Here is a 162776-nt window from a genome sequence, read left to right as displayed (position 1 = left end):
ACTTCCTCACATATCTCGTCGACCGAGTAAAAATTGCGGCACGCTGCCATCTCAGCTTGACCGGGCCTGCGCGAATTGTGGCCGCTTTTCCGGCGGCGCCATGAACTCAGGAGAAACCGGATCGCTGATGCAGGCTTCCAAAATCGAATTTATTTCACGCTTGCTGCCGTCGTCGATATGCCAGCCATCGACTTCGGCCACCGGATCGAGCTGACCGGGATGGCGCGCGCCCCACAGCGCAATCGTGGGCCCCTGGTCAAGGACCCAGCGGACAGCAAGCGCGAGCACGGATTTGCCGAAGCGGTTCTGCGCCAGAGCTTGCAGCTTTTCGATTGCAGCAAGGTATTGTGCGAAGCGCGGGGCCTGGAACTTCGGATCGGCTTTACGCAGATCATCGCCGCTAAACGTCGTCGCGGCGGTCATGCGCCCGCTGAGCAGCCCTCGGCATAAGGCGCCATAGCTGAGCACCGTAAGACCGACTTTCTTGGCATAGGGAAGAACGTCGGCCTCGATCTCGCGCTCGAACAGATTGTAGGGCGGCTGCACCGCATCGAGCGCCGCAGCACGGCGAAACTGCTCCATTTGCGCCGGAGAATAATTGCTGACCCCGATCGCGCGTATTTTGCCAGCACGCCGCAAATCTTCCAGCGTGCGCGCCGTCTCTTCAAATGGCGTGTCGAGATCGGGCCAGTGGACTTGATAAAGGTCGATGACGTCCGTTCGTAGACGGCGCAGCGAGTCCTCGATTTCCTGACGAATGCGTGCCGGTGAGGAGTCCCGATAGACCTTACCGTCCTTCCAAGCGAGCCCGACTTTCGTTGCGATCTGTACTTTATCGCGCAGTCCGCCTTCTGCGAGCGCTTTGCCGACGATTTCTTCGGACTGGCCGAAACCATAGACCGGCGCGGTGTCGATCAGCGTAATGCCGCGCTCGACGGCCGATTGGATTGTCGCGATGGACTCGCGTTCTTCGCTGCCGCCCCACATCCATCCGCCGATGGCCCAGGTTCCAAGACCTACCCGAGACGTCGTGATGCCGGACTTGCCGATAGCGATCTGTTCCATGACATGCTCCTCATTTCGCCGGCTACACTGCGCTTAAACATGGCGACGCGACGAAGAAGCTTCCAATACAAAACTCCGATGGCATTAAGCGCTCGTTGAGATGGCAGGCAGCCTGTCGGAACGTAATAAGAGCGCGCGAAGATGCGCGCCCCCTAGGCCAGGGCGCCGCGCATCTCGACTTGATATCTAAGATCCGTGATGGTTTTGCGTAGTTCGTCGTTCTCGATGCGAGCGTAGGCGTCGGCCGCGTGTCGCCCGAGGTTCTGCAGCATCCGTCGTTCGTTGCCGTCGATCGCCGTGCCGGACTCGTGCGGGCCATAGAACGTGATGGCATAACAATGCACGCGGCTCGTCGCCGGAATCGCCAGGATCGGCATATCGAGATCGCCAGGAAATGACGCGTCCTTTGCCACCGCCTCGTTGATGACGCACGGCTCGCCCTTCAGCAGCGCGCCGAGATTGTCATCGTTGAGACGAAGATCCGAGATATCGCCGGTCCAGCCTGTGCCGTTTTCGTAGCGGCGAAAACCGCTTTCGGTCCGGCGGAACGTCACCGCTGATGACAGCCTGAGAATATTGCTGGCGCGGCTGGATAAAATTCGGTCGATCTCGTCTCCGGTTTTGGCCTCCAATATGGCTTCGTCGAGAATCTCCCCGGCCCGATCGAGCGAGCGATTAAAAAAATCGTCGGCGAGCTCGACGGCCCATTCGTGCAGCCGTCCGATGACAAACAGAATGATCGCGCCGACGAGAAGCCACGTCCAGCTCGGAAGCTCGACAAGCTCATGCAGATGCTCGGCCTGCTCGTGCAAGAGGAGAGCCGGCAAACTCGTAATGAGCGCAAGCACGGTCACGCGCCTGAGCGGTATCGCAACGTTGACGACGCGCTGCCGCCGCACGGCTTCGACTACGAACAGGCAAAGCACGCCGTTGGTCAGATAGAGCAGCCCGGCGACATCTTCCGGCAGAAACAGCCCGTCCCAGTCGGTCAGCAGCGTCGTGTATTCGTTGAGATCGGCGATGACAAACGCCGGAAGTCCGATCAGGCATCCCCACATCACCCACCGCAGGCGCTGGTTGTCCTTGGGCGACAGCGTCTGCCGCCGCATCAGCAGGATCGCAACGGCCGCCACACTGACGAGGATACCGAACAAGATTGTGACGCGACTGAGCAATTCAGTATGGAATCCGAACGAGCTGCCGTAGGACGCCATGAGCGCCACGGCAATAACGGCGCCGAGCCATGGCATCAGGCGTTCCGCGCGCGCCCATTGCGGCTGCAGCGTATCGGTCGGCGCTCGCATCACGAAGATCAGCAGGCCGACGTATCCCGCAGCCTGAGCAATGCAACCCAGAGCGTTCTGCGCCATCAGCACGATCGGCCAGCGCTGCAAGTGGGCATAGAATTCGTAGGCTTGGCCGGGATTGAACCAGATGGCGTACAGGAAAAAGCCCCAGCTCATAGGGCCGGGCTTCGTCCACACCAGCCACCCGGCGCCGAGGATGACCGCGATGCCGGCGATTTGCTCGAGCATCAGCACGAAGCGCACGAGCCAGTTTGAGGGCCGGGGCAGCGCCATCAAGTGCACCTGACGTGCCGGTTCCGCGCCATTGGGCAGCAGCTCGAACGTCGCCTGTACGCCAGGAAGGACATATTCGTTGCCGCCGACCGCTGAGATCGTCGCGGCACACACGTCGCGATCGTATGGAATACATCGCATTTTCGAAAAATCGAGCCTGTCGCCCTCGCGCACACCGGCTTTCCAGGCGGGGGAGTTCTCGAGGGCATTGAACGGACCGGCAACGTCATAGATCAGCCCGTCACTGTCGGCATAAAAACCGAACGATCCGAGAGGGCGAACCACGCGCGCGAAATCCGGCAGGATCATCGCGAGCGCCCAGATCAGCAGTCCGAGAAACAGAAGCCGCTGGCGTATCATCGTCGATTGCTTTCGCCTCAGGACTGTCATGCAAATCTGGTGACGGCCAACTTATCCCCGCAGTCCATGCCAGTGGTAGAATGCCGATGCATGAGGCCGCAAGGAGGCGCATTTGCGCAGTTTGAAGTTAATGATTTCCTTAATGAAATCCTGTTCCCGGGTTGCCCGCTATGGCACGCGGCGGCGTCGCGCTGGATTTTTATTATGAACATAATATAAAACCCTTGGCATGTGTTAAACGCGAATACGGTTTTGGGGCCTTCATGATCTCTTCGGCGCTCGCCGCAACGATGGCGCGAAAAAACATCCACTACGGCTGGGCCGTTGCCGCCGCGGCATTCCTCACCATGCTCGTGACGGCAGGCGCCGTGGGTGCGCCGGGCGTGTTCATCGTCCCGCTCGAAAAGGAATTCGGCTGGAAGACGTCGGAGATCTCATCGGCGTTGGCCATTCGTTTCATCCTTTTTGGGCTGATGGGGCCATTCGCGGCCGCGTTCATGAACCGCTTCGGCATTCGCCGCATGGTGCTGACGGCGCTCGTCATCGTCGCCGCCGTGCTCGCCGCGTCGTTGGCGATGACCAGCCTCTGGCAACTCGTTCTGCTGTGGGGCGTCGGCGTCGGATTTGGAACGGGACTGACGGCGATGGTGCTCGGCGCCACGGTCGCGACACGCTGGTTCTCCGAGCGGCGCGGCCTAGTGATGGGCATGCTGTCTGCCAGCACGGCAACCGGCCAGCTGGTCTTTCTGCCGCTGCTCGCCAAGCTCACGGCGCTTTACGGATGGCGTCTCTCCGTCGCGTTCATCTGCGCGGTGATCGCCGTTGCTGCCATCGTCGTCTGGCTCTTGATGCGCGACCGCCCCGCGGATGTCGGCCTGCCACCTTACGGTGCGAAGGACATCGTTCCCACGCCGCCGCACACTGAGAATTTTGCTGCGCTGTTGCTGACGCCATTGTTGGTCCTGAAAGAGGTCTCCACAAGCGGAGCATTCTGGGTGCTGTTCGGCACGTTCTTCATCTGCGGCGTGAGCACGACCGGGCTGATCCAGACGCATTTCATCGCGCTGTGCGGCGATTACGGCCTCGCATCCGTCGCGGCGGCGAGCGTGCTCGCGATGATGGGCGTCTTCGATTTCTTCGGCACCATCGGCTCGGGCTGGCTATCGGATCGTTTCGACAACCGCTGGCTGCTCTTCTGGTATTACGGCCTGCGCGGGCTATCGCTGCTTTATCTGCCGTACACCGACTTCACATTTTACGGTCTGTCGCTTTTCGCGATGTTCTACGGCCTCGATTGGATCGCGACCGTGCCGCCCACGGTCAAGCTGACGACGCGCTATTTCGGGCCTGAAAAAACCAACGTCATCTTCGGCTGGATCTTCGCCGGCCATCAGATCGGCGCAGCGACGGCGGCATATGGAGCAGGGCTGACGCGCACCGAGTTCGCAACCTATCTGCCGGCGTTCTTTGCCGCGGGAATTGCGTGCCTCGCCGCGTCGCTGCTCATTCTGTCGCTAAAGAAACCGGAGAGTGCGCCCGCAATGCTCGATGCCAAAGCAACAACGTAAGGTGTAAATAATCAGACGGCGTAAGCCGCAGCGATCAATAATCCGCCGACAATGGCGGCGTTCGTTTGCCATGCGGTCTTGGCGGTCTGCCGCATCGGTTCATCCATGTTCCAGAAGTTGAGCAGCATGACCGAAGCGGCGATCGTGAACACGATCAAGCCGAACGCAGCGGCGGCCGTGAAGATATTGAGAACGAAAAGCGCGCCGGCAACAATCTGGAAGAGAGAGCCGACGATCAGGACGAGGCGAGGGTAGGGGATGCCGCGCGCAGCAACCATGGCGGTCAGTGGCGGCATGATGAAGAAGTGATGCACGCCCGCGTAGACAAAAAATCCGCCGAGCAGCACGCGGCCAAGCCCCAAAAGAAACGCGCTGAGGCTGAGCATTCTCTCGATCCCCCGAATCTTTTCCCGCTGAGCCTACTCTATATCAATGGCCCGCAAACGCAGCGCATTTCCGATCACGCTGACGGATGACATCGCCATCGCTGCAGCCGCGATGATGGGCGATAGCAGCAAACCAAAGACCGGATAGAGCACGCCTGCCGCAATCGGTACGCCCGCGGCGTTATAGATGAAAGCGAAGAACAGGTTTTGCCGGATGTTCGACATCGTGGCTTCGGACAGCCGACGCGCTTTCGCGATGCCTCCAAGGTCGCCTTTGAGCAGCGTAACGCCCGCGCTTTCGATCGCGACGTCGGTGCCCGTTCCCATCGCGATGCCGACGTCGGCGGCGGCGAGAGCAGGGGCGTCGTTGACGCCGTCGCCCGCCATCGCAACGGCGTGGCCGCGACTTTTGTATTCGTTGACGATGCGCGCCTTGTCTTCCGGCAGCACATCCGCCTTGACGTCGTCGATGCCGAGCTTGCCGGCGACAGCCTTCGCCGTCGTGGTATTGTCGCCCGTCAGCATGACGACATGAATACCGCTGGCTTTGAGTTTTTTAAGCGCCGATGCCGTCGTCGCCTTGATGGGATCGGCGACCGCAATGATACCCGCTGCCTGCCCATCGACCGCGACGTAGACCGCGGTCGCACCGTCGGCGCGCAGCTTTTCCGCGTCTGCATCGAGTGACGACGTCGAGATGCCCGCTTCGTCGATGATCTTCCTGTTGCCGATAACGACGGCGCGGCCGTCGATGGTACCGCTGACGCCCTTGCCCGACGGTGCTACAAAGTCGCTGACCGGCGAAAGCGCGATATTGCGTTCGCGTGCGGCAGCGACGACGGCGGCGCCGAGCGGATGCTCACTCGCCTGTTCAAGACTTGCCGCGAGCTTCAAAAGCTCGGCTTCGTCAACACCGGACGTGGTGCGGATCGCGGTAACCTTCGGCTTGCCTTCAGTCAGCGTGCCGGTCTTGTCGACGACGAGCGTGTCGATCTTTTCCATCCGCTCCAGCGCTTCGGCGTTCTTGATCAGAACGCCCGCGCGCGCACCGCGTCCGACGCCGACCATGATCGACATTGGCGTTGCAAGACCAAGCGCGCAGGGGCATGCGATAATCAGCACTGAGACCGCTGCGATGAGAGCGTATGAAAACCGCGGCTCTGGACCGAACGCCATCCACGCGATGAACGCCAATACTGCGACGCCTAAGACCAGCGGCACGAACCAGCTTGCAACCTCATCGGCCAATCGCTGGATCGGCGCGCGGCTGCGCTGTGCATCCGCCACCATCTGGACGATGCGCGCGAGCATCGTATCGCGGCCGACCTTTTCGGCGCGAATGACGAGCGCGCCCGAGCCGTTGATCGTGCCGCCGATCACCTTCGCACCGGCCGTTTTGCTGACGGGCATGGACTCGCCGGTAACCATCGATTCATCGACGTTGCTTTTGCCATCGATGACTTCGCTGTCGACCGGTATGCTTTCACCGGGACGCACGCGCAGTTTGTCGCCGACGACGATGGTCTCGACTTGCACTTCTTCTTCGGAATCGTCGGCCTTGATGCGCCGCGCTGTCTTGGGAGCAAGATTGAGCAGCGATCGGATGGCGCTGCTCGTCTGGTCACGAGCGCGAAGCTCAAGAACTTGGCCGATGAGAACCAGCACCGTAATGACCGCAGCCGCTTCGAAATAGACGGGCGCTGCGCCATCCATGCCGCGTAGGCTTTCTGGAAACAAGCTCGGCGCCAGCGTCGCGACAATGCTGTAGACCCACGCCACGCCCGTTCCGAGCGCGATCAGTGTGAACATGTTGAGGTTGCCAGTCTGGATCGATTTCCAGCCGCGCTCAAAGAACGGAAAGCCCGCCCACAGCACGACGGGCGTGGCGAGCACGAGCTGCACCCAATTCGAAACCGTTGGGCTGATGAGGTGGTGCAGATCGAAGATGTGTCCGCCCATTTCGAGCACGAACACTGGCAGCGCCAGCGCAAGGCCAATCCACAGACGCCGCGTCATGTCTTCAAGCTCAGGATTCGGCTGAGCCTCGGCCGATACGATCTCGGGTTCGAGCGCCATGCCGCAAATCGGACACGAGCCCGGCCCGACCTGGCGGATTTGCGGATGCATCGGGCAGGTGTAGATCGTGCCAGCGGGAACGTTCTCAGTGCGCGCTTCGGCGGGTTTCAGATATTTCGCAGGCTCGGCGAGAAACTTCGTCCGGCATCCGGCGGAACAGAAATAGTAAGTCTGTCCCCCATGCTCGGCGCGGTGCTTCGCCGTAGCGGGATCAACGCTCATGCCGCACACGGGATCCTTCGCCTTGTGCGCGGCCACGCCGTGACTATGACCCGAATGATCATGATGGGCGTGATCGTGCGCCTCAGCAGTCGCGCCGTCTTTCGCGGTCTGATGCGAGCAGCAGCTATGCCCGTTCTGGCCACTGTGATCGTGTCCGTCGGTCGGTTTACCTGCCGCCATCATTCCGCATCCTTGAGTCCGCGTACCCGCCTAGGGTATCGTTTGACAGATATACCCCCATAGGGTATACGTCAAGGCATGCAGAAACAGACAAAAACCGCGTGCTTGAAACGCCTGAGCCGGATCGAGGGGCAGGTGCGTGGCATCGCCAAGATGGTCGAGGATGACCGGTATTGCATCGACGTCGTCACGCAGATCTCGGCCGTTCGCGCCGCCCTTCGCCGTCTCGAAGAGGAAGTTCTGAAAGATCACGTCGCACATTGCGTCGAGCACGCAATCGCCAGCGGCAACTCGGCCGAGCAGCGTCGTAAGGTGGCAGAATTAATGGATGTGTTGGCCCGCTCTTCGCGCTGAACTTCGTCGGACAAGGAAAATCGGCTTTTATCAATATTGAGCGTTTCTTCGTTACAATTTGAAATACCGCCCATGCGTCGATGCCATTGATTTGCCACGCCGATGACGACTTCAGGCATCACATATTGAACGACGGAAATGGCGTTCCGATCTGTTCAGCCATGACTGCCCTACGGGTAAATCAAAGAATGCGCGGGATTCAATGAAAGCAATCATTCTGTCGATCGTCGGCGTGTCGGCGTTAGCCGGTTCGTCGACCCTGGCCTCAGCCCAGCAGTGGCAACAATGGAATGACCCACGTGGCGCACCCGTGCAGGGCTATTCCCAGTATGGCTACGACGAACCGCAGGGTGACGATCGCTACTTCGATCAGCAAGACGGCCCGCGCGCCGATAATCGCTACGGCGATCCCGACAGCGATCCGCGCCGCTACGATCCCCGCTACAACGGCAACCGCGACGGCGGCTATTACGCGCCCTATCCGGGGCGGCGGGTCTACGGCAGCGACGGCTATGATAAATATGGATACGATCGCGACGATGATGGTGCGTGGGACGCAGCGCCCTCTCGCGAAGAAGAAGAGCGGTTAAGCAGGTCGCAGGGCGTCAGCGGCGGATCACGGCCTTACATTCGTCCTGTGGCGCCGCCGAAGGTGGCCTTCAACGCGCCGTACGCGCCGGGCTCCATCGTCATCGATACCAGCGCGCGCAAACTCTACTACGTGCTCAACACGCACACGGCTTACGCCTATTCGATCGGCGTCGGCCGTCAGGGTTTTGCCTGGACCGGTAAGGAAAAAGTGTCCCGCATTGCTGATTGGCCGGATTGGTATCCGCCCGCAGAAATGCGCCAGCGCCAGCCGGGACTTCCCGTGCGCATGCTCGGCGGTATCGGCAATCCGCTCGGCGCCAAGGCAATCTATCTCGGTAACACGCTGTATCGCATCCACGGCACCAACGAGCCGAAGTCGATCGGCAAGGCGATGTCGTCAGGTTGCTTCCGGATGATGAACGCGAACGTGCTGCATCTTGCGTCTCTCGTGCATGTGGGAACCGAGGTGACGATCGTGCGCTCACTGAGCGGCCGCGTGGCTGCCGCAGAGAAGTCGCGGTCGAAGCCGGCTGAGCGGACGTCGGTGAAGACCTCTGCGGCTGCGCCGAAAACGAGCCCGCAATCGCCGCACATCATCAATCGTCAGTCGGAACGCCAAGCCGAGGACGATGGCTGGGACCCTTATAATGGTTGGCATTGACGCAATGCCACGTGTGCGGGGCCAAGGGCATCGCAGCGCCTATGCATCGTCGTCTTTCTCCGGCGGCGGATTGCCGTTCTTGTCCCAAGTGATGAACGGATAGCGTGCGAGGTTGGAATTGCCGTAGCGGCGGTCGTTGGTCACTTCGCGCCCGGCCCACTGCGGCAACGCCAGCGCCTGATCCGGGCTTTTGAGTTCGGCTTCGGCAAGCACCAGCCCTTTGTTCGCGCCTTCGAAGACGTCGACACTCCATACGACGCCGCCATAGGGCACATCATAGCGCATCTTGCTGATGATCGGCTCGACGCTGAACTGCTTGATCATCTCGACAGCGTCGGCTTTCGGAATCTCATATTCGTATTCATGCCGGACCAGCATGCCCGGTTCGCTCTTGAGCGTGATGTAGCCCTTGTCACCGTAGATGCGAATGCGGGCTCGGAGCAGCGGCGTGCGCGCGAAATAGCCCTGCAGAATGCGTTCAGAACCCGTCACCGCCTCTCTCCAGGAGGCGTCATGGATCAGAAATTTTCGTTCGATTTCGAGTGCCATTCGCCCTCCCGTCGTCCGCGCCGCAAACGAAGAACTGCGACGCGTCGCACAGACTGTAGCTCGTTCTGACGGCCGGAATGTTGCTGCTTGCTTTCCGGAGCAGTACGAATTGTTGGAACCGCATGCGACGACCTGTTGGGACCGAGCCGGCGGGAGTTCGCGACCGGGCGGAACTCTCCCGCCGTCGCAACGTAGCAATTAGGTCCGCGCGCTCCGATTGCCATTGATCCAGGCCAAGAGAGGCGCGACGAAAACATTACTCTTGCATATTGTTCGGAAAATCCGATCTAAGGCACATCAACCCTCCAAACCGGAACCGGCCCATGAAAATCGATTTGACCGACAAGACCGCCCTCGTAACTGGCTCGACGGCCGGTATCGGACTGGCCATCGCGAAAAGTTTGGCTCAGGCCGGCGCCAAAGTGGTGATCAATGGCCGCAAGCAGGAGACGGTCGATAAGGGCATCGCCGCCGTGCACAAGGCATGCAACGCTGCGGCTGTCACGGGTGTCGCTGCCGACGTCGCTACCGCAGCAGGCTGCGATGCCTTGATCAAGGCGGTGCCGTCGGTCGATATCCTGATCAACAATGCCGGCATCTTCGAGCCGAAGCCCTTCTTCGATATTCCGGACGCCGATTGGATGCGCTTCTTCGAGACGAACGTGATGTCCGGCGTGCGCCTGACCCGCGGCTACCTGAAGGGTATGCTTGAGCGCAACTGGGGCCGAGTGATCTTCATCTCGTCGGAGTCAGCGGTGAACATTCCCGTCGAGATGATCCATTATGGGTTCACCAAGACCGCGCAGCTCTCGATTGCCCAGGGCGTCGCTCAACTGACGGCCGGAACCAACGTCACCGTCAATTCCGTCTTGCCGGGGCCGACGCTTTCCGAAGGTGTCGATGACTTCTTGAAGTCGATGGCCGAAGCTGCAGGCAAGAGCACGGACGAGATGGCCGCCACTTTCGTGAAAGAACACCGCCCGACCTCACTCATTCAGCGGTTCGCGAGCGTTGAAGAAGTCGCCAACATGGTTGTGTACGCGGCGTCCAAAGAAGCCTCCGCCACCAACGGCGCAGCGCTCCGGGTTGAAGGTGGCATTCTTAGAACCATCGGCTGACCGCGGCCGGCCTCCTCGACGCGTCATGCCGAGGAGCCATTGCGCAGATGAAAAGCGGATGCTCGGCACAGTCACGCGTGACTGCCCCGAGCATCACAACTCGATCTGGAGATCAATTCTGCGGCTGCTTAGGCGGCACTTCGATCTTTACGCCCGGAGCTTCGATCTTCGTGCCTTCGTTGCCCTTTTCGATATGAGTATAAGGCGCATCGATCGTCGTCTGATCGCCTGGCTTATTGGTTTCGACTTTCGCCGCCGGCGTATCGACAAGCACTTCTGTGTGTGAACGCCTATAGGTCGTCACCGCACCGATGACGACACCCGCAGCGATCAGGCTAAGCGCAATGAAGATGAGAAGTTGGCGGGTTTGCATAGGCATCCCTCCTTTTTCGTTTTTTAGCCGAATCTTATTGTAACGCGATGCGGCCGGAAAAGTTTCTTCACGGATCAATGTTCAGACTACTCATGGTTCTGCTGAACGGGTGGCAATTTCCAGCTTCGGCTCGCCCGAGGCATTCGGCTTGAGTGTGTATAGTTTTTTGTTTTCCGCCGTTACCTTCGCGATTTCCGTTGCCGAAGAAAAGACCCCGCCGGGCTTGGTAATAACGAGCTGCTGTTGCGAGCACGATGAGTGAACGACGGAAACTCCAGGCTTCAGTTCATAGGTCTTGCTTCCGTAGGAATAGCTGAGTTCCACCTTTGCGAAATTCTTGATCTGGAATGTCAAGATTTTCGAAGCGGGCTGGCCGAACAGTTCGACCGATATGAACTTCGGTTTGGCGCCTGGAGCGCGCGCAACGCCGACGCCGATTTCGGACACGCTGGCGCGAAGAATGTTGGCGCGATGCGGCGGCGAGTTCATCCAGCCCGCAATGGCTTGCAAGGCAAGCTCGCCAGTATCGAAGCCGCCGATGTTCTGGTCCATCGCGAGGTTTTCGGCGATATCGCAATGTTTGTAACCGACGCTCTCAGCGCGCTGGGCGGGCGTCCGGCCGTCTGCGGTGTGTGAAAACCTGCCGCTCGTTGCCACCTTCTGCGCAAACGCGCGCGCAGCCTTGGCTAGCATGGCATTGACCTTAAGCGCCGGCAGATTTTTTTCTCGACGCACTTCGTTCGTCATTTCGACGATGTGTTTTTCAACCTGAGGCAGGTCTGGCACGAGCGCCGCCATCGTTCATCCATTCTGGCCATCTGATCCCCTGGTTCTAAGAGGAATAGCGGCCCTCACATGCGGATGCCATCCCGTCCGATCAAGGAGCCCAACGGACTGTGGATTTTGTGTCGCGCCGCTCGCCTCGGGGACTTGTGCCGCATTGCGCCCAAATGGCGCGTCCCTGCAACTCTGGCCGTCCGCAGCGCTGCCCTAGGCTTGAGCGCGCCTCGGCAGCGCTGTAGAGGGATGCGCCATGAGTGACAAACCGATTCTTCCGGGCGATGGCCCCATTGAGCCCGTCGAGCTCAGAGCTGCTCTCGAAGAGCGCTATCTGGCCTACGCCCTTTCGACCATCATGCACCGTGCACTGCCGGACGTGCGCGACGGCCTGAAGCCCGTTCATCGGCGCATTCTTTATGCTATGCGCGAGCTTAGGCTCAATCCCGAGGGCGGCTTCATCAAATGCGCCAAGATCGTCGGCGAGGTGATGGGCGACTATCACCCGCACGGCAACCAGGCGATCTACGACGCTCTTGCGCGTTTGGCGCAGGATTTCGCGGTGCGCTATCCGCTGGTCGATGGCCAGGGCAACTTCGGCAACATCGACGGCGATAATCCGGCTGCTGAGCGTTACACCGAAGCGCGCATGACCGAGATTGCTGCGCTGATCCTCGAAGGCATCGACGAGGAGACGGTCGATTTCCGTCCCAACTACGACGGCCGCGTCGAAGAGCCAGTCGTGCTGCCGGCCGCTTTTCCCAATTTGTTGGCGAATGGATCGTCGGGCATCGCCGTCGGCATGGCGACGAACATCCCGCCGCACAATGTCGATGAATTGTGTGCCGCGCTTCTGCATCTCATCAAGCATCCGAACGCCACGATCGAGAAGCTTGTCGAGTTGGTTCCCGGTCCTGACTTTCCGACCGGCGGCGTGATCGTCGAGCCGCGCGCCCAGATCCTCGAAGCCTATAAGACTGGCCGCGGCGGCTTTCGCTTGCGCGCGCGCTGGGACAAGGAAGAGACCGGGCGCGGCGGCTATCAGATCGTCGTCACCGAAATTCCCTACGGCGTGCAGAAGGCGAAGCTGATCGAGAAGATCGCCGACCTGATGAGCGAGAAAAAGCTTCAGCTCTTAGGCGACGTCCGCGATGAAAGTGCCGAAGAGATTCGCCTTGTGCTCGAACCCAAGAGCCGCACGGTTGATCCTATTCTGCTGATGGAGAGTCTGTTCCGCGCGACCGAGCTTGAAGTGCGCGTCAGCCTAAACATGAACGTGCTATCGGGCGGCCAGATCCCGAATGTGCTCGATCTGCGCGACGTGCTCTGGCAATGGCTAGAGCATCGCATCGAGGTTCTGGTTCGGCGCTCAACGTACCGCCTGAAAAAGATCGAGCATCGCCTTGAAGTGCTCGACGGCTACCTGATCGCCTACCTCAACATCGACGAGGTGATCCGGATCATCCGCCGCGAGGACGATCCTAAAGCCAAGTTGATGTCGAAATTCAACTTGAGCGACGTCCAGGCCGAAGCGATCCTGAACCTGCGCTTGCGCTCGCTGTCGAGGCTCGAAGAAGTCGAGATCAAGGCTGAGCACGACAAGCTTTCGAAAGAACGCCGCGAATTGAAGCAGCTTCTGAAGTCGGAAGAGCTGCAATGGGAGCGCGTCTCTGAAGAAGTCAAGGAAACGCGCGAAAAGTATTCCAAGAAGACGCCGCTCGGCCGCCGCCGCTCGTCATTCGCCGACATGCCCGACATCGACATCGATCTCGATGCGGCGCTCGTCGAGAAAGAGCCGATCACCGTCATCATGTCTGAGAAGGGCTGGGTGCGCGCGCTGAAGGGCCATCAGGACGACCTGTCGAAGCTCGACTTCAAGCAGGGCGACGGCTTGAAACGCGCCTTGAAGGCGTTCACGACCGACAAGCTCGTGCTTTTCGCGACGAACGGCAAATTTTTCACGCTCGAAGCGGGCTCGCTGCCGGGCGGGCGCGGTCACGGCGAGCCGCTCCGCCTTATGATCGATCTTGAAGAAAACCACGATATCGCTGAGCTTTTCGTCCATGACCCATCACGCAAGCTGCTCGTGGCTTCGACCGGAGCTTACGGCTTCATCGTGCCGGAAGCCGAGGTTATCGCCGCAACACGCAAGGGTAAGCAGGTCCTGAACGTCAGCGAGCCCGAGGAAGCCCGCGTTTGCGTGCCGGTTGATGGCGACTACGTCGCGACCATCGGCGAGAACCGCAAGATGCTCGTTTTCAAACTCGACGAGGTCAACGAAATGACCCGCGGCAAGGGCGTCATCCTGCAGCGGATCAAGGACGGCGCACTGTCGGATGCGCGCGTGTTCAAAAAGTCCAACGGCTTGACCTGGCTCGACAGCGCCGGCCGCGAATTTTCGCTGTCGTGGAGCGAACTGAAGGAATGGGTCGGCGAGCGCGCGCAGGCAGGTAAGGTGGCGCCCAAGGGCTTCCCGCGGTCAAATTCGTTCGGTCCCCGATTTTAGTCACACCTGTTGACTGCCGGACCTTGTGGCATTCGCTGCGCGAAGCTACGACTGCCTGCTATGGGTGGGTATCTGAAACGGACGGCTTCCAGGGCCGGGTTCTCGTTGCTGGCGATAGCGTGTGCCGGGTCGGCCGCATGCGCCGTGGAGGCGACGACGGGTTGCTCGAAGGAAGACTTTGAAGCGGTCGTCGAAGAGGCGGCCGGCAGCCTGCGCGACCTTAATTTGAAGAACCGCCCGCCCTTCCAGGAAAAACTGCGGGCGCTGAAAGACAAGCGGCACTGGAGCCATGACGAGTTCATGGAAAAGGCAAAACCGTTCGTAAGGGACGATAAAACCGTCGTCTATGACCAGACGACCAACGAATTGCTGTCCGAGATCGCCATGATGGGCCAGCAGGGGGCCGAGGCCGACACGCCTGATTGTGCACGCATGCAGGATCTGCGCGAGCACATGAAAATGCTCGTCGATACGCTATCGGCGAAGTGGGCCTACATGTTCCAGAAGCTCGACGCCGAACTCGCGAATTGATCGAGTTCAGGACTTATCTGTCATCCCTCTGCGTAAAGCTCAGGACACGGTCCATTGGCATCCGAGGTGTGGCAGGCGCAACTACTGCGGAATGTCTTCGTCGTCAGGCGCGCGTTCCCAGCGGTCGGGTCCAAGACGTTCCTGCGGCTTGAAGCGCGTCTTGTACGCCATCTTCCGCGAACCCTCGATCCAATAGCCGAGATAGACGTAAGGCAGTCCGATCCGGCGCGCGAAGGCGATGTGTTCGAGGATCATGTACGTTCCAAGGCCCGCATCGGCATCGTCAGGATCATAGAAGCTGTAGACCATCGAAATGCCGTCGCTCAGCCGGTCGCACAGTGCAACTGCTTTGAGCGGCCAGGTATCGAAGTCGAGATCTTCGGCCCCCTCAGGCTTTTCGCGATATTCGGTAAGGAACGTCTCGATGACCGTATCTTCGACCATCATGCGATAGTCGAGCATCGTCATGTCAGCCATGCCGCCGTCGCTGTGGCGCGCGTCGATGTAGGCGCGAAACAGCCGGAACTGCTCCATGGTCGGCGTCGGTGCCGTACGCTGGGCGACGAGACGCGAATTCCTTTTCCATGCCCGTCGCATCGAGCGGTCGGGCTCGAACTGGTCGGCGAGCACGCGAACGGAGACGCAGGCTTGGCAGCCTTCGCAATAAGGCACGTAGGCGATGTTCTGGCTGCGTCGGAAGCCGGTGGTCAAAAGGCGATCGACAAGCTCAGGCGGCTTGTCGTGCGTCAGGTGCGTGAAAAGCTTGCGTTCGAGCTTGCCTGGTAAGTAGGGGCACGGCTGCGGCGCCGTCACGTAGAATTCTGGAAACTTCTTTTGCTGCTCCGTCATTCAGACGCGTCCCTCAGGGCTCCAGCGATTACTGATGATAGGAGGATGAAGACTCCAAATTCAAGGTGCTGGAGATCACTACGCAGCATCAATAGTGAATGTCAGGCAAAATTGTAGAAGCATAGCCGAGCAAAATACGCCTTTTCTGACCGGGCGGGTGCCAGTTATGCGCGCAAGGCGCTGCGTTTTGTAGGCAACTTAACCTGAAGTGGGTGCCCCGAGATGGGACGCCGCTGTGCCTGCATGACGGGAATTCGCATACCGCGGCGCATCGCAATCGCGCAGCAAAGGTCCATTGCGGAGGAACCAGCCGGCTCCAGACAGGCCCTCGTTCGGTGCCGGGGCGAATCCGCTGCACCGATAGTCCAAATCCGGATTATCCGTAATGACCGGAAATCTAAACCTTGAATTCCGGCGAGGGCGCTCTCGGGATGCGGGCGCCGTCCGCGCCGACTTGGCTCGCCACGCCGTAAAGGGTGCATGCCAGGACAAGGGCAACGAACATGATGCCCATCCAGAGCGCCGAACGGCGCACAAACCAACCGACGGTAAGAGTTCCGGATGCGCGCGCATCGTCCCACGCCGCGCCTTCGGCCCGCTCGACACTTTGAGTAGTCATATGCTGATCTGCCGCCTTAGAAACTTGCCTCTGCGACTCACCCGATCACATCGCCCCGACACCCCCATCCGCACAAGACGACCATGCGCGCTTTTGGTGGAAATCGAATCGGATGTGGCATCCGCGCTGCTTATCTGCCGCGAGGAAGGGAGTGGCAAGGCCAAACCGTGGCAAATTCGATACGCTTTGAAGGCGACATGAGGGCCAATCCGCAACAGGAGCCGCGGCAAATATTCCTGACCACAGATTAGGCAGGAAGTGCGACAGCCTTGTTCTTGTGCACGGGAATATTTCCCGCATACTTGGCTCGATCAGTCCAAAAATGAATAAAAAACGACCAGAGGAACCGTCCAGGGCACACCGCAATCGCTCCCGCGAGCGATTACCGCTTCAAACCTGGAGGCCCCATGATCGAACTCGTCGTCGCTGTCTGCCTGATCGACCAGCCGAGCCGTTGCAAAGACGTCACGCTGAATTTCGAAGGTCAGAGCGTCAGCGCCAGCCAGTGCATGACCAACGGTCAGATCGAGATGGCGAAGTGGATTGGTGACCACCCCAACTGGGTTATCCAGAAGTGGCACTGCGGCATGGCCGGACGCTCCGCCGACCTCTAGGAAAACTTATAACGAGCCGGCCAGTTGACAGGCCGGTTCCACCTCGGCTCCCTGTGGTCCAAAAGGCCTCAGGGGAACGCCAACAATGTCGACATCATCGAACGTCAAGTTCGCGACGGCAGCCGTGCACGCCGGAGCAGCGCCGGATCCCACGACCGGCGCGCGTGCCACGCCGATTTATCAGACGACGTCTTACGTCTTTAATGATGTCGACCATGCCGCCGCCCTTTTCGGGCTGGAGGCGTTCGGCAACATCTATACGCGCATAACGAACCCGACACAGGCGGTGCTCGAAGGGCGCCTCGCCGCGCTCGAAGATGGCTCAGCCGCGCTGGCGCTTGCCTCCGGTCATGCCGCGCAGTTTCTGGCGTTCCATACGCTGCTTGAGCCGGGCGACGAGTTCATTGCCGGGCGGCAGCTCTACGGCGGCTCGGTCAACCAGTTCAATCATTCGTTCAAGAAGTTCGATTGGAACGTCATCTGGGCGGATGCAACGGACCCGCAATCGTTTGCCCGCGCCGTCACGCCGAAAACGCGTGCGATATTCTGCGAAAGCATCGCCAACCCCGGCGGCATCGTCGTCGATCTCCCAGCCATTGCAGCCGTCGCGAAAGATGCGGGCGTACCGTTTATTGTCGATAATACGCTGGCGACGCCCTACCTCTGCCGTCCGAAGGATTTCGGCGCCGACATCGTCGTACACAGCCTGACGAAATTTATTGGCGGCCACGGCAACTCGATCGGCGGCGCCATCGTCGATTGCGGCACCTTCGACTGGCTCGGAAGCCGCCACCATTACAAATCTCTGGTCGATCCGAATCCCTCCTACAACGGCCTGAAGATTGCCGAGGCCTTCGGGCCGATGGCGTTTGCCATCGCGGCGCGCGTTCTGGGGTTGCGCGACCTCGGGCCCGCAATCTCGCCGTTCAACGCCTTCCTGCTGTTGACGGGTGCCGAGACCCTGCCGCTCCGCATGCAACGGCAGGCCGACAACGCGCTCGCTGTCGCCGAATGGCTCGAAAGGCAGCAGAAAATCGCCTGGGTTAGCTATGCCGGGCTGCCGTCGAGCCCCTGCCACGCGCTGCAGAAAAAGATTTGTCCAAAAGGTGCAGGTGCCGTCTTCACGTTCGGGCTCAAAGGCGGATATGAAGCGGGCGTGAAGCTCGTTTCGGGCTTGAAGCTCTTCAGCCTTCTCGCCAACATTGGCGACACGCGAAGCCTTGTCATCCATCCCGCATCGACGACGCACCGGCAGCTCCGGGACGATGAGCGACGGGCTGCGGGGGCGGGGCCGGATGTCGTCAGGCTATCGATCGGCATCGAAGACATAGAGGACATCATCGGCGATCTCGAACAGGCGCTCGCTGCTGTCTAGACGTCAACGGGAAGGGACTATGAACCACCAGCTTGTTCTTCAATTTCAGGGCGACGACGACGATACGCTCGACAAGGTCATCGCGCTGGAAGATCGCCTGATCGAAGCGCTCGGCAGCTCGACGTCGGCCGAAGTGGACGGTCACGAGCCCGGTGAGGGCGTGATCAATCTCGTGCTGCTGGCAAAGAACGCGACGAAGGTCTGGGAGAAGATCGAGCCGATCGTGGAAGACGCTTCCGACGAGCTCGATATCAACGCCGTCGCGTTCCGCTCCCTCGATGGCGAGGATTTCACGGTTCTCTGGCCGGTCGATTATGAGGGCGAGTTCGAGTTGGCGTGAACCTTTTCCCCTCTCCATTGTGTGGAGAGGGGCGATCGCCAGCCCTGCCGTTGTAGGCTGGGACGGCCCTAATGCGCTTTAACGTAAGCGCCGGGGGCGTCCTCGATCACGCCGAGCGTGCTGCCGGGAACGCGCGCCGGCACCCAACCGCCCGACTGCTGCGACAGCCATTCGATCCAGTACGGCCACCACGAGCCTGGATGCTCGACGGCGGACGCCTGCCAATCGGCGATGTTCGTCATTGCCGTGCCGTCGGTCCAATACTGATACTTGACCTTATTCGGCGGATTGACCACGCCCGCGATGTGTCCCGATCCGGCAAGCACGAACTCGACCGGGCCGCCGAACATCTGAATGCCGCGGAACACCGACGGCGCTGGCGCGATGTGATCCTCGCGCGTCGCCACCGAGAAGATCGGCAGCGTAATTTTCTTCAGGTCGAGATGAACGCCACCGAGCGTCATGTCGCCCCGTGCCAGCCGGTTCTCGTTATAGAACTCGCGCAGATAGAACTTGTGATTGGCCGCCGCCATGCGCGTCGAATCCTGGTTCCAGTAGAGCAGGTCGAACGGGAACGGCTTCTTCCCAAGCAGGTAATTGTTGACGACATATGGCCAGATGAGATCGCGCGGCCGCATCATATTGAAGACGTTCGCCATGCGCGAGCCGTCGAGGAAGCCGCGCTCCGACATCAGCGCATCGAGACTCTCAAGCTGCAGGTCGTCGGTGAACAGCAACAGATCGCCGGCGAGCGAAAAGTCGACTTGTGTCGTCAGCAACGTGCAGCATTGGAACGGCTCTTCGCCGCGCTGGGCGAGATAGGCGAGGCCGGTCGCGAGCGCCGTTCCGCCAACGCAGTAGCCGAGCACGTTGATCTTATCGAGCCCCGTTTCCTTCTGCACGGCCCGCACCGCTTCGAGGATGCCTTCCAGCACGTAGTCCTCGAAGGTCTTGTCGGCGAGCTTTTCGTCCGGATTGACCCACGAGACGATGAAAACGGTGAAACCCTGGTCGACGACATACTTGATCAGACTCTTCGAAGCCGTCAGGTCGAGAATGTAGTATTTGTTGATCCACGGCGGGACCATGACCAGCGGCCGCTCGCGGACTTTCTCCGTCGTCGGACTGTATTGAATGAGCTGCAGCAGTTCGTTCTGGAAAACGACCTTGCCGCCCGTTGTTGCCAGGTTACGGCCAAGCTCAAAGGCGTTCGCGTCAGTCTGGCTGATCTTCATCAGATCGCCGGAACGCTTCATATCCTCCGCCAGCAGATTGGCGCCCTTCAGCAGGTTCTCGGCGTTCGAAGCCAGCGTCTCGCGCAAGACCTCCGGGTTCGTCACTGGGAAGTTCGTCGGCGAATAGGCGCTGGTGAGCTGTTTCAGATAGAACTCGGCGCGATGCCGTTCGACCGCATCGAGGTCCGGCGTCGAGGCCAACTGATCCTCAGCCCATTTGCACGCCAGGAGATAAGCCTGTTTGCAGAAATCGAAGAACGGGTTGTGATCCCACTCGGGGTCCTTAAACCTGTGATCCCCGGCAGCCGGTGCAATGAGCGGCGGCACGTCCTTGTTCAGCATACGGGTCAGGACGTTGTTCCAGAGCGCCGCGAACTGCCGGAAGAATTCGGCCTGTGCCTCGGACAGCTTAACTGGGTCGGATAGCCATTTCCGGACCAACGCGGTCAATGTCTCGGTCGCGGCCGAAAATTCGCTCGCGGGCGAATAGGGACCCATCTTGGCGTCGGGACGTTCCGCAAGCTGAGCAAGCGCCGTGCTGCCCTGCTCGAACGCTTTCAACAGGTTTGTAGCGAACGCCTCCGGATCTGGAATGCGGTAGGCCGAGAAAAACGGCGGCAATTCGTGGCTGTCTTGCGGCATGGCGGCTTAAGAAGCTTTCTAAGGTTTTTTATCCGTTGGCACGGTACGCGAGTTCGCCAAAACCCTCGATGACAGTGCCGTTAAGAGGGGAGTCGAAGCAAGTGCGAATCGGTCATGTTGGCCCTTCGCAGTAGGTAGGTGGTGATGGCGCCATCATGACCGCGTCACGTTTGCTCCCGCAGTGCGAAAATAATGCGAAACCGTGCCCTTTCGCCCCGTTCGGTGCTACCTCGCGCCGCGGTACTGGACGGACCATGGGCCGCAAGCGTAAAGAGGCGTGCGGCCAAGCATTATCGCGAGCCTGGGCTTTGGTTAAACGACCGTTGATCAGCTTCGCAGCCGCCATATGAATTTCGCCGCGATTGCTGCGGTGCCGAGGGATAAAGATCTTTGAGCGAAGAGTTTCACCGCATCAAGCGCCTGCCACCGTACGTTTTCGCGGAAGTCAACCGTTTGAAGGCGGCTGCCCGAGCGCGCGGCGCGGATATTATCGACCTCGGCATGGGCAATCCCGATATGCCGACGCCAAAGCATATCGTCGATAAGCTCATCGAGACGATCAACAAGCCGCGGACGCATCGCTATTCGGCCTCGAAGGGCATTCCGGGTCTGCGCAAGGCTCAGGCTGCTTATTACGAGCGTCGCTTCGGCGTGAAGCTCGATCCCGAGACAGAGATCGTCGCGACGCTCGGCTCGAAGGAAGGCTTCGCCAACATCGCACAGGCGATTGCTGCACCGGGCGACATCGTGCTCGTGCCGAACCCGACCTATCCGATCCACTCGTTCGGTTTCATCATCGCGGGCGCCGCTATCCGCCATCTGCCGGCATCGAACGGCGAGGATTTCCTGCGCGCGATGGAGCACGCGGTAAAACACTCGATTCCGAAGCCGCTCGCCGTCGTCATGTCGTATCCGTCGAACCCGACGGCCATGACGGTCAGCCTCGACTTCTACAAGGAAGCCGTGGCGCTGGCGAAGAAGCTCGACATCATCATTCTGTCCGACATCGCCTATGCCGAGCTTTATTACGATGACAACCCGCCGCCGTCCGTGCTGCAGGTTCCCGGCGCGAAGGACATCACCGTTGAATTCACGTCGCTGTCGAAGACCTACAACATGCCCGGCTGGCGCATGGGCTTCGCAGTTGGCAACGAACGGCTGATCGGCGCGCTGGCGCGGGTGAAGTCCTATCTCGACTATGGCGCTTTCACGCCGATCCAGGTCGCCGCCGCAGCAGCACTCAACGGCCCGCAGGATTGCGTCGACGAAATCCGCGCCATGTATAAGAGCCGCCGCGACGTACTCGTTGATAGCTTCGCAAAAGCAGGGTTTCCTGTGCCGCCGCCGCCCGCAACGATGTTCGCCTGGGCGCCTGTACCGGAGCGGTATCGCCACATGGGCTCCGTCGAGTTCGCCAAGATGCTGATCGAGAAGGCGGATGTCGCCGTCTCTCCCGGTGTCGGGTTCGGCGAATACGGCGAAGGCTTCATTCGCATCGCACTGGTCGAAAACGAGCAGCGCATTCGCCAGGCCGCCCGTTCGATCAAGAAGCTTTTCTCCGAGCCGGCAGAAACGCCGGCGGATATTTCCCGCCCACAGCAGTCCGCAATCCGATAATCGACGACATGGAACCTCTCACCCTTGGTATTGCCGGACTAGGCACGGTTGGCGGCGGTTTGCTTGGACTGCTGCAGGCGAACGGTCCGCATTTCGCAAACATCGTCGGTCGCGAGATCCGCGTCACCGGCATTTCGGCCCGCAACCGCAAGAAAGAGCGCGGCATCGCCGTCGACAATGTCGAGTGGTTCGATGATCCGGTCGCGCTTGCGGTGCACCCGTCGAACGCCGTCTTCGTCGAGTTGATCGGCGGCGAGGACGGTATTGCCAAGGCTGCCGTTGAGGCAGCGCTCAATGCCAAGAAGCACGTCGTCACCGCCAACAAGGCGCTGCTCGCAAAGCACGGCGTCGAATTGGCACGCTTGGCCGAGAAGAACGGCGTCGCGCTGAACTTCGAGGCCGCCGTCGCGGGCGGCATTCCCGTCATCAAAACGCTGCGCGAAGCGTTGGGCGCCAACCGCGTCAGGCGCGTTTACGGCATTCTGAACGGCACCTGCAATTACATCCTCTCCAAGATGCAGTCGGAGAACCGCGCCTTCGACGACGTGCTGAAGGAAGCGCAGGAACTGGGCTACGCCGAAGCCGATCCGACATTCGACATTGGTGGCTTCGATGCCGCGCATAAGCTTGCGCTGCTGACGAGCCTCGCCTTCGGCACCCGCGTCGCCTTCGAGCAGATCCACGTCGAAGGCATTCAATCGATCACCCAGGCCGACATCGAAGCCAGCGACAGCCTAGGCTATCGCATCAAGCTGCTGGGCGTCGCGACGGAAACGGAGACCGGTATCGAGGCACGCGTCTCGCCCGCGCTAGTCTATAAGGATTCCGCCATCGCCGAAGTTTCCGGTGTGACGAACGCCGTCGCGATCGATGGCGATTTCTCCGGGAACATTCTGCTCGTCGGACCGGGCGCCGGTGCCAAGCCGACCGCATCGGCCGTCGCGGGCGATATTCTCGATATTGCGCGCGGCCTGATCGTTCCGCCGTTCGTGACGCCCACCGCCAAGCTCAAAGCGCACAAGCGCGCCAAGCTCGACCAGCATTACGGCTCTTATTACGTGCGCCTGGCGCTTTACGATAAGCCCGGCGCCATGGCCGCTGTCGCGAAAAGCATGGGCGACCAGCAGATTTCGCTCGAAAGCATCGTCCAGCACCGGCCGCAGACGCTGCACGCTCCGCGCATCGGCGGTCGCGCGCCGACGAACAAGGACCAGCCGGTTATCATCATCACGCACGAAACCACCGAACAGGCCGTGCGTAAGGCGCTCGAAACCATCGAGAAAGATGGCATCGTCACCGAGCGCCCGCAAATGATACGCATCGAAGAGCTTTGAACGAAACCTTGGGCACCGCGGAAGGACATGGATCATGAGCAGGGCTGAACAAGCAAACGGCACGCACGGGCCGGGTCTCGATCGAATTTTGGTGCTCGAACTGGCGCGCGTGACAGAAGCTGCCGCCATTGCTGCCGCTCATCTGGTCGGACGCGGCAACGAGAAAGCTGCCGATAAGGCTGCGGTTGACGCCATGCGCCGTGAGCTCGGCCGCGTCGAAATCCGCGGCACGGTCGTCATCGGCGAAGGCGAGATGGACGAAGCGCCGATGCTGTACATCGGCGAAAAAGTCGGCACCGGTGAAGGGCCCGAAGTCGATATCGCCGTCGATCCGCTCGAAGGCACGACGATCTGCGCCAAAGCCATGCCGAACGCACTCGCCGTTCTCGCGATCTCGGAGAAGGGCGGGCTGCTGCATGCCCCTGACATGTACATGAACAAGATTGCCGTTGGTCCGGGTTACCCGAACGGCGTCGTCGATCTCGATGCAACGCCCGCTGACAATCTCAACGCCCTTGCCAGGGCGAAAGGCGTGCCGATCCATGAGATCATGGCTTGCATTCTCGACCGTCCACGCCACGCCGACCTGATCCGCGCCGTGCGCGAAGCCGGTGCAGGCGTGCAGCTCATTCCGGACGGCGACATCGCGGGCGTCATCTGGACGACGGACCCCAAGGAAACCGGCATCGACATTTACATGGGGTCGGGCGGCGCGCCGGAAGGTGTCCTCGCGGCGGCAGCTCTCCGCTGCATCGGTGGCCAGATCCAGGGCCGTCTGATGCCGATGAAAGACGAAGAGCGCATTCGCGCCGAGAAGATGGGCATTTCCGACATCAAGCGGAAGTTCTGTCTCGAAGATATGGCTTCCGCTGACGTCGTCTTTTCCGCAACCGGCGTCACTGACGGTTCGTTGCTGAAGGGCGTGCACATTCGCGGCGACTTCGCGGAAACGGAAACCGTCGTCATGCGCTCGAAGACGGGCACCGTTCGCCGCATCAAGTCGCGCGTGCGCAACGTCGGCTCGCGTTTCGTCTGATCTCGCAGGCCATCCGCTCGCTGGACTCCTATCTCCTTGTGGAGACAACGCGAGCGGATGCCGCGTCACGGCCCGAATCGACCTACAACCTGAAGCGATTGAGGCCGATCACACGAAACGGCGGGGAAACGATTGCGCCCAAATCTCGCGGCAGTTGAACAGGACGCCGGCACGGCCGAGCGTTCGTTTCTCGGAGTGACCAAAAGCGCCCGCGGTTTTGCGTGGCGTGAGCGTCTTCCTGAGCATCAGAAGCAAATCGCGACCGCGATCAGCCAGCGCCACGGCTTGCCCGATTTGATCGGACGCGTACTCGCCGCGCGCGGGGTTGGCTTGGACGCGGTACCGACGTTTCTCGATCCGACGCTGAAAGCGCTGATGCCCGATCCGAGCACGCTGCGCGACATGGACAAAGCCGCCGCGCGCCTTGCCGACGCCGTGCAGAGCAAGCAGAACGTGGCGATCTTCGGGGATTACGACGTCGACGGCGCCTGTTCCTCGGCGCTGATGAAACGCTTCCTCGAGTATCACGATACGCCTGCGCGCATCTACATTCCGGACCGATTGTTCGAAGGCTATGGTCCGAACGTCGCCGCTATTGAAGGCCTCGTCAACGAAGGTGCAAAGCTCATCGTCACGGTCGACTGCGGCACGACCAGCTATGAGCCGCTCGCCGCCGCGCGCAAACTCGGCGCCGACGTGGTCGTCATCGACCACCATCAGGCTGATGAGCGTCTGCCGGACGTGACGGCGCTGGTCAATCCGAACCGTCAGGACGACATTTCAGGGCAGGGGATGCTCTGCGCCGCGGGTGTCGTCTTTCTCGTTCTCGTCGCGACAACGCGCGAACTCCGCCGCCGCGGCCATTACAGCGGGGCACGCGAGCCCGATCTGCTGGCGCTTCTCGATATGGTCGCGCTGGCGACCGTCGCCGACGTGGTGCCGCTCGTCGGCCTCAATCGCGCGTATGTGAAAAAGGGCCTCGCGGTCATGCGGGTGCGCGAGAACGTCGGCTTGACCGCGCTTTCCGACGCCGCCGGTCTCTCCGTCGCGCCGACGCCCTACCACTTGGGATTCATCCTCGGACCGCGCATCAACGCCGGCGGACGCATCGGTAATGCCGCACTTGGCGCAACGCTGCTCTCGTCGTCCGATCCAACGGAAGCGCAACGCATCGCCGAAACGCTCCATCGGCTCAACAAGGAACGCAAGGATATCGAGACGGCCGTGCTCGAAGAGGCGATGGCGATCGCCGACCGGCAGGTGGCGGATAACCCCGATCGCGCGATCCTCGTCGTCGGTTCTGATGCCTGGCACAAGGGGGTGGTCGGACTTGTCGCGAGCCGTCTGGTCGAACGCTTTCGCCGTCCGGCCTGCGTCATAGCCTGGGATGCAACTGCGATGGGCACCGGCTCGCTACGCTCGGTTCCCGGCATTGATCTCGGCGCTGCCGTGCGTGCCGCTGTGACCGCAGGCCATCTAGCGAAGGGCGGTGGACACGCCATGGCGGCCGGTCTGACGGTCAGCCGCGACAGCCTTGCGCCGCTCGAAGCCTTTCTGCAAAGCCACCTCGGCGCGGCAGCAAAAGGTATGGGCGACGTCGCGCATCTCGATATCGACGCGTCGCTCGTCGCGTCGGGCGCTACGTCCGATTTGATGGACCTGATCGAACGCGTGAGCCCCTTCGGTCAGGGCAACGCCGAGGCGCGCTTTGCGCTTCCCGCGCACCGCGTGAAATTCGGCAAGATCATCGCCGACGCGCATGTGCGCGTCATTCTCGAAGGCGGCGACGGTTCGCGCGTCGACGGCGTCGCATTCCGCGCCGTAGGCCAGCCGCTGGGCGACCTTCTGCTGTCGGCAAGCGGGATGCCCCTCCATGTCGCAGGCCACCTGCGCAAGGACACCTGGGGCGGCCGCGAACGCATTGAAATGCAGATCGAAGACGCTGCCGATCCTCGCCGCCAGTAGGAATTTGCGCCGCTTTTCGAGGTGGCCCATCCTGTCGCAGGAAATAGGGGCGACGGCGGCTTGCCAAAGACGCCCAAAGCCGCTTATACGGTGCCCCTTGTTGCCGACGGACGCTCCCTTCGTCTATCGGTTAGGACGTCAGATTTTCAATCTGAAAAGACGGGTTCGACTCCCGTAGGGAGCGCCAGTCAGTTTTCTCGCATTGATTTCATTTATATTTTTTGCCGATTTGTCCCACGGCGAAAATGGGAGTTTCAAGCGACCTCTCATCGGGTCGCACACCGTCCGTCTCTACCACTTCATCCTGATGCCGCCGGTCGCGCTGTAGTCGTTGCTGTCGCCGAAGCTTTCGAGGCTCGTGTTCGCCAAGACTTCGCCGTAGACCGAATACTTGTCGTCGGCCCAGCTATAGGTTCCGCCCACGCCCAGACCGCCCCAGAGGCGCTCGCCTTCTGTGCTGATGTCAGTCCCGGAAACGGTCGCACCCGTGCCGTTGAGAAACTCATAATAGAGGTTGGCGATGCCGTAGAGGCTCGAACGCGAGATCGCGCCGGAGGCATCGCGCCATGCCGTTCCATTTTCAAGCGCCAGCCCAAGCCGACCATCGAGGCTGTCGCCGTCATTTGACGAAACGCGCGCGCCGAACGGATCGGTGAAGCTGTCGAAGTTTACATTCGAATAAGTGAGCTGCGCCTGCGGAATCAGAGCCCACGCAGCGCTCATGGGCACGCGCTGGCCCGCTTCCAGGCTGAAGGCGTAGCCGAAAGCGCCGTTGCCATCTTGAAGCGCCCCGACGAGATCGGATCGCAGATCGTTGTTGAACCAGGTCGCCCGCGCTTGACCGTCAACGTAGAAGCCGCTGCGATCGTACCACGTCAACGTTCCGCCGAATCCGTAACCCTCGGCGTGGATGTGGCCGTCGCCGTAGAAGGAGCGCACATCAGCCGACGACGTTCCGTATTGAAAATTCACGCCGCCGACCAACCGCCCAAACGCGTTGTCGACCATTAGGCCGTCGAGACCCGATTGCAGTTTGAACTCATCGGCATCGTAGCTTGAGCCTGTGGTCGAGTGATCGGCGTCGTACTCTGAATGCCGACCTTCGACGCGCGCCCAAATTCCGGATGCCGATTGCGAATCGGAATCCGAATGCGCGGCTCCGTCCCAATAGCGGTTGCCGACGCGCTGCTGCAGCGTCGGAAGGCCGTTCAAGCCAAGAAGAACCTGGGAGTAGACTTCATACATCGGCACCGTCGCGGCGTAGAGCGGGCCCGCAGGCGCCGTCGGTGGCGGATTGATAAGAGCCGAGCGCAGATACCAGTCCCCGTCATTCGGCGTGTTGATGCCGTTCTTTTGCAGCGTGTAGGCATAGGCGCCGCCGATCACGGCTTGCGCGCCGTGAAGGACATAGTCTCCGGCCAGCGCAAAATTTCCGGCCGACGTACCGGCGACGTCCACGACTTCAATGCCGTCGACCGTCTGCGCGCCGCCACCGCCAACGTTAATGACGCGGAGCGATGTTGTGCCAGACGTGTTTCCCTGAACCCGCAATAGATCTGTCGGCGAGGCATCGCCGCCGAGCACGGATTCGATCTGCAGCGTGCCGCCCGTGCCGGTGTAATTGCCGGCAACGGTCAGCGTGCCGATGGAATTGCCCGGCGCGATGATGCCGGCATTGATCGTGTCGCCGACCGTGCCGATGCCTTGCAGCCGGCCGGCCGCCTGCACATTCATGGTGCCGGCGAGAATGCCGTTGACCGCCAGCGTGCCGCCCTGAACGAGCGTCGATCCGCCAAAGGCCGAGTTGTCGCCGCTCAGGATTTCCTTGCCGCCCGCAACCGACAGCACGCCGGTGCCGTTGAATGTGCCGGCGAACGTGTCGCTGGCGTTGGTGATCGTCAGATTCTTGGCGCCCATTGTGACGACGCCGCTGCCGCTCAGGCTCTGAATGTCGGTGCCGGCTGCCGTCAGCGGTGAAATATCGAAGGTGCCGTTGGCGGTCACGCCGCTCGACGCCGCGATCGAGCCGTTGGCGCGCAGCGCCAGCGTGCCCTGATCGATCACCGTCCGGCCAGTATAGGAATTGCTCGTCGTCAGGTTGACGATGCCGGTCCCTGTCTTCGTCAATGCGCCGGCGCCGCTGAGTTCGCGCAAGGCGGACACCGTGAAGCCGACGCTGTCGAGCGTTAGCCCGCCCGCCGCGATGTTGAGCGTGCCGGGGCCGGTGCCGATCCACACGCCGCTGCTTCGTGTCGCGCGGTAGGTGGCGTTGTCGAAGTTGACCTGGGAGCCCGCGCCCACGTTCAGGCTCTGCGATGCAATCGTGGCATTGCTGACATTGAGCGTGCCCACGCCGCCGGCGTTGCCGAGCGATACCCCGCCGCTGGCGGTGACGGTGGCCCCATTCTCGACGTTCAGTATTCCCCGTCCGGTACCGCCGACGCTGAGCGCGAGGCCGGTGGCCGTCCATTGCGATCCCGCACCGGTCACCGTCACCGTGCCTGTGCCGCTGCCGCCGCCGATCCGGAAACTTCCGAGGCTCATGACCGTGCCGCCGTTTTGAATGGTCAGGCTGCCCGACGCGGTATCGCCGACGAAGAGATTTCCGGTTTGCAGCCGCGAGCCCGTTCCGCTCACCGTCGCCGCTGCGTTGGCGCCGTTCACGGTCAAGCTGCTCGTCGTGACGACGGTTCCGCCGTTCTCGATGTTGAGCGACTCGGGGAAGCCGGTGGCGCCGGAGAGGCTGATCGCGCCGTTGGCAGTCCACTGGGAGCCGGCTCCCGTTACGGTCACAGTGGCGCCGTTGCGGATGGCAGCTGTGCCGGTACTTGTCAGCGTGGCACCGTTTTGAACGGTAAGACTGCTCGTAGGATTGGCACTATTAGCATCGATTGTCACGGAACCGGCTGTGCCGGTCGCCCCACCCTGTATGCCGAGGACCACAATGCCAGCTGGGCCGATGCTGACGGCTCCACCGGCAGGCGCCGTACCGGCGCTCCAGTTCGAGCCAACCGTCCAGTCGTTACTGGTGGCGCCGGTCCACGTTTGAGCCTCGGCTGGACCCGCGAACGCCACCACGAGAGCCGCCGAGGCAAGCGTCAGGCGGCAGGTCCGCGCGTTGAAAACACGTCGCCCAAAAACAGGCGCAAACAGCGACGCCACGGAAACCAACGCCATGGAAAAAATTCCTTGCTGAACATATGTAACCGCATGAAATTTGCGGTGATTCGGCCTGCCAGCCTATGAACGCTCCTCCGAAAGTAGGAGAAGGGTGTAGAGCGGTGATTGCTGTTGCGGAAGGGCCACAGAAGAGGCAGCGCTATCGTCAGGTGACTGACCCGCCCCACTGAGTGGTCCGTTGACATGTTGGATGGCCGGACATCCTACTGCTAGCTGCTGCGTGGACGTGGGAGCGGCGTAGACTGCGAGTAAGGCCACGCAGCCAACGTTGGAACAAACACCTGAGGAAAACCGATCCGTATAGGTCCGCACATGCTCGTTGTGGTCGTCAGCGCTGGTGTCTTCTCAATCTGAAAAACGCCCTTCTTGGCTCTTCTTTAGATGGACCGGCGTGGACGCTGACTATGTCTTTCCAGCAAAGGTAGCCGACCAACCGGCCAGTATTTCTGTTAACGACCGGAACGTGAGCGACATTGGCGGAATTCATGCGTTCGGCAACTGCCTCCAGATGCTCGTCTGGATGAGCAATGACCGGTTTTTCTGCCTGCAGAAGGTTGTGAAGCTGAGCAGTCCTCGGGTGGCGCTTCCGCCGCCACTTCATCACGCTTGGCGGATCGAGTACGCCAAGGACACGCCGATCTTCGTCGACCACCGGAAATGTCGGATGGATCGTATCTGGATCTATGAGAAAGCTCGCAGCGTCGCGCAGCGTCATCGACGCTGGAACTGTCTGCACGCTTCTTGTCATGACGTCTTCGACGCGGGTCAAAGCAAACGTCCGCACATGATATTCGCATAAGATATGGTGCCCGCGCCGTGCCAGACGCTCCGTCAAAATAGAACGCCGCATCATCAAAATCGCGACGGTATAGGCGGCCGTGCACGCCGCTAGGACCGGCAAGAAGCAGTCGATTGCGCCAGTGACCTCGACGGCAAAGAACGTTGCGGTCAATGGAATGCGCATCGTTCCGCCCATCGTCGCGGCCATCGCAAGCAATGGCCAGAAACCGGCGCTCGCTATCGGTAGGATGGCCGTCAAAGCCATGCCCATGGCCCCACCGATAATGAGCAGCGGCGCGAGCACACCACCGGATGTGCCCGATCCAAGCGCTATGCCCCATATTGTCATTTTCACAAGCAGCAACGAAAGCGCGCTCATCGTGCTCAGATCGCCTTTGAGCAGGTGATCGATATTGTCGTAGCCGACGCTCAGCGCCCTTGGATCGATAAGTCCCCCTATGCCGACGCAGATGCCGCCGATCATGGGCCACCACATCCAGTGGATAGGCAGCTTAGAGAACAGGTCCTCCGTCGTGTAGACAAGTTTTGTGAGAACGCCTGAGAGAAGGCCGGCAATCGTCCCGACCGCGACCCAAGTTATAAGCCCCATTAGCGATATCTGCACGTCCCCCGAAGATGGAAATAGCGGTGTCGGCATATGCAAATAAGAGCGTTCGACTGCCGAAACGGTCGCCGCCACAGCGACAGGGACGAAGCTGCGCGGCGCCCACTCGAATAAAAGCAGCTCCACCGCCAGCATGACGGCGGCGATAGGCGTTCCAAAGACTGTCGTCATTCCCGCCGCCGCGCCAGCGACGAGAAGCGTTTTTCTCTCTGCATCGCTAACAGGAAGCATTTGCGCGATAATCGAACCGAGTGCGCCCCCGGTCATGATAATCGGGCCTTCGGCGCCGAACGGGCCGCCCGTTCCGATCGAGATCGCCGATGAAATAGGCTTTAGGATTGCGACTTTCGGACTGAGCCGCGATCGCCCGAGAAGGATCGCCTCAAGGGCCTCAGGGATGCCATGGCCGCGGATTTTCTCGCTTCCGTAGCGCGCCATCAGGCCGATGAGCAGGGCTCCTGCGACCGGAATGAATATCGAGCTGAAGCCTAGATGCAACTCGCCAATCGTCCGCGCGGCAAGCGACCACTCGCCGAAATACGCGATGTTCGTGCAAAAGCGAATAAGGGCGAGCAGCCCAACTCCCGCACCCACACTGATGGTCGCGACCACGACAGCGATTGCTGCAATCCACAAGACTCGCGGATTGGCTGTAAAATCACCGCGAGAACGATCGATTTCTATAAGCCTCATGACGCCTTCTCAAACAAAGGTTCGAACTCTTTCCGGCGCGAATAAATATCGTAATACGATATATATGCAACCGAAAGCGCGTGGCTGTTAAGGCGCGAAGCGCGTCACTCATGCGCGGTTGACCATTTTCCCAGGGCCCCTATTCTGCTCACGCGGGGCAATAGATGTTGAGGGGAGGGGCGTAGTTCGTGGACGAAAGTCATAGGAAACGGGGCGCATCTCGCAAACGGCCGGTAAAGGCTAGAAACGCGTCTGTAAAAAAGGCCGACTACGAAGCTCTCGCCGAATTTCGCTACGCACTTCGGAAATTTCTCGCTTTTAGCGAGGAGGCGGCATCCAAGGCGGGGCTCACGCCACAACAACATCAGGCACTGCTTGCGATCAAAGGCGCGCCCGACACGGATTGGTTGAGCATCAGTCAAATCGCGGAACGTCTGCTCGTCCGCCACCATACCGCGGTCGAACTCATCGACCGGCTGGTCGCGCTGGGTCTCGTCGTTCGCATGACCGATCCGGAAGATGGCAGACGAATACAGGTTCATGTGACGAAGGACGGAGAAGAGCGGTTGCGGGCGCTTTCAGCCATCCACATCGAGGAAGTCAAAAATATCCAACCGACGCTTCGCAAGCTTCTCAAGCAGTTTTACGCCAGCGGTGGAGAATGACGAAGCATCGAAAGAAATACCCGGATGCGCGAGAGAGCACACCCGGGCCATCGAACACGCCCACCCTCTAGGACGAGAAGGCGGACGCGGCTTTCTTTTAGCGGTTGCCGTGCCGAAAGCATAGATCGCATTGCGATATTATTGCACCGGAGTGGCCAGTGTGTTTCCGTCCAGGAGATGCTTTATCCTCGAGCGAAACTCGCAAGATCCTCCTTGGGTCCAAAGAATTCAAAATGTTGCTGCTCGTGCGGGACATTCCTCCTGCTCAGCAGACGATGCATGTTCGCAAGAAAAGCTAGCGGACCGCAGTAGTAATAGTCCGCGTCGCGATCCCCGATCATGGTTTCAAGCAGCGGTGCATCTATGAAACCCTTGCTGGCGCCAATCCCATTGCTACCGAGTGGTTGCTGCGGATCGACGTAGCGGAAGTGGGCGCTTAAATTGGCGTGCTGCGCCGTGAGATCCTCGACCGTGGATTTGAAGGCTTGCACATCTTCGTTCTGGCACCCGTGAATAAGGGCAACCTCACGTTTCGGAGAGATGTCCAGCGAGCTTTGCAGCATGCTCATGAGCGGTGTGATTCCGATGCCGCCAGCGATCAGAACCAGCGGACGGTCATCCGTCAGGTCGTGATCGAGGAAAAATTCTCCGCACGGCGGAGCGACGTCCAGAACCGAGCCGTCTGTCAAAGAATTGTGCAATAAATTCGAGACATAACCAGCCGGCGTGGTGCCCGCGACGCCGTCTTCGCGTTTGACGCTAATGCGCAGCCAATCCTGATTGGGTTTCGCAGAGAGACTATACTGGCGCATGGTCGTTAAACCATCGCCGGTTGGGACGCGGATGGTGATGTATTGACCTGGCTTGAAGGACGGCAACGGCCCTTTGTCTTCCGGGGTCAGATAGAAGGATGTGACGACGCTGCTTTCCTGCTGTTTTTTGGATACGATAAAGCGGCGAAAGCCCTCCCAGCCACCGGGAACCGACGCGGCTTGGCGATATATGTGGGCCTCGCGATTAATCAAAATATCGGCCAGAAATCCGTAAGACTCGCCCCACGCGGCGACGATTTCATCGGTCGCAGCGCTTCCAAGAACTTCGCGGATGGACGCCAAAAGGTTTTCGCCGATGATCGGATAATGCTCGGCCTTGATCTGCAGCGATGCATGCTTCTGAGCGATAAGTTCAACTGCTTCCTTGAGTGCTCCGAGATTATCGATGTTGGCTGCATAGGCGCAAATTGCGGACGCCAAGGCTGCCTGCTGCTTGCCCGCCATTTGGTTCGTGCGATTGAAATAGGGGAGCACTTCGGGATTGTGACTGAACATTCGGTTGTAGAAATGTCGGGTCAATGTATTGCCGTGCTCTTGAAGAATAGGCGCAGTGGCCTTGACGATTTCGATGGTCTTCGAACTTAGCATGATGCTTCCCTTTGATGCTTGGCAATAGATCTTGCGCAGTGTCACGGTGAAAACATGTATTTATGATGCATCTTTTAGGTCAAGGGGAGCACGATGTTAAACTGTCTCAGCGTCGCTCTATAATTTGTGCTTCGTCAGAGGACGGTGCTCGTTAGGAACGGCGATTTCTGGAATGAGAGCTAACGTGCCACGCATTTGTCCATGCCCGGCCCTGCCTCGGATCCTTCCGCCTCAATAGTATCGGCGCCACAATCGAGCGCTTGGAGCGCGTCTTTGCGTGTCAAAAGGTGCGGGATCGCCGACCGATAAGAATATCGCTTTGGGGTCATGGGCCAGAGCTACGTCCAGGGATAGCCGGCTGTCTGCGCAAGGACCACGTTATGAGCCGCAGCCCAAGGCCGATCTCTTACGACATCGAATTCGCGCTCGCGCCAATCGGCATCGCCATGCCCGCCTCCAATCAGTCCAAGAGCACCTGCTTCAGATATCGCTGCCGCAAGCCGCCCTTCAGTGGCGAATGCCATCGGTGCCCAATGATCGGGTGAGGCAACCTAAGCCGTTCGGCCAATCGGTCTGAGCATTATCCAGCTCCGTTTCGTGAGCTCAATTCGGCGCGCTATCAAAAATCGCACGCAAGGCCTTACGGTTGCTCACGAGGTCCGCCAGCGTCCAAGAATCCAGCTCGGTGAAATAGGCTGTCAAAGCGCGTCGCAGTACGTGTTTCAGCCGACAGGCGCCGGTGATGCGACAGGCATTTTCGGAGCCGAAGCATTCGACGATCTCGAAGTCCTCTTCGGTTAGGCGTAACACTTCGCCTATGCCTATTTCAGCAGCTGGTTTGCCGAGGCGAAGACCTCCGCCACGACCGCGAATGGCTTCTACAAACCCCAACTGACTAAGCCGATTCACTACCTTCATCAGATGATTTTCAGAAATGCCGTAAGACTGAGAGATTTCAGAAATCGTAGACAGGCGCTCGGTCTGTGCACCCAAATACATAAGCACTCGGAGCGCATAGTCCGACATTAGAGTCAATCGCATGGAAGTCTCCGAGGCTGAAGCTTGAACTTGCCTCATTGCCATAAGATGTATTCGGTATTCATCTTACAATGGCAATGAGGGAGATGAAACCAGCTATTTTCTGCTTATCGCAATACCGTTGTGGTTTTCGATTGGCAGAAGAACCGGAAAACCAAATTTAAAGCTACTATCTTCTGGACCGGGCCGTTTTGGCGGGACATGCGCAGTGGCGTTCCCTTAGTCTAGTAGGCAGCATCGTTTTCTACGCAGCCCAGCGGGTTAAGGCGTCGTTGGGAATCACATACGGACGGAGCTACCTGGTCGAGCGGGGGCTCTGCGGAAGTTAGCCTTCACGCCAGAGACATTCCTCCTGTCGTACCCGCTACCCGACTTCTATTTCCATGTTGTGACCGCGTGCAACATCCTACGCGCGCGGGGGGGGGGGCGCGGAAAATACCATACCAGGCAGCGACACATGCACTCTCATGCTATCGAACAAACTGTCTGCCGATGGCAGGCGTTTTCGGCCCCCACCGCGTCTGGTCGGCGCGATGCCTTCTACCGAAGTACGGGCCATGATCGGGGCCAGCGACTATCACCGACTTCCGCTTCAGGGATTTTGCCGCTGTGCCGCGAGCCAGAGAAAGCGGACATCTGTTGTCGCATCGCCTCAAGCCGTTCACTGAGACGCGTACATGTCCGCTGCTCGTCCTCAGGCGGACGAATTTCGTTTCTTCGGCTTAGGGGCAGGGGACGACGCAGCGCCAATTCTCAATCCATTCTCGGTTACGGCTCTATCTAGCCGCCGTCGTTGGATCGTCGATCCTCCTACAAAAGTGTTTGAGTGCCGGCGCGAATGGCGTGGAACGTCTTGAGCGCCACCGCCGAAAGCTCTCCCGTATCTAGCCCCGATACATTTCCGGCCGATACCACGACGGTCGCCAAAAGTTCACGAGATCGCTCATAGTCCGAATGGGCGACCGATGGCGCCAACGCCTCCCAGGCAGCGTCGAAGGCGTTTTGCAACCTCTGGAGATCATCTGGATTGAATGCTCCAGTTTGTAGAATTCGGCGCGCGCGCATGAAGCAATCCCTCAATGTGAACCGCGCAGAAAAGATATTTAGTTGAAATGATTGTCAATTTGCCAGAGGCAGAAATGTACGATAGCGTACCAAGGTGCTCGATTACACGCAGCGTAAGATTGAATGTCTCTGCGAACGTCTACTCGACCTGTAAGAGGTTTCGTTCCTGGAGCATGTAATGGGTTTTTGAACCTGTATACGTGACCAGCTGCTGCCAGTCCGTTTCTCCCCTACGCGCCATGTGGAGAACGCCACTTGCAATGCTTTCGCAAATCTGACGATTTGGAAGGCAATCTCCGTACAAATCTTTTATGATTTTATCATATACCTCTTGGAGGGCAGCGAGTTCTCGATCATTGTAGGCTTCGGCCATCTGCAACTCCTTACGCGCTCATACCCGGTCACCCGGTGGCAGCAATATCTTTATCAAAAGAATTTATGCGCCATCGGCGTGAAGTCCGTACGGAGCCGCACATGCATGGAACAATTATTTGAAGCCACGTGTGCTAAGGCGAATAATGAAACAGCCGTTCGAATTCCGCTTCTGGCACACCGTATAGTCCAGCAGCACTCTCCTCCAGGCCTTCTCTATCTCTGATCGTGACTGAGCCCCGCGCCGTTTCGATGAGGCCTCGCGCGGTTAGATGTTGCAGGGCAGTCGTTACGCCGGCTCTACGGACCCCCAACATGAGAGCCAAGAATTCGTGAGTGAGAACCATTTCGTCGCCATCACTCCGATCGCACGCCATGAGAAGCCACCGTGCTAACCGTTCTTCCAACTGACCGTGCGCGTTCGCTAGTGCTGTGTGGGCAACCTGTACCATGAAAAGATAAGCCGATTTCAAGAACAGGTTTTGAATTGTTGGACTCTTCGTCGCGATGAGGTGAACGTCTTCAGTTGCCATGCGCCAGCCGCTTCCCTCGACTTGCATAAAAATATCGAAAGGAGCCCGGTGAGAACCGAGGACAGTCGCGGTGCCGGTCATGCCCTCGCGGCCGATAAGACCGACCTCCGACTGCAATCTGGCACCCTTCGCAATCGCCACCACCGAGGCGATGCCGGAATCAGGAAAGTAGACATATTCGACGGTTCGATTCTCCGCCTGAAGACGATATCGGAAGGGAAGAGCAATACGCTCCAGCAAAGGTTCGATCAGAGCTCTGTCATCGGCCGACAGCGTACTGAGCAGGCGATTCCGCCGCTCGCCGCGCGTTACTGACATCGGGAAGCTTTCAGCGTCGCTACCGCAAACTGCGCCACAGATATGGCACCACCGGTCAACCCAAGGGCTACAATAAAATGCCTTGACCGGCTTGCGAGGGGTCGATAGCTCCAAGCGAAAAGTGCCATCGATATTGCAGCATTATGGTACTACCCGCTGACGCACGATTAGTGCCCCAAACAATTCAGATATGAACGTAAACGATCGAAGCGCGGGTGAGTTTGGAAGGCCGTATGGTTCGCCACGGCCATGAAAAATAGAACACTTTGGATCACGAGATGCAGTAGGCCGACGCAAGTTGCTCGCGAAGTTGTGATAGAATATCTGAAAAAGGCGACGCGCCGCGGCCGATTTGAGCAGCCGCGTGAACCTACCGCACGTTCTTAGTTGTGGTGGGAATTTTCGCAGCCCATTTCGCCGTGATTTTGGTCCGAATGTATCTGCTGCTCGTTCGCTAGAAACGGTTCGCAAAACTGATATGACTGAATGAAACGCGATACGCCCCTTAAAAAATTGACTTGGACGAATACGGCATTTGGCCACTCGTTTGATTGAAACGGCAAACTCCAACGAGTCGCTTGGTGATGACAAATCGCCTTTAAGCTTACGGTATGCCGAATGCCCCTCTCTCACTTGGACAGATATTGTGCTTCGCTTGATGCTGACCATGGCGGCAGCCGATCTCATCGGCCTTGATCGCGAAGCAAGTGGGCACAATGCGGGATTGAGAATTACGCTCTTCGTGGGCCTCGCCGCAGCGATTGCAATGGTTCAAGCAAACCTGTTGCAAAACGTACATCTCGATGAACTTTAGGTCTGCACACGTCAAGCATCTAGATCGACCTTCGCTTCGCGGTCCCAAACCCGCAGATTTCCGCAAGCTTTCACGAAATTTGCGATCGCATTCGTCGAGCTTAGCTCGATGCAACCGTCGTCAAGATCGTTGTCGGTAACGCCGCATTTTTCGAGTAGGCGTTTTGCTTCGGCGTTAAAGGCGATAAACTTACAGTGTGCGTAGGCGTCGCGAACGAAATCCTGGCTAGGCGCATCGTTCAGCAACAGATTGATACCTTCTTCGCTCGCGAGAATGGCGACGGCGTCGAATAGAACTGAAGGACCGCCATCGATCTTCTGCTTGGCGGCGACTTCCGTCCCGTCGGACAGCGCGATGCCGGAGATCTTCGGCGCGACGAGTTCGCAAACGCCACCGGATTTTTCGACGGCGCTTACGAGGGCCTTGAATGTTTTGACGTCAGCGCCGGATGTCGCGAAGATGCCGAGCTTTCGCCCTTCGAACGTTCCTAGATTGCGGCCAACAATGCTGAGGGCATTCGACGTTCCCACATCGATGGGCTTTTTTGCCGGTGCGGCAGGCTTCGGAAGCCTGATGCCGAGTCCATTTCCAACAGTCTTTCCGAGAGATTCATCAAGGGTGAGGAGATGCGCGACCATCCGCTCTCGAATGTGGGGATGCTCGACCTTGCTCAATTCGAACACGAGCGCATCGGCGATGTGTTTCTGTTCGGGAGGCGTTTGACTGCGATAGAACATGCGTGCCTGGCTGTAATGATCGGCGAAGCTTTCGGGTCGGATCCGCTGTTTCGTTCCGTCGATGGGCTCAGCAAAGCTGCGGAACCCAAGGGACGGCGTTTCCCTCGGACCGCCTTCGTCACCCCAACTGTTGGGTTCATAATTGGCGCGCCCCTTCGGATTATGCATCGCCATGTGTCCATCCTGTTGGAAGTGTGCGAACGGGCAGCGTGGGGCATTCACCGGAATATGCGTAAAGTTAGGACTTCCCAACCGTTTCAACTGCGTATCGAGATATGAAAAATTTCGTCCCTGGAGCAAAGGATCATTGCTGAAGTCTACTCCCGGCGGAATGTTCTGGGTGCAGAATGCGACCTGTTCAGTCTCGGCGAAGAAGTTATCGACCACCCGATCCAGCACCAGCCGACCCACGATTTGCACCGGCAGGATCTCTTCCGGGATCAGCTTTGTCGCGTCGAGCACGTCGAAATCGAATTTGTCCGCGAATTTCTGGTCAAAGAGCTGAACACCGAATTCCCATTCCGGAAAATTTCCCATCGTAATTGCGTCCCAGAGATCGCGGCGATGAAAGTCGGGATCAGCTCCGTTGATTTTGACAGCCTCGTTCCACATCACCGATTGCAATCCCAACTTGGGCTTCCAATGAAATTTGACGAACGTTGGCTTTCCCTTCTCATTGAGAAAGCGGAACGTATGAACGCCAAAGCCCTCCATGAATCGGAATGAACGTGGAATTGCCCGATCCGACATGACCCACATGATCATGTGCATGCTCTCGGGCGTCAGTGAGATGAAATCCCAGAACGTATCGTGCGCCGATTGCGCTTGCGGAAAGCCTCGATCGGGTTCGGGCTTAACTGCGTGGATCACGTCGGGGAACTTGATGGCGTCTTGAATGAAGAAGACGGGAATATTATTGCCGACAATGTCCCAGTTGCCTTGCTTTGTATAGAGCTTGACGGCAAAGCCGCGCACATCGCGAGCGAGATCGAACGACCCTTTGCTACCGGCAACTGTCGAAAAGCGGACGAAGGCTTCGGTTTTTTCGCCGACGCGCTGGAAGATATCCGCCCGAGTCACATCGGAAAGAGATTTCGTGAGTTCGAAATAGCCGTGTGCGCCGTATCCGCGAGCGTGGACGACACGCTCGGGAATCCGCTCGTGATCGAAATGGAAAATCTTCTCACGAAAATGAAAATCTTCAAGGAGCGTCTCGCCGCGGTCGCCCGTCTTTAGCGAGTTTTGGTCATCCGCGACAGGAATGCCTTGCTGCGTCGTCAGAAATACGTCGGCGTCAGCAGTTTGTTGGTGCACTTCGCCGCCGTTCCCCCTTTCTGTCTCAAGCGAACTCGTGGGATTGGATGGCGTAAGGAGATTGAAAGGTGCTTTCGGAGAATGGGGTTTTGACGACTTCTTACTCGAGGTAGCCATACGCGCCTCCAAAAAGCGGAGAAGGCCGAATTCTCCGTCATGCCGTGAATGCAATTGCCCAACAAGCCCACGAAGATTCCGTTCCGAGTATCCCGCGAAACTATGCGCGGCTATTCGGGCTAATTTGATCGAACCTGCACTGTTGAGGCCTCTTGTCCGGCCGCCAGCGGAGAAATTTCGTGCCATGACGAAACCTATTCCCCGTGACATGGTCGTAGCGCACTTCGGCAACGAGCAAAGGCCGGACCGGCTGCCATTTAGCGGATCGTTGCGTTGCCCAGCGACTCGGGCGGCCCGGCGCGTCGCCGGTAAAACTTTCCGGCGCGCACAGTTTCAGCAGTTGCTTTGTAAGCTCGGGCCGATCAGCTATAGGGACGGATGACGTGAAACCCACATGATGCAACAGGCCTTCATCGTCGTAGAGACCTAATAGGAGTGATCCTAGGGTTTTGCCCCCTTGCGCGTATCGAAACCCGCCCACCACACAATCGGCGGTGCGCATGCGTTTTATCTTAAGCATGGCTCGCTCGCCGAAACGGTAATCAATATCTAGACGTTTGGCGACAATCCCATCCGTGTCGGTGCGGCCGCTCTGCAGCCATGCTCTCGCGGTTGCAATCCTATGCGTGGCTTCGGTCAGAGAAACCAACGGAGAGTGTAAATTGTCCGCGAATTTCTCGAGTGCTTCGCGCCTCTCGCTGAACGGCTGCTCGGTGATCCATTTTCCGGCAGCGAAAAGTATGTCGAACGCGACGAGGCGTGCTGGTGTCTTTTGGGACAATTGCAAAATGCGGCTTTGAGCAGGATGGAGCCGCATTTGCAAAGCGTCGAACGACAAGCGGCCGTCGATCTCGATTATGAGTTCGCCATCGATGACGAACGTCTGTGGTTTATGCGCGCGGGAGAGAGCTTCGACTATTTCGGGAAAGTATCGCCGCAATGACTTTCCCGATTTCCCGATAAGCTCGACTTCTTCCGCCCGCTTGTACGCAAGACATCTAAATCCGTCCCATTTGGGTTCGTACTGCCACTCGCTTCCTTTGGGAATATCTTCAACAAGACGAGCTTCCATGGGAGCAAGCAGAGGTGGCCAATTCTTGCTGCGACTGGCCGACCCTGTCTTCCCGTGTGAGGGCTTCCCTTGAACTCGTACCACGCCGCAATTCCTACTTCGGTCTGGGATCCTGCAGTCGTGCGCCAGGCTCCATTTCGCCGGAGCGATAGCGCTTCACGGCGTCCAAGAGCGTATAGGTGGCATTGCGAGTTTCTTCGAAGATCGCCGTGTCGCCATCCAAGTCTTCGTGGCTCGTCGCATAGGGTCGATAGTATCCGATGTATCGGTCAATCGCGGCGAGTGTCCCGGCAGGCCGGAGCTGCATATCGCTCAACCAATCATGTAAGGATCTGCGAACAACGTCCGCGCCCTCTGAATCTCCGTGGACGATGATTGAAAATGCGCGTCCAGCGAGATGCTTTGGGTAAGACCAACCGCCTAGTTCGATGTGCTTCGCTTCTTCGGCATTCTTCCCGTGTGTTAAGGTGGGATCGGTATTTCCTCCGTCGGCGCAGACCAATCGATCAATCATCGACTTTAGCGTCGTTGGTGCTTGATACCAGTGACATGGAGTGACGATCATTATGCCGTGTGCGGCGACCCATAGCGGATAGATCTCATTCATCCAATCGTTGATCTGGCCAAGCCCATGGTTCGGGTAACAGGAACATGGCCAATGACAGAGGGCCGGCGATGTTGAGAAACAGGCTTTGCAGGGATAGATCTGGCGACCATACTCCGACGTCAGCCGACTGAGATCCAGGACATCGGCGACGAAGTCTTTATTATTCTCAACAGCGACTTTCGCGGTCTCAACTAAGCGAAACGTTTTCGACATTTCACCCGGACATGTGTGCTCACTCCGCGGCGAGCCGTTTATCAAAAGTATGCGAGAGGGAAGGCGTCTGTCCTCGTGTCGCTTTTGCGCTTCGGCAATTGAGCCTCGTGTGTTGAGCCACTCGGTCGCGACGTCGTAATCGGGATCTGAAAAATCGCTTCCGGCTTTCTGAGTCCGAGGGGCCTTCCTCTTTTTGCTATAAGCCTCCCAGGCAATATGAGTTATCGCAGCGATCTCGGCGTCCAGCCCGCCAAACAAAGGGTCGTTAAAAGCTTGGCGAAATCTCTCATCGAAGGATTGCCTATCAACAGTCACGTCAGGCATTCCCTTGCGGGGGCTAACGGATGCCATGTGAATATGCCTTTATCGCACGCGGAGAGCAGATGTCGGATGCGGCGTTATAAAGGAACGCTGTAAGCCGAGGCAACGTTCCAGGCATTTTGTATAGGCCGCCGCTGATCATGCAACGCTTCGCAGAGAAAAGCCGAAGTCTGTCCGAATAGCTAGGCACATAGATCGGCCATAGCTCGCCGAACTACGTCACCGCTGGCAGCCGCTCCAAATGCTTTTCAAGAGTGATCGGATAATCGCGAACGCGCACACCAGTGGCATTGTAGACGGCATTGGCGACCGCGGCGCCGACGCCACAAAGACCAAGTTCGCCGATGCCCTTGGCCTTCATTGGATTTGCCTTGTCATCGATCTCATCGAGAAACACGACGTCCTGGTGAGGTATGTCCAAATGAACAGGTACTTCATAGCTGGCAAGGTCGTGATTGACGAAGAAGCCATACTTCTTGTCGATTGCGAGCTCTTCCATCAACGCACCGCCGACGCCCATGGTCATCGCGCCGATGACTTGGCTACGCGCCGACTTAGGATTTAAAATACGGCCGGAAGAGCAGACCGCGAGCATCCGATTAACCCGCACGACGCCGGTGAACGCATCCACACGCACCTCGACGAAGTGCGCGCCGAATGTGGACAACTGATAAGTCTTTGCCAGATCACCGAATTCGATTTTATCCTCACCTACAAGTTCACCCGACGCCGCGGCATCCCTGAGGCTTGATGAGCGATTGCCGCTTCTCACGTTCCCGTTCGCGAATTCGGTGTCGGCGGAGTTGAAGCCCAGACGTTGCGCAATCGCTTCTCTTAGTTTTATGCACGCCGCGTAAACGCCGGATGTGGCGTTCGCCGCCCCGAACTGGCCGCCAGATCCAGCTGAGACAGGAAAGGCTGAGTCGCCAAGCTTCACGACGACATCATCCAAGTTGACGCCCATCATCTCTGCGGCGGTCTGCCCGATGATCGTATAGCTGCCAGTGCCGATATCAGTCATATCGGTTTCAACGATGATCTCACCATTTGAACTTAGCCGCACGCGGGCTGCGGAAGGCATATTCAGATGGTTCCGAAATGCGGCGGCCATGCCGATCCCAATTAGCCATCTCCCCTCCCGTACTTGAGCGGGCGAAGAATTTCGCTTCGACCAACCAAACCGCTCGGCGCCTTCGCGCATACATCGCACCAATTGCCGATCAGAAAATCGGCGCTCGGGCCTTTCCGGATCGACTTGGGTATCGTTCTTTTCTCGAAAAGTTATGGGATCCATCCCAAGTTTTTCTGCCATTTCGTCGATGGCGATTTCCAACGCCATTAGACCTGGAGCTTCGCCCGGCGCGCGCATCGCGTTGCCCTCCGGGAGGTCGAGCACGGCAAGCCGCATCGACGTCAATCGGTTCGCGCCGGCATAAAGAAGTTTAGTTTGGTTGACAGCCGTCTCTGGATGCCCGTCCGGTTGATCGCCCGAGCCGCTCTCATGCGCGATCGCCAAGATAGCGCCGCTATGATCCGCGCCGATTCGGATATGCTGAATCGTCGCTGGTCGATGGGTGGAATTATTTGGCATTAATGGGCGGGGCATAGCCACTTTGACAGGTCGCTTCGCAGCCAAAGCGCCAAGCGCAGCCATCAGCGCGTCTGAACGGAGAAACAGTTTCCCGCCGAATCCCCCGCCGACATACGGCGAGATCAAACGGACCTTATTTTTGGGTATGTTGAGGGTCGTCGCGAGATCCGTGCGGCCCCAGTCGATCATCTGATTAGATGTCCAAACTGTAAGTTCGTCGCCGCTCCACGCAGCAATGGATGCGAAGGGCTCCATCATCATGTGGCTTTGATCTGGCGTGACATAAGTCTCGTCGAGCTTGACGGGTGCATCCGCAAATGCCTGCTCGAAATGACCGACGCGCTCTTCCCTCGCGGGCGAACCGCTATTCGGATCGCCGGCGAAAGGTGCATTCTTCCAGCGCTCCGCGAGATTGAACCGGCCGTGAGAACGATCGTAATCGACGCGAATAAGCGATGCGGCTGCTCTGGCCTGTTCGAATGTTTCAGCCACCACGATAGCAATCGCTTGATGGTAATGATCGATCTCGGGCCCTCCAAGCAGTTTCGCAGTATTGTGTTTTCCTTTTCCGAGGTTGCTCGCGTCTTGCGCGGTGACGATTGCGACCACTCCAGGAGATGCCTTCGCCTGCGCGAGGTCCATTGAGTGAATACGCCCCTTGGCGATCGCGGATCCAAGGATAAAGCCGTAAGCCAGACCTGAAAGCTCATGGTGCTCGTAGGCGTACGGGGCCCTACCGGTCGTCTTCAGCGGCCCTTCGATGCGTTCGCGAGCGCGGCCTACGACCAACATTTTATCGATCGGATTCGCGCCGGCGGGCGTGTCGAATTTCATTGGTTTAGCCCTTCGACTGCTCGATGACGGATGCGAGCGCTCTCGTCGCTAACGTCAGCTTGAATGAGTTATCTTTCGTTGGCGTCGCACCTTGAAATGCACGCGAGGTAACTGCTTCTGCGCCGTGTGGAAGAAGGGACTCGGCTGCTTCGACGCGCCACGGTTTAGGTGCAACCCCGCCGAACGCGACACGGCCGCTTCCATCCGATTGAATGACGGCTGCCACTGAGACGAGTGCGAAGGCATAAGAAGCGCGGTCGCGGACTTTTTCATAGAAGTGCTTGCCGCCAAGCGGCGGCGGCAGCGTGACGGCAATTATCAACTCGTCAGGGCGCAGCGTCGTTTCAACGTGGGGGGTATCTCCCCATAAGCGATGAAAGTCTGCGATTGGAATGGAACGCTGCTGACCGCGGGAGTCTATAGTTTCCACGACGGCGTCGAGCAGCCGCATAGCTACCGGCATATCACCTGGAAAAGTAGCTATGCATGATCCGCTTACGCCTATAATTCCGAGTTGACGAGAGTAGCCGACAATTGCGGCGCAGCCAGATCCGGGACTGCGCTTGTTGCACGCCATATTCGTATCATAGAAATATGGACATCGCGTGCGCTGGAGTAAATTGCCGGCGGTCGAAGCTTTGTTTCGTAGCTGCCCCGACGCGCCCGCTACGATTGCGCGGGTAAGCACTTGATAGTCCCGTCTAACGCGCGCATCCGCAGCAAGGTCAGTGTTTGTCACGAGCGCACCGATCCGCAGTCCTCCGTCGCCGGTAGTCTCGATCTTGTCGAAACCTAGATCTTGAACATCTACGAGGTGGGTTGGTGCCTCAATTTCGAGCTTCATCAAGTCAAGGAGGTTCGTGCCGCCGGCGATAAACTTCGCGCCAGTCCGGCCGGCGACCGCTTGCGCCGCAGATATAGGATCTTTTGCGCGTTCGTATGAGAAAGCCTTCATTCGCGATCTCCGGCGATCTCGGCCATAGCTACAGCAATGTTGGAATAGGCGCCGCACCGGCAAATATTTCCGCTCATCCGCTCCCGCATTTCGATATTTGTGGCGCGGGGCTGATCAATCGGGTTTTCTTGAGCGTGGCTCGGAATGCCCCGCTTGATCTCGTCCAAAACCGCAACTGCCGAGCATATTTGGCCAGGCGTACAATAACCGCACTGATATCCGTCATGCTTGATGAAGGCAGCTTGCATCGGATGGAGCTTATCCGGCGTTCCCAAGCCCTCGATTGTCGTTATCTCGTCGCCATCGTGCATGACGGCGAGACTGAGGCATGAATTTATTCGCACGCCGTCTACCAGAACGGTGCAGGCACCGCATTGGCCATGGTCGCAGCCTTTTTTTGTGCCTGTCAGATAGAGGTGTTCGCGCAGCGCATCGAGGAGTGTCGTGCGCGGGTCAATCGAGAGTTCGTGTTTCTTTCCATTGACTGCAAATCGAACTGAAATATTCAAAATTTGCTCCGCTTTGGCTTCGGACGGAGTTGCGACGCCTGACACCTTTACTGCCGCCGCTGACGCCGCGCTGCCCGCGAGCACGTTCCGACGAGACATTTCGAAACCGGTCGACTTCGACATGGATCTCACCCTTTCCCGGCGGGCTCATTCATGGCTCCGTATTCGCAAGTAACTCGGTGGAAACGGGATTCGTTCAATGAGGGGGCGAAGTTTCTTCTATGTCAGCGCGATTTAGCTCAGCGGCTGGAACAAGGACTCGGGATGCAATGTCAGGAGGAACCATAATATATTGAACGTCGTATGGCATTCAGCAGAAGTCAAAGCCGCCAGACCGCTCATATGGACCAGCATTCACCCACAGAGCCCACTGCGACCGATGATAGAGAACACGAAGAGCAAGACGAGGCGCCGGTCCATTTCGGCGAACTCATCCGTGCGCATCTTTGGATTACGGCAGCAATCGTTACAATACTTGCTGCTGCTGCCGTCGGTGTTCTTGTTTGGTGGCTTAACGCGCGCCACTACGAATGGACCGACGATGCTTTTATCGACGCTCGGCAATTTGCCGTAAGCTCGAAGGTTGCCGGATATATCGATGCCGTAAAGGTAACGGACAATCAACGTGTATCTGCCGGCGATCTGTTGGTGCAAATCGATCCCCGCGATTATGAGGCGTCGCTCGCTCAAGCCAAAGCGCGCGTTTCGCAGGCCGTGGCAACCGTCGGCAACGAAGACGCGCAAATAGACGCGCAGAAAGCCCAAGTCACGGCCGCTGAACAACAGAAGAAGGAAGCAGATGCCGCGCTCGTCTTTGCAAAGCAGGAAAACGATCGCGCTCAGGCGCTCGTCAAATCCGCGGTTGGCACAGTCGAACGAGCGCAGCAGACCCGATCTCAACTGCAACAGGCACAGGCAACATCGGCGCGAGCCATGGCGAGCGTCGAAGCTGCCAAGAAGCAGTTGACGGCGCTACTCGCCCAGAAAGTGAGCGCTGAGGCTAACGTGGAAGCCGCCAAGGCAGACGAAGCGCTCGCCGAGCTCAATCTCTCGTACACACATGTGACATCCGCACAGTCCGGCAAGATCGTCCAGCTGACAGCCGCAAAAGGGCAGTACGTTCAGGTCGGACAAAACCTGATGATGTTTGTTCCGTCGCACATTTGGGTAACCGCGAATTTCAAGGAAACACAGATAACGGATATGCGGCCAGGACAACCGGTCTCTATCGAAATAGACGCTTATCCGAACCGCGAATTCAAAGGACACGTCGATAGCATCCAAGCAGGATCGGGCACCGCATTCAGTCTGCTTCCGGCGGAGAATGCGACGGGCAACTACGTTAAAGTTGTGCAACGCATTCCCGTGAAAATAGAAATCGACAACCCTCCCTCCGACGTAACTCTTGGACCTGGAATGTCCGTTGTCCCCGAAGTGAAGGTCCGATGAGCAACGACGCCAAAGCTGGAGGGCCGCGAAAGATCAATCCCTGGCTGATCGCATTCATTGTTTCGATCGCGACATTCATGGAAGTTTTGGATGTCAGCATTGCAAACGTCGCATTGCGCCATATTGCCGGAAGCGTCGGTGCCTCTTACGACGAAGCGACCTGGGTTCTGACGAGTTACCTGATCGCGAACGCGGTGATCCTGCCAGCAAGTGCTTGGCTGTCATCGATGGTTGGGCGCAAGAAGTTCTACATGTTCTGCGTCGCGCTATTCACCTTCGCATCTTTTCTTTGTGGCATAGCTTGGAGTCTACAATCGCTAATTTTCTTTCGCGTTCTCCAGGGTCTCGGTGGAGGCGGCTTAGCGCCGAGCGAACAGTCAATTCTTGCGGACGCGTTCCCGGCGGAAAAGCGCGGCAGCGCATTTGCAGTCTATGGTCTCGCTGTCGTCGTGGCCCCGACGGTAGGACCGACAATTGGTGGAGCAATCACGGATTATTCCACGTGGCACTGGATCTTCTTTATCAATATCCCGATGGGCCTTCTGTCTCTGTTCCTCGTCGGCACTTTTGTCGATGCGGATAAAAAAGAGAAAACGAAAAACGACCCCAAACGCAGCCTTTGGAATTTCGATTTAGTGGGCTTCTTGCTGGTAGCGCTGTGTCTCGGCGCGCTGGAGGTCGTTCTCGACGAAGGGCAACGCAGCGACTGGTTCGAGTCGACATTTATCATCGTGTTTGCATGCTTGTCGGCAGCAGCATTCGCGGTGTTCGTTCCGTGGGAACTGTCCCGAAAATATCCGCTCGTTAAAGTGCGCTTGCTTGGCACACGCCAATTTGGAATGTGCTTCATCATGATGCTTGTAACGGGCGGCGTGCTTTTCAGCTCTATCCAGCTCCTGCCTCAGCTCGTTCAAAACGAATTTGGCTACGATGCGACGTTAGCTGGCCTATCCTTATCTCCTGGCGGCTTCGTTACAATGATGATGATGCCCATTGCAGGCTATTTGACGGGAAAAGTGCAGCCGAAATATCTGATCGCGCTCGGGCTCGCCATCATCGGTTTTTCAATGTGGACTCTAACAGGCCTTAGCCCAGATCTTTCGTTCTTCTACGCGGTCTGGACTCGCATGTTTACGGCGGCCGGCCTACCGTTCCTCTTTATTCCAATTACGACGGCATCTTATGCCGGCCTCAAAGGCGGCGACACCAGCCAAGCCGCCGGCCTGATCAACATCGCACGCAATCTCGGTGGCAGTATAGGCTTGGCCATGGTGCAGACGTCGTTGCAGCAACGCCAGCAGTTCCACCAAAGCAGGCTTGTCGAAAATGCTGTCCCGTCGAACATCCATTTTCAGGAGTCGCTACGCCAGGCGACAATATTCCTGCAAAGCAGCGGATCTTCGGCGACGGATGCTATGCACCGCGCCGAAGCTCTTGTTGGCCAGGTCATCCTGAAGCAAGCAACGTTACTGTCGTATATCGACACATTCTGGGTAATGGCCGTGGTTTGCTTCATTGCCTTTCCATTTGCCTTTTTATTGCGCTCGATTCCTCTCGGAAAGGGCCCACAACACTAGTCTTTGCGCTGCTATCGTGGGGGTCGCAGCTTGTCTCTTGAACTTTTTTACGGCTCGCGCGTTTGGGGGATCGCCAGCATTGGAGATCCCGCATGCCCATCCTTACGACGGCCATCACGACATTTATTTTACTCGTCCTCATCGGTATCGTCGTCGGAATTTTCATGAATCGCGGCAGCCGGAGTTGGCTCGGGCGCCGGGTCGCAGAAGCGACAGGAATTGGCGACGTCACCTATGCGCTCGTGGGCATCGCAGGGTCGTTCATGGGCTTTCATATCGGTGTCATTCTCGAACTGTTGCCGAGCCTGCTGCTGTATCTCTGCGCCATCGCGGGCGCCCTGCTGACGATTATCCTCTGGCGCCGTGTCTGAGCGCTGAACAAGCCGACCCAGAGCATGGATAGAGCCGCACAAATCAAAACCTTGTTGGAGGAAGCCGACAACGCCAAAGCTTGGTTTGCTAAGTACACCGATGAGCTCAAAGGCGATCCGGCGAACGAAATGCTTTTGCGGCTAAAGGAATTATGTCGGGTGGAATTCGAAAAGCGATGGGACCAACTCATCGATTTGGATGTCGACGTTAGCGGATCGGCAGGCGTGAACAGACGTCCCCGGATCGAAGACTAAGGCCGTCGAGACGCGTCGGACCCAAGAAAGTCGGTCTTTCGGCCTAACTCGGCTGTCGTTATGTCTCGCTTTCGATAAATGTAATCCTGGGCTAAGTTCCAACTGACGCGTACCTTCACGGTTGGAATTTAACGATGTCGGAGAATGACGACGCACCGCCAGTCATTGAGCCTCGCCCTGAGGAGCGGCCGCCCGATATTACTTTGCGAGCGCTTCTGCAGCGCATTCGCCAGCAGGAGCTGCTTGCGGAACTCGGCGTAAGCGCCATGCAAGGCGCGACCCTCGATGTGCTGTTGACGGAAGCGACGCGTCTGACCGCGCAAGGCTTGCGCGCCGACTTCTGTAAGGTCTTGGAATATCTGCCCTCCGAAAACCGTTTCCTGATTCGCGCAGGAGTCGGGTGGGAGCCTGGCATCGTTGGCGTGGCGACGGTCGGCGCTGATACCGAATCGCCGGCCGGTTTTGCATTACGCACAGGCAAGGCGGTCATCTCAAATCACCTAGAGAACGAAGAACGCTTTCGGACCCCGGAAATTTTGGCGGCGCACGGCGTAAAACGTGCCATGAATGTCATTTTGCAGGGCGATGGCAAACCTTTTGGCGTTCTTGAGGTCGACAGCCAGTCGGATGATGATTTTGTCGAGCACGACCTCGCGTTTCTTCAGGGTGCCGCCAACGTCCTCGGCATGGCGATTGAGCGGGAGCGTTACGAAAGATCGCTGAAAGCTGCAATTGATCGCCAAGAAATTCTAATCAAAGAGATCAATCATCGCGTTAAAAATAGCTTGGCTCTTGTCAGCAGCATGCTGCGGCTGCAAGCGCGAGAAGACGACGATCCGAAAATTGCCGAGCGCCTCGCCGAAGCCTCCGCGCGCGTCAACGCCGTGGCGCGTGCCCATGAGCGTCTCTATCAGAGCGATGATATCGAAAGTTTGGATCTTGGCGTCTACGTCGAGCAGATTTGCAAGGATGTCGACGCCGGCGTGTCGCAGCTTGACGTCCAAGTCGAGTCAGAACGCGGGATCATCATGACGACAGATCGTGCGATATCAACCGCCCTTATCGTGACCGAACTCATCACGAACGCAGCCAAGTACGCATACCACGAAAGGACCGGTGGCAAAGTCTGGGTGCGCTTGGCGCGCACTGGCGCCGAGACGGTGATGCTGACTGTACGAGATGAAGGCACCGGCCTGCCATCCGACTTCGATTTTCAAAACGGCAAGAGCCTCGGGATGCGAATGATCAACGCATTTGCGCACCAGCTGGGAGCACAAGTGATCATCAATCGATTGTCGCCAGGTACAGAAATTACTGTATCGCTTCCGTTGAACTTTCAATCCTAGCGGCACAGCCACGTCTCAGAACAGCCGCTATATCCCGAGAAATCGACCGCCGGCAGGCGGCTCCCAAGTCGGATTCTCAAAAAGGCAGCCGGCAATCGCATACTGTTGGAACCCATAAATGGCGCCTCGGGCATGCGAGCCGAATTTGTCCGTCATGAGCCAAGTCGTGAGGGTCTTCATAACCTCCTCCCGCTGGTCATTGTTCATTGTGTCGATAGCCGTCAGTGCTTGTTCGAAGCATGCAAGCGCGCGGTCGGGCGTTGTTCTCGGATCAAGGGCATGCCTGTTTGGGAAGACATCCGAAAGCTTCGTGTACGGTCTGGCTTGGGCCATGTTGTGAGACCTTTTTGCGGCATTTGAATGCGGCCTTTGAAAGGACAACTCGCCACGATCCGGCACGTTCAATGTCAATCCCAAACAATTCTTCTATGGTTTCCTGATTGTTAATGCCGCTCGCCCAGATAGTTTTCCGAGAGCTCGCAGCGGCCCCTTTAATCTTCTCGGCAACCATGGGCATGGCGCTCACGCCGGTTTCAGCCACCCACCATAATAGCCCTCGATTTTGTCCCTTGTTTCCTTGTCCCAAGGTCCGGCTTCATCGAGGAAAGAGGGTCCATTCTCCAAATCCTCCCTGGGAATGCCGACGACATAGCCGCCGGCGTCAGGAACGTATTTCAAGGCTAGCCATGGCACGGGATGGTATTTCTTTCCGAGACCAAGCACACCACCGAAGGACATCACGGCGTAGGCGATTTTGCCGGTACGCTTCTCCAGCATCACGTCGTAGATCTCGCCCATTGTTTTCCCGTCGGCGTCGAGCACAGGAGTTCCCTGCACCTTGCCGGCGGAGATCAATGTCAGCGTTTCATCGGGCGTTTGCATGACCCTCCTTCCTGAAGGTGAAGGCCGGAAGCGATCCGGCTCTTCAACGTTGTTGCAGGCATTAGTGCGGCCTAGGTTCACGATTTGTAGAACTTGTAATCCGGCAACGCTTTCAACGAATCCTTCGTGGCGTCAGTCGTGATTTTCTCGCTGTCGCCGTCTCGACCGACTTTCAGTGAACTGAACGGCACGCCCACATACTTGTCGCCGATACCAAGAAAGCCTCCAACGCTCAACACGACTTCGTCCATCGTGCCGTCAGGTTTCAGAACAATGTCCTCGATGCTGCCGATGTTCTCGTTGGCATTGTTGTAGACCTTAGCGCCAACGAGCTTGCTGGTACGGAATTCATCTGCCGTCTGCATGTTGTCGGCTGCGAATGCTGGGAGCGTTGCCGCACTAGCCATCAGTAAGCCAGCGGCTGCGAGAACGTTGAGCGATAGTTTTTTCATCGGGCATCTCCTTGCTTTGTGCTTGCAAAAGATTCCCGCCGTTGGATTGTTCCAGTTAACCTGAGGTCTATCTCGCAGGCACCTCGGTGAACGGAGGTCGCTTCGCGTCTCGCGCGCCCCGCTTTCATCGTGCCGAAACGCTCTGTCAAACACTCTTCCAGCATCGGTATCGTTGGCGACCACCTGTGCCTGGCAACGGTCGGGGGACGTTTTTCGCGGGGAGACGCCGGTTCCAACAATCAACGCGGGGAACGGGAAGGCAGCAAGAGAAGAGGCTGCAGTGAACCAATAGACGCTAAAAGCACCATCGTGGCTGTTTTTGCTGTCCCGTCGCATCCGCTGCATCCGGCGCGGCCGTCGTTCCGTTGAAGGGAAGGCGGCGCCCTACAGCAACGCGCACGATGTCGATCGACGCCAACTCTCTCTCAAGAACGTGGCATGTCCGCTGTGCAGGTCGAGCGATCTCGAATGGGTAGGCCCATAACGCGGAATTACGAGCTCCAAAAGGCCGAGCTGCGGTTCAAGCCCGGTCACCAGATTGACATGCGAATGACTCGCCTGCCGGTGGTCACAACCGAAGTGACTACTGCCGCGGGCTATGGGCGGAGGACTAGTTTTTGTGCTTTTTGCCTTCCAAATCTCTTGGATCGACGTTGTGGATCTGACTGCTCGGGTCCGTGCCCTGCTTGGCGGGCTGGTCGCCGGGCAACAATGGCTTGTTTCCCTCTGCCGGATCGGCGGGATGAGGTTGACCGCTTCCTTGCGCCGCCGAACTTTGGCCGGTCGCATTCTCCGGGTCATTGTCTGCCCACGTGTTATAGCTCAATGCGACAAGCGCAAAGCCGCCGACGAATACAAAAATCAACGCATGTAGCGCGGTCACTCTCATAATCCCGCAAACACTGCGAACGCAGATTAGTTGCCTGCTGATCCGCGATGATTGATGGCGTGCGAATAATCCATGCTGGTGGAACGTTGCTCGGTCCCGAGACGTTGCTCAGGCAAAGGAGATCAAAATGGCTGTCAACAAGCCGACGGGGGATAGCGCCCGGAAGGGTGCTGTGCGGAAGCGCTCGCAGATCGCAACCAAAATCCAAGGCGAAGACACGTGGACGAAGCGGAGCAAAGAAACCGGCGAATTCATGAGTCAGAAGAAAGCGCCGGCCGCGACGAAGTATAAGGGCGTGCGCAAGGAACAATGACAAGCGAAAACCAAAATCGCGATCGGCGCAAAGGGCCGTGGCCGCTCGTCCTCTCTATAGCATTAGTGGGCGGTGCGATTGCCATTGGCATCATGGCGTGGACGGTGCACCTCGGCATATTCGAGGGGAAGGGTCTTTAGCTTGAGCCTTGAGCAGGTGAGCAATAGCCGTCGCTGACTTCACGAAAAGACTAGGCAATGCCGATTCCGCAGCGAAAATCGCGAGAGCTAGAGGACTGTTGACCAACGAGGTAACGAGTGCAAGTTGGCGGGAATCTTTCAGTTCCGCCGAAAAACAGACTTCAATCTGGGCAATGCGGGCGTCGCGTACATCATGCTGAAGAACCACCGGAATCACTAATGCTGCACGATGTATCGAAACCTGTCCGTCCCCCGCACACGTCGTAGGAGCTGAAACGGTCCGTATTTGCTGGCTTTTTTGAGCCTTTTTGGATCGGACCGGACTGCATCGGATAGAGGATTCTGGCGGAGGCGGTGCTCGCCGCACTGACGAACTAACGCGTTTTTCTCATAGCTGAATTTCAGCTCCGCTATTGGTGCGTCCCTACAGTCTGTACCTCAATCCGACCGTGCCGGCAGGTCTCGCACGATCCAGCGCGTATTCTTGATCGACCATGCGCGCGGTCCCGATGGAGCCCGATTAGTGCTGGCCCGGCGGTAGGGAGCTAGATAACGAACAGCTTGCCATGCGGCACGTCAGGACTATCGCGTTGATGATGGGTTTCCGGCTCGCGCATCACGGCCATGTTATAGGCGATGCGAACATAATTTTCATCGAGCGCCATAAACGGACCCGAGGCTGACGTCCTTTTACCTCGGTCGACGCGGCAAGAAAGTTGAGCGCGACGCAGTCATCTGGAATCGGCGTCGCCCTGGGTCGAAAACAGCGAGGCCAAACGCGACGAAAGTCATCGCTGGCCTGCAACCATCTTTCGACCCAGTCGGCGAAGCATCCCTAAAACAGATCGGCTCCGTCTTCCAATGCCCGCGCTATTTAAGCAGCGGCGTCACAGCGGGGAGCACAGCCAAGCGCCTAAGCAGGCTTTGGGCGTCGTCACTTTGCATGCGATCTGCGAGGAATGACATGTCGTCATGCCAGAGCCATCATCGCATTTCGTGTGGACCGGGCCCTTGCCCACGCGGCCCTGCCCATAGATGACATTTGCAAGGCCGTGCGTCGAGAAGAGGTAGGCGATATCGTGAGTCATAGCTTCGCCGACCGCTCCGACCTTGACGCAATTACCAGCCTGGGCTGTTGCCGAAAGTGCGCAGAAGGCCACCGCGGCGGCCAGGCCGAGTTTCAAAGAACGCATTTGCCCCTCCAAAATTAGTTTATCCCGTTCACGAAACTAGATGAGCTTTGCTCTCGGCGACAGAACCGGGCTGCCGCATGCCGGGTTATACGGAAAGAAAATTGGAAAGCGTGCCGCATTTGCCACCCATCCCGCGGCTTGGAGTGCTCAGCGCGAACAATCCGTAATCATCCGGAATAAAGTCTCATATGAGCCGTTGCAGAGGTTCCTTCTTCTGCGTCCGGGAACTTAATCGGCCTTCTCAAGGTGACGTTGGCGGAACTGAGCAGGCCCTTCGCCAGCGATTTGCCCAAACGCCTTTGCAAAAGCGCTCAGCGACGAATAACCGACTTCGATCGCCACATCGCTCACCCGTCTTCCGCGAATCAAAAATCCCATGGCCATCTGAATTCGCGCCTGCGCAAGCCAAGCTTGCCAAGTCATGCCGGTTTCTCGCGCGAACGATCGACGAAAAGTGCGTTCCGACTGCGCTGCGATTGCTATGGCCTTCGATAGCGAAACAGCGCTGAGATCAGCCAAGGCATAGTCCATGGCGCGGCGGATAGATGGATGTTGAGCGCCGGGCAAGAACAACGGAAGTTCGCTTTCCAGCCATTCACCGCACAGCAGCGCTAACGTGCGTAAGAAGCTGTCAGCCAGCGGATCGCTCTTGCTGGCGCCGAGCGGCCAACGAACTGCATGCAAGATCATTCCCTGCATCAAGCGGCTCCCGATCAAAATTCGCACATGCCGCGTCTCGTCTTCGATGGCATCCGGCGAAAAATACAGGGAGGCAACGCCACCCGTAACCAGGGAGCGATGCAGGGTTTCCGCGGGAATCCATGCCGCGCGGCCTTGCGGAAGGATATGACGCCCGCGTCTCGTCTCAATCTGCGCGGGACCGCCCGTCGCGTAGATTAATTGATGGTAGTCGTGTGCGTGCCAATCGTAGAGAACGTCGCGCGCCGCATCGACGAAAGCAAAGCCGACGCCGGACGGCCTGTCGAGGCCGTAAGCGTGAAGGGCGTTTCGGGTTTCAAGGGCATTGAGAGTCTGCATGGCCGATTTTCGCTCTTATTTGGCCGGCGATCGTTAGCCGGTCCGATCGCCCGTGGCTATCATTCTGTTCGAACAGAGAGGATGATATGAGCACCGATACCCATAACCAGCGCATCGTCGACCAGTTCACCCGCTGGGCGAAACCGTTTTCTGAACTTCCTATTCACGCCGAGAGCGGAGCGATGACGCGTACGCTTGAGGCTTGTGAGTTGAAGCCGAAATTGGATGTTCTCGACGTCGCTTGCGGCCCGGGCATTCTTGCCTGCGCCTTGGCACCCCATGTGCGCACCGTGACGGGCATCGACATAACGGCCGCCATGATCGAGCAGGCGCGGGCGCGGCAGATGAAGGCCGGGCTGCAAAATCTCGAATGGCATATCGGTGATGCGGCTGCACTGCCCTTCGAGACAGGCAGCTTTGATCGAGTGACGACGCGTTACAGCTTTCATCACATGCCCGAACCTGCTGCCGCGCTCGCGGAAATGAAGCGCGTATGCCGTTCCAACGGACGCATCATTGTCATCGACGCGACGCCTTCACCAGAAACGCAGTTTGCCTACGACGAAATGGAGCGGCTGCGTGATCCCTCTCACGCAAGTGCGTTGACCCTGGAGCAACTCCGTGAAATCGGCAGGGAGGCTGGGCTTGGCGAAGTCATCGTCGATGCTTATCGTCTCGAAGCCCAGCTCGACACACTGGCAGAAGCATCCGATATGCCTGCGCTTACCACGATGTTCGATGCGGACATCGCGTCCGGCAAGGATCATATTGGCGTTGCAGCCTGGCACAGCACGACCGGCATCCGGTTCCACTTCCCCATTTCGATCATTGCATGGGAGCCGCGGAGCGTGGGCGGATGAGCCGCAGGCTCTTCGTCGGCGCGTCGTCCGCTCGATCTAACGCAATTCTCCATAGTCCGTCAGCCGGCAGCCAACACGATCGCAGCGCCAAAGCAACGCGGGACGCCGCTCCCGCGCCCCGCTAAATTGCCTAGCAGGATGGGCATGAGGGGGAAGTGCCGAAATGAACGTGCTGCACGGCGTTTGCGGGCTCGCGGGCCTGTTGCTGATCGCATGGATTTTCAGCGAGAACCGTTGGCGCGTGCCGCTGCGTGTTGTCATCGCCGGGGTTGCCTTGCAGATCGCTTTGGCATTCCTTTTCACCAAATTCCCGCCGGCAACGAAAGCATTCCTGCTGCTGAATGATGGCGTCACGGCGCTTCAGCAAGCGACCGACACGGGAACGGCATTGGTTTTCGGCTATCTCGGCGGCGGCGCCACGCCTTTCGTTGAAGCGCATCCGGAAGCGAGCTTTGTGCTGGCATTTCGCGCTTTTCCACTTGTTCTCGTGATTAGCGCCATCGCGTCGGTGCTGCTGTATTGGGGCATTCTGCAGCGTATCGTCGGCGCGCTCGCATTCGCTTTGCGCCGAACCCTCGGGATTGGCGGCGCACTCGCGCTTGGCGGAGCGGTGCATATTTTCGTCGGCATGGTGGAAGCCCCGCTGCTCGTGCGGCCCTACCTCAAGACGATGTCGCGCGGTGAGCTTTTCGCGCTGATGAGCTGCGGCATGGCCGGCATTGCCGGGACCATGATGGTCATCTACGCGGCATTGCTGGGCTCCGTCATCCCGGACTCGCTCGGTCAGATTCTGATTGCCTCAATCATCAGCACGCCGGCGGCTCTCGCCATCGCGGCATTGATGGTCCCCTTCGTTCCGGACCCAAAGGAAGCGAGCGAGCTTTCGCTGTCGGATCCGCCGCACAGCACGATGGAAGCGATCGTCCGCGGAACGATCGATGGTATCAGCATCGTCGCGACGATCATCGCCATGCTTATCGTGCTTGTCGCTCTCGTCAGCCTTGTAAACCTTGCGCTTGGCCTACTGCCGTATTCCGGCACGCCACTTACGTTGCAGCAGTTGTTTGCCTATGCCTTCTGGCCGCTGCTCTGGCTGATCGGCATCCCCGTCGCGGACCTTTCGACGGCATCTCTACTGATGGGTACGAAGACCGTGCTGAACGAATTCGTCGCTTATCTCAACCTCTCGAAGTTGCCGGCCGACGCTTTGAGCCCGCGCACGCGCCTGATGATGACCTATGCGCTTTGCGGCTTCGCCAATTTTGGCAGCCTCGGAATTCTTGTCGGTGGCATGACGACGATGGCGCCCGAGAGGAAAAATGACATCATTTCGCTCGGACCGCGCTCCGTACTTTCCGGCACGCTCGCGACGATGATGAGCGCAGCCGTCGTCGGAATGATCAACTGACGCGCAGCCGACGCCTATTTCCTTAAGAAAACATGCAGTTCGTGGTGTGAATTCGAAAAATATAGCACCACGGGTACTGGGAACCGCCGTTTCGGTCACTACGTTCTCTATCGGCGTGGGCAGGGGGCTGCCTGCTTCGAGGGATGTTCCCGATGAGGACACACGGATATTCGGCCGAAGAGTTGTCGCGTTTTTATGCCGTCTTGGATCGCGCCGTGCGCGAAGCAGCAGAGCGCGAAATCGAACTCTCCATTCCCACCATGGTGCAGCGCCTGTTCTTTGCCGCAGACCACGGCGAACGTGAAGCCGATAGGCTCATCGCAGCCATATTTGGTGATGCGGCAACGGTTGGTTGTGCGTCCGCTGCATAATCAAAAAATTGTTCCGCGTTGCGAAACAAATTCCCCGCTCGCGCGTATCTGCTGCGATGATGGGGGTCATTCATGGCATCACATCCCATGGGGTACGAGCTGACGCAGCGGGCCATTCGCATAACCTATGAGCGTGCGATTGATGCCTATACTGTCGAAAGCGCGGTTCGTTATCACAGCGAACTCGTCGATCTTCTCGCGATCGAAGCGATGATCGTCAGAATGAGCGACCAGAACGAGACCGCGAAAAAGGCGGCGATCGACGACATTACCGCCTGCGCCAGTTATCATCGGGACGTCGTTGATCGGCTGACAGACATCATCGAATCCAACCGGCAGCTGAGTTGGCGCCCCTGACGCCATGCAAAGTCGGAGCTGGGGGCGATGTTGTCCAGCCATCGTCTTGATGCGCACCTTCTGTATGCTGTTGATAAATTCCGCCTCCGGCTTGCCTCGAATCGCTCACAAGCGGACGTTGCATACGTCTCCCATCATTGGCAAATTTTGGTGAGATCTACACCCCGGCAGCAGCCCTCGCTCGTCCGGGGTGTCCTTTTAAGAATTGCCACGCTCCGCTCGCGCGGTGCATTCGGAAGTCGATCCAAAAAATTTATCTGACTCTCGGAACCTCGAGGCAGCGAGAAGCGTCCTTGCTCGTGCCACGGTTCTGGCGTTCCCCCGCGCCAATTTCCTACATCGTGGCCGACCCCAGAACACCCCGGCTCCCCCCGCGCCGGGGTGTGCCCTTTCTGCCCGGGCCGGATGTTTCTTAAATGAGCGGTTGGTGAGCGGCGGATTGCATATTTGCGCGCGAGTACCCAACTGCGGGTAATGCCCTCCGACCGCGTTCCTCAGCCTGATTTGTTTGGTCCGCTCACCTTGCCGGGACTTCGCTATCGCGACGACTTTCTGTCCGAGGATGATGAGAGCGGCCTCATTCGCCACATCGATGCCGAAGACCTCGCGCCATTTCGCTTTCAGCAGTGGACCGGCAAGCGCCTCACGGCGACGTTCGGCTGGACCTACGATTTCGAAACGGGGAGGTTCGGCCCCACGCGGCCACTGCCAGCATTTCTCACGCCGGTACGCGAACGCGCCGCGCAGTTCGCCGGGCTGTCCGCCAGCCGCCTGGAACAGGCGCTTCTGATCCGTTACGACGCCGGCGCGGGGATCGGTTGGCACCGCGATCGTCCGGTCTTCGGGGAGGTCATCGGGATTTCGCTTGGATCGCCTGCGCCGATGCGTTTTCGGCAGCGGCTCGAAAAAGGTTTCAGGCGGACAACCGTTCCGCTTGCGCCGCGTTCGATCTATTTGCTGTCCGGGGAGGCCCGGCATGAGTGGAAACACAGCATCGATGCGCTGCCTGAGGCGCGATGGTCGATCACCTTTCGGACGCTATCGGAAAAAGGCCGGGTAAAAAGCTCCCGGCCTGAGTAATCCATGTGATTGTTTAGAAGCGCCGCTGCGCGGCATCGATGAGTTCCGAAATATATCTCTTCGCACGCCCCTCGATCTGCGCCGGCGAATACCCTTCCTCACGCAGACGAGCGCGTAATTTCTGGACGGTATCGACAGCGCCCGAGCGTGCCATATCCACGGCCCGATCGAAAGACGCAAACTTCTGGGGATGCGTGCGCCGGTATTGCCAGATTACCGCCCCGACAGCGAATCCGATCGCCCCGGCCGCGATAAGCGCGACAGCCGGTTTGTTCAGACCGCCGTCTTCCGTGTTTGCAGTTTCGTCGTTCGCATTTTCATCCGGCGTGTCGTGTGCATACGTCATCTTGAAATCACTCTCTCTGGCTAAAAGATCACGAGGTGTGCGGCTGCTGTTGAGCCTGGGACTTGTCGCCGTCGTCGGAAAAACTAAAGACATAAAGTCCGGCCGCGACCGCCAGAACCAGCGGCCAATTCTTTGTTGCGGTCCTGAGTAACGCGGGAAGCAGGATAGGTGCGGCCGTCGATACGATGCCTATCAGCTGCTCGTTATCGAAAAACGATTTGGTGGCGTCGACCGGCTCTTCGCTTGCTGCCGCCTCCGGCTCCTCGTCCATAAGCGGGGACGAGCTGCGGAGTTTGACGACAATCGCAATGATGCCGCCCAGAACAACGAAAGCTGCCGCAACGATGAGATTGCCGATTTCCGCACCGTAGGTCCGATTGACGTAAATCGACAAGCTCGCCGCGCCAAAGCCAAGCGCGACGATAAACGGAATGGTAATCAAAATCCGATTGCCAAGATCGGCAATCGCATTGTCAACGCTGGCCTCAGCTCTCTCGAACAGGCTTGCAAACATGGGCGCCCTCCGAGCTTAGGCTTTCCAAATGGCGCCAAGAATGAAACCTGCGGCGACGGCCATGCCGAGCGTCGTCAACGGTTGCTCCGCGACGGATTTATCGACTGCGTTCGAAAAATTTTTCGCGACTTTCTGCATACCGTCGCCAAGCTCTGCGCCCTTCGACGCCAGCCGCTCGCCCGTATCCTGCAGATTGGCCGCCGTCCGTTCGAGCGAATCCATGGCGCGCATACCGGCGTCCACCGCCTTATCGGTTAAATCGTGTGAAGCTGATCTGACGTTTTCCGAAGTCTCTGAACTGGCCATGCCGTTCCTCCCGAAACCAAAACGATTTGCAACGCCAACGCCTCCCGGCGATCGTTTGTTCCGGGGCAATACCTTCAGGACGCTAGGCGATAGGACGCATGCCGATCATTTTGCGGATCGCAGGGACGGCGTCGCGCTTCCTCGATCTCATAAAGGCGGTTCAATCGCTCCAGGATCGGAATGGAGGTCGTCCAATCCATGTCGTCCTGCAAGATGCGTTTCAGATCTTCCGCCGATCGTTCGGCAAAAATTTCGACCCAATGCACCGGCTCCGCAAAGTTGCGCGGCAACGGGCCGAAGGACCTACGAAAACTCGAATTTTTTTCGCTCATTGAGGGGTAATGCCGTCTACGGACGGAGGTTCCCCGGCGGCACCCGCAGCGTCCGCCCCGCGCTATCAAGTCAATGATCGGAAAACGAGATTCCGTTCTCATAAATTCTCGTAACCGAAGCTGCGTAGTTCTGATGCGGTGCCTTTCGACCTCCCAGCCAGGCTGTCTCTTTCTGAAGCGCACCTTCGCAGGCCGCTAACCGCCCCACAAAATAGCCGTGCCAAGACACCCTCCGGCAAGCTTCGTCAGGCACATTCGCAGCGATGAATGCGGAAAGGCGGAGATTGCCATGAAATGGCTCGGGATCGTAGCGGTTGCCTGCACGATGTTTGCCGGAGCGGCAGCGGCCGGCGAGATGGACGGCCGTCGCCCGGGTGGCCCAGGTGGCGGCGGGCAGAACCCCTGGAGCCAGAACTCCGGCGTCTTCGTCGATGTACCCTGGTCGGCGATCGACAACGGCAACAATTCCGGCATTCCGCCGCGCAGCGACTATGAGATCCACTGTCGCGACGTCCGTCACAGCTGCTTCGGTCAGTTTGGAGTGAGCGAGCCGGGCTATGGCCAGTGCATGGCAAGCCGCGGCTGCTAAAGCGTAAGACCTTCCGGGCGCGGAGTACGCCCGTTTACGCCTCCACTTTATCTTGCGTTTTCGTCTCGAAATCGCTGGCGTCGTGGCGCTCGCGCAATTGCTGATTGAGCGCCCCGGAAATGCGATTGACCATGCGGCCGCGTTTGACGGCAGGACGTTCCGCGATGGTGTTCGCCCAGCGGTTGACGTTGGTGTAGTCCTGAACCTGCAGGAACTCGGCCGCACCGTAGAGATCACCGCGGACAAAATTGCCGTACCATGGCCAGATCGCGATATCGGCTATTGAGTAGTCGTGCCCTGCCATGAAGGCATGCGCGGCGAGATGGCGCTCCAGGACGTCGAGCTGTCGCTTGGTCTCCATCGCGAAACGATTGATCGCATATTCGATCTTGATCGGCGCATAGCTATAAAAGTGACCGAGGCCGCCGCCGAGATAGGGTGCGCTCCCCATCTGCCAGAACAGCCAGTTCAGCGCTTCTGTGCGCGCATCTGGGTCAGCAGGCAGCAGCGCGCCGAACTTTTCCGCAAGATAAAGAAGAATGGCGCCCGACTCGAAGACACGCCGCGGCTTAGGCCCACTGCGGTCCATGAGAGCTGGAATTTTTGAGTTTGGATTGACCTCGACGAAGCCGCTGCCGAACTGGTCGCCCTTATCGATGCGGATCAGCCAGGCATCGTACTCAGCGCCTTTATGGCCGAGCGCGAGCAACTCTTCGAGCATGATCGTGACCTTCTGGCCATTCGGCGTCGCGAGCGAATAAAGCTGCAGCGGATGCCGTCCGATCGGAAGCTCCCTGTCGTGCGTCGCTCCGGCGATGGGACGGTTGATGTTGGCGAATTGCCCACCGCTTGGCGCGTCCCAAGTCCAGATTTTCGGCGGGGTATAATCGGATGAGTTTGTCATGGCTGGAATTCTTGCATTGAAGGACGTGGCGCCGCTTCGCTCGTAACAAGTGGACGGGATGCCGCTTCATGTGACGGAGCGCACCCAACATGACCCTTATCATCCATTCGCGCCAGCCGCACGCCGAGACGACAAGCGCGTCGTTTTGCAACGCTGCCCGCCCCGGCGCCGGCATGTAGGCCGGACATCCGGAGGGTACGAATTTGTTCGCTTAATCCGGACACCGGCAGCGTTATGCTGCTTTCTGCCATTTCGCCGGTCCCTGGGCCTTGAGCTGTTCTTCGAAATCGCCCACGCCGAATGGCAGAACCGGCTGCAGTTGGTCGTCGAGAAAGACGAACAGGACGTCCTCGGCGTTTCGGAAACTGAAAAACACGATCACGTCGTCCTCGCCGCCGCCTTCGAGATGCGGATCGCCATTGGCGACGCCGACGACATAACTGCCAACGGGGCGGATTTCTTTCATGTCGCCGTTCGGTTTGTAGAACCTCAGCTCTCCCTGCAGCACCAGCGTAATGTAGGGCACTTTGTGCTGGTGAAGCATTATTCTCGACTGCGCACCGAACTTGAAAATGGCGTCGACGATGCCGTTTTTGCGGTCGACATTGTAGACGTAGAACCAGAGGTCATCGAAACCCTCAAGCTGCCGCCAAGCAATATTGCTGTCATCGAATGTGTTGCCGGACACGACGTTCCTCCGTTGTTTCGCGATGATATCTGGGCGCAATGCAGCGTCCTGAACGGAACATCGGCTAGCAAGCCAGCGCCGACTACGGCGAAAAGCCCAGCGGCCGCCGGGCAAATTTCCCGACGAAGCAAGTCGGCGCTTCACGCGCTGTCGGCGCCCCGATAGATTGTGCGCAGCTTGAGACTGCTATCGCTGGAGTGTGCAATGACGCTGAAGTGGCTGCTCGTTCGCCGGATCACGCTGGTCGCCATAGCCTGTCTTTTCGCCGGATCGCTCATCGCTATCTATCGCGTGGCAAGCATCGCAAAGCACCAGAATGAAGAGCTGGCGCAATCCGTCAGCCGCCAGCTCAATCTACAGCTCCTTCGGATCGACACGATGCTCGACATTCCGAAGAGATTTCCCGATTGGGACTTGGTCACCAGCTACGCACTTCAGCCGGGACAGTGCGTGCAGCTATTGAAGCAGGACGGGTCGGAATGGAGAACGAGCTGTTCGGGCGTCGACACGGTTTCGAACCCGTCGCCGCAATGGTTCATCGACGCGTTCAGATCTTTCGCCGGCGGCGAGATGCGGGTATCTCGTCCGGTTTCATATCGCAAAAAAGTTGCGGGCAGCGTGGTCGCAACCTTCAATCCTGCCGCGATTGCCGGCGAGACGTGGCACACCATTGCGCCGGTATTCGGCTTCTCGGCTTTGCTCGTCTCGCTGCTTTGTATCGTCACGTACTACGTGATCGATCGCGCACTGCGCCCGACGACGGTAATCCTAGACCGCATCAATCGCTTGGCGAAGGGCGATCTCTCCAGCCAGTTGCCATCCTTCCGTGTCGTCGAAATCAATCGCATCAGCGAAGTCTTCAATGCGCTCGTCGCCGATCTCAAGCGCGCGTCGTCGGAGCGTGCCGAGCTTGCGCGCCGCCTGGTCGACGCTCAGGAACAGCAGCGTCGCCACATAGCGCGCGAGCTTCATGATGAAATCGCGCAGAAGCTCAGCGCGCTAAATGCCCTTGCCGCCTGTCTCAGAATTGCGGTGCAACACGACGCGACGAAGCTCGAAGGCGAGGCGAGGGCGTTGGAGGACATGGCATCGAGCCTGATGACCTCTCTGCGCAAAACCTTGACGTATCTTCGTCCGCAGGAAATCGACGATCTCGGATTGCTTCCGAGCCTACAAGGCCTTGTGGCCGCTTATAACACGGAGGCGAAAGGCCGGACGCGCTATACCATTGAGACGAGTGGCGACGTTGAAGAGCTCAATTCCGAGACCAGAGCGCACGTATATCGGATTATCCAAGAAGCCTTGAACAACGCTGCCAAACACGCCAATGCGCAAAACGTCAAGGTAACGCTCAACCAGTTTCGCAATGTGGCTGGCGAGAAAATAGAACTGGCGGTGACAGACGACGGTATCGGGCCGATGCCCGACGCCAAACAAAAAACGTTTGCCGGATCGGGATTGATCGGCATGCGCGAACGCGTGCTCGCGTTGAGCGGATCGCTGGATGCCGGGCCGCTCGAGCAGGGAGGCTTTGGGCTCCATGTGCAGTTCCCGTCGCACGTGCATGGGAGCGCCGCATGAGAAATATCCGTGTGCTGCTGGTCGATGACCACGCCGTGGTCCGCGAAGGCTATCGGCGCCTGATCGAAAAGCATGACGGCATGGAAGTTGTTGCCGAAGCCAGCGATGCTTCGTCCGGATATGCAGCCTTCAAGGCGGCGAAACCGGACGTGGTCATCGCCGATATCTCTATGCCGGGTCGTGGTGGCATCGATCTCGTACGCCAGATCCGCCAGCTCGATCCGCATGCCCGCGTTTTGATGTTCACGATGCATGCCGATGCAACTTACGCGCAGCAGACATTCCGGGCCGGTGCGCGGGGCTACATCACCAAGAGCAGCGCGCCGGATGTGCTGATCAATGCGATCCGCAGCGTCTACGCAGGTAAGCCGGCGCTGTGCGATGAGATCAATCGCATCATTGCCGAGAGCCGCGTGATGGATGACGTCTCGCCGATCGACGCCTTGACGCCCCGCGAGTTCGAGATCCTACGCATGATCCTCGACGCCAAGGCGACGGATGAGATCGCGAACGCCTTCAACCTCAGTCCGAAGACGATTGCAAATCATCACTACACGATCAAATCGAAGCTCGGCGTCCAGTCCGATATCGAACTCGTCTACCTTTGCATGAAGCACGGATTGATCGCATCGGTGTTGGCTTCGGCATCGATTTAGACGCAATTTTCGGGAATTTTTTCACTTCGCGGAGTGGTGCGATGCAATGACGAATGTCCGCGTGACGAGCGAACTTCCGCTTGCATGAACTCCGTGCAACTGCCTACATGCTCGGCACCGGGGCTTATTCAAAATATTGTCAGCTGCGTTGCCCCGCTGCGTTGCTGTCATCCTGGGACTGCTCGGCTGTAAAGGCTTGGCTCCAAGCGGAAAGCGCGACCGTATCGCGCCGCAAGGTACCCACTATGACGTCACTTCAAGACCTTTCTATTTTGATCGTCGACCCAAATGGCGAAGCAGCGTTTGGACTGCGGCAGTCGTTTATTGCTGCGGGTGCGAAAGCACACGTCGTCGAAAGCCTCGCATTCGCAGAGCGTCTTCTCGATGCAAAAAATATAGACGCTGTAGTTCTGCCGTATTCGCAGGATCCGCAGACGATCGGCTTCTGCCGCATGCTCTCTGTGCGCAATATTCCGTCCGTCTTTACGTCGGAGCCACCTGCGCGCTATCCGACGCGTCAGCAGATGTCAGGCGCGATCATCGCCGTCAAAGGCCTGATCGACGAGAGTGGTCTGCAGACCTACCACTCCATCAATTGACATCGCAAAAAAAACGCCGGGCGCGGAGTGCGCTCGGCGTTGTCTTTCAGCTATCGCACAATCCGACACGTGGGCGCGCGAAGGTTGACTAGTCTTCCTCGTCCTCGTCGGGGACTGCCTCGTTCTCGTCTTCCCGTTCATCGTCAGAATCGTCATCGTCGCCCGGATAGGATGGTGCTCCCAAAGGCTCGCCGGGCATTTGCACGGGCACCGGCGAGGGCTCGTCCGGATCGAATTCTTCCGGCTCAACGACTTGCTGCTTCCGCTTGTCCATTGTCTCTTCCTCGCTCTCGAAAACGCCTTGCCTGAAATATTGTGCGTTCTGGGATTAGATCCAGTGGGCCGGCATACGCGTCCTTTGAGTTACGTCAGACGCACCAGCATCGTGTCAGGACCTCCGATGTCGGAAACGATCTTGGTGGCAAACGCATCGTCTCCGCCGACAACGATATAGGCGAATTTCAGCGCCTTGGCTTTTGCCTCTTCGGCGCCGGCGCCAGGCGTCAATTCGTGAAAGACAGAGCGGTTGAACATGCCGTCGTCCAAGATCTCCGCGATCGCCGGACAGGCGTAATAATAATACTCCCGCTGCTGCTCGATCGTGTCGATGAAGATCGACCCGAGCGCCTCCATAATGGCGCGCCGATTGCGATAGGTCGGGCTACAGGCAACGAGGATGCGCAGTGTGCTCGGGGGGGACTTGTGACGGCTCATGTTAAACAATTCCGCAATGTTGTCGGAACTCGAACGCGCCTCGAACCATTTTGCGCATGGCCTATGACAGGCATGAGCGTACTGATCACGAGGTGCGGCGAACGCACATAGCGGCCAAGCCAGTGATTAGGCGAGCGAAAAATGCGGTCAGCGGGACGCCACGGTGTCGCGCAGCCTGCATTCGCTGTGGCTCATGCTCAAAACGACAAGAAGGTCTGACGAAAGTAGGATACCCAAGCCAAGGAGCACCGCAGTGGATAGTCGCATTTCGCAATTGGAGCGCGCATTCGAGCTGGCAAGCTCGGGCCGTTGTGCCTCGGTCGCGGACATCAAGCGCAAGTTGCGTGAAGAAGGCTATATGGACGACCAAGTGGAAGGGCCGTCTCTGTTTAGCCAACTCAACACTCTCATGAAAAAATCGAATGGCCACGCGTCGCGCAATGCGGCCCGTCCGTCGAGTTCGGGTTCGAGCGCAGCTTAAGCAAATCTCCATAAGTCTGGACGCACCCCGATCCCTGCCAATCGGGGTGCTCCATTCCGCTACGGCCTTCTGGGGCAGTCGCACTGAGGGATCGTGCGTGCCGTAGCCCCGGCTTTACCAACTGCGGTGGTTTCGGTTCCATCAACGTGAACGCAAGCGCTTCTGGACGGGTGTCTTGAGGACACGCCGGGAACTCCCCATGAGCGCGGGCCGTTGCCTCATCTCTCAGGAAGAGGTGGCTATATGGAAAGTTTCTCGATGGTGCAGGCAGGGCGATGGTTGTTTGGTGCCATTTCGATTTGCTGTTTCGCAGCAACTGTGACCGCTGCGGAGGCGCAAACGACGGAGCCCACGCCGTCTCAAAAACCGGACTCTCAAAAACCGGGCGGCCCGGCAAAGCAATCCGGCGATGTCCCGCTGAGTAAGAAGCTCGATAGGAATGACGGCGTGATCAAGCCGCCCCACGGCATTGATCCTGAAATTCATCAGGCACCCCCGGCGAGAACCGGCGATAAAATGCCGGTCATCATCCCGCCGGGCGAGCCGGGAGGCGATCAAAGCGTCCAACCCAAATAATGCCGCGTACGGATCATACGGCGTCCCTTTACTTTTCGGTAAGCTCGTCGATCGCGAATTGGCAATCTTCGAAGAGAATGTTGGCATATCATTCGTCTACAAACGAAGGCGGTAACCGCCCTTCGCGAAAGTCGAAAAATGGAGAGTAGACGCGATGAAAATTGTTCTTGCAGCTTTGATCAGCCTTGGACTGTGCAGCGCCGCGATGGCCGATGCGACATGCAGTGCGACCGCGAAAGAAAAGAAGCTCGCCGGTGCCGCGCTGAAAAGTTTCATGACGAAATGCACGAAAGACGCGAATACGAAGTGCAGCGCTGACGCGAAAGGCAAAAAACTTCACGGTGCAGCCGAGACGAGCTTCACCAAGAAATGCGTACGCGACGCGACAGGCGCGTGACACGGAACCGCAAAAGCAACTAGCGCGTTCTCGGCTCAAAGAACAGCAGCGGCGTGCTTTGACCCAAGCAAGAGGCGCGCTGCTTTTGAGTGGTCTGCGCAAAAATGAGCGATGTTAGCCCTCAAGTCATCGGCGATATGTCGAAGTCTACCGGATGCGAGCAACAGCAGTCGTGGAAGAAAAAACTGCTATGCTGGTTCACGGAGTTCGCCGGTTGGTCGGCACTTCTTATCGGGTCGGCGTCGGCCTTCGTCGTTGCGACGTTATCCGTAATTGTTTGGGCTGCCACCGGCCCGCTTTTTCATTATTCCGATACTTGGCAGCTGATCATAAATACCGGAACGACCTTGGTGACGTTCCTGGCCGTATTTCTCATTCAACACAGCCAGAACAGGGACGGCAAAGCCATACAACTCAAGCTCGACGAACTCATTCGTAGCACGCAGAAGGCGCGCAATCGGCTGATCGACCTTGAGCATTGTACTGATGAAGAGATCGAGCATCTTCAGCAAGAATTTGCTCGGCGCAGAAATTCGTAAGCTTCGCACGATCGCGCACATCCTGGGGGCGGCGGAACCGTGGCCTGCACGTGGCGTTCCACGGCAGTGCGGCTGTCGAAACGGAAAGGATGTCGACCATGCAAGCCGAAAACAGATTTCTCAACACCACCGAAGTGCCCGGTACGTCTGTCTACGACGGCAGCCATGCCGAGATCGGCGCTGTCGATGACCTCATCGTCGACACCATGTCGGGAAAGGTACGCTATGCGGTATTGAGCTTCGGCGGATTTCTCGGGCTCGGAAAAAGCCAATACGTCATTCCATGGACCGCGCTGAAATGGGACTCGGATCTCGATGGCTATGTGACGGGCATTACCGAAGAGCAGCTTCAGTCGTCCCCCGATCTCGATCCGCTTTCGCTGCGCAATCGCGAGACGGAGACGCGCCTGCATGAAGCCTATGGTGCGCCTGGCTATTGGGAGCTGGAGCCGCGGAGATAAAACCACGCTCTACAGAAGTCTGATCGCGCAGCCGTGAAGAGAGTTCGGGCGCTCTGTCGCAGAGCGAAACTCAACCGCATGGCTGCGCGTTCTTATCATCGATCTTCGCAGGAGAACGATGATGCATCCCGCAATGGCAGTTTGGATTTGGTCGGTCGCCATGCTGCGCGCATGGCAATCATCGATGTGGGAAGGCGGCAATTTAGGTCTGTCGCTGGATACCGCGCCAGCAACGACACAGCCTCGTACGCGTCTCGCAAATTATGATATTCGCCTCGTGCCGGCGAATGATTATCTGCATTTTGAGGTCGCCGAAAAGCCGCTTCCCGATGTCCTCCTGGATCGGCTGGCCGATCTCTATTGGGCGGAACGCGACGCGGAACTTGCGATCTGACGGTGACCCCTGTCACCCGGAAGGCTTTGGCCTATTACCGGTTGGCTCATCCTTATGGTCGATCTCAGCCAACCGTTTAAGCCGCTGCGTTAGAGCGTCGGGTAGCTCTTGGGCATCATTTGAGAACAATTTTCTCAATCGCACCGCCACCTGACGCTCGAAATGAAACATCCAGTCATCGATATCTCGCACGTGCCCATCCAATCTTTTTTTTCCGTGTTTGAATTCGTAACGTGTACGTTGGAATGCTGTTCCTGGTGTTTTGGACGCGCGACGAAGCAAGCGCGCAGAACGGAGCAAACTTCTTGCGCACCTCGATGCTCGGCGTTTGCCTTCGACAAGCATTTTTGCGCTGTTTGAACGAAGCGCCGCTGCGAATTATTCGGTTAACATCATGAAATAGAACGTTACGCAGTCGTCACCCGACCGCCGCATTCCGCTTCGACAACACTCGCAAACGTGCAAAGCGGGGTGCGTGATGGAAAAGGACAAAGCGGCGGAACGGATCGTTCACGGCTTGAATCTCATTCGCGGTGAGGCGGCGCGTCTCGATACCGCCCGGGCGGAGGGCAGGTCGTTCGAGGCGAAGCTCGCTCTTAAGACGATCAAAGACGAGTGCTTCCATCTTCGGCAATTTCTGTACGAGCTTCGCGAGGACGGTCGGCTCGATTGATCGAGCGGGCGAGCTGCACCGCGAAAAAATGCGGCCTGTGCGCTGGCGACGGCTCTCGGCTACGTCGGAGCACCCAATGACGTCGGGTCGAAACCGCGGGTATCCTGCCATCGCAAAGACGCAGCATGACTATAATTTAATGGCCGAAGAGCTACGAAGGGAGTGCAAAGAGCGCCCAATAAACCCGCTCAGGACCCGATATCGTCCATTTGCGATAATCCGCGAGTATGATTGCGCGCCTTGTCCATATCGAACAAAGTAGGACCTACGTGCGTTGTGACAATGGCCGTTACGGGTCACGGCGAGAGGTGGTTTCCCATGTCGAAGCAGAAATTCGCGCTGGCCTTGGGCGGTGGAGCCGCACGGGGTTGGGCGCATATCGGTATTTTGCGAGGCTTGGCCGAGGCTGGGCTGGAGCCCGAAATCGTCGTCGGCACATCGATCGGCGCCATTGTCGGTGGTCACTATGCGTCAGGACGCCTCGATACGCTGGAGGAATTTGCCCGAAGCCTTACCCGTCGGCGCGTGTTCAGCTTTCTTGATCTGAGCGTTTCCGGTTCGGGCCTTATCGCGGGGCAACGCCTGTTCGACCGCTTCGACGATCATTTGCGCGGATACAAAATCGAAGACCTGCCCACGCGCTTCGCTGCAATCGCGACCGATCTGTCGTCCGGGCAGGAAGTGTGGTTGCGTCGCGGCAACGTGATCGACGCGGTTCGTGCTTCGTCGGCTATTCCGGGCATCGTGAAGCCGGTCAACATCAATGGCCGTTGGTTGGTCGACGGCTGTCTCGTCAACCCGATTCCGGTCTCGGTGTGCCGCGCACTGGGCGCGCGCGTCGTCATCGGAGTCAACCTGACGACGGAGTTTGGACGCGGGGGCATTTCGATTGGCGACGACGATGACGAGGTTTCAGAGGAGGTCATCGTCGATGAGGCGCCCATCACGCGCTGGAACGGCCGCGGCGCGTTCCAGCTTCTGCACCGTCAGTTGTTCGGGCGCAGCGACGGTGCGCCGGGAATCACCTCGGTTATTCTGAACTCCTTCAGCATTTTCCATGATCGGATCTCTCGCGCGCGGCTGATGGGCGATCCGCCCGATCTACTTGTTGCGCCGAACCTGGCCGACATCGGCGTTCTCGACTTCCACCGCGCTGATGAAATGATTGCGAGCGGTCGGGCGGCGATAGAACCACATATCCCAATGATTGAGAGTTATTTGAACGCTCCGCCTCCGGCGTTGATCAACACCCGGCTTTTTGCCGGTTGAGGCCAGGCCAGCAGCTTTTCAGCATGCATTGAACGGTGAATAGCGCCCCGGGCGTCCGTGTACGGCACATCGTCACGCATGGGAAACCGTTTTAGGCTCGCGCGCGTCTACGTCTCGTGATTTTCTTCGGCCTTGGCTGCGTGGGCTTTCCCAAGAGAGAGCGGGCGTTTGATGACCGTAGTCGCAACCATTCAAGACGTCAGGGATTTCGCTCTCGCCAAGCACGAAGGGCAAGTGCGCAGGCATGACGGCAAGCCCTATATCTCACATTTGGACGGGGTTGCGTCGATCTTGAGAGAGCACGGATACACGGCGCCGGAAGTGATCGCAGCGGCGTTCCTGCACGATACGCTGGAGAAAACCGATACGACGCTCGAAGAGTTGATCGAGAAGTTCGGGATGGTCGTCGCCGAACTCGTCTTTTGGCTGACCGATACGGAGCAGGGAAGCCGCGATGCGCGCGCTTTGGAGGCGGCGTGGCGCCTTTCCCGCGCGCCCTGGAATGCAAAGCTCATCAAGCTGGCTGACATCATCGATAACGTTACAGCCATCATCATGTGCAATCCGGATTTCGGACCGACGTTCCTCGATGAGAAGCGGTTGCAATTGAAAAAGATGGCAGAGGTTGAAAGCAGCAGGCTGCTTCGCCTTCCGCTGTTCCAGAAGGCTGCCATCGTGACGGAATCTGCTTCCCTGTAAAATCCGAACACGGCGCGAATGCAGCGCGTCGGTGCATTCAACTCGCATGCTCGACGTTAGCCTCAGAAACACGCCGACGGCGAACGGCGCCATCCGACATGCTGGCACGTACGCGCGGCAGCGAGCCCGGCAGTTCCTCCTGCAGAAACGCAATCAGCTTCTCTCGAACTTCGCATCTAAGGTCCCACGCCGCAGGCGAAGTGCGTGCGCTGACGAGCGCTCGGAGTTCGACCGTTCCTTCCGTCGCGTCCGTCACCTGCAGATTGACGACCTGCCCGTCCCAGAGCGGCGACGCCTTGGCTATCTCCTTCAGTTTGTCGCGCACGCGATCGACCGGCACGGTGTAATCGGCGTGCACGAGAACCGTCCCGATGATCGATGCATTCTCGCGCGTCCAGTTTTGAAAGGGTTTCTCGATGAAATACGAGAGCGGCACCACCAGGCGCCGCCAATCCCAAAGCTTGATGACGACGAAGGCCGACGTGATCTCTTCGATCCATCCCCATTCACCTTCGACGACAACCGCATCATAGACGCGGATTGGTTGCGTCATGGCGATCTGGACGCCGGCGATGAGGTTGGCGAAAACCGGACGCGCCGCAAGCGCAACGACGAGACCGGCAACGCCGGCGGAGGCAAAGAGGCTGATGCCGTATTGCCGAACCGCTTCGAACGTCATCAATGCGGCGCCGACCGTTACGATGACGATGAGCGTCTCGGCCGCGCGCTGGAGTATGCGAACCTGCGTGTAATGCTTGCGGGCAAGCAGGTTGTCGTCAGCCAGCACGTCGAACCTGCGCAGATAGAAGTCCGCAGCGATCTTCGTTGCGATCAAGGCGACCCAGCCTGCGAGGATGATGAAAGCAAGGCCGAGCGCCCTGCTGAAAAAGGACTGGACACCGTCGCTGAGCGGCGCCACGGGAACGGCAAGCGAAACGATAATGATGATAAGCGCAAGCCTCGTCGCGCCCTTCGTGTTGGTGAAAACCGACCGCAGGTAAGGATGATTGACGCCGATCCAGCGGCGCATCGTGGCGACCAGTGCGCTATGCAAGACGATAGCGACGGCGATCGCACCGAGCGCCAATCCCACCGGCAAGAGCCAATCCGGCATCGCACCGAAATAAAAAGAAGTAACGGCTTGGAGCATAAATCTCCCCCTGGGCCAATTGCTGCTTTGCAGCGTAACGCCAGGGGGAGGGGAGAGTTTCGTCGTTCAGACGATGACAGGCGGCAGGAGAGGGCCGAGATCCGCACGCACCCGTATCGTGCCGGAATGTCGCAGGAACGATCGGCGGAGTGGGAGCGTAATCCTGGTACCACGGCCCGCACCTTCCCCCCAGGTGCCGTCCCTCAAGCCGTGGCCAAACCCGCACACCCTGGCTTCCCCCCGGCCAGGGTGTTCTTTTTTAATGGCTCAGCGGCGCTCCTGCTCAACCAGAGCCAAGCGTTTCAGCGGCTCAGCGATGATGTCGGGGAGAGCCGTGAAATTCCGTTCTGAAGTGAAGAGTTTTCTGAGACGCGGCGCGGCGCGATCCTTGAACTCGACCACCCAGTCGTCGTGTAAGGAACAGGTAACTTGTGCGAACTTGCCCATCGCGATCGTTCCTTCTCCTGCATTCAAATCCAACACGAGAAGAATACGCGAAAAGTGTTTCCAATCATTTGCCTGAAATTCGATTGATCTCGGCCCGGAATATCGAAAACGGCACCGCCGTTAGGAATTCGGTGACGAGCGCCAGTCGCTCTGATAGGACACCCGCACTGATCCCGGCCGCGGCGGATGTCGCGCCGGAAATCATCTCATTTGAATGGAAGGAAAAACGATGCCAACGATGTCAGACAATCGTCGCCGACGCATTATTGCCCGTCAGCGCAAGCTGGAAAACTTGAAGAAGCGGACTGAGAAGATCGCCAAAAAAGAGCGCAACGCCTAACGTGCGCACAACGCGGGGCGGTCGTCGCGCGTTATGGCTGCCACTTGAAAGTTTCGTTGCTCTCAAGAACGGCAGCAAGCCGCGCCACCGCCTCCGCATGTTGATTTAATCTGTCTTCCAGCGCCGCCATCATGTTGGACTTCACGGTTTGCGGCCATCGCCGCGCATGAATGAGGTTGAGCTCGATTGAGAGCTCAGTGATGATCTCATTGTGCCAATAAAGCGCGTCTTCGACGGTATAAGCGTCCAGCGCATTTTCCACGCAGATTTCCAGATATTCGCTAGCTTTCATCATGTTCGCATCCGGCTCGTCGGAACGCAGGTTTGCAGACGTGTCGCGAAAGAAACCGCGCCGCAAGCGAAGCGCATGCAAAAGTGCGCCGCCCTTCATGTGGTCGACCAGCTTGCGGAGCAGCCTCGAAGGATGGGTGCTGCCAAATGCGGGCAGAGGATGATTGCCGTCCGCCGCCATCGCTAAACCCTCCCTGAACATATTCTACGCTATGTGAGCGTTTCTCTTGGCCGATCCTCCGCCGTTCGAAGGACGCGCAATCGCCGGCTTTTGTTCCACCTTCGCGGAAGAATTTGGCTTATTTCCAACGAGCTGGCGAAAGGATCGATGCGAAGATCGGCTGGCGCTGCAACTTTCCCCCGGGCCGCAGGTAATAAAAACGATATCTGGCGTTTTACGCTCGGTATCGCGAGCCCAGAGACTATCTGTCTTCACAAACACCGCTCCGCGGATCCTCGATAGTCGTTGGAGTTCGATCCTGTGCCGGTCCACCCTCCCGGCGCGTGGGCTTCGTCGAGCGGAGCCGTAAAAAGCCTCGGTTTTTGCCTCAAGCGAAGCCGAGGCTTTTTATTTTTGAACGCAGGCGATTGCGGAACCTCTCAATTCCGAGAGGCGTTGAAGGCGCACAACGACAGGAGGTTAGTTATGAATTGGGATCGTATCGAAGGTAACTGGAAGCAGTTCAGTGGCAAGGTCAAAGAGAAGTGGGGACAATTGACCGACGATGATCTTGCCCAGGTGAACGGCAATCGCGAGCAACTCGAAGGCATTCTCCAGAAGCGCTATGGCTATGCAAAAGACCAAGCCAAGCAGGAACTCGATCGCTGGTCGGATTCGCTGTGACGCCGATATTAGCAGTCTTGTAATGGAAAGGCCCAAATTTTGGGCCTTTCTTTTTGGTTTCGGCGTCTAGAATGGCACCAGAGACGATTCTGCGTCGGGGGCATCAGGCATGACCGAAACGTTTTACGCCGAAATTCTCACGCGTTCAGAGCAAGATCGCGCCAACGGACGGCTGGAAATCTCGCTGTGCAATGCGGCCGGGGACTGTCAGACGATTTCACTTAGTACCGATGCGGTCGCGGCTCTTGCATCGCTCATTGCTAACGCACCGCAACCGAGCACCGCACTGACCAAAATCCCGGATAATTTTGCTGTCGGTCACGGTCGGCACGAACCGGTCGTGATGTTGCGCTTCGAGGACGACCCTGCCTACGGCCTGACGGCCGAACAAGCGTTTGGCCTTGGCGAAGCGCTACTGGAAGAGGCCGAGACTGTCGCTACAAAGATGAAATACGCGGTGCGCCAGTAGACAGCGTACATTCATCAGGCATGCCGGGCGGCAAGCTTCCGCGCGCTTTTCAAATCATGCACGAAATCGGCGTAGGCCGTCTCTTTCTCATGGCGATCCCGAATGCGCAGGATCGACGACGGATGCACGGTGATGAAGCCAGCCCTCGTCCCGAACTCTGCCGGTCCGCGTGAGCGCCCGATAACCACGGGCGCACCGGCCAGCGCATAAGCGGCAGTCCCGCCAAGCGCTACGACGAGATGCGGGTGGACGAAGTCCAACTCCTTCATCAGCCACCAGCGATAGTGCTTCACTTCTCCCATCGTTGGCTTTTCGTGAAGACGTCGCTTGCCGCGTTGCTGAAACTTGAAGTGCTTTACCGCATTCGTGACGTAAGATTGCGCGCGATCTATTCCGGCTTCACGGAGTGCTTTATCGAGCAGCTTGCCTGCCGGTCCGACGAACGGATGGCCTTCGAGATCTTCCTGGTCGCCCGGCTGTTCACCGACGAACGCAAGCGCTGCTCCAATCGGCCCCTCGCCGAAGACCGCACGCGTTCCACCCTCGACCATTGGGCCAGCGGCCGCCATATCTTCGTTGAGTTCGGCGAGAGTGCGAGGCTCGTTCCCGACCGAAGACGCAAAGAGATCGCCGGTCGAGGGACTAGGCGAAGCGCGCTTGTGCACGGATGGTTTGGAAGCTTCCTTCGGCATGGCGTGCTCAACGCGCAAATGAAAGGTGAGTTTAGTCCATCACGCGCCAACGGGCGATTGGTTCCCATCAAATGAAATGGGCGCCGGAACGTGGGGTTCCGGCGCCCTCGTCTGAGGCAAGTCAGGGAGCACTGCCAACCTCAGTCGTGGAAGGTCTCCCCATGGAGAGCGAGGTCGAGGCCTTCGGCCTCTTCGGCTTCGCTCACCCTCAAGCCAATCGTGTACTTGATGAGGAGAAGAATGATGAGGCTGACAACACCGGACCAGACCAGCGTCATGGCAACGCCCTCAACCTGCAGCATCATCTGACCGGGATTGCCGTCGAGCAGCCCCGATTTGCCCGTGCCGCCGACCGACTGCACGGCATAGACGCCGGTCAGGATCGCGCCGAGGATGCCGCCGAGGCCGTGAACGCCCCAAACGTCGAGGGCATCGTCATATCCGAACATATGCTTGAAGCCGGTCACGCCCCAGTAGCAGACGACGCCCGCCGCAAGACCGATGATGAAAGCGCCGTTGACCGAGACGAAGCCGCAAGCCGGCGTGATCGCTACGAGGCCGGCGATGGCGCCGGAAATGGCGCCGAGCAGGCTCGGTTTGCCTTTGACGATCCATTCGAGCAGCGTCCACGACACGAGCGCGGCGGCCGTTGCGAGATGCGTGTTGATCATCGTGATGCCGGTCGAAGCGCCGGCGCTCAGCACCGAGCCGACGTTGAAGCCGAACCAGCCGACCCACAGCAGCGAGCCGCCGACCATCGTCAGCGCCAAGTTATGCGGCGCCATCTGGACGGTGCCGTAGCCCTTGCGCTTTCCGATCACGATCGCCGCGACGAGGCCCGCGATGGCCGAGTTGATGTGGACGACGGTGCCGCCCGCGAAGTCGAGAACGCCGGCGCCGCCGAGATAGCCGCCCGGTCCCCAGACCATGTGGGCAATCGGCACGTAAGCGAAGAGCAGCCAGAGCGACACGAAAATCATCGCGGCCGAGAACTTCATGCGGTCAGCCGGACCGCCCAAGGCGATGACTGGCGTGATGATCGCAAACGTGCCCTGGAACATGATGAAGAGAAATTCGGGGATGGTCGGTGCTGCCGGAGCCGGAGTATCCGGCGCAATGCCAGCGAGCATGACCTTCGAAAAACCGCCGAAGAACGCGTTGCCTTCCGTGAAGGCCAGCGAATAGCCGACGACGCACCAGATCACCGAAAGGATACCGGCTGCGAACGTGCACTGCATCAGAATGGCGAGGGCGTTTTTCTTGCGAACCATGCCGCCGTAGAAGAGCGCGAGGCCGGGAACGAGCATTGCCAGCACCAATACGGACGACGTCAGCATCCATGCGGTGTCGCCCGAGTTGATGGCCGGCGGCGGGGCGGCAGCCTGTGCGAGAGCGGCCACTGAAGACGCAAAGAGCGCTGCGGCGCCGAGAGCCGACGCTCTCAACGACGCCCGAATTCTTGAATGCATTATATATTCCCCCGAAATAGGTCACGATCGTCGACTGCCACTCGATCGGCAGGCGCAATCGGCTGCGTTCTCAGAGGGCACAAATATTTATCGCAAGGAATGTGCCAGTAGGCCGACGCAATAAAATGGGAACACGGAACTTGCGAAGCCTTGAGGCGCTTGCTCGTCGGTTGGGCAGTAGGAAAGTTTTTGGGCAGAGTGCTAAAGCTGCCGTGCCGAAACGTAGCCCGTCATGCCTGAGTAGCAGGAGCGGTGGCGTCAGCCCGGCGGCGAAATCGGCCAGTCGGCTTCGACGTATTTCCGGAACCAGGCGCTGAAACACTGCGGGACCGCCGCGATCTGCTCTCGAATCGCATCGGGGGTCGACCAGCTATAGCCATCGCATTCGATCGGGTCCGGAGCGATGACGCCGTCGTAGATCCCGCGAAAGACATGGACGAACTCATGTTCGACGAGGCCTGCGTCGAGTTCCGCCCGGTACGTAAAGGTTCCGATTGCCGTCAGCGGGCAGATGATCCGCATTTCTTCGTTGAGGCGCCGCGCAGCGGCTTCCGACGACGTTTCGCCGGGACGAGGATGGCCGCAGCACGTGTTCGTCCACAGACCACCCGAATGATATTTGTCGATCTGGCGCCGCTGCAATAGCAGGCGGCCTTTCCGGTCCCAAATCATCACCGAAAACGCCCTGTGCAGGCTGCCCTGCCGGTGCGCATCGAGCTTTTCAGCGATACCTGTTGGATTGTCCTCGCTATCGACAAGGACGACTTCTTCTCGAAGCATGGTCGCGGTTCCCCCAGCCGGCCCATTAGCACATCACCCAGCCGGGAGGATAGCGCCCGCTCATTGAGGCGAAATGGCGTCGGGCGCGCCCAGGCCCTAACTCAGCGACGGAAAAATCCCATCATGCGGGTGAAGTTGCGCATGATTTCATCGGCGGGTCGATCAAAGACTTCCAGTGGAATGCGGATGTGGTTGGGCGCTGGCATGGCCCAGGGCAACCGCATCAGGAAACGGTAATAAGGCCGCTTGCGCCAGTCGGCTAGCAGCGCGCGGTTCAGCGGTTCCTCGAGAATGATATGCAGTTCGTTGACCTCCGCTCCTCTGAGATTGAGCGAGACCAGATCGAGTTGTTTGATCGAGCGCCAGGCGATGATGCCGAGGCCCTCGGCGAAGATGCCGTATTGGCTGGCGCCGATCCGCGGCCTGCCCGTTTCGAGGAGCGGAAAATTATAATAGGCATATCCCAGCGTGATGAGCGCCAGCGCAAACAGCACGCTGATGCCATGGACGATACCGAGCGTCGCTAGGACGACACCGATTAGCCCGACGACATAGACCGGAAATTGAATTTCTTCCCGTTCATAGGCCACCGTATAGCCGTGCATGTCGTTTTGGCCCACGGGCACACGGTCTTGCATGTCGACTTCCGCTGCGGCAGTCCGTGGGAGGAACAGTGCCACGAACATGGCCCGTCGTTAAGCCCCCGCTGTGCTCGCCAGCGATGAGACATGCCAATAATTCAGGCACTCGATCGGGGGGCGGGGCGGACGCCGTCGATGATGATGATGACAATCCAATCGCTGTCATGCTCCCGTGCCTCGTGGTACCTTAGCTGAGGTGCGATGAAGAAAGAGGTCACGTCAGCAGCAAGGGGGCGTCGATATGATCCTGGGAATGGATTCGCTTACATTCGTGCACGTCGTATTGAGCTTGATTGGCATTGCCACGGGCCTAATCGTATTCTTAGGCTTCGTTGCCGACGCTGAAATGCCCACCTTGACCGCCGTTTTTCTCGTGACGACCGTTTTGACGAGCGTGACCGGATTTGCCTTTCCATTCTCCAAGCTGCTGCCGTCGCATATCGTCGGCATCATCTCACTGGTCGTGCTGGCCGCCGCCCTCTACGCCCTGTATGTCGCGCGGCTGTCCGGCTCCTGGCGATGGATTTACGTCGTGACAGCGTCGGGCGCACTCTATCTCAACATCTTCGTTCTCATCGTACAGCTTTTTCAGAAAGTCCCAGCCCTTCACGCCGTCGCGCCGACGCAGTCTGAAACGCCGTTCGTTGCTGCACAGGGGCTGACGCTCGCAATCTTTATCGCTCTCGGCTTCCTCGCCGTTCGCCGGTTTCACTCGGCAAGCGCGCCATCCGGAGGCAAATTGCGATCGGCGGCGTGACCCATCGGTTACGCAGGGATGGCGTTATGCCCGCGAACGCGCGAAAGTGTTGCGATGCCCTTGATGCACCAGTAGCCTCGAGATAAAGGGCCTCGTTTCATCTGCAGGAAACGCGAACGCTGATGCGCCGCTACTTGAATTTTCTGATCGGCCTTGCGTTCGCGGTGCGCAGTCTTTTGCCTGTGGGCTTTATGCTTGCCGCTTCACCGGACGCTGAAGGCATGCCCCAGATCGTCATTTGTACCGGGCATGGACCGCAAAACTGGGTCCTGGATGAGAAGGGCGTGCCCCGTCCAGCCAAGACCTCACCGGACAACAAGAATGCCTGCCCGTACGCGGCTGCAGGCGCCGTAGCGGCCGATCACGACGCGCCGCAAATCCTCGCGCATACGGTCCGCTATGCAGCGGTCACGTATTCAATCACGGCGCAAATATTCCGAACGACGCCAAAGCCTGGCGCGCAATCCGCGCGCGGACCCCCAACCACTCTGATCTGAGTTCTTCCGATTTTTTTGTCGAGTTGCGTCGCTGCGGTATCTCGACCGCCTGCGTATGCGCGTTCGTAAGTCTGATATCAGAGTGGAATTTTCGTTATGCAAATCTTCAAGCCTCGCACCAGCGCGGCTCCGATACGCATTGGCATGGCAGCCGCGTCGACGGTGCTGTCATGCTTTGCCGCAGCGCCATGCGCACACGCTCAGGATGCGAATCCGGCGTCGTCCGTCCAGCTTCCCGACGTCAACATCGAGCAACCTAAATCGCAAAAAGTGCAGCAAGCAGCTGAGAAGCCAAAACCAAAGCGCATCGCCCAACAGAAGGTGACCGCGAAAGCACCTCAACCTTTGCCTGCGGCCGCGCCGACGTCGACCGACCAATTCGCCGGAACATTGCAGGCTGGCTCAGGTGCAAGCCCATTCATCGGCAATCCGGGCACACCCTCAGCCAATGTGGCCGCTGTGCCGGGAGCCTCCGGCGCAGGTGCTCAAACTGCGACCTCGGTAAGCATGAAGTATTACGAGGACACACCCGTGTTCTCCGTCGACGATATTCTTGACGACGTTCCTGGCGTTTCGCTGAAGCAGGGCAACGGTCCCCGAGACATGGGTATTTCCATCCGCGGATCGAACGCCAGAAATGGTTTCGGGATACGCAATATCGTTGTCCTCGATGACGGATTTCCGGTTACGCAGCCGGATGGCCTTTCCCGCAGCGACCTCATCGATCCGCACGCCTACGCAGGTGTCGATGTCTGGCGCGGCCCGTCGTCGGCCCTCTTCGGTAACTACGCGACCGGAGGCGCCATCAATTTTCGAACCTATCCGGGCGGCGTGATCGACGGCGTCGAATACGGCCTGGACGTCGGCAGCTTCAATTACCTCAACAATTACGTTATCGGCGGCAAGAAGGGTGACAACTGGGAAGCCTCCGTCTTTACCAGCGACGTTCGCGGCGACGGCTACTTCGGTTACAGCGGCTTCAATACTCAGACCGTCAATGCGTTGATGACCTATCAACCGTCCTCGACCGACAAGTTCACCTTCAAATTCATCAACAACAACGTGGACACGGAATTGCCGTTTCGCACGTCGTTGCAGCAGTTCAATCAGAACCCGTTTCAGAAGGGCTGCCAAACGGCGGCGACAGCCGCCGACGGCTGCGCAACGAATAAGTTCTCCGCGACCGGCAATACCAGTTCTGGTGTCCCGCAAACCGCCGAGCAGGCAGGCGCCGGACGGGATGACCGCCGCACGATTGGCGGCTTCCGCTGGGACCATGCTTTCGATGCGGCAACGGCGTTACAGACGCAAGTTGTGGTCGACGATCGCAACATCAACCAGCCGACCGGTACGACGAGCGCCGTCGGCGATTATCTCTCCTACAACGTCATTTCCGGCGTGACGCACCGTTCGACCGTCGCCGGCCTGCCCACGCTGGGCTACCTCGGAGCGTTCTGGAACTACCTGCCCGTCGATGGCAAAACGTTCAACATCGCGCCGGGTGGCGGCGCACAGCGCGGCCTGTTGCAATCGGAGCAGACAGGTTCGACGATGAACGTCGGCGCGCGTGCCCGCCAGGAAGTGAAGCTGACAGATGATTTTTCCGTTGTCGCGGGCGCAACCGTGGAACGAACATCGCTCGATGGTTCTCAGATTGGCTACGTCTACAATACTGACGGAACGATCAAGAAAACGAACTTCGTTTCAGCCGATCGCGACTTGACGAACGTCGCGCCCGAATTGGGCGTCGTCTACGCGCCAACCCGCGAATGGCAATGGCGGGCACGCGTCGGAACAGGCTACGGCACACCGCAGTTTTCGAACCTCTTTGTCACGTCCGAAGGACTGCCAGGCAACAACACTGAGCTGAAATCGCAGACCAACGTCGGCTTCGATGTCGGCGCAGATTGGACGCCGGCACCGGGCGTTGTGCTCAGCGTCACGGGCTTCTACGAATTCTTCCGGAATGAACTTGTTTCTCAGTCGCCGGGGCCAGGACTTCCCAACTTCTCATTTAACGCACCGGCTTCGGAACATCGCGGCATAGAAGCGTCAGCGAACATCGCGCTGGGGCATGGCTTCAAGCTGACGGCGTCGTATACGTTCGACGACCAGATCTATACCGACTATGCCGAGCGCCTTTCCGGCGCGACGGCGGCCGTCAGCCGCGACGGTAATAAAATTCCCGGCGTCGCACCGAACGAGGTGTCAACGCGCCTGAGTTACGATGTGCCGGCCGGCGCATTCAAAGGCGTCGGTGCGTATGCCGAATACGAATGGCACGACAGCTTCTTCATGGAGAACGCCAACCTCTTGAAGGCACCTGGGTACGACTTGGTAAATCTCAACGTTCACTACAACAAAGATCTCAGCGGTGGTCCGATCAAGTCGCTGATGGCCTACTTCGAAGTCCAGAACGTGTTCAACGAAACCTATATCGCTTCGGCAAATAACATCACCGATCGCGTGGGGGCGGGAGCAGACGATCTGGCCGCTATATCCGGCTCGATCTACGCCGGCGCACCGCGCACGTACTATGGCGGCATGAAGCTGAAGTTTTGACGCTACGCCTCCGGATGGTCCTGGGCGAGGCCTCACAATCCGAATGCCGCCGCGGACGCGCGCCGCGACGGCGTACCTTCCTATGTCGATGCTTCACCTGGATGTGACGCGAATCGCCTCCGCGCGTCTGCGCAATCGCAGGTCGAACTTGCCAGCAGTCGTTTTGACGCAGATCATAATTCTCATTTCGATTCGTGCGCGTGCTGAACGGGAGAGAAAAAATGGATCCCACCTTAATGGCATTGATTATCTGGCTCTTGATCGGCGCCGCGGCCGGTTGGCTGGCAGGGCAGATCATGAGTGGCGGCGGATTCGGATTGCTCGGTGATATCGTCGTCGGAATCATCGGCGCGGTTATTGCCGGTTGGTTGTTTCCGTTTCTCGGTCTCCGGCTGGGTGGCGGCGTTCTCGGCGAGATCATCGCAGCCGCCATCGGCGCTATCATTCTGCTCTTTGTCTTGCGGCTCGTGAAACGAGCGTAGCGAAGGGAACTCACCACGACACCGCGGGCCGCTCGTCACTCGGGGGAGACAACGGGCGGCCCTGCCCGTTAAACATTGAAGCCGCGATTGCAGTACCTCGGCTGGGACCGGCTGACAGGCGCGGCTGCAGCCGCAGCATCTGCGAGCCAGGCATGCACATTTTTGAAAAATAAGAAAATCCTTCGTCCGAAAATAATCATGATTTAGGGTCAAGGTCGCCGCTTGCGCTCACGGCACCCGACGCATCACGAATGCCAGCGTCGCGGCCCTGAAGTGAAAAATGGCAGTCTTTAAAACGCCAGTCGGATTGCTTCCCCAGTGACCAAATACAACAGCATGCGCAGGGCTCCGGTTTCCTGTTTTATCATTTCGAAAAACGAAGCCGACCGGATTGGCCGCACCATTCGCTCGGTCCGGCCGTGGGTGGACGAGGTTGTTGTCGTCGACAGCGAGAGCACCGATGACACCGTCAGCGTTGCGCTTGCGGAGGGCGCCCGCGTGATCACGCAGCGTTGGCTCGGCTTTGGCGGTCAAAAACGCTTTGCCGAGGAGCAGTGCCGCAACGATTGGGTTTTCAATGTCGATGCCGACGAGGTCGTCACGCCTGCATTGGAGCGTGAGATCCTTGACGTCTTCACCGGCGGCGATCCGAAATTCGTGGCGTACGGCATGCCGCTGCAAATGGTCTATCCGTCGGCCTCCAAGCCTCGTCTGTTCGCGCGCGATCATTGGTACGTGCGTCTTTACGATCGCCGCTTCGTGCGCTTTCGCCAATCCAACATTCACGATGCCGTCGTGACTGACGACTACCTGGTCGGCCAATTGCGGGCGCCGATGCATCATTATTCGATGCGCTCGTTCCCTGACATGAAGCGCAAGTTGAATGACCGCACTTGGCTTCTCGTCGAGAACTCCGATGTGACTACAACTGGATCGGTCTCGCTTCGGTTGTTTACGGAGCTGCCGATGAATTTCTTCAAGTACTACATTGTTCGCCGTCACTGCATGGGCGGCTTTACCGGTCTCCGGTACGCTTCAATTCAGGCTTGGTACCGCTTCCTGAAAATCTATCGGATCTGGGGCGAGGCGGGTCACAAGACCAGACGGATGCCAGCGCCGGAAGCGCCCGCGGCCTGAATTTCCGCTGTGAGCAGCCATCCCAGCGACGGCGGCGCACGGAACGACCATCGACCAATAAGAAGTCTTCCACCCCGCCGCCAATTGCGGTTATAGAACAGCCGCGCACGGTCCCGTAGCTCAGTTGGATAGAGCATCTGCCTTCTAAGCAGAGGGTCGCAGGTTCAAGTCCTGCCGGGATCGCCAAGTATTTCAAGCACTTACGCAATTTTGACAGCGGAACATTTGCGGAACATAATCGCTGCAAAAGTCGCACGTGCGACTTTTCTCGGACCTTTAAACGAGGGCAGGAAGCATGCGACGCAAGGGCGAGTTAAGCCGCTTCGCGATGGATCAGGGATGGCCGCACCAGGTGGCGTTGCCGGCGAGCGCGACGACGGGCAAAAATCTCGATCGCGTGCACGCATTCTGCAAAGAACTCAGCCTCTGCAAACGCAATGCGTCATTCGTGAAGGACGGCGCCTATTGGATCGCCTGGTGCTTCGCCGAGCCTGAGCATGCCGAGGCTTTCCAGAAACGGTTCGGCGGCGAGATGATGACGCCGAAGACGCGGCCGCGCTGGCCGGGGTAGCTTGAGACCGCGGCTATTTATTCCGAGGCGGAATGAAGGAATTCCAAAGCCTTAACTGAAATTATAGCACCGGCCGGCCGTCGGCGCTGATCTCGATGCACGAAACCCATTCTCCAGCCCCGTATGCCTGCTTGACAATGGGCATGCCATTCTCTCCACGGACCATTAAGGACAGCGCGCCATGTTCGATCCTGATGAAATTGCAGGGCACATCGGAATACCCGTCTTTCGTTTTAACGCGAAATAGCTTTGGCGGAGGACTCATCGGGCATCCTTTACGGGCGATACAATGGCCAAGCCCCCGTAGCAGAGGCACGCGGGCGGGAGATCGTTCGCACTCCCGTCGGATTTGGTCAAGGCGCCGCGGCGAGCCGATCTTAGTTCGGATCGACCCTTACCGCCCAGCCGGCTTTCCACTCGGCCTGATCCATCCGCCTCTCGAGCTGGACGACGGCAGGCGAATGCTCGACAAACCCGGTCACCGCCCACCAGAGACCGCCGCCGAGCGTGAGCGCCGTCCCGAAGCCGGCGAAGAATTCCTTCCAGGTGAGGCCGTGCGGGCGCCTAGCGTCGCGCTCCACGAGTTTTTCGACCGCGGACAGTGTCCTGGCGCCATCGTGCTCGATGCGCGTCAGGCGCTCTCCCTGAATGGCCTGCTCACGCTCGACGGCGCCAACGCGAGCCTCGAGAGCTTCTGCGCTCATGATGTCTTCGGCTCCTTGGGATCCGCGACGGCCGGCGCGATCGGCGCGGGCGCGGGCTTCGCCTTGCCCGTCGCTTTCGGGCATTGCGACGAACGCTTGAACGCGACGCCGAACTTGCGGTTCGTCGCCTCGATCTGGCTGGCAGTGCCCTCGGTCAGGTGATCGTCTTTCGAGATGCAGATGTCGCGCAGCGTCGCCTTGAAAGGCTCAACAGTCGCGACAGTATTGCTTGCGCAAGCGGCCAACGGAACCGGGCTGAGCAGCAGCAGCACCCTCATTGTCCATCTTGATGATCGTCGGTTGCGCCGAAGCGTTGAGATCCGCGCTGACATTTGTCGCCCCTATGTGCCGTTGGTCCAACGCAAACGCGGTGATGAGGGCGATGAAGCCGGCGATCGCCAGCATGACCTTGCCCCAGCCGTCGAAGAAAAATTCAAGGGTGTTCTCGATCATCACACCACCTCTTCAGCCGTTGCAGGCGCGGACGGCGCAGGCAGCGCGTGCGATCCTTCGTTCCGCCATTTGCGGATCCAGTTCGAGTTCCACGCGATGCGCGCCACCCAATAGATCGACAATGCCCCTACGACCCACGGCAGCTTCGAATAGCTGAAGGTCGCGAAGTCGATGCCGGTTTTCAGCGACGCCTCGAGCGCGCCTGCCGAGCGCGCAAGGTCGGCGTGAGCCGGTATCTGATCGGGCAGCGACGGCAGAATATGGTTCAGCGTGTTGCTCGTGCCGGTCTTCGCCGTGTCGGCGACGATCGCCTTCGCCGTGCCGTCGATATCGTTGGCAGGATCGGGCCAGCGCAGCCCGCGGATCCGCGAGCGCGGGAAGTGCGCCGTCGAGACGCTGTTGGCCTGGTTGCCGCCGAGCAGCACGACCTGGTCGGCCGTGGCGCCGACGACGAAGCCGACGTGGCCCTGGCTCGGATCGGAGCCGCGCGACAAGACGCAGACCGCGCCGACCTGCGGTTCCTTAATCGGCGTTCCGAGCTTCAAAAGCCCATTGGCGAGCAAGCGTTCGCCCTTCGGGATCGGGCTGATATCGATGCCAGACAGCTTCAGGCAGCGGACGGCGAACGCCGCGCACCAGGCGACCTCGTCGGACACGATCTCCGGCCGGCCGGCCTCGCGGAAATAGCTTATGATTTCAGGATTGGCGGCAGAGCCGCTGACTTCCTGCTGGCCGAGTTCCTTCCACGCGATGTCGAGCCATGCCGGCATGTGCCTGTCCCCGTGCCTTGAACCGCGGCCAGTTTATGGCGGGAGGCGGGGTGATAACCGGCGCACAACCAAGCTCTTGGAAATGGCGAGACAATTCGCGACACCTGTCGTTATCGGTAAGCGTTGCCTGGCGACCTGCCAGATGCCGAACTAATCAGTTCCAAAGCGCCGGGCAGGTTCTCGGCACCCTCGACAGAGATGCTTATCGATTTGTCTACAGCATCGCTGTAAGTAAAAAATGCAATTCCCGCCCGTATTTCGTCTGCCCTCTGGGCATAAAATCGGAGCGCGCGTCGAACCTCGGCCATCGACCTTGCATTGACTTTCGTAATATCGCCGGTCTGCTTCTCATCGCCATTCGATGCATGCTCGTAAAAGCCGTTTCGGCTGCTCTGTGTGATCAGCATAATATCAGCGTTTGGAGACGTTGATTTGGAGATCTCTTCACGCAACAGGCGGACGGTTGTTCCCGTGCGGCAATCGTAGAGATCGTCCAAAACCTCATCTTCGTTCTCGCGCAAAGAGCCGCCGAAAAACGATAAACTGCTTCGAAAACTTGAAACAGTTATCTTGCCGAACTTCTTGCACGCCGGCTCGCGGCCGCTCTCGGCAAGCCAGATTAACGCCTTGTCGTAGAGCGTGTCGGATAGGAAGGTGGCGGTATAAAAATCAAATGCCACGACATCGACCCCGCCAGGGATGCCGCCTTCGGTGAACATATTTCCAGCGCTGTCGTAGGTCGAAAGACGATGCCTGGCGAAGGTCGGCCGCCACGCGACAACATCGGGAGCCGGCAGGGCGTTGTAGGCGTCGGCCCGTTCGACGTACGCCTGCGCAGCAGATGCAATCATCGCCGCAAAACTGCTGTTGAAATTAGCGCCGGCGAAATTCACCCCAACGCGAAAAGAGAGACGCCGTTCCGCCATGCCCTGCCGCACCTCGGCGGCAAGTGTTTCGAGTTCTGTCTTCGAAACACCGTTGATATAGGGCTCGTCGATAAGGAAGATCACGTCGACGACGTCGGTAAAATCCTTTGCGACGTCAAGGACGTCCGCCATCGCTCTTCGCCGTGCCGCTACCTCGTTAAGCCGTAGGATCTTGTTAGTTTTAAGTGGCGGGAAAGCCTTCACGACGATCTTGCCGGCGCTGTTGGTGAATGATCGCTTCAATGTCGCTGGGTCGGCGTTGTGAACGAGTGACGCGCCGATATCTATATTGACCCTCAATCCGTAACTCTGCGCCAGCTTTAGATTGGTTCGAAGGTGTTCCGGAGATCTGTAGGAGATGGTCGCGAAATCTACCCTGTCGGCATATGCCGAGACGATACCCGCCGGTTCAAAAAAACCCACACGACGCGCGGTCTCGGCTTCGTTCATAAACAGTGCCGCCGCAGCAGCAACGAAGACCGATAGCTTCATCCGACACCCCCCACAGGCCGCTTTCACTCCGCAAAACAGCAGATATCAAGAAGAGGAGCAATAAACAAAAAGCCTTTTTCCAATTCGCTTGGCTTTTGATGGACAATCGACGCTCAACGATAGCCGCACCATACCCAAGCCGTCGCCACCGTCGTTGTAAAGTATATACTGCCGCCCGGTTCGAGGATCACGGTTCCAGGGTTGACCCCCAACAACGCGCCTGGGTCTGTACCGTGCGCGTCGACTATTACCGTTCCCACGTTTCCTGACATGTAAATGATGACTGGATAAGGGTTAGTGTTCGTCACCTTGTTCCCGCTGCCCGTTCCGCCGGGCCGAGACGGCGTCACGGTGTTCCATCCGGGAGAATGATAACCGAAAGCGAATGACTGCGTTTTTGTAAAGCCGGCGCCAAAGGATTGATGCGCCACGCCCACCAACCCGACGATATTCGGGACAGCACCCTCGCTGTCCACGACGTCGAATGCCTTGACCGTATTGCCGCATGGCGTGCCGTTAGTTAGATCCGCCGCCGCGCCCCCGCTAATGGCCAGAGATCCGAAGACGTTCAAGTTCGGATATATTTTTCCGCCGGTTGGTCCCGATCCCAAAAGCTTAAGTCCAACCGTCCCCGAGAGAGCAGACTGACGACCAATATCCACCAGATTGAATTCGTTGAAGCCGGCGTATCCCAGCAGAATGCCGACGACGTTAGTTCCGCTGACCGGCATGTCGACGACGTTGAACGTATTCTGCAGCGTGCAGATGGATAACGAATTATCGCCGTCAAGCTGGAGCCCAGTAGCACCCGATGGCACGGTGTCCGTCGAAAATATGCCGAACTCATTGTTGCGACATCCGCCGAAGGAATTAGCCGTTGCCTGGGTATACAGCAGACAATAAACGGTCGTGCAGGCGATCACCCGAACGTTTGGAAATTTAGCGCCGACCCAATCCGTTAGCGCCAATCCACGACCAGCCAGACCGCTTCCGTCGAGAACCCATCCGCCGAGCAGCCCGCCGCCTTGTCCAGTTCCTTTAAAATGCACGACATTAACCGTCGTTGAAGCCGCGCCATACCATTTAATTGTGCTTGGATCGACCGCACTTGAGAATGTCGAGGCGCAGGCTCGACCGCGCAAAAAAACTCCGTTGATAGTGCTGCGAACCGTCGATGTTCCGTTGCCCAACGCGAGCGAGCCGCTGATGCCTACCGGTGCACGTAGATTGTCGCAGCGTATTTCGCCGCCGCCCAGATAAGAGCACAGGCTAATCGCAGCGTTCAAAGCAGCCAGGTCGTCAGTCGCATAGGATACCGTTTTCGCAACAGATGAGAGCGTCGTGCCGGCATTGGCTGCCAACGTGACGTGGGTTGCATCGGCAAAGGCCGATATCGTCGTGACGAGTGTCGCACCAGAAGCTCCGGCTCCCGGGACAAGAATACGTTTGCCGACATCAGCGGCCGTGAATGCGGCGCCAACCGCCGTCAGGGCGGCCGAGCCCGAGGCAATGGAGACGGTCGCCGCCACCGAAACGCTGTTGCCTTGGACGCCAAAGTAACTCGCGTAGAGATGTTCGAACACACGGACCCAGGCACCACTTGCGCCGGTCGTGTCGCTTGACGGCGCGACAAAGACACCTTGCCGGGCGTCCGCCGCAACGTCGTTTATGTGGTTAGATGCGCTCCATTTGAACCACCCCTCGCAACCCGGCTCGTCAACAAAGACAAGTACTGCCGCCGCTGGCAAGGCCATAGCCGCTAATGCGTTTCGGGAAGCGACAGAGGCCGAACCAGTATTGGGGCCATCGATATTGCCCTGCCCAATTCCCCAGTTCGCGCCGACAGAGGCATGATCGCCGGCAGGGCTGCCGTCGACACAGCATTCAATCCAGTCGTTTATTTCAACATTGATGCCCGATGCGCCGCCAATCTTTCCGGCGACCGTGACCCGATACCGATATCCTGCATTTGCCGCGGGATAGTTAGGATTGCCCGAACAATCAATAAAACCCTTAAAGCGTTCAACGTCGTATTCTTCAAGGATGGCGCTCCCAAGGGCGGCTGGTGTGATCTTTCTCGGCCCCCCGGCGCTGGTATCCCAAATACTCAACTCATCGCCGTCAAGGTCTAGAGCTCCAATGTCTGGCAAGCCAGGAGTAAACTGAACTGGGTCGATGTGCGCGAGTTGGTTCATCGTTACGGCATCCTGCGGGTCGATGCCGTCAGCAAGATTAACGCCCCGGCTGCCGTTGAAATCGTAAGCGGTTCCCGCCTGCACGGTATGGATCGCGCCGTCGACATCGCGCCGCATTTCCTGCAGCGCCTTGATCATGCGATCGAGTTCTTTGTTGATCGCATTGTCGGGCAGCGACTTCCAGCCGGCGAAGTTCGAAACACGCTGGATCGGCAAGTTGCCGTCGATCGTGATGACATCGCCCTCAAGCGAACCCGACGTCAGGATGATCGTGCCGGTGTCGCTACCGACGCTCGTGACGCCGTAATCGACGTCGAGCTCGAGATCTGTCTCGATCAGGCCGCGCAGCCTTTTGACCGTCATTTCGGACGCGTTGTCGATCGGGAACGTGTAATTGACGATCGTTTGCCCGGCCGTCATCGTGTACGGTCCGCTTTGGCGTGTTGAGAGGGCAACTGTCATCGGCTAAAGTCCCCGTGCTGCGGCAGCTTCAGGGTATGGCCGTGGCGAGGGTGATAACCGGCGGAGGGCGCAATGCTCAGGTGGCTGGCAAGATGGCTCAGAGGCCCGCGCGCGAGCGCTGCAACGGCTCGGCCGGACGATGGCTATCACCTGCCGGCCGATGCCTTTCTGAACCTACGCGCCACTAATTCAACCGCGGCGCACGCGACGGCGCGCTCTGCCCCGGCGCCCACCAGAAGCCGTTGCCGTAATCCTTGAGCTGCTGCATCTGCCGGCGACGGAACGCGTCGTAGGCCTTCGGATCGACGTAGCGCTGCAGCGTGTCGGCGACGGTGCGCTGATAGGCGAGGTTCAGATACCAGAGCGAGGATCCCGGAACGTAGCTCGTCGCAAGCCGGGCCGATCCGCGCGCGGCCGTCGTCTTCGGGCTGATGCCGGCGGCGCCGAGGATGTCTTCGCCAAGTCCGAACACGGGCCCGGCGAACGTCGAGACCAGGCCGCCGCCGAAGCGGTTCTGCTCGGAGTTGAAAATGTCGCCGACGATGCCGAGGCCGCCGCCCTGCATCAGCGCCGCGCCCCAGAAGCCGGGCTTATCCATCGGCCGGGTGTCCTTACCGCCCTTCAAGTCCTTCAGCTGGACGACGAGCGCGCCGCCGAGCGTCATGACGAGCAAGGTCTGCGCCGCATAACTCGCGCCCTTCAGCGTGCCGTTGGCAATGCCTTCGCGCAGCGCACGTTCGAAATGCAGCATGCCGAACATGAAAGAAAACTGCTTGAACTGTCCGGCCGTCCGCAGGAATTCGCCGACGAGCGTGCCGGGCCTGGTCTTGCCGACCATCGCGGCGCGCGCGCGCAGCATCGACGTCGGCGAGGCAAAGTCGCTTTCCTGCAGGATCATGCCGAGGTAGCGCTCGGCGATACGTTCATTCCCGCGGCCGGCTGCCTCGAGACTGTCGCGCACCAGGTTCGGCGACAGGAAGTCGACGTCGCGCACCTGGCCGGTGGCGGGATCCAAGCGGATCGCATCCCATTCGGCTTCGCCGAGCCCATAGCGCTGAAACAGCTTCTGCAGGCGCGGGTTCAGCGCGCCGACGTCGCCCCACGATTTGACGGCGAGATCGGCGATCGCCGCCTGCAGCGACATGCCGAAAGCCTGCCGCTGCGCATCGGTGAGCGCGCCGAGGCCCTGCAGCGCGATCGTGCGCTCGGCAAGCCAATGCGACCACTCCGGCCCCTGCAGAGACGCGGCGCCGCGCGCGCCATCGTTGAACATATGCAGGTAGGTTTCCCCGATCAGCGCCTGACGCTGCGCCTCACGGTGCGCGTTCGGACCGAGCTGGCGCAGGATGTCCGTGAACGTCTTGTGCGCCGGCAGGCCGGTGAAGCGGCGCGCCATGACCTGCGTGAAGTTGTCGGCGATCGACGAGATCACCATCGAGCCGCCGCGGCCGACGACGCCGACGTTGCGCAACATCTGCATCAGGCTCGCCGCCTTGGCGTTGACCGGCGCCGACGTTACGCCGCGATAGAGGTCCCACATCGCTTCCGCGCGCGAGATGTAACTCCGCGCGTAGTCTTCCGGCGCCGTCGTCCAGAAGCCGCTCTGCGTCATCGTCTTGCCGAGGAACTCGGTCTTTTTCGGGAACAATACCTTGTCGACGTCCTGGACTGCGGCGAGCTCGTCGTAGGCGGCCTCGAGGTCCTGCCGCAGCTGGGCGCCCTCCAGGCCGTCGATCCGCGGACTGCCACGGTCGAGGATCCCGATGCGTTCAGCATCGAGTGCAAACAGCTCGGTGCGCAGCGCCTCGATTTTCTTCTTGTTGCGCCGAGACGGCGGACCGAAACGCTTCTCGCGGATCCGCGCGATCTCTTTGTGAATTGCCCCGATGCGATCGGAAACCTCGTCGAGACGCGTCGGCGTCTTGAGATAGGCGGCCGTCAGATCCTTGATCTTGGAGACCGCCTCATCGATGAGCACGGCAGCAGGGCGAGCAAGCTTGGCCTGCTTCGTCGCGAATTTCGCAAGGCGGGCGAGTTCGCGGTTCGGGTTTGTGCCAAGCACGCGCATCGCTGCGATGTCTTTCGAGATCGACGTGATGTGCTGCATCATCGCGCGGAACGGGTCGTTGCCGCCGCCATATTGCTTCTGATAGTCGAGCCAGGTATCGGCCGATTTGAAATGCAGGAAGCGATGTTCCTGCCGCTGATTTGCGATCTTCTTCGCGCCGGTCGCATCGCCAGTAATGCCGCCGAACGGATCCGCGGCGTTGGCGGCTTGCGTGCCATGCCCGTCGGACGTGATGTTTTCCCAGATATCTGACAGCGCCTGGCGGATCTCGGCCGGCGACAACGGCTTGCGCGTCTCACCGTCGACGATGCGATCGAGATCGAGCAGCTTGTAAATATCGTCGACCCAACGCGCGCGGCCGGCGGCAAGCAGCGCGCCGCGATCGTGAACCTGTGGCAGGAACCAGCCTTCGAGCTTCGGGATGTCGCCGCCGGCGGCGTTGAATTCTTGGCGCAGCCGTTCCGATGTGCGGATCCAGGCCTGCGCCAAAGCTTTCGCCGCGACGTCGCCTGTACCTTCGCCGGCGAGCTCGCGGACGACGTTGCGCAGGCGCGCAGTCTCTCGCGTCTTTCCGGAGAGAAGCTCAGGGCGAAACGTGTGCAGGACCTCTTCCATACCGGCCTTCGCCATCGCCTCGACGGCCTTCTGTTCGGCCGCCACTGACGTCATGCCGGCAGGCAGATCCACCTGGCCGTGGTTCTCGAGCAAATAGACCAGCGCCTTTGCCGGGTCGACCTGGCCGCGGGCGTCGCGCAACGTCGTGACGAAGCGCTCGTTATTCTGCCGGATCTTCTCGTCGATCAGCGCCTGCCGCTCGCGCTGCGCCTTGGCCTTGGCATCGGCGATCGCCGCGACCTGCGCCAGGTCTTCCTTCAGCTGAGCTTGCGCATCGTCGCGAAGGGAGAAGAGGGCGCCGCCGCCCTGCTTGCGCTGCAGCGCCTCGTCGGCGGCGTCGACCTTTTCCGCAATCGCGTCGCGGGCGTTTTCGAGTTTTTCGATTTGGGGCGTTAGAGCGCGTTCTTTGATGGCCGCGGCCTGGTCGACGGCATCGCCTGAGCGATGCCAAGCGGCTTCTGACATCTTGTCAGCCCAATGCTTCACGCTGGCGAGCTGGCCGTGAACCTCGGAAACGTGCTCCATCGCAGCTTCAACCGTCGGGAGATCCATCGTCTCGGGATTGAGCTCGAGAAGCGCTTTAGCCTGCACGTCGTAGCGCGACAAATACTGCGCGCTGGCGTCTGCTTCACGTCCAAGGATCTCGAGCGCCGTATCTCCCGGCTTCGGCTGCCCTGCCGCGTCATAGATCGCCGGGGCGGACGCGGAGAATTCAGCCGATCCGCCACTCTCTTCGTAAGCCTCGCGCGCGGCTGCGTCGTCGCCAAATCGCTCGTCGAGAAGCGTTTCATATCGCTCGTGAAGCTCGTCGAATTTTTCGCCGATATCGCTCGCTAGATTGTCGGCCTGGTCGGAGATCTCCGACAGCCGCGAACTGACTTCGTCGAGCTTTCCAGAAATCAGCTCGCCGATCGCGTCGACGTCGTCGCCGAGCTCATAACCGTGCTGAACGCGGTCCTCGATCACTTGCTGCAGGTCCTCAAGAGAAACGATATACCGCTGCAGCTCCGGGACCGACGCGGCATCGACGTCAACGCGCGAGGCTTTCTGAATGACGCCGAGAATATCTTCGGTGTCGCCCCCGAACGCGGCAAGGTGGCGAGCAACGACGGCAAGACGCGAACCGCTCTGCAGCTGCTCGACTTCTTCGCGCAACGTCAGCGGCTGCTGATCCTTGAGCGAAAACAGCGAGCCATCATTGCCGAAATCCCGCTGCCGGGTCTTGATGCCGAACCTATCCTTGAGGGCATCGACGGACGCCGAGAAGTCATCGACAGCCGGCGCCGCTGTTGTCGCGGGAACGGATGCCTTGAGCGCCGGGTCGGTCGGCGTGCCGCTCGCCGGCGACGGCCCCCTGCGGCCGATCTCGGCGCTGTCGATCGCGCGCATGACGTCTTCGGCGTTTTGCCAGCCGAGGCCATTGAGCGCGTTTTTGACACGCTCGAGAAACTGCTTGATCTTGCGCAGGATGGCGTTCGCCTTCTTGCCGAAGTTCGCGCCGTTTGCGCGGGCCTCGTAGAGGTGCGCGGCCGCTTCCTGCATGACGGCATCGCGAACCTGCTCCGGGGGCAAACTGCGATAGAGGCGCTCATATTCAGCAAGTGAGACGGCATTCGGCAGGTATTGCGACAGCTGCGCTTCGACCTCGCGAAACTTGTTCGCGAGGATCTTAAGTTCGTTGTCCGTCAACAAGCCGACCTGGCGCAACGCGTGGATCGTCTCATGCGAAAGGATCGCGTCGGGGTTCAGCGCGTCGACCGCGATCCAGATATTGCCGCTTCGACGATCGGTCAGAGCTTCGATCCGATAGCCGGCCGATCGGGCGGCCTGGACGTCGCGGGCGAGGTGCGGGGGCAGATCCTCGATGTCCGCAAAACTCTTGGCCGTGACACCATCCGGCAAACGGCCGATCGCGCGATCGAGCGCTTGAGTGAGCTGATCGTGCGCCGCGGCGACGCGGTCAAAGTCGGCCTGCAGCTGGCGCAATGGATCATCTTCACCGCCCCCGCGCGCAGCGGCGAGCGCATCGCCGTCCCGTTCTTTCGGCTTCACGCCGGTGGCTTCTTCGATCTCGGCCGACAGGTCGCGGCGCAGCTGCTCGAGCTGCCGCATGCCGTCGGCGCCGTAGGGATCGTCGACCAAAGTGACCGGCCGATCGACGAGCTCGTCGGCAATGCCAGCCGTCCGAGCATGCGCGACATCGTCACGAGGACCGGCAAGAAGATCGGCAAGCTTCGCGCGTGCGTCGTCAGGCGTCGCCGGCGCGGCTTCCGATAACTGTCGCAGCAGCGGCGCGTGCTGATCGGGATCGGCAACATGCTCTGCGACGATCGTCCCGAGACGCGGATCGACTTCGCCGCCGGCGACCATGTCGAAGGCCTGGTCGGAGAGCTTCGAAAGCTGCGCCGCCGCCTTGAGTTTCGGATCGGTCCACGGCAGACCCTCGGCTAGGATCTCAGGCGTCTCGCGAATGTCGGCCGCCAGCTCGATCGGATCGCGCGCGAGGACCTCGCGCAGCCGCTCCGGAGCCGCATCAGGCCCGTGACCGCCGACGATCGCGTCGCCGACCGGCAGCGCCTTCGGATCGTTCGCAGCCGCGATCGCATCATTAGCTTTCGAAATGTGCTCGAGGTCCATCACGCCAGGCGGCGGCACCAGGTCGGCGCGATCCTGCTCGAGCGCATCGAGCGCGCCGCGCACGGCGGGATCAGCGTCGAGGCCCGTGTGGCGGGCAAGCTCGCGCAGGGCATCGGGGTCGAGCTCGGCGGCCTTGCGCAGCACGCTGCCGGGCGGTGCGGCCGAAGCGGCATCGTCGAGCGCCTGAAGCGGATTGGCCCTTGGATCCGCCGGCGGGCTGTCAGAAGACTGGTAGCCGATGACGTTGCCGCCTTCGTCGAGAACCGGACGCCGGCCAGCGAGCGCCTGGCCGCCACGATAGAGCCCGCGCACGCCGACGTCGGCGACGAAGCCGAAGGCGGCATTCGCGGCGACCTCTTTCAGTGCATCAGTCAAGGTGTGCTCGAGGCCGGCCTGTTTCTTCCATGCGGCGATGTAGGGCTGCTCGGCGGCCGATCCGACGGCATTGGCGGCGCCAGAGCGCAAGCCGGCCCACAAGACGCCGGCAGCGCCTTCGGCGACGCGCGTCGGCGCGATCAGCAGCGTCGGAGCGGTAAAGGGATCGGTCGCGCCCGTGATCAGGCCGCCAGCCATCGACGGGATGCTTTGCCCGCCGACGAGCGGGATATTGTCGGGGAGGCGGTAGGGATAGCGCGCGGCAGTGTCGGCCGCACGCTGCTGGACGGTGGCCGTCTGCTGCGCGGCTTCCGTAGCCGGCGAGACGTCGGCGCGAATGATGTCGGACGCGTCGGGATACTGCGCCTGCAGATCCTTCAGCTGCTTATCGTATTGCCCGCGCCAGTCGATGCCGCCGAGCTGATAGCCCTGCGCCTGGCGCGCCGGGTTCTCGAGCTTGACGCCGAGGCGATTGAAGATCGCATCGTTGCGCGCGTCATACGCCATTTCCTCGCGGCCTGAGTTGCGGAATGCGGAACCGAGGATCTCGGTGTTCGCCTCGAGCGTTTCGAGGAACGTGGACGGCGGCGGCTCATCCTGCGCGAGAGACGAGGTGTCGATCTGTGGCTTGAAGACGAACATCAGTCGGCGGCCTCATACGTTGCGTCGAAGACATGAGGCTTGCAGGGATAAATCTCGCCAACGACGCCACGGATGATCCAATCGCCCGGGGAGGCAACTAAGTCGCCCTCCAATGTCCTGATCACGAGCTCGCCGGCGTGGTCGTTAGTTCCGCTGCGCCAATAGATCGTGCTGGCGTTCGGAGCTGCTACGCCGGTAAACTCTAAGACTGCGTGCCGGTTCTCAGCACCTCCCGTGAACTGGATCGCCTCGATAACGACAGGCTTCTTGCGAAATTTCATCGTCCACCCCCTAAAAACAGATCAGGCCGGATCTGGCTCAGCACCGGCGAGATCTTGTTGAAATCCAAAACGAGCGGCTTCGGCTGGCCGGGCGTCGACTTCGTCTCGGCCGCCCATTGCTCTTGTCCGGGCTTCGTCGGATCGCCGAGCGAAACCATGTATTGCCCGTTGCCGATCTGGACGAGCGTGCCGTTGCGGAAACGGTCGAAGTCGATCGCTTTGCCCGACGTCGTCACCGGCTGGCCGATGCCGGCGCGATCAAGGACCGAAGGCGACAGCGCGTCGATCGTGTCTTGCCAGCTGTCCTGGCGCACGTTCGGCGGAATGACGACGTCCGACGTCGGCGCGAACCAGCCGCGCGATTGCTTGACAACGCCGCCGTATTTGACGCCGTCGATCGAGCGCTCGCCCAGAACTTCGCTCAGCGCCTGTTTGTAAACGTCCGGATCGAACGCGGTCAGATGCGCGCGCGCGGCCCGCATTTCATAGACCAGGTTCGCAGCATTGATCGCGGCTGCCTCATTGCGGGGATCCGCGCTCAAAGCCGTGCCGGCGACGTCGACGACGGCCTGCTGGATCTCCGGCGTCTTCGGCAGCACGGTCGGCGGCAGCGGCTTGCCGCCTTTTTCGGTGCGATCCTGGCGCGCGGCGAGCGCGTCGAAGGCGTCGATCGCCGCCGGCGTCGGTGTGCCGCCCGACTGCGCGACGAGCGCGCCGAGGCCTGCCATCACCGGCGCGCTGTCCGACAGCTCCCCCATGATCTTATCGGCGCGATCGCCGGCGGTCGCAGCGACCGTCGTCGCAACCGCTAACGCCTGGCTGCCGCCCTTTGCCATCACCGTCGCGAGCGCCTGCTTTTCGTCGGGGCGCAGATACTTCGCGGGCTGACCATAGAAATCGCCAATCGTCTCGGCGGTGGCGAGCCGGGCTCTAATCGAGGCCTGCGCCTTGTCCGGATCCGAGAAGTCGATCGGCGGCACCTTGACCAGGCCGACGCGATCGGCCCAGCCGAGCGGATCGGTCTTGATCTCTTTGCGCATGTTGTCGGCGAGCTTCACGCCGAGATCGAGGCGGGCAACGGCAGTCGGCGTCGCACCTTCGGTGTTGAGCTTCTCGCGCAGCTGATCGTTGGCCTGGTCGAGCTCGGCCGGCGTCGCGCGACGCGCAACGTTGACGAACTGCGCCGTGTCTTCGGCAACGGCGAGCGTCTGCGCCAGTTTTGGATCGGCCGCGGCCTGGACGCGGGTTTTCAGCGACGCCATCTGATCGGGGGCAGGGGCGAAGCCTTTCTCAGCCATCTTGCTGACAGCGGTGACGTCTTCCTTCACGCCGGCGATCTGTGCCGCCTGCAGCGTTTTCGCCGAGCGGTAATCGGCCATCAGGCCTTTTTGCACCTTGTCGAACTCGTCGAGATCGTAGGTGCCGGCGATGCCTTTGCCCGCGGCATAGTCCTGCTGCAGGCCTTCGATGAACTTGAGCTTCGCGTCCAGTGTCGGGAGCCGATCGAACGCGCCCGAGATCCGCGCCGTCGCCACGGTCTGGTTGATCTTGCGAACTTCGTCGGCGGCTTTCTCCGGTGTGACGTAAAGCTGGCCGCTCGGATCGCGGCGCTTCAAGGCGTCAGCATAGAGCGAGACTTGACCGGCAAGAACATCGTCGGCGGTTTTGTCGAGACCGGACGAATACGCGATCTGATGGATGCGCTTGGTCTGGTCGGCGAGCTCGGTCTCGAACGCGCCGGCGGCCGCGCTGTTGGCCTCGGCGATTTTCTGCCGGACCTGCTGGCGCGAGAAGGCGAGGCGCTTGCCCTGTGCCGCGAGCTCGAGCTTCGGACGCAGCTCCGGCGGCGCGTTGGCGATGATCGCCATCTGCTGGCCGTTGAGCGCTTTATTAAGCTCGATGGCGTTGCCGGAATTCTGCGCGTAGGCGGTGTCGAAACTGTTGTCGAGCTGCTGCTTAATCCGCGTCTCGGCGACGTCGAGGCCTGCCTTGTCGAAGGCGTCGCCGCGCAGCGTGTTGTTGTGCATCGTGCGGAACTCGGGATCGAGCCCCGCCTGCGCGCCGGCTTCCGCGCCTTCCTTCACGGCGGCCTTGTCGGCGAGTTGGCCGATCGTGTCGCCGAGGCCTGCGAAGGTCGCAGAGACCTCTGCCGCCGCGCGGCCGATGCCGGACGACGGCAGCGGCTGAATGGCATTTGGATCGACACGCGCGTTCGTGTCGAGATTGGGGTCGACCTTCAGCGTGCCGGGCATCATGTTTGCCATGTGCTAGCCCCGCTTCGCGATATCGAGGCCGTAGCCGCCGGCTTGGCCGATCGCCTTCGCCGACGCGCTGATGAGGTCGACGGCTCCGGACGAGCGGTATTGAGAAGCCCTGAGCGCCGCCATCTGCTTTTGCTGGATCGCGTTCTGCTGCTCGATCGCGGTCTGATAATCGGCTTCGTCCTGGAGATTGCCCTCGACCGCGGACGCGCTCGAGATGTCGAGGCCGGAGCCGGCGAAGGCCACGCGCGCCTCGCCGGTCTTGACGGCGAGATCGCGCTTGATGTCGAGGATCTTCTGTTGCGTGGCGAGCGCGTCGGCGTCGCCGGAGATCTGCGCCAGGCGCGCGTTCGTCTCGGCTTCTGCAGCTGACCCGATGCCGCCGACGAGGGTTGACGCGACCGAGGCGACGGTGGCGACGCCCTGCAGGATCCCGAGTGCGGATGATCCCGCTGCGGTCAATCCGGTAAGGCCAGTTCCGACCGCGCTCGCCGCGCCTGCGAGCCCCGTGCCGACGGCCGTCGCAGCAGAAGCCGCGCCGGCGCTCAACGCCGAAAACAATCCGATTGCAACTTCGGCCATAGTTACCCCCTCATAGCCACTTCCGGCCGGAACGCCTTGATGTGCAGCGGCGCCGGCACGATCTGCCGGAACTCGATGATCGGATGGCGCGACCAGCCCTGCAGGTTCTCGATCGTGACGTCGCCGGTCACGAGCCGATCAAGGACGGGCAATTCCGGGCTGTAGCCTGCTTCGGTCGGCGGATCGGCGAGCTCGCCATAATCGAGCGTGCCGCCGTCCATGTAGACGAGCGGCACCTCGCGCCAATCGGTGCCGTTCGCCCGGATCTGCAGGTGGCCGGTGTCTTTGAGCGAAATGCCGAGCTCGTAAATGCGGCCGGGAGGCCGGAACGGTTGTTCGTTCTGCAGCTTCTCGCGCAGCTTCTGCAGGCGACCATAAACTTCCGGCATCAGGCCGACCGTGATCGTCGTCGCGGCGTCGTCATCGTCGATCGTGATCACGCCACCCGTCACCGTGAACGGACCGCAGAGCTGGCTGCCGGCATAGGCCCAGACTTCTTTGCCTTCGTGATGGTCGAGACCGCTGACGGTCGTGAATGGCGCGTTCGCCGTTACCGTCAGCGCGGCGTCGAGATATCCGGTCGGCTCGCGGTTTTCGAGATAGAGATCGGCGCCGCCGGCGACGGTCTCGCGCCGCATGACGAAGACGACGTCGCCGTTGAAATGCCCGGCGATCGCGCGCCATTTTCCATCGGTATTCTGGCGCATCATGCCGATGACGTCTTGCGATCGGAGCAGCGACAGCGTCACCATCGTGCCGTCATCGTTGATGAAGAAAATCAGGTTCGCTTCCTGCGTCGACGGCGCCTTGCGCTGCGCGACGTCGATGACATCGGTCAGAAGATGCGGGCCGAGCAACGACAACGGTTCAGCCTTGTAGGATTGCTCGACATCGTTGAAGAGGAAATCGCGGACGGTGCGGCCGCCCTGCTGGACGATGATCGTCGATCCTTCCGAGAAGACGACACGCACCGAGGATTTGATGCCCTGGCCTGTCGCGCGGACGACGTTCTGCGGCTGCGTCGCGTCAAGCGTGCGCGTTGCCGAATACCATTCCGAGCTGTCGGTGAAGAACTGCAGGTCGCGGCCGACGAAGATCTGCTGGATGGTTTCGACCTGGTCGGTATCGAGCGTGCGGAAAAAGCCGAGGTCGGCCGTCAGCGGCGACCCTGTCGACGTGAAGTCAAACGATCCAACCTTGCTGACGCCCCACGAAAACGGCGCCGACCGGAAGCCGGCAACGAGCACGCGCGACTGAATGAAAAAGCCGCAACGCGCATAGCCTGTTGTCGCTCCGAACCAGGCTCCGCCGGCCGCAAATCCTTGCTGGAAAACCTTGTGGACCGGCGCGCCGGCACTGTTTCCAAGCGGCATGATCTGCACCGCCTTCTGGAAACTGTTGGCGTTGGCGCCGACAAACTCGATCCGCATCTTCGGCACACTATCGACCTGCGTTACGTTCGGCGCATCGAGGCCGGGCAACGTGTCGATGGCGGCCGAGATTGCCGCGGCAAGGCCTGCCGGTCCCGAGTATGTTATCGGGGCCGTAAAGTCTTCGCCGACAAAAATGACGAACTGGTCGCCGTTGACGAAGCCGGCAAACGAGACGTCCTGAATTTCGTTCTGGCTGCTTGAGAACGCCTGCCCAGCCGACAATGCTGGCACGTTCGTCGATGGCATGTCACCGACGTTCCACTCCGTATCGCTGCCCTGCCGCACGATCATGATCGTCGGAATATCTTCATGAAACAACAGCATCGTGTCGCGCGACTGGATGACGGTCACCTCATCGATCAGGTGAGCGGCGATCGCCACGGGGATCGATGCAGCGTAACGTCTCGAGCCGCTTGCGCCGCGCACGAAGACGTCAATGTTGCGTTCTGTCAGAATGAGATCATAGATGCTTGATGCCGAGCGATCGAACGCAAGGCATTGCACGGGCGAAATCTCGCGACGCTCTTGCCAAAAGCCGATACCTCCGACCGAAAAGGCTCCAGCACCGGCAGCATTTTTTGCGACAACGCGCCAGTTGCGCGCGGAGACGACAGTGCCGCCAGGGCCGCCGGGCCATTCGCCGAAACGGCGCGTCCTCGCGGATGTTCGCACGTGCTTGCGCGATGATGCGCCGGCGTCAATCGAGCCGCGCATTTCGACCCAGCTCGCGCCGTCATAGTATTCGATCGCGATGGCATTATCGACGCCGGCGGTGGCGACGCTGAAATTGGTCAGGTCCACGAACACGATCGGCAGCGACACACCGAGATCGAACTCGACGATGACGAAAGCCGATCCCGTGATGGCGGTCGTCGTGAACAATGTCGTCTGATCCTGCTGGTCGACAAGGTTCGCTGCCGTCCCGCCATTGTGGAGAATGACCATCGACGCGGTCAGGTTCACCGGCTGAATGCGCCGGCGCAGGCGATGCTTCAGGCCTGCAGCCAGCACGTCGACGTCGGAATTGATCGAGGTGCCGGCGCGGCGCGCGTAACCGCCTTGCGGCCGAACTTCCATATTGTTGGCGTCGGCGAGGCTGTCGTAATAGTGCTTGAGATCGATGCGCTCCGACAGGTCCGGATCGAGCGTGCCCTTCGTCGCGGTATTGATCAGAGAGGCCTTGCGCGCCATTACCGCGGCCCTCCGTACGAGCCGGTGCGCGCCGCGATCAGCGGGTTATTGTACTGCGCGATGACCGGCGAGGGCTTCGCCATATCGTCGAGCGCCCGTGCCTGACCGAGAAGGCCGCCCTGCATCAAGCTCAAGCCATTGCCGATCGCGTCATTGCGGAGACTGTCGCGCAGAGCACGGTCCTCGCGCGTCGACAGCGCAAGCTCCGAGCGGACGAGCAACATGATGACCTCGCGCAGATAGCCCGGCCAGTAGGTCGGCTCGACGTTCCACGGTCCGCGCACCCAAAGCGTTTCGTGATTGGTGCGGACTTCGCGCGTCGCCATCAGTTCAAACGTCGTCGTCGGCTGCCGACATTCGCTGGAGGGGTAGAAGGCGCGCGGCGCGCCGATCAGTTCGGTCGGAAGTTCGAAGGCATAGAGCCAATGCGCCGGCTCGGGAGGATCGGTCTTGCGGTTCAGTTGCCGGATGTAGGAATTGCAATTCCACGGATGGCAGGAAAGGATCAGCTCGGTCGCGCGATTGAAGCAGGCGATGTGCGTTTCGGCGCCCGGCGCGCTTTCATTGATGAGCGGCGCCGAACCGTTGAGGACGAGGCATTCATTGATGAGGTCGATGCGCGTTGTCATGTCTCACCAAGCCGTTCGAGGAAACCGGCCCAGGCGCTAGAGGGACGCCTGGGCCGCACACATGCCGGGTCGCGGGGGTTAGACGCCAACCGGCAAAGCGAGAGGGTTAGATCGCGTCAGGGAACGAGACCCACGTCGTCGGATCCTGGTTCGTCAGGAACGCATCGACGGTGAAGCCGGGCGTGGTGCCGCCCAGTGTGTATTTCACCTGCGCGTATTCTTCGTTCAGGTTGACCGGCCACGGCATCGTAAAGATCGTGCCGGCAGGAAAGTCCGCAGCCGCCAAGACAGGCCCCGTCAGTACCGTTCTGACCGACGAGAAGCTGGAATTGTCGTCGACCTCGATCGACGGCTGCAGCGTCGGCGTCGTTCCGGTGGGATCGACCTTGCTGACGATGACGAGCCACAAGGGCTCACCAGGTCCGACGGGACGGTTAGCGCCAAAGTCGACAGAGTTGGTAGAAGCCGCGGTCGCAGTGAGCGCCTGGGCTGCAGAGAATTGCAGTGTTTTATCGAAGATCATGGCGAAAGGCTCCGCGTTGAAAGATCGGTACGCGTTACGCTTGAGAAGGCGAGCGGCAGTCGCTGCCGCTCGACCGCGGCGTTAGCTGATCGCCGTTTCGTTGTTCGAGATCGCGTCGACGCGACGGACAGGTATGCCGTCGATCGCCAGGACGTGCTGGCCAGCAGCCTGCTCCATTCCTATGAAGACGTTCTTCGAATTCTTCTGCTGCCGGCGCAGCCATGACTTGATGGTGCGCGAGCAATAGAAGGCGGGCCTGCAGGCCTGCAGGTTCGGGATCTGCTCGATCGCCTGAGCGATCAGGTCGAGAAGATCAGCGCCGGACGACGCATCCTTAGTCAGCGTCGAGATCTTGATGTTGGCAATGCGCACGACATAACGCCAGTCGCGAACAGAGAGGCCGCAATCCCAGCGATAATGCATGCGGTAGGCTTCCATCCGACCACCGCCGACCGGCGCCGTCTCCAGCGTCACCTGGCCTTTGTCTTCTGACGAAAGACCAGCCTTTGAGCCCTTCGGATAGAGGCCATGGACAGAGTTTTCACCCCATCCAACGAGCCAGATCGACGTACAGCCCGTCGACGAGCCACCGGCATCGATAACGTTGTCGGACGATGCCGCGCCGGTTTTCTTCCCCAGACGCGGCGCGAGGCCGGTAAAGCTTTCCGGCTTCGTTCCTTCGTTGCCGTACATGAAGGTCTTGGCAACTTCCTGGCTCATGCCTTCAATGATCGCCTTGTCTTCCGAGAAGCGGAATTGGGCGGTGTTGCCATTGAGGTCTGCGAGCGCCTTATCGACTTCACCGTAGGCCTCGAGCATGCCCATGCCTTCGGTAACCTGCGCCGTTGTTGATTTAACGGGCTGGACGCCACCGTAGAGCGAACGCCAGGTCGGGGCGGGGATGCCCGTGCGGACGGTCGTTCGGTGAGAGGTTGGACCGTTGGCCTCGATCCACGGGATGTCGAGGAGCATCTCGTTCGTCTGGTTCAACAGTTCGGCGATCATCGCCACTTTGCCGTCGGGATCGAGCCGCTTCGCGAGATCGACCAGCGTCGGGTTGTTCGTTGCAAGAAGTGACATCGTGGTCTCCATTCAGTCTGATCGGCTCGCTCGCGCGGGCTCACGGAAACGCAGACGCAACAGGGACGCAGATACGGGAACGACTATTTGAACATCGACGGATAGAGCGAGCGCATCGCTTTATCCTGCGGGGTAAGGCCATCGCTGGCTTGGCCGCCGTTCTGCAGGCCGTGCTCGGCCGGCAAGAGCTTGATGATCTTTTCGAAGGCCGCGACATTGGCCGCGTCCGCGAACATCACAGACAGGCGAGACGCATCGGCCTTCGTCAGGATGCCGCGCGTCTCGAGGCCTTTCAGCGTTCCGGCGATGGCATTGACGCGCGCCGCAGCCTTAGCCGTGCGCCGAACGGGATCGGTTTCGTTCGGCTCGAGCTTCTGCATCTCGGCATTGATGTCGATCGGCTCGGGGATAAGGCCCGCCTTTGCCATCTTCTCGAACAGCTTCGGCACGACGCTCTGCGCCTGCTCATTCGATAGGCCGATCTCGTGTGCGATCTCGCTCCAGATCGGCAGCACGGGATCGCTTTTCATGTCGCCGAACTTGTCGGTGAACTCCGAAGCGAATTCAAACTTGTAGTCCTTCGCCGACGCCGGCGCCTTCGGACGGTTGGCGATATCGCCATAGAGCTTGTCGATCGTCTCGCGATCGTTGGCGCCGCGGAAAGTGTCGGGCAGATTTTCCGGATAGTAGGCCTGCGACTGCTGACCTTGCCCCTGGCCTTGCGCTTGGCCGCTCGGCGGGTTCGCGGCAGCGTGCGCGGCTGCAGCGGCCGCGAGATCGGAAGGCGCTCCGGAGCCGGCCGCCGCGCCGCCGGCGCCTGCGCCAGCCGCGCCCGACGCGCCACCGCCGGCAGCACCGCCGCCGGCGTCAAGATTGAATACGACGAGATGTTTCCAAAAGATTTTCACGGTTCACCCCCTGATGGTCGACGACGAGAACGCGAACTTTCCGAACGCTTGCGATTTTGGCTTTCGGCAGCGGCGCGATCGCGCTCGGCCTGCGCATCGGCAGCGGCTTGTTCCTCGGCCGCGCGCTTGATTTTCCCGTGCTGCTGCAGACGGGCGAGCAACATGAAGATGATGGAATTCTGCCCGTCGCGTTTCGCCTTGGCGATTGCGTAGGCCTCGGCGGTCTGCGCGCCGCGTTCGTCGTCGCCGGGCTGGCGCAGCAACGTCATCTTGACGAGCAGGTCGAGCGCCAGGCGGCCATCCTCAGTACCGAACGTGCGGGCGAAGATCGCGGCCTGCCGCTTGATTTCTTCGTTCTCGGCGTGACCTTGCTCGCGCGCTTGCTTGCCGAAGCGCTCTTGCAGGTTTTCGAGTTCGGACCAGCCGCCAGCCGCCAACGTGTTGAGCATGTCGAGATCGAACATCAGAAGGCGCTCCCGTTCACGAATTGAGAGCCGGGCTGCGGCGGAGGCGCCTTTACCTGCTGTTGCTCGACCTGCATCTTCGCGACCATCTGCGCGACGAGTGTCTTGAAGTCTTTCATCTCGGCTTTCGTCGGGATGTACTTTTCATCGTTGCCGAGCCAGCGGCCGATGTCCGGCAGCAGCTCGTCGACCTTCGCGAGTTGCGGCAAAGCGGCCGGGCCCATCGTGCCGAGGATGATCTGCATCCAGTCGGTCGCCCATTGCACCTTGTCGGCGCGTTGCGAAGCCGCCGCCGGCGACGTGATCGTCGCCTTCGTCAGGATGTTGTCGATCGTCACATTGCTCGCGAGCAAACGCTTCTTCTCAAGGATGTCGACGGTCGCCTGCACAAGCGCCGTGACGAGCTCGATCGAAATGCGCGCTGCCGCTCCGCCCTTGCTCTTCGCAGCCTTGCGGAGGCGCGCGGCGATTTCGGTCGGCGAGCGCACGCTGTCCTGCAACTCAGGCAAGTCGTCGTTCAGCAAAACTTTGTTGATTTGATCGCGCTCGTCCTTTTGCACTATCGAGCTTATGTCGAAATCGGACGGGATCGGCAGGCGCGATAGCGAGGGGCCAAGCGGGCCGCCCGTCGATCCGACCGTCCACATCGCGAGCGGTTCGAAGACGGCGGTGTCGGGATTGAACACGCCGTCATTACGGCGCATCCAAACGCCCATGAGGGCGAAGGCCGCGGCGCGGAGCGAAAGCTCACGGGCTTTCGATGCGCCACGCACGAAGGCGAGACCGAGATGCGCCAAACCGCGCCCCATGCTCTCACCAGGAACGACGAAGAAGCGGGGCGTTATGAAACGGTTGACGCGGAACGTTTCGGTCCAGATGACGTCATCGGGCTTGTCGCACTCAGCGTAGACGCGCAGGATCCAATTGTCTTCCCTCGGATCGTAACGCATCGACTGAACGATATCGACCTCGTCGGTCCGGACTTTCATCCGGCTCATCATCGTCTTCGAAAATTTGCCGTCCGGCCACTTGGCTTCGAGATGGCGGGTCTTGTACTTCCGCTTCCAGAAATGGTCCCAGATCTCATTCGACGGCCCACTGCCGAGAGCGATTTCGCTGATCGGAACGGCCTCAGCCTGCATCGGCTGCCGGTCGGTTCCGGTCGCCGTGTACATTGAGCCCGTGCCGCAGAAGAGATCGGCCATGACCTCATGCGCGACGAGCGGCACGCGCGGGCGAATAACGGCGTGCGCGAGTTCGGTGACTGCGGCGAGCTGCCTGTTGAGATCGGCGCGCTGATCTTCAGGGACGAAGGGGCCAGCCTCGAGCTTGAAGAAATTTTGGAACGGCGGCAGCCAGTCGGCGACCATCTGGCTTGCGAAGTTGAACGCGCCGGCCATGCCGGTCGCGTCGTAAAGGTGATCGGTGCGCGATTGGCCTTCCGACGGGCCGCCCGTCGTCGGCGATTGCTGCGACGTCGATTGCCGGTACGGCATGTAGTATCGATAGATTTCGGCGAGCTCCTGCCGGTACGCCGACGCCTTGTTCCAGGCATCGGCGCAATCGGCCCGCTCGTCTTCCATCGAAACCGGCAAAGGATCAGCCCCCGAACAGTTTTTTTAGATCGTCGTCGAGAAACGACAGGAAGCCAGACCCGCCGTTGGCGACCTTCTGCTGGCCGGCGAGCACCTTGTCGGCGTCGGCGCTCTGCTGCGCGATCGTCGCCGCCTGGGTGGCTTGCGCTTGAGCTGCTGCCCGTTGCGCGCCGATTTCAGCACCGCTCGGTCCTGTCCGAATGCCTACGAGCTTCGCCACTGTCGACATGTTCGCGCCTCCACTGATGATGGTCGCCGAGGACCACATCCGATTTGACGAAGCCCAGAAGCTTCGCGAGCCGTTCGCCCTGATCGTTGTCCGGCCGGACGAAGCACATCGCCGGCGGCCGGATGCCAAACATCGCCCGCGCGAAGCGGACGAGGGCCAGCAAGAGCGGCGGTGCGAGACCGCCAGGCCGGACGACGAACCAGGCTTCCAGCTCGCCGCTCGGCCACGTGGCGCCGCCGACGAGAGCGAACGGCGCGGGATCATCTGGCGTCTCAAACAGGGCGTAGCTTTCCGAGAGCGCCATCTGGGCCTGGACGGCATGATAGGGCGAGCGTTCGGGTGATAACCGGCGACCCGGTACGGGCTTGAGGGCAGGGAGGGCGAGACGGCGATCGGCAGGTGCAAGCGCGTGCATGGCGATGAGGTGGCCGGGCTCGCCGGCTACGACGTGGATCACCACTTCATGCCCCCGTCACGGATGACGGTTCCTTTGCGCGGATCGCGATCGGCCTCGCGCAGGCGGGGATCATCGCCGGGGCGAGGGCGCGCACCGCGCTTCTGACCGACGACGCCGTAACGCCCCTTCTTGCCGAGCAGGGCGTACTGGAGCGCATCGTGCGGATGCGAATAATCGTTCTTTTCCGGCTTGTCGGCAGTGCGCTCGGAATTGCCGACGCGCTCTTTGTGGTAGCGGTAATGCGACGCGAAGCCCTTGCGGATGATCCGACAGCGTGGCGAAACGACGAGGGCAGGGGTGTCACCGTCGATCATGTAGGTGAGCTCGTCGCGTACGGCATCGAGACGCGGCTCGAGTTCGTTCGTTTCGGTCGGAAGCACGGGCATGCCCATTTCCAACATCACGCGCTCAGCCCAAGCGAGCTCGCCGCTTTCTTCATCCGAACCAGAAAACCCAGCGGGGTCGGAATACATCGAACCGATCTCGAGGCGATCGATGCCGGCGAGTTCGGCGAGCTCCTGGATCTCGCGCTTCAGCGCCGCGCAGAATTTCGATGCGCCGCCACGGCCGGGCACGCATTCGCCGAGCAGGATCCATTGGCCGGACGGCTTTTGCTGCAGGATCGCGGCCGCCGGCCTCTGCAGACCGGCATCGAGGCCGATCGTCAGCGGAATGCCTTTCAGCGGCTTGATAACTTCCCGCGCAAGATGCGTGTCGTCGGAATATTCTTCGTAGACAGGTTCGCCATCCATCGACGGCGCATACTGCGCGTGCACCATGCGCTTGATCAGGTTCTTGCCGTTCTTCCTGCCTTTGAAGACGGAAACCTGACGATCGTAATAACCAGGCGGCAAGTTGTGCAGATTTTCCGCCTGTTTCGAGAGGCCGGACGGCTGTTTGTAGAGCGCGAACCCTTCCGGCCTTTCTTCCTCGAACTTGCGATAGAACCAGCTGTCGACGTCAGGCGCGTTCAAATCACAGATGACGTAGCTGCGATATGTCGATCCCTCGGGAAGATCAGCACGCGACGGAAATCGGCCGAGACGGAAGATCGCCTGATCGAGGACGCTTTCCGGCAATAGATCGACTTCGTAAAGCCAGAACGCCGTCGGCTCGAAACCGCGCATGAATTCTTCGACGACCTGGTCGCCGATCGCCGCGAAGAGCGCTTCGAAGTAGACGGTGACGCGCCTGCTCTCGCCGTCGATCTTACGGATCACATCCCACTCGATCTTGTGCGAAGCGTATCGGCCGCCGCCGCCCTTGAAGTCCTGCGTCGTCCAGTTACCGTTCGGACCATCGTCGGCAGGAAGCCATCGCTTCCAGGTCGGGAACAGGTTGCGCTCGAGCTGCCCGTAGGTCTGGCCGATGATCGCGAGCTTAAACTTGATCGTGCCGTCGCGACAGACCGGCATCAGCGACGCGGTGCGGACGACGTCGAAGACGCACACCGATGACTTGCCACCACCGACGGGCCCGAGTAGCGCGCGCACGAAGCTCTTGTCGTCGGCAAGGAATGCGGATCCCACTGGACCCGGCGGCTTGAAGTGACGGACGTCGGGGGAGATCGTCATGCGAGGCACCTCGACACGGCAGCCTGCGTGACGTGGAACAACCCGAGCTCACCCATCAGCGGAACAAAATTCGGCAGCGGCCGAACGTTCTCAAGGACAAACCCGTACTTGCCTTGGAACCACGGACTTGAACTCGATGTGACGACGTCGACGAGGTCCGCGATGCCGATGAGGTCACCACGCTGCAGCTGGTCCCTAGTGGGGACCGCTAGGCCAATGCGCTCGATGAACATCGTCGCCGACTGATATTCGCCGATTGTCATCCCCTTCGAAGCATGGATCAGCAATTTGCCGCGATAGCGCGTGGACCAATCGCGGTTTTCAATTCGCTTAGTCCCAAAGACGATGGCCCATGCCCACGGCTGACGGATCGAGAGCGCTTTCATGCCACCGCACCCCCAACCCCCAGCCCACCGTCCAAAATTTCGCCCATCTCCGGAATTCCGGGTGCGATGTGCAAGCAAAGGGGCTGGTTGAAAATCGGCCTAACGGTGCGGGCCACCACCCCGAATTTTAGTGGGCGCGCGCGTTTTCCGGGGGCCCGCCCGCCCGCGCGCGCGAAACGAAGGCACCCCCCCTTCGCGCCCTCGAGCGCCTGGCCGACCGAAGGTCTGCGCACTGATTTCAGATCAGACGTCATCTTCGAAAACCCCCAATTCTTTCACTGGCTTAGGCTCGGCGTGCGACTGCTCGCCCTCGGGTCGCACGATTTCACCTTCGATAACCCGTTGATTTTGCTCACTCTGCGGCTCGGGTGCGAAGGGCACGTCCAGGTCGCCACCGGCCGTCTCGACGGGCAGATCGCCGATGACCACAACACCGCGCTTAGGCGGCGTGATCTCGATCGCCATGGGCAGCTTCTGGCCGAGGTAGGGCAGCAGCGCGATCGCGGCATCCTTCTGCATTCGCGCCGCCTCGCCCGTCGCAAGGGCATGATCGTACAGCAGATTGCCGTCACCATCGCGCGCATGCTCGCCGTTGGCGTCAAGGCGCGGATGCATCACCGGCTTGCCCTCCGAGTACATGTACAGGCCGAGGGCGCGCGCCAGGTCCGCCGGCGTCATGCTCGTCAGCTCGCCCAGCGTCATCATCGGGTGGCGATACTTCGACAAAAACAGCTCGCGCCATTGCTCGGTCGATTTGTTGCGCGATCCGCGGGGGCGCCCGCCGCGCGGGCCGCTGCGTGCGGGGCTTTCCGGGAGCATCGACGGCATCTCGGCATCGGCCTGGAACATCTCGGCCTGATCCTGCTCGCCATCCTCGACGCGGCCGACCGCCCCCAGCTCGGCCAGGACGGTCAGCACACCGTTTGTCCCGCCGCTGCTCACCGAGTTTCACCCCAGTTTTTAACTGCAAATCCCAGATTGAACGCTGGCTGGAACGCCCGACCGTTCCACCGTTCCACCCTGCGTTCCACACCTAACCAATTGAAAAGACTATTTAATATCACTCTCTGGAACGGTGGAACGATGGAACGATGATGATTTACGCGTACACACGCGCACGCGTAGTAATTCTCGCGCGCCCGCACGCGCCACATACGCGCGCGCGACCGTTCCACTGTTCCACCGTTCCAAATCGTTGAAATATCCATATTATTCAACAGTTTGCGCTTGGAACGCTCGCCGGAACGGTCATCGCTGGACCGTTCCACCCCCGACCCGGAAGTCAGGACGAACATTCCCGTCAGCTTACGGGTCGGGGCGGGGTGATAACCGGCGCGCTGGTCACGGTGGGTCGAACGGCGCCCGCGGCGCCCCATTGCGCGATCGAAATGCATGTCTTAACCCCCTAAAACATCGTCCAAATTAGACTGACTACTCAATGACTTGCCGTCTAACGTCATCATCCCATTGTCGCCGTAGAGCGCCTTCAGGGAGATCAGCGTGCAGCGGCTCTTGACGCCGTTGACGCGCGGTGTGCCTGTGATCCAAAACTCGTCGCGAGGTCCCTGCCGCAACGCTCCAGACCAGACGCCGGCGCCACTCTCGCCGCCCCATTTCGTGCCCTCGAAAAGCTTGCGCGTGAGCGGGTTCTGGTTCGGGATCGCGAGCCAATCGCCATGCATCGGCCGCTTCTCGAGCGTCAGCCCGGCCGAACTCAGCAGCTTGCGAATTTTGATGACGTCGTTGTCCTCGAAATCGTCGGTCTTCTTGAACCAGGCCTCGAGCGCCTGGCCGACCGTTGACTTCGTGCCGTTGCGCCAGGCGTCGACCGGAACCGACAGCAGGTGATCGAGGCACAAGCGCCAGTTCTCGGTCGCGTCGTCGAATTCAGCCATGCCGCGGATGGCCATAATTTCCCGCCAGGGACGAACGTCCCCATCGTGGGTGTGGGAGAGGCGCTCAGGGTTCCAGCCCCTGTGTGCGATCAGATCTGCGCACGTGAGAAGCGTTCCGAACGTGTCCTGGCCGCGCCCGTCCATTCCGGCTTCGGCGAGCTCGCCCTTGAAGGCGCGCCAGGTCTCGTCGAAGCGATGGAACTCCTCGATCATGCGGCGCAGGATCGTGCGCCCAATTTCCGCCAGCGCCTGGCTGTCGTGATCCGGAGGCTTCGCCCCTTCTTTGAGTTTATGAAGGCGCAGCAGCGCGAACCGGGACAGATCCTGCGGTTCCATCGGCGGCGCGTTGATGGAAGAGAAAAGGAAAGCGCTGCGCGCTTGAAACTCTACGCCTTGGTGGCGGTCCCCGCCACGGAGCATGAGGCCACCGCTGGAGGCCTGTCGCGCGAGCTCCAGGAGTGCTTTAGCCTTCGTGTTGTCGGCCTTGCTTTCGAACTCGTCGACAGCGACCGGAAGGCAATCGTGGCCGACGCGCTGATAGATGCCGGCGGCCGTTGTGTTCGTCGCCTGGATCAGCCATTCGCCGAAGATATCCTTCAGGATCTCCTGCAGCGTCGACTTGCCCGAGCCTTTGTCGCCCGTCATGAAGACGGCCGGCCGCCACGGCAGCGCCGCGCCGAGAAACGCGACGCCGATCCAGCCGATCAGCAGATGCGGATCGACCTCGGGCCGCGACCACGACCAGGTCGAGAACAGCAGCTGGAGAAATTTGAACGGATTGCCAAGGCCTTCGCGGAGATCTGCCGGCCAGCCGATCGGGCCGGGGATCCGCGGCTTGGTCGGATAGACGAAGCCGTCGACCTCGCCCGGCGGTTCAGCCTTCTGCGGCTTGCCCTTCGCATTCACCTGGATCATGCGATTGCCCAGATGCGCGAGCAATCCACCGTGACCGTCAGACCAGCAGCCGCGGCCGCGCACTTTCTCGATCGCCGACCATGGCCCCTTCGCCGTCGCGGCCGCGATCAACACCTCGCGCGCCTTTTCGTTCTTCCAGCCTTCGACCTCGATGTTCGCGTCCTTGGTGCCGCGAAACTTCGGCCACGCCCAATAGAGATACAAATGGCGCCCGCGAAACAGCTCGAGCGTGTCGGCCTGGCCGTAGGGCTTCGAATAGCAGTAGAGCTGGCCGATCGGATCGAGAAACCAGTTCGCAGATCCATCGACGCCGAGCGGCGTCACCGGGCAATCGGGCGGCAGGCCGAGATCGTCCGGCTTCCATTGTCCCGGCAAAATGCCGTCACGTGTCGCGCCTGGCTCCGGATCGTCAGCATAGCGCGCAGCCGCAACGGGCTCAGCGTCGGCAATCAATGCCTGGACGCGGCCGACGTTCGGCTTTGGATTTTGTGTACCCCCGGAAATGACGAAGCTCCCCCAAGCTTTATGTTGGTCGCCGCGACTTCGCTCCGCGAAGCCGGCCGCGGCGACGGCCTTGTGTCACGCGCGCAGGCGCGCTTCAGTCGTGCCCCCAACTTTTAGAAATCCGCAGCCATTCCTCGTAACCGCGCTCGCCAGGACGCGTTGAAAGCTCCGATGCTGGCGTGCCTATCGCCCGATCGCCGTCCCGCGCTGGCGGAATTGAGACGTCATCGAAATGATCGCGATCAAAATCCGACACGAGCAGATCGCACGCATCGCAATAAAAGCCACCCGTCATGATCCCAACTGAAGGGTCTGCGCTTTCGTATGTGTCGCTGATATCGGCATCGCACTTCGGACAGTTACATCGCGTCATGCATTCGCTCCTTCCGTTTCGAACCAGGCGAGGGCGAGGTTGCAGGCGTCGACGACGCCATCGAGCGCGGCGCGGCGATCGGAGCGCACCTGGATCAGAGCCGCGCGATGGATGTCGTCGAGCGCGTTGATCAGCACCCGCGGCTTAACGCCAAAATCAACCTGGACCTGGACGACGCCGATCGAGAACGGCGCATTGTCACGCGCGATGAAGTCGATCACGCGGTCGCGCTGAGCGCGCGTCGCATACCACTTCGCCTTGCCGAGATCTTCCTGCAGGCGGCCTTTCTTCGGCGCGCGCAGAATGTATTTCAGGCAATTGCCGAGATGGAAGTTCAGGCCCCAGTCTTCGATCACATCGATGACCTCGAGGCTGTCTCCGTAATAGTGCTGCGGCCGGTTGACCGGATCGTGAGCGTTCATGATTAGAACTCCAAAATTCTGCCGTCGGACGAGACGCACAACGAAAAGGTCTGCGGAACAGCGATCGGTTTGCCGGTGCCGGAAAGGCCCCAGCCCATGCGCGTTTGCGACAAGACATGCCCGCCGCGACGTCCGCATTCGGATTGCCAAGCGGCGTCGCTCCAAAACGCCATAATGGTGGCCACCACAGCTAGGACGCACATCAGAATGATCGCGGCAGGAATTGCGTCGTCGATGGTCATCGCGGCCTCCGAAGTTGCTTTTGCTGGTCGCGCCAGGTCTCGATCGCGTTCGTCAGCAACATGGCGATCGCGACCAGCAATCCGATCGACGAGATGACGGCGATCACGATGAGGACGATGACGATGATGAGCTCAGCCGGGCGCATAGCTGGCACCGATCTGAACTAGAGCCGCCCGCACCTCGTCGAAGGAGATGCAGATATGATCGGCCATCAGCGCCATAAGCTCCGGCTCTTCGCCGTCGCGAGTAAGGATTATTGTTCTTTTGCCTGCACCAGCCATCCAGCCGAGTTCAAGGTGCGCTGACCGTCCGCAGGGCAGAACGAGCAGGCAAACATCGGCCCATTTCATCGCGTCAAAATCAGACTTAAAGCCTGCTCGCGCGATCGGATGGCGAAGGCATTCGCGGTAACGCTCGGCGTTCCACGCTTCCCAGTTCGGATCAATCTCGCTCCAGGCAAAGCCTCTGTCGCCGGGACGCGGATTTCGAAAATCGTAAACGACGTGTCCGCCCGATCGAAGTGCTGCAACGATGTCAGGCTGAAAAGGATTGCGCCACGACGACGCAACGTAAATTCTCATGATAACCCCCTATTTCGCGCGTGTGGCCTTGAAGCCGAAGTAAAACGCGGCGACGCCGAGCGCGAGAACGACGCCGCCGAGGAACAGGTTCACTTCTGATGCGTGCCTTCGACCCCGCGCGCCATGCGCTCGAGGGTGCGGGCCTGCAGGGCGCTCTGCGCACCTCTCAAATGATCCAACGCTGCCGCATTGTAGGCGTTCGCAAACGGGCCGCCCTGGAAGCACTCGAGGCGATCAATGAGGATGCTGAGCAGGGCCTCATGCGTGACGCCGTTGACGCCATGCTCGGCGATCGGGCCGTTCTGAAAGCTAATGCGCCAAGCGCGCGATAAGTATGCCGGTGATGCAGGCGGTGGCGTCGTAATTTGGTATTCGTGGCAAGCGCCGCCGTGCCCAGGCTCATCGAGCACCTCGACCAGCAGCAGGTCATTTACCGGATTGACTTTGTGACCTTCTAACGTTCGCATTCTAACCCCCTTCAGTTTCAACAAGGCCGCGCGCGGCGGCCGGCTTCGCGAAGCGATGTCGCCCGCGCTACGCTACAAGTGCATCGTTCATGTCCTTGCCGCGATTTGAGCGGGCAACGCGGACGACCACATTCTGAGATCCGAGCGCATCGATGCCGCGCTCGAGCAGCTGCTGCGCCTGGCTCTTGCCCCAGTCGTTGTCGGCGCAGACGATCACCTCGTCGACGCACTCCGGCAGCTTGATGTTGGCGAGGTTCGACAGCGAGCCCGCGCACCAAACACGATACTGAGGTGCTGCGATCGCGACGCTCAAACCGTCTTCGACGCCTTCGACGAGGATGAGCGTCTCGCGCGTGCCATGCTTGCGCGCCTGCTCGTTAGCCTTGTCGATCGACAGCCCGCTTTCCCCGCGCCACAGCCGAATGGCAGCGCCGCCGAATGCCGGCCAGATCTTGCGCGCCGGCGTCACCGGCGCTTTGCTGCGGCCGTCTCGCGCCAGATAGGTGCGGTGAATGGCAACGGCGCGGCCGTCGTTGTCGGTGAAGGCAGCGATCATCACCGGCCACTTGCTGTCGCTGTCGGAGTGCCACATCTCGTCGAGATAGCCGAGGCAGCCAAGCGGCCGGCCGAGCGTGCGCACATCGAGCCCGCGCGTCGCGAGATACGTCGCAGCCAGCGTGTCGTTGAAGGGCAGCTTCTTCGCATCGAGATAAATCGCCTTTGCTCGCCTCTGCGCCTTCTCGAGGCGCGCAGCGGCTTCTTTCGCCCGGCGTTCCGCGTCGACTTTTGCGGCGTGAATACGGGTCTGGACTTGCGCCGGCGCCGCACCCTCGATGCCGAGCCAGGCGCGAGCAAATCTCATCGTCTCGCGGACGTCCTGCTTCATTGACGGAAAGCCGTTGACGTAGGCGATGAGGTCGAAGACGTCGCCGGCGTCGCCTGTCGCGAAATCCTTCCATGCGCCAGGAACACCTGTCAGGCCGATGCCGAGCGACGGCTTATCGTCAGCCCGCGTCGGATTGCTGGCCAACCACCATTTGCCGGAGCGAGATCCTTGCGGGCAAAGCGCGCGCGCTAAAGGTTCGATCTGCGTCTGCAGCATCGCCTTGATCTCGGACATCGATGGGCCGCGCGCTTCGCTCATTGTCGGCTCCAGGCCGCTTTCTTCGCGGCGTCAGCGATTTGGGCCTTGGCTTTTTCAGTCATGATTGGCCGGATGAGCAAACCGCCGCGCTCGACGTGCTCACGCTCGCCAGGTTTCAGCGACGCACGTTCCTCGTCAGTCGGTCGATACCATTCCCAGGTCGGCTTTAGTCCGGGGAACACGCGATAAAATGAACTTTCCATCCAACCCCGGCACGGCGATGGAGCTCGGCAACCAAGCATAAACGGCGTCACGCCTTCGTCGCGATCCACCGTACAAATGATGTGCAAGCACTCCTTGCACTGATAGAGATTGAGCCGCGGAGCGGCCTCGTCTGCGTCTTTCACTTCACTCATCAGACGTACTTCTTCCCTCTAGCAAGCCACTCGGGCACGTAGACCGAGAGCGTCTCCGTTCTCTTGTCGACGGGGCCAAGCTGGATTTTCGAAAGCGGCAACCAGAAATCGCCGCCGGCGTCGCGCAGCAGCACGGCCTTGCCGCTCGGCGCGTATCGGACGACGCGGCACATCGGATATTCCGTGAGCCCCGCGAATTCGCTGTCGCTGTTGTGGGCGTACTTGAAGGCCATCGCTCAGCCCTCCGCCAACTTCGTGACGGCGCGGGCGTATCGCGCGCGCAGCACGGATGACGCGGCAGCCTGCGCGGTTTTCTTCGCCTGCAGCTCGAGCTGCTCGATGCGGTGTCGTGCAAGATCCTGGGCGCGCAAACGATCGATGACGTGCATCACGAGGCCTCCTTTGCGATCTGAAGACGCTTCAATGCGACGCCGGCGTAATGCGGCACGCCGCCGGCGAGATGCAGCTTGACCTTCGACACGGTCGGGAACAGCGAATGAAATGCTTCCTCGCTGCAGGCGCGTTCCTGCGCCCACGCTTTGTAACGCTGATAGACCTGCGCGGCGTCGATCCACGAACCTTGCTGCGGCACGAGACACGCAGCGACGAAGCCATTGAGGCCATGCAGGAGATTGATCAGCTCGCTGTTGTCGACGGGCCGGTCTGGCGCTTCGCGCACCGACTGGATCTCTTCTTCGGTCGGCTTGCGATGCGTGACGGCGCGCAAGGCCGAGACATTCTGATCAGCAAGCGTGTCGATCGGGATCAGCGGCGTCGGCGCGGGAGCTGGCGCAGCCTGCGCACCGTGCTGGCCGTACAGGTTCACCGTGATCGGCGCGCCGTGCTGGTGTTGCTCGGAAGGGTTGCTCGCCGGCGTTAGCTGGGGCCGGTTTAGGCCGTCAGCCCCGGCAGAGGTATGAACTCCCGCCGGCGAGCCTTGAGGGACACCACCACGTCCACGCGCTACAAAATTGTCCCCATGCTGAGATCTCAATGCCAAGTTGTCGCCCTCAGCATGGGGGCCGCCGACGGACGATTGCAGCGTTCCTGCGGCGGAATTCGATTGATGCGTAAGGCGCGGCGGGCCGAAATCCCACTCGTCGATCGCCGACTTCGGGGGCTCCGGGTCGGCCCACTTCTCGCCGATGCGGAACAGCCACGGCCCGCACGTTCCGACGAACTCGAGCGCGAAGACGACGAAGATCTCAAACCAGAAGATCACGTCATCACGCGAGGCCTGCACTGGCTTGCCGGAAACGATCGAGCCGATCGCCGAACCAAAAGAGCGCGCGACGCTATAGGGCGCATTGCTGTCGGCGAGTTGAGGCGCATTGCCGAGCTGCGCGACGAGGCCGGGAATTTCGCCGTCAAGTTCAGCCACACGCTTTGCGTTGGCCAGCTCCTTCCGGAACCCCGTGCACAGCGGTCCGACGCCGCTTTCGCATTCGAGATGCTCGTCAGCCTCGATCGCCGCGATCGTGCGTACCCCATCCGGGTACATTGCAGCGATGCGTTCGCGTTCGCCTTTCGCCTGCGCCAGTTGCTCGGCAACGGTGTTGTGCGTGTTTGCTGCGGTGTCGAGGCCTGTCGCGCCTTGCGAAAGATTGATGCCGATCGTCTGCCATCCGCACCATTGCCCTAGGATCAGCTGCAGGACGACCATGATCGTCAACGCGCTGCGGCGAACGCCCGTTGCCTTTTCCAGCTCATGCGCGGCATAGGCGCCGAGCATCGCCATCGAGACGAAGGCGAGCGCCAGCGGAAAGCCGCCCGTCTTCAATCCGGTGCTGAAATTCAATATCGAGACGACGAGGATGACCGCCGCCCAGAAGATGACGATCGGATGATCTGCTACCTTTTTCGCGAACGAGCGCTGCATCAGGCTGCCCCCATCAATGTGAGCTGCAGCTCATCGAGTTTGCGGTCATAGGCGGGATCGTCGCGACGGCTCTCGATCGCGCGAATGCCTTTGTGAATTGCGGGCTGCGTCAGCCCGATCGCACGCGAGACGGAGCGCTGCGGCCGCTCGTAATGCACGACCGTCAGATAGATCGCCTCCTGCAGCGCGGCCGTTGCGGCCTCGCGGCGGTTTTGATTTCCCCGCCGCGGTTTCTTGACGTCTTCGGGCGCGATGCCGGCCTCATGTGTCGCGACGCCGAGCGCGGCCTGAAAGGCGCACGCGGTCAAGAAGCGATCGGCGTTCTTCGCCAGGCGGCGGAAGAGCTCGGCGCTCATGATGCACCTCGCGCAGCAGGAAACGGCACCACGATGCCGCCGGCTTCGCCGAGCTGCGCCTCTTGCGCCGTCAGCGCCGCGCCGGCCAGCATGGCGAGCAACGCGGTGGCGATCGCGTGGGCGGTGTACGGATGACCAGCGACGTCCGGATCTCCGCGCAAAACGCACATCGCGAGATCCACGGCGTCCTGCAGGCGCAGCGGTTCGCCGATGATCAGCGTCTCGTGCGCCGTTGTCTCACAAACAGCGTACTGACCATCTGCGAGACGGCAGACAGTGAGCGACGGCGCGCGCGGATCGAGCGGCGCCGTGCCGACGATTGAGCACAGCACCTGCGCCAGTGGCGCTTGCGAACCAAGCGGCCGGCGCGAGATGCCGAGTGCGTTTGGTGCGCGTGCTGATGAATGACGTTCTGAAGCCGACATGCGGCAAGCTCCCGATTGAAGCGGTTGGACAGAACGCAACTGAAACTGAAGACGGCCGATCGGGCGCACCGCCCACACGGCTATGACGCGCGACGCTCGTTTTGATCCGCAGACGTCACACTTTGCGACGTCAGGTCCTTGAGAATTTTCTGCTCATGCTCGGCGATCACGCGTTCAAGTGCCGCCAAGGTCTTGTCGAGGTTTCGGACGGTCGGGCTGCGGGTGCCGTCCTGCCAGGCGCGGACGTTGGCCCAGCTGACGCCGGCTTCTTTGCAAGTCGGCGTCCACAGCAGGTTGATCCGTGCGGCCCGTTTCTGAAGTTCGGAAATGCGATCGGCGATTTGCATAAATCGAATTTAGAAATCCAAATTAACGAATAGTCAAGTTGCAAGAAAACATATTCGCACCGCGGCCCGACTTATGCACAGTGCGGGAAGCGAACCGAAAAATACCGCCTCTGCAACTTTTCCCAAGTCGAAAAAGAGAACTTCCCTGGACAACCATGACGAGCAAATCCGCTATTGGCTGCGCGAGGTTATGCGCGCGACCAAACTTAAGCCGACGCCGCTAGCGAAGACGGCAGGCCTGTCCCCGTCGACCATCCTGCGCGCGCTTGATGAGGAAAACCCGTCTGGCCTCGAGCGCCGGTCGATCCAGAAGATCGTCGACGCGTTCGGGTATCCTTGGCCTCAGAGCTACGGCGGCCAGAGCCCGGCAAAGCCTGACGAATTCATTCCAGGGTTTTCGGAAGAGGAAATGGCGCTGGCCTCCCCGAAGGACGCCGACACGCCCCTGTCTCCGACCCAGGCCGACTGGCAGATCAAGAGCCGCGTGCTCGAGCTGGCGGGCTATCTGCCGGGCGACTTCGTGCGGGCGGACAGCAGCGTCATGCCGAGGCCGAACGATATCGTCGTCGCGCAGATCCTGCGTACGGCGCGGCCCGGAGCCGACACCGTTCTGCGCCTCTACGATCCGCCCTACCTCACGACGGCGACGATGGACGATCGCTTGCGAGAGAAGCCGCGGCCTGTGGACAACGTCAACGTGTCAATCTGGGGTGTCGTCGTCCGCTCATGGCGCGTGCGCGGCTATTAATTTTTTGTATACCAACATTTTTTAGACTGATCGGCGCCACTTTTGCGCACCGCTTGTGGCGCTCATCACCCGCAAAATTTGCACAAATGCAATTTTCAGATTGCAGTAATCGTATTTTGAATTAGCTTCTGTGCTGTCACCTATTCCCCACTTCGGTGATGCAGCCGCCGCGTGAAGGTCACCTCGCAGTCCCTAACTACCTTCTTCCCGGCGCGGCGGCTGGATTTTTTTAAGCAGCCTGGAGCGTTTCGTCCATGAGCAGCATTCTCGATTTTGCTGATGCCTACCCTGGTTTTTTTATTCTTCTGATGATCGCCGTCTCGATCGGCATCGGACTAGCCATCGCTTTTTTGTCCGACTACGCCGATCGGAGGCGCGGATGACACATCCTCGCGATCATGGCGGCATGCTCCGCCGGCGCCGTAACGATCCGCCCGAGCTGCCGCGCAAGTGTTTCTCAGTCCGCGCCCGCGTCGCCGGCACCGACATCCAGCGCACCGCAACGTTCCGCGCACTGAACGCCACGCACGCCGAAGCTATGGCGCTCGACGCTTTCCCCGATTGCTTTTTCGCCATCGCCACCGAGGTCGACGCGGTCCGCGGCTTTCCGCTTTCCGCCGACCAAATCGCGCTCCGCGAACAGCTCAAAGAGGCCAGCAAGGCATGACGTCACAATGCAAAACGGCCGGCCCGTGGTTTGCCGAAGGACCCGATGAGTTTGGCGATTTCAACATTCACCATCCGGCAGATAGATTAGCTGTAGCCGCCGTGGTTTCTAACCTTCGGCCGCCCAGCGAGGTTGCTGCCAACGCCGCGTTTATTGTTCGAGCCGAGAATAGCTTTCAATTGCTGATCGAGGCGCTCGAGGACGCAAAAGCCCACATCGAAGCGGACTTGGCGGAGCATCTGCTTTGCTGCTCGGTAATTCGCGATGGCGTGCCGGACAGGTCCACAATGAGAGACGAGGACGTCGAACGTGCAGCGTATCTCGAAGGCATAATCTCGAGAGCGCACGATGCTCTCACGGAGGCCAGCAAATGAGGCGTTCTTTAACAGCCGCCGACGTCGGCCGTGAATTTGGGCGCACCGCCGAGTGGGTGCATGCGAATTGGCGCGAGCTCGTCAAGGAGAAGAAGATCCCGGCGCCGATCCTCGAGAGCGGGCACGTCACCTGGTCCGCGGCGCAGTTCTACGCCATCCTCGATCGCAAGCTAACGGCGCAGCAGCGCGCCGTCGCGGCCGCCTTTCGCATCGCGCAAGACGCGGCGCTGACGCCGCAGGATCTCGACCAGCTCGACGCCATCGCCGCCGATCGCGCCGCGCTCGACCAACGTTTTTCGCATGGGGGCCGGGGATGAAGACCTCAAATTACAAAAAGCTCGGCGAGCTGATGGAATATCGCAGGGAGCTGGAAACTTATCTCCGTCAGTGCGATGGCCCGCTCGTCAGGCGCTTCACGATATTCGACACGACTTCTCCTTCGGACAAGGACGCCGTCGTGGCTGAACTCCGGAAGGAGACCATACTTGAAGATGAGGCGACGGCATTCACCGAAATCCAAGATGCCATTAGCCGCATGTTTCAAGGGCGCCTCAATCGCACACTGAATGAGATTGAAGCGCTCGGCGTCACCGTCGACGACTGATTTTCCTCGCGCGCTCAAATTTCCTCCGAGCGCGCGAGTTTCCCTGCGGTCCACGCAGCGGGGGCGGGGCGGGCAATTCAAACTGAGCGAGGGCATTGCCTGCCCCTTTTTCTTTTGCGCGTCCGACATCGCTTCGCGAAGCCGGCCGGACGCGCGGCATTGCAGCAGAAGGGGAAAATCTATGGTCCGTTTTGATGTCTCTAAACGCGAGGAAAAGCTTGTTCGTCGCGTCGTCACGCGCGCTGTGGCGCTTGCTGCAGATCACGGTGAGAAACTCGACCACTTGTCAACGACAATGGATCTTCATGCCACCATCGCGAACGGCTGCCCCCTCGATCTTGATCGGCTGTTGGCGGCCGACAACTTCAATTTTTTGCACGACGTTTTCGGGATTTCCCGTCACCTCGATCGAGAAACGGGCAAGCTGCAAAACCATTTCCGGCCTCGATATGCGGCAAAGGAGGCCGCGTAATGGGCATTTTCAACCGCACCGATAATCCGTCGGGCCGCTTCGCGTTCTCAGATCTGTTGAACGCCGCCGACAAAACGCAGCCGGGATCGAATGTGCGCGCCGTGCCGCTGATGACCCTTTTCGACAATTCGGTCCGCGCGACTGCCCGCGTCGTCACCGCCCAAGGCGAGCTCAGCAAGATCGAGGTCGAGGCGAAGGCCGTCATCGACGCCACCGAGGCGGAAACGAAGGCGACGATCGCGCGTCTTGAAAAGCACCTGGCCGAAGTCCGCAGCGATTATGGCGCCAGGGTTGAAGCGGCGCACGCCGAACTGACGTCTGCCGAGTTGGCGCGCCTGGAAGTCCAGAGCGCGTTTATTCACCGACAGATCGACGAGGGCGCCTTCGAAGGCGTCCGCGACTTCAATGCGCTCGTGCGCGGCAAATCCGAGGGAGGCAAGTCGTGACGAAAGAACAATCGATCACCATCGAGACGCACGTCGTCCACATCGGCGACGAATATTTCGTGCGCATCATGTACGACGGCAAGCAACACGAGCAGTTCGGACCCTTCGCTGACGGCGATGCCGCCCGCGACCTGGCGTCGACGATCGCCCGCACCGCGCGCGCCACGATCGCCTTCTTCCTCGAGACGCAGCAATGGCCAATGAAGGTGCCGGCATAACGGAGGCGTGGATCAAGCAGGGGGATTGCATTTTGAAGAACAAACTTATCGACCTCAATAATCATCTGTTCGCACAGCTTGAACGGCTCGGCGATGAGAACCTTACCGCGGATCGGATCGATGCCGAAGTCAAGCGCACTGAAGCGATTGTCGCCGTTTCCAAAGAGATCATCGCGAACGCTGACATCGCGCTGAAGGGCGCGAGGCTCGTCGCCGAACATGGGGGCACGATCGTAGGCCATCTCCCCGCGACGATGATCGAGGGCAGCAAATCATGAAGGGGAGCCGCATTCGCTACAGCGACGACGAGATGGCATGGCTGCAGGCAAACCGTCTCATGGTCATCTCGGACTATCATCGAGAGTTTTGCGCCGCTTTCGATCGAGATGACGTGTCCGCCCAAAATCTGAATTGCCTGCGCCAAAGAAAGGGCTGGAAGACGGGCCGCACCGGTCGGTTCGAAAAAGGTTCGGAACCTGCGAATAAGGGCAAGCCTTGCCCGCCGGGGAAAGGCGGCCGGCATCCGAATGCTCGGCGCACGCAGTTCAAAAAGGGACAGCTTCCGCACAACACGAAGTACCTTGGCCATGAGCGGATCTCGAAAGACGGATACCTTGAGATCAGCGTCGACGAGCGCAATCCGCATACCGGCTTCGAGCGACGATACGTATTGAAGCACAAATGGCTATGGGAAAAGCAAAACGGTCCCGTGCCCGAGGGCCATGCTCTGAAGTGCTTGGACGGCGACAGGACAAATTGCGATCCGTCGAATTGGGCGCCAGTGCCGCGCAATATCTTGCCCGCTCTCGGCGCACGTTCCCGCCTTCCTTACGACCAGGCGCATCCCGACGTGAGGCCTGCGATCATGACGATCGCCAAGTTGAGGCACGCAGCCCGCAAAGCGAAGCGAGCTCGGGCATGACAGCCAACCGCCGCTTCTTGCGCCAGCTTCTCGGCCTCGCATGCCTGGGCGTGGCCAGCATTCAGGTTTATCAATTCGCGGCGCCAGAGCCGATCGCGCTGAAACAGCTGCGCGTCCGGACGATCGCGATCGATCCCAAATGAAAAAGCCGCCCCCAGCTTTGCCAGGGGCGGCCCAACGCCAACGCGAACACTTACGCTCTGAGAGCGAGGCAAACGTTTCGACCGCTACGCGTTACGATCAGGCGGTCCTCGATTTCCCGCCAGCTTTTGCTGGCCTCGCCGTCGGAAACCGAAAGCAGGTTTGCCAGCTCTCGATTGCTACTAACGGCGCCGCCGTTGATTTCCAGCGCTCGCTCAACGGGATGTTTTCCGGTGATCGGTACAACGTTTGCCGGAAAACGTTTCTGCGACGTTTTCCGGCCACCACCGCCCGGATTTCCTGGGCCGCTAGGCGTCGGCGGCTCCGGCAGCTCACCGGAAAACATTGCCACCAGCGGCGAGGGCTCGATCGACTTCAGCGCCTCGGCCTTGATCTCGGAAAACCTTTCATCCGGTGTCTTTGCAACCTTGCCGTTCGGTCGGAAAGCGAAGCCGAAGCTGACGATCGCGCCGATCTCAAAGAACAGCGTCTTGAAGAAGGGCACCAGCAGCGTCAGGAACGCCACGATCTGCGGCTTGGAGGCGGGGATAGGGAACAGCAGCACGAAATCCGCCATCGCCGCGGCCTGGGCGTTGACGGGCTTCTGCGGCCCGAGATCGGCGATGTCCGCCTCGAGCTGCTGGATCGCCATGCCGACGTCCTTGGCGTTTTGCTTCCAGTCCTTGCAGCTGCGGCCGCAATAGCTGCCCGTCATCGTCTTCTGCACCTGCGCTTCGGCGTAGGCCTTGCGAGCCCGCGCCGATGTCAGATCGGCCTTCTTCTCGGCGATCGTGGCATTGATGTCCTCGATCGACAGCGTCGCCGTTCCCGCCGTCTCGACCTGGCGGCCGACCGACGAATAGACGACGAGGCTGGTTCCGGCCAGGAACAAGGCGAGGAAGCCGATCGCCGATCCCAAATGCTTGAGGCCGGCGAAGAACATCAGCTCGCCGGCGACCGTGGTGCCGAAGACCATCAGGATCGTCAGCCATTGCGAAGCATCCCAGGCGAAGGGGTGCAGCAGATCCTTGCCGAGCAGGATCATCAGAGCGCCGGCGGCAAAGGCGCAGCCGGCGAAAAAGGCGAGAAGGCGCGCTGCCGCTGGCAGCTCGCCCCCCGCTGTCGTATGTCTTTCCATGGATATCGTTCCTTGTGTCAGAAGGTTCGGTGTCTAGGCCCTGGTCGGCGTTGCTGCGCCGGCCGGGCCACCTTGCTGTATTGCATCCCATGGTATATGTCAATAGCATTGTTGACATGGGATGCATTTGCGCGTATCTGTAGCCGCGATGGCACAAGACACGCAGATCGCAATCCGGATCTCAGCGCAGGCGCTCGCAGCGTTGGATCAGCTCCGCAAAAACGAAGATGACTTACCGTCCCGCGCCGAGATGATCCGTCGGCTCATCGACCGCGCCGATCAGAAAAAGGACAAGCGCAAATGAGTTTTCGCCTGCCACCCTATCTGAAATGGCGCGACGGCCGCCCGCGTTGGGAACCAGGTCCGCGTCTGCGCCACGCCTTCCGCGCGCGCGATCTGAAAGACGATGCCGGCGTCTTCCTCGGCCTCGAGGCGGCGATCGCCGCGGCGAAGACGCTCAACGATGAGGTCGCGATCTGGCGCGCCGGCGGCAACGCGCCGAGCGCGATGCCGAAGGTGAACAAGGCGGCGCCGCGAACCTGCAAGCATCTTTGGGAAGTCTATCGCGCAAGCCCGGCCTATCTCGAGCTCAAGCACCTCACGCGGCGCGACTACAAATCGAAGATCGAAATTTTCCTCGCCACCGCGCTCGACAAAAGCGGCAAGACGCTCGGATCGGTATCGGTCGCAGCGCTGCAGCAGTCCGACATGTTTTCGTTCTGGGAAGAGCTTTACAAGACGCGCGGGCACACGATGGCGAACTCAACGCTGTCGGCCGTGCGCTCGATGTTTTCCTATGGCGTGATGAAGGGCTGGCGCACCACCAATCCTGCGCGCGCGCTGAAGCTCAAGAAGACCGCGCCGCGCATCGTCGTCTGGACGCCGACAGAAATCGTCGCTTTCGTCGAGAAGGCCGACGCGATGGGATTTACCGGCGTCGCCGATGCCGTCGTCATCGGCCTCCACACCGGCCAGCGCCAGAGCGACGTTTTGCTTCTCGAATTCGTGTCTGCGGAAAACGGGCGCGCCAGGTTCAAGCAGGGCAAGACGAACGCGCGCGTCTCCGTGCCGTTCACGCCGCAGCTCGCCGATCGCATCGAGAAGATCAAAGCTCGCCGGCGCGCCGGCCAGGTCGCTGAGATCCAATTGACCGGCCAGCTCGTGCGCGACACGCGGGGCAAGCAATACTCGCGCGAGACGTTCGGCAAGGATTTTCGCAAGGTGAAAGCGGCTGTCGCCGATCAGCAGCGCGAGGCCGGCAGCGAGGATCCGTCGATCCTCGGCAAGCTCTATCTCGACCTGCGTGACACGGCAGTAACGCGCCTGGCCGAAGCCGAATGCACGATCGTCGAGATCCACTCGATCACCGGCCACGAGCTCGACACGATCCACAAAGTTCTGAAGCACTACCTGGCCGTCAACGATCGCATGGCCGACGCTGCGATCGCCAAGGTGCGCGCCTGGATGGAACGGGAGGGCATCGCGCTGTAGTATGTCTCGCTAGAACAGCAGCGGCGTGGAGAGCAGACACGCGGAATTCCCGATTGTCAGGGTGTACCGTTCCGGCAGCCACGAGCGTACTCGGACGACAAGACTGCCAACAGCCGGAGTAGCGCCCGGCCTGCTGTTCTAGCGAGACAACATCCGTGCGACTTTTCCCGGACAAACCCGGCAAAACCCAGGTCGTGCGACTTGTAAGTTGTTGATTTTTAAAGGCGGTCACAGAACTTCTAAGCAGAGGGTCGCAGGTTCAAGTCCTGCCGGGATCGCCAATTAATTCAATAGGTTGTCCGGATCGCCCTTCGGTCAAAAAATTCCTTCGGTGCGAACAGGGTGCGATCGGGGAAGGCGCTTCCAAGCGCGTAGCCTATCTCGGAAGATCGTCTGAATCACTTCCGCTTATCGGACGGGCAAAACCAGAAAAGGCTGGCAGAAGGTCAGCGCCATCGCTGAACGCACGCTCGGTCAGCTTGCAGCGGCGAAGCATCTGGCCGACATGGGCGTTCCTCCCGGCAATCGACTGGAACTGCTCACGGGTGACAGAGAGGGGGCAGCACTCGATCCGCATGCACATTCGATGGCGGGTCTGCTTCAAATGGACGGATGCTGGCCCGAACGAAGTTGAGATCACGGATTATCGCTGAGGACGAAGCCATGACGAAGACGACTTATCCCGCGCCAAGTCTGCTCGACATGAAACGGGTCACAACGCACCCAGGCGAGATGCTGGACGAAGAGTTCCTGAAGCCGCTCGACATGAGCGCGCGGGCGCTTGCGAAGGAGATTGGCGTGCCGGCCAATCGCCTGACAGAGATCATCGCGAAGCGACGCGGCATGACGGCGGACACGGCGATCCGGCTGGCGCAGTATTTCGGTGGGTCGGCTGAGTTCTGGATGAACTTGCAATCGATGTACGATTTGACCGTGGCCGTCGTCAAAAAGCGTAAGATCTACGCTGCGATCTCAACGCGCGAGGCCACCTAGCGCGAGCGGCCTTGGAATGCTTGGTGATTTCCGAAGCCAAATGTCCGCTTCGCCCCGATTTTTGAGGCTTTTTCGTGCCGGCCACAGGTCGTTTAGGACCACTCCCAGTGGGGGAATCTATATCCCAGAAGCTGACTTGACCAGCCGCAGCATGACCCTTCGAACTACGACCGGAATGTCGAGAAAGCGGAAGTCTTATTGTCGAAAGCGCATGGTCTCCTGATGAGCAGACATCGCGTCAGCAATGCCTCCAAGAACAGACATCTGGCGAATGGGGCATAAGATCAGTTGAAGGCGGTCGGGCGTCTAAGGCATTGCCGCACATGTCCAAGGCAAGAATTCGCAGACCTAGATAAGAATGCGATAGACGATGAGTTTGACCAAGCTCTCGCCAGATGGAGACGAAAGTTCTTGAATGTCGAGTTTTTGATCGTGACTTGAATCGACGCCTTTGAATCGCAGATCCACGATCGCCAAGTACTGATCTCTGGTTAGATTGTCTTTGTGGCCTGGGTTGCCTGCCTCGATTTCTTCTTTGGTAAGACGGCCACTCAGTTCGTCGATATTCAAAGTGCCATCTTTGTCGGAATCGAGTCGGTCGAACACCGCAGCCCCGGCTTGCCTAGCTTCGGCAAGATCAACGGTAGCATCGTTGTCCGTGTCCAGCATATGCAGGATCGCTGCTGAAGATATCCTCGCACTAATCGGCGTTGTAACGGTCAGAAATCCAATGCCTGACAACAGAAGCAGAGTTCTTAAACGCATGTTACCGTCGCGTTCGTTCATGGCGTTAGCGATTTTATGACCTCGTCGCCCGAGATCGAGATTTTGACGATGCCCTTGCCGTCGATGTCCATCTTCATCAGATCGACCATGCGGATCTGGCTGTTCTCGTGGGTGCGGAAAAAGTACTGCTTTGTCTTGAGATCGCTGGCCGAGGTCCACAAGGTATAGTCGGCAGGGATATTTCCGTGCTCGTCTTTCTGCTCGCGGGCGGCACCTTTTGGTATGTCGAATTGGTTTAGGATGTGGAAGGCTTGCAGAATGGCATCGCGCCCGGTCTTTGACGGAAAGACCGACTGACTGAAGGCGACCGCTCGAACAAAGCGCGACGGTGGCGTGAAGTCTCCCGGAAGGCCCGCCATGCCGGAGCCCTGACCCGTCGGTAGCAGTGTGAGGGCGCCTAGATGCACGGGCGGCGCGTTCGTCATCGAGTAATTCACGAAGTTGCGAAGGTTTGTCATATGCCAGTCAAACGCTGGCGAGTTGGTAATCACACCCAGTGGATTATCGTAGACGTTGAGCTTGCCGCCCACATACTCGATGACGATGCTCTTGCCTGCAGCATCATGCACGATGTAGTGGGCCTCGGGCGCGAAGCCCCATCCAGCGAACACAACGGCTGGGACGACTACGCTAGCAATGTTGGCTTTAACCTCTTCGACGGTGGCGAAGTTCTCCAGAATCCACGACGCGACTTCCCACTGCGCAATGGTCTTGCCCGCGTCGCCCTGAGTGTAAGGCATGTATCCGGCGGAGGTTGGAAAGTAGAACATTCCGGCGGCTAGGCCCTTTTCGTTAAGTCCATCGAACAAGATCGGAAGTCCGACGCCGTTCATTCCGACACTTGCGTACTTGGTCGTCCACTTCAGTCCTTCTTTTCCGTCTGGAGTGGTGCCAATCCGCGCATAGCCGCGCGGGACCATTATGAGTTCGGAGTGAATATCGGTAGCGAATTCTAAAGTCCGGGCGTGAACGACGGTGCCGTCTTCCGCAATGAGACGAATGCCGGTGCAGGCCTGTACGGCTTGCGCCGAGGCACCGAGAAGGATCGTTACAATAGCAACTGCAGCTATTTTGGATGTGGCGCGATGCCTAAACATTTGGTGGACTTTCTTTTGCCGTTGACGCGACGGTCTCTCGGATAAGCTAACTTCCGCCTTCGGTCTCGAGAAACCGGTTGTCCGTTCTTTAGGCCCAGAATGGCGACGCCGCGATGAGATCGTTGATACCCACGCTGGAACTCGTGAAACTGCCCTAACAGTTCGTCAGCACTCGCCATGGTTTTCGATGAGAAATTTAATGAAGGGGCTACGGCGAACAACGCTGAGTGAAGCGAAGACAGCGCGCATTCCCGAAAACCAAAAGGTGCTTAAGAGTACCGTCACGCGGCGGACGGCCCATCGCGCGGGCGCATGCTTTCGGCAACCAAAACGACACCATACATGCTCGATCTCCCTCGAACACGTGGTGACCAGCCCCATCCGCCGCCTTGGCGATCACGTTCTCGGGGAAATGATGCAGCGTCAAATACATTAGTCTCCACATTGCGAAATGACGTTAAAAGATCGAATTCGATGACTTCATGCGCCCGCGAACTTTGACTGCGAGTGTGCTTGTCGTTCTGCACTATCCAAATTCTGCAAAATAGAAATACGAAATAGCCCGAGAAGATTGTCATCCAGCGCGCAATGCGTTTCGCATTGATCTGACGGAAAAGCTCAATCTCGCTCGGTCGAGACTTTAATTTGCATACGTAGGATGTAGCAGATCGGTGACGGCGTTTCACACCGTGGAATGATAGATTTCGAATCATGGTCCCGGCTTCGTGAGGCGGTCTGACAAATGGATTTATCCACCAATCGCATGACCTCCGTTGTTGTCGCGCTTTTCTGCGGCGCATTCGGATATGCCGACACCGGTTTCGGCGCGGATCTCGGGCAAGGAACAGCAGCGCGCGCAGAATCCGTCCAAAGCGCCGACGGCTGGTCGTTTGTCTTCACGAGCTATGGCTGGATCCCATGGATGAGTGGAAACTCCGTTGTCAAAGGGCGGAGTTTCGACGTGAACGTCGATCCCAGCGATGTCTTCGGACATCTCGATTGGTCCACGCTACCGGCATGGATGAGCTATGCTGAAGCGCGCAAAGGACCTATCGGGCTATTCAATGACGTCGTTTATGCAAGCCTCAGCGGTTCGCGGGGCTTCGACGCGGACCGGCGAAACTTAGACTTTTCAGGAAATGTTTCAGCTGACTATACGCAAGTAACCGTTGAGGCAGGCGGCGCGTATGAAATTTGGGCCGATCGCAACCCCGTGCTTTCCGGCACAACGGCATTGGATGTCTTGGCCGGTGCTCGCTATTGGCATCAAGACGCTGAGATTTCAGCCAGTACTGTCACCTCCGGCAACCTTGCGGGGCTCGTACTCGAAAATAACCGGTGGGTCGCGAAATCGGGATCGGTTGATTGGGTGGATCCGTTTGTCGGCCTGCGCGTGAGAAACCAACTCGGCCCTCACGAGGAGCTTGTTGTTCGCGCTGATTTTGGAGGCTTTGGAGTCGGAAGCGATTTTTCCTGGCAAGTCCTGGCGACGTATAACTGGCAGATATGTACGCTCTATGGCCATGTCCTCGATGGCTATGTCGGGTACCGCGCGCTGTCGGTCGACTACTCGCAGGGCTCCGGAACATCGAGATACGAATACGATGTCCTCCAGCAGGGCCCCGTCATTGGCTCTACGCTGCACTTCTGAAAAAATACATGCGCCGCCAAGCTATCGTCATCGACTCCTGTGGCCCGACAAGAAGGCGGCTAGTCTGTCTTGGATGTTAGCGGCGCTAGACGGAACGTTCTCCTCGCGCCCGTATGAGCGTCTGTGAGGGACGCTCGCCGAATTGATTACGGTAATCGACTGCGAACCGACCCAGATGCAAGAATCCAAATCGCAACGCGACCGAAGTCACATCAGTTTGTTCGGAAGGCTGGGAGAGCTGTCGCTTGACCGCGTTCAAGCGCATTTCATGTAACAGTCGTTTGGGAGGTTTGCCGAAAGCCTCTTGGCAAGCCATATAAAGCGTGCGTTCACGGACCGCCATTCTCGCGCAGAGATCGGCCACTGTCATATGGCCTTCGAGGTTCTCCTTAAGTAGTGTTCGCAGGGCCGCCGAAACTTTGGCGCGGCGATGCAGCGGCTCAACAAGCTCGAATGAGGGCACGATAGCAAGCACCGTGTCGAGCACCATCGAATGTGCTGCGTTGAGAACGTCCTGGCGAGCATTGGGCCCCTGATTCAAGAGTAAATTTAGCGTCTCCTTCAGGAGTAGTGCGCGCTGCGCGACTTCGTGCCCACTGATCGGCCAAGATTGGAGAGTCTGCCGATCGATACCGTCAGTTCCGCGGCGCATTCGCATCCAGTGCTCGATTTGTGTCGTGTCAATCGCGACAACCATCAGGTCCGTCCGGCCGTTCGCCGCGAACGCAATATCTTCGCCAGCGGGAACAAATAGTGGCTCGCTGGCGCTGGCCGGTCGGCCCCGGATGTGCAGCGAGCCTTCGGCTGCGACCGGTAGCGCCACAACCCAATTCCCTATGGGGGCCGTGCCCTGGTCTAGAATACCCGGAGACCATCGCACTCTGCCGAGTTGAAGCGACGTGAGAATAACTTGCGTCATCCGTCCGGAAAAGGTGCCGGCTCCAATCTGCTCATAGTGGATGTCCCACTCTCGGGCATCCTGAGCCATTAAATCGAAATCGTCGTAGCAATTGTCTTGAACGCCAACGAGTTCGAGCCTGTTTACGTTAGCGCGCATTTACTGATCTCAGCGCTCTTATTTTGCAGGTTCTGGATAGTGGCGGACTCACCGTGATGTTACATTGTATTCGTATTGCCCCTAAATCACCAATTCCCGAATCACGTTTCTGACTGTCCAAGTGCCAAACTCTGGATCAAATGGCATGCACGTCCCACAGACCGGACTCAAAATTTCCTGAAAATCGAGAGCGAACTATGAAAACGACATTCGGCAAATGCGGCGCTCTTCTTATGTCACTCGCAATAACAAATTTTGTTGGTGGCGTTGCGTCGGCCTCAGACCTGCCGCCTTCGCTGGTGACCCCGGACAAGCTCGAGACCTCGATTGGCACCCTGGAATTCAAAGACGGTGTGCCGGACAAAGCCACCTCGCAAAAACTCTATGACAACCTTGACCTTACTTACGCGTACCGCGCATTCATGGATAACATGCGGGGGGTCAGCATCGATGCATTGCGGAGAGGCATGCATGAGATTGGAGTCAAGGATAACGAGGTGCTCGTCTTCTCCAACCTGATGGATTCAAAATCGCTTTTCCTCACGGCCAATGCTGACACGATCTATGTCATGGGCTCGCTCGATCTCAGCAACGGGCCCGTAGTGGTGGAAACGCCACCGCAATTCTTAGGTGCAGTTCAGGACGCTTGGTTCCGCTGGGTCATTGACCTCGGCGTGCCCGGGCCCGATCGCGGAGAGGGCGGGAAGTATCTGATCGTGCCGCCCGACTACAAGGGGCAGCTCCCGGACGGCGCCTATTTCATTGCGCGCGCCCGCACCAACACCATCGTCTGGTTTGGCCGTTCGTTTTTGGAAAACCACAGCGATCCAAAACCCGTTGTCGAAAGTATCCGCAAATTCACGAAGGTCTATCCCTACGAACCGGGTGGTGTCGGCACTCCCATTGCGTCCTTCCTGGCTGGCGAGGCCAAGCTGGGTCGGGTGACTGAGCCCCCGCCGACGGTGTTTCACGAAGGCAGCGGCAAGGTGATAAACACCATTCCGCCGAACGACTGGACATTTTACGAGAGGCTCAACGAGGTCGTGCAGAAAGAACCTGCAACGTCGCTTGACGCGGAACTCATGGGTCCGATTGCAGCCCTCGGCATCGTCAAGGGTAAGCCGTTCGCGCCCGACGCGCGGATGAAGAAGATCATGACCGATGCGTTGGCACTTGCGAATGCCACGTCGCGCACGCTGTTCTTGAATCCTCGGGACCCGCGCTGGTTCTATTATCCGAATTCGTCCTGGTCGAACTATCTGTTCGAGACAGGATATGAGTTCGAGACACCGATCCCGATGATCACGCGCGAAGGGGTCAAGCCGTTCCCGCCGACGGGCTATCGTACGATGGATGCGCGCACGAACTTCTTCTACGGCGTCACTGGCATCACACCGGCGATGGCGATGCGCCTGCCGGGCATTGGCTCACAATATTTGCTGGCGATGTCGGATGCGAACAAGAACCACTTCGATGGATCTAAAACTTACAAAGTGACCTTGCCTAAGGGCATCCCAGAGAAAAATTTCTGGTCACTTACGGTATACGACACGATGACCAGATCGATGCTCGAAACGCCGCAGCGCTATTCGCGCGCCGGCAGCCAGAGCTACCCGTCTCCGGCCGCTGGACCGGATGCGGACGGCTCAACCACGGTCTATTTCAGTCCGGCTCAACCCAAAGACGTCAGTCGCGGCAACTGGATTCAAACTACGCCAGGGAAGGGCTGGTTCACGATCCTGCGCCTTTACAGTCCGCTTGAGCCATTTTTCGCCAAGACGTGGAGACCAAGCGAGATCGAATTGGTCGAATAAGCGGACATGCTCTGCGTCGAGCTGAGCCCACACGAAACGATAGTGCCCAATTTCTGCTATTTGGACAAGGCGGCCATATCGATACTGTTGTGATGCCGAGAAAGCTGAAGATGGCTTGGCGTGGTCTAATAGCGGACGCGCTTTGCTGGCATTGTCCGTTAACTCGATCAAAGCAGACGTTAAATGCGTAGCTGAGGCAAGCGTCGGGGGCTATTGCATTCTAATTGACCAACTCGACATGCTAGCCATGCGGTCGAGCACGAGCCCGATCGTTGAGGAAACCCAATACGACAAGATTGAAAATTCCAAGAACCATCCAGATGATAAAATGTTGGTAACCGCGTGTTCGACAAACCTCCGGCCCCGCCAATTTGCACCAAAAATGTTCGACCAATGAAGTCATGACGTTGGTCGCATACGCCCACATGACTACGGCTAATACGACGAGGATAGCGCCGAGCACCATTACGGCGAGCCGTTTGACGAAGCTGGTGGCCATTCGATTGCCTCGTGCCTCTCAGTCATTCCTTCGCTGTGCAATGCTCCGCAACTCCGGTGCAGCTTGGGCCTAATTCGTGCTGACCTTTTTCCAATCTTCGTCGGGATCAAACGTGCGGATGCCCTGAACTTCCGCGGCGGTATCCGGGCCGAGATCGGATTCATAAACCGTCTGGTCCTGATTGATCATAAACGTCTTGTAGCCCGACGCGCCGTATTTTGCCGGCCACGCGATGACGGCGAAGCCACCGATCATTCTGCCGTTTACGAGATAGGAGTAGGCTCCGCCAGGAGCGTGTGCGCCTTGGGCCGTCAGCATGCGGAAGTAGTAGCCGTGATAGGGATTTTGCGACGTGTCTCCGCCCTCGGACGATGGCTTGTAACCGGCCGTCACGGCGTCGGCTACGAACGGTCCTAATGGACTTTCCGACTGCGACCCACTGCCGGGCGGCCAATAGAGGCCGTCATGCTTATCGGGTGAGCTGATGAAGCGCCGCGCGTAGGCGGGTGCTCCTTTGCCTAGCGGATTAAGTTCGACGTAATCGTTCTGCGCGTCCGCGATGGCGAGGAGTGTCTGAATTGTGTCGAGTTCGTTTGTGCCGACGCGGCGGTCGATGATTTCTTGTTTGCCCTGTTCGGGATCGAATGCCCACTCGTTGTCCTTTTTTACGATCGGAATCGGGAAGGGGAAGTCGTCGTCGCCGATGATCAGTACTGCCTTGTCTTTTTCGTCGGTGTCTATGGATTGCTTCTGTTCGTAATCCTTCACGAATTTATCTTTGGCCGCGCGATCTGCAACGGGATCTCCGGATTCGATCCACTGCTTGAGCGAGGGGCCAAGTATCGCCAGAAGCGCTTTTTGATCGTCGGACTTCGCTGCCTCGACGAGCGCCTTGGCAGCGTCCTCCGGCGTAGCAAATGTCTTCAGTTCGGCTCCGAATGCTGTGGCATGCGGCCCGGTCAGCAGCAAAGGAACAGCACAAAGGAACATCATGAATTTCTTGAGGTCGCGCAACGCAAGCATGTCCGGATCCTCCCGGCCTAACGCGGATCAAGTTGGGGAATTTTGCCGCCCGACGCGAGCCAGCTTTGGTACGTTTCGAATGGAACGCCGAGCCGGTCGTAATTGACGGTCAGGTATCCTTGCGGATCGCGAGCAACAGTGCGCGGAGCAACTTTTCTCGCTTCTTGGGCGATGACGCCGACATAGAGCTTCGTGTCGCCGTTGTATGCAAAGCGATAGAAGCCAATGCCATTCGAAAGTCGGCCGAGCAAAACGACTTCGTGCTTCACTCTGATATCAGACCGCCGCCCGCCGCCGCGTCCTCCGCCTCCCCGGAAGCCACCTCCGCCTCCTCGGAAACCGCCTACGCCCCTGAAGTTCCCGCCACGGAAGCCGCCGCGGTTGAACGAGGCGGTCCGGCTTGCTCTGCCGCGTGCGCTGGAACGGCGAACATTTTGCCCGGCGGCCGGGCGATCAAAGGCTGTTGGCCTCGGACGGGCTTGACGATCGGCTCCCGCCGGGCGCTGTGCAGGCCGATTTTTGAGGGCTTGTCCTGCCAGCGCACCACCCGCGGCGCCTGCCAGTGCTGCGCGGCCCGCATCGGCTCGTCCTCGGAACTGCTCGCGAGAGGCCGAGAAATTGCCTTGATAAGGCCGGCGGAACTGGTCGTTGAGACGACGGTTCGCATAAGGTACGCCCCTTCGATGGACGACGTTATGCTGCCATCTGCCGTTCGTTATGTTGGTTCGATTCCAGCGATTGTATCGGTTCGTGTTGATCCAAAGTTCCGACCTCGGCCAGTTCGCGATACCCCACAGAACGGCGCCAGCTAGAATGCCGCTTCCCCACCATATTCCCGGACCAGCGATATATCCGGGTGGATACCAATAGTACGGTGGATAATCGGGATAAGGCCAAGTGCCATAGACCACGTTCGGATCGTAGGCAGGGACATAGACGAGGTCCGGCTCCGTCGGCTCTATCGTGATGTAATTTTGCGATCCGCTTGTATCGCGCGCTACCGTTTGTTGCTTCGTCGACTTCAGCTTTCCGGCGTCGTCAGCCCGTTGCCGCAAACTCTGGACGGCACTGAGAACATCCTGTTGCTGCGCGAGAAACGCATTGCCGAGTTGCTGGGTCCAATCAAGCTTTTCGTTCATCATCGCCAGCACACTCGGGAACGCCGTCAACGATTTGACGCTCGCGTCCCATGACCGCTTTTGCATGGCGTTCTCGAGCGCTTTTCCTTTCAGTTTCGGATTGGCTTGCGACCAGCGGGCTGCCTCCACGACTTCGAGAGGATATGTCGATGCCATCAAGACCTGCGTGAGCAGGGGATCGGGATAAAGCGCGATCGGCGCGACAAGCTGCTCGAGCTGCTCTTTGCTGATGGTCTGCGTCTGATCTGCTTGAGACCCACTGGATTGTGACTGATCGGTTTGGGACTCACCAATGTCCGCGTTCGGTTCCGGCGGCGCGTCCTGAGCGTACGCGCGTTGGACCGGCTGTCCAAGAGACAGCCAGCCGATCAACGCCGCAGCAACAATCAACAGCACGTATGCATTTTTATTTTTTATCGTTTTCATGCGCAGATATCCAAATTTACGCATTATCGACGGCGTCGATCTCAAAATCACTTTGATGCAATAAAAGAGCAGCGAAGCCTTGAGGGACATCGCTGCTGCTGTGCTACTATCTTGCGATCGTCACTGGACAGTGAGCGCGAGCCACGACATCGCTCGAAACCGAGCCGAGCATGAAGCGCGCGATAGCGCCTTTGCCGCCCGTTCCCACGACGATGTGGTCGACGCCGTGGTCTTCCGCATAAATAACAATTGCCCGCGCGGCATCGCGGCTTTTAACGGAAACAGCTTTCGGATCGGAGACGCCTGCCTTCCGCGCGAGCTCAGTTGCCGAGTTGAGCACGCGCGCGGCGTCGCCATCTTCCCAAGCGTAAATCGTCGGAGCGCCTCGACCTTCAGCTCCAACAGGCAAATTGACGGCCAGTAGCGTGAGTTCCGAGCCGGTGGCCTTGGCTAGTTCTGCTGCTTGAGCCACTGCATTTTTGGAATGGTCGGTCTCGTCTACGGCACAAAGCACTTTATGGGTCATTCTTTTTCTCCCTTTTTAAGTATCGGCGTTCAGTATTTCGGACGGTCGGTTGTGCGCATTGACTGCCGTCAAACGAATGAGTTCTCGGTATCGATCACCTGGGATCGGGTCGGCAAAAATGCAAACCCTTGTTAGGTGGCTTCAATCGATGATGTGATATCCGCCGTCGATATACAGTGTTTCTCCAGTAATGAGTTTCGCGCCGTCCATGCCGACGTCGTCGACCGACACGAGGCTTCGGGTCGGCGCCTTTGATTGGGCTTTCTGAAGCAATTTATCGAACTCGCCGATGCCGGAAGCTGCGCGGCGCGCGGAAAATCAAGTTTAATAAGCAAAATCCTTTGTTCCAGAAAAGTCGCCCGTGCGACTTCTTTCGACGGTGTAAGGGGCCGGGCGATGCACGAGATGAAGTTGAGCAGGGCTTTTACGCTGATCGAGCCGGGGCCCGTCGTGCTTGTCACCACGCGCGATGCGGAGAAAAACAACGTCATGACCATCTCGTGGACGATGGTCATGGACTTCACTCCCGTATTTGCGATCACGACAGGCGCCTGGAACTATTCCTTCTCGGCCCTGCAAAACACGCGGGAATGCGTCATTGCCGTTCCCACGATCGACATGCTGGACCGGGTCGTGGGCATCGGCACATGTTCCGGCAGCGATGTCGACAAATTCGCGAAGTTCAAGCTGACGGCGCGCGCTGGAAAGTCCGTCCAGGCGCCGCTGATTGAGGAATGCCTCGCCAACATCGAATGCAAAGTCGTCGACATCGTCTCGCCGCACAATATCGTCGTTCTGGAGGCCGTCGCCGCTTACCTCAATCCGCAGCGAAAAGAAAAGCGGATGATCCATGCCGTCGGCGACGGAACATTTATCGTCGATGGCCGCAAGTTCGATCGCAAGACGATGATGGCCTCCAAGCTTCCGTCCGGTCTTTGAAGCAAAGGCGACGGCTCCACGGACCGCAATCACCGTTCCATTCAGTTCAGGCGCCATGTCAACAACCGTTGGCTACGTTCGAATCCATTTCACGATACCGGGCCATGTATCTTGGGCATGAGCCGCCTCATCGAAAGCTTCCAAGCCCGCCCGACGCTCAAACCGTAACCGCGTGAAACGTGGGGCTAGATCAAATCTTGAGATTTTGCGGCACGTTCACGCCACTTAAGTGTCGCTTAGCAAACACCGGCGGAGGCGAGCAGGGGCAAGCGCATCGTGTTCGCTGGATGGGAGCGCGACGACGGCAATTCGAATTTAAGCAAGTTTGAGAGAACTCAAAACGCCCGGAACCGGGTCTTGTTAACGTGCGTTCGCCGTTTGGGCCCTTAGCCGCGACGCCGGTGGCGTGCTATATGGCAGTCTGTATCGCGTTCTTGAGGAGTTGAGCCATGGCAACGGCACGGTCCTTCTGGAAGGGACATTTGCGCCTCGCGCTCGTTACCATTCCCATTCGTCTCGTCAGCGCCACCGCTTCGGAAGACAAGATCGCGCTCCATCAGGTCGACCGCAAAACGAAGCAGCGCATCCGCTATCAGAAGGTCGCAGGTGAGGGCGGCCGCGTCGTGCCGCAGGCCGACATCGTCCAAGGCTATGAACTCGATGACGGCAACTACGTCCTGTTTGAGCCTGACGAGCTCGACAAGCTGAAGCTCAACACCCGCCACACGGTCGAGTTGACAGAATTTGTCGATGCCTGCTCCATCGACCCGCTCTATTTTGACAATCCTTATTATGTTCTTCCCGACGGCGACGTGGCGGAAGAGGGCTATCGCATCATTCGCGACGCGCTGCGCGCTACCGAAAAATATGGTGTCGGGCAGCTGACGATCCGCGGCCGCGAAAATCTCGTGGCGATGAAGCCTTGCGGCAATGGCTTGATGCTTGAGACGCTCCGGTATGCCAACGAGATCCGCGATGCTGACGAGATCTTCTCCGGCATCGGCACGAGCAAGCTGCGACCCGAGTTGGTCAACATGGCGAAGCAGCTCATCGACGAGCGGACGCGAAAGTTCGAACCGTCGGATTTCAAAAATCATTATTCCGAAGCATTGCGCGCCCTTGTGAAGGAAAAGGTCGAAGGCGGCCTGTCGACGGAAGTCGGAGGCGGCGGCGACGAGCCTTCGGGCGGCACGGTCATCGACTTCATGGAAGCGCTACGTCGCTCGACCGAAAAGTCGAAAGCCAAGCCCGCGAGCGCACGCACCAAAACGGCAGCCGCGCGACAGAAGCGCGAGCCCGTCAAGCGGGCTCCGCCGAAAGCACAAAAGCGGAAGTCGCGCGGCCGCTGATTTTTGGTCCAAAATGTCGCAGACTCGTGATACCTTTCACGAACACTGCGAATTGCTCCGGCTCGCTGAGCGGACTTTGAAGGTCCACAGCGGTTTCTCGTAAAATGTGAGACGGGTCGCGATCTCGCCTGATTGCAACAGCAAATTCAGGAGGCTCGAAATGCACCCGTTCTTTGCGCTTTGGATGTGGATGTTCCTGACGCCGCACTTGGCTCAGACGATGTTCTTCCCCTTCACCTAAGATATCTAGGTCTCGATCACCTTGGTGACGGGACGGCGAACGTCTTTTGCGGGCTTGTCTTCTCGCAAGCCTTTGAACGCCGCGTGTCTCAGCAACCCATCGCCCGTCCAGGCGCGATACTCGATCTGCGCCACAAGATCGGGATGGACCCAGACGACGTCTCTGCGCTGCAGATTTGTCAGCGGTCCCTGGACCGGAGGCGCATCGACACGAAGCGGCCTCAGCTTGCGCATCAGGTCGGACGCGGTGCGATGCGTGTACCCGGTGCCAACCCGTCCGGCATAGATCAATCGCTTCTTGTCGTAATAGCCGACGACCAGCGCGCCGACGGCGTTCGGCCCGGCGCTCGAGACGAGGTAGCCGACGATCACGAACTCATCGACCTGAATACATTTCGATTTCAGCCAGTCGTCGTGACGGCCCGAGCGATAGGGCCTGTCGATCCGCTTCGAAATGATGCCTTCGAGGCCGAGACTGCAAGCATCTGAAAGCATGCGTGCACCGTCCACGGCGAGATGCCCGCTGTATCGGATCGGCCCGGTCTTCGCCCGGCGCACGAAGAGCTTCTCAAGCAGACGTTTGCGATCTTGCAGTGTCGCGCCGATGAGATTGAGTCCATCGAGATAGAGAAGATCGAAACAGTGCAGCACGAACTTTTCACTGCGCCTGCTTTTCAGCGCGGCGGCGAGCGCCGAAAAGCTCGAATGACCAGTCGCGTCTTCGACGACAAGCTCGCCGTCGATGATAGCTTTTCCGCGATGAAATTCGGCGAGCGTCTTTGCAAGGCCGCCGAAACGATCGGTCCAGTCGAGCCCATTGCGTGTCAGCAAGCGAACGTCGTTACGGTCGATGCGGGCTTGAATGCGATAACCGTCGAACTTGATCTCGTGCACCCATTCCTCGCCAATAGGCGGCTTTGCGACGAGCGTCGCTAGGCAAGGCTCAACGAATGACGGCATAGCCGATTTAACGGCACCCTCGATTTTGGATGGAGAAACGAGACCGCCCCCCGATTTCAATGCCGAAGCCTTCAACGGGACCGATCGCGGGCGTTTTACCGGCGCTGCTTTTCGCACAAGCTCACGATCCCAGAAGCTTCTTGATCGTGGTCTTCAGTGGCCGCTCGCTGTCGCAATAGTCCTTCCATGCGGATGATTTTTTGAGGAGCGCGGGCACGCTGTGCACGGTGAAGCGCTTGGGATCGAGGCCCTGTTTCACTTGCGCCCACGTCAGCGGCATCGACACGGTCGCCCCCGGCCGCGCACGCGGAGACAATGGTGCAACGGCAGTCGCCATGCGATCATTGCGCAGGTAATCCAGAAAAATGCGGCCCTTGCGCAGCTTCTTGGTCATCTTGATGAGATAGGCATCGGGGCTGTCCTTGGCCATCTGTTGGCACAGAGCGCCCGCGAACGCTTTAGCTTCATCCCACCCAACGCCCGCGCCGCCGCGCGTCTTCAGGGGCGTTACGACGTGAATTCCCTTGCCGCCGGTGGTCTTGCAGAATGCGACAAGACCGACATCTTCGAGCCGCTCGCGCAGTTCGTTGGCCGCAACGACAACGCGGCCGAAATCGACATCCGGCGCCGGATCGAGATCGAACACGAGCCGCCCCGGAACATCGGGCTCGAACGGAGCGCAGTTCCACGGATGAAATTCGAGCGCTGCGATTTGGCCGAGCGCGATCAGGCCTTCCACCGAATTGACTTCGATATAAGGCTCTCGATCGCCGGAGATTTTCACGAGGTCGATTTCCGGCGACATCCCGCGCATGGCGTGACGCTGAAAGAAGCTCTGCCCGTCGATGCCGTCGGGAGCGCGAATGACGGAGCAGGGCCGGCCTTTGATGTGCGGCAGCATCCACTCACCGACCGTTTCTAGATAATGCGCAAGATCGATCTTGCTGACGGCCTCGCCTGTGCCGCCGGGCCAAAGCTCTTTCTCCGGATGAGAGATCGCAATGCCGAGCACTTTGTCGGCGCCTGACGGCGCATCAGATTGCGACTTGGTCCCTGTCTTGCGCATCTTGCGAACGGGCGTCCGTTTCAGCGGTTTCTTTTGAGTGGCAGGCTCACGCTCGTCGTCATCGGACGATGCGTTCGAATGCCAGACCGCATCGGGCCGCTTGGCGCGTCGCCCGCGAAGAATGAAAGGTTCGGGTCCACGGCCTTCGCCCGCCGCGATCTGCGTCATCGTCCGCTTCGAGGCGACGGAGCGATCCTGCGACAGGATCTTGTCGGCGTCACCCGCGTGCGCGCCTTCGTCCTTATGCTTGATGAGCAACCAGTTATTGCGTTTTCCGCCGCCGTAGCGATCGTTCTTCATTTTGACGAGTACCCAGCTGCCTTTGAGCTTCTCGCCCGCGAGCACGAATTTCAATTCGCCGTCGCGCAGTTGTTGTTCTGGGCTCTTGTCTCCGACGGGCGCCCAGAAACCGCGGTCCCACAGCATCACGGTGCCGCCGCCATATTGACCTTTGGGAATGGTGCCTTCGAAATCGCCGTAGTCGAGCGGATGATCTTCGACCTCGACGGCAAGGCGCTTATCTTTCGGATCGACGGAGGGACCGCGCGTCACGGCCCACGATTTGAACACGCCGTCGAGTTCCAGCCGGAAGTCATAATGCAGCCGTGTCGCGTCGTGTTTCTGAATGACGAAACGCAAATGCTGCGCCGAACGGACCGCCGCCGTGCCGCTGGGTTCCGCCGTTTTGGTGAAATCACGCTTGGCGCGGTATTCGGAAAGCTTTCTCTTCGCCATTCGACTGCATCCGGACCAGGGCTTGCGCGACAAATGTAAGGCTCGGCGAAGCCTGCGCGCTAGACGTAGATCAAAGCAAAGCCGCTGGGAGCGCAAGGCTCCCGAGCGGCCCGGGCGCCGTTTGACAGGCGCCTGACGTACGCTGGTGCATCCGTCTGGCTATCCAACGGCGACCGGACACGTCTTGTTCCACAACATTTCGGCCGGGGGGCAATTTCATTTCCTTGCAACGAACGACCTCGCGTTTGCGCCAGCTCAAAGAGTTCCCTTCCGGAACTGCGACATTTACCCGGAAGTTTAGTCGCTAAGGATGTCGTGAGGGCATCCATCCGAGAGACCTAAGGAGTTTTTAGTATGAACCTCAAGATGATCGCGGCGCTGGGAGCTGCTTTGCTCCTGGCGCTCGGCAGTGTGACTGCCGAGGCGCGAAGCGGAGGTGGCGGCTTCCATGGCGGCGGTGGCTTCCACGGTGGAGGTGGCGGCTTCCGTGGTGGCGGAGGACACTTCGGCGGCGGCCGCATGGGTGGCGGCGGCTTTGCAGCGCGCTCGTTCCGTGGCGGACCGGGCTTTAACGGGCCGCGGGCTTTTCGAGGGCAAGTGTATCGCGGTCCGCGCAATTTCGGGCGCGTTCCGAACGGCGGCCGTGCCTTTCGCCCCGGCAGGAGATACGGATACGCCAACGCAAATCGCTGGCGTGGTGGCGGCAAGTATTGGCGGCACGGACGCCGTTGGCGCGGCTATCCGATTTATGCCTATGGCGGCTGGCCATATTACGGTTACGGCTATTATGACGATTACTATTATGACGCCGGTGACGATTGCGGCTGGCTGTATCGCCGTGCCGTGCGCACGGGTAGCCCGTACTGGTGGCGGCGCTATCAGGCATGCGTAGATTGAACGCGCCTCGATAGAGAGACAGCGTCCAAGCAGAAGGCTCCGGAATGCATCCGGAGCCTTCATTATTTTTTATACCGATTTGAAGATCGAGTTACGGGCTGGAGCTTCCCGTTCCCTGCGGCGAGCTCGGGACGCGCGCGCCTGGGTTCGACCCTGCCGCGGGGTCATTCGGTGTTCCCGTCGAAGGGCCGGGCTGAACATTTTCGTTCGTTGTCGGATCCGCCGGGATGCCTGCCGGGCTCGTCGCGCCGGATTCGCCCGTGCTCGCGCCTTCGTTGGCGGGAGCAGGCGTCACCGTTGTTGGCTTGCTGCCCGGCACCTCAGGTCTGACGCCGGAACTATAGTTCGCAGCCATTGCGCTGAGCGAGCCGGCTGCCACGAGGGCCAATGCAGTGGTGCCGACTTTGAAGCCTTTCATCGCGTTTCTCTCCTTTTCTTGTTGCCGTTTGCAGTCCGGAAACGGACCCCGAACGCGGATGGTTCCGCGTCCCGTTGGCTCGAAAAGAAGGTAACGAGATAGCCACTAACGCCCGCGTTCCGGCAGCATCCGCGCCACAATCTCGCGATGGAGACGAAGCTCGTCTTCGGCTTTGGCATAGAACTCAGTCAGTTTGCGCACGAGCATCTGCGGTTCGGACGCCAGCGAATGCCGCAGCTCCGATAATGCTGGAGCATTCTTGCGGTAGGCATCTGCCCCCACCGCTGCCATGCCTCTGAACAACACGATGGATGCCGATGTGGTCGGGCGCTCGCCGGAAATCTCGCAATACCGCAAAATTTGCGAAAAGATGCGCAGACGCCAGTCGTGCAGATTCGGCCGGTTTCTCCAAAGCTCAACGGCCTGCCGATGGCAGGCTTGCTCGATGAAAGTCATATCTCGACAGTGTCCCCCTGACGAAAAAAGCCAACATCCCCGCTTTCTTCGCTAACGCGAACGTTGATCGCTGGTTCCACTCATGATCGCGTTTATCAACCGTCTGGAATATGCAATCATTGCGATGGAATCGCACTGTTCGCGTTGCGAAGACACTGACTTCAGAAAGCGGCGATTGTTGGTTTCACGCAGTCGTCGCATACAGGCGTCACATCTGGTCCCGTGGCTCAATGGATAGAGCGTCGGAATTCGACTCCGAAGGTTGCAGGTTCGAGCCCTGCCGGGATCGCCACACGTTGGCATCTGTTGCGAAGGAAATTGCAACGGTGCCCGTTATTAACATTTAACCTTGGAGCACGATTTAAAATCTTATGCTGGAAGCCGAGCGAAGCTTGCTTAGGTTAGCTTTGCCCACGGTCACCACCGAAATGTAGCGAGTGCGTACCATGATCTTGTCCCCCCGCGGCCCTCACGTTCTATCCAAGTCCTGGAGCGCCCGGTCGCTCATCGGGTCGCTCGTAAGGCCGTTCATGATATGCGGCGCCCTTGCCGTCGTGCCGATCCCTGGGCTCGCCGTTGCCGAAGATGCCGCGCCGCCCCCCAACGTTCCGAACATCGAAGCCGCGCAAGCCATTTCGACACCGCCCGCGGAAACGCCAGCTCCCCTGACCGGTGTCCCGGCGGCGCTTTGCACCAAGCTTTCGACCACGCTGGCCTTCGATACAAGCGACCGCGCCGACGTCGCCTCATTCTATCAAAGTCGGCAATGCCGACCGCTGTGGGTCGATGATAAGGGACTGACGAACGCCGCTGATCTCGTGATCGCCGAATTGGGCCGCGCTGGCGAATGGGGTCTCGACGCCTCCGATTTCAACGTCGCTGCCGCTACGAAAATGCTTGGTGACGGACAATCGTCGCCCGAAGAACTCGCTGCAGCCGACATTGCAATTACCGGTGCAATTCTGCGCTACGCCCATCAGGCCGAAGGCGCACGCATTCCGGAACCCGAAAAGCAGCTTTCCTATTATCTCGATCGCAAGCCGGTCATTACGCCAGCCTCCGGCGTTCTGGCACAGATTGCTGACAAGCCCGACCCTGATGCAGTGCTGCGCGGTTTCCAGCCCCAGCAGGATCAGTTCCTCAAGCTGAAAGCTCTGCTCGCCAGCCTGCGCGGCGAGCATGAAAGCAAGCCGGTCGTGCCGCAAATTCCGAAGCGCGGCGCAATGCTCGCGAATGGCGTTCGCTCGCCCGACGTCGCAATATTGAAGCAGCGCTTTGCGATTGCAACGTCAGGCGAGGATGCTTCGCTGTTCAACGATGCGCTCGAAACGGCGATCAAGCAATTTCAGGAACAGAACGGCCTTGCCGCTGACGGTTTCGTAGGTCCTGCGACACGCGCGGCGCTGGCTGGTGACGATACGAAGTCGACAGCCGACAAGATCGAAGCCGTCATTGCCAATATGGAAGAGTGGCGCTGGATGCCGCGCTCTCTCGGCGATACGCACATCCTGGTCAACGTGCCCTCATTCTCAATTGCACTGACAGAAAATGGTAAGACGCTGTTCAGCGATCGCGTCGTCGTCGGCACCGCCGACAAGGAGACCCCGATCTTCTCCAAGGATATGACGACAATCGTCCTCAATCCGCGCTGGAACATCCCGGATTCGATCAAGCTCTCGATGCTGCTGTCAGGCCGCTCCATCGAAAGTCAGGGCTATGTCGTCATGCGCAACGGCCGCCGCATCGACAGCACCAAGGTCAACTGGGCGAAAGCCAACTTAAGCGCCTACAACTTCTATCAGCCCGCAGGCGACGACAACGCGCTCGGCGTCGTGAAGCTGCTCTTTCCGAATAAGCACTCGGTCTACCTGCACGACACGCCGTCGAAATATCTCTTCGACAAGCCCGTCAGGCTCTACAGCCACGGCTGCATGCGTGTACGCAATCCGCAGGTCTTCGCCCAGACCATCCTGGAGATCGATAGGGGCGACGCCGCGCCCAACGTGAAACAGCTCATCCGTCGCGGACCGATGGACAACGAGATCAAGCTCGAACGGCCGATTCCCGTCCACGTCGGCTATTTCACGGTCTGGGTCGATGATGGCGGCAAGGCCCACTACTACGACGATTGGTACGGCCATCAAAAGCGCATCGAGCAGGCGCTTGCGGGCAAGTGGGACGCAATCGACGTCGCGACGGCGCCGCCGCTCGATACCGCGGCTTTGAAAGCGGTGCGCTTCACTCGCAGCAGCGACAGTCTCACCCCGCCGATGGGCCTGACAAATAGCGGCAGCAGCTATCGTAAGTACGATGGCGGCGTCGGCGATATCATTCGCCAGGTGCTTGGCTTCTAAATGGAAAAGAGCGCCATCATTAGGCGCTCTTCATCCGTTCGAATCCAGCGGCAAGGTCAGCAATGAGATCCTCGACCGCTTCGAGACCGATGTGGAATCGCAGTGCCGGCCCCGGACCCTGCCAGCGCGTCGCCGTGCGGTAGGATGTCGGGTCGAACGGCACGACGAGGCTTTCGTATCCGCCCCAGGAATATCCCATCCCGAACAGCTTCAATCCGTCAAGCAACGCCGCCAGCGCTTTCTGTGGCACGGGCTTGAGAACGATCGAGAACAAACCGCAGGCGCCGGTAAAGTCGCGTTTCCAGATCGCGTGGCCCGGATCGTTCGGCAAAGCCGGATGGAGAACACGGTCAACCTCGGGCCGCGCCGCCAGCCATTCCGCGACCGCAATGCCTGAGCGCTGATGCTGCTGGAGCCGCACCGCGAGCGTTCTCAGCCCGCGCAAGCCGAGGTACGTTTCTTCCGAGCCGGGACAGGTGCCGAGCCGCTCTTTTGCGTCGTCGATGAACTTTGCGGCTCGCGCATTGGCCGTGACAGTGCCGAGCATCGCATCGGCATGCCCCACGATGTACTTGGTCGCCGCCTGGATGGACACGTCCGCGCCGAGCGCCAGAGGCTTGCAGAAGAGCGGCGTCGCCCAGGTGTTATCGGCCAGCACCCAGATGTTCTTGGCGTGAGCCGCCGCCGCAATCGCTGGAATGTCCTGCATCTCGAACGTCTGCGATCCCGGCGCTTCGACCATGACGAGGCGCGTATTCGGGCGGAACAGCTTCGCGATGTCCGCGCCGATCAGCGGATCGTAATAGCTGACCTCCACGCCGAGCCGCGTCAGCATTTTGTCGGCGAACGTGCGGGCCGGCTGATAGACGCTGTCGAGGATCAGGACGTGATCGCCCGCCTCGGCGAATGCCAAAATCGCCGTCGAGATCGCGCCGAGGCCTGACGACGTCAAGATCGTCGCGGCGCCGCCTTCCAGCTGCGTGATCGCCTCTTCGAGTGCGCGCGTCGTCGGCGTGGCGCGGCGGCCGTAGGTATAGGGCTGCGAATAGGCGCGAAGGGCGTCGAGCGTCGGATAGAGAACCGTCGATCCCCGATAGACGGGCGTATTGACGAAGCCGTGCTGTTCGAACGGCTTTCGCCCCAGGTGCACGACGTCGGTCTCGGGACGCTCTCCGCGCTCGGAACCTTCCTTCTTTACAGTCATTCTAAAGCTCTCCGGGCGGGTTCGGCCGTCGTGACGCAAGTTTGGTTGCCGGTCAAGGCCTTGACCATTGCGCGCTGACGCGAGATGTCTGGCTGCGCACTAGGACCGATGGGCGCTCCCGTCGCTTTTGTCTGCTCCGTGTATGGAATGATGAGACCCGAGTGAAGCATTGGCCGGAAGAGTGCAGATGAGCATCGTTGTGCGGGTCTTGGCGGCAGCAATCGCGCTGTTCGTGGTCGCGCTGGGGGTGGCTTCCGAGGCCGAGAGCGCACCGATCAGTATTCTCGACGCAATCAAAGCCCGTGGCAAGGTCGTCTGCGGTGTCCAGGACCATGCACCCGGCTTCAGCGAGGTGAGCCCGCGCGGTGCCTGGAGCGGCATGGACGTCGAATTCTGTTCAGCGCTCGCCGCCGCCATCTTTGGCGACCGTGACGCAGTGAAGCTCTTGAGCCTCAACGCCAGCGATCGCTTCAAATCATTGCAGGATGATGAGGTTGACGTTCTTCTCGGCGCGACGGCATGGACGCTGACGCGCGATACAGAACTCGGTGCGCGCTTCGTGGGTACGCTCTATTACGATGGCCAGGGCTTCATCATTCCACGCAATCACTCGATCGCCAGCGTTCTTGAGCTGTCTGGCGCTTCGATCTGCGTTCTGGCCGGAACGAGTGATGAGACCGCAATCTCCGATTACTTCGGCAGCCGGAAGATGCGTTACCAACTCATACAGTCCGATCGCTGGGAGGATCTGGTCAAAACCTATTCCGACGGCGGCTGTACGGTGCTGACCGGCGACATGACATTGCTCGCCTTCGAAAAGAGCCGCTTGGCCAGCGGCGCCGATCAGATGCTGCTGCCGGAATTGATTACGAAGGAACCGTACGGCCCGGCCGTGCGGCTTGGTGATGATGGCTGGTTCGCCGTCGTCCGCTGGGTGATGATGGCACTCGTTGCCGCGGAAGAAATGAATATTTCCAGCAGCAACGTCGACACCATGAAGGCTTCGCCCTCGCACGAGGTTCGCCGCTTCCTGGGTCTCGATGCCGATCTAGGCGCGCCGCTCGGATTGCCGCGCGACTGGGCCTATCAGGTCGTTCACGACGTCGGCAACTATGGCGAGATCTTTGAACGCACGCTCGGCCAAAGCTCATCGCTGAAACTCGATCGCGGCCTCAACAACTTGTGGAGCAAAGGCGGTCTCATGTACTCGGCGCCGTTCCGCTGATAGTTTCGCCGCAGGGGGAATTGCGGCCGCAGGCGTGACGATGGGGGAGGGTGATGGGAATCCCAGCGACGTATCACATGTTGCTCGAACTGATCGTCTTTGCGATCCCGGTCGCCGTCATCCTGATGCTCCTCTACCTGTGGCGGTCATCCCGGCGTTATCGCCGCGGCGCTTTGCCTCCGGATCGCCTCATCGAGCCTTTCCACGCCGTTGCGCAGCCGTCGCCGGAAGCCGCAGCACCGCCTTTGCAGAAGCCACTCGAAACCGCTGAGACGATTGCAGCGAAAATCGACAGTGCGGCTGCCCACGATGAAAAGACGGCGCTTGCCGGACTTTATCTCGATCTCGCCGCCGCTTACGCCCGCGCAGGCGATCAGAGTGCACGGATGGAAGCGCTTCGCTCGGCCGCCGGGAATGGCGCGCTTCACGGCCCCCATTCGGCTCATGCTGCAGCGCGCCTGGCGCTGGGTGAAGCAGCGCAAGAAGCGGGCGATCTCACGAGCGCCTGCGAGCAATGGCAGTTGGCGCGCACAGCCTGCCTCGAAGGCGGTGATACCGCGCAACATGCACTAATCGAAAAGCGCATGCGCGATAACGGCTGTCCGACCGACTGGGTCCTTACGGATTTCTGAAATCCATCGGCATGCCGCCGGACGTTGGCGCGATTGTTGGAGCGATCGTCGTCGCGCCGCTCGACACCCGATTGCTGTTGTCGTCGGTCGCGCTGGCCATCAGCACTTCGACGCTGATGTTGTCGCCGTCCTTGATCTCGAACGAGTTCTGGTAGAGACGGCCGCCCGACGACGCTGTCACTAGGTATTTCCCAGGTGCCAGCACATGCGTCGGCAGTGCGCCGACGCTCTCTTTCACAGTATCGCCTTCCGTCGTCTGGATCGTCCAACGCGTGTCGGGCACCGCTTCGCCGCCCGCCCGCGTGACGAGCTTGAACGTCGCCTTGCCGCCCGTGTGCGTTACTGTCGTCTCCGTCAGCTTGCCCGCTTCGACGGTCACGTCCGCCTCGATCTTGGCGTTGGCGTCGCCGTAAATCGAAACGATCCGGTAGATGCCGGAATTGAGGCGAATGATCAGGTTCGGCTTGGCGCCGGTGATAACCGCAGAGTTGCCTTCGAACTCATCGCGATCATCGGTGTAGATTGAATACGAGACCGCGCCGGGTGGCGCTGGCTTGCCGCCGATCATCGCCGCGACGCGAAGTCCACCCGCGTTCAGCACGAACGGCTCGAACGGTGGCCCGTCCGGCTTGATGACGATCTTTCGCGTCAGGTTCGCCCGCCCGAAGGCGGCGTTGACGGTATATTCGCCGGGTGGAAGCTTCACCAGCGGGCTGGCTTCGCGGGATTCCAGCACCAGTTTCGATTTGGTCGACCGTGGCACGGTTCGAAAGACGCGCCAGATGAGACCTTGCTCGATCTGCTGGCCGTCTCCCGTCAGCAATGCAACGAGCCGGACGCCGCCTTTCGTCTTGCCGCGCTCAACCGTGGTTGTGTTTTGCCGTTTGCCGCCGACCGGTCCCCATGGCGCAGGCGCTGGGCCGTCAGGAACGGGTTCCTGCGCGAACGATGTCGTCGCCGCAACGAACGACAACGCCATTGCCGCCAGCACGAGCGCAGCGAGGGTGCGCAACCGCTGGCGCCGCGATAATGGGTTTAGACTACGCAACGCTTCGGTCATCCGGGTCCAATCTCAAGCTTCTGGCTCTGGCCCGCTCGGACCTCGAACGCAGCCTGTCCATGACTGTTACGCGCATCGAAGCGCACGGTATATTTTCCCGGTGCTAGGATCGCAGTCGCTTCGGTGCCGGTCGCGCGCCAGATAGGCATGCCGTTTTCATCGGCGACTTCCCAGGTCAAATCGCCGAACGCGGGTACTGCGGCGGCTGTCGGCACGAAGTTGACCTGTCCCGACGCGATATCGATCACGGCTTTTGCAGGCTTGCCTGCGTCGAGCGTCACTTCCTGAGAGGCCGACAGGTGTGCGGTCGCAAGCGAAGCGCTGATCCGGTAGCGCCCCGGAGATAAACTGAGGTTAAGCGCCGGGCCGATGGCGCGTGCAATGCTGACGCGGTCGCCGTCGATGCGGTCGACACGATAGAAAATGTTGTCGTCGGGCTTAGCCGGTACACCTGCAACGAGCGCCGTGATCTTGACCGGCACGAGAGCAATCGCAAGCGTCTCCGTGACCGTCTGCCCGGCGCCGATGGCGACGCGTTTGCTGGTGAGACCGTTGCCGGCATTTGCGCCGATGTAGTAGGTGCCCTCGGGCAGAACGAAGCTCGCCTGCGGGCTGCGCGACCGCGCCACTTCGCGACGGCCGTCAGGACTTTCCGGATCGTCGGTCTCGACCGTATAGAGCACGTCTTGGATCGCACCGCCGTTCGCGCCGGTTGCCGACAGGTCGAGACGTCCGGTCGTGAGCGCGACGTCGAGCCGTTTGTCGTCTCCCGCCGCGAGATTGATCGTCTGCGATGAACGCGCCGCGCCATCGACGGCCGTCACGCCATATTCGGCAGGCTGCAAGTAGAGATCGACCGTATCGCCACGCTTCAAGGCGACAGGCTGCCCGTTCGACGACACGCTCAAGGTGGCGGTGGGCGAGGGCGGGCCGCTCTTGCTGGCCACAGCGCGCGCGACGAGATGTGCAGCGTTGAGCGAGACGATGATGCTCTGCGCTTCGCCGTCGGCTATCGTGATCGTGTGTCGGACCTTGACGCCGCCAAGCTCGGCTTCGATGTCGTAATCGCCAGCCGGCAGCTTGGCTGAAATGTCTTTGCCGACGCCCTGGCCGAGCACTTTCGCGCCGCCGGCTTTGTAGATCCTCCACGTCAGCGGCGCTGTAATGAGAGGGCGGCCTTCAGCCAATGCCGCAGATGCGCGTAGCGATGCTCCGGCGGGCGGTGGCGGTGCTTTCGGCGCCACCGGTTTGTCTGCTGCGCCCGCAACGTCGGACGGCGCCAGAACCGCGAGCTTCACGGCTTCGTCGATGGCGGCATCGAGTCCGTTGGAATCTGCGATGTCGTAGAAGCGGCCGCCCGTCGCCTCGGCCATGCACGCCATGCGCGGGCGTTCGTTCGCGGAAAGTCCGATGCCGATCACCTGAATGACGACACCGGGTGACGACTTCGCGATGGCGCGCGCGGCTGCGCAGGAATCCTGGCGGCAATTGTCGGCATTGTCGCCGACGATAACGATCTGCGCCGGCCGTGAGGAGCCAATAGCGTCCGCCGCCATACGCAACGCCGCCGTCACCGGGCCTGGCCCTCTCGGGCTGAGCTTTGAGAGCGGATCGAGAACGGTCTGACGCGGGCTGTCGGGACCCGCGATCATCTCTACGTCGCTGCAATCACCGCGGCGGCGATGTCCGAACGAGATGAGGCCGACGCGGGTGGACGAGGGCTCGGCCAGAAGCGCGCCGAGCTTGTCACGCACGACGTCGATCTTCGGCCGGTTGGCGGGAGGCAGCCGGCCCCACATCGAACCCGATCCGTCGACGATCAGCATGGCGGTCGGCGCATCGGCGCTCAGAGCAGGCCGCGCCGCCGCGAGGCCGACGGCGGCAAGCACGGCAACCGCCACGAGCGGTGCGACGATCCTCGATATTTTCAGCCGCATCATTCCCCCACCACCTTAGCGCTTCGATCCTTATCCCGACTCTGACTGTAACGGGTGGCTTGTAACAGCCCGACGCCTCGTATAGCGAGACGGGCACGCAAAGGTACGGAACAACCCATGAATACCGCATTTTTTGAATTTCTTGCGGCAAGACGTTCGGTCAAGCCCGACCGGCTCGCCGCACCGGCCCCAACGGCCGAAGAACTCAACAAGATTCTGACGGCCGGGACACGCGTTCCTGATCATAAAAAGCTTTCGCCCTGGCGTTTCATCGTTTTTGAGGGCGATGCGCGCGCGTCGGCTGGGGAAATCTTCGCCAAGGCCTGCGAAAAGGAAGAGCGCGAGCCGCCGTCGCATGTCCGTCTCGACATGGAGCGGGCCAGATTCATGCGCTCGCCCATGGTCATAGCGGTCATTTCATCGGTGAAGCCGCGTCCCGGTGCGCCGGAGTGGGAGCAGGTGCTGTCGGTCGGTGCGCTCTGCTTCAATCTTTGCTTGGCGGCCAATGCGCTGGGCTTCGGCACCTCCTGGCTCAGCGAGTGGATCGCCTACAGCCCCACGGTCCGCGAAGCCTTCGGCCTGTCGGAGCACGAGAAAATCGCTGGTTTCATCTATGTCGGCACGCCGATGGAGAAGCCCGAGGAACGCGAGCGCCCCAAGCTCGAAGCCATCGTCAAGCATTGGCCGGCCTGACATTGAATCTGAGCGGTATCAGTACCGCGGCATTAAGCCAGCATTAACCATGCCCTGCCAAGCTCTCGGCATACGTGTTGGCAAACTCGATTCGGGGAGCCGCGGGATCAGCACCGCCGGCCGGGAAATCGGGAAACGGCACTTCAGACCACATCATGGCCCTCCGCGCGTGCCTCAAGCACCCGCTGGAGGGCCTGTTAGTTTGAGGTTCTCCACGCATTGCGGCCGGCTCCGCGAAGCGGAGTCGCAACGCGCTATCAGAAAGCCCGCCGGCTCGCGGACCGCTAGTCGCCAAGCGCCAACAAACCTAATACCTGAACTGCTCGGCCAGCACGCGCTCTTCGAGGCCGTGCTCGCGGTCGAACATCATGTAGAGTTCGATCGCGCGCGCCTGCTCGATGTCGACCTTGATGACATTGCGCGTCTCGAAGTGGTCGGCGACGGCGCTGACCGGCCGTTTCTCATGTTCAAGCACCGTGATCGTGATGCGCACCTTGCTCGGCACGATGGCGCCACGCCAACGCCGCGGGCGAAAGGGACTGATCGGTGTCACGGCCAGCAATTGAGATTTGATCGGCAGAATGGGACCGTGCGCCGAAAGGTTATAGGCCGTCGAACCCGCAGGCGTCGAAACCAGGATGCCGTCGCAGATCAGCTCTTCGAGCCGCATCTTGTCGTCGATGGCGACCTGCAACTTGGCGGCCTGATAGCGCTGCCGGAATAGCGAGATCTCATTGATCGCGAGGCTCTTGTGCGCTTTGCCGTTGGCGTCGGTCGCGATCATCGCCAGCGGATGGATGCGGCTCGTCTCGGCCGCGGACAGCCGCTCAAGCAGATCCTCTTCCCGATAGTCGTTCATCAGGAAGCCAACCGAGCCGCGGTTCATGCCGTAGATCGGGATCTTGTCGTTGATGAAGCGGTGGAGCGTCTGCAACATGAAGCCGTCGCCGCCGAGCGCCACGATGACATCGGCTTCGGCAGGGTCGGTTTCGCCGTAGCGCTTGATCAGGGCCGCCTGGGCTTCGATCGCTTCGGGCACTTCGCTCGCGACGAAGGCGATGCGCTCGAATTTGTGCTTTTCTTTCGCCATCAAGGCCCTTCAGGTAAATGCTGTCGCGGTTACAAGGCTGTGGAACAAGGCAGGGAAGCTCGCTCAAGTGCCGTCAAACGACAAGCCCCCCCATCTAGATCGTACAGTGCGGGATAGCGGAGAGTGCCGCCCGATGCCAGCCGATGGCGTCGTGATGATTTACGTCACGTTCCCGGATCGCGCCGCAGCCCTGGCTTTGGGCAAGGATCTGGTCGAGCGGCGGCTGGCCGGCTGCGTTAACGTCCTGCCGTCGATGACGTCCGTCTACGTTTGGAAGGGCACCACCGAGACGGCGGAAGAAGCTGTCATGGTCGTCAAGCTCGCAGCCGAGGGTGCCGAACGCGCTGTTGCGCACATCGTTGCCAACCATCCCTACGAGACGCCCGCGGTGCTCGTCGTTCCCGTCACGGGCGGGAGCGACGCATACCTGAGGTGGGTCAGAGACGGCACCGAGATTTAAGACCGTCAATATACGCCGCCGAGCGACTGCATGAGATTGAAGCGTGTCGTGCCCGGACGCGGATCGCCATGGCGGCGCTTGCCTGAGTAAGCATAGGAATTATATCGCCGCCGTTTCTCGCTCTCGGCGCGGCGTGATTTCTTCACCTTGTGTGCGGGCGCGATGTCGGCGTCGCGCGTTACCGGGAGAGCGTCAGCCGCATCGGCGTCTTCGGAAACACTGTCGTCGTCCGGCTCATATTGCAGAGCGGCAAGCTTCGCTGACCCATTGGGTGTCACGGTAGCAGCCGGCAGCGCACCGGTGACGACGGAGGTCAAAGGCGCCATCACCTCTGGCGGAAGAGGCCCACCGATCGACATGCGCCCAGGCAAGGGATCAGCCCGCGGAGCAATGGCGACCTGCGGCAGCGGATCGGTGACGACCTGATTTCTCTGCCAAGGCCGCACCTCGCGCTCGGTCGGCTTTGACGCCACAGCGCGCTCGCCAGCGCGTCCGTCGGCAAGACGCGTGATCGTCAGCCAGCGTCCATCCTGTCGCTTCTGCCGTCTCTCGGCCTGCGCGATGACCGCAGCGGGTAAGCAACGGCCGTCCCCCTGCATGATCTGTCCGGAGGGGCAGTCGGCGGAGCACATCACGTCCTGATGGCTCTGTACCAGTGCAAGCAACACGTAGTCAGGCTGATTGTACGGCAGCACGGCGTTGGCGCGATCCAGGAATGCAGCCATGGCTCGCCGTGTCGATTGTGTCCAGCTGCCGTTGATTGTGCCGCGATAGCAGCCGACGCGCTGCAATTCGGTCTGCAGGTCGCGTGCCAGCTGAGTGCGGGTCGCAGGGTCGGACGAGCCCGAGGATCGCACCGGCGACACGACCGAACGTCCGGCCGCCACGACCGTCGTCCAGGTGCTGGGCTTCGGAAGCACGACCGTCGCGACCTCGTTCGCATTGGCGGCAACCGGTTTGCGCAACGACGGAGACGTGGGCGCAAACGTCGGGATGATGTCTCGCTCCCGATAGGTACGGTCGGGCGCGACGGAAATGCGCGTGACGGCGGCGAGGTCGTCGGAAGGATCTGAGAACGGAAAGAGGTACAGGCTTCCGAGCACGATACCGGCGGTGATCAGCAGCAGTGCACCGGGGCGTGACATGACGCGACTCCACCAACCTCACTGAACATCAGTCACGCGGTCGAAAACGATCGGGCCGGAACGATGAATAGTCAGCCTCGCCCATGAAAATCGACGACGCTGCACATTCCAATGTGCAAGACCAACACGAGATGAGAATGCCTCAAGTCCGGGCGCTTGGTAAACGCACAATGCGTCATACCTTGTGACGGGCGCGACATGGGGCCGCCATGTACTCGCCATGCCAAGAACGATATCCGGCACACGCCCGCCACAATCGGAGGCTTGTGCGAAACTTGCGCGGCCGGTGCAAAACCTCTTGATAACCGGGACTTTTCAACCGCTGCCGGAAGCTCGTGGACACCGCCATATGACACCCGCGTCATAGTCGGCACGTGCTCCTACAATTCTGATTCTTCTATCGTTTCGGATTCACATCGCCTCCCGACTCAGCTACGGCTGAAAGAGAGGGGAGTTTAATTCGCGTAAGTTTTCCACTTTCGGTCCGAACCGGACGATAAAGTTTTCCACTCTGATTTCTTGCGGCGAAATCGTGGCGGAATTCTCCAGTCGGGCTTCGAATGTGGCGGCTCTGGTTTGCTTGATTGTGCGGTTTTCGCGTCGCTCGGCTGCCGATTTGTCATGGGGATGACATCGGAGCTCACAGCCGAACGAACGGAGATCATTCGCAATCTTGCTCGTTCGCGTACCGGAGCTTGGTCGGCGGCACCCTCGGTCGCTGGGACCACAACGACGTGGCCGGTCTTTTTCAATTACCGACCGGCCTTCACAGGAGAGGGCAACCACGATGAGACACGTTTTAGGCGTGTTGGGGGTTCTCGCAGCAGGCGTATTGCTCGCCGTTTCCGCTGCGATGAACTGGCGTTTTGGCTTCAGTCTCGGACGAACCGAACTCGACGGCCAAATCTACGGAGCAGCATCCGCTGCTGCCGACTGCATGAAGGCTCTTGTACCGTTTTTCTTCTTTGCCGCAGTACGCAATCGAATTTGGTCGCAAGCGGCAGCGTCCGCCTTGGTCTGGACGGTCGTAACGACCTATTCCATGACCTCCGCACTCGGTCACGCGGCGTTGAACCGCTTCGATTCGACCGGGGAACGCGCTCAGGAAGCTCAAGTCTATCAGGACTTGAGGACCGAGCTGAAGCGCGCGGAAGAGCAAGCTGCCTGGATCCCTCAGCATCGTCCGTATGAAACGGTGCAGAGCGAGATCGATGGGCTGAAGCTCGACAAGGCATGGAAGTGGTCGAAAGGCTGTACAGAAGTCACGACCAACATGCGGCGCCAGCTCTGTCAGCAGGTGACGTCTCTTGAAGCCGAGCTTGCATCAGCGGCCTCGGCCAAGAAGGCCGACGCTCATATTGCCGAGCTCAAGTCGAAGATCGATGCGACCGCAGGTACGCCTGCGCTGTCGGAAGCCGACCCCCAAGCGAAGGTTTTGACCGAGCTTGCGAACGCGTTCTTCCCGAACGTGAAGATCGAGAACGTGCAGATGGCGTTGACGTTGTTCGTCGCCCTGCTGCTCGAGATCGGGTCTGGATTCGGCATGTACGTCGCATTCAGCCAGTGGCGACTTTATGATCGCCAGCCTAAGCCCGTCTCGCCGAAGGCGCTGACGGAAGTAAGCACCGCTGCGGCAGCGGTGGCGGTTCCGGTGCTCACACCGGTGACCGTGCAAACGAAAAAGCCGCGTTCTGGCGCCAACGACAACCGGTCGCTCGTGATCGCTCTCGAAACACCCGTTGCCCCGGCGCGCGCAATCGAAGCTCCGCCCGCAGAAGTGCATCAGGCAGAGCCGACGGTTGTCGAAAGCAAGGTCGTGGCGCCGGTTGCGCGCCTCGTCCCCGAGAACAACACCGAACGTTTCTACAAGGAGAATGTCGAGGTCCGCGATGGATCAAGCGTAACGGCTACTGAACTCTATGAAGACTATTGCTCTTGGTGTGACTCTAAGAACAAGGAGCCTGCAGCACTTCCGAGCTTTGCACGTGAATTCGCCGAGCTTGGCGTGAAAAAGGAGAAGGTAGCCGGACGAGTCCGGTACATCGGTATCGCACTAAAATCCGACACGGCACTCGAGGAGGTTACGAAATCGCTGACCTTCGGCACGGTCGCAGCCTAAGCGCTGCCTCCTAGAAACGAAAGGCCCGCTTCGGCGGGCCTTTTTTGTTTTGGGGGGAGCAAACGCACCGATTACTTGCTCAGGATCCGGCAGCCCATCATTAACATTCGGTTCGGTCGTCCCAATCTAATCAGCGTGACTTTGGTCACATACGCCGGTGCCATATTCGGCTTTCTTGCGAAATGCAGATCCTGGAGAACTGACATGAAGAGAGCATTGGCAGTCCTAAGTTTCTTGATTTTAGGCGCCCCCGCAGTTGCCGCGCAAAGCATGACCGACATGGTCGATTTCAGCTCCGACGCCTATACGAAGGCCGAGATGAGCCGAGCGGACATCAGTGCTGCTCTCGCTAAGCTGAAAGCAGGGGAAAAGCTCGACCTCTCGGGAAAGGCGCTGAACGGACTGGATTTGTCGAAGATGGATTTGCGCCGCGTGAATCTGCAGGCCGCTCGCCTGATGCGCACCAACCTCTCGAACTCAAATCTCGACGGCGTGAACCTCGATTCTGCTTGGTCGTTGAACTCTAATTGGAGCGGCGCGCAGCTACGAGGCGCAAGCCTATTTCAAACCCAGCTCCAAGGCGCAAACCTGCAAGGCGCGGATTTTTCCGGCGCTAACGTCGCGGCAGATTTCAGTAAAGCGAATTTGCAGAACGCGAACTTCGATAAAGCCAACTTGGCGCCAAACGAGGCCAATCAGTCGATGGGACTGATGCGCGGCACATTCCGCAATTCAACGCTCGACGGCGCGTCGTTCCGCGGCGCGAACATGCGTCGCGTGCTGATCGAATTTTCTTCGCTGAAAGGCGCGGATATGACGGACGCCAACTTGGATGACGCCGAACTCGGCGGATCGAATTTCGATGGAGCGGACGTAAAAGGCGCTAATCTCTTAGATGCCGATTTCACGTCCGCCAACGTCAACGGCATCAAGAACCTTAAGCAGGCACGCAACGCGGACAAGGCAAAAGGACTTGCCGTCGTTGAGTGAAACCGACTGTCTTCTGGAGCGACGCATCATTGAGAAAGACCCGCGCTTCGCGGGCTTTTTTATGTGCAAACGCTGACAAACAAGCCCATAGCATTCGAGCGAATTCCTCTTACGGACGGGTTCGGCATTTATGCTTTTCTTATTTGGTGGGATCGGCAGGGATCTCGTTTCCCTATGATCGCAGCCTCATATCTCCGCAGTGAGCGAGGCTGCGAACGGCTGACACCCGTCAAATGCTGCATCGCAAGCGAATGTGCTCTTTGGAGGAGCATCAAATGGAAACGCATGGTCTTTTCAGAATTCACAACGGTTGGAAATGTCTCACGACGCAGGACAGCGTCAGGATTAAGTTCCCCGATGGGCAGGAAACAGAGGTTCCGGAGGACGAATATCGCGCGGCCGGATATTCCCCCGCTTTCGACACGCTACTTTGGCGAGAGACATCAGCGGAGAAAAGCTCCGCGGTCCGGCCAATCAATGACCCCAGCCTCAAGTAAGAGGCGACACAGCACTATCTCTTCGGATACGCCGTAAAAATATAATCCTTCGCCTGCACGATCGTATGGCAGGTGAATCCGCACTTGGCGTCGTTCTCTTGGGGCGGCGTGTCG

General features: G+C 59.6%; 176 protein-coding genes, 3 tRNA genes and 1 pseudogene (1 of these 180 cut by a window edge). 80 read left to right on the top strand and 100 right to left on the bottom strand.

The genetic code is table 11. The features are described from left to right. Positions 1-51: 51 nt before the first annotated feature. On the bottom strand, positions 52-1065 hold the full coding sequence (locus tag RLW41_RS22975) for an aldo/keto reductase (protein WP_414463023.1): 1014 nt from the start codon (positions 1063-1065) through the stop codon (positions 52-54). Positions 1066-1217: 152 nt separating this feature from the next. Beyond that, complete coding sequence (locus RLW41_RS22970) at positions 1218-3035, bottom strand: hypothetical protein (RefSeq protein ID WP_414463022.1); 1818 nt, start codon at positions 3033-3035, stop codon at positions 1218-1220. Positions 3036-3268: 233 nt separating this feature from the next. Between RLW41_RS22970 and RLW41_RS22965 the strand changes: the two genes are divergently transcribed. Beyond that, positions 3269-4573, top strand: coding sequence for an MFS transporter (locus RLW41_RS22965; protein ID WP_414463021.1), 1305 nt, complete (start codon positions 3269-3271; stop codon positions 4571-4573). Positions 4574-4584: 11 nt separating this feature from the next. Here the strand turns inward: RLW41_RS22965 and RLW41_RS22960 are convergent, their stop codons facing one another. Both RLW41_RS22960 and RLW41_RS22955 read right to left on the bottom strand, forming a co-directional pair. Continuing rightward, positions 4585-4959, bottom strand: a complete 375-nt coding sequence (locus RLW41_RS22960) for a DoxX family protein (RefSeq protein WP_414463020.1) — start codon at positions 4957-4959, stop codon at positions 4585-4587. 33 nt (positions 4960-4992) lie between these two features. Further along, on the bottom strand, positions 4993-7440 hold the full coding sequence (locus tag RLW41_RS22955) for a heavy metal translocating P-type ATPase (RefSeq protein WP_414463019.1): 2448 nt from the start codon (positions 7438-7440) through the stop codon (positions 4993-4995). A gap of 75 nt (positions 7441-7515) precedes the next feature. On the opposite strand from RLW41_RS22955, the gene RLW41_RS22950 reads away from it, so the two are divergent. Next, a complete protein-coding gene (locus tag RLW41_RS22950; protein ID WP_409560334.1) occupies positions 7516-7791 on the top strand; it encodes a metal-sensitive transcriptional regulator in 276 nt (91 codons plus the stop codon). Between the two features lie 202 nt (positions 7792-7993). After that, on the top strand, positions 7994-9043 hold the full coding sequence (locus RLW41_RS22945) for a L,D-transpeptidase (RefSeq protein WP_414463018.1): 1050 nt from the start codon (positions 7994-7996) through the stop codon (positions 9041-9043). A 39-nt stretch (positions 9044-9082) separates the two neighbouring features. On the opposite strand, the gene RLW41_RS22940 is transcribed toward RLW41_RS22945, so the two are convergent. Beyond that, positions 9083-9592, bottom strand: coding sequence for a CYTH domain-containing protein (locus tag RLW41_RS22940; RefSeq protein ID WP_013948131.1), 510 nt, complete (start codon positions 9590-9592; stop codon positions 9083-9085). Positions 9593-9915: 323 nt separating this feature from the next. On the opposite strand from RLW41_RS22940, the gene RLW41_RS22935 reads away from it, so the two are divergent. Further along, a complete protein-coding gene (locus RLW41_RS22935; RefSeq protein WP_414463017.1) occupies positions 9916-10710 on the top strand; it encodes an SDR family NAD(P)-dependent oxidoreductase in 795 nt (264 codons plus the stop codon). A 112-nt stretch (positions 10711-10822) separates the two neighbouring features. On the opposite strand, the gene RLW41_RS22930 is transcribed toward RLW41_RS22935, so the two are convergent. Further along, a complete protein-coding gene (locus RLW41_RS22930; protein ID WP_409560331.1) occupies positions 10823-11083 on the bottom strand; it encodes a hypothetical protein in 261 nt (86 codons plus the stop codon). Between the two features lie 90 nt (positions 11084-11173). Next, on the bottom strand, positions 11174-11881 hold the full coding sequence (locus tag RLW41_RS22925; RefSeq protein ID WP_414463016.1) for a CAP domain-containing protein: 708 nt from the start codon (positions 11879-11881) through the stop codon (positions 11174-11176). A gap of 235 nt (positions 11882-12116) precedes the next feature. On the opposite strand from RLW41_RS22925, the gene parC reads away from it, so the two are divergent. After that, a complete protein-coding gene (gene parC, locus RLW41_RS22920) occupies positions 12117-14366 on the top strand; it encodes a DNA topoisomerase IV subunit A (protein WP_414463015.1) in 2250 nt (749 codons plus the stop codon). A 60-nt stretch (positions 14367-14426) separates the two neighbouring features. Then, a complete protein-coding gene (locus tag RLW41_RS22915; protein WP_414463014.1) occupies positions 14427-14897 on the top strand; it encodes a hypothetical protein in 471 nt (156 codons plus the stop codon). 81 nt (positions 14898-14978) lie between these two features. On the opposite strand, the gene RLW41_RS22910 is transcribed toward RLW41_RS22915, so the two are convergent. Both RLW41_RS22910 and RLW41_RS22905 read right to left on the bottom strand, forming a co-directional pair. Further along, positions 14979-15746, bottom strand: coding sequence for an arginyltransferase (locus RLW41_RS22910; protein ID WP_409560327.1), 768 nt, complete (start codon positions 15744-15746; stop codon positions 14979-14981). Between the two features lie 397 nt (positions 15747-16143). After that, complete coding sequence (locus tag RLW41_RS22905) at positions 16144-16365, bottom strand: hypothetical protein (protein WP_013948123.1); 222 nt, start codon at positions 16363-16365, stop codon at positions 16144-16146. 407 nt (positions 16366-16772) lie between these two features. On the opposite strand from RLW41_RS22905, the gene RLW41_RS22900 reads away from it, so the two are divergent. The 3 genes from RLW41_RS22900 to RLW41_RS22890 all read left to right on the top strand — a co-directional run bounded on the left by RLW41_RS22900 (position 16773) and on the right by RLW41_RS22890 (position 18694). Further along, positions 16773-16979, top strand: coding sequence for a hypothetical protein (locus tag RLW41_RS22900; protein ID WP_013948122.1), 207 nt, complete (start codon positions 16773-16775; stop codon positions 16977-16979). 85 nt (positions 16980-17064) lie between these two features. Further along, positions 17065-18354: an O-acetylhomoserine aminocarboxypropyltransferase gene (locus tag RLW41_RS22895; protein ID WP_409560326.1), complete on the top strand. Its 1290-nt coding sequence runs from the start codon at positions 17065-17067 to the stop codon at positions 18352-18354. Between the two features lie 19 nt (positions 18355-18373). After that, positions 18374-18694, top strand: a complete 321-nt coding sequence (locus RLW41_RS22890) for a hypothetical protein (protein WP_409560325.1) — start codon at positions 18374-18376, stop codon at positions 18692-18694. Positions 18695-18762: 68 nt separating this feature from the next. Here RLW41_RS22890 and RLW41_RS22885 read toward each other — a convergent pair whose 3' ends face one another. Beyond that, positions 18763-20571: a PHA/PHB synthase family protein gene (locus RLW41_RS22885; RefSeq protein ID WP_414463013.1), complete on the bottom strand. Its 1809-nt coding sequence runs from the start codon at positions 20569-20571 to the stop codon at positions 18763-18765. 390 nt (positions 20572-20961) lie between these two features. On the opposite strand from RLW41_RS22885, the gene RLW41_RS22880 reads away from it, so the two are divergent. The 5 genes from RLW41_RS22880 (at position 20962) to RLW41_RS22860 (ending at position 26710) form a co-directional block, all read left to right on the top strand. Next, the gene (locus RLW41_RS22880; protein WP_024276046.1) at positions 20962-22188 is read left to right on the top strand and encodes an LL-diaminopimelate aminotransferase; all 1227 of its coding nucleotides are present in this window, start codon (positions 20962-20964) and stop codon (positions 22186-22188) included. An 8-nt stretch (positions 22189-22196) separates the two neighbouring features. After that, positions 22197-23522, top strand: coding sequence for a homoserine dehydrogenase (locus RLW41_RS22875; protein ID WP_414463012.1), 1326 nt, complete (start codon positions 22197-22199; stop codon positions 23520-23522). 34 nt (positions 23523-23556) lie between these two features. Then, positions 23557-24558, top strand: a complete 1002-nt coding sequence (gene glpX, locus RLW41_RS22870) for a class II fructose-bisphosphatase (protein WP_414463011.1) — start codon at positions 23557-23559, stop codon at positions 24556-24558. 132 nt (positions 24559-24690) lie between these two features. After that, the gene (gene recJ, locus RLW41_RS22865) at positions 24691-26523 is read left to right on the top strand and encodes a single-stranded-DNA-specific exonuclease RecJ (RefSeq protein WP_414463010.1); all 1833 of its coding nucleotides are present in this window, start codon (positions 24691-24693) and stop codon (positions 26521-26523) included. A 112-nt stretch (positions 26524-26635) separates the two neighbouring features. After that, positions 26636-26710 (top strand) — tRNA-Glu (locus tag RLW41_RS22860). Between the two features lie 104 nt (positions 26711-26814). Here RLW41_RS22860 and RLW41_RS22855 read toward each other — a convergent pair. Beyond that, positions 26815-29700 (bottom strand): autotransporter outer membrane beta-barrel domain-containing protein, encoded by a 2886-nt coding sequence (locus RLW41_RS22855; RefSeq protein WP_414463009.1) that lies wholly within the window; start codon positions 29698-29700, stop codon positions 26815-26817. A gap of 331 nt (positions 29701-30031) precedes the next feature. Beyond that, positions 30032-31801, bottom strand: a complete 1770-nt coding sequence (locus RLW41_RS22850) for a chloride channel protein (protein ID WP_414463008.1) — start codon at positions 31799-31801, stop codon at positions 30032-30034. A 188-nt stretch (positions 31802-31989) separates the two neighbouring features. On the opposite strand from RLW41_RS22850, the gene RLW41_RS22845 reads away from it, so the two are divergent. Beyond that, positions 31990-32466 carry a MarR family winged helix-turn-helix transcriptional regulator gene (locus RLW41_RS22845; RefSeq protein ID WP_414463007.1) on the top strand — a complete coding sequence of 159 codons (477 nt, stop codon included), beginning with the start codon at positions 31990-31992 and terminating at the stop codon, positions 32464-32466. Positions 32467-32648: 182 nt separating this feature from the next. Here RLW41_RS22845 and hmpA read toward each other — a convergent pair whose 3' ends face one another. Both hmpA and RLW41_RS22835 read right to left on the bottom strand, forming a co-directional pair. Further along, entirely contained in the window at positions 32649-33887 is a 1239-nt protein-coding gene (gene hmpA, locus RLW41_RS22840; RefSeq protein ID WP_414463006.1) for an NO-inducible flavohemoprotein, read from the bottom strand. Between the two features lie 603 nt (positions 33888-34490). After that, positions 34491-34928 (bottom strand): Rrf2 family transcriptional regulator, encoded by a 438-nt coding sequence (locus RLW41_RS22835; protein WP_409560310.1) that lies wholly within the window; start codon positions 34926-34928, stop codon positions 34491-34493. Between the two features lie 280 nt (positions 34929-35208). Between RLW41_RS22835 and RLW41_RS22830 the strand changes: the two genes are divergently transcribed. Further along, positions 35209-35709, top strand: a complete 501-nt coding sequence (locus RLW41_RS22830; protein WP_414464632.1) for a DUF1993 family protein — start codon at positions 35209-35211, stop codon at positions 35707-35709. 26 nt (positions 35710-35735) lie between these two features. On the opposite strand, the gene RLW41_RS22825 is transcribed toward RLW41_RS22830, so the two are convergent. The 3 genes from RLW41_RS22825 to RLW41_RS22815 all read right to left on the bottom strand — a co-directional run bounded on the left by RLW41_RS22825 (position 35736) and on the right by RLW41_RS22815 (position 37213). Continuing rightward, the gene (locus RLW41_RS22825; protein WP_409560309.1) at positions 35736-35990 is read right to left on the bottom strand and encodes a hypothetical protein; all 255 of its coding nucleotides are present in this window, start codon (positions 35988-35990) and stop codon (positions 35736-35738) included. 139 nt (positions 35991-36129) lie between these two features. After that, positions 36130-36363, bottom strand: coding sequence for a hypothetical protein (locus RLW41_RS22820; protein ID WP_414463005.1), 234 nt, complete (start codon positions 36361-36363; stop codon positions 36130-36132). A gap of 133 nt (positions 36364-36496) precedes the next feature. Then, positions 36497-37213 (bottom strand): Crp/Fnr family transcriptional regulator, encoded by a 717-nt coding sequence (locus tag RLW41_RS22815; protein WP_409560308.1) that lies wholly within the window; start codon positions 37211-37213, stop codon positions 36497-36499. 535 nt (positions 37214-37748) lie between these two features. On the opposite strand from RLW41_RS22815, the gene RLW41_RS22810 reads away from it, so the two are divergent. After that, positions 37749-38027, top strand: a complete 279-nt coding sequence (locus tag RLW41_RS22810) for a hypothetical protein (protein ID WP_414463004.1) — start codon at positions 37749-37751, stop codon at positions 38025-38027. A gap of 11 nt (positions 38028-38038) precedes the next feature. Here RLW41_RS22810 and RLW41_RS22805 read toward each other — a convergent pair whose 3' ends face one another. The 6 genes from RLW41_RS22805 to paoA form a co-directional block, all read right to left on the bottom strand. After that, a complete protein-coding gene (locus tag RLW41_RS22805; RefSeq protein ID WP_414463003.1) occupies positions 38039-40195 on the bottom strand; it encodes a catalase in 2157 nt (718 codons plus the stop codon). 100 nt (positions 40196-40295) lie between these two features. Next, positions 40296-41279 carry an ATP-dependent DNA ligase gene (locus RLW41_RS22800; protein ID WP_414464631.1) on the bottom strand — a complete coding sequence of 328 codons (984 nt, stop codon included), beginning with the start codon at positions 41277-41279 and terminating at the stop codon, positions 40296-40298. An 82-nt stretch (positions 41280-41361) separates the two neighbouring features. Then, positions 41362-42438 (bottom strand): flavodoxin family protein, encoded by a 1077-nt coding sequence (locus RLW41_RS22795; RefSeq protein WP_414463002.1) that lies wholly within the window; start codon positions 42436-42438, stop codon positions 41362-41364. Between the two features lie 184 nt (positions 42439-42622). After that, positions 42623-44833 carry an aldehyde oxidoreductase molybdenum-binding subunit PaoC gene (gene paoC, locus RLW41_RS22790; protein ID WP_414463001.1) on the bottom strand — a complete coding sequence of 737 codons (2211 nt, stop codon included), beginning with the start codon at positions 44831-44833 and terminating at the stop codon, positions 42623-42625. Positions 44834-44837: 4 nt separating this feature from the next. Further along, a complete protein-coding gene (locus RLW41_RS22785) occupies positions 44838-45788 on the bottom strand; it encodes an FAD binding domain-containing protein (RefSeq protein ID WP_409560302.1) in 951 nt (316 codons plus the stop codon). Next, entirely contained in the window at positions 45785-46420 is a 636-nt protein-coding gene (gene paoA / locus RLW41_RS22780; protein ID WP_409560301.1) for an aldehyde dehydrogenase iron-sulfur subunit PaoA, read from the bottom strand. The genes RLW41_RS22785 and paoA overlap by 4 nt, the downstream gene beginning before the upstream one ends. A 219-nt stretch (positions 46421-46639) precedes the next feature. Between paoA and RLW41_RS22775 the strand changes: the two genes are divergently transcribed. The 5 genes from RLW41_RS22775 to RLW41_RS22755 all read left to right on the top strand — a co-directional run bounded on the left by RLW41_RS22775 (position 46640) and on the right by RLW41_RS22755 (position 51295). Then, complete coding sequence (locus RLW41_RS22775) at positions 46640-47746, top strand: HlyD family secretion protein (protein ID WP_414463000.1); 1107 nt, start codon at positions 46640-46642, stop codon at positions 47744-47746. Continuing rightward, complete coding sequence (locus RLW41_RS22770) at positions 47743-49323, top strand: DHA2 family efflux MFS transporter permease subunit (protein WP_414462999.1); 1581 nt, start codon at positions 47743-47745, stop codon at positions 49321-49323. The genes RLW41_RS22775 and RLW41_RS22770 overlap by 4 nt, the downstream gene beginning before the upstream one ends. Positions 49324-49415: 92 nt before the next feature. Further along, the gene (locus RLW41_RS22765) at positions 49416-49694 is read left to right on the top strand and encodes a transglycosylase (protein WP_409560298.1); all 279 of its coding nucleotides are present in this window, start codon (positions 49416-49418) and stop codon (positions 49692-49694) included. A gap of 24 nt (positions 49695-49718) precedes the next feature. Continuing rightward, positions 49719-49949 (top strand): hypothetical protein, encoded by a 231-nt coding sequence (locus RLW41_RS22760; protein WP_414462998.1) that lies wholly within the window; start codon positions 49719-49721, stop codon positions 49947-49949. 134 nt (positions 49950-50083) lie between these two features. Further along, complete coding sequence (locus RLW41_RS22755; protein ID WP_414462997.1) at positions 50084-51295, top strand: sensor histidine kinase; 1212 nt, start codon at positions 50084-50086, stop codon at positions 51293-51295. Positions 51296-51817: 522 nt separating this feature from the next. On the opposite strand, the gene RLW41_RS22750 is transcribed toward RLW41_RS22755, so the two are convergent. The 3 genes from RLW41_RS22750 to RLW41_RS22740 all read right to left on the bottom strand — a co-directional run bounded on the left by RLW41_RS22750 (position 51818) and on the right by RLW41_RS22740 (position 53512). After that, positions 51818-52177 carry a PRC-barrel domain-containing protein gene (locus RLW41_RS22750; RefSeq protein ID WP_409560294.1) on the bottom strand — a complete coding sequence of 120 codons (360 nt, stop codon included), beginning with the start codon at positions 52175-52177 and terminating at the stop codon, positions 51818-51820. Between the two features lie 77 nt (positions 52178-52254). Beyond that, positions 52255-52629: a PRC-barrel domain-containing protein gene (locus tag RLW41_RS22745; protein ID WP_409560293.1), complete on the bottom strand. Its 375-nt coding sequence runs from the start codon at positions 52627-52629 to the stop codon at positions 52255-52257. A 610-nt stretch (positions 52630-53239) separates the two neighbouring features. Then, positions 53240-53512 carry a hypothetical protein gene (locus RLW41_RS22740; protein ID WP_414462996.1) on the bottom strand — a complete coding sequence of 91 codons (273 nt, stop codon included), beginning with the start codon at positions 53510-53512 and terminating at the stop codon, positions 53240-53242. Between the two features lie 133 nt (positions 53513-53645). Here RLW41_RS22740 and RLW41_RS22735 point away from each other — a divergent pair, with 133 nt between their 5' ends. Then, the gene (locus RLW41_RS22735; protein ID WP_414462995.1) at positions 53646-53831 is read left to right on the top strand and encodes a hypothetical protein; all 186 of its coding nucleotides are present in this window, start codon (positions 53646-53648) and stop codon (positions 53829-53831) included. 1027 nt (positions 53832-54858) lie between these two features. Here RLW41_RS22735 and RLW41_RS22730 read toward each other — a convergent pair. After that, positions 54859-55164 (bottom strand): hypothetical protein, encoded by a 306-nt coding sequence (locus RLW41_RS22730; RefSeq protein ID WP_409560290.1) that lies wholly within the window; start codon positions 55162-55164, stop codon positions 54859-54861. A 228-nt stretch (positions 55165-55392) separates the two neighbouring features. After that, entirely contained in the window at positions 55393-56202 is an 810-nt protein-coding gene (locus RLW41_RS22725; RefSeq protein WP_409560289.1) for an AraC family transcriptional regulator, read from the bottom strand. Positions 56203-56288: 86 nt separating this feature from the next. Here RLW41_RS22725 and RLW41_RS22720 point away from each other — a divergent pair, with 86 nt between their 5' ends. The 5 genes from RLW41_RS22720 (at position 56289) to RLW41_RS22700 (ending at position 60278) form a co-directional block, all read left to right on the top strand. Next, positions 56289-57062, top strand: coding sequence for a methyltransferase domain-containing protein (locus RLW41_RS22720; RefSeq protein ID WP_414462994.1), 774 nt, complete (start codon positions 56289-56291; stop codon positions 57060-57062). A gap of 163 nt (positions 57063-57225) precedes the next feature. After that, a complete protein-coding gene (locus RLW41_RS22715) occupies positions 57226-58470 on the top strand; it encodes a NupC/NupG family nucleoside CNT transporter (protein ID WP_409560287.1) in 1245 nt (414 codons plus the stop codon). Between the two features lie 152 nt (positions 58471-58622). After that, on the top strand, positions 58623-58841 hold the full coding sequence (locus RLW41_RS22710) for a hypothetical protein (RefSeq protein ID WP_409560286.1): 219 nt from the start codon (positions 58623-58625) through the stop codon (positions 58839-58841). Between the two features lie 72 nt (positions 58842-58913). Further along, positions 58914-59198: a hypothetical protein gene (locus tag RLW41_RS22705; RefSeq protein ID WP_414462993.1), complete on the top strand. Its 285-nt coding sequence runs from the start codon at positions 58914-58916 to the stop codon at positions 59196-59198. A 447-nt stretch (positions 59199-59645) separates the two neighbouring features. After that, on the top strand, positions 59646-60278 hold the full coding sequence (locus RLW41_RS22700; protein WP_414462992.1) for an alpha-ketoglutarate-dependent dioxygenase AlkB: 633 nt from the start codon (positions 59646-59648) through the stop codon (positions 60276-60278). A gap of 13 nt (positions 60279-60291) precedes the next feature. Here the strand turns inward: RLW41_RS22700 and RLW41_RS22695 are convergent, their stop codons facing one another. From RLW41_RS22695 to RLW41_RS22680, 4 genes are all read right to left on the bottom strand, one after another. Further along, complete coding sequence (locus RLW41_RS22695; protein ID WP_409560283.1) at positions 60292-60624, bottom strand: hypothetical protein; 333 nt, start codon at positions 60622-60624, stop codon at positions 60292-60294. Positions 60625-60652: 28 nt separating this feature from the next. After that, on the bottom strand, positions 60653-61138 hold the full coding sequence (locus RLW41_RS22690; RefSeq protein WP_409560282.1) for a hypothetical protein: 486 nt from the start codon (positions 61136-61138) through the stop codon (positions 60653-60655). Positions 61139-61153: 15 nt separating this feature from the next. Then, positions 61154-61444, bottom strand: coding sequence for a hypothetical protein (locus RLW41_RS22685; protein ID WP_414462991.1), 291 nt, complete (start codon positions 61442-61444; stop codon positions 61154-61156). A gap of 74 nt (positions 61445-61518) precedes the next feature. Beyond that, positions 61519-61710, bottom strand: coding sequence for a hypothetical protein (locus tag RLW41_RS22680; protein WP_414462990.1), 192 nt, complete (start codon positions 61708-61710; stop codon positions 61519-61521). 355 nt (positions 61711-62065) lie between these two features. Here RLW41_RS22680 and RLW41_RS22675 point away from each other — a divergent pair, with 355 nt between their 5' ends. After that, positions 62066-62365, top strand: coding sequence for a hypothetical protein (locus tag RLW41_RS22675; protein ID WP_409560279.1), 300 nt, complete (start codon positions 62066-62068; stop codon positions 62363-62365). Positions 62366-62399: 34 nt separating this feature from the next. On the opposite strand, the gene yghU is transcribed toward RLW41_RS22675, so the two are convergent. After that, entirely contained in the window at positions 62400-63269 is an 870-nt protein-coding gene (yghU, locus tag RLW41_RS22670; protein ID WP_414462989.1) for a glutathione-dependent disulfide-bond oxidoreductase, read from the bottom strand. A gap of 232 nt (positions 63270-63501) precedes the next feature. Next, the gene (locus RLW41_RS22665) at positions 63502-63957 is read right to left on the bottom strand and encodes a hypothetical protein (RefSeq protein WP_013948096.1); all 456 of its coding nucleotides are present in this window, start codon (positions 63955-63957) and stop codon (positions 63502-63504) included. A 204-nt stretch (positions 63958-64161) separates the two neighbouring features. Between RLW41_RS22665 and RLW41_RS22660 the strand changes: the two genes are divergently transcribed. The 3 genes from RLW41_RS22660 to RLW41_RS22650 all read left to right on the top strand — a co-directional run bounded on the left by RLW41_RS22660 (position 64162) and on the right by RLW41_RS22650 (position 66793). Continuing rightward, the gene (locus RLW41_RS22660) at positions 64162-65538 is read left to right on the top strand and encodes a histidine kinase (RefSeq protein WP_414462988.1); all 1377 of its coding nucleotides are present in this window, start codon (positions 64162-64164) and stop codon (positions 65536-65538) included. Beyond that, a complete protein-coding gene (locus tag RLW41_RS22655) occupies positions 65535-66194 on the top strand; it encodes a response regulator (protein ID WP_409560276.1) in 660 nt (219 codons plus the stop codon). Before RLW41_RS22660 ends, RLW41_RS22655 begins: the two co-directional genes overlap by 4 nt. A 245-nt stretch (positions 66195-66439) precedes the next feature. Next, entirely contained in the window at positions 66440-66793 is a 354-nt protein-coding gene (locus tag RLW41_RS22650; protein ID WP_013948093.1) for a hypothetical protein, read from the top strand. Between the two features lie 88 nt (positions 66794-66881). On the opposite strand, the gene RLW41_RS22645 is transcribed toward RLW41_RS22650, so the two are convergent. Further along, positions 66882-67067 (bottom strand): hypothetical protein, encoded by a 186-nt coding sequence (locus RLW41_RS22645; RefSeq protein ID WP_414462987.1) that lies wholly within the window; start codon positions 67065-67067, stop codon positions 66882-66884. A gap of 89 nt (positions 67068-67156) precedes the next feature. Beyond that, entirely contained in the window at positions 67157-67507 is a 351-nt protein-coding gene (locus tag RLW41_RS22640; protein ID WP_414462986.1) for a hypothetical protein, read from the bottom strand. A gap of 163 nt (positions 67508-67670) precedes the next feature. Here RLW41_RS22640 and RLW41_RS22635 point away from each other — a divergent pair, with 163 nt between their 5' ends. The 9 genes from RLW41_RS22635 (at position 67671) to RLW41_RS22595 (ending at position 72996) form a co-directional block, all read left to right on the top strand. Further along, positions 67671-67988, top strand: a complete 318-nt coding sequence (locus RLW41_RS22635; RefSeq protein WP_414462985.1) for a hypothetical protein — start codon at positions 67671-67673, stop codon at positions 67986-67988. A gap of 243 nt (positions 67989-68231) precedes the next feature. After that, positions 68232-68564: a hypothetical protein gene (locus RLW41_RS22630; protein WP_414462984.1), complete on the top strand. Its 333-nt coding sequence runs from the start codon at positions 68232-68234 to the stop codon at positions 68562-68564. 154 nt (positions 68565-68718) lie between these two features. Continuing rightward, positions 68719-68961 carry a PsiF family protein gene (locus RLW41_RS22625; protein WP_409560271.1) on the top strand — a complete coding sequence of 81 codons (243 nt, stop codon included), beginning with the start codon at positions 68719-68721 and terminating at the stop codon, positions 68959-68961. Positions 68962-69065: 104 nt separating this feature from the next. Then, on the top strand, positions 69066-69500 hold the full coding sequence (locus tag RLW41_RS22620) for a low affinity iron permease family protein (protein ID WP_409560270.1): 435 nt from the start codon (positions 69066-69068) through the stop codon (positions 69498-69500). A 98-nt stretch (positions 69501-69598) separates the two neighbouring features. Further along, a complete protein-coding gene (locus tag RLW41_RS22615; protein ID WP_414462983.1) occupies positions 69599-69961 on the top strand; it encodes a PRC-barrel domain-containing protein in 363 nt (120 codons plus the stop codon). 133 nt (positions 69962-70094) lie between these two features. Then, entirely contained in the window at positions 70095-70355 is a 261-nt protein-coding gene (locus RLW41_RS22610; RefSeq protein ID WP_409560268.1) for a hypothetical protein, read from the top strand. Positions 70356-70833: 478 nt separating this feature from the next. After that, positions 70834-71028: a hypothetical protein gene (locus RLW41_RS22605; RefSeq protein ID WP_409560267.1), complete on the top strand. Its 195-nt coding sequence runs from the start codon at positions 70834-70836 to the stop codon at positions 71026-71028. 318 nt (positions 71029-71346) lie between these two features. Next, positions 71347-72297 (top strand): patatin-like phospholipase family protein, encoded by a 951-nt coding sequence (locus RLW41_RS22600; protein WP_409560266.1) that lies wholly within the window; start codon positions 71347-71349, stop codon positions 72295-72297. Positions 72298-72468: 171 nt separating this feature from the next. Beyond that, a complete protein-coding gene (locus RLW41_RS22595; protein WP_414462982.1) occupies positions 72469-72996 on the top strand; it encodes an HD domain-containing protein in 528 nt (175 codons plus the stop codon). 37 nt (positions 72997-73033) lie between these two features. On the opposite strand, the gene RLW41_RS22590 is transcribed toward RLW41_RS22595, so the two are convergent. Together RLW41_RS22590 and RLW41_RS22585 are read right to left on the bottom strand one after the other, a co-directional pair. Next, positions 73034-74146 carry a mechanosensitive ion channel family protein gene (locus RLW41_RS22590; RefSeq protein ID WP_414462981.1) on the bottom strand — a complete coding sequence of 371 codons (1113 nt, stop codon included), beginning with the start codon at positions 74144-74146 and terminating at the stop codon, positions 73034-73036. A 267-nt stretch (positions 74147-74413) separates the two neighbouring features. Continuing rightward, positions 74414-74593 (bottom strand): hypothetical protein, encoded by a 180-nt coding sequence (locus tag RLW41_RS22585; RefSeq protein ID WP_409560263.1) that lies wholly within the window; start codon positions 74591-74593, stop codon positions 74414-74416. Between the two features lie 214 nt (positions 74594-74807). On the opposite strand from RLW41_RS22585, the gene RLW41_RS22580 reads away from it, so the two are divergent. Next, positions 74808-74933, top strand: coding sequence for a hypothetical protein (locus RLW41_RS22580; RefSeq protein WP_414462980.1), 126 nt, complete (start codon positions 74808-74810; stop codon positions 74931-74933). A 31-nt stretch (positions 74934-74964) separates the two neighbouring features. Here RLW41_RS22580 and RLW41_RS22575 read toward each other — a convergent pair whose 3' ends face one another. Then, positions 74965-75405 (bottom strand): hypothetical protein, encoded by a 441-nt coding sequence (locus RLW41_RS22575; RefSeq protein ID WP_414462979.1) that lies wholly within the window; start codon positions 75403-75405, stop codon positions 74965-74967. A gap of 465 nt (positions 75406-75870) precedes the next feature. Between RLW41_RS22575 and RLW41_RS22570 the strand changes: the two genes are divergently transcribed. Both RLW41_RS22570 and RLW41_RS22565 read left to right on the top strand, forming a co-directional pair. Then, positions 75871-76068, top strand: coding sequence for a CsbD family protein (locus tag RLW41_RS22570; RefSeq protein ID WP_013948074.1), 198 nt, complete (start codon positions 75871-75873; stop codon positions 76066-76068). 109 nt (positions 76069-76177) lie between these two features. After that, positions 76178-76537 (top strand): hypothetical protein, encoded by a 360-nt coding sequence (locus RLW41_RS22565; protein ID WP_414462978.1) that lies wholly within the window; start codon positions 76178-76180, stop codon positions 76535-76537. Positions 76538-76551: 14 nt separating this feature from the next. Here RLW41_RS22565 and RLW41_RS22560 read toward each other — a convergent pair whose 3' ends face one another. The 4 genes from RLW41_RS22560 to RLW41_RS22545 form a co-directional block, all read right to left on the bottom strand. Next, positions 76552-77229: a UdgX family uracil-DNA binding protein gene (locus RLW41_RS22560; protein WP_414462977.1), complete on the bottom strand. Its 678-nt coding sequence runs from the start codon at positions 77227-77229 to the stop codon at positions 76552-76554. 140 nt (positions 77230-77369) lie between these two features. After that, entirely contained in the window at positions 77370-78698 is a 1329-nt protein-coding gene (locus RLW41_RS22555; protein ID WP_414462976.1) for an ammonium transporter, read from the bottom strand. A 258-nt stretch (positions 78699-78956) separates the two neighbouring features. After that, positions 78957-79478, bottom strand: a complete 522-nt coding sequence (idi, locus tag RLW41_RS22550; RefSeq protein WP_409560258.1) for an isopentenyl-diphosphate Delta-isomerase — start codon at positions 79476-79478, stop codon at positions 78957-78959. A 101-nt stretch (positions 79479-79579) separates the two neighbouring features. Then, the gene (locus RLW41_RS22545) at positions 79580-80116 is read right to left on the bottom strand and encodes a hypothetical protein (RefSeq protein ID WP_414462975.1); all 537 of its coding nucleotides are present in this window, start codon (positions 80114-80116) and stop codon (positions 79580-79582) included. Positions 80117-80372: 256 nt separating this feature from the next. Between RLW41_RS22545 and RLW41_RS22540 the strand changes: the two genes are divergently transcribed. The 7 genes from RLW41_RS22540 to RLW41_RS22510 all read left to right on the top strand — a co-directional run bounded on the left by RLW41_RS22540 (position 80373) and on the right by RLW41_RS22510 (position 86125). Further along, entirely contained in the window at positions 80373-80876 is a 504-nt protein-coding gene (locus tag RLW41_RS22540) for a hypothetical protein (protein ID WP_414462974.1), read from the top strand. A 122-nt stretch (positions 80877-80998) separates the two neighbouring features. Further along, positions 80999-81373, top strand: a complete 375-nt coding sequence (locus tag RLW41_RS22535) for a DUF2946 family protein (protein ID WP_414462973.1) — start codon at positions 80999-81001, stop codon at positions 81371-81373. Between the two features lie 144 nt (positions 81374-81517). Next, on the top strand, positions 81518-83935 hold the full coding sequence (locus tag RLW41_RS22530) for a TonB-dependent receptor family protein (protein WP_414462972.1): 2418 nt from the start codon (positions 81518-81520) through the stop codon (positions 83933-83935). A gap of 221 nt (positions 83936-84156) precedes the next feature. Further along, positions 84157-84417, top strand: a complete 261-nt coding sequence (locus RLW41_RS22525; protein WP_409560253.1) for a GlsB/YeaQ/YmgE family stress response membrane protein — start codon at positions 84157-84159, stop codon at positions 84415-84417. 336 nt (positions 84418-84753) lie between these two features. After that, positions 84754-85554: a glycosyltransferase family 2 protein gene (locus tag RLW41_RS22520; RefSeq protein WP_414462971.1), complete on the top strand. Its 801-nt coding sequence runs from the start codon at positions 84754-84756 to the stop codon at positions 85552-85554. A gap of 109 nt (positions 85555-85663) precedes the next feature. Next, positions 85664-85740 (top strand) — tRNA-Arg (locus RLW41_RS22515). Between the two features lie 109 nt (positions 85741-85849). Continuing rightward, positions 85850-86125, top strand: coding sequence for a hypothetical protein (locus tag RLW41_RS22510; protein WP_414462970.1), 276 nt, complete (start codon positions 85850-85852; stop codon positions 86123-86125). 377 nt (positions 86126-86502) lie between these two features. Here the strand turns inward: RLW41_RS22510 and RLW41_RS22505 are convergent, their stop codons facing one another. From RLW41_RS22505 to RLW41_RS22480, 6 genes are all read right to left on the bottom strand, one after another. Then, positions 86503-86829: a hypothetical protein gene (locus tag RLW41_RS22505; protein ID WP_414462969.1), complete on the bottom strand. Its 327-nt coding sequence runs from the start codon at positions 86827-86829 to the stop codon at positions 86503-86505. Further along, positions 86826-87107, bottom strand: coding sequence for a hypothetical protein (locus tag RLW41_RS22500; protein ID WP_414462968.1), 282 nt, complete (start codon positions 87105-87107; stop codon positions 86826-86828). Before RLW41_RS22500 ends, RLW41_RS22505 begins: the two co-directional genes overlap by 4 nt. Beyond that, positions 87037-87285, bottom strand: a complete 249-nt coding sequence (locus RLW41_RS22495) for a hypothetical protein (protein ID WP_414462967.1) — start codon at positions 87283-87285, stop codon at positions 87037-87039. Before RLW41_RS22495 ends, RLW41_RS22500 begins: the two co-directional genes overlap by 71 nt. Beyond that, the gene (locus RLW41_RS22490; RefSeq protein WP_414462966.1) at positions 87282-88052 is read right to left on the bottom strand and encodes a TIGR02594 family protein; all 771 of its coding nucleotides are present in this window, start codon (positions 88050-88052) and stop codon (positions 87282-87284) included. Before RLW41_RS22490 ends, RLW41_RS22495 begins: the two co-directional genes overlap by 4 nt. A 110-nt stretch (positions 88053-88162) precedes the next feature. Further along, positions 88163-89470 (bottom strand): hypothetical protein, encoded by a 1308-nt coding sequence (locus RLW41_RS22485; protein WP_414462965.1) that lies wholly within the window; start codon positions 89468-89470, stop codon positions 88163-88165. 113 nt (positions 89471-89583) lie between these two features. After that, a complete protein-coding gene (locus RLW41_RS22480; protein ID WP_414462964.1) occupies positions 89584-91803 on the bottom strand; it encodes a hypothetical protein in 2220 nt (739 codons plus the stop codon). Between RLW41_RS22480 and RLW41_RS22475 the strand changes: the two genes are divergently transcribed. After that, the gene (locus tag RLW41_RS22475; protein WP_414462963.1) at positions 91802-91972 is read left to right on the top strand and encodes a hypothetical protein; all 171 of its coding nucleotides are present in this window, start codon (positions 91802-91804) and stop codon (positions 91970-91972) included. The two genes, RLW41_RS22480 and RLW41_RS22475, sit on opposite strands and share 2 nt — an antisense overlap. A gap of 339 nt (positions 91973-92311) precedes the next feature. On the opposite strand, the gene RLW41_RS22470 is transcribed toward RLW41_RS22475, so the two are convergent. The 32 genes from RLW41_RS22470 to RLW41_RS22315 all read right to left on the bottom strand — a co-directional run bounded on the left by RLW41_RS22470 (position 92312) and on the right by RLW41_RS22315 (position 121964). After that, positions 92312-98464: a hypothetical protein gene (locus RLW41_RS22470; RefSeq protein WP_414462962.1), complete on the bottom strand. Its 6153-nt coding sequence runs from the start codon at positions 98462-98464 to the stop codon at positions 92312-92314. Continuing rightward, positions 98464-98745, bottom strand: a complete 282-nt coding sequence (locus RLW41_RS22465) for a hypothetical protein (RefSeq protein WP_414462961.1) — start codon at positions 98743-98745, stop codon at positions 98464-98466. Before RLW41_RS22465 ends, RLW41_RS22470 begins: the two co-directional genes overlap by 1 nt. Next, positions 98742-101009 carry a hypothetical protein gene (locus tag RLW41_RS22460; protein WP_414462960.1) on the bottom strand — a complete coding sequence of 756 codons (2268 nt, stop codon included), beginning with the start codon at positions 101007-101009 and terminating at the stop codon, positions 98742-98744. Before RLW41_RS22460 ends, RLW41_RS22465 begins: the two co-directional genes overlap by 4 nt. Before the next feature lie 3 nt (positions 101010-101012). Beyond that, complete coding sequence (locus RLW41_RS22455; RefSeq protein ID WP_414462959.1) at positions 101013-101588, bottom strand: hypothetical protein; 576 nt, start codon at positions 101586-101588, stop codon at positions 101013-101015. Positions 101589-101590: 2 nt separating this feature from the next. Next, entirely contained in the window at positions 101591-104212 is a 2622-nt protein-coding gene (locus tag RLW41_RS22450; RefSeq protein ID WP_414462958.1) for a hypothetical protein, read from the bottom strand. Further along, a complete protein-coding gene (locus RLW41_RS22445; RefSeq protein ID WP_414462957.1) occupies positions 104212-104841 on the bottom strand; it encodes a hypothetical protein in 630 nt (209 codons plus the stop codon). The genes RLW41_RS22450 and RLW41_RS22445 overlap by 1 nt, the downstream gene beginning before the upstream one ends. Positions 104842-104947: 106 nt before the next feature. Beyond that, positions 104948-105364 carry a Bbp16 family capsid cement protein gene (locus RLW41_RS22440; protein WP_414462956.1) on the bottom strand — a complete coding sequence of 139 codons (417 nt, stop codon included), beginning with the start codon at positions 105362-105364 and terminating at the stop codon, positions 104948-104950. A gap of 81 nt (positions 105365-105445) precedes the next feature. Then, positions 105446-106444: a major capsid protein gene (locus RLW41_RS22435; protein WP_414462955.1), complete on the bottom strand. Its 999-nt coding sequence runs from the start codon at positions 106442-106444 to the stop codon at positions 105446-105448. A gap of 83 nt (positions 106445-106527) precedes the next feature. Continuing rightward, complete coding sequence (locus RLW41_RS22430; protein WP_414462954.1) at positions 106528-107352, bottom strand: hypothetical protein; 825 nt, start codon at positions 107350-107352, stop codon at positions 106528-106530. After that, positions 107349-107816 (bottom strand): hypothetical protein, encoded by a 468-nt coding sequence (locus RLW41_RS22425; protein WP_414462953.1) that lies wholly within the window; start codon positions 107814-107816, stop codon positions 107349-107351. Before RLW41_RS22425 ends, RLW41_RS22430 begins: the two co-directional genes overlap by 4 nt. After that, positions 107816-109411 (bottom strand): portal protein, encoded by a 1596-nt coding sequence (locus tag RLW41_RS22420; RefSeq protein WP_414462952.1) that lies wholly within the window; start codon positions 109409-109411, stop codon positions 107816-107818. Before RLW41_RS22420 ends, RLW41_RS22425 begins: the two co-directional genes overlap by 1 nt. Before the next feature lie 4 nt (positions 109412-109415). After that, on the bottom strand, positions 109416-109640 hold the full coding sequence (locus RLW41_RS22415) for a hypothetical protein (protein WP_414462951.1): 225 nt from the start codon (positions 109638-109640) through the stop codon (positions 109416-109418). Further along, positions 109588-110097, bottom strand: a complete 510-nt coding sequence (locus tag RLW41_RS22410; protein ID WP_414462950.1) for a hypothetical protein — start codon at positions 110095-110097, stop codon at positions 109588-109590. Before RLW41_RS22410 ends, RLW41_RS22415 begins: the two co-directional genes overlap by 53 nt. Next, positions 110094-111671, bottom strand: a complete 1578-nt coding sequence (locus tag RLW41_RS22405; protein WP_414462949.1) for a hypothetical protein — start codon at positions 111669-111671, stop codon at positions 110094-110096. Before RLW41_RS22405 ends, RLW41_RS22410 begins: the two co-directional genes overlap by 4 nt. Further along, positions 111668-112057, bottom strand: a complete 390-nt coding sequence (locus tag RLW41_RS22400) for an ASCH domain-containing protein (protein ID WP_414462948.1) — start codon at positions 112055-112057, stop codon at positions 111668-111670. The genes RLW41_RS22405 and RLW41_RS22400 overlap by 4 nt, the downstream gene beginning before the upstream one ends. 243 nt (positions 112058-112300) lie before the next feature. Then, positions 112301-112975, bottom strand: coding sequence for a hypothetical protein (locus RLW41_RS22395; RefSeq protein ID WP_414462947.1), 675 nt, complete (start codon positions 112973-112975; stop codon positions 112301-112303). Between the two features lie 20 nt (positions 112976-112995). Beyond that, entirely contained in the window at positions 112996-113451 is a 456-nt protein-coding gene (locus RLW41_RS22390; RefSeq protein ID WP_414462946.1) for a hypothetical protein, read from the bottom strand. Positions 113452-113454: 3 nt separating this feature from the next. After that, positions 113455-115320 (bottom strand): hypothetical protein, encoded by a 1866-nt coding sequence (locus tag RLW41_RS22385; protein WP_414462945.1) that lies wholly within the window; start codon positions 115318-115320, stop codon positions 113455-113457. Positions 115321-115465: 145 nt separating this feature from the next. Next, entirely contained in the window at positions 115466-115744 is a 279-nt protein-coding gene (locus tag RLW41_RS22380) for a hypothetical protein (RefSeq protein ID WP_414462944.1), read from the bottom strand. Further along, a complete protein-coding gene (locus RLW41_RS22375) occupies positions 115741-116166 on the bottom strand; it encodes a DUF3310 domain-containing protein (RefSeq protein WP_414462943.1) in 426 nt (141 codons plus the stop codon). Before RLW41_RS22375 ends, RLW41_RS22380 begins: the two co-directional genes overlap by 4 nt. 2 nt (positions 116167-116168) lie before the next feature. Then, positions 116169-116408 (bottom strand): hypothetical protein, encoded by a 240-nt coding sequence (locus RLW41_RS22370; protein ID WP_414462942.1) that lies wholly within the window; start codon positions 116406-116408, stop codon positions 116169-116171. After that, positions 116405-116554: a hypothetical protein gene (locus RLW41_RS22365; protein WP_414462941.1), complete on the bottom strand. Its 150-nt coding sequence runs from the start codon at positions 116552-116554 to the stop codon at positions 116405-116407. Before RLW41_RS22365 ends, RLW41_RS22370 begins: the two co-directional genes overlap by 4 nt. Then, positions 116541-116990 carry a hypothetical protein gene (locus tag RLW41_RS22360; RefSeq protein WP_414462940.1) on the bottom strand — a complete coding sequence of 150 codons (450 nt, stop codon included), beginning with the start codon at positions 116988-116990 and terminating at the stop codon, positions 116541-116543. The genes RLW41_RS22365 and RLW41_RS22360 overlap by 14 nt, the downstream gene beginning before the upstream one ends. 89 nt (positions 116991-117079) lie before the next feature. Next, on the bottom strand, positions 117080-117457 hold the full coding sequence (locus RLW41_RS22355; RefSeq protein ID WP_414462939.1) for a hypothetical protein: 378 nt from the start codon (positions 117455-117457) through the stop codon (positions 117080-117082). Positions 117458-117524: 67 nt separating this feature from the next. Continuing rightward, positions 117525-118601 carry a toprim domain-containing protein gene (locus tag RLW41_RS22350; protein WP_414462938.1) on the bottom strand — a complete coding sequence of 359 codons (1077 nt, stop codon included), beginning with the start codon at positions 118599-118601 and terminating at the stop codon, positions 117525-117527. Further along, the gene (locus tag RLW41_RS22345) at positions 118598-118957 is read right to left on the bottom strand and encodes a hypothetical protein (RefSeq protein WP_414462937.1); all 360 of its coding nucleotides are present in this window, start codon (positions 118955-118957) and stop codon (positions 118598-118600) included. Before RLW41_RS22345 ends, RLW41_RS22350 begins: the two co-directional genes overlap by 4 nt. Continuing rightward, positions 118957-119190, bottom strand: coding sequence for a hypothetical protein (locus RLW41_RS22340; RefSeq protein WP_414462936.1), 234 nt, complete (start codon positions 119188-119190; stop codon positions 118957-118959). The genes RLW41_RS22345 and RLW41_RS22340 overlap by 1 nt, the downstream gene beginning before the upstream one ends. Before the next feature lie 3 nt (positions 119191-119193). Beyond that, on the bottom strand, positions 119194-119346 hold the full coding sequence (locus tag RLW41_RS22335; RefSeq protein ID WP_414462935.1) for a hypothetical protein: 153 nt from the start codon (positions 119344-119346) through the stop codon (positions 119194-119196). Beyond that, a complete protein-coding gene (locus RLW41_RS22330) occupies positions 119346-120836 on the bottom strand; it encodes a hypothetical protein (RefSeq protein ID WP_414462934.1) in 1491 nt (496 codons plus the stop codon). Before RLW41_RS22330 ends, RLW41_RS22335 begins: the two co-directional genes overlap by 1 nt. Further along, positions 120836-121192 carry a hypothetical protein gene (locus RLW41_RS22325; protein ID WP_414462933.1) on the bottom strand — a complete coding sequence of 119 codons (357 nt, stop codon included), beginning with the start codon at positions 121190-121192 and terminating at the stop codon, positions 120836-120838. Before RLW41_RS22325 ends, RLW41_RS22330 begins: the two co-directional genes overlap by 1 nt. Continuing rightward, positions 121189-121617 carry a hypothetical protein gene (locus tag RLW41_RS22320; protein WP_414462932.1) on the bottom strand — a complete coding sequence of 143 codons (429 nt, stop codon included), beginning with the start codon at positions 121615-121617 and terminating at the stop codon, positions 121189-121191. The genes RLW41_RS22325 and RLW41_RS22320 overlap by 4 nt, the downstream gene beginning before the upstream one ends. A gap of 80 nt (positions 121618-121697) precedes the next feature. Then, positions 121698-121964 (bottom strand): hypothetical protein, encoded by a 267-nt coding sequence (locus tag RLW41_RS22315; RefSeq protein ID WP_414462931.1) that lies wholly within the window; start codon positions 121962-121964, stop codon positions 121698-121700. Positions 121965-122154: 190 nt separating this feature from the next. On the opposite strand from RLW41_RS22315, the gene RLW41_RS22310 reads away from it, so the two are divergent. The 12 genes from RLW41_RS22310 to RLW41_RS22255 all read left to right on the top strand — a co-directional run bounded on the left by RLW41_RS22310 (position 122155) and on the right by RLW41_RS22255 (position 126558). Continuing rightward, positions 122155-122712, top strand: a complete 558-nt coding sequence (locus RLW41_RS22310) for a hypothetical protein (protein WP_414462930.1) — start codon at positions 122155-122157, stop codon at positions 122710-122712. A 254-nt stretch (positions 122713-122966) separates the two neighbouring features. Then, complete coding sequence (locus tag RLW41_RS22305) at positions 122967-123095, top strand: hypothetical protein (protein ID WP_414462929.1); 129 nt, start codon at positions 122967-122969, stop codon at positions 123093-123095. Continuing rightward, positions 123092-123379, top strand: coding sequence for a hypothetical protein (locus tag RLW41_RS22300; protein WP_414462928.1), 288 nt, complete (start codon positions 123092-123094; stop codon positions 123377-123379). The genes RLW41_RS22305 and RLW41_RS22300 overlap by 4 nt, the downstream gene beginning before the upstream one ends. Continuing rightward, on the top strand, positions 123376-123753 hold the full coding sequence (locus tag RLW41_RS22295; RefSeq protein ID WP_414462927.1) for a hypothetical protein: 378 nt from the start codon (positions 123376-123378) through the stop codon (positions 123751-123753). Before RLW41_RS22300 ends, RLW41_RS22295 begins: the two co-directional genes overlap by 4 nt. Further along, positions 123750-124070 carry a hypothetical protein gene (locus tag RLW41_RS22290; RefSeq protein WP_414462926.1) on the top strand — a complete coding sequence of 107 codons (321 nt, stop codon included), beginning with the start codon at positions 123750-123752 and terminating at the stop codon, positions 124068-124070. Before RLW41_RS22295 ends, RLW41_RS22290 begins: the two co-directional genes overlap by 4 nt. After that, entirely contained in the window at positions 124067-124357 is a 291-nt protein-coding gene (locus tag RLW41_RS22285; protein ID WP_414462925.1) for a hypothetical protein, read from the top strand. The genes RLW41_RS22290 and RLW41_RS22285 overlap by 4 nt, the downstream gene beginning before the upstream one ends. A 181-nt stretch (positions 124358-124538) precedes the next feature. Then, the gene (locus RLW41_RS22280) at positions 124539-124829 is read left to right on the top strand and encodes a hypothetical protein (RefSeq protein ID WP_414462924.1); all 291 of its coding nucleotides are present in this window, start codon (positions 124539-124541) and stop codon (positions 124827-124829) included. Further along, the gene (locus RLW41_RS22275) at positions 124829-125275 is read left to right on the top strand and encodes a hypothetical protein (protein ID WP_414462923.1); all 447 of its coding nucleotides are present in this window, start codon (positions 124829-124831) and stop codon (positions 125273-125275) included. The genes RLW41_RS22280 and RLW41_RS22275 overlap by 1 nt, the downstream gene beginning before the upstream one ends. Further along, entirely contained in the window at positions 125272-125493 is a 222-nt protein-coding gene (locus RLW41_RS22270; RefSeq protein WP_414462922.1) for a hypothetical protein, read from the top strand. Before RLW41_RS22275 ends, RLW41_RS22270 begins: the two co-directional genes overlap by 4 nt. Beyond that, the gene (locus tag RLW41_RS22265) at positions 125469-125771 is read left to right on the top strand and encodes a hypothetical protein (protein WP_414462921.1); all 303 of its coding nucleotides are present in this window, start codon (positions 125469-125471) and stop codon (positions 125769-125771) included. Before RLW41_RS22270 ends, RLW41_RS22265 begins: the two co-directional genes overlap by 25 nt. Continuing rightward, positions 125768-126415 (top strand): HNH endonuclease, encoded by a 648-nt coding sequence (locus tag RLW41_RS22260; RefSeq protein WP_414462920.1) that lies wholly within the window; start codon positions 125768-125770, stop codon positions 126413-126415. Before RLW41_RS22265 ends, RLW41_RS22260 begins: the two co-directional genes overlap by 4 nt. Further along, positions 126412-126558 (top strand): hypothetical protein, encoded by a 147-nt coding sequence (locus tag RLW41_RS22255; protein ID WP_414462919.1) that lies wholly within the window; start codon positions 126412-126414, stop codon positions 126556-126558. The genes RLW41_RS22260 and RLW41_RS22255 overlap by 4 nt, the downstream gene beginning before the upstream one ends. Before the next feature lie 50 nt (positions 126559-126608). On the opposite strand, the gene RLW41_RS22250 is transcribed toward RLW41_RS22255, so the two are convergent. Further along, entirely contained in the window at positions 126609-127694 is a 1086-nt protein-coding gene (locus RLW41_RS22250) for a hypothetical protein (protein WP_414462918.1), read from the bottom strand. A 127-nt stretch (positions 127695-127821) separates the two neighbouring features. On the opposite strand from RLW41_RS22250, the gene RLW41_RS22245 reads away from it, so the two are divergent. The 3 genes from RLW41_RS22245 to RLW41_RS22235 all read left to right on the top strand — a co-directional run bounded on the left by RLW41_RS22245 (position 127822) and on the right by RLW41_RS22235 (position 130178). Continuing rightward, positions 127822-127998, top strand: coding sequence for a hypothetical protein (locus tag RLW41_RS22245; RefSeq protein ID WP_414462917.1), 177 nt, complete (start codon positions 127822-127824; stop codon positions 127996-127998). Further along, positions 127995-129185 carry a tyrosine-type recombinase/integrase gene (locus RLW41_RS22240; protein ID WP_414462916.1) on the top strand — a complete coding sequence of 397 codons (1191 nt, stop codon included), beginning with the start codon at positions 127995-127997 and terminating at the stop codon, positions 129183-129185. Before RLW41_RS22245 ends, RLW41_RS22240 begins: the two co-directional genes overlap by 4 nt. A gap of 663 nt (positions 129186-129848) precedes the next feature. Beyond that, positions 129849-130178 (top strand): HigA family addiction module antitoxin, encoded by a 330-nt coding sequence (locus RLW41_RS22235; protein WP_409560172.1) that lies wholly within the window; start codon positions 129849-129851, stop codon positions 130176-130178. Positions 130179-130526: 348 nt separating this feature from the next. Here the strand turns inward: RLW41_RS22235 and RLW41_RS22230 are convergent, their stop codons facing one another. Together RLW41_RS22230 and RLW41_RS22225 are read right to left on the bottom strand one after the other, a co-directional pair. Then, on the bottom strand, positions 130527-130964 hold the full coding sequence (locus RLW41_RS22230) for a calcium-binding protein (RefSeq protein WP_414462915.1): 438 nt from the start codon (positions 130962-130964) through the stop codon (positions 130527-130529). Further along, positions 130961-132061 (bottom strand): linear amide C-N hydrolase, encoded by a 1101-nt coding sequence (locus tag RLW41_RS22225; RefSeq protein WP_414462914.1) that lies wholly within the window; start codon positions 132059-132061, stop codon positions 130961-130963. Before RLW41_RS22225 ends, RLW41_RS22230 begins: the two co-directional genes overlap by 4 nt. A gap of 742 nt (positions 132062-132803) precedes the next feature. On the opposite strand from RLW41_RS22225, the gene RLW41_RS22220 reads away from it, so the two are divergent. Beyond that, on the top strand, positions 132804-133712 hold the full coding sequence (locus RLW41_RS22220; protein ID WP_414462913.1) for a hypothetical protein: 909 nt from the start codon (positions 132804-132806) through the stop codon (positions 133710-133712). Between the two features lie 85 nt (positions 133713-133797). On the opposite strand, the gene RLW41_RS22215 is transcribed toward RLW41_RS22220, so the two are convergent. After that, positions 133798-134700 carry a helix-turn-helix domain-containing protein gene (locus RLW41_RS22215; protein WP_414462912.1) on the bottom strand — a complete coding sequence of 301 codons (903 nt, stop codon included), beginning with the start codon at positions 134698-134700 and terminating at the stop codon, positions 133798-133800. A gap of 266 nt (positions 134701-134966) precedes the next feature. Here RLW41_RS22215 and RLW41_RS22210 point away from each other — a divergent pair, with 266 nt between their 5' ends. Then, positions 134967-136583, top strand: a complete 1617-nt coding sequence (locus RLW41_RS22210) for a DUF1254 domain-containing protein (protein WP_414462911.1) — start codon at positions 134967-134969, stop codon at positions 136581-136583. 241 nt (positions 136584-136824) lie between these two features. Here the strand turns inward: RLW41_RS22210 and RLW41_RS22205 are convergent, their stop codons facing one another. The 5 genes and pseudogenes from RLW41_RS22205 to RLW41_RS22185 form a co-directional block, all read right to left on the bottom strand. After that, complete coding sequence (locus tag RLW41_RS22205) at positions 136825-137082, bottom strand: hypothetical protein (protein ID WP_414462910.1); 258 nt, start codon at positions 137080-137082, stop codon at positions 136825-136827. A 69-nt stretch (positions 137083-137151) separates the two neighbouring features. Continuing rightward, entirely contained in the window at positions 137152-138105 is a 954-nt protein-coding gene (locus tag RLW41_RS22200) for a DUF2950 domain-containing protein (RefSeq protein WP_414462909.1), read from the bottom strand. Between the two features lie 17 nt (positions 138106-138122). Next, on the bottom strand, positions 138123-139670 hold the full coding sequence (locus RLW41_RS22195) for a DUF3300 domain-containing protein (RefSeq protein ID WP_414462908.1): 1548 nt from the start codon (positions 139668-139670) through the stop codon (positions 138123-138125). A gap of 106 nt (positions 139671-139776) precedes the next feature. Continuing rightward, the gene (locus tag RLW41_RS22190) at positions 139777-140196 is read right to left on the bottom strand and encodes a universal stress protein (RefSeq protein WP_409560163.1); all 420 of its coding nucleotides are present in this window, start codon (positions 140194-140196) and stop codon (positions 139777-139779) included. Between the two features lie 141 nt (positions 140197-140337). Continuing rightward, a pseudogene (locus RLW41_RS22185) lies at positions 140338-140508 on the bottom strand (SDR family oxidoreductase); the annotation flags it as partial. Between the two features lie 84 nt (positions 140509-140592). Here RLW41_RS22185 and RLW41_RS22180 point away from each other — a divergent pair. Both RLW41_RS22180 and RLW41_RS22175 read left to right on the top strand, forming a co-directional pair. Further along, positions 140593-141135: a flavin reductase family protein gene (locus tag RLW41_RS22180; protein ID WP_414462907.1), complete on the top strand. Its 543-nt coding sequence runs from the start codon at positions 140593-140595 to the stop codon at positions 141133-141135. A 449-nt stretch (positions 141136-141584) separates the two neighbouring features. After that, entirely contained in the window at positions 141585-142484 is a 900-nt protein-coding gene (locus tag RLW41_RS22175) for a Ku protein (protein ID WP_414462906.1), read from the top strand. Positions 142485-142730: 246 nt separating this feature from the next. Here RLW41_RS22175 and ligD (RLW41_RS22170) read toward each other — a convergent pair whose 3' ends face one another. Both ligD (RLW41_RS22170) and ligD (RLW41_RS22165) read right to left on the bottom strand, forming a co-directional pair. After that, positions 142731-143744: a non-homologous end-joining DNA ligase gene (gene ligD / locus RLW41_RS22170; RefSeq protein ID WP_414462905.1), complete on the bottom strand. Its 1014-nt coding sequence runs from the start codon at positions 143742-143744 to the stop codon at positions 142731-142733. Positions 143745-143805: 61 nt separating this feature from the next. Next, the gene (gene ligD / locus RLW41_RS22165) at positions 143806-145485 is read right to left on the bottom strand and encodes a non-homologous end-joining DNA ligase (protein WP_414462904.1); all 1680 of its coding nucleotides are present in this window, start codon (positions 145483-145485) and stop codon (positions 143806-143808) included. Positions 145486-145839: 354 nt separating this feature from the next. Between ligD (RLW41_RS22165) and RLW41_RS22160 the strand changes: the two genes are divergently transcribed. After that, on the top strand, positions 145840-146382 hold the full coding sequence (locus RLW41_RS22160) for a hypothetical protein (RefSeq protein WP_414462903.1): 543 nt from the start codon (positions 145840-145842) through the stop codon (positions 146380-146382). Between the two features lie 91 nt (positions 146383-146473). On the opposite strand, the gene RLW41_RS22155 is transcribed toward RLW41_RS22160, so the two are convergent. Beyond that, positions 146474-146800, bottom strand: a complete 327-nt coding sequence (locus RLW41_RS22155) for a hypothetical protein (RefSeq protein ID WP_414462902.1) — start codon at positions 146798-146800, stop codon at positions 146474-146476. A gap of 105 nt (positions 146801-146905) precedes the next feature. Next, entirely contained in the window at positions 146906-147256 is a 351-nt protein-coding gene (locus RLW41_RS22150) for a hypothetical protein (protein WP_409560156.1), read from the bottom strand. A gap of 216 nt (positions 147257-147472) precedes the next feature. On the opposite strand from RLW41_RS22150, the gene RLW41_RS22145 reads away from it, so the two are divergent. Then, positions 147473-147548: transfer RNA gene (locus tag RLW41_RS22145), tRNA-Arg, on the top strand. A gap of 154 nt (positions 147549-147702) precedes the next feature. Next, the gene (locus RLW41_RS22140; RefSeq protein WP_414462901.1) at positions 147703-149610 is read left to right on the top strand and encodes a L,D-transpeptidase family protein; all 1908 of its coding nucleotides are present in this window, start codon (positions 147703-147705) and stop codon (positions 149608-149610) included. A gap of 19 nt (positions 149611-149629) precedes the next feature. Here RLW41_RS22140 and metC read toward each other — a convergent pair whose 3' ends face one another. Further along, on the bottom strand, positions 149630-150814 hold the full coding sequence (gene metC / locus RLW41_RS22135; protein ID WP_414462900.1) for a cystathionine beta-lyase: 1185 nt from the start codon (positions 150812-150814) through the stop codon (positions 149630-149632). Positions 150815-151001: 187 nt separating this feature from the next. On the opposite strand from metC, the gene RLW41_RS22130 reads away from it, so the two are divergent. Both RLW41_RS22130 and RLW41_RS22125 read left to right on the top strand, forming a co-directional pair. Beyond that, a complete protein-coding gene (locus RLW41_RS22130; protein WP_409560153.1) occupies positions 151002-152039 on the top strand; it encodes an amino acid ABC transporter substrate-binding protein in 1038 nt (345 codons plus the stop codon). A 53-nt stretch (positions 152040-152092) separates the two neighbouring features. Next, positions 152093-152671, top strand: coding sequence for a hypothetical protein (locus tag RLW41_RS22125; RefSeq protein WP_414462899.1), 579 nt, complete (start codon positions 152093-152095; stop codon positions 152669-152671). On the opposite strand, the gene RLW41_RS22120 is transcribed toward RLW41_RS22125, so the two are convergent. Together RLW41_RS22120 and RLW41_RS22115 are read right to left on the bottom strand one after the other, a co-directional pair. Further along, on the bottom strand, positions 152658-153731 hold the full coding sequence (locus RLW41_RS22120) for a hypothetical protein (protein ID WP_414462898.1): 1074 nt from the start codon (positions 153729-153731) through the stop codon (positions 152658-152660). The genes RLW41_RS22125 and RLW41_RS22120 overlap by 14 nt on opposite strands. Beyond that, entirely contained in the window at positions 153728-155671 is a 1944-nt protein-coding gene (locus RLW41_RS22115) for a vWA domain-containing protein (RefSeq protein ID WP_414462897.1), read from the bottom strand. The genes RLW41_RS22120 and RLW41_RS22115 overlap by 4 nt, the downstream gene beginning before the upstream one ends. Positions 155672-155785: 114 nt before the next feature. Between RLW41_RS22115 and RLW41_RS22110 the strand changes: the two genes are divergently transcribed. After that, complete coding sequence (locus RLW41_RS22110) at positions 155786-156361, top strand: nitroreductase (RefSeq protein WP_414462896.1); 576 nt, start codon at positions 155786-155788, stop codon at positions 156359-156361. A gap of 307 nt (positions 156362-156668) precedes the next feature. Here RLW41_RS22110 and RLW41_RS22105 read toward each other — a convergent pair whose 3' ends face one another. Then, entirely contained in the window at positions 156669-157451 is a 783-nt protein-coding gene (locus tag RLW41_RS22105; RefSeq protein ID WP_409560147.1) for an NAD kinase, read from the bottom strand. Between the two features lie 133 nt (positions 157452-157584). Between RLW41_RS22105 and cutA the strand changes: the two genes are divergently transcribed. Then, complete coding sequence (gene cutA / locus RLW41_RS22100) at positions 157585-157911, top strand: divalent-cation tolerance protein CutA (protein ID WP_414462895.1); 327 nt, start codon at positions 157585-157587, stop codon at positions 157909-157911. A gap of 5 nt (positions 157912-157916) precedes the next feature. Here cutA and RLW41_RS22095 read toward each other — a convergent pair whose 3' ends face one another. Beyond that, a complete protein-coding gene (locus RLW41_RS22095) occupies positions 157917-159056 on the bottom strand; it encodes a hypothetical protein (protein WP_414462894.1) in 1140 nt (379 codons plus the stop codon). Positions 159057-159843: 787 nt separating this feature from the next. On the opposite strand from RLW41_RS22095, the gene RLW41_RS22090 reads away from it, so the two are divergent. Beyond that, positions 159844-161175 (top strand): hypothetical protein, encoded by a 1332-nt coding sequence (locus tag RLW41_RS22090; protein WP_414462893.1) that lies wholly within the window; start codon positions 159844-159846, stop codon positions 161173-161175. A 204-nt stretch (positions 161176-161379) separates the two neighbouring features. Beyond that, a complete protein-coding gene (locus tag RLW41_RS22085) occupies positions 161380-162165 on the top strand; it encodes a pentapeptide repeat-containing protein (protein WP_414462892.1) in 786 nt (261 codons plus the stop codon). Positions 162166-162676: 511 nt separating this feature from the next. Here RLW41_RS22085 and RLW41_RS22080 read toward each other — a convergent pair. Beyond that, positions 162677-162776, bottom strand: partial view of a cytochrome P460 family protein gene (locus RLW41_RS22080; protein ID WP_414462891.1) — the 3' end only. The gene runs 485 nt beyond the window's last position; only the last 100 of its 585 coding nucleotides appear in the window; its start codon lies off the right edge, out of view — the gene reads right to left on this strand; its stop codon occupies positions 162677-162679.

Source organism: Hyphomicrobium sp. DY-1 (genome assembly GCF_047497105.1).
GTDB lineage: Bacteria > Pseudomonadota > Alphaproteobacteria > Rhizobiales > Hyphomicrobiaceae > Hyphomicrobium_B.
Note: the sequence above shows the minus strand (reverse complement) of the source record. Positions and strands in the feature narration are given on the sequence as shown.

Excerpts from the sequence above, each read along its gene's own strand:
- RLW41_RS22975 (WP_414463023.1), bottom strand. The coding sequence starts at position 1,065 with ATGGAACAGATCGCTATCGGCAAGTCCGGCATCACGACGTCTCGGGTA.
- RLW41_RS22970 (WP_414463022.1), bottom strand. The coding sequence starts at position 3,035 with ATGACAGTCCTGAGGCGAAAGCAATCGACGATGATACGCCAGCGGCTT.
- RLW41_RS22965 (WP_414463021.1), top strand. The coding sequence starts at position 3,269 with ATGATCTCTTCGGCGCTCGCCGCAACGATGGCGCGAAAAAACATCCAC.
- RLW41_RS22960 (WP_414463020.1), bottom strand. The coding sequence starts at position 4,959 with ATGCTCAGCCTCAGCGCGTTTCTTTTGGGGCTTGGCCGCGTGCTGCTC.
- RLW41_RS22955 (WP_414463019.1), bottom strand. The coding sequence starts at position 7,440 with ATGATGGCGGCAGGTAAACCGACCGACGGACACGATCACAGTGGCCAG.
- RLW41_RS22950 (WP_409560334.1), top strand. The coding sequence starts at position 7,516 with ATGCAGAAACAGACAAAAACCGCGTGCTTGAAACGCCTGAGCCGGATC.
- RLW41_RS22945 (WP_414463018.1), top strand. The coding sequence starts at position 7,994 with ATGAAAGCAATCATTCTGTCGATCGTCGGCGTGTCGGCGTTAGCCGGT.
- RLW41_RS22940 (WP_013948131.1), bottom strand. The coding sequence starts at position 9,592 with ATGGCACTCGAAATCGAACGAAAATTTCTGATCCATGACGCCTCCTGG.
- RLW41_RS22935 (WP_414463017.1), top strand. The coding sequence starts at position 9,916 with ATGAAAATCGATTTGACCGACAAGACCGCCCTCGTAACTGGCTCGACG.
- RLW41_RS22930 (WP_409560331.1), bottom strand. The coding sequence starts at position 11,083 with ATGCAAACCCGCCAACTTCTCATCTTCATTGCGCTTAGCCTGATCGCT.
- RLW41_RS22925 (WP_414463016.1), bottom strand. The coding sequence starts at position 11,881 with ATGGCGGCGCTCGTGCCAGACCTGCCTCAGGTTGAAAAACACATCGTC.
- parC (WP_414463015.1), top strand. The coding sequence starts at position 12,117 with ATGAGTGACAAACCGATTCTTCCGGGCGATGGCCCCATTGAGCCCGTC.
- RLW41_RS22915 (WP_414463014.1), top strand. The coding sequence starts at position 14,427 with ATGGGTGGGTATCTGAAACGGACGGCTTCCAGGGCCGGGTTCTCGTTG.
- RLW41_RS22910 (WP_409560327.1), bottom strand. The coding sequence starts at position 15,746 with ATGACGGAGCAGCAAAAGAAGTTTCCAGAATTCTACGTGACGGCGCCG.
- RLW41_RS22905 (WP_013948123.1), bottom strand. The coding sequence starts at position 16,365 with ATGACTACTCAAAGTGTCGAGCGGGCCGAAGGCGCGGCGTGGGACGAT.
- RLW41_RS22900 (WP_013948122.1), top strand. The coding sequence starts at position 16,773 with ATGATCGAACTCGTCGTCGCTGTCTGCCTGATCGACCAGCCGAGCCGT.
- RLW41_RS22895 (WP_409560326.1), top strand. The coding sequence starts at position 17,065 with ATGTCGACATCATCGAACGTCAAGTTCGCGACGGCAGCCGTGCACGCC.
- RLW41_RS22890 (WP_409560325.1), top strand. The coding sequence starts at position 18,374 with ATGAACCACCAGCTTGTTCTTCAATTTCAGGGCGACGACGACGATACG.
- RLW41_RS22885 (WP_414463013.1), bottom strand. The coding sequence starts at position 20,571 with ATGCCGCAAGACAGCCACGAATTGCCGCCGTTTTTCTCGGCCTACCGC.
- RLW41_RS22875 (WP_414463012.1), top strand. The coding sequence starts at position 22,197 with ATGGAACCTCTCACCCTTGGTATTGCCGGACTAGGCACGGTTGGCGGC.
- glpX (WP_414463011.1), top strand. The coding sequence starts at position 23,557 with ATGAGCAGGGCTGAACAAGCAAACGGCACGCACGGGCCGGGTCTCGAT.
- RLW41_RS22855 (WP_414463009.1), bottom strand. The coding sequence starts at position 29,700 with ATGGCGTTGGTTTCCGTGGCGTCGCTGTTTGCGCCTGTTTTTGGGCGA.
- RLW41_RS22850 (WP_414463008.1), bottom strand. The coding sequence starts at position 31,801 with ATGAGGCTTATAGAAATCGATCGTTCTCGCGGTGATTTTACAGCCAAT.
- hmpA (WP_414463006.1), bottom strand. The coding sequence starts at position 33,887 with ATGCTAAGTTCGAAGACCATCGAAATCGTCAAGGCCACTGCGCCTATT.
- RLW41_RS22835 (WP_409560310.1), bottom strand. The coding sequence starts at position 34,928 with ATGCGATTGACTCTAATGTCGGACTATGCGCTCCGAGTGCTTATGTAT.
- RLW41_RS22825 (WP_409560309.1), bottom strand. The coding sequence starts at position 35,990 with ATGCGCGCGCGCCGAATTCTACAAACTGGAGCATTCAATCCAGATGAT.
- RLW41_RS22820 (WP_414463005.1), bottom strand. The coding sequence starts at position 36,363 with ATGGCCGAAGCCTACAATGATCGAGAACTCGCTGCCCTCCAAGAGGTA.
- RLW41_RS22815 (WP_409560308.1), bottom strand. The coding sequence starts at position 37,213 with ATGTCAGTAACGCGCGGCGAGCGGCGGAATCGCCTGCTCAGTACGCTG.
- RLW41_RS22805 (WP_414463003.1), bottom strand. The coding sequence starts at position 40,195 with ATGGCTACCTCGAGTAAGAAGTCGTCAAAACCCCATTCTCCGAAAGCA.
- RLW41_RS22795 (WP_414463002.1), bottom strand. The coding sequence starts at position 42,438 with ATGGCATCCGTTAGCCCCCGCAAGGGAATGCCTGACGTGACTGTTGAT.
- paoC (WP_414463001.1), bottom strand. The coding sequence starts at position 44,833 with ATGAAATTCGACACGCCCGCCGGCGCGAATCCGATCGATAAAATGTTG.
- RLW41_RS22785 (WP_409560302.1), bottom strand. The coding sequence starts at position 45,788 with ATGAAGGCTTTCTCATACGAACGCGCAAAAGATCCTATATCTGCGGCG.
- paoA (WP_409560301.1), bottom strand. The coding sequence starts at position 46,420 with ATGTCGAAGTCGACCGGTTTCGAAATGTCTCGTCGGAACGTGCTCGCG.
- RLW41_RS22775 (WP_414463000.1), top strand. The coding sequence starts at position 46,640 with ATGGACCAGCATTCACCCACAGAGCCCACTGCGACCGATGATAGAGAA.
- RLW41_RS22770 (WP_414462999.1), top strand. The coding sequence starts at position 47,743 with ATGAGCAACGACGCCAAAGCTGGAGGGCCGCGAAAGATCAATCCCTGG.
- RLW41_RS22765 (WP_409560298.1), top strand. The coding sequence starts at position 49,416 with ATGCCCATCCTTACGACGGCCATCACGACATTTATTTTACTCGTCCTC.
- RLW41_RS22760 (WP_414462998.1), top strand. The coding sequence starts at position 49,719 with ATGGATAGAGCCGCACAAATCAAAACCTTGTTGGAGGAAGCCGACAAC.
- RLW41_RS22755 (WP_414462997.1), top strand. The coding sequence starts at position 50,084 with ATGTCGGAGAATGACGACGCACCGCCAGTCATTGAGCCTCGCCCTGAG.
- RLW41_RS22750 (WP_409560294.1), bottom strand. The coding sequence starts at position 52,177 with ATGCAAACGCCCGATGAAACGCTGACATTGATCTCCGCCGGCAAGGTG.
- RLW41_RS22745 (WP_409560293.1), bottom strand. The coding sequence starts at position 52,629 with ATGAAAAAACTATCGCTCAACGTTCTCGCAGCCGCTGGCTTACTGATG.
- RLW41_RS22735 (WP_414462995.1), top strand. The coding sequence starts at position 53,646 with ATGGCTGTCAACAAGCCGACGGGGGATAGCGCCCGGAAGGGTGCTGTG.
- RLW41_RS22730 (WP_409560290.1), bottom strand. The coding sequence starts at position 55,164 with ATGCGTTCTTTGAAACTCGGCCTGGCCGCCGCGGTGGCCTTCTGCGCA.
- RLW41_RS22725 (WP_409560289.1), bottom strand. The coding sequence starts at position 56,202 with ATGCAGACTCTCAATGCCCTTGAAACCCGAAACGCCCTTCACGCTTAC.
- RLW41_RS22720 (WP_414462994.1), top strand. The coding sequence starts at position 56,289 with ATGAGCACCGATACCCATAACCAGCGCATCGTCGACCAGTTCACCCGC.
- RLW41_RS22715 (WP_409560287.1), top strand. The coding sequence starts at position 57,226 with ATGAACGTGCTGCACGGCGTTTGCGGGCTCGCGGGCCTGTTGCTGATC.
- RLW41_RS22710 (WP_409560286.1), top strand. The coding sequence starts at position 58,623 with ATGAGGACACACGGATATTCGGCCGAAGAGTTGTCGCGTTTTTATGCC.
- RLW41_RS22705 (WP_414462993.1), top strand. The coding sequence starts at position 58,914 with ATGGCATCACATCCCATGGGGTACGAGCTGACGCAGCGGGCCATTCGC.
- RLW41_RS22695 (WP_409560283.1), bottom strand. The coding sequence starts at position 60,624 with ATGACGTATGCACACGACACGCCGGATGAAAATGCGAACGACGAAACT.
- RLW41_RS22690 (WP_409560282.1), bottom strand. The coding sequence starts at position 61,138 with ATGTTTGCAAGCCTGTTCGAGAGAGCTGAGGCCAGCGTTGACAATGCG.
- RLW41_RS22685 (WP_414462991.1), bottom strand. The coding sequence starts at position 61,444 with ATGGCCAGTTCAGAGACTTCGGAAAACGTCAGATCAGCTTCACACGAT.
- RLW41_RS22675 (WP_409560279.1), top strand. The coding sequence starts at position 62,066 with ATGAAATGGCTCGGGATCGTAGCGGTTGCCTGCACGATGTTTGCCGGA.
- yghU (WP_414462989.1), bottom strand. The coding sequence starts at position 63,269 with ATGACAAACTCATCCGATTATACCCCGCCGAAAATCTGGACTTGGGAC.
- RLW41_RS22660 (WP_414462988.1), top strand. The coding sequence starts at position 64,162 with ATGACGCTGAAGTGGCTGCTCGTTCGCCGGATCACGCTGGTCGCCATA.
- RLW41_RS22655 (WP_409560276.1), top strand. The coding sequence starts at position 65,535 with ATGAGAAATATCCGTGTGCTGCTGGTCGATGACCACGCCGTGGTCCGC.
- RLW41_RS22650 (WP_013948093.1), top strand. The coding sequence starts at position 66,440 with ATGACGTCACTTCAAGACCTTTCTATTTTGATCGTCGACCCAAATGGC.
- RLW41_RS22645 (WP_414462987.1), bottom strand. The coding sequence starts at position 67,067 with ATGGACAAGCGGAAGCAGCAAGTCGTTGAGCCGGAAGAATTCGATCCG.
- RLW41_RS22640 (WP_414462986.1), bottom strand. The coding sequence starts at position 67,507 with ATGAGCCGTCACAAGTCCCCCCCGAGCACACTGCGCATCCTCGTTGCC.
- RLW41_RS22630 (WP_414462984.1), top strand. The coding sequence starts at position 68,232 with ATGGAAAGTTTCTCGATGGTGCAGGCAGGGCGATGGTTGTTTGGTGCC.
- RLW41_RS22625 (WP_409560271.1), top strand. The coding sequence starts at position 68,719 with ATGAAAATTGTTCTTGCAGCTTTGATCAGCCTTGGACTGTGCAGCGCC.
- RLW41_RS22620 (WP_409560270.1), top strand. The coding sequence starts at position 69,066 with ATGAGCGATGTTAGCCCTCAAGTCATCGGCGATATGTCGAAGTCTACC.
- RLW41_RS22615 (WP_414462983.1), top strand. The coding sequence starts at position 69,599 with ATGCAAGCCGAAAACAGATTTCTCAACACCACCGAAGTGCCCGGTACG.
- RLW41_RS22610 (WP_409560268.1), top strand. The coding sequence starts at position 70,095 with ATGGCAGTTTGGATTTGGTCGGTCGCCATGCTGCGCGCATGGCAATCA.
- RLW41_RS22605 (WP_409560267.1), top strand. The coding sequence starts at position 70,834 with ATGGAAAAGGACAAAGCGGCGGAACGGATCGTTCACGGCTTGAATCTC.
- RLW41_RS22600 (WP_409560266.1), top strand. The coding sequence starts at position 71,347 with ATGTCGAAGCAGAAATTCGCGCTGGCCTTGGGCGGTGGAGCCGCACGG.
- RLW41_RS22595 (WP_414462982.1), top strand. The coding sequence starts at position 72,469 with ATGACCGTAGTCGCAACCATTCAAGACGTCAGGGATTTCGCTCTCGCC.
- RLW41_RS22590 (WP_414462981.1), bottom strand. The coding sequence starts at position 74,146 with ATGCTCCAAGCCGTTACTTCTTTTTATTTCGGTGCGATGCCGGATTGG.
- RLW41_RS22585 (WP_409560263.1), bottom strand. The coding sequence starts at position 74,593 with ATGGGCAAGTTCGCACAAGTTACCTGTTCCTTACACGACGACTGGGTG.
- RLW41_RS22580 (WP_414462980.1), top strand. The coding sequence starts at position 74,808 with ATGGAAGGAAAAACGATGCCAACGATGTCAGACAATCGTCGCCGACGC.
- RLW41_RS22575 (WP_414462979.1), bottom strand. The coding sequence starts at position 75,405 with ATGGCGGCGGACGGCAATCATCCTCTGCCCGCATTTGGCAGCACCCAT.
- RLW41_RS22570 (WP_013948074.1), top strand. The coding sequence starts at position 75,871 with ATGAATTGGGATCGTATCGAAGGTAACTGGAAGCAGTTCAGTGGCAAG.
- RLW41_RS22565 (WP_414462978.1), top strand. The coding sequence starts at position 76,178 with ATGACCGAAACGTTTTACGCCGAAATTCTCACGCGTTCAGAGCAAGAT.
- RLW41_RS22560 (WP_414462977.1), bottom strand. The coding sequence starts at position 77,229 with ATGCCGAAGGAAGCTTCCAAACCATCCGTGCACAAGCGCGCTTCGCCT.
- RLW41_RS22555 (WP_414462976.1), bottom strand. The coding sequence starts at position 78,698 with ATGCATTCAAGAATTCGGGCGTCGTTGAGAGCGTCGGCTCTCGGCGCC.
- idi (WP_409560258.1), bottom strand. The coding sequence starts at position 79,478 with ATGCTTCGAGAAGAAGTCGTCCTTGTCGATAGCGAGGACAATCCAACA.
- RLW41_RS22545 (WP_414462975.1), bottom strand. The coding sequence starts at position 80,116 with ATGCAAGACCGTGTGCCCGTGGGCCAAAACGACATGCACGGCTATACG.
- RLW41_RS22540 (WP_414462974.1), top strand. The coding sequence starts at position 80,373 with ATGGATTCGCTTACATTCGTGCACGTCGTATTGAGCTTGATTGGCATT.
- RLW41_RS22535 (WP_414462973.1), top strand. The coding sequence starts at position 80,999 with ATGCGCCGCTACTTGAATTTTCTGATCGGCCTTGCGTTCGCGGTGCGC.
- RLW41_RS22530 (WP_414462972.1), top strand. The coding sequence starts at position 81,518 with ATGGCAGCCGCGTCGACGGTGCTGTCATGCTTTGCCGCAGCGCCATGC.
- RLW41_RS22525 (WP_409560253.1), top strand. The coding sequence starts at position 84,157 with ATGGATCCCACCTTAATGGCATTGATTATCTGGCTCTTGATCGGCGCC.
- RLW41_RS22520 (WP_414462971.1), top strand. The coding sequence starts at position 84,754 with ATGCGCAGGGCTCCGGTTTCCTGTTTTATCATTTCGAAAAACGAAGCC.
- RLW41_RS22510 (WP_414462970.1), top strand. The coding sequence starts at position 85,850 with ATGCGACGCAAGGGCGAGTTAAGCCGCTTCGCGATGGATCAGGGATGG.
- RLW41_RS22505 (WP_414462969.1), bottom strand. The coding sequence starts at position 86,829 with ATGAGCGCAGAAGCTCTCGAGGCTCGCGTTGGCGCCGTCGAGCGTGAG.
- RLW41_RS22500 (WP_414462968.1), bottom strand. The coding sequence starts at position 87,107 with ATGAGGGTGCTGCTGCTGCTCAGCCCGGTTCCGTTGGCCGCTTGCGCA.
- RLW41_RS22490 (WP_414462966.1), bottom strand. The coding sequence starts at position 88,052 with ATGCCGGCATGGCTCGACATCGCGTGGAAGGAACTCGGCCAGCAGGAA.
- RLW41_RS22485 (WP_414462965.1), bottom strand. The coding sequence starts at position 89,470 with ATGAAGCTATCGGTCTTCGTTGCTGCTGCGGCGGCACTGTTTATGAAC.
- RLW41_RS22475 (WP_414462963.1), top strand. The coding sequence starts at position 91,802 with ATGCGATCGAGTTCTTTGTTGATCGCATTGTCGGGCAGCGACTTCCAG.
- RLW41_RS22480 (WP_414462964.1), bottom strand. The coding sequence starts at position 91,803 with ATGATCAAGGCGCTGCAGGAAATGCGGCGCGATGTCGACGGCGCGATC.
- RLW41_RS22470 (WP_414462962.1), bottom strand. The coding sequence starts at position 98,464 with ATGTTCGTCTTCAAGCCACAGATCGACACCTCGTCTCTCGCGCAGGAT.
- RLW41_RS22465 (WP_414462961.1), bottom strand. The coding sequence starts at position 98,745 with ATGAAATTTCGCAAGAAGCCTGTCGTTATCGAGGCGATCCAGTTCACG.
- RLW41_RS22460 (WP_414462960.1), bottom strand. The coding sequence starts at position 101,009 with ATGGCAAACATGATGCCCGGCACGCTGAAGGTCGACCCCAATCTCGAC.
- RLW41_RS22455 (WP_414462959.1), bottom strand. The coding sequence starts at position 101,588 with ATGGCCGAAGTTGCAATCGGATTGTTTTCGGCGTTGAGCGCCGGCGCG.
- RLW41_RS22450 (WP_414462958.1), bottom strand. The coding sequence starts at position 104,212 with ATGGCGCGCAAGGCCTCTCTGATCAATACCGCGACGAAGGGCACGCTC.
- RLW41_RS22445 (WP_414462957.1), bottom strand. The coding sequence starts at position 104,841 with ATGACAACGCGCATCGACCTCATCAATGAATGCCTCGTCCTCAACGGT.
- RLW41_RS22440 (WP_414462956.1), bottom strand. The coding sequence starts at position 105,364 with ATGATCTTCGATAAAACACTGCAATTCTCTGCAGCCCAGGCGCTCACT.
- RLW41_RS22435 (WP_414462955.1), bottom strand. The coding sequence starts at position 106,444 with ATGTCACTTCTTGCAACGAACAACCCGACGCTGGTCGATCTCGCGAAG.
- RLW41_RS22425 (WP_414462953.1), bottom strand. The coding sequence starts at position 107,816 with ATGTTCGATCTCGACATGCTCAACACGTTGGCGGCTGGCGGCTGGTCC.
- RLW41_RS22415 (WP_414462951.1), bottom strand. The coding sequence starts at position 109,640 with ATGTCGACAGTGGCGAAGCTCGTAGGCATTCGGACAGGACCGAGCGGT.
- RLW41_RS22405 (WP_414462949.1), bottom strand. The coding sequence starts at position 111,671 with ATGACGATCTCCCCCGACGTCCGTCACTTCAAGCCGCCGGGTCCAGTG.
- RLW41_RS22400 (WP_414462948.1), bottom strand. The coding sequence starts at position 112,057 with ATGAAAGCGCTCTCGATCCGTCAGCCGTGGGCATGGGCCATCGTCTTT.
- RLW41_RS22390 (WP_414462946.1), bottom strand. The coding sequence starts at position 113,451 with ATGCATTTCGATCGCGCAATGGGGCGCCGCGGGCGCCGTTCGACCCAC.
- RLW41_RS22380 (WP_414462944.1), bottom strand. The coding sequence starts at position 115,744 with ATGACGCGATGTAACTGTCCGAAGTGCGATGCCGATATCAGCGACACA.
- RLW41_RS22375 (WP_414462943.1), bottom strand. The coding sequence starts at position 116,166 with ATGAACGCTCACGATCCGGTCAACCGGCCGCAGCACTATTACGGAGAC.
- RLW41_RS22370 (WP_414462942.1), bottom strand. The coding sequence starts at position 116,408 with ATGACCATCGACGACGCAATTCCTGCCGCGATCATTCTGATGTGCGTC.
- RLW41_RS22365 (WP_414462941.1), bottom strand. The coding sequence starts at position 116,554 with ATGCGCCCGGCTGAGCTCATCATCGTCATCGTCCTCATCGTGATCGCC.
- RLW41_RS22360 (WP_414462940.1), bottom strand. The coding sequence starts at position 116,990 with ATGAGAATTTACGTTGCGTCGTCGTGGCGCAATCCTTTTCAGCCTGAC.
- RLW41_RS22355 (WP_414462939.1), bottom strand. The coding sequence starts at position 117,457 with ATGCGAACGTTAGAAGGTCACAAAGTCAATCCGGTAAATGACCTGCTG.
- RLW41_RS22350 (WP_414462938.1), bottom strand. The coding sequence starts at position 118,601 with ATGAGCGAAGCGCGCGGCCCATCGATGTCCGAGATCAAGGCGATGCTG.
- RLW41_RS22345 (WP_414462937.1), bottom strand. The coding sequence starts at position 118,957 with ATGAGTGAAGTGAAAGACGCAGACGAGGCCGCTCCGCGGCTCAATCTC.
- RLW41_RS22340 (WP_414462936.1), bottom strand. The coding sequence starts at position 119,190 with ATGGCCTTCAAGTACGCCCACAACAGCGACAGCGAATTCGCGGGGCTC.
- RLW41_RS22335 (WP_414462935.1), bottom strand. The coding sequence starts at position 119,346 with ATGCACGTCATCGATCGTTTGCGCGCCCAGGATCTTGCACGACACCGC.
- RLW41_RS22330 (WP_414462934.1), bottom strand. The coding sequence starts at position 120,836 with ATGCAGCGCTCGTTCGCGAAAAAGGTAGCAGATCATCCGATCGTCATC.
- RLW41_RS22325 (WP_414462933.1), bottom strand. The coding sequence starts at position 121,192 with ATGAGCGCCGAGCTCTTCCGCCGCCTGGCGAAGAACGCCGATCGCTTC.
- RLW41_RS22320 (WP_414462932.1), bottom strand. The coding sequence starts at position 121,617 with ATGTCGGCTTCAGAACGTCATTCATCAGCACGCGCACCAAACGCACTC.
- RLW41_RS22315 (WP_414462931.1), bottom strand. The coding sequence starts at position 121,964 with ATGCAAATCGCCGATCGCATTTCCGAACTTCAGAAACGGGCCGCACGG.
- RLW41_RS22310 (WP_414462930.1), top strand. The coding sequence starts at position 122,155 with ATGCGCGCGACCAAACTTAAGCCGACGCCGCTAGCGAAGACGGCAGGC.
- RLW41_RS22305 (WP_414462929.1), top strand. The coding sequence starts at position 122,967 with ATGAGCAGCATTCTCGATTTTGCTGATGCCTACCCTGGTTTTTTTATT.
- RLW41_RS22300 (WP_414462928.1), top strand. The coding sequence starts at position 123,092 with ATGACACATCCTCGCGATCATGGCGGCATGCTCCGCCGGCGCCGTAAC.
- RLW41_RS22295 (WP_414462927.1), top strand. The coding sequence starts at position 123,376 with ATGACGTCACAATGCAAAACGGCCGGCCCGTGGTTTGCCGAAGGACCC.
- RLW41_RS22290 (WP_414462926.1), top strand. The coding sequence starts at position 123,750 with ATGAGGCGTTCTTTAACAGCCGCCGACGTCGGCCGTGAATTTGGGCGC.
- RLW41_RS22285 (WP_414462925.1), top strand. The coding sequence starts at position 124,067 with ATGAAGACCTCAAATTACAAAAAGCTCGGCGAGCTGATGGAATATCGC.
- RLW41_RS22280 (WP_414462924.1), top strand. The coding sequence starts at position 124,539 with ATGGTCCGTTTTGATGTCTCTAAACGCGAGGAAAAGCTTGTTCGTCGC.
- RLW41_RS22275 (WP_414462923.1), top strand. The coding sequence starts at position 124,829 with ATGGGCATTTTCAACCGCACCGATAATCCGTCGGGCCGCTTCGCGTTC.
- RLW41_RS22265 (WP_414462921.1), top strand. The coding sequence starts at position 125,469 with ATGGCCAATGAAGGTGCCGGCATAACGGAGGCGTGGATCAAGCAGGGG.
- RLW41_RS22260 (WP_414462920.1), top strand. The coding sequence starts at position 125,768 with ATGAAGGGGAGCCGCATTCGCTACAGCGACGACGAGATGGCATGGCTG.
- RLW41_RS22255 (WP_414462919.1), top strand. The coding sequence starts at position 126,412 with ATGACAGCCAACCGCCGCTTCTTGCGCCAGCTTCTCGGCCTCGCATGC.
- RLW41_RS22250 (WP_414462918.1), bottom strand. The coding sequence starts at position 127,694 with ATGGAAAGACATACGACAGCGGGGGGCGAGCTGCCAGCGGCAGCGCGC.
- RLW41_RS22240 (WP_414462916.1), top strand. The coding sequence starts at position 127,995 with ATGAGTTTTCGCCTGCCACCCTATCTGAAATGGCGCGACGGCCGCCCG.
- RLW41_RS22235 (WP_409560172.1), top strand. The coding sequence starts at position 129,849 with ATGACGAAGACGACTTATCCCGCGCCAAGTCTGCTCGACATGAAACGG.
- RLW41_RS22230 (WP_414462915.1), bottom strand. The coding sequence starts at position 130,964 with ATGAACGAACGCGACGGTAACATGCGTTTAAGAACTCTGCTTCTGTTG.
- RLW41_RS22225 (WP_414462914.1), bottom strand. The coding sequence starts at position 132,061 with ATGTTTAGGCATCGCGCCACATCCAAAATAGCTGCAGTTGCTATTGTA.
- RLW41_RS22220 (WP_414462913.1), top strand. The coding sequence starts at position 132,804 with ATGGATTTATCCACCAATCGCATGACCTCCGTTGTTGTCGCGCTTTTC.
- RLW41_RS22215 (WP_414462912.1), bottom strand. The coding sequence starts at position 134,700 with ATGGCTCAGGATGCCCGAGAGTGGGACATCCACTATGAGCAGATTGGA.
- RLW41_RS22210 (WP_414462911.1), top strand. The coding sequence starts at position 134,967 with ATGAAAACGACATTCGGCAAATGCGGCGCTCTTCTTATGTCACTCGCA.
- RLW41_RS22205 (WP_414462910.1), bottom strand. The coding sequence starts at position 137,082 with ATGGCCACCAGCTTCGTCAAACGGCTCGCCGTAATGGTGCTCGGCGCT.
- RLW41_RS22200 (WP_414462909.1), bottom strand. The coding sequence starts at position 138,105 with ATGCTTGCGTTGCGCGACCTCAAGAAATTCATGATGTTCCTTTGTGCT.
- RLW41_RS22195 (WP_414462908.1), bottom strand. The coding sequence starts at position 139,670 with ATGAAAACGATAAAAAATAAAAATGCATACGTGCTGTTGATTGTTGCT.
- RLW41_RS22190 (WP_409560163.1), bottom strand. The coding sequence starts at position 140,196 with ATGACCCATAAAGTGCTTTGTGCCGTAGACGAGACCGACCATTCCAAA.
- RLW41_RS22180 (WP_414462907.1), top strand. The coding sequence starts at position 140,593 with ATGCACGAGATGAAGTTGAGCAGGGCTTTTACGCTGATCGAGCCGGGG.
- RLW41_RS22175 (WP_414462906.1), top strand. The coding sequence starts at position 141,585 with ATGGCAACGGCACGGTCCTTCTGGAAGGGACATTTGCGCCTCGCGCTC.
- ligD (WP_414462904.1), bottom strand. The coding sequence starts at position 145,485 with ATGGCGAAGAGAAAGCTTTCCGAATACCGCGCCAAGCGTGATTTCACC.
- RLW41_RS22160 (WP_414462903.1), top strand. The coding sequence starts at position 145,840 with ATGAACCTCAAGATGATCGCGGCGCTGGGAGCTGCTTTGCTCCTGGCG.
- RLW41_RS22155 (WP_414462902.1), bottom strand. The coding sequence starts at position 146,800 with ATGAAAGGCTTCAAAGTCGGCACCACTGCATTGGCCCTCGTGGCAGCC.
- RLW41_RS22150 (WP_409560156.1), bottom strand. The coding sequence starts at position 147,256 with ATGACTTTCATCGAGCAAGCCTGCCATCGGCAGGCCGTTGAGCTTTGG.
- RLW41_RS22140 (WP_414462901.1), top strand. The coding sequence starts at position 147,703 with ATGATCTTGTCCCCCCGCGGCCCTCACGTTCTATCCAAGTCCTGGAGC.
- metC (WP_414462900.1), bottom strand. The coding sequence starts at position 150,814 with ATGACTGTAAAGAAGGAAGGTTCCGAGCGCGGAGAGCGTCCCGAGACC.
- RLW41_RS22130 (WP_409560153.1), top strand. The coding sequence starts at position 151,002 with ATGAGCATCGTTGTGCGGGTCTTGGCGGCAGCAATCGCGCTGTTCGTG.
- RLW41_RS22125 (WP_414462899.1), top strand. The coding sequence starts at position 152,093 with ATGGGAATCCCAGCGACGTATCACATGTTGCTCGAACTGATCGTCTTT.
- RLW41_RS22120 (WP_414462898.1), bottom strand. The coding sequence starts at position 153,731 with ATGACCGAAGCGTTGCGTAGTCTAAACCCATTATCGCGGCGCCAGCGG.
- RLW41_RS22115 (WP_414462897.1), bottom strand. The coding sequence starts at position 155,671 with ATGATGCGGCTGAAAATATCGAGGATCGTCGCACCGCTCGTGGCGGTT.
- RLW41_RS22110 (WP_414462896.1), top strand. The coding sequence starts at position 155,786 with ATGAATACCGCATTTTTTGAATTTCTTGCGGCAAGACGTTCGGTCAAG.
- RLW41_RS22105 (WP_409560147.1), bottom strand. The coding sequence starts at position 157,451 with ATGGCGAAAGAAAAGCACAAATTCGAGCGCATCGCCTTCGTCGCGAGC.
- cutA (WP_414462895.1), top strand. The coding sequence starts at position 157,585 with ATGCCAGCCGATGGCGTCGTGATGATTTACGTCACGTTCCCGGATCGC.
- RLW41_RS22095 (WP_414462894.1), bottom strand. The coding sequence starts at position 159,056 with ATGTCACGCCCCGGTGCACTGCTGCTGATCACCGCCGGTATCGTGCTC.
- RLW41_RS22090 (WP_414462893.1), top strand. The coding sequence starts at position 159,844 with ATGAGACACGTTTTAGGCGTGTTGGGGGTTCTCGCAGCAGGCGTATTG.
- RLW41_RS22085 (WP_414462892.1), top strand. The coding sequence starts at position 161,380 with ATGAAGAGAGCATTGGCAGTCCTAAGTTTCTTGATTTTAGGCGCCCCC.